Genomic DNA, 230686 nt, shown 5'->3' with positions numbered 1-230686 from the left:
GCCGCCCGCAGACTCCCGCTCTTCGTCGAGCCGTTCATCAGCCGGCGCGGCCCCGACGGCAGGCTGCGCAACGACCTGTCCGCCGAGGCCGTCACCCGGTCGATCGCCATCGCCTCCGGCCTCGGCGGCACCTCCGCCTACACCTGGCTGAAGGTCCCGGTCACCGACAACCCCGACGACATGGCCGAGGTCATGCAGACCTCGACCCTGCCCGCCGTGCTGCTGGGCGGCGAGGTCGGCGGCTCCGCCGAGGAACAGGACGTCGCGTACGAGAAGTGGCGCGGGGCGCTGCAACTGCCCACCGTCCAGGGCCTGGTGGTCGGCCGTTCGCTGCTCTACCCGCCGGACGGGGACGTCGCCGCCGCCGTGGACATCGCCGTAGGACTCCTGTGAGGGCCGCATGACGCACCGAGAGCCGCACCCCGAGCCGCACGTCCCCGACCTCCACCTCCCGCACGGCACGACCGCCGGCGACCGCTACACGCTCGACATCGACCCCGAACGGGCCGGCTGGGACTACTGCAGCCTGCGCGTCGTCGAGCTGGAGCCGGGCGCGGCCCACACCTTCACCACCGGTGACAGCGAGTGGATCGTCCTTCCGCTGGCAGGCGGATGTACCGTGCGCACTGACGAAAACGAGTTCCAACTCCTGGGCAGGGAAACGGTGTTCGCGTCGGTCTCCGACTTCGCGTACGTTCCCCGCGACGCCCGGGTCCAGATCGCCTCCGGCGCGGGAGGCCGCTTCGCCCTGGCAGGAGCGAAGTGCGAGCGACGACTCCCCGCCCGCTACGGCCCCGCGCCGGAGGTCCCCGTCGAAGAGCGCGGCAGCGGCAACTGCGCCCGTCTGGTGCGCAACTTCGCCTCCGCCGACGCCTTCGACTGCGACAGGCTCATCGCCGTCGAGGTGATCACCCCCGGCGGCAACTGGTCCTCGTACCCGCCGCACAAGCACGACGAGCACCGGCCGGGCGAGGAGGCCGAGCTCGAGGAGATCTACTACTTCGAGATCGACGGCCCGCACGGGTCCGGCTACCAGCGCGTGTCGCCCTCCCGCGAGGGCGGCTCCGACGTCCTCGCCGAGGTCCGCTCCGGCGACGCCGTCCTCGTCCCCGACGGCTGGCACGGCCCGTCGATCGCCCAGCCCGGCCACGCCATGTACTACCTCAACGTCATGGCCGGTCCGGGCGAGACCCGCGAGTGGCGGATCTGCTTCCACCCGGCCCACGCAGAAGGGGGTTACCGATGACCACGAGGCTCACCGTGGCCCAGGCGCTGGTGCGCTTCCTGGCCGCGCAGTACACCGAGCGCGACGGCGTACGGCAGCGGCTGATCGGCGCGACGTGGGGCATCTTCGGCCACGGCAACGTGGCCGGCCTCGGCCAGGCGCTGGTCGAGTACGGCGACGAGATGCCCTTCCACCAGGGACGCAACGAGCAGTCCATGGTGCACGCGGCCGTCGGCTACGCCCGCCAGTCGAACCGCCTGTCCACCCACGCGGTGACGACGTCCATCGGCCCCGGCGCGACCAACCTGGTCACCGGCGCCGCCCTCGCCACCGTCAACCACATCCCGGTGCTCCTGCTGCCCGGCGACGTCTTCGCGACCCGCGTGGCCGACCCGGTGCTCCAGCAGCTCGAAGTCCCCTACGCGGGCGACGTGTCCGTCAACGACTGCCTGCGGCCGGTGTCGCGGTACTTCGACCGCGTCACCCGCCCCGAGGCCCTGATCCCGGCGGCGCTCCAGGCGATGCGCGTGCTCACCGACCCGGTGGAGACGGGCGCGGTCACCCTCGCGCTGCCCCAGGACGTCCAGGCCGAGGCTGACGACTGGCCCGACGAGTTCTTCGCCGAGCGCACCTGGACCGTCCGCCGGCCCGGCGCCGACCCGGCCGAACTCGCCGAGGCCGTCCGGGCGGTCCGCGCGGCCCGCCGGCCCCTCGTCGTCGCGGGCGGCGGAGTCCACCACAGCCGCGCCGAGGAGGCCCTCGCCGAGTTCGCCGAGGCCACCGGCATCCCCGTCGCCTCCACCCAGGCCGGCAAGGGCTCGCTGCGCCACGACCACCCCCAGGACGTGGGCGGCGTCGGCCACACCGGCACCGCGACCGCCGACGAACTGGCCCGCACCGCCGACCTGGTCATCGGCGTCGGCACCCGCTACACCGACTTCACCACCGCCTCCAACACCCTGTTCCAGGGCGACGGCGTCCGCTTCCTCAACCTCAACATCGCCTCCTTCGACGGCCACAAGCTCGCCGGCCTCCCGCTGGTCGCGGACGCCCGCAGCGCACTGGAGGCGCTGACCGGGGCGCTGCGCACGCACGGACACCGGGTCGCCGACGCCTACGTCACCGAGTACGGCGAGGACAAGGAGCGCTGGGAGCAGCGCGTCGACGCCTGCTACGAGGCGGACGAGCCCGACGTGCGCCCCACCCAGGCGCAGGTGCTCGGCGCGCTCGACGCCCTCGCCGACGAGTCGGACGTGATCATCAACGCGGCCGGCTCGCTCCCCGGCGACCTGCACAAGCTGTGGCGGGCGCGCTCGCGGGACCAGTACCACCTGGAATACGGCTACTCCTGCATGGGGTACGAGATCCCGGCCGCCATCGGTGTGAAGCTGGCCGCGCCCGAGCGCAACGTCTGGGCGCTGGTCGGCGACGGCACGTACCTGATGATGCCCACGGAGATCGTGACGGCCGTGCAGGAGGGGATCGCGATCAAGATCCTGCTCGTGCAGAACCACGGCTACGCGTCGATCGGCGGCCTGTCGGAGTCGGTGGGCGGCGAGCGGTTCGGCACGGCCTACCGCTACACCGCGGACGACGGCACGTTCACCGGGGCCCCGCTGCCCGTCGACCTGGCCGCCAACGTGGCCAGCCTCGGCATGCGCGTGCTGCGCGCGAAGACCGTCCGCGAACTGCGCGAGGCCCTCGCCGAGGCGCGGCGCGCCGACACTCCCACATGTGTCTACGTCGAGACCGAAACGGCCGACACTGTGTCGGGCCCGCCGCCGGCGCAGGCCTGGTGGGATGTACCTGTGGCCGAGACCGCGACCCGAGCGTCCGCGGTGAAGGCACGTGAGCTGTACGAACGGCACGTCTCCACCCGACGCCGCCATCTGTGAAGGAGCACTCGGTCATGACGAAGATCGTCAACCACTGGATCGGCGGCAAGACCGTCGAAGGCGCGTCGGGTTCGTACGGGCCGGTCACCGACCCGGCGACGGGCGCCGTCACCACGAAGGTCGCGTTCGCCTCGGTGGACGAGGTCGACGCCGCGGTCGCGGCCGCGAAGGACGCCTACGCCACCTGGGGCACGTCCTCGCTGGCCAAGCGGAGCACCGTCCTGTTCGCGTTCCGGGCGCTGCTCGACGCGAACCGGGACGCGATCGCCGAGCTGATCACCGCCGAGCACGGCAAGGTGCACGGCGACGCGCTCGGCGAGGTCGCGCGCGGCCTGGAGATCGTGGACCTGGCCTGCGGGATCACCGTGCAGCTCAAGGGCGAGCTGTCCACCGAGGTGGCCAGCCGGGTGGACGTCGCGTCGATCCGCCAGCCGCTCGGCGTCGTCGCGGGCATCACGCCGTTCAACTTCCCGGCGATGGTCCCGATGTGGATGTTCCCCATCGCGATCGCCTGCGGCAACACGTTCGTGCTGAAGCCGTCCGAGAAGGACCCGTCGGCCTCGCTGAAGATCGCCGAGCTGCTGTCCGAGGCCGGCCTCCCGGACGGCGTGTTCAACGTCGTGCAGGGCGACAAGGTGGCCGTGGACCGGCTCCTGGAGCACCCGGACGTCAAGGCCGTGTCCTTCGTCGGCTCGACGCCGATCGCCCGCTACATCCACACCACCGCCTCCGCGAACGGCAAGCGCGTCCAGGCGCTGGGCGGCGCGAAGAACCACATGCTGGTCCTGCCCGACGCGGACCTGGACGCGGCCGCCGACGCCGCCGTCTCCGCCGCGTACGGCTCGGCGGGCGAGCGCTGCATGGCGATCTCCGCGGTCGTCGCCGTCGGCGCGATCGGCGACGAGCTGGTGCAGAAGATCCGCGAGCGCGCCGAGAAGATCAAGATCGGTCCCGGCAACGACCCGACGAGCGAGATGGGCCCGCTCATCACGGCCGTCCACCGCGACAAGGTGGCGTCGTACGTGACGGGCGCGGCGGCCGAGGGCGCCGAGGTCGTCCTCGACGGCACCGGCTACACCGTCGACGGCTTCGAGGACGGCCACTGGATCGGCATCTCCCTCCTCGACAAGGTGCCGACCACCGCGAAGGCCTACCAGGACGAGATCTTCGGCCCGGTGCTGACCGTGCTGCGCGTCGACAGCTACGACGAGGGCATCGCCCTCATCAACGCCTCGCCGTTCGGCAACGGCACCGCGATCTTCACCCGGGACGGCGGCGCGGCCCGCCGCTTCCAGCTGGAGGTCGAGGCCGGCATGGTCGGCGTGAACGTGCCGATCCCGGTCCCCGTGGGCTACCACAGCTTCGGCGGCTGGAAGGACTCGCTCTTCGGCGACCACCACATCTACGGCAACGACGGCACGCACTTCTACACCCGCGGCAAGGTCGTCACCACCCGCTGGCCCGACCCCGCGGACGGCCCCGCCGGCGTCGACCTGGGCTTCCCCCGCAACCACTGAGCCCACGCGCGCCCCGCTCCTCCCTCCCGAGGCGCGGGGCGCCGCCGTCTCACTCCCGCCCGGCCTCGAACAGGTCGTCGGCGGTGGCGGCATGCACGGCGCGTTCCGCCCAGACGGTGAGCTGCCCGGAGTCGGTGCAGCTCTCGACGCGCTCACGAACCGCGTCGGGCACCTGGATGCCACGCCATTCGAGGATGTCGAGCGTCATCTTCGCCTGAGCCTGAATCCGGCCCTCTTCCCGGCCCTCCTCGCGCACCTCCTGAGCGAGCGGGTGCCGCCAGAAGTACTGCATCGCCGTCATGAGGTCCCTCCACATCTGCCGGACCTGGTCGTCTGCCAGGCATGAGTCGACGAACTGCACGAGCACCGCGGCGCTGTCGCGGTCGATGGTCCGCAGGGCGGCTGCCAGCGCTTCCAGTATGGCGGGGGCGTGCCGTCCCCGACCGTGGGTCATGGCCGAGAGCGCGGCGAGAGGCGGGTCCTGCCGGGCTTCCCGCTCGGTGGCGATCACGGGCACGTTGTCCGGGCCCAGCACGAAAGGACGCACGGTCATCGAGGGTCTGCCCCGCACGCCGAGGTGGATGGGCTGCGATGCCCAGCGGGCCGTCGCGCTGCTCTGCGTGACGACGATGAGGACGGGCTCGCAGCGGTACTTCTCGTAGAGGTAGCTGAGGTAGTACGGCCAGCTGCCGCGTTTCCTCTCGTCAGGCTTGCCCTGCGACTCCACCACCAGGAGGTAGCTGCCCTCGTCGGTCTCGGCCCGCAGCAGCGTGTCGACGCGCCGCTCGGCGGGCTCGATCTCGGTGAGGTCGACGTTCATGCCGGCGAAGTCGTACGGCTCCGGGAACGGAACGTCCAGGACCTGTTGCAGGGCGCGGGTGAGTAGTGCGGGGTCCTTCTGGAAGATGCGGTGCAGCGCCTCGTGCGACGAGCCGACCATCGGCTCTCCCTTCTGTCCGGTGATCAACGAGCAGCGTCGCCGGAGGTGGCACCGGTGTCTTTTTTCCGTGTACGGGCTGCGGTTCCCGTAGGGGCGAGGAGGGCGGTGGGAATCGGTGGTGACTGATGTATTCGCGGCCATAGGCGGGTTCTGGCTGCGGATTCCGTAGGCAAGCACCTATTGACGCGGTGGTTTCCGTCGGGATTCCATGCAGCCGCCGGGAGCGGACGAACGACGTACGACCAAACCGCCGGAGGCGATAGCGCTCCCGCCCCTCACCCGCCGCACGAGTCGATCGGAACCGCCGCATGACCGACACGCTCCGCCCTGTCGAGACCGCCCTCCCTCAGGCGCCCGACAGCCCCCAGACGCTCAAGCGCTCCATCGGAGTCGTCGGCGGCACTCTTCTGACCCTCTCCTGCGTCACCCCCGCCTCCACCCTGTTCGTCGTCGTCCCGGACCTGTTCGGCTCCCTCGGCACCGCGACCGCCCTCACCATCGCGATCGGCTCGCTGCTCTGCGTCGCCGTGGCGTTCTGCTACTCGGAGCTGGGCACCCTCATCCCCAGCGCGGGCGGCGAGTACGCCATGGTGTCCACGCTGGCCGGACGGCTCGCCGGCTGGCTGGTCTTCGTCCTGTCCCTGCTCGTCGTGATGATCGTCCCGCCGGTCATCGCCATGGGCACGGCCGACTACCTCGCCCCCCTCGTCCATCTGGACCCCGCCCTCGCGGGCGCCGGCGTCATGCTGCTCGCCACCCTCGCCGGTCTGCTCGACCTGCGCGCCAACGCCTGGATCACCGGCGTCTTCCTGGTCCTGGAGGTCATCGCGGCCGCCGTCGTCGCCGTGCTGGGCTTCGCCCACGGCCACCGCGGCGCGGGCAGCCTCGTCTCGATGCAGGTGGCCGGCGCGCACGGCCGCACCGACACGGTGACCGGCATGCTGGTCGTCTCCGGCCTGGCCATCGCCCTCTTCGTCACCCAGGGCTTCTCGACCGCCGTCTACCTCTCCGAGGAGCTGGAGCACCCGCGCCGCAACGTCGCCCGCACCGTCCTGGCCACCCTCGCCATCTCCACGGTGATCATCCTGGTCCCGGTCGTCGCCATCACCTTCGGCGCCTCCGACCTCTCCCAGCTCACCGGCGGCGACATCGGCTCCATGGTCACCGCCTGGTCCAACTCGGCCGTCGGCGCCTTCGTCAGCCTCTGCGTGGCGCTCGCGATCATCAACGCCGGCATCGTCATGGTCATCCAGAACTCCCGGGTCCTGTTCGCCTCCGCCCGCGACAAGGCCTGGCCGCAGCCCGTCAACGACGTCTTCGCCAAGCTCGGCCGCTTCGGCTCCCCCTGGGTGGCCACCCTGGCCGTCGGCGTCCCCGGCGCGCTGCTCTGCTTCGTGAACCTGGACACCCTCTACGGCGTCACCGGCGTCTCGGTGACCGGGATGTACCTGCTGGTCGCCGTCGCCGCGCTGCTCTCCCGCCGCGGCCACCACCGGCACACCGCCGCCTGGCGCATGCCCCTGTGGCCGGTCCTGCCGGTCCTGCTGATCGCCGTCCTCGGCTACGTCCTGACCCGGCAGGAGACGAGCTACCTGCTGTGGACCGGCGGCATCACCGCCGTCGCCACCCTCTACTGGGCCCTCTACCTCCGCCCGCGCCGCGCGACCCGCTGGCTGGTGTCCCTCCCCGAGGACGCCCGCTCCTGAACCCCGCCGGCATACCGCGTCCGCGGTACACGGGGAGCGCCGTGTACGCCGCCGGGAGGGCGGCGGATTCGGCCCACGGTCGCCCTCTCGCCACCGAGCCGACCCCGTACGGTTGAAGCATGGATCTTCGACTGCCCGGTCTGCGAGGACCACGGCGGCCCCGACGGCCACGACGGATCGTCTCCGCCGTGGCCGCCGTCGTCGTACTCGCCGGCGCCGGTACCTGGACGGCCGTCGCCGCCGGCGGCGACCCGCCCGCCGTGCACGGCGCCGACCGGGTCATGACGGTGGACGGCGTACGCCTGGACACCTCCTACTTCACCTCCGGCGGCCCCGGCCGGCGCCCCGCCGTGCTCCTCGCGCACGGTTTCGGAGGCAGCAAGGACGACGTCAGGCCGCAGGCCGAGAAACTCGCCCGCGACGGATACGCCGTGCTGACCTGGTCGGCGCGCGGCTTCGGCAGGTCCACCGGCAAGATCGGGCTGAACGACCCGAAGGGCGAGGTCGCCGACGTCTCCCGGCTGATCGACTGGCTCGCGAAGCGCCCCGAGGTGCAGCTCGACAAGCCCGGCGACCCGCGCGTGGGCGTCGCCGGCGCCTCCTACGGCGGCGCGGTCTCCCTGCTGGCCGCCGGGTACGACCACCGCGTCGACGCCATCGCCCCCGCGATCACCTACTGGAACCTCACGGACGCCCTGTTCCCCGACGGCGTGTTCAAGAAGCTGTGGGCCGGGGTCTTCTTCAACACCGGCGGCGGGACCGCCCGCTTCACCCCCGCGCTGGCGGCGATGTACGCGCGCGTCGCCGAGTCCGGCGCCCCGGACGCCGCCGCCCGCCGGCTCCTCGAAGCGCGCTCGCCGTCCGCCGTCGCCGACCGCATCAAGGTGCCCACCCTCTTTCTGCAAGGGCAGACCGACTCCCTCTTCACCCTCGCCCAGTCCGACGCGGCCGAGAAGGCGATCCGCGCGAACGGCGCGCCCGTCGCCGTCGACTGGATCGCCGGCGGCCACGACGGCGGCGACATGGAGGCCCGCCGCGTCCAGGCCCGGGTGAACGCCTGGTTCGACCGCTACCTCAAGGGCGACCGGTCCGCCGGCACCGGCCCCGCCTTCCGCGTCACCCGCACCGGAGGCGTCGACTCCACCGACGGCGCCGCACAGCTCCGGGGCGCGAGCGCCGACCGCTACCCCGGCCTGAGCGACCACGAGCGCTCCTTCCCGCTCACCGGCCGCCGCGAGGAGCAGTCCTTCGCCAACCCGCCCGGCGCCACCCCGCCCGCCGTCTCCGCCCTGCCCGGCCTCGGCGGCGGCGGCCTCGCCCGGCTCTCCTCCCTCGGCGTCGGCCTCTCCCTCGACTTCCCCGGCCAGTACGCCGCCTTCGACTCCGCCCCGGTCACCGGCGACCTGCGGATCACCGGCTCCCCGACGGTCACCGTCCACGTGAGGTCGACGTCCGCCACCGCCGTCCTCTTCGCCAAGGTCTACGACGTCGGCGGCGGCCGGGGCGCCCAGGTGCTGCCCTCCCAGCTCGTCAGCCCGGTCCGCGTCGAGGACGCCGGGAAAGGCAAGGACGTCACGATCACCCTCCCGGCGATCGACCACAAGGTCGAGGAGGGCCACCGGCTGCGCCTGGTCCTCGCCTCCACCGACCTCGGCTACGCCTCCCCGACCGCCCCGGCGACGTACACCGTCTCCGTGAAGAGCGACCTGTCGGTCCCCACCGCGCCGGCCGTGACCACGGCCGCCGCCCCGCTGCCGTCCTGGGTGTGGTGGCTCCCCCTCACCGGCGCGGCACTCGCGCTCGCCCTGCTCCTGTCCGCCCGCCGCCGCACCGCGGGCCCGGCCCCCGACCCCGCGCTCGCCGACGTCCCCCTCCAGATCACCGGTCTGAGCAAGAAGTACGCGAGCGGCGACCGCTACAGCGTGCGCGACGTGTCCTTCCGCGTCGAGAGGGGGCAGGTCCTCGGACTCCTCGGCCCGAACGGCGCCGGCAAGACGACGACCCTGCGCATGCTGATGGGACTGATCACGCCCGACGGCGGCGAGGTCCGCGTCTTCGGCCACGCGATCCGTCCCGGCGCGCCCGTCCTGTCCCGCGTCGGCTCCTTCGTCGAGGGCGCCGGCTTCCTGCCGCACCTGACCGGCCGGGAGAACCTGGAGCTGTACTGGCGGGCCACCGGCCGCCCCGCGGGGGACGCCCACCTCGACGAGGCCCTGGAGATCGCCGGCCTCGGCGACGCCCTGGCCCGCGCGGTGCGCACCTACTCCCAGGGCATGCGCCAGCGCCTGGCCATCGCCCAGGCCATGCTCGGCCTGCCTGACCTGCTCATCCTCGACGAGCCCACCAACGGCCTCGACCCGCCGCAGATCCGCGAGATGCGCGAGGTGATGATCCGCTACGCGGCGGCCGGCCGCACGGTCATCGTCTCCAGCCACCTGCTGTCCGAGGTCGAGCAGTCCTGCACGCACCTCGTGGTGATGGACCGCGGGAAGCTCGTCCAGACGGGCCCGGTCGCCGAGATCGTCGGCTCCGGGGACACCCTCCTCGTCGGCACCGCCGCCCCCGTGGACGAGCCGGTCGTCGAGAAGATCGCCGCCCTGCCCGGGGTGGCCTCCGCGCTGCGCGCCGACGACGGCCTGCTGGTCCGCCTGGACGCCGACGGCACCGCCCGCCGCCTGATCGCCGACCTCGTGCGGCTCGACGTGCCGGTGACCTCGGTCGGCCCGCACCGCCGCCTGGAGGACGCCTTCCTCACCCTGATCGGAGGTCCCGCATGAGCACCCTCACCGAGGTCGCCTCCGGCTACCGGGCGTCGCGCACCCTGCCGCTGCGCGTCGAGCTGGTCCGCCAGCTCAAGCGCCGCCGCACGCTGGTCATGGGCGGCATCCTCGCCGTCCTGCCGTTCGTGCTGCTCGTCGCCTTCGCCATCGGCGGCGAGCCCGGCGGCCGCAACGGCCAGGTGACCCTGATGGACACGGCGACGGCGTCCGGCGCCAACTTCGCCGCCGTCAACCTGTTCGTCTCCGCCGGCTTCCTGCTCGTCATCCCGGTCGCCCTGTTCTGCGGGGACACGGTCGCCTCGGAGGCCGGCTGGTCCTCCCTGCGCTACCTCCTCGCCGCGCCCGTGCCCCGGGCCCGCCTCTTGTGGTCCAAGCTCGTCGTGGGCCTCGGCCTCAGCCTGGCCGCGATGGTCCTGCTGCCGGTCGTCGCCCTCGCCGTCGGCTCCGCGGCCTACGGCTGGGGCCCGCTGGAACTGCCCACCGGCGGCGCGCTCGCCCCGGGCGCCGCGGCCCAGCGGCTGGTGGTCGTCGTCGGCTACGTCTTCGTCTCGCAACTGGTCACCGCGGGACTGGCGTTCTGGCTGTCGACCAGGACGGACGCCCCGCTCGGCGCGGTCGGCGGCGCGGTCGGCCTGACCATCGTCGGCAACGTGCTGGACGCCGTCACCGCCCTCGGCGACTGGCGCGACTTCCTGCCCGCGCACTGGCAGTTCGCCTGGGCCGACGCGGTCCAGCCCACCCCCGAGTGGTCCGGCATGATCCAGGGCGCCGCCGTCTCCGTGACCTACGCCCTGGTCCTGTTCGCCCTCGCCTTCCGCGGCTTCGCCCGCAAGGACGTGGTGTCCTGACGCGGCCCCGCCCGGCCCGGCGGCGCCCCGACCTGGCCTCCCGCACCGACATCGACCTGCGCGGCGCCGGCCCGTCCCGACGGCGAGTCCAGCGCCCGCACGGCACGCGAAACGGCGGGCCACCGGAGAACCGGTGACCCGCCGTCGCGGAACGTCGGGGTGTGGCTCAGCCGTTGCCGGCGCCGTTGCCCGCGAGGACCGAGATGTCGTCCAGGATGTGCGAGAGCGGCTCGTCGCCCTTGGCCTGGGTGCTGTTCTCGACGCACTGCTGGTTCTGCGGCGCGGACAGGATCGGGATGTCCTGGACGCCGACGTTGAGGAGCGCGACGAGCGACTGCACGTTCGCCTTCACCGGCAGACCGACGCACGGCTTGTTCAGCGAACCCTGGACCAGCGAGAGCTGCGGGCTCATGTCGCCGAAGGTGGCCGAGTTGCCGAACTCCGACGAGGCGCCGTTGCCGCTGGCCGACGTGGTGCCGCTGTCGTCGCCGATGGCCAGCGCCTGCGGGGCGGTGACGGCCGCGAGGCCGGCGACCGAGGCGGCGAGTGCCGCGGATGCCCACAGCTTCTTCATGTTCGTTCCCTTCGAAAGGCGGACTCCGGGGGAGGAGCTGCGTGATCGACAACGCCCGCAACCCGCCCGGGGTTGCGTGCTGTGCCCCGATCGGCCCAGCGCGCCGGGCACGGCGGACGCACGCCCCTCAGGTGCACGCGTACGCGCTCCCGCGCACCGGCACCGTGCTGCCGAGCACGGTCGGGGGATCGGCGGGCCGCGGGTCGTCGCCCTCGGAGACCAGCGGCTGGTCCCTGCGCACCTTCGCGAAGAGCTCGTCCGCCTTGTGCTCGTCCCAGGTCAGCGCCGCGCCGATGCCCAGGGACGCCGGGGCGAACCCGCTGATCGGCACCGTGGTGAACTCCGTGGCCGAGGCGGGCAGACCGCGCAGCGCGACCGCCTCCTGGACGAGTTCGTTGACGGAGAAGCCCTGCGGACCGGACCCGAGCAGCGTGCGCACCAGGTGCAGCGCACGCCCCGGGTCGCGCAGCAGGTCGCGCATCTGCAGCCCGCGCCAGGCCTGCACCAGGAACCGCTGCTGGCGCTGGATGCGGCCGAGGTCGGCGCTGGAGTCGACGTGCCGTGACCGGACGTACTGCAGGGACCGGCCGCCGTCGAGCCGGTGCTTTCCGGGCGCGAGGTCCAGCGCGGTCGCGGAGTCGTGAAGCCGTCGGGGCGTGCACACCTCGACGCCGCCGGCCTCGTTCACCGTGTCCATGAAGCGCCGGAAGTCGACCTGCACGAACCGGTCGACGTTCACCCCGGTCATCGACTCCACGGTCGCCACGGCGAGCTCCGGGCCGCCCTCCTGGAAGGCCGTGTTGAGCTTCGCCGGATGCGGCGGGCGCTCCCTGGCGTCCGGCCCCTCGCGGTAGGGCGGGATCTGCGCGGCGGAGTCGCGGGGCATGCCGATCACGCTGACGCGGTCCCGGTGGGCCGACAGATGGATCAGCATCAGGACGTCCGTGCAGCCGCAGGGCCGGCCGCCGGCATGGAACCGCTGCTTCTCGGCTTCGCTGATGGTGTCCCGTTCGTCGGTTCCCATCAGCAGGATGTTCATCGCACGCGGGGCGTGTTCCTCGCCGGGCGGCCCGGAGACGCCGAGCAGCGCCCCCGTGCAGGCGAGGACGACTCCGGGAATCGCCAGGCGGCGGGGCCAAGGGTTTCTCTTCACCGTCACGCGCCGCACGTTAGAACAGCGGGCCGCCGATGATCCGGCGGCCCGCTGTCCGGGCGGAGAATCCACCCCGGGGCTCAGGAAAAGAACCCGTTCACCACGTCGGACTCAGTGGTTGGCGGCACCGTTGCCCGAGAGGGCGGAGATGTCGTCCAGGATGTGCGACAGCGGCTCGTCGCCCTTGGCCTGGGTGCTGTTCTCGACGCACTGCTGGTTCTGCGGCGCCGACAGGATCGGGATGTCCTGCACGCCGACGTTGACGAGCGCGAGGATCGACTGCACGTTGGCCTTCGCCGGCAGGCCGATGCAGGGCTTGTTGAGGGAGCCCTGGACGAGCGCCATCTGCGGGCTCATGTTGCCGAAGGTGGCCGAGTTGCCGAACGACTGGCTCGCGCCGTTGCCGCTGGCGGAGGTCGTCCCGCTGTCGTTGCCGATGGCGAGGGCCGGAGCCGCTGCGACGGCGGAAGCGCCGACGACGGAGGCGGCGACCGCGGCGGTGGCCAGTACCTTCTTGATCACTTGTAAGTCCCTTTCGTGAAAACCCCGTCCACCGGAGCGTTCTGGTTAACCCACGATCCGTGTTTTGGTTCTCCGGCTTCACTCCGATGGCCCATCGGAGTGAACGTGGCCGGGCGTGTCGGCGAAATCGATCGGGTGACGTGCCGCAACCAAACCCGGGACTTCCGGTTGGTTCGGTGGCAGGCACATGGTCCTGGCCCGGAGCTCAGGACAGGGAAAGGAATAGCGAAATGCTGAAGAAGGCAATGGCCGCGGCTGCGGTCGCCGCTTCCGTCATCGGAGTGTCGGCGGCTGCCGCCCCCCAGGCGCTTGCCATCGGGGACGACGCGGGCACCACCTCCGCCAGCGGCAACGGGGCGCACGAGGCGTTCGGCAACTCGGTGACCAAGGGCGACATGAGCCCCCAGGCGACCCTGGTCCAGGGCACCGCCAACAAGCTCTGCGTGGGCCTGCCGGTCAAGGCCGACGTGCAGTCGCTCGTCGCCGTCCTCGCGAACATCGGCGTCCAGGACATCCCCGTCCTGTCCGCCCCGCAGAACCAGCAGTGCGCCGAGAACAGCACCCAGGCCAAGGGCGACGAGCCGCTGTCGCACATCCTGGACGACATCTCCGCCCTCTCGGGCAACGGCGCGGCCAACGGCTGACGTCCCCCGGCGCCGCCCGCCGCACGGTCCGTCCCTCATCCGGCGGCCGTGCGGCGGACGTGTTTTTCGCACCCCGATTCCGGCCGGTGCTCCGGGAGTTGTCCGTGAGCTGTCCCGCCGTCCGGGTGAACCGTTTCCTCGCTGATGCGCCCGACCCGCCGATCATATGAATGCGTTCGAGTGAATTCCCGCGCGCCGCGTGTTCCCGGGTTTCTTCGCCCGTCTATCTGTCGTTTGCAGCCTGCGAGTCATGGTGCGAGCCCTTCCGGTTGCGCTCGCTCGGTTTCGACCGTCATCTGGGCATGACCGCAGAGAAGGGAAACTCATGAAGAAGTGCGCTGCTGTTGTCGCGGGTCTGGTCCTGGCCCTGGGTGGGGCCGCCCCCGCCTTCGCCGACGCCGGTGCCAACGGCGTGGCCGTCGGCTCGCCCGGGTTCCTGTCGGGCAACGTCGTCCAGGTTCCGATCCACATCCCGGTCAACGTGTGCGGCAACTCGATCAACGTGATCGGGCTGCTGAACCCGGCCGCGGGCAACATCTGCGTCAACGACTGACGCCGCGTCACGCCGGCCGCTGACGGCCGGTCCGAGGCCGGCCCTGGACGACTCCGCGTGGTCCAGGGCCGGCCTTTCCCACTTCTCCGAGCAGGAAGACAACGGAATTGCGACAGACCCTGAGCAGGGGAATGGTCGCGGCAGCCGCCGCGACGAGCATTCTGTCCCTGTGCGGGGGCGGGTACGCCCTCGCCGACTCGCAGGCCGAGGGGGCCGCCGCGCAAGCGCCCGGAGTCCTCTCGGGCAACCACGGTCAGGCGCCGGCGCACGCCCCGGCCAACGCCTGCGGCAACACGGTCGACGCCGTCGCGGCGCTCGCCCCCGCGTTCGGCGCCGACTGCGCCGACGCCTCGGCCGCCCACCGGCGCAGCGCCCGCACCGCACCCGCCGACGACGACTCCGGCTACGGAGGCCCGGGTCAGGAGGACTCCGGCTACGGGGACTCCGACGACGGGGACTCCGGTTACGGCGACTCGGGTTACGGCGACTCCGGGTACGGGGACTCCGGGTACGGGGACTCCGGCGACGGCGACTCCGGTTACGGCGACTCCGGGTACGGGAACAACGGGCCGGAGGAGGACTGCGGAGGCTACGGCGACACGTGCGGCGGCGGGGGCCACGGCACGCCGGGCGGCGGCCACTCGATGCCTCCTGGTGGTGGGCACAGCAGTCCGCCCGGTGGTGGCCACTCGATGCCTCCCGGTGGTGGGCACAGCAGTCCGCCCGGTGGTGGCCACTCGATGCCTCCCGGCGGCGGCCACAGCAGCCCGCCCGGTGGCGGTCACTCGTCTCCTCCGGGTAGTGGGCACAGCAGTCCGCCGGGAGGTGGACATTCGTCTCCGCCCAGTGGGGGCCACTCGACTCCTCCCGGCGGCGGTCACTCGTCCCCGCCCGGTGGCGGTCACAGCAGCCCTCCCGGCGGCGGTCACTCGTCCCCGCCCGGTGGTGGTCACAGCAGTCCGCCCGGTGGGGGTCACTCGTCTCCTCCCGGTGGTGGTCACAGCAGTCCGCCCGGTGGCGGGCACTCGTCTCCTCCGGGGGGTGGGCACAGCAGTCCGCCCGGTGGTGGGCACAGCAGTCCGCCGGGAGGTGGGCATTCGTCTCCTCCCGGTGGTGGTCACAGCAGTCCGCCCGGTGGCGGGCACTCGTCTCCTCCGGGGGGTGGGCACAGCAGTCCGCCCGGTGGTGGGCACAGCAGTCCGCCGGGAGGTGGGCATTCGTCTCCTCCCGGCGGTGGCCACAGCAGTCCTCCCGGCGGCGGTCACTCGTCCCCGCCCGGCAGTGGCCACAGCAGTCCTCCCGGCGGCGGTCACTCGTCCCCGCCCGGTGGTGGGCACAGCAGTCCTCCCGGCGGCGGTCATTCGTCCCCGCCCGGTGGCGGGCACTCGACACCGCCCCCGCACGGGGGTCACAGCTCGCCTCCGTCCGGGGGCGGGCACAGCACACCGCCCGGGGGCGGGCACACCACGCCTCCGTACGGCGGCGGCGGTGGCGGCGGGCACGACCGGCCGCAGCTGCCGCACACCGGAAGCGACAGCGCGGCGCTGCTGGCCGCTTCTGGGGTGAGCGCCGCGCTCATCGCGGGCGGCGCCGTCCTGTACCGGCGGGGCAAGGGCGCCTCGCGGCGCTGAACGCCGAGGGTGCCGCACGCTCCCGCGTCCGGCACCCTCGCGCCGTCCCGCCTCAGCCCCGTACGGCCTGTGCCGCCCCGCGCCGGCCCGGCGCCGGGATCGCCGCGTCCGGCAGCCCGGTGCGCAGCCTGCGCCGCACTCCGCGCACGAGGGTCCCCGCCGTGAACGTCGCGCCGTGGACGAAGCGCATCGCCGGACCGAATCCCGCCGCCGTCACCAGGCCGGCCAGGAACAGGCCGGGGTGGGACGACTCGAAGTCCCGGCCGACCTCGGGGGAGCCGTCGGCCACCACGGCCAGCGAGTCGCGCAGTGCGGGGGCGAGCAGACCGAGCCGGTCGCGGGTCGCCCGGAAGCCGGTGGCCGCGATCACGTGCTCGGTCTCGACGCGGCCCGAGCCGGTCACCTCCAGCCGCACCCCGCCCGGCACCGCCCGCGCCGCCGTCACCTCGTGGCCGAGGAGCACCTCCACGGAGCCCTCCACGCGGTCGCGCACCCACCACGCGCCGGCCGGTCCGAGCGCCGTCGCCGCGATCCGCGCCCGGGTCGGCTCCGGCAGCCTGCGGTACAGGCCGGGGCGTTCGGCGTAGAACCAGTTGCGCCAGCCGCAGCCGAGGCCGCTGTGCGGCGAGCGGGCCGACCGCCACCACGGCCGTTCCCAGGGCGGCGGTACGTCGTTCCAGCCCAGCCGGCCGGCGCGGGCCAGGACCCGGACGCGGGTGCCCTGTTCGGCGAGGAGCGCGGCCGTCTCCAGGGCGGCCTGGCCGCCGCCGATCACCGTGACGTCCCGGCCGCGGAACCGTTCGAGATCGCCGTGGTGGCTGCTGTGCGTGACGAGGTCGCGGGGCAGGGCGCGCAGGGCGGCGGGGATCTCGGTGAACGGCAGGACGCCGACGGCGAGGGCGACCGTCCTGGCCCGCACCGTCTCGCCGTCCTCGGTGACCGCCTCGAAGAAGCCGGGCCGGGCGGCGATCCGGGTCACCGTGCGCTCGTCCACCTCGGGGACGGCGTTGCGGGCGAACCACAGCCCGTACCCGGCGAACATCTCCACCGGGATCGGCTGTCCGTGGCGTGCCGCCGTGCCGCGGGTCGCGCAGTACGCGTCGAGTCGCCAACGGCCCGCCGGGTCGGAGAGGTTGGAGGCCCACGGCTCGGACTTCAGGAACATCCCGGCCGGCATGTTGTCGCGCCAGGAGGCCATCGGCCGGCCGAAGACGCGCAGGCTCAGCCCCGCGTCCGCGGCGTGGGAGGCGATGGACAGGCCGTACGGGCCCGCGCCCACCACCAGCAGGTCGTACATCAGCATCTGCTCGCTCTCTCGTCGTCGGTCGGTTCGGCCGGGGCCGCGTCCGGGGCGCCGTCCGCGTCCGGCAGGCCCGGCAGGCCGGTCAGGGACGGCGCGGGCGGCGGCGACTGGCGGACCACGCGGGGCAGGTCGCCGCTCACGCGCGCCGCGCCCGGCCGGGGGAGCCGGTCCAGCAGCCGGCGGGCGACGTGGGAGCCCCACAGGCCCCACAGGGCGCGGCCGGGTGCGGTGTCGTCGTGCGCGTGCCAGGCCAGCTCGCGGTTGTGGCGCGGGGTGCGCAGCGCGGCGAGCGGCGCGTAGTTCTCCACGACGAACGCCCGGCCGGGCTGCGGCGTCCGCGGCGGCAGCGGACGGTGGGTCAGGTCGAGGTGCTGGGCGCGGACGACGTCGAGGCCGGCGGCGTCGGCGAAGAGCCGGAACTGGGCGCCGGGGCGGGGGTTGAAGTCGAGCAGGTGGTAGGCGCCGGTGCTGCCGCAGCGGCGGAAGTCGAGGTCGAGGACGCCCCGGTAGCCGAGGCTGTCGGTGAGCCGCTCGGCCTGCGCCTCCACCTGCGGGTTGTCGGTCCACTCGCCCACCGCCGTCAGACCCGCCCCGCGCGGCCAGGCGCACAGCTTGCGGCCGGGGCCGCCGGCGGCGAGCGTGCCGGAGCGGTCGGCGTAGCCGTGGAAGAACCAGTCGCGGTCCGGGCCCGGCGGCAGGAACGTCTGCAACAGCAGCCTGCTGCCCGCTTCGTCGGTGCGCAGGTAGAGGTCGCGGGCCTCCTGGGTGGAGCGCACCACGACCGTGCTGCGCAGTCCCGAGCCCGCGGGCAGCAGCCAGGGGCGGCTCCACTTGGCGACCACCGGCAGGCCGAGGCGCCAGGCGGCGGAGGCGGCCTGGGAGGCGCTCTCGGGGATCAGGGTGACCGGGTGCGGCACGTCCGCCGCCGCGCACAGTCCGGCCAGTTCGGCCTTGTCGGCGACGAGTGCGGGCACATGGCGCGGTTGCGGGGGGAGCAGGTAGGCGGGCGTCAGTTCGGCGCGCAGCGCGCTCACGGCGACGGCGCCCGCGTCGTCCATCGGGATCAGCACGGCGGGCCGTTCGACGCGGGCGGCGACCCGCAGCAGGGCGGCGGCGATGTCGGCGGGGGCGGCGCTGGGCGGCGGCGGGGGGTGCAGCCCGGTCACGAACCGGGAGGCGCGTACGGGGCTTCCCGTCGAGTCGGCGACGACGTGCACGTCGACTCCGGCCCGGCCGAGCGAGCGCACGGCGCCCAGCGTGCCGTGGTGAAAGGGATTCCGGTCGATCCGCAGGAGGACGGCGGGGACGCGGGGGTCGAGGGGCGACTGGGGCATGTGGTCGTTTTCCTTCGGCTCGTTTCACCGGAACGGGCGATCGAGAAACTCGAAAGCCCTAACGGCGGTGGCGTGATTCCTTTTCGTATGACTTTCATATGACTGAGTGTCAGTAATGCGCGGGCAGTGCGCGTTACGCGAAAGTGGAGAAAGGAGCAGGCATGGCTCCACAACAGCGACGCGCACGGTCCCGCAGGCTGGCCGTCGTCGCGGCGGCGGTCGCGGCATCCGCCGTCCTGGCGTCCGGACCCGGATTCGCCGCGGGCGCGGGGGTGGTGCGGGTCGCCGATCCTCCCGCTCCCACCCCGACCGCTCCGGCGCCCGCCGCACCCGACCCGGCCGTCCCCACGCCGGGCGTCACGCCGGCCCCGCCGGCCGCACCGGTGACGCCGAGTCAGAGTCCGGACGCGTCCGGAGAGTCCGCCGCACCTGTCCCGTCCGGCGCGTCCGCCGCACCCGCCCCGTCCGACGGGTCCGCGTCCCCGTCCCCGTCCCCGTCCGGCGCGGCCGCCGGGCCGGCCCCCGCCTTCGGCGCCTACCTCGACTACGGCGCCCGGGGCGTGGCCCGGATCGCCGAGCTCAGCGAATGGCTGGGCGGCTCGAAGCTGCGCGTCGGCCACACCTACCTGCCGGGCGACCGCTGGCACAACATCGAGGGCCCGCCCGGCTTCCTCGACGTGTGGGCCGACTGGCGGCTGGAGCAGGACGACCGGATGCTCGTCCTCAACGTGCCCATGATGGAGCGCAACGAGGAGGGCGTCTCCGACGCCGAGGTGCGCCGGCTGCTGCGGCAGGGCGCGGCCGGGGACTTCGATCACCACTTCAGGGCGCTCGCCCGCAGGCTGGTCGCGCTGAAGGTGCCGGACACGGTGATCGTGCTGGGCTGGGAGATGAACGGCATCACGTACACCCATCGCTGCGGGCCGGACCCGGAGGCCTGGAAGAAGTACTGGAACAGGATCGTCTCGACGATGCGTTCGGTGCCGGGCCAGAGATTCCGGTTCGACTTCACGCCGACCCGCGGCAAGGATGCCGTTCCCTGGACCGAGTGCTATCCCGGGGACGACACCGTCGACATCCTGGGAATGGACTCCTACGATCAGCCGACCGGCCTGTCCTTCGACGAGCAGGTGAAAGAACCGTACGGACTCCAGGCGCACGTGGATTTCGCCAAAGCCCACGGCAAGCCCATTTCCTATCCCGAATGGGGACTCTTCCGCAACGGTGACAACGCCGAGTACATGCGGCGCATGATCGCCTGGATGGACGAGCACAGGCCGCTGTACAACACGCTGACCGACTACTGCCCGCACGGCGTGTGGCAGTGCCGGCAGAACCCCCGCGCGTCCGAGGTCTACCGCTCGCTGCTGTCCGGCCGCCTCGACGGGCCGAGCACGCCGCCGACGACCCCGGCGCCCTCCCAGGAACCCTCCGTGGAACCGACGGTCCCGCAGCCTCCCACCACCGACCCGACCGGCGAACCCCCGGCCGACTGCACGCCGATGGACCTCGGCGACTGGGTCGAGTACTGGCTCGGCGGCAAGCTCTGCTTCCGCCTGGACTGGTTGCCGGGCAAGGGATGAACCGCGGTGCGGTGGCGGCAGGCCCGCGTCAGGACCTGCCGCCACCGGCCCGCTCCCTCCGCTGCTCCAGACGGAGCAGCAACTCCTTGCCGCGGCGGCGGGCGGCCACGTCGCACACGGCGGCCGACAGCAGCGGGGCGGTGCGCCGACGGGCCAGCAGCAGCCGCTGGTTGACGACCGGTTCGGGCCGCCAGTGGTGCTTGTACGGCTCGTCCCCGCGCAGCAGGCTCAGCGCGGCGCGCCCCCCGTCCCGGGTGTGCTCCGCGCACGCGTCCAGCAGCATCACCGCGACGTCCGCCTTGCTCTCCCGCAGCCGCGGATGGGCGCCGTACAGGTACCCCCCGGCCAGCCGTCGCGACAGCAGGGTCAGGTCGACGGCCACGACGTCGTCGTCCAGCCGGAACTCGGTCACCACCGCGTCCCCGGCGCGCACCATCGGCCCCACCGAGCGCACCAGGTGCTCGCAGAAGCGGGAGCGCAGGTGTTCCCCCGTCACCTTGCGGCCCTGCCACTGCAACTCGTGCAGTTCCAGCAGCCGCCGCAGCGCCGAGTCCACCTCCTCGGGACACACCGCTTTGCGCTGCACGCCGAGCGCGGTCAGCTTGCGCAGCTTGGCGCGCACCCGCTGGGCCTTCGCCGACGGCAGCCGCGCCACCAGGTCCTCCATGGCGACGGCGGGCAGCTCCAGGCACACCGAGTCGCTCACCCGCCGGCGCGGCCCGTGCCAGCGCTCGTAGACCTGCTCCACCGCGCCGCCGGGCCGCACTTCACGGAAGTCGATCAGCGCGGTCCGGGCGACCCCGGCGAGGCCCTCGGTGAGCGCGGCGACGGCCCGCTCGCCGTGCTCGTCGTCGACGAGGACGTCCCCGTAGTCGGAGATCGCCCCGCCGAGCGGCACGAGCGCGGGCAGCGGCCGGCGGACGGCCGTCAGCGGGGCCGCCGCGACCAGCTCACCGCCGTCGCGGACCAGCAGCAGCCGCAGCCGCCCGCGCCGGCCGTAGGAGAGCCACCACGAGTGCAGCCAGGCGTGGCTCTGGAACGGCGTGGCCGTCGCGCACCGCCGGTACAGCCGCCCCCAGGCGGGCGCGAGGTCGGCGAAGACCCGCTCGTCGGTGACGAGTTCGGTGGTGAGCGCCGGTTTCACAGCGCTCCGTGGGCGTCGGCGGCCAGCGCCGGGCCGGGGACGGCGGCCGGACGTCCGGCCTCCTCCTGCGAGCGCCGCCTCGGCCGCACCAGCAGGAGCAGCCCGCCGAGCAGCCCGCCCGCGCTCGCCCCGACCAGCCCGGTCACCGTCGGGGACGCCGAGGAGGGCGCGGTCGGCCGCACCGCGCGGGCGAACTGCTGCAAGTCGACGTTGGTGGCGGCCTCGGCGCCCTTGGCGTGCTGGGTCAGCGCGCGGGTGACCGCGTTGGCCATGTCGGCGGCGAGGTCGGCGCGCGGGGAGGTCGCCGTGATCGCGACCATCGGGGCGTCCGGCGAGGTCGCCGTCTGCACGTTCTGCTGGAGCGTCTTCACGGGCACGCCCGCCCACACCTGGGCGTCGCCGAGCACGGCGAGCTGGGTGGCGACCCGGCCGTAGGCCTGCGCGAAGCCGAGCGCGGACGCCGGGTCCGACTTGGCCGTCGGGACCGCGACGACATAGGCGGTGGCCGTGTAGACGGGCGGCTTGACGACTCCGTAGGCGCCGCCGAGCAGACCGCCTGCGACGACGCCGGCCGCGAGCAGGGACCACGGCGGCAGCGTCTTGGCGCGGCGCAGGGCGGCAGGGCGACGGGGGTTCTCGGTCATGGGGAACTGACTCCCTGGGGTGTCGGGGAAGCGGAGGACGACCGGGGTGGTCCGGACAGGGCGGCCGCGTACACGTCCATGAGCTGGGCGGCGCTGCGGGTGATGTCGTAGTGGCGGGCGGCGTCCGGGGCGGTGCGCGGGCCGGGGGCCGCCGGGTGCGTCTCGGTCAGCGCGCGGACGACGGCCTCGGCGCCGCCGCTCACCCGGCGGGCGCCGGCCGGACACGCGGGCAGGTGGTCGATCGCGGGGCAGGAGGCGTAGAGCACGGGGAGCCCCGAGGCGAGCGCCTCCACGGCCGCGAGACCGAAGGTCTCCTCCGGCGAGGGGGAGACGAACACGTCCATGGCGCTGAGGAGGGACGGCAGGTCGGGCCCCGGCGTGCCGTCGGGGACGCACGGGCGCTCCCCGGCGAACAGGACGCGGTCGGCGACCCCCGCCTCGTGGGCGAGGCGCCGCAGCACGCTCTCCTCGGGCCCGCCCCCCACCAGCAGCAGCCAGTGGTCGCCGGGGAGGCGGGCGAGGGCCCGGACGAGGACGTCGAAGCGCTTGCCGGCCGCGAGACGGCCCACCCCGCCGACGACGCGGGCGTCGTCCGGCAGCCCGAGCCGTCGCCGGGTGGTCCGCCGGGCCCGCGGGTCGAAGCGGAAGCGGGCCAGGTCGACGCCGTTGGGGACGACCTCGATCCGCGGGGCCGGCACGCCCCAGTCGAGCAGCCGGTCGGCGACCGTGGGGGAGACGGCGACCGTCGTGCGGCCCAGCCGCTCGCTCGCCAGATACAGGGCGCGCACCCCGGACGTCAGCGCGCGGCCCTCCAGCTGCGACTCGCCCAGCGAGTGCTCGGTGGCGACGACGGCGCGGACCCCGGCGAGACGTGCGGCCAGCCGGCCGTAGACACACGCCCGGTAGAGGTGGGTGTGCACCAGGTCGTAGCCGCCGGAGCGGATGATCCGCACCAGCCGGGGCAGCGCGCCCAGGTCGCGGTTGCCGGCCATGCCGAGGCAGACGACCCGGACCCCGTCCTCGGCCAGCCCGTCGGCCACCGAGCCCGGGTTCGTCAGCGTCACCACGTCGCACCGCGCGGGCAGATGCCGCAGCAGCAGCCGCAGTTGCTGCTCCGCGCCGCCGACGCCGAGCCCGGTGATGATGTGCAGCGCCTTCACCGCAGCCCCTCCACGGGCCGGCGGCGCAGCCGGTGCAGCCGGTACTTCAGATACAGCCGCAGCGCGTCGTCGTTCTGCCCGACGTGCAGCCGGGGGAGGGCGTGCGGGCCGTTCAGCGGGCCCGGGTCGATCGCGCAGGCGTAGGCGTAGCCGGCCTCGCGCACGGCGTCCACGGCCCGCCGGTCGATCGTCCCGTACGGGTAGCAGAATCCGTCGGGCGCGGCGCCGAGCAGCTCGGCGAGGACGGCCCGGCTCTCGACCGTCTCCGTCTTGAGCGCGAGGTCGTCGGCCGCGGTCAGGTCGACGTGGGTGAGTCCGTGCGAGCCGATCTCGACGCCCTCGTCGGCCGCGCGGCGGACGCCGTCCGCGGTCAGCAGGGGCTTGCGCGGGCCCAGCGGATCCCAGGCGTTGTCGCCGCCGAACCGGCCGGGCAGCACGAAGAGGGTGGCCGTGCAGCCGTTGCGGCGCAGCACGGGCAGCGCGTCGGTGAGGAAGTCGGCGTACCCGTCGTCGAAGGTGAGGCCCACCAGGCCGCGGCCCTCGCCGCGGCCGCGGGCGGCGAGCAGTTCGCCCACGGAGACGCCCCGCAGCCCGCGCCGGCGCAGCCACCTCAGCTGCTTCTCCAGCCGCTCGGGGGTCACCGTGATGCGGTAGGGGTCCTCGGAGCAGTCCCCCACGGAGTGGTACATCGCCACCCACGGGACGGCGGTGGGCGGGCGGTGGTCAGGAGCGGCCATGGGAGAGCCTCCGGGTCGCGGAACGTACGGAGTGGAGTGCGCGGACGATGCCCTGGGCGCGCAGAGCCCGGCCCAGGGACAGGAAGACGACGGCCACGGTGAGCCCGCCGACGACGAGCCCGAGGAGCGCGTCGTCGCACCGGCCGGCGGCGAACATCCCGGCCAGGGTGGCCACCAGGGCGGCCCGTACCGGCCGGCTCAGTTCGCGCAGCACGCCCCGGACGTCGACGGGCACGCTGCGCGGTCCCATCCCGGCCAGCAGGACCAGGGCGGTGACGGTGATGCCGGTCGCGTTGGCGGCGGCGATCCCGTACACCCCCCAGGTGTGGACGCTCCAGGCGCCGAGCCAGGAGGTGACGACGATCCCGCCGGCCATCGCGCCGACCGGGTACCAGGTGCCGCGGCCGGCCGAGAAGTAGGAGCGCACCAGCACGCCGGTCAGGGTCTGGCCGAGCAGTCCGAGCGCGTACACCCGCATCAGTCCGGCCGTGGCCGCGGTGTCCCGCGCGGTGAACGCGCCCCGCTGGAACAGCACCTCGATCATCTGGGGCGCGCAGGCGACCACCGCCGCCGTGCCGAGCAGCACGATGCACGCGGCCAGCGCCAGGTCCCGTTCCACCCGGCCGCGGGCGCGGGCGACGTCGCCTTCGGCCAGCGCCCGCGCGACGACGGGGAAGGTGACCGTGCACACCATCACCGACAGGATCATCGGCATCTGCGCGACCTTCTGCGCGTAGTTGAGGTGCGAGATCGCGCCGGCCGGCAGCTGCGAGGCGAGGAAGCGCTCGACGAGGACCTGCGACTGCCGGCACAGCGCGAACAGCAGCACCGTCGTGAGGAGCGCGGTGTCGAGGGGCCGGGGGGCCTCGTGCGCGACGGCCCGCTCCCCGTCCCCGGCCTGCCGCCTCAACCGCCGTACGAGGGAGGGGAGTTGCACGAGGACCATGAGGAGCCCGCCGACCGCGACCCCGGCCGCCGCCGACCGCACCCCCCAGCGGCCGCCGAGCGCGTACATCCCGGCGATGATGCCGACGTTGTAGGCCACGTAGATCGCCGCCGGGGCGACGTACCGCCGGTGCGCCCGCAGGGCGGCGCTGCAATAGCCGGCGAGCCCGAAGCTCACCGCGCAGGTGGCGGTGAGCCGGGTGCAGTCGACGGCGAGCGCGGGGTCGGGCAGGCCGGGCGCGAGGGCCCCGACGAGCTGCGGCGCGATGCCGATCAGCAGGGCGCCCACCGCGACGAAGGCCAGCGACAGCCGGGGGAGCGTGCCGGCGACCAGGGCGCGCACGGGGTCGCCCGGCTCGCCCCGGGAACGGCGGGCCAGCGCCATGCTGAACGCCGGGATCAGCGCGAACGCCAGTCCGTCCTCGATGAGCAGGGTGGCCGCGAACTCGGGCACGGTCCACGCGACGAGGAACGCGTCCGTGTCACTGCCCGCCCCGAACAGCCGGGCCAGCGCCTGGTCCCGGAGCAGCCCCAGCAGGGCCCCGGCCACCGACAGCCCGGCGGTGACGAGCGCGGCCCGGGCGAGAAACCCCCGGGACACCACGGGAAGATCCCCGCCGCCCGGCCCCCCGACCCCGGCAGCAGGCGTGACGGCCCCACCGGGCCCGACGGCCTCCGCGGCATCGGCCGTCCCGACCGCCCCGTGCGCCCCGCCCGCCTCCACCACCCCACCGAGAGCACCGGCCACCTCGAGAGTCACGGCCTCACCGGCCGGCTCGGCCGCCCCGGCCGCATCGGCCTTGCCGGCCGACTCCATCGTCTCGGCGGTGCCGGTCGCCCAGGTGGTCTCGGTCGCCTCCCGCTCCGTCTCGGCGGTGGCCTGCCCGGACTGTGTGGCGTCCCGGGCCGGCGGTACGGACGGGGGGCCGTCCGTGCGAGGCGTCCGGGGAGGCGTGACGGTCATCGCGCGAGCGCCTCCTCGCGGCCGTCGGCGCCGACCAGCGCCCACCAGGCCACGGCGCCGAAGACGACGGCCGTCAGAACGGTCGACGGCCCGCCGATGTCGGCGTACACGAAGTCGATCAGCTGCCAGACCAGGAGGCCGCAGGCGACGAGCGCGCAGTCCAGGCCGGGCCCCGCGCGCCGCACGCGGGCCCAGCCGCGCAGCCCGCGGGCCAGCATCGCCAGCCAGCAGCCCGCCAGGGCGAGCAGCCCGATCAGCCCCTGCTCGGCCAGGACGAGCAGGTACATGTTGTGCGGGGACAGCAGCGGCTGCCGGACGAAGCCCGAGCCCGCGCCGTCGGTGTCGCTGCCGGAGGACAGGGCGAGCGACGCGTGCGCGTCCCGGTGCTCGGGGAAGCCCTTCAACCCGACGCCGGTGAGCGGTCGTTCGCGCCACATGCCGACCGCGGCCGCCCACAGCGTGTACCGGTCGGTGACCGACTGGTCGGGGGCGTCGGCGACCTGGGTGATGCTGTCGACGCGCTCCTGGAGCATCGCCGAGCCGACCCCGAGGCCGCCGACCAGGATCACCCCGGCCGCCAGGCCCACCGCGCCGATCGTCAGCGCCCGCCGCAGGCCCGCGAGGGCCAGCTGGATTGTGCAGGTCAGCGCGGTCGCGATCCACGCGCCCCGGCTGAAGGACAGGGCCAGCGGCACGAGCAGCGCCAGGGCGCAGCCGACGGCGACCGCCCGCTGCCGTGCCCGTGCCCCGCCGAGCGCCAGACCGAGCGCGCAGACCAGCCCGAACGACACCACGGTCGCCATGCCCATCACGTCCTGCGGCCCGAACGTGCCGACCGCCCGGATCGTCTCGCCCTGGTACGAGGCTCCGGTGGCGGTGACGAACTGGTGGACGCCGACCGCCCCCTGCCAGCCCGCCAGCGCGACGAACGACCAGGCCAGCACCCGGAAGTCGGCCCGGTCGCGGACCAGGAGCACCACGGCCGCCGGGACCAGCACGAAGATCTGCAGGTAGCGGCCCAGGCCGGTGAGGCCCGCGCCCGGCGAGGAGGCGCCCATCGCGGCGAGCGCGAGGCCCGCGACCGGCAGGGCGAGGAGCAGCGCGGCCGTCCGGGACAGCGGACGCCGTCGCTGCCGCAGCAGCCGCACCGCGCAGAACAGCACGACCAGCGCGGACAGCGCGTCCGCCGGTCCGGCGCCCTCGCCGCCGGGCGCGGGCGGCAGGCCCAGCAGGGCGACCACGGCGACCACGGGCAGCACCGGGGACAGCGTCCGCGCGGCCGTCAGGGGCTGGGCGAGGGCCGGTCCGGAGGGCGCTCCGGGCTGCCCGCAGGACGGGCGGTCCGGATCCCCGTGCGCCGCGCCGCACGGTGCGGGGCCGCCCGCGTGGGCGTACGCGGGCGACCCCGACAGCACGGCGAAGCGCCGTGCCAGACGCCGCAGCGCGGGCGGGAAGGTCCGGACGGGTCCTTGGCTCATCGGCGGTTTCAGCTCCCGGTCGGTCGCACGAGGGCGGCCGCGGTGCGCAGCAGGATGCACACGTCCTGCCACAGCGACCAGTTGTCGATGTACGCGTTGTCGAAGCGGGCCCGGTCCTCGATCGAGGTGTCGCCGCGCAGCCCGTGCACCTGGGCGAGGCCGGTGATGCCGGTCTGCATGCGGTGGCGGGCCGCGTAGCCGGGGTAGCTCTGGCTGAACTCGCCGACGAAGAAGGGGCGTTCGGGTCGCGGGCCGACCAGGCTCATGTCGCCGCACAGGACGTTCCACAGCTGGAGCAGCTCGTCCAGCGAGGTCTGGCGAAGGAAGCGGCAGAAGGGGCTCATCCGGCGCTCGCCGGCCACGCTCCAGCGGGTCGCGGCCTCGTGCTCGTCGACCGGGCGGTGGGTGCGGAACTTCAGCAGGGTGAAGGGCCTGCCGTCCTTGCCGATGCGCTCCTGCCGGAAGACGACGCCGGGCCCGTCGGTCAGCCGCAGCACGGTCGCGCACAGCAGCAGCAGCGGGCTCACCAGCAGCAGCAGCGTTCCGGAGACGGTGACGTCCAGCAGGCGTTTGCCGAGGCTGCCCCGGCGCCGGGCGCCCATGTCGAGGCGCCGGCAGGCGAACCCGGCGAGCTGCTCGCGGCTCGCGTACGAGGGCGTGTCGGCGTCGATCTCCCACACCGTGCAACCCGACTCGGCGAGCGCCCGCAGCAGCGGGCCCTGCACGCCGCGCACGGCCGGGTGGACGCACAGGACGTCGCGGACGCCGTTCTGGATGAGGGCCCGCTGCACCTCCTGACCGGTGGTCAGCACCGGCAGTCCGTCGGCGCCGTCGGGGTTCTCGGTCACGATCCCCACCGGGCGGATCCCGCACCGGGGGTGGCGCAGCACGGCGGCCGCCACCCGCTGCGCGGTCGTGGCGGGCCCGATGACGAGCGCGGCGCGCGGGCGGCGCAGCAGCGTCCGCCGCCGCCGCAGATGGACCACCGCACGGCCGGCGCAGCAGGCGGCGGCCTGCGCCGCGCAGCCGAGGAGCAGGGTGCGGGCGGAGAGCGCGTGCGCCGGGTTCCACGCCCCGACGGCCGCGGCCAGCGCCAGCCAGCCGACGGCGATCCGGCCGCAGAGCACGGGCAGTTCGTCGAGCACCCCCGTCACCGGGCGGCTCCGCTGCGGACGCAGCAGCATCGTCGCCGCCACCAGCAGGGCCGTCAGGAGCGGCCGGTGCTGCGCGCCGGTCAGCGCCGCCGCGCCGGCCAGCGCGGCGAGGCCGTCGGTGAGCAGCAGCGGCAGCGGGGACGCGGGCCGTGCGGCGGGCCGTCGGGCGGGGAACCTGAATCCCGTCGCGCTTCCCCGGCGCGGGATGACCGAGACGGACGAGTATCCGGGCTGCGCGCCAGGAGAGGGGACGGTGCTTTCCGCAGTCACGAGTGGATGGACTCCCTGCACTCGGTGGGCGCGACGGGCGCCCCTTGTGTGGTCGTGAGCAGCTCGCGGTAGACGCCCGCCACCCTCTCGGCCGTGTGCCGCACGTCGTGCGTGGCCAGGACGTGCCGGCGCCCCTGGTGGCCGAGCGACTCGCGCAGCAGCGGGTCGAGGAGCAGTGCGGTGACGGCGTCGGCCAGCGCCGCGGGGTCGTCGGCGGGCACCAGGCAGCGGGACGCGAGGGCGTCCGGCAGGCTCTCCCGGGCCCCGTCCACGTCGCTGACGACCACGGCCCGCCCGCAGGCGAGCGCCTCCAGCGGGGCCAGTGCCATGCCCTCCCAGCGGGAGGGCAGCACGACCAGGTCGGCGGCCTGGTACCAGGGCACGGCGTCGGCGACGGACCCGGTGAACAGCACCGACTCCGGGGCCCCGCGCCGCAGTCGCTCCGCCTCCGGGCCGTCGCCCACCAGCGCCAGGCGGGCGCCGGGCGTGCGGCGCGCTACGGCGTCCCAGGCCCGCAGCAGCACGTCCTGCCCCTTCTGCCGGCACAGCCGCCCCACGCACACCACCAGCGGGGCGGCCGCGTCGAGCCCGGGAAGCAGGGCCGCGCGCACGGTGTCGACGGGGGCGGGGTGGAAGCGCCCGGTGTCGATGCCGTTGGGGACGACGCTCCACCGTCCGGGAATCCGGGCGCGTTCACCGGTCGCGCGCTCGGCGTCGCTCACGCAGAGCACCCGGTCCGCCCAGCGCGCCCCGAACCGCTCCCAGCGCAGCGCGAGCGCCGCGGTCGTGCCGCCGACGGCCTCGAAGGACCAGGCGTGGGGCTGGAACACGGTCGGGATCCGTCCGCGCAGCGCGAGCCGGCCGGCCAGCCCGGCCTTGGCGCTGTGCGCGTGCACCAGGTCGGGGCGTACCTCGTCGAGCAGGCGTGCGAGGCGCCGCACCTCGCCGGGGAGCGAGGGGCCGGGCGGCCGGGACGCCGCCCAGTGCCGGGCCTCCGCGCCCAGGGCCCGCAGCTCCCCGGCCAGCGGGCCGGCCGGGCAGGCCACCGTGACGTGCAGACCGGCCGCGAGCTGGGCCCGCGCCAGGTCCGTCACGACCCGGGCGACCCCGCCGTCCACGGGCTGGGTGAGGTGCAGGACCCGGGTTCTCCCGGCGGGTTCTGGCTGGTGCATTGCGCGGTTTCCTCGCTCACGGTGGCGCTCGGGACGTGCGGGTACGCGCCTGACTACTTCTTCCGTGTGTCGACGGCGACGAAGAGCGCCCCGGCCCACGCCGCGTCCCGGTGGGCAACGAGCCGAACCGTCAGCTGGTCACCGCCGGATCGCAAACCCCTGCGCAGATCGAACACGTCGGAGTCGTAGCCCAGGGTGTTGGCGTACGCCGGTACACGCGCTCCCGGAGCCTCCCCCGGCTCGCTGATCGTGGAATTCAACACATCGTCAGATGGATTGACCGGGTCCGTGAGCGCGACGGCCGCCCGGCCACCGGTCGACAGCATGAGCGAATCACCCGAACGGCCGCGGTCGCCGTCGTAGGCGACCAGCCCGGCCCGGCCGCCCGCGCCCGCCGGGATGCGCAGTCCGCGCAGCCGGATCTCCTTGCCGGCGGGGGCGTCGAGAGCGTCGAAGCCGTCCCACACGGACAGGTCCCGCAGCGGCTCGGCCGGGTTCTCGTAGGCCACGACCAGCGTCCAGCCGCCCCAGGCCCCGGTCGCCGACCTGCCCATGGCGACGTTGACCTGTGCGACCGTGTAGAGGCCCCGGCCGCTGGCGCGGACCAGCTTCGTGACGTCCGCGGAGGCCTGGAAGGCGTCGGCGCCGTGGGCCGTCCGGTGGCCGACGACGGTGTCGGCGAGCACCGCCTTGTACGCGCCGCCCGGCTCGGCGATCAGCACCCGCCCGTTGTCCCTGGGCGGCTTCTGCTCGCCGACGCGCAGGTTGCCGCCCCAGTACAGCCGCGCGTACGACACCCGCGCGCCCTGGGGCAACCGGACCTCGGCGCGGGAGGAGTTGTAGGTGTTGGGGTCGTCGTCGACGTCGACGTAGAACATGTCGAAGTCGTTGTTGCGCGCCGCCCGGCCCGCGCGCACGGCCGGGCAGTCGGGGGCCGGGCGGGCCGCCGGAGCGGCGCGGCAGCTGATGGCGGCGTTGGCCGCGCGCACGATCCCGCCGTGCTGGGTGGAGTGGTAGCGCTGGGTGAAGGGGAGACGGGGGGCCTCCGCGGCCGGCGGCGCGCCGGCGGCCCGGGCGCCGCCCGGCGCCCAGAGGGCGGCGAGGGCGAGGACGCCGACCGCGGCGCGACGCAGCGTCGGACCCAGGGAATTGCGCATGACCGGCATGCCCTTTCGTGCGATTTGCTTGCTATAGGCGTGCGTCGGATGGGGCGCAACTCTAACCGCTGTCCGGATTAATCCCCTGAAACCGGACAACAGTGTCGGTATGGTGAACCTCGATACCCGGCGACATCACTCATTCGGCCGCACAACCCCCGTGAGCCCCACGCGTTGACTTCAGCGCCGGGCATCCCCGCCCGGGTGTCTGTGTCAAAACCCCCAAGGAGCACCTCTCCATGTCGCGTATCGCGAAGGGCCTGGTCCTGACCTCCGTTGCCGCCGCGGCCGTCGCCGGCGCCTCCGGCATCGCCGCCGCCGACAGTGGCGCGAACGGCGTCGCCGAGCACTCCCCGGGCGTGCTGTCGGGCAACGTCGTCCAGGTTCCCGTCCACATCCCGGTCAACGTCTGCGGCAACACGATCAACGTGATCGGCCTGCTGAACCCGGCGTTCGGCAACACCTGCGTCAACGACTGACGTCACCTCCCCGAGAGGTCACGACACGTCATTCGCCGAACGGCCGCCCTCCTGACAGGAGGGCGGCCGTTCGCGTGGCCGTGGCCTTGCCCCGGACGGGGGAACCGGCCCCCACCCGCCCGACGGGCCCCGGCACGCCCCCCATCAGGCGCGATGCCGGTCCGGCGGCCCCTGGAATGTCACCCGGTGCGACGGTTGTGTTGCGGGGTGCGACGGCGCTTTGCACGGTGAGCACGAGACCCGACGCAATCGAAAGGATTTCCCATGCGTGGTCTGCCCGTACGGCGTATCGCTTCCACCGCACTGTGCGCCTCCCTGGTCCTCGGCCTCGCCGCACCCGCCGCCATGGCGGCCGACGGCGCCACCGCCCGCGAGCGCGTCGCAGCAGCCTCCGATGCGCCCGTTCCCGGCAGCGCCGCGCTGCTCGCCCAGGGCAAGGGCCTCGGTGATCTGAGCACCGTCCTCGCCCCCGTCACCCAGACGCTCACCACCGTCCTCAAGGCCGACGAGGGCCGCCTCACCCCCGGCGAGGCCACCCGGCTCGGAGACGCCGTCAAGACGGCCGTCGCCAAGATCACCGCCGAGACCCCCGTCGCCCCCGCCGCACCCGCCGCACCCGCCGCCGTGCCGCCCGCCCTCGCCAAGGGGCCCGACAGCGGCGCCAAGGCCGCGGCCGACCCGGTGTCCGACGCCCTCGCCGCCGTGCAGAAGGCCGTCGACGCGCTGCTCGCGGCCGCCACCTCCCTGGACGTCGGCCAGATCGTGTCGGCGGTCGGCGGCGTCCTGGACGGCCTGCTCGACCTGCTCTCCTCCACCCTGGACGGACTCGGCCTGAGCCTGCCGGCCCTGCCCAGCCTGCCGGCCGAGGCGGCCCAGGCCCCGGCGACGCCCGCGCTGCCGCCCCCGCCCCCGCCCACCGGCTGACCGCCCGCCCCGGCGTGACCGCCGGCCGGGCGTCTCCCCGCCCGGCGTTCCGCACCGCCGTCTCCGCACCCCGGCATCTCCACCGCCGGGGTGCGGAAATTTTCCGCGTACCCGGTTTCCGCACCCGACAGGCCTCGTTAGACACGACGTCAGAACGTGCCCCGGCGACTTGAGCCGCCGAGTCGCCGAAGAAAGGAACCCGATGAAGTCCCTGAAGGCCGCCGCTGTCGTCGCCGGATCCGTGGCCCTCGCCGGCCTGGCCGCGCCCGCGTTCGCCACCCCCGCCGACCTCACGCCCACCAGCCTCAACGGCGCCGTGGACACCCTGGCCAGGGGGCCGGTCAACCTGGAGGACGCCATGCCGCTCCAGCACCAGTCGGACGCCCTCGACACCGAGAACAAGGACTCCGTGCTCAGCACCGTCAAGGGTGCGGCGGGCGCGCTCAACACCCACAACCCGCTGCTCGGCGGACTGCCGCTTCAGGGCTGAACCGCCCCTGCCGCCAGGGCCGGACCGTCACCGACGGACCGGCCCTCGCCCATGTCCGCAAGGCCCCGGATGCCACGGCGCGGCCAGTCGCGGCCGCCCGGGTGACACGGCGCGGCGCGGGCGCTGTTCGAGGGGAGTCGAGCGGGCCGTCCCTCGTTCGTGTGGAGCGACCCGCCGGCGTCCCCCGGTCGGGTGAGAACACGTCAGGCGGCCCGCCGACCCGCCGATAGGGTCGCGCGGTGACCTCAACCCCAAGCGCAACCCGCCCCTTCCGCGTGGCCGACCTGGGCACCCTCGTCGTGATGCCGTGGAGCGGCGAGGCCTCCGACGGCCGTGACATGCCCTACCTCCTCGCCTACTCCCTCGGCGACACCGCGGACGGGCCCGAGGGGACGGCCGCCGCCGTCGCACGGTTCCTCTCCGACAACGGCATGCCCGTCGGCGGCGACGTCGTCGACGGCACCGAGCGGCCCAGCCTGCCGTTCAGCCTGCTCGTCGAGTCCGGCGCGGCCGTCCTCAACATGCCGGGCCTCAACGCCCAGTGCCTGCCGCCGGCGGAGTGGCTCACCGCCGTCGCCGAGCGCGGCTACGCCTACCTCGTCCTCACCGCCCGTGCCTGGCCGGAGGCGACGCCCGGACGCGCCGTCGCGCCCGAGGCGCTGGCCGCGTTCGCGGGCGCCGAGGAGACCCTGACGGCGGCGGCGCACATCGTCCTGCCCGCCCGCCGACTGCGCGGCTGATGCGGCGGCCGCAGCCGGTCGCCGTGGGCGGCGGCCGCGCGTTCGCCCTGCTGCTGGTCCTCGCCGGAGCGGCCGGGCTGCTGGCCTCCTGGGTCATCACCCTCGACGAGTTCAAGCTGCTGGAGGACCCCGGCTTCACACCGGGGTGCAGTCTCAACCCCGTCGTCTCCTGCGGCAGCGTCATGCGCAGCGACCAGGCCTCGGTGTTCGGGTTCCCCAACCCGATGCTGGGCCTGGTGGCCTACGGGACGGTGCTGTGCGTCGGGGCGAGCCTGCTGGCCCGGGCCGTCTTCCCCCGCTGGTACTGGCTGACGTTCACCGCCGGCTGCCTCTTCGGCGTCGGCTTCGTGTCCTGGCTCCAGTTCGAGTCGCTGTACCGGATCAACGCGCTGTGCCTGTGGTGCTGCCTGGCGTGGGTCGCCACGATCCTCGCGTTCTGGTACGTCGTCGCCTTCGACGTGCGCAACGGCCACCTTCCGGCGCCGGCCGGCCTGCGGCACTTCCTCGACGACTTCACCTGGGCGCCCCCGCTGCTGCACATCGGGATCGTCGGCATGCTGGTGCTGACCCGCTGGTGGGACTTCTGGACGAGCTGACGACCGCGGCGTCCGCCGCCGCGGTGGTACCGCCCGGCGCCGGCCCGCCCTTCGCGCCGAGCCGCGCCGGTTCGGCGGTATGGCGGTAGCACTATTACGGCACCCGGGGGAATTGTGAACTGATGCCGATTTCCGGCTCGTTACCCGGTACGGACGCACCGCCCCCCCGAATCTCCACCGAAAGGGCCCGTACCCGAGATGAAGTCGACCACCCGAGGAACCCTCGCCGCCGTGCTCACGTGTGTGGCGGCCGCGGCCGGCGCCGCCGTCTGCGCGAGCCCGGCATCCGCCGTCGGCACCGTCCCCGTCCCCGTGCCGCTGGACGGCGTCGAGAAGTCCCTCAACGTGGAACTGCCCACCATCGGCGGCGAGATCCCCCTGCCGACGCCGGGCGCGCCCGAGGGGCCGCGCTTCGTCGAGGGCCGCCTCATCCCGGAGCGCGTCGTCCCGCAGCTGCCCGTCGCCGCCGGACTGCCGGGCCTCGGCGTACGGGCGCCCCTTCCGGAGGTGCTGGGCGACCGGTTCAACCACGTCGGCCTGGACGCCCCCGCCTCCGACCTGCGCACGCTGGGCCCCGGCCTCGTCCTGGACGCGCCCCTCACCGCGCCCAACCCCGACCACTTCGGCCTGCCCGACCTGAAGCTGCCCGAGGCGGGCGTGATCACCCCCGTACTGCAGGCCGTGCCCGGCGCGGACCTCGGCGTGGACCGAGGGCTGTAGCAGAGGGCCGTAGAAGAGGGCTGTAGAAGAGGGCTGTAGCACTGCGGCCGACCGCCGCGGAACACGGGCCCGGACGCCGTCGTCCGGGCCCGTCGCCGTACCCGGATCCCGCCGCCGGGGCGGCCCGCCAGAAAAAGGCCGCCTGAACGGGCCCCCGGAACAGGCCTCCGGAACCGGCCGCCGGAACAGGCCGTTCGGGCGCAGACGGTGACCAGGCGGCCCTCCCGGCGGTTAGCCCCACAGACAACCGCACCGGACCACCGTCCCGGACGAGGAGCACACCATGGTCGCCAGCGTCGACGGAGCACCCGTGAGCGCAGTCCCGGCAGTTGCGGCAGTTCCGGCAGCCGTGGCGGGTCCGGCCAGATCCGGGCCGGCCCGCCGAGCACGGCGCCGGGACCTGCTGCGCGGACTGCTCGGAGGCTCCGCGGCGCTCGCCATCGCCCCGGTCGTCGCCGCCTCCCGGCCGCTGCGCCCGGCGGACGGCGGTCCCCCGGCCTCCTCGTTCGACGAGACCTACCGGGGCCGGCGCATCCACGGCGTCCTCACCTCGTCGGGAGGGGTCGCCGCGGCCGGCGCGCGCTGGGAGGTCACGGTCGACGGCCGCCCGCTGCACCTGATGCGCCGCGCCGACGGCACCTGGCTGAGCATGGTCGACCACTACCGCTCGTACGCCACCCCGCTGGAGGCGGTCCGCGCCGCCGTCGACGGGCTCAGCCCGGGGGAGCGGCTGCGCGAGGACGGTCCGGCACACCACCACACGCACATGGGGGGACACCATGGCCTACATCCGTAAGGACGTCAGCACGCTCACCGGCGCCGAGCGACGGCGCTTCGTGAACGCACTGCTGGCGGTCAAGAAGAGAGGCGAGTACGACGCGTTCGTGCGGATGCACATCGACCACTACGTCTCCGACGGCGACGGCGGTCTGCGCAGCGCCCACATGACGCCCTCCTTCCTGCCCTGGCACCGCAGGTTCCTGCTCGACCTGGAGGCGGCCCTGCGCCGGGTCGACCCGTCGGTGACGGTGCCCTACTGGGACTGGACGCGCGACCGCGCCCCCACCGCGGCGCCCTGGACGAAGGACCTGCTCGGGGGCAACGGACGCCGCTCCGACCACCAGGTGACGACCGGACCGTTCGCGTACGCCACCGGCGACTGGACCATCAAGGAGAACGTCACCGACGGCAAGTTCCTCACCCGCGACCTCGGCCGGGCCGCCGCCCCCATCGACCTGCCCGGCGCGAGCGACGTGGAGACGGCGCTGGCCGACCCCGTCTACGACGTGTCGCCCTGGGACTCGACCGTGGCCCGCGGCTTCCGCAACAGGCTGGAGGGCTGGGGCTCCGGCTCGGGCAGCGCGGCCTGGCGCAACCACAACCGGGTGCACCGGTGGGTCGGCGGGGTCATGCTCGGCGGCGCCTCCGTCAACGACCCGGTGTTCTGGCTGCACCACGCCTTCGTCGACCTGCTGTGGACCCGCTGGCAGAGCCGCCACCGCGAGCACCGCTACCTCCCCGCCGAGCCGCCCGGCCCGAGCAGCCGCCAGTACCGCCGGATCGTGGCCCGCCACGAGAAGCTGCCCCCCTGGAACGTGACCCCGGACGCACTCGAGGACGTCTCCCACATCTACCGCTACGCCTGACGCCCACCGGTACGCCCCACGGACGGAGGCAGGGGAAAGGGAAAAGGGGGAGAGCCCCGGCGCTCGAGGTGCCGGGGCTCTTTTCTGGGAAAGGCTGCTCAGTCGCCGTAGCCGTTGTGGCCGCCGTGCTTGTCGCCGCCGCCCTTGCCGTGGTCGCTGACGTTGGCGCAGGTGTTGCCGAACGCGGGGTTCAGCAGACCGATGACGCTGACGGTGTTGCCGCAGACGTTGACCGGGATGTGGATCGGAACCTGGACGACGTTGCCCGACAGGACACCCGGCGAGCCGATGGCAGCAGCGTTGGCACCCGCGTCCGCCATGGCCAGGCCGGCCCCGCTGACCACCACGGCGCTGGTGCCGAGGGCAACAGCGGCCACCTTCGCGATGCGAGACATCACGTTCTCCTTAGCTGATTCGGTTCGTGCGGCGGCAGGGGGCGCCGTCGCACTTCCCGTTCAACGCCGCCGTTCCCACCGGGTCACGGCACGACCGCAGGGATCACCCTTTTTGAACAGGGTGGACGTACAGACGGGTGGCTAGGAGGGCTGGAGGTGGGCCGCGACGAAGTCGCTCAGGGTGGCGATCGACTGAAGGCTGTCCAGACTCAGGTCCAGCGCGGCCACATCCACCCCGAAACGCCGGTCGACGGCGCCCAGCAGGGTCACCCCGGCCAGCGAGGTGAGGCCGATCCGCGGCCCGAACAGGTCGGTGTCCGCGGGCAGTCCGGCGACGAACGCCTCGTCCAGGCGGGCCGCCTCGGCGATCATCGAGCGCAGCTCGCGTTCCACCGCGCCCCGGTCCAGGGTGTCCGTCACGCCTCGGCGTCCTCTCGTTCGGCGACCCGCAGCCAGGCGGGCGGCTCGGGCAGTTCGTCGTCCAGGCTCCGGCCCAGGACCGCGGAATCGGCGGCCGCGCCCTCGCCGGGGACGTCCACGCGGCGCAGACCCGCCTGGCGGAGCAGGATCCGCATCTCCAGGTTGGCGTCCGTCGGGCGCAGCATGACCCGGAACTCCGACGCCCCCCGCTCGCGGGCCCGCCGCATCAGCCGGAACAGGAACGCCGCGGCCGCTCCCCGGCCGGCGACCCGGCAGGACAGGGCGAGCAGCGGCACCGACCAGCAGGCGGCGGCGGTCCGGTCGACGAGGGCGGCGCCGATGACGCCGTACTCGCCGAAACGGTCCGTCATATGGGCCGTGAACAGCTCGTGTCCGGGCGCGGCGGCCAGTTCGCGCAACCGGTCGGGGGTGAGGCCGGAGGAGTTCAGACGGTGGGTGCGGGCGGCGAGTTCCAGCGCGCGGGGGACCTCGCCGGGCGTCGCCGCGCCGACGGTCAGACGCATGTCGCACCAGCGCAGGAACTCCTCGCGCGAGCCCTGGAAGCGCTCGCCCTCGGCCCGGCGGGTCTCCTCGGTGCGGTAGCGGCGCACCCGCTCCCGTGACTCCGGGGTGACCTCGCGGCCCTCGAACGCGGCGAGCAGCGCGGGGACGTCCTCGGGGGCCAGGGTGCGCACCTGCGGCAGGAGCGCCTCGACCTCGGCCCGCTCGTAGGGGGAGTCGTCGACCAGGAGCAGCGCGTCCACCGCGATGCCCAGCTCCCCGGCGATCCTGCGCAGCGACTCGCTCTTGTCCTGCCAGGACACCTGCGGCGCCAGGAACCGCTCGCGCAGCGCCGGCACGGTCTCCAGCCGGTCGAGCACCGACGGGGCGCTGCGGCTCGCGATGCTGCTCAGCACGCCGAGGGCGGCCAGCGCGTCGATCGCGGCGAGCGTGCCGGGGCGGGGCGTGGGCAGCGCGTCGGTGGCCGACTCGACGGCGACCTCGTCCCACAGGGTGCCGTCGAGGTCCCAGACGACGCACTTGACCCGGTCCGGGTCGATGCCCTCCGCGCCGCTCATCGCGCGCCGCCCTCCGCGTTCGTCCCCCGCGCCGCTTCCCCGCCCTGCCTCTTCTGCCTCTCCTTCTCTTTCTCCTTCTCCTGCTCCCCCTTCGGCGGCAGGAACAGCTTCATCGACAGGCTGGTCGGATCGAAGCCGAACTTGCGGTAGACCGTGCGCATCGGGACGTTGCCCACATGGACCCTGCCGACGACCTCCGTGATGCCGTTGGCCGCGCAGAACTCCAGGCCCGCGGTGAGCAGGAGTTCGGCGACGTCGCCGCGGTTGTCCAGCGGGGAGACCGCGAGGGAGCGGAAGTTGGCGTACCGGTCGCCGGTCATCGCGTTCTGGTTGATGCTCACCCAGCACCAGCCGACCGGCTCCTCGCCGGGGCGGTGGGCGACGATCATGCCCTCCTTGGACTTCTCCATGGCGCGGCCGAGGCGCGACTCCCAGCGGGCGGGGTCGTCGATGGCGTCCTCGCCGAAGGAGACACGGGCGATCTCGGCCTCGAACCGTCCGATGGCCGGCAGATCGCGCTCGTCGGCCTGCCGGGTGACGTACGGCCGGGCCCGCTCGGCGAGCGCGGCACGCTCGGCCTCCTCCGGCGGACGCCAGCCGTACGCGCGCGGCGCGGGCGCGACCGGAGCAGCGGGGGCGGGGGCGGGGGCGGCGAGGGGGGTGGGGGGAGCGACGGGGGCCGAGACGGCGGCGGCCGGAGTGTCGGCAGCCGGCGTTGCCGAGGCCGGGGTGGTGGTGGCGGGCGGCTGGGCCGGGGGCTGCGGTTCGGCGGCCGGCGCCGGCGGTTCCTCCGCCGGGACCAGGCGGCCGGGGCGGAAGGGTCCCTTGCCGCACTGCGGGCAACCGTCCTCGCGCAGCGCGGCGACCGACGTCCAGCGGGCGCCGGGGCCGACCCGGATCCGCGCGTCGCACGCCGCGCACGTGTACTCGCGCTGCCGGGTCCGCTTGTCGCCGGTGTAGAGCGGGCCACTGAACTCGCCCTGCCGGGAGGCGGTCGAGGTGGTGGTCAGCAGGTGCTGGAAGAAGCCGACGCCGCCGAGGATGCCGCTGCCCTCGTACTCGTTGAAGTTGCGGACGTAGCCGTTGGTGACCAGGCCGAGTTCCATGATCTCCCGCTGCACCTCCAGCATCTCGTCCGGGCTCTTGCCGCCGAAGGAGAAGAAGACGCTGTGCGCCGGACCGGGCCGCAGCCCCTCCACGGCGCGGGAGAGGAAGAGCCGGGCGCCCTCGGGCGTGTAGGGCGGGTCGGTCATGGCGACGTCGTGCTGCCCGTGGAGCTCGGCGGGCAGCGGACGGCGCAGATCGTGCTGGACGGTCTCGACGCGGGTGCCGAGCCCGGCCGCCGTCTTCTGGATGTGATCGAGGATCTCCGGCGAGATGTCCACGACGGTCACCCGCTCCACGATGGGCCCGCCGAGCACGTCTCCCACCACGGCGACGGCCAGGGACACCAGGTCGTCGTCACCGATCAGCAGCAGCGAACCGCCCGGCAGCGCCCCCGCCGTGAGCAGCGCGAGCACCCGGCGCACCTTCGTCTCGGCCGTGCAGTGCGACTGGTCGATCGCCATGTCGGCGGCGGGACCGGACTCCGTGAGCGCGCGCAGCCGCGTCACCGCCTCGTCCAGCACGTCGGGGATGACCAGCTCACGGCCGTCGCAGGCGCGGCAGGTGGCGTCGAGGACGAGGTCCATGCCCAGCCGGGCGACCAGATCGGCGCCGGCATCGGTCAGCCGCGACGGACGCGACTCCGTGACGAGACCCCGGCGGCGCAGCTCGTTGCCGAGGGCGGCCACGATCGGCACGGGCAGGCCCGTCGCACGGCTCAGCTCCTTCGTGGACGCCGGGGCGAGGCGGCGCAGGGCGCGCAGGACGGACCGCACTCCGGGCGGACCCTCCTGGAGCCGGACGGCGTCCGCGACGTCCGTGAGCACGGAATCGGCGGGGGTGCTCCGAGGGTGCCGACGCGCGTTGGTCACAATGCTGCTCCAGGCAAACTGATCTGTGGATTCCGGGACCATCGAGTATACGGGCTGGTGGAGAGCCGTCCGGTCCCGCACCCGGCACGGGGAAACGAGAGCGGAACGAGGCGGAATTCACCCGCCCAGGACGTAATCGCGTGACGTCCGCGCGGCAGAATCCTCGAATGTCTTCCATGGCGATTCCGGAAGGCGTTCCGGGAACTCACCGAAGACGTTCCGGGAACTCATCGAAGACGTTCTGAGGACCTACCGCAACCTTCCAGAGAACTTTCCCAGAACTTTCCGAGAGTTTTCCGGAAACTTCCTGCACGCTCCCGGACGTGAAAGGGAAATGCCTCCCGAAAGGCGCCGGACCGGTTCTCCGCCGAATGCGCCGGACGCCCCCCGGCCCCCTTGACGCACCGCGCGCGCGAGCCCTCCTGCGCCCCGGATGCTACTCTGGGCACGATCGAGCGCCTATATGAAAGGAGACGGGGGCAGCGGTTCGTCACCCCCGGTTCCCCATGACCAACTCCTCCAGCCTCGCCACCGAAGGCATAAACGTCGACGACCTCTGCTCTTATGCGGTCGACGTTTGGGTGAGCGACCACAGCATCCTGACCGACGAGGAGCGCCTCCTCCAGGTGCTGCGCACGGCCGCCGAAAAGGGAAACGCCACGGTGCTCGGCGAGGCGTCGCACGTTTTCCCGAACGGCGCCGTCACCGCGATTCTCCTGCTTTCCGCCTCGCACCTGAGCATTCACACCTGGCCCGAATTCAGCCTGGCGAACGTGGACCTCCTCGCCTACGGCCGGCTGAACGGCGAGCGCATGATGCAGAGCGTGGAACTCGGCCTCTCGCCGACGCGCATCAACGTGACGCGCATGCTGCGCGCCGTGCACTGACCGCTCCCTTCCCCGCGCCGCCGGGACGAGACGCCGTGCCAGGACATCCCGTGCCCGTGCCCGTGCACGTGTGGTGGGCCGCTCTGGCCGACGCCCGTCCAGGACTCCTGGCGCTGCTCGACCCGGTGGAGCGCCGCCGCCACGACGCGACCGTCGACCCGGCGGACCGCGGACGGTTCCTGGTGGGCTGTGCGCTGAGCCGGATCGCCCTGGCCGGACCGCTGGGCATGCCGGCGGCGGACGTCCCCCTGCGCCGCGTGTGCCCGCGCTGCGGCGGCCCGCACGGCAAGGTCCGTCTGGAACCGCCGCCGCGGGGCGGACCGTGGCCCGACTTCTCCGTCGCGCACAGCGGTACGGTCATCGGCGTCGCCGTCTGCGAGAACGGGCGCGTGGGCCTCGACGTCGAGGACGCGGACCTCGGCCTCGACGTGGACACGGCCGCCCGCGTCGCCCTCGCCGCCCCCGAACTGGCCGCACTGCACCGCCGCCCGCCCGCCGCCCGCAAGGCCGCCTTCCTGCGCACGTGGACCCGCAAGGAGGCCGTGCTGAAGGCACTCGGAGTGGGACTCGGCGTACCCCTGCGCGCCCTGCAACTGTCCGACCCCGAACACCCCCCGACGGTGCTCACCTGGCCCGGCCAACTCGCCCCCGCCTCCGCCGCCCCGCCCCACATGACCCTGACAGACCTGCTCGCGCACGGGACGCATCCCGCGGCGGTGGCGGTCACGAACTCCGGCGCCCCCGCGACCGAGGGCGACGAGGCGCCGCCGGACGGCGTGCACATCACCCTGCGCGACGGCTCGGCCGCACTCGCCGAGTACCTCCGGACCCGGGACTGGAAAACGATGGCACCGGACACGGCACGGGAGGCGTGAGGGCCGGGAGGAGGAGGTGGGTGGGGAGGAGGAGGTGGGCGGGGAGGAGGAGGTGGGCGGGGGACGGGGACGGGGACGTGGACCGGGACGGGGACCGGGACGGGGACTTGGACGGGGACGGGGACGAAGGAAGACGTGGACCGGGACGGGGACGGAGCATCGAAACCAGGTCGACGTCCGCCACTGCGCTACTCGATCATGCGTTCATGCCCGTGAGAGAGACCCTTGCCCGAGTGGACGCGGACCTGGCCGCCGGCCGGATCCCCGTCGCGCGCCAGCGCCTGCGCGGCCTCGTCTCGTCGTACCCGCACGACCTGACGCTTCGTAGACGTCTGGCCGAGGTCTACCGGCTCTACGGCGACGCCGCCGAGGCCGGACGCTGGATGTACCTCGAAAGCGACCGCAACGCCGACGAGAACGCCGCCTTCGAGGCGCGGTACCGCTCTCCCTGGCAGCGAATGAAGGCCCTCGCCTGGCAGGATTCCGAGACGAAGGCCCCGACGGCTTTCGCGGCGGAGCAACTGGTCGCGGTACGGACCGCTTGCGCCGAGGAGTCGGGCCACCCCGTCCACTGGGAAGACCCGGCCTCCTACCGGGACGACCCGGAGGGCGGCCACGAGGCGCCGGCCAAGCCATGGACGATCGGCGGCGTGCTGGCAGGCCTCGGCTGCCTGACGGCGGCCCTCGTGTTCCTGGCGATCTGGGTGAACGGCCTGGTGGCTCTCTTCACCTGATCCGGAATCCGCCCCGGCCCGCCCTGCCCGGCCCGGCCTCACCCCAAGCCGCGCTGCGGCGCCCACGGCAAGAACCTGTGCCTCACGGCGAGCGGGACACGCCCCGCCCGAAGGGGCGCGGTCCAACCCTCACGGCCCCGCGCACGGCAGCCAAGTGCCGGACGAGCGGCGGCAGTCGGCCGTCCGTGGGCGTGCGGTGCCTTCGACACGAATGCGGCGGTGCGTGCGGACGGCGGTCACGAGGCCTACCTCGCCGTCCCGATCACCGGTTCCGTACCGCCGAACCTGACCGTGCTCGAGTATCAGCCGGAAGCCCAGTCAGCAAACGTGGCGGGCGCGCTGACTGCTGCGGCCTGTCCGGCGGATCATGTGACTGCCGACAGGCCCAAGCGGGATCCCAGGGAGTGCGGCCTGTGTGGACGGCGCCCCGCATGCCGGCCTCCGCCTTGCGGCGGGCGATACTACCGCCACCCCGCTCTGTGCCTCGCGACGGTTTTCTGATGGGATTGGCCCAGCCATGACACCTCTTGTCCCCGCCGGCCTGCTGCTTTGGTACTGGCTCTGGTACGGCCTGTTACCCATGCGATGGCAGAACTCCCGCCTCGCCGGCCCCGATGTCGCACTACAGCGCGCGTGCAGGGGTGCTGCCAGAGGGCGCTGGGAGCCCGCCGCCCAGCTCTTCGAGGACGCTGGTCAGGACTGGGAGCGCCGCTCCCTGTACGCCCAGCGGTTGGGGTACCTCGCCGCCAGAAAGAGCGACCGTTGGCTGAAGGCATGGCAGAAGGCCCGCCCCGGAGACCCGGACTCCGCGCTCGTGGTGGCGCGCACCAAAGTCCTGTACGCGTGGAAGCTGAGGGGCAAGGCGCTGGCGCAGTACACGTCGCGGAGCCGGTTCGAGAGATTCCACCGGGAGTTGTCTGCCGCGCAGGACCATATCGAGCAGGCCTGCGCACTGAGCCCTGACGACCCCTCTCCGCTTGTCGCGGAAATCTGGAGGGCGCTCGGACTGGGCTACCGCAACAGGGAGATGCTTGCCCTGTGGTCCGAGATCACGACCCGTGCGCCGCATCACTTTGAAGCGCACATGAGTGCCCTCCAGTATTGGACCGCGAAATGGCGAGGCTCCAAGAAGCTCGCGCGGGAGTTCGCCGAGAAAGCGGCGGCCAGTGCGCCGCCAGGAAGCCTGCTGGCTGCGCTGCCCCTGATCGCCTGGTACGAGAACCATGCGGAGGAGGTGGGCGATACCGGATTCCGCAGCCCGCAAGTACGCGAGATGGTTGACACGGCGCTCGCTGACGCGGCACTCGCTGAACCGAACCACCCGAGGCTTCCGGAGGTACGACACCTCCTGGGGTACTTCCTGTACCGACAGGGCCGGTACAGGGCGGCCAGGGAGCAGTTCCGTCAGGTCGACGGCTTCACCGACGCACTACCGTGGCGGTACTCCTACGTGGGGCCGCTCTATTACCGAGCAGTCCGTACGGAGACGGCCCGCAAGGCACTCAGGGAACGCCGGCCTCGCTGATCACAAGCAAGCGCGCATACGCAAGCCCTGTGCTCGGCGAAAGTATTGACGGCGGGGCCTGGCACCTCATGCAAGGTGCCCCGTCAGCGTGCGTCTCGGGGGTCTCTGTGCCTCCAACGTGACCACGAGTAGGCCGGCCGCGACCGTCGAGGCTTTATGCGGCGCGTTCGTCTGCGCTCCGGGCTGAGGGCACGGGGGACCGAGGCGTGGCGGAGGTCAGGGCGTTGCGCAGCGCGACCTTGAGGTACTTAGGTGCTACGGCCTGGGAGGTGTTGACGATGACGACGGCGGCGAAGCCGGTACGCCAGTCCCCGCTGAAGGTGGACCCGGCGACGGACAAGTTGATCAGCCAGGGGGCTCATTTTCTGGGGCTGACGAAGAAAGACCTGGTGGCCGATGCGGTCCGGGTGTATCTGGAGCAGCGCCGTGAGGATCTGCGGTCCGGCATGGTGGAGGCGCTCAGTGTGCTGGATGGCTCGCTGAAGTCGGATGTGATGCTGCTGACCGGGCTGACCGCAGAGGAGATCGACGCGGTCGGGGGAATCGAGGAATGAGCGGACCCGGCCCGCTGCGCCCGGCCCGCCCGACGACGCGCTGCTTACGCGAGGATTTGTGCCTGGCGGTGCCGCCGGTCACGGTGCCGCTGGACGAGATCGACCACCCGGTGCCGGCCAAGGCGTCCGAGCAGTTCGCGGACGAGGACGGCAAGCACGAACGCATCCGGTCCGTGGACGACCAGGTGCTGTTCAAGGTCGGTGCAGTGACGGCGCGGTGCGGTATGGCTGGACGCCGATCTGCCGTGGCTGGTCGCGGCGGGTCGGCGCGAGGACGGCTCGGGCGATGACTTCTATGCAGCCCTGGAGACCGACGGCCGCGCCGTCCGGGCTCGCTACAACGCGGGACATTCTGACGGGCTGAAGACCGCGACACACACCGCTCACCTCCTGCCCGCACGCGAGAACCATGTCCGGCACCGCGCCGAGGCCGGTGTCCGCTTCGTGCGCCGCCTGCGGGCGACTCTGCTGGACCTGGCGCACGCCACGCTGCGCGACGGCCGTGAGCACATAGGCGAGTTCGACACCCTCACCCTTGGTCTCCAGGTGCGTGCGGACGACGGCCACGAGACCTACCTCGCCGTCCGGATCACCGGCTCGGTTCCGCCGAACCTGACCGTGCTGATCCTGCGCAACGTACCCGGCTGCGAGGCTGAGGGCTGGTATCCGGAGTACGCCCTGCCCGAGCGGGGCCTGCTCCCGGCAGAACAGGCGTGGTCCAACCTCATGGACCCACGCGCGGCTGCCCAGGTACTGGACGAGGAGCGGTAGCCAGGCATCCGCCGGCTCGAACTGCAACTGCCTGTCGGGGTATGCGTCCACGATCGTGGACAGTCAAGGCGCTTGCTCTCACAGCGATGTGCGTCCGGACATCGGAGAACCCCGCAGCGTTTCCGCAGGGAGAGGGTGTGGCCGACGGTGATGCCGATCGCGGCCATGCGGTTCACGACGCCCGCCCCGGCATGTGGCCCTCCCTCGGGCAGGGCGACGAGAGTGCCGGCCGTGAGGTCGTACGGCTCCCAACTCGTCGACAGCTGAACGGGCCTGCCGTCCGCCAGGAACTCGTACGTCGTGCGGACGCACAGCTCGCCCTCCGCGATGCCCAGCCGTGCCGCGATCTCCGCCGGATCATGTACGTCGGCGGCTGGGGGACGCTGGACCCGTGGACCGCCGCCGAAGTGGCCCTACGCGTCACCGTTCGCACCGCCACGATTCAGGCTGACGGATACCTGACGACCTTGCTGCTGAGGGTGCCGACGGGCAGTTCACTCGCGGAGTTTCTTCCGCATCAGTCACCAGGGCACTCATCGCACGGACTGGCACGTATCCACTCCCCCGCGACCTGGTGCCAGCCGGAGTGCTCGACGACGAATCCCCGTGTCCGGAGGCAGTCAAGAAATTCGCCGTACTCGGCCCTGCGCCGGCTGCTGTCCGGGAAACGATCTGCGCCCGCCCGTCCGCCCGCCGACGCCGGACGAGTCATCGACCCTGCGCACCAACTCCGCCGCGCCAGTTCTGGCCATCACGCGCGTCGCGACCGCGGCTCCCCTCCCCGGTGCTCTCGCCGACCACCGCTGAGACTGAGGGCACTACCGATGAGGTCAACGCGGGCGGTAAACCCTCAGTTGGCAAGCTGTGGCTACTTGGGGTTGGCTCGGGTGCCGACCGGGGCGAACGGCTGACGTGCGGCTACGTCGGGCTCGACTGCTCTTACCGTGAATCCCCGCCAGGCCTACGGTCGCCGGCCCCAGTCGAACCTCGCTGGACCATCCGACTCCGCCACATCCCTGTCGCTGCTGACCACACAGGAGACGACAGGGGAACACGGCTGGCGATTCATCGATATCGCGAGGATATAGGGGCTTCCTAAGGTCCCTGCTGCCCGCATTGATCGTCCGCAGCGACCGAAAGGACACCCATCATGCGCAAGACTCTGGTTGCCGCCGCGGCAGGTGCCACACTGCTGCTCACCGCCGGAACCGCCACGGCAGCGCAGTCCACGCCGGAGAACCTGGCAATCCCGGGTGCCGGCTTCAAGGGCACCCTGACCACCTCCGACACCTTCGAGGTCTCGCTCTCGGGGAAGCTGACCGTCACCGACCCGACGGCCTGTTACTACGTGCAGGCCAGCGTCAGCGTATGGATCGGAAAGCCTCAGGAACCGCGGACCTACGTCTCATCCCGCACGCACTGCGGTCCGGGCACCTATGACGTCACGACGCCCAGCGTGAAGTGGTCAGCCGGCGTGCGGGGCCCGTCGGCCCACCTCTGCAAGGTCACCAACGAGCCCCCGGCCGCCAACGAGCCCTGCCATCCCTTCCCGCCATCTGCCTGACAACGCCGACAGCCACGCGAGCGGTGTCACCGCTGCGGCATCCTCGCACCTGTCTGGCCGCGGGCGTCCTCACCGCAGGACATGACGAGGGGCCTGTGACCTGCTCAGGTCACAGGCCCCTCGTTCCCGTGTGGCGGCGCCAGGGGCGCGATCTCAAGGGCCGCGCCGAGGGCGAGACGCGCACCGTGCCGGGGCATCCCGCCCTGACGCGCGTCCTGCGGCAGCGCATCGAGGACGAGCAGCTCAAGCCCGGTGATCTGCTGTTCCAGGGGGAGACGGGCGGCATCCTTGCGGGGGCTGTCACCGTCGGGCGTGGCGCAGTGCGCACAAGGCCGTACCGCCCCCGCACGTCTTCAACTCACCCACCGGGAGGCGTGTGTACGACAACCAGCACACGCGCCTCACCACATGGCACCTCGACGGAATCCCGCCCGCCCAGGTAACCGAGTGGGCCGGGGACAGCGTGCCGGTCCTGCTGGCCACTTACGCGCGGTGCGTCGAGGGGCAGCTGCCTGACCTGAAAAAGTGCCTGGAGGCCGCAGGAGATCTCCCCGAGCCGGCCGACGCGAGCTGAAGGCTTCTCGCCGAAAACCTCGACACGTATTCGACACAGCCACCCGCGGAAACCCGGTTACAGCCGGACAGCCCCGGACCCTGCCCATGATCATCGGGGGAGTGGCCGGGGCTTTGTCGTGTTGCGTGAAACGTGCTCTGACCAGCAAAAATGCCCTCCCAAAGGGAGGGCGGAGACTTGCGCCCCCGGCAGGACTCGAACCTGCGGCCAAGCGCTTAGAAGGCGCCTGCTCTATCCACTGAGCTACGGGGGCCGGTGTGGTGGCCTCGTACGTGCTGCCCGGGTGTGGGCTGATCCGTCACGCTGCCGGGGACAAGGATAGGGCTCCCGGTTCCTTGTCCCGGTTGCTTCGCCTCCGTGGCTCAATGTGGAGGTTCGGTGAAGCGGTCCTGATAATCGCAGGCAGGTGCGAATCATGCATCGCTTTTGGCGTCCCGCGACACGGGTGTTGTGCACTCGTTATGCCTAGCCTGCGCCTCTGTCCCAGTCGTGCCTTCCGTCCGTTGTGTCCTATCGGCGCGCAGACATGCCTATATGCTTCATAAATCCCCTAAAATTGGGCATTCTTCGCGTGTGGTGACCTTGGACGTACGGCCTCAGCTGCTCGACGCACTCTCCGCCCTGCGCGACCGTGTCGCCGCCGCACGCTTTCCGCTGCCCCTGGCGGGCGCCCCACGCGCGCGTGCCAACCGCGACGAACTCCTCGCCCAGCTAGACGACTACTTGGTGCCCCGGCTCAGGCAGCCGGAGGCCCCGCTGCTCGCGGTGGTGGGCGGGTCCACCGGCGCAGGCAAGTCCACCCTCGTCAACTCCCTGGTGGGGCGGCGTGTCAGCGAGGCGGGCGTGCTGCGGCCGACGACACGCACACCGGTGCTCGTGTGCCATCCGGAGGACCAGCACTGGTTCAGCGGCATGCGCGTGCTGCCCGGCCTCACCCGCGTGTGGGCGCACCGTCAGGAGTCCATGGAGGACCTGTTGCTGCCCGGAGAGGACGGCAGACGCGTGCTGCGCATCGAGACCGCCGACACGCTCCCGCCCGGCCTCGCCCTGCTCGACGCACCCGACGTCGACTCCCTCGTCGCCGACAACCGCGTCCTCGCCGCCGAACTGATCTGCGCCGCCGACATCTGGGTGATGGTGACGACGGCCGCACGCTACGCCGACGCCGTGCCCTGGCATCTGCTGCGCACCGCCAAGGAGTACGACGTCATGCTCGTGACCGTCCTCGACCGCGTGCCCCACCAGGTCGTCTCCGAGGTGTCCCGGCAGTACGGCGCCCTGCTCACCAAGGCCGGGCTCGGGGACGTCCCGCGTTTCACGGTTCCCGAACTGCCCGAGTCCGCCTGGGGCGGCGGGCTGCTTCCGGCCACCGCGGTGGCGTCGCTGCGAACCTGGCTGGTCCATCACACCCAGGACTCCGGCGCCCGCCGCTACGCGCTGACCCGCACGGCCCACGGCGTGCTCGACTCCCTCAAGGCCCGCATGCCCGAACTGGCGGGCGCGGCCGCCGCCCAGTACGCGGCGGCCCTGCGGCTGACCTCGGCGGTCGAGACGGCGTACGACAGCGAGTACACGCGCGTACGGGGCCGGCTGCAGAGCGGCGCCGTGCTCGCCGGCGACGCCCTCAAGCGCTGGCGGGCCTTCCCCTTGGACTGCACCGCGGGCGAGCTCCTCGACGCCCTCTCGGAGAGCCTCGCGGCGCTCCTGCTGTGCGCGGTCGCCGCCGCCGACGAGCGCGTCGACGAGGCATGGCGGCGCGAACCGGCGGCGCGAGCCCCGGAGCTGACGGCCCATGACGATGCCGATCCGGAGAGCGTCGAGCACCGGATCGGCCTCGCGGTACGACGCTGGCGGCGCGAACTCGACGAGTACGCCGAGGACGAGGTGCGCACCCTGGAACGCGGTGTCGCGCCCGATCCCGAGGCCGTCGCCGCCCTCGTCGCCACCGCGCTGCTGGGCGGCCGCAGGGCGCGTTCGGCGGGCGAGGGGCTCGCGGAACGGATCGGCGCGCACGGGGCCCTGCGGCTGCGCGACCGGGCCGGACGTCTGCTCGCCGAGCACCTCGACCGCGTCATGCACACCGAGCGCGAGCGCCGGCTCGCCCCCCTCGACGGACTCGAAGTCCACCCTGAACCCCAGGCCGAACTCATCGCCGCGCTGTCCGTACTGCAGAAGGAGAGGTGACCGGTGACCGCCGTCACTGACCAGGACCACACGGACCACACGGACCACAGGGACCACTCGGATCGCTCCGGCCACAGGGACCACTCGGGCCACTCGGATTACTCCGATCACTCCGATCACTCGGATCAGGGGGCCCGCAGGGGTCCCATGGGCGACGGGGACGAGCGCGTCGACGGGAGCGCAGACAGCAAGGGGGATGCCCGGGACGCGACGGACACCGGGGACGCGGGGCACGGCGGGGAGCAGGAGCGGGGAACGTCCGAGCGGAGTGCGCGTCCGGTGACGGACGCCGGTGACGAGGACGAGGAGGAGGACGCGGCCGAGGCTCGGTCCCGCGCGCGGGAGGGACGCGCCGAGCGGCGCGACCGTGCGGAACGCGAGGCAGCCCACCACGCGCGCGTGCCCGGCGCGGTCCCCCCGTCGGACGCCGACCCCGGCGAGGGGGCGCGGACCGACTCGCCGGCGGAGGACGGCGCGGCCTGGGACGACGGTCTCATCGCCCGCAGGGTGACCGAGGCGTCCGCCGCCGAGCAGGCCGCCGCCAAGGAGGCCCGGAGCGCCGGGACGGCCGGAGGGGGCGCGGGCGGAGGAGCGGGAAGCGGAGGAAGCCGAGGTGGCGGCGGAGGCGGCGGAGGCGGCGGGGCGCTGCCCTCGACTCCGCTCGTCTACGACGGGCACCTGCGGTCCCGGCTCGACGCCCTGCGCGAGCTCGTGGGGCTCTCCCGTGCCCGTCTCGACAACAGGACGCTCGCCCGCGCCGGCCGGGTCCTCGACGAGGCGGCGGCCCGGCGCAGGCTCTCGGGGCAGCACACGGTCGTCGCCCTCGCGGGCGCCACCGGGAGCGGGAAGTCCCAGCTGTTCAACGCCCTCGCGGGGGTGAACATCTCGGAGACGGGCGTGCGCAGGCCGACCACCTCCGCGCCCATCGCGTGCACCTGGAGCGACGGCGCGTCGACCCTCATCGACCGGCTCGGCATCCCTGGACGGCTGCGCAGGCGGCCGGTGCAGAACGCGGACGCGGAGGAGCAGCTGCGCGGGCTCGTCCTGATCGACCTGCCCGACCACGACTCCGCCGCCGTCCAGCACCGGGAGCAGGTCGACCGCGTCCTGGGGCTGGTCGACGCGGTCATCTGGGTCGTCGATCCGGAGAAGTACGCCGACGCCGTCCTGCACGAGCGCTATCTGCGGCCGATGGCGGGCCACGCGGAGGTCATGTTCATCGTCCTCAACCAGGTCGACCGGCTGCCCGGCGAGGCCGCCGAGCTGGTCCTCGACGACCTGCGGCGCCTCCTGGACGAGGACGGCGTCGCCCTCGGCGAGTACGGCGAGCCCGGCGCCACCGTGCTCGCCCTGTCCGCGCTGACCGGGGACGGTCTGCCGGAACTGCGGGAACTGCTCGGCCAGTTCGTCGCGGAGCGCGGTGCCGCCGCACGCCGCATCTCGGCCGACCTGGACACCGCGGCATGGCGGCTGCGTCCCGTGTACGCCACCGGACGGCGCACCGGGCTCAGCGAGGAGGCGCGGGACGAGTTCGCCGACCGACTCGCCGACGCCGTGGGCGCCACCGCGGCCGGTGAGGCGGCCGAGCGCGCCTGGCTGCGCAACGCGGGCCGCGCGTGTGGGACGCCATGGCTGCGGCTGTGGCGCTGGCACCAGGACCGGCGTGACCCTCCCACCGGGCGGCTGCCGGTCAGCGCCCCGCCCGACGAGGAGACCACGGCGCGGCAACGCGTCGAGCAGGCGGTTCGCACGCTGTCCGAGCGGGCCTCGGCGGGGCTGCCCACGGCCTGGGCGCAGGCCGTGCGGGAGGCGGCCGTGCGCGGCGCGCAGGGGCTGCCCGAGGCGCTGGACGAACTGGCGGCGCGGGCCGGTCTGCCGCCCGGCCGGCCGCCGCGGCCGGGGTGGTGGCCCGTGGCCGTCATGGCGCAGGCGGCCATGACGCTCCTCCAGGTCGTCGGGGGTCTGTGGCTGGTCGGGCAGATCGTGGGCGTTCTCGCGCCGAATCTCGGGGTTCCGGTGCTGCTGATGGTGTCCGGCATCGTGGGCGGGCCGCTGGTCGAGTGGAGCTGCCGGATGGCGGCCCGCGGTCCGGCCCGGCGCTACGGCCAGGAGGCGGAACGCCGGCTGCGGGAGGCGGCGGCCGGCTGCGGCCGGGCGCGGGTCCTGGACCCGGTCGCCTCGGAACTGCTGCGCTACCGGGAGGTGCGGGAGCAGTACGCACGGGTCACGGGGGTGGCGGCCGGCGCACGATGACGGCGGGCGATCGACGGGAGTGAGACGTCCGTTGCTCCTCTCGCGTGAGATGTCCGGCGATTTGCGGGCGTGCGCCGTCGGGCGATGCACGGGGGTGATCCGTCCAGGGGATGTGTGTCACTCGTCCGGGTGGTGGCGTTGTCCACAGGCCGGGGGTGATCCACAGGGCCCGGCGGGTCCGGCGCGGCGGAGGCAGTCTGGCTTCGCGGCGGTCGCGACGGACGCGGTCGCCGTGAGTCAGCCGGCGGGGCGTGGTGCATCGGTGCACGACCGTCGCTGCGGACTCGGCCGTACGGGAGACGCCCGTAGGCCTGTCCGGGTGCGCGATCGCCCGGTGAGGGAGGGGTTCGAATGAACGAGACGATGGTCTGCGCGGTGGGCAACGTGGCGACGCAGCCGGTGTTCAGGGAGCTGGCGTCGGGCGCGTCGTTGAGGTTCCGGCTGGCGGTGACCTCGCGCTACTGGGACCGGGAGAAGAGCGCCTGGACCGACGGGCACACCAACTTCTTCACGGTGTGGTCCAACCGGCAGCTGGCCTCGAACGCGATGGCCTCGCTCAACGTCGGCGACCCGGTCGTCGTGCAGGGCAGGCTGAAGGTGCGCACGGAGTCGCGCGAGGGACAGCAGGGCTGGACGTCGGCGGACATCGACGCGGTGGCGATCGGTCATGACCTCGCCCGCGGCACGTCGGCGTTCCGGAGGTCGGGCCGCCCCGAGCAGGCCGCCGGAACGCCGACACGGCCCGAGCCGGACTGGGAGACGCCGGCCACGAGTCCCGCAAGTCCCACGAGTCCCGCAAGTCCCACGAATCTCGTGGGTCCCGCAGAGCCCGCGAACCCCGCGGATCGCGATCCCTCGGCACACGCCGCGCAGCCCGCACGCGCAGCAGATCCCGCCCATGCCGCAAGCGCCGCGGGCTCCGCGGGTTCCCCGGAGCGAAAGCCGCAGACCCGGCGGCGGCATGAGCCGGTGGCCGCGGGGGTGGCTGCGGCAACGTGAGCGGGGACCCGGCGCGACGCGGGACGAACCGCTGCGCGAGGGAACGGAACGGTGACGCAGCGTCAGGGCGCCCCCGGCTCTGTCGCTGACCGGGATGCGGCTTATCGGTGAATGAACTCCGGGTCGTGGAGTGTATTTGTCGATAAGCCCGGCCGCTCGGCGATCTTGGGGATAACGATTCCGAGTCGGATCGCCGATCCGATGAGATCACCGGCAAGCGTGGTGCGCCACGTCTCTAGGATGCCGGACGTGGCTCACGGAGCTTCAGATTCTGCAGGTGGGACCGTGCCCCCCACGTCAACGGGTCCTGCTCGAAGGGGAATTGTGTGATTTCTTCGTTCTCTGCGCGGTTCTCGCGCGGACGAGGCATGGTGCGCCTCGCCGTGGCGACGTTGGTGTCCGGCTTCGTCGCGGTGGGCGTCGTCACCGGTGCGGACACGGCGACGGCCGCCGAGATGACGCAGAGTCAGGGAGGGGCCACCGCGACGATAGGCGGCCTCAAGACCTACGGCGCGGCCGTGATCCACGCCGACGGCGGAGACCAGGAGGTGTCGGCCGGTCTGTTCGAGATGTCCGTCGAGGGTGGCGGAACCCTGCAGACCTACTGCGTCGACCTCTACAACCCCACGCAGCGGGACGCCAGATACCACGAGACGCCGTGGAGCGGCACGTCCCTCGCCGCCAACCGGAACGCGGGGCGCATCCGCTGGATCCTGCAGAACTCCTACCCCCAGGTGAACGATCTCGCCTCGCTCGCCCGCAAGGCCGGCATCGACGGCGGTCTCACCGAGCAGGACGCCGCCGCCGGCACCCAGGTGGCCATCTGGCGCTACTCGGACGGCGCCGACGTCGACGCCGTCGGACCGCGGGCCGAGCGGCTCGCGGACTACCTCCAGAAGGCGGCCCGCCCGGTGGCGGAACCCCGTGGCTCCCTCACCCTCGACGCGCCCGCCGTCTCCGGCCGGCCCGGCGAGCTGCTCGGCCCGGTGACCGTGCACACCGGAGCGATCGCCGTGACGGTCTCGCCTCCGCCGGACGCCGCCACCAGCGGGGTGCGGATCGTCGGCAAGGACGGCAAGGTGGTCACGTCCGCGACGGACGGCAGCCAGTTGTTCTTCGACGTGCCCGCCGACGCGGTCCCCGGCTCGGCCGCGCTGACCGTGCAGGCCTCGACGACCGTCCCCGTGGGCCGCGCGTTCACCTCCGAGAGCCGCAGCCAGACCCAGATCCTGGCCGGCTCCAGCGAGTCGACGGTGTCGGCGACGGCCGGCGCGGCCTGGGCGCGAAAGGGCGCCCTCCCGGCGCTGTCCGCGGCGAAGAACTGCGTGAAGGGCGGTGTCGACCTCACCGCCGTCAACCGAGGTGACGAAGCCTTCGTCTACGAGCTGATGGGCGTCGACCACGCCATCCCGGCCGGCGCGTCCCGCACCGAGACGATCCCGCTCCAGGAGGACCAGGCCTACGACTTCACGATCGACGACCCGCAAGGCGTCGGCTACCGCTTCACCGGCGTCCTGGACTGCAGAACCCGGGCCGACGAGACCGCGGGCCTGACCACCCAGACCCTCAGCGAGCCCAGCCCCGCCACGGTCGGCGGCGCCTCCACCGACCAGGGCGTCGACCTCGCCGCGACGGGCGGCGGCGCCGCCACCCCCCTCATCGCGGGCACCGCCATCGGCCTGGTGATCATCGGCGGCGCGGCCCTGATCCTGATCGGCCGCAAGGAAACCCAGCCCCACGACTGAACCGACCCCGACCCCGCGACTGAACCGACTCCGACCGCACGACCCCGACCGGACGACTGAAGCGACTCCGGCCGCACGACTCGACCGCACGACCCCGACCGGACGACTGCACCGACTCCGGCCACACGACTCGACCGCACGACCCCGACCGGACGACTGCACCGACTCCGGCCACAGGACTCGACCGACTCGGCCGTCCGCGACCTCACGTCTGAGCCGACCTCGGCCGTCGAGGCCGGCGACCGCTGTCCGAAGTCGGCCGACCTCGACCGACGACCGCGTCGCGCCGGTGAAACCCCCAGGTCAGCCGCGCCCCGTCAATCGAGTTACCACCCGAGGCTGGACCTCAGGCAAGATGGGGTGTATCTGCCCACTGCCTGATTTCAAGCTGCCGGACGGTTTCTCTTGGCTGAGTACATCTACACCATGCGCAAGACGCGCAAGGCGCACGGCGACAAGGTCATCCTTGACGACGTAACGCTGAGCTTCCTGCCCGGCGCGAAGATCGGTGTGGTCGGGCCGAACGGTGCCGGTAAGTCCACCGTTCTGAAGATCATGGCGGGGCTCGAGCAGCCCTCCAACGGTGACGCGTTCCTGTCGCCCGGCTACAGCGTCGGCATGCTGTTGCAGGAGCCGCCGCTCGACGAGTCCAAGACCGTTCTGGAGAACGTGCAGGACGGCGCCGCCGAGATCATGGGCAAGCTCAAGCGCTTCAACGAGGTCGCCGAGCTGATGGCGACCGACTACTCGGACGCGCTGCTCGACGAGATGGGCAAGCTGCAGGAGGACCTGGACCACGCCAACGCGTGGGACCTGGACACCCAGCTGGAGCAGGCCATGGACGCCCTGGGCTGCCCGCCCGGCGACTGGCCAGTCACCAACCTCTCCGGCGGTGAGCGCCGTCGCGTCGCGCTCTGCAAGCTGCTGCTGGAGGCCCCCGACCTGCTGCTGCTCGACGAGCCCACCAACCACCTGGACGCCGAGTCCGTGCAGTGGCTGGAGCAGCACCTCGCCAAGTACCCCGGCACCGTCGTCGCCGTCACCCACGACCGGTACTTCCTCGACAACGTCGCCGAGTGGATCCTCGAGCTCGACCGCGGTCGCGCCCACCCGTACGAGGGCAACTACTCCACCTACCTCGAGACCAAGGCCACGCGTCTCAAGGTCGAGGGGCAGAAGGACGCCAAGCGCGCCAAGCGGCTCAAGGAAGAGCTGGAGTGGGTGCGGTCCAACGCCAAGGGGCGTCAGGCCAAGTCCAAGGCGCGTCTCGCCCGGTACGAGGAGATGGCGGCCGAGGCCGACAAGATGCGGAAGCTGGACTTCGAGGAGATCCAGATCCCGCCGGGCCCGCGGCTGGGCTCCATCGTCGTCGAGGTCAACAACCTCTCCAAGGCGTTCGGGGACAAGGTCCTCATCGACGACCTGAGCTTCACGCTGCCGCGCAACGGCATCGTCGGCGTCATCGGCCCGAACGGCGCCGGAAAGACGACGCTCTTCAAGATGATCCAGGGGTTCGAGGAGCCGGACTCCGGTTCCATCAAGGTCGGCGAGACCGTCAAGATCTCGTACGTCGACCAGAGCCGCGCCAACATCGACCCCAAGAAGACGCTGTGGGCCGTCGTCTCCGACGAGCTGGACTACATCAACGTCGGACAGGTCGAGATGCCCTCGCGCGCGTACGTCTCGGCGTTCGGGTTCAAGGGCCCGGACCAGCAGAAGCCGGCCGGCGTCCTCTCCGGCGGTGAGCGCAACCGCCTCAACCTGGCGCTCACCCTCAAGCAGGGCGGCAACCTGCTCCTCCTCGACGAGCCGACGAACGACCTCGACGTCGAGACCCTGTCGTCCCTGGAGAACGCGCTGCTGGAGTTCCCGGGTGCGGCCGTGGTCGTCTCCCACGACCGGTGGTTCCTGGACCGGGTCGCCACGCACATCCTCGCCTACGAGGGTGACTCCAAGTGGTTCTGGTTCGAGGGCAACTTCGAGTCGTACGAGAAGAACAAGATCGAGCGGCTGGGCGCGGACGCCGCGCGTCCGCACCGCGCCACCTACAAGAAGCTGACCCGGGGCTGATCGATCTTGCGGCACATCTACCGCTGCCCGCTGCGCTGGGCGGACATGGACGCGTACGGCCACGTCAACAACGTGGTCTTCCTCCGCTACCTGGAGGAAGCCCGTATCGACTTCCTGTTCCGTCCGGAGAAGGACTTCAAGCAGGGGTCCGTGGTGGCGCGCCACGAGATCGACTACAAGCGGCAGCTCGTCCACCGGCACACGCCGGTGGACATCGAGCTGTGGATCACGCAGATCAGGGCCGCCTCCTTCACCATCGCCTACGAGGTGAAGGACGGCGACCACGTCTACGTCCGGGCCTCGACGGTGGTCGTGCCGTTCGACTTCGAGGCCGAGCGTCCGCGCCGGCTCACCGACGAGGAGCGCGAGTTCCTCTCGGAGTACCGGGACGACGACCAGAAGGCCGGCAAGGAGGCCGTCGCCGCATGACGGTGCTCCACCTCGCCGACGAGGGGGAGGCGGCGGACCTCGCGGCCTTCCTCTCCCGGCTGCTCCACTACGACCGTGGGGCGGCCGTGCGGCTCCAGGCGGCCGGCACCGCGCTCGCCGTCTTCGGCCGGCCCCCCTCGTTCGAGGTGCTCGCCGTCCGCGCGGTCCGGCTGGCCAAGCCGTACGAGAACGGCCTGGACGTCACGCTGGACGTGACCGTGTCGGCCGGCGAGCTGCTGGAGGCCGTCGACGAGAGCGCCGCCACGGCCGCCGTCCCCGCCGCCGTCACCGGGCCGCCGTGGGCCGGTGTGCTGCCGCCGCGCGGCGGCTGGCGGCCCGGGCCCGACCTGCCCTCGCCGGACGCGCTGCGCGCGACGGTCGGCGCTGCCGTCGCCGAATTCCGGTCCCGCACCGAGGAGTTGACCGCCGACCTGCGGACGCGGGCCGAACTCGACCGCATCGGCCGGGAGATCTGGTCCCGGACGGTCGGCGGCACCGGCCTTCCCGTGCGGGCCGTGCACGCGGCCCAGTCGCTGGGCTTCCTGCGGCCCTCGACGCGCTCCGAGGACGTCGCGCTGCTCTCGCTCGGCACCTGGCTGCGGCTGCGCACACCGTACGGGTCGATCGCCGTCCGGCAGCGGTCGGGCGGGCTGGGAACGCTCGACATCAGCGTCCACTGACGTCGTCGACCACCTGGCGGGTTCCCTGCGTCGTCGACCAGCTCGCGGGTGCCCGCCTTCGTCGTTCCGGTCACCTTCGTCGTTCCGGTCACCGCGATCCGGCGTGGTCGTTCCGGTCGGGCCGGGAAGTCGGGCGGGGAACCTGCGTCGTCGGTCCCGGCACCTGGATCCGATGCGGCGGCGCCGGTCATGCCGGGGCCCTCGGCGTCGCGGCTACGCTCGATCGCGCTCGGGACTACTCCGGGGTGTTCACCATCGACGCGGCCGCGTACGTCAGGTAGTTCCACAGCGTGTGCTCGTGCTCCTCGGACAGGCCGAGCTCGTCGACCGCCTCGCGCATGTGCTTCAGCCAGGCGTCGTGCGCGGCACGGTCCACGACGAAGGGCGCGTGCCGCATGCGCAGCCGCGGGTGGCCGCGGCGCTCGCTGTACGTCGTCGGACCGCCCCAGTACTGCATGAGGAACAGCGCGAAGCGCTCCTCGGCCGGGCCCAGGTCCTCCTCCGGGTACAGGGGCCGCAGGATCGGGTCGTCGGCGACTCCCTGGTAGAAGCGGTGGACCAGCCGGCGGAAGGTCTCCTCCCCGCCGACCTGCTCGTAAAAGGTCTGCTCTTGAAGCGTGCCGCGCCGAATCTCTTTCACGCCTCCCATGGTCTCAGACGCCGAGACCGAGGACGCAAGGCTTAGGACCGGGGACAAGAGGCTCCCGGACCGGGGGAAGGGACGCCGGCCGCCGCCGTCACCTCCTGCCCGCGGGTTCGCCTCGGAGCGTGCCGCCCCGCACAGTGGAGGCATGGGTGAGCACGGACTCGGCGGGAGGCTCGCGGATCTCGCCGCAGCGGAGCGGACCGCGCTGGTGCGCGAGATCGACGCCAGTGGCACCTTCGCCGCCGACCCGCGGTGGCGGGAGGCATTCGCGGCCGTGCCGCGCCACCTCTTCGTGCCCTACTACTACGTCAGCGGCGCCGGCGGCTACGAGCGGCGCTGGTGCGAGAGCGCCGACCCGCGCGGCAGGGAGCGCTGGCTGCGCGGCGCCTACGAGGACGTCCCGCTGGCCACCCGGCTGCGTGACGGCGTGCTGGTCTCCTCCAGCAGCCAGCCCTCCCTGATGGCGCTGATGCTGGCCGAACTGCGGGTCGGGGACGGGGCGCGGGTGCTGGAGATCGGCGCGGGCACCGGCTACAACGCCGCGCTGCTGTCGTACCGGCTCGGCGACGCGAACGTCACCACGATCGACCTGGATCCGGAGATCACGGAGTCCGCGCGCAGGCATCTCGCCGACGCCGGATACCGGCCCACCGTCGTCACCGGCGACGGGGCGCGCGGGGTTCCCGAGCGCGCCCCCTTCGACCGGGTCGTCGCGACCTGCACGCTGACGTCGATCCCGTCCCCCTGGCTCGCCCAGTGCTCGCCCGGCGCGCTCGTCCTGGCGCCGCTGGCCACCGGGCTCATCGCGCTGACCGTGCGGGACGCCGGACACGCCGAGGGACGCTTCCTGCACACCCCCGCCTTCTTCGTGCCGTTGCGCGGCGCGGACCGGCCCGAGCCGGAACCCGTGCCGTTCGCGGGCGTCCCGCACCGGGCCAGGGAGAGCGACCTGTTCCGCTTCCTGCTGGCCCTCACCCGTGGCGTCCTCGACCCGCAGGAGGCGTACGCCCTGTGGGAGCGCGAGGGGATGCCGGGGCGGGAGCGCTACGGCGTCACGGTCGACGGCGGACACGCGTGGGCCTGGCTGGACGCGCCGGAGGGGCCGTACGCGTGGCCCCTGCCCGGTCCGTCGGACCCCGCCCCGGCGCGGACGTAGGGGAAGGCGAGGACGCGGGGCACGAGGGCGCGGGGGCACGGGGGGTGCGGGGGCACGGGGGTGCGGTGGCACGGGGGTGGGCGATGGCCGTGTCCCCGATGCCCCCCGCACTCCGCCGCCCCGTCAAAGTCCGGACGGCGTCCCGGTCAGCCGCGTCGGACGGTGATCGTCGTCCAGGCGCCCACGTGCACCTGGTCGCCGTCCTGGAGGGGCACCGGGACGAACGGCTGGATCGGTTCTTCCGAGCCGTTCACCGTGGTGCCGTTCGTCGAGTTCTGGTCGACGACGGCCCAGCTGCCGTCCGGCTGCTGCACCAGCACCGCGTGCTGGTGCGAGACGCCCGGGTCCTCCGGGGGCACCGACAGGTCTATGTCGGGGGTCTCGCCGGTGGAGTGGCGGCGGCGGCCGATGGTGATCTGGTTGCCGGTGAGCGTGCGCTGCTGCTCGGGCGAGTACGCGGGCAGGTTCAGTCCGGCGGCCTCGGGGCCGGAGCGGTGCATCATCGCCATGAAGTACGCGCGGTCCGGGCCGATCGTGGCCGTCCAGGTCGCCGGCTGCTGCTGGTACGACGGTCCGGGCGGAGCCTGCGTGGCGCCGGGCTGCGGGTAGCCGTAGCCACCGCCGCCCTGGGGCGGGCCGGGGTTGCGGGGGTCGCCCTGGCCCTGGCCGGGACCGGTGTTCGACGGCGGGGACAGCACCCAGTCGTCGTCACCGCCGCCGAAGGGCGCGCCGCCGGGCTGCCGGCGGCCGGTCTCCTGGGGGAACCCGGACGGGGCCGACGGACCGGACGGACCGGGCTGGCCGGGCTGTCCGGGAGGCTGGAACGCCTGCGGAACGCCCTGGCCGCCGGGACCGCCGCCCTGTCCGAAACCGCCCTGGCCGCCGGGACCACCGGGTCCGCCGGGAGCGTTCTGCCCGCCCGGACCACCGGGGCCGCCCTGGCCGGGGAAGCCGCCACCGGCGGTGGGGCCGGGCGGCGGCGGAACCGGCCGTGAGGGATCGCCGCCGAAGCCGGACGGACCCCCCTGACCAGGACCGGGACCGCCGGGGCCGCCCTGGCCCGGAGGACGGCCGCCGGGGCCGGAGGGCTCGCGGGAGAAGGGGTCGCCGCCGGGCTCGCGCCGGAAGGGGTCGGAGGGCTGACCGGGCTGCTCACGCCGGTAGGGGTCCGAGGGCGGGCCGGAGGGCTCGCGGGAGAAGGGGTCGCCGGACGGGCCGGGAGGACGGCCGCCGGGGCCGGAGGGCTCGCGACCGTACGCCCCCGGCGGGGGACCGCCGGCGGTGCCGCCGGGTCCGCCGGGGCCGGAGGGCTCGCGTCCGAACGGCGGCGGACCGCCGGCCGGGCCGCCCTGGCCGCCGTGTCCACCGGGGCCGCCCGGACCCGAGGGGTCGCCGCCGAACGGCGGGATCGGCTCGGCGGGGCGGTTCACCTGGGACGGACGGGAGCCCTGGTAGTCGAAGGAGTCGCTGCCCCCGAAGGACGGAGGGGGCGGCTGGAACCGTCCGCCCTGACCACCGGGGCCCTGACCGCCGGGACCCTGACCACCGTGGCCCGGGCCTGCCGGACCGGCGCCGGGGCCGGAGGCCGGCGGACGCGGGGCGGCCGGGGTGTACGAGGTCGCCGTGTTGGTCAGGAAGTTCCAGCGGCACTCCTCGCAGAACGGCGCACCGCCCTCGCGGGGCGTGCGGCACTGCGGGCAGAGCTCGGGCTCGTGCCGGGGTCCGGAGGACGCGGGGGGTCCGCCGGGCCGGCCCTGACCGCCCTGGCCGGGCGGGGGCGGCGGGAAGCCGTAGCCGCCGCCGGGCGGGGGCGGCGGGGGAGGGGGCGGGGGCACGGCACCGGCCATGCGGTGACCGCAGACCTCGCACCAGTCGTCGGAACCCGACTGGTGTCCGTTCGGGCAGGTCGGCATGTCGGCGCGTCCCCCTCTCTCCTTCGGTGTCCCGGAGGCCGGCGGTTTCCCGCGGCCCGTTCAGGTCACTTCTTTACACGAACAGTCTTCGTGGACCTGGTCTCGAGCGTCATCTCGTCGGCGTCCGCGACCTTGGCCTTCAGTCGCACAGTACCTGTCGTCGCGTCGACCACGTCCACCACCTTCGCAAGCAGTTTCGCAGTATCCGCGTTCCCCGAGACGCTCGCGAGCTGCACAGCCCGGCCCAGTTTGGCCGTCGCTCCATCCATATCCCCCGCTTTGCGCAGATCGAGGCCCTGCTGGATGACCCGGGCCAGTTCGGCCTGGCCCGTGTAGTGGGCGACCTGGGGGTTGATCGACGTGGAGGCGGCCATGTCGTCGGTCCACACGGCCCGCACCAGTCCCTGCGCCCCCAGGTTGTGGACGGCGCCGTCCGGCTGCGGGATCACCAGCGAGACGCGCGCGGCCAGCATCTCCTGGCCCACGTTCGCCGCCGGGACCTCGACGCACACGTGGTAGTCACGGGACTCGTCGCCCCAGGAACCGGTGGGGTAGTCGCCCGCGCGCGGGCCCGCCTCGGTGCGGCGGCCGGTCAGCTCCTCGACGGTCGGCGCGACCTGCTTGACGAACTTGACGGTGGTGCCGACCGGGGTCCACAGCCGCAGGGCGACGTCCGCGACCTCCTTGCCCATCGCCGTCTCCATCATCTGCGTGAAGTCGGCGGCGAGGCCGGCCGGGTCCGCGACGATGTCGGCGGTGCCGAGCAGCGCGGAGGCTATCCCTGTGACTTCTTTCACTTCCCAGTCGGTGCCCACGCCCCGGGCGTCACAGGTGAACCGTCCGGCGCAGGAGTCGAGGGCGGCCTTGAGGTCCTGCGGCGACTCGTGCTCGTTGCGGCCGTCGGTGAGCAGGATGCCGTGCCGGATGGCGACGTCGGCCGTGGACAGCAGCCGGTCGGCGAGCCGCAGCCAGGTGCCGATCGCGGTGCCGCCGCCCGCGCTCAGCCGGCGCAGGGCGTGCTTGGCCTGCTCGCGGGTGGTCGCGTCGGCGACCGCGAGCCGGCCGCCGCCCGGATAGACCTCCTTGGCGACGTGCGTGCCGCCGATCACCGCGAAGTGCACGCCGTCGCGCAGGGTGTCGACGGCGGCGGCGGTGGCGTCGCGGGCGTTGCGCATCTTGGTCGGCGGGTAGTCCATCGAGCCGGAGCAGTCGACCATGAGCGCCACGGCGGCGGACGGGCCCTGGCCCGGCGCGTACAGGTGCGGCGCGGCGACCGCGCTGCCCACCGTGCCGCCGCCGGTGGCGGTGACCGTGACGATCGCGCTGACCTCGCGACCGCCCTCCGGCAGGTACTCGTTCTGGTAGACGTCCACCGAGAACTGCGGCACGTTCGACTTCGAGAAATTGGCCATGCCTGCTCAGATCCCCCTAGGAAAACCCCGCGTGCGCGGGGCGGTGTCCGGACACGGACCGGTCCCCACCGGCCCGTGCGTGCTTCCCCATGCGTCCCCGTGCCGGCGGCGCCTCCGGCCTCCGGCGTCCCGGCGTCCTCGTTCTGCTCTTTCGCTTGCCCGTTCGCCTGTTCGCCCGTTGGTTCGCCCGGTTGCCCGTTCGGCGGTCCGTCCGGTTTCCCGCGGCGCGGCCTCAGGCCGATCCTGCCCCCTGGACGGGGGCGGGGAACGGCACGAGGGCCACTGTTACGTTGTCGTGGCCCCCGCCGTCGAGGGCGTGGCCGACCAGTACCCGTGCGCTGTGCAGCGGCCGGTCGGCGGCGTCCGGCGGGAGGACCTCGGCCATCTCCTCGGCGGCCTCCGCGTAGTTCCACAGGCCGTCCGTGCACACCACGACCACACCGGGCCGGTCCGGCTTGAAGGACGCGGTGTGCGGCTCCAGTTCGTAGGCGTCGGCGCCGAGCCAGCCGGTGATCGCGTGGGCGCGCTCGTCGGCGTAGGCCTCCGCCTCGCTCATCAGGCCCGCGGCGACCATCTGCGCCGCCCACGAGTCGTCCTCGGTGAGTCGCGCCGGGGGCGAACTGCGGTCGGCGGGCACCCAGTAGGCACGGCTGTCGCCGACCCAGCCGACGACCAGCAGGCCGGCGGTGACCACCGAGCCGACGAGGGTGCAGGCGGGGGCGTTCTGGTGCGGGGCCTGCTCGCGGGCCGTGGCCGGCTCGTCGGCCAGCGCGTTGACCGCGTGCGAGGCGGCGACGATCGCCTCGTGCATCGCCTGCTGGGGGTGCGCTCCCTGCGGCAGGGCCGCCAGCAGGGACTCGCTCGCCGTCCTCGCGGCGGCCAGGGAGGCGTCGTCGGGCCGGGTCGCGGAGGAGACGCCGTCGCAGACGATCGCCACGAGCGCGGGCGAGCCGTCGGGCAGGGCGGCGCAGCCGAGGCCGAAGGAGTCCTCGTTGCGGTGGTGGCGCAGCCCGCGGTCGCTGACGGCGGCGATCGGGCCCGACTCGGCCTCCATGTGGTCGCGTTCACGCGGCTGGGCGTGTCCGCAGTTCTCGCAGTACCCGTCGTCGTCCACCCGGCCCGCGCGGCAGGCCACGCACACCTTGGCGGTCTCGGCCACCGCGGCGGCCTCGGCGGCCACCCGGGGGTCGGGCGCCTGGAGGGCGTACTCGTCGGGTTCCGACGGCCGGTCGAACCGGACGCCGGCGACGGGCGCGGGCGGGGCCGCCAGAGCGGGCGCGGCCGGAGCGGCGGGCGGCGGGAGCGGCGCCCCGGGCACGCCGGCGGAGGCCCCCGTGCCGGGAACGCCCGTGCCGGGAACGCCCGTGCCGGGGACGGGAATACCCGTGCCGGGGACGGCCGTGCCGTTCGCGCCCGTCGCTTCGGCTCCCGAAGACCCCACAGGTCCCGGAGACCCCACAGCTCCCGAAGGTCCCATGGCTCCTGAGGCTCCCACGGCTCCCGCGTTCCCCACGGTTCCCGCCGTCCCCGTGCCGTGCGTGGTGGGCTGCGCGGGGGCCGGACGGGCGGAGGCGGGGTGAGCGGACGCCGGGTGGGCGGAGCCGTTCATCGTGAGGGTCGGGTGGTCGTCCGGGCGCGACGGCGCGGCGGACAGGTCGTATCCGCACGCGCCGCAGAAACGGTCACCCGCGTCGACCGGCTCGGCGCAGCTCGGACACGTCGGCAGCGCGGCCTGCCGGGGCATCTGCGACATTGACTACACCCACGTCCGGGGGCGGTAACGATTGGCGCGTTCCACCAGGTCGATCCTTTCCTCGCCGCCGGTCGCCAGCCGGGCCAGCGTGCGGTACGAGCGCTCCAGGCCGAAGCGCAGCCCCCGCTCGTCCAGTTCGCTGCCGAGCAGGGCCCGGGCGGCCGGCGCGGCGTCCCGGCCACCGGAGAGTATCCAGTCGAGGGCGCACCCGAGGACTTCGGCGGACAACTGCTCGCGCCGCGTCGGGTCGAGGCCGTACGCGTCCAGCGCCTCCACCTGCGCCGCGGCGGCGACGAGGTCCTCCAGAAAGGGTACGTCGGAGGCGAGGGCCGTCCGCTGCCGGAGCCGGGCCCGCACCGCCGCGACCCGCGCCGCCGTGTAGTGGATGGACGACTCCGGCACCGACTCCAGCGTCCGGACGGCGCTGCCGCGGTTGCCGGCGGCCAGTTGCACGCGCGCCAGGCCGAACGCCGCGCTCACATAGCTCGGGTCGGTCGACCAGACCAGGCGGTAGTACTCGGCGGCGTTGTCGAGCTGTCCCAGCACCTCGGCGCACAGGCCGAGCGCCAGCTTGGGCGCGGGCTCGCCCGGGAAGGCGTCGTAGATCGCGTCGAAGGACAGCGCGGCGCCCTCGTGGTCGCCGGTGACCAGCGAGGCCACGCCGCGGTACCACACCACCCGCCAGTCGTCGGAGCGTTCGTCCTCCAGCTCGCCGAGCAGGGCGAGGGCGGCCCGGTGGTCGCCGTTCTCCAGCCAGGCGCGGATCTGCCGCAGCCGGGTCTCGACCGACGGCGCCGGCGCCGCGGTGAGCGCCGTGATCAGCTCGGCCGGCGCGGAGGCCGAAAGGCCCGCGAGGAAGCCCGCGTTGGGGTCGGTGGGGTCGACGTGGGGGACGGGCAGGGCGAGGGCCGCGGCGGGTGCGGGCACGGTCCGCACCAGCCCGCCGGGGACGACCGCGGGGGCGCCGCCGGCCGGGACCGGGCCGCCGCCCGCACCCACCGGCGTACTGCCCGCGCCCGGCAGCGGACCGCCCGCGGGGACGACGCCCGCGCCGCCCGCGAAGGCGAGAGCCGGTGCGGCGCCGGGTGTGCCGGGCAGGCCGGGCGCGGCGCCCGGAGCGCCGGACGGCATGACCGCCCCGCCCGTGCCGCCGGCGAGCGCGGGCGCGGTCCGGGCCGGCCGGGTGGACCCGGAACGGCCGAACAGACGGAGGGAGTCGACCTCCGTCCGGGCGCCCAGCCGTGACACCTCCCCGTCCAGCTTGGGGAACAGCTCCGTGTCCGTGACCTTGAGTTCCGGCCCGAACAGCGTCGACAGCGCGGGCCGCGCGCGGCCGCTCTGCAGCGAGACGACCTCGCGCAGCACGCCGGTCAGCTGCTCCGCCATCTCCTGCGCGGAGGCGAACCGGCGTGCCGGGTCGGGGTCGGTGGCGCGCACGAGCAGCCGGTAGAACGACTCGTACTGGCGGAAGACCTCGATGGTGTCGGGGTCGGGCAGGGAGTCGGCGAAGACGGTCGTGTAGCCCTGGAAGTCGAAGGTGAGGACGGCGAGGGTACGGCCCACCGTGTAGAGGTCGGAGGCGACCGACGGCCCGACCTCGGCGACCTCGGGGCCCTGGTAGCCGATCGTGCCGTAGATGGCCGACGTGTCGTCGTCCATCCGCCGGACCGCGCCCATGTCGATCAGCTTGAGCTCGTCCTCGGTCTGGATCGCGTTGTCGACCTTGAAGTCGCAGTACAGCAGGTTGCGGCTGTGCAGATGGCCGAGCGCCTCGAGGGCCTCGATGCCGTACGCGCAGGCCTGCTCGACGGGGAGCGGGTCCCGCTTGCCGTCCGGTGTGCGGCGGTCGTTGGCGATCTCCTTGAGGGACTTGCCGCCGACGTACTCCATGACGATGTAGCCGTCGAGGGAGCCGGTGCGCTGGTCGAGGTGCTCGACGAAGTTGTAGATCCGCACGATGTTGGCGTGCTCGATCTCGGACAGGAAGCGCCGCTCCGAGATGGCCGCGGCCATCGCGTCCTGGTCACCCGTGTCCAGCAGGCCCTTCAGCACCACCCAGCGGTCGTGCACCGGGCGGTCGATGGCCAGGTAGACCCAGCCGAGCCCGCCGTGCGCGAGGGCGCCCACCACCTCGTACTGGCCGTGCACGATGTCGCCGGCCTTCAGCTTCGGCACGAAGGAGTACGGGTGGCCGCACTTGGTGCAGAAGCCCTCGGTGCGGCCCTCCCGCTCACCGCGCGAACGGCCCACCGGGGCACCGCAGTCGGAGCGCGAGCAGAACCGCTTGCGCTCCGGGACCTCGGGGTTCTCCTGCACCATCGCGCGCGGGTCGGGCTTCGGCACCTGCGGCACCGAGACCAGGCCGACGCCCAGCCGGGCCCGGCCCGAGGAGCCGGCCGTCGAGCCGGAGCTGCGCACCGACACCGAACGCCCCGTCGACGCGCCCGACAGCGAGCGCGACAGCCGCCCCGACACCGAGCGCCGCGACTTCGACGACTGCGACGACGTGCGGGTGCTGCGGGCGCTGCGCCCGCTGGAGCGTGAACTCGCGCTGCCCGTCCCGTCCTTGCCGCCCCGGGTCACGCCGGTCGGCAGCGAGCCGACCCGGCCCGCCCCGGAGGCGGGATCGGGGGACGAGACGACCGGGGCCAGACCGCAGTTGTCGCAGTACAGCTCGCCGTCGCCGACATCCTCGTACGACCCCTCGCAGCCCGGCCGCTGACATGACTGCCCTGCCTGACTCATGGCTACTGCTCCCCCCTACGGTCCTCAGGGCCGCCCTGCTCCGGCACGCGCGGCACCGTGAGCAGTTCGGCGGCCGCCCGCTGGTAGCGCAGGACGGCCTGTTCGGCGACGCGCAGATCACAGGGCGCGCTCCACAGCATGCGGCGCGCCGCGTCGTAGCGCTCGATGAGGAACGGGTCCTCGGCGAGCCCGTGCCGGGCGACCTTCGCCTTGTACGCGTCCAGACGGCCGCGCAGCTCGGCGCGGACCGCCAGCGGCTGGGTGACCGCGCTCAACGACTCGCGGGCACGCAGCAGTTCGTCGTCCGCCTTCTGCTCCAGGGACTCCAGGAGCGGGGACAGGCGGTGCCACTGGGCGTGCCGCCGGTACTCGGCGGCCGTCGCGAGCTGCTCCTGCAGCGCGGTCGGCGGGCCGCTGACGACGGGCACCTCGGTGGCGGCGATCTTCGCCAGCACCTCGCCGCGCGCGGTGCGCGCCTCGGCGAGGGTGCGGTCGGCGCGGCCGAGGACGTCCCGCAGGCGCACCAGCCGCTGTTCCGCGTCCTGGCGGACCGTCAGCACGGCGTCGATCTCCCGCCGCACGTCCTCCAGGGCGCGCGCCTCACGGTCGTACACGGTGGTGTCCGGGCGGCCGCCGCCGGGGGCGGAGCTGCCCTGTGCGCGCACCCAGAAGGCCAGCGGGTCGGACACGACCTGCTCGCGCAGGGACGTCAGCGTGCGGGTGATGCGCTCCAGGTCGTCGCCCGCCGGGTGCTCGCCCGGGCGGACGCCGACGGAGTGCGCCAGCCGGCGGGTGCGCTGGAGCTCGGCGGCCAGTAAATCTATCCGCGCGGGCAGCGCCGACCAGACGGCGTCGGCGGTGACCACCATGTCGAGCGAGGTCGCGTACAGCTCGTTCATGCGGTCGACGAGGGTGGCGAGCGTGAAGCTCTGGCTGAGCCTGCCCGTGATCCGCGGCGCCGGTGCGTCGTCGTCGCCCGCGGCCGGTCCGGTGACCTCTCCTGTGACCGTTTCCGCGAGCGGTCCGGCTAGTGATCCGGCGAGCGATCCGGCGACCGTGACGGACTCGCCGCGCAGCAGCTCCGTCAGTTCCGCCAGGTCCTCGCGGCTGGACCAGCGGCGGCGCGAGCGGATCTCGCGTGCGCTGCGCAGCGCGTCGCTGTAGGCGTCGAAGTACGCCCACAGCAACGTGATCGACGCCTCCGCGGACGCCCAGCGCTCCTTGGTGACGCCGGTGAGGTCGGCGCCTTCGAGGAGCCTGCGGCCCGCGTGGTCCTGGAGCGCGAGGAGCGAGGTCTCGATCGCCTCGTGCTCCGCGCCGAGCCGCGCCAGCGCACGGTCGACCTCGTCCCGGTCCATCACCGGCCCGGGGGGTCCCGTGACGCCCATCGATCACCTCTCGCTGCTGTGTCGGTTGCCCGCTCGGTGTGTGCCCGCTCGGTGTCTGCCCGCTCTGTGGTTGTCCGTTCGGTGGTCCGCCCGCCCGGCGTCCCGCGCCGGCGGCCGTCCGCCGCGCTCCCTCGCCCCGCTCCCTCGCCCCGTCCCGCGGCCCCGTCAGCCCGTTCGCAGGTACTGCGGCGCGGGCGGCCTGGAGGTCGCCGCGTCGGCGCCCAGTGTCGCCGACAGCCATCTGTCGTACGACGTCTGCCAGCCGCTCGCGCGGTACTGCACCAGGATCTGGTTGACCCGGCGTACCAGGTCGTCGGCGTCCTTCTTCATCGCCACGCCGTAGTACTCGGTCGTGAAGGGGGCGCCCTTGAGTTCGACGGTCGGGTCCTGGGCGGCCTGGCTGGCCGCGAGCGCGCCGTCGGTGACCACGGCGTCGACCTCGCCGAGCTGGAGCCGTACCAGGCAGTCGAGCTGGTTGGGGACGGTGGTGGCGATGTCGACGCCCGCGCCGAGCCGGCCCGCCTTCCTGTCGTCGGCCAGCTTGGTGTTGGCCGTGGAACCGGCCGCCGTGCAGACCCTGGACTTCGCCAGACTGCCGTCGTAGCCGGTGATCTTCGAGGACTTGGGGGCGAGGACCTGCTGACCGGTCTTGAAGTAGGGCGCGGAGAACGCCACGTCCTTCAGCCGGCTGCAGGAGATCGTCATCGTGCGGACCACCATGTCCACCCGGCCCTCCTGGACGGCCGGGACGCGCTGGTTGGTGGGGATGGCCTTGAACTGGACCGCGTTCGGGTCGCCGAGTATGTCCTGCGCGATGCGGTGGACCAGGTCGATGTCGAAACCCTCCAGCGCCGCACCGGTGTTGTTGGGGTCGCGGTAGCCCCACCGGTAGCTGTTCTGGTCGACGCCGACGACGAGCTTGCGCTTCTCGCCCTGGCGGGCCTTGATCGCGGCGATGGCCGGGCCGTCCGCGGCCGACGGCGCCGGCGTCTGCTTCTCGGGGGCCGTGCAGTCGGCGTCCGCCGCCTGGCTCGCCTCGGCGACCTTGCCGCCGGTGCGGCCGGGGGCCGCGGCGCCGCCGGAGCGGGCCCACGGCAGCATCAGCACGAGCGCCAGCGCGAGGGCGCAGCCGGCCGCCATCGCTCCCACTCCGCCCCAGCCCCGCAGCCGGGCCCGCACACGTCGCGCACGCATCGTCGTCACGTCCCCCATCACCGGTACTCCGACAGTCTGCGCCCGATGCCGAGGACCGCGCCCGCGGCTGCCAGCACGGCGAGCACGGCGGCCCCGACGGACAGGCCGGTCATCGCGTCCAGACCGTTGCCCGCGGCCTGCCGGAACTCGGTCTGCTCGTGCGCCAGCGCGATCGCCAGGTTCTTGTCGACGCCGTCGAAGCACGCGCCGGTCGCGTCCTTGCCGCCGATCACCAGGGCGAGCGCCTGCTCGTAGTTGCCGTTGTCGTCCTGGGCGCGGGCCGCGGTGTGGCGCTTCTTCCACTCCGCCATGTTGCTCTCGGCCGTCGCCACCGGCTTCTCGCCCGAGCGGTCGTCGGCGAGCTTCGCCGCGAGGCTGAGGCCCTTGTCGAGGGTGCCCATGTCGGTGGTGAACTCGTGGTCGTACTTGTCGAGGGTGATCTCGTCGCCGTCGGCCGTCACCTTCACCGTCTCGGCGCCGCGCGAGACCAGCGTCAGGTTCTCGTTGCCGCGCGCCTTGAGGGAGGCGATACGGGCGTCGTGCAGGACGTTCAGCGAACGGACGCCGTCGTCGTAGGAGGAGTTCAGGCCCGCGCGGGCCACCGTGTGCCCGACGGCCAGCCACAGCAGGACGACCGCGGTGGCCGCCGACGCGGCGACCAGGCCGTGGTTCAGGACCCGGTTCGTGCGGCGGTAGTTGCGGTGCTGCGCCCAGGCCAGGGCGGCCAGCGCGACGACGCCCAGCGCGATCGCCGCCCACGGGTAGGGGGTCGCGTCGCCGTAGTCGTCGCGCAGCCGCCGGTTCTCCAACTGGTAGAGGTCCTCCGCCGCCGGGAGCATCTCGTCCTGCATCTTCTCGTTGGCGTAGCGCAGATAGGCGCCGCCGACCGGGAAGCCCTGCCGGTTGTACGTCCGCGCACGCTCCACCAGGCCCTTGTACTCGGGCAGCAGCGTGTTCAGCCGGGTGATGAACTCGGTGGAGGGGGAGCCGGGATCGGCGTTGCTCGCCGCGGTGACGAGTTCCGCGGCCGCCTTGTCGATGTCCTCCTCGTAGCGCTGCCGGGACGCCGCCGTCTCCTGGCCGCCCGCCAGGAAGCCGCTGGAGGCGGCCGTGTTGGCGTCGGCCAGCGAACGGTAGATGTCGGCGGCGGCCGAGCTGAGCGGCTGGCTCTTGTGCAGCACGTCGTCGGCGGCGGCCCGGCGGTCGGTCGTCTGCCAGGCCGTCACCGCGCCGAAGGCGAGGACGAGGAGCGCGAGAAGAGCGCCGATGATGCGCAGCCGCCCCGGTTCGGTCGTCGCCGCGGCGCGGACCGTGTCGACACCCTCGGCGAACGCCGTACGGCGTGCCGGCGGTGGCGTCGTTCTGGTCGGCGGGCTTGCCAGGTCTGCCACTGTTCGACCTCCCCCATGGTCATCTCCCGCCGGTAAGTATCGCTGTCGGGAGGCGTCGTGCGCACCGGCCTTCACTCGATCTTGATCAGATCGCAGTCCCCCCTGCTCATGAATACGTCTGCGGCGGGTGTTCGGTTCCTTCCGGGGGGCTCGCGTCGCGAGCGGCGCGCGGGCGTGAACCGGGCGCACGCCCGCCGCACAGCGTTCCGGGCCCCGGGATTCCGGGCCCCGGGATTCCGGGCCCCGGGATTCCGGGCCACCGGGATTTCCGGCCTCCCGTGCCCCGTGGGGCTCCGCCGTTCCCGGCGGCGCCGGGCGTCGCGCGCTCAGGCCTCGAAGAAGGCCCGGGTGGTGCGCTGCGCCCGGGCCGGCGCGCCCACGTGGTCCAGGCCCAGCAGCGCCGCCCCGAGCACCGGCCGTGCGCGCACCACGCGGGGCACCGCCTTGGGGGCCCTGGCCGCCAGCAGTTCGCGCACCCGGTCGTCCAGTTGTGCGTGGCCCGCCGTGAGGACTCCGCCGCCGAGCAGCACCGGCGTCTCCTCCTCCAGCAGTTCCAGGCGGGTCAGCGCCACCGTCGCCATCGTCGCCACCTCCTCCGCCAGGCGGTCGACGACCGCGCGCGCGACCGCGTCGCCCCGCGCCGCCGTCGCGAAGAGGACCGGGGTCAGTTCGTGGCGGCGCGACGGCGGGACGCGCTCCAGGTGCAGGGCCTCGATCAGCGCGTACACGGTCGGCAGGCCGAAGTGGGCGGGAAGGGTGCGGGTGAGGTCCGTCGGTCCTCCTCTGCCGTCCGCCGCCCGCGCCGCGTGCCACAGGGCCTCCTCGGCCAGCCCCCAGCCGCCGCCCCAGTCCCCGGAGAGCCGGCCGAGCGCCGGGAAGCGGGCCGTGCGGCCGTCGGGGCGCATGCCCACGCAGTTGATGCCGGCGCCGCACACCACGGCCACCCCCCGCGGTTCGGCCACGCCCGCCCGCAGGATCGCGAAGGTGTCGTTGCGGACGTCCACCGACCCGCCCCACGCGCGCGCGTGCAGGGCGGCCGCCAACTGGGCCTCCTCGACCGGCAGATCCGCGTTGGCGAGGCAGGCCGACACATGGGTCGCGGACGGGACCCCGGCGGCCTCGTACGCGCGCGTGACGGTGTCCGCGAGGTCGTCCACGGCCGCCGCCACGCCCACCGCGGGCGGTCGGAAGCCGCCGCCGCGGGCCGTGGCGAGCACCTCCCCGCCGGCCGCCACCACCGCGACGTCGGTCTTGCTGTTGCCCGCGTCGATGGCGAGAACGCTTGCCGTCAGGCCCACGCGAGATGCTCCCGGTTGTGTGCGACCAGTCGGTCGGTCAGCTCTTCGGCGTACTCGTACTGGCCGATCAGGGGGTGGCACAGCAGCGCCTTGAACACGCGGTCGCGGCCGCCGCGCAGGGCCGCGTCCAGGGCCAGGTCCTCGTAGGCGGTCACCTGCGCCATCAGGCCCGTGCGGAGCGGGTCGGCGGCCGGCACGGGCAGCGGGGAGGCCCCGCCGGGCCCCACGGCCGCCTGGACCTCGATCACCGCGTCGTCCGGGAGGAAGGGCAGCGTGCCGTCGTTGCGGGTGTTCACCACCTGGTAGGGGCTGCCCGAGCCGGTCAGCAGCGCCGCCGCCAGGTCCACCGCCGCCTCCGAGTAGAAGGCCCCGCCGCGCCGGGCCAGCAGCGCCGGCTTCTCGTCGAGGGCCGGGTCGGCGTACAGCGACAGCAGCTCCTTCTCCATCGCCGCCACCTCCGCCGCCCGCGACGGCTTGGTGCGCAGTTCCCGTACGACCTCGTCGTGCGCGTAGTAGTAGCGCAGGTAGTACGAGGGGATGACGCCCAGCCGGTCCAGCAGGGCGGGGGGCAGCCGCAGGTCGGTGGCGATCGCGTCGGCGTGGCGGGCCAGCAGGCGCGGCAGGACGTCCTCGCCCTCGGGCCCGTGCAGCCGTACCCCGGTCTCCCAGGTGAGGTGGTTCAGGCCCACGTGGTCGAGGTGCAGCTCGGCCGGCGCCACGTCGAGGAGGGCCGCGAACTTGCGTTGCAGGCCGATCGCCACGTTGCACAGACCGACCGCCCGGTGACCGGCCTGGAGCAGGGCGCGGGTGACGATGCCGACCGGGTTGGTGAAGTCGATGATCCACGCGCGCGGGTTGGCCCGCCGGACGCGTTCGGCGATGTCCAGGACCACCGGGACGGTGCGCAGCGCCTTCGCCAGGCCGCCCGCGCCGGTCGTCTCCTGGCCGACGCAGCCGCAGTCCAGGGGCCAGGTCTCGTCCTGGAGCCGTGCCGCCTGGCCGCCGACCCGCAGTTGCAGCAGCACGGCGTCGGCGCCGTCGACGGCCGCGTCCAGGTCGGAGGTGGTGACGATCCGGCCGGGGTGGTCCTGCCGGGCGAAGATGCGCCGGGCCAGACCGCCGACGAGCTCCAGACGGCCGGCCGCCGGGTCGACGAGGACCAGTTCCTCCACGGGCAGAGTGTCCCGCAGGCGCGCGAAGCCGTCGACGAGTTCGGGTGTGTAGGTCGAGCCGCCGCCGACCACGGTGAGTTTCATGCCTTGTTAACCCTTTACTCCGGTGAGGGTGACACCTTCGACGAACGCCTTCTGCGCGAAGAAGAACACGAGGATCACGGGGGCCATGACGAGCACGGTGGCCGCCATGGTGAGGTTCCAGTCGGTGTGGTGCGCGCCCTTGAACGACTCCAGGGCGTAGGAGAGCGTCCAGGCGTCCGGGTTCTCCGAGGCGTAGATCTGCGGGCCGAAGTAGTCGTTCCAGGCGGCGAAGAACTGGAAGAGGGCGACGGCGGCGATGCCGGGCTTCGCCATCGGCAGGACGACCTTCAGCAGGGTGCGCAGGTCGCCGCAGCCGTCCACCTTCGCCGCGTCGAGGTACTCGTCGGGGATCGTCGTCAGGAACTGGCGCAGCAGGAAGATCGAGAACGCGTCGCCGAACGCCAGCGGGACGACCAGCGGCCACAAGGTGCCCGACAGGTCCAGCTGCTTGGCCCAGAACAGGTACATCGGGATGACGACCACCTGCGGCGGCAGCATCATCATCGAGATCACCAGCATCAGCGTCAGATTGCGGCCCCGGAAGCGGAACTTGGCCAGCGCGTACGCGACGGGCACCGAGGAGACGACCGTGAGGACGGTGCCCAGGCCCGCGTACAGCAGCGTGTTGCGCCACCAGACGAGGAAGCCGGGTGTGTCGAAGACCTTGCGGTAGTTGCCCCACTCCCAGGTGTGCGGGACCAGGTCCCGGCTGAGCGCCTGCGAGTCGCTCATCAGGGAGGTGAGGAACACGAACACGAAGGGGAGCGTGAAGAACAGGGCCGCGGCCACGCCCAGGGAGTGGACGGCGATCCATTCCAGCAGCGCTCTGCGGCGGGCGGTGCGCCCGGCGGGCGAGGAGGGCGGAGCCGTCTGCTCGGCCGGGCGTTCCCGTACGTGGGTCATGAGCGTCAGTCACCTGCCTGGACGAGACCGCCCCGGCGCCGCATCAACAGCGCGGTGAACGCCATCGACAGGGCGAACAGGACGAGGGCGACGACACAGGCGGAGCCGTAGTCGAAGCGCTGGAAGCCGAGGTTGTAGACGAGCTGGGGGAGGGTGAGCGTGGAGTGCTCGGGGTAGCCGGGCTCGAACATGGTGCCCGCGCCCTGGATGACGCCCGAGGCGACCTTGCCGGCGACGAGCGGCTGCGTGTAGCACTGCATCGCCGCGATCACGCCGGTGACGACCGCGAACATGATGATCGGCGAGATGGTGGGCAGAGTGACGTACCGGAAGCGCTGCCACGCCGACGCGCCGTCGAGTTCGGCCGCCTCGTACTGCTCCCTGGGCACGTCGAGCAGGGCGGCCATGAAGATGACCATCAGGTCGCCGACGCCCCACAGGAACATCAGCGTGAGGGCCGGCTTGGACCAGTCGGGGTCGTTGAACCAGCCCGGGGCGGGGATGCCGGCCTGCTCCAGGAAGGAGTCGACCGGTCCGGTGCCGGGGTTGAGCAGGAACGCGAACGCCATGGTGGCCGCCACCGGCGGGGCGAGGTAGGGCAGGTAGAACAGGGTCCGGAAGACTCCCGTGCCTGTCTTGATCTTCGTGATCAGCATGCCGATCCCGAGCCCGAACAGGACCCGCAGGGTCACCATGATCACGACGAGCCAGAGCGTGTTGCGCAGGGCGGGCCAGAAGAACGGGTAGTGCTCGAAGACGTACGTCCAGTTCTTCGTGCCGCTCCACGTCGGCGCTCTGAAGCCGTCGTAGTGCATGAACGAGAAGTAGACCGTCGAGATCATCGGGTACGCGAAGAAGACCGCGAAGCCGATCAGCCAGGGCGACAGGAAGGCGAGGGTGCGCAGCGCCGAGCGCCGGTGCTTCGCCCGCAGGGTGTGGGTGGCCGCCATCGCTACTTCGCCTGCGCGATGTCCGTGTCGATCTGCGCCGCGGCCTTCTTCAGGCCGGCCTTCAGGTCGGTGACCTTGCCGCTCTCGTAGTCGTAGCCGAGCTGCTGGATGGTCGTCAGGTAGACGCCGCCGTTGACCGAGGCCGGTGAGGTGGTCGAGTTCGGGTCGGCGGCGATGTCGAGGAACGTCTTGAAGCGCGGGTCGTACGTCAGGTCCGGGGACTTCAGCGCGGCCAGCGTGGAGGGCACGTTGTGGATGGCGTTGGAGAAGGCGACGACCGCGGCGGTGTCGGTGGTCATGTACTTCAGCAGTTCCCAGGCGGCGTTCTGCTTCTTGCTGGTGGCGGCGATGCCGGCGATGGTGCCGGTGATGTAGCCCTTGCCGTACTCGTCCACCCGGTCGTCGGGGACGGGCAGCGGGGCGACGCCGATCTCGAAGCCGGGCTCGGCCTCCGTCGCCATGCCCAGACGCCACTCGCCGTCCAGTTGCATGGCCACCTGGCCGGTCTGGAAGGGGTGCTTGGGACCCCATTCGTCGCCGAGTCCGGCCCGGAACCTCTCCAGTTTCCGGAAGCCGCCGAGGTCGTCGACAAGCTTCTTCTGCAGGGTGAAGGCGTCGGCGACGGCCGGGTCGGCGGCGATCGTCGACTTGCCGGCGGAGCTGAACCAGGTGGGCGAGAACTGGCCCATGTAGTGCTCGGTGGTGGTCTCCCAGCCGTGGTAGTTCGGCATGAAGCCGAGCTGCTCGTACGTGTCGCCCCGGGCGATCGTCAGCTTCCTGGCGTCGGCCGCGAACTCGGACCAGGTCTTCGGCGGGGACTTGACGCCCGCCTTCGCGAAGGCCGTCTTGTTGTAGTAGAGCCCGTAGGCGTCGCCGAGCAGGGGCGCGGCGCAGCGGTCGCCGTCGTACTGGGTGTACTCGTTCATCGCCTTCGGGAAGGTGGCGGCGGGGTCGATGTGCGCCTTCTCGAAGAAGGGGTCGAGGTCGACCAGGGCGCCGGAGGAGCAGAACCTGCCGACGTTGTTGGTGGTGAACGACGAGATCACGTCGGGCGCCTTGCTGCCGCCCGCGCGCAGCGCCTGGTTGATCTTGTCGTCGGTCATGTTGCCGACGACGTTCACATGGATGGCGGGGTGCGCCTTCTCGAAGCCCGCGACCAGGGACTTCACGGCCTTCACCTCGTTCGGCGCGCTCCAGGCGTGCCAGAAGGTGATGGTCTGCTCCTTGGAGGCGTCGTCGCCCGCCTGCGGTTCGGACTGGCCGGTACAGGCGGTGGTGCTCAGCAGCAGGGCCGTGGAGGCGGTGAGGGCGAAAGCCGCCTTTCGGACGACTTCGGGTATGCGTGCGGGCATGGCGGAGCCTTCCAGGAACAGGGCAGGACAGGGCAGGGTGAAGGGAGGTTCGGTGCGGTGAGACGTGAGGTGAGGTGGGGTGAGGTGTGCGGAGCGGAGCGCGGTGGGGGTGAGGGGGCTGCCTCGGCGGGGTTAGCGCGAGGTGTCGAAGACCTCGTCGCGGGTGGCCGCGAGCGCGCTCTCCAGTGCGCCGCGCAGCACGGGCCGTTCGGTGACGTCGCCCATCACGAGCTTGGGCCGCGAGGCGGCCAGTTCCTCCAGCTCGTCTTGGACGAGGGCGCGCAGCACCTCGCCGCCGGCGGTCAGGGAGGCGCCGCTGAGGACGACGAGTTCGGGGTCGAGCACGGAGACGAGCGAGGCGAGACCGGTCGCGAGCCGGGTCGCGTACGTCTGGAGCAGCAGCCGGTTCAGGACGGTGTCCTCGGCGGCCGCCCGTGCCACGAGCGCCGCGGCGGCCTCGGCGTAGGGGCCGGACGGGACCGAGGTCATGCCGATCTCCCGGGCCAGCCGGGGCAGGGCCTGCGAGCCGGCCAGCTCCTGGTAGCCGCCGCTGTTGGCCTTGGTCACCTGCCGGACCAGGGGCGCGCCCGGAACCGGAAGGAAACCCACCTCTCCCGCGCCGCCGGTCCAGCCGCGGTGCAGCCGGCCGCCGAGGACGAGCGCGGCGCCGAGACCGCCCTCGTTCCACAGCAGGACGAAGTCCTCGTGGCCGCGGGCCGCGCCGAGCCGTTGTTCGGCGACGGCGGCGAGGTTGACGTCGTTCTCGTACTCGACCGGCATCGGCAGGGCCGCGGCGAGGTCGTCGAGGAGTGCGGGGGAGTGCCAGCCGGGCAGGTGGGAGGCGTAGCGCAGGCGTCCGGTGGTGGGGTCGAAGGCGCCGGGGGTGGCGACGACGAGCCGGCGCACGTCGGCCCGGGTGAGGCCGGCCGCCTTCACCGCGCCGTCGAGCGCGTCGGTGACCTGCCGTACGACCGCGCCGGCGGTCTTCCTGCCGGGCGTGGGCACCTCGTGCGTGCCCACGGTCCGGCCGGTGACGTCGGCGACGGCGGCGAGGACGCGCTCGGGGGTGACGTCGAGCCCTGCGGCGTACGCGGCGGCCGGATTGACCTCGTACAGCTGGGCGTTGGGGCCGGGGCGCCCCGCGGTGGTGCCGGTGGCCAGCACCAGCCCGGCGGCCTCCAGGCGGGCCAGGAGCTGCGAGGCGGTGGGCTTGGACAGGCCGGTGAGCTTGCCGATGCGGGTGCGGGACAGGGGGCCGTGCGCCAGGAGCAGGTCGAGGGCCGCCCGGTCGTTCATGGCGCGCAGGACGCGCGGGGTGCCCGGCGTGCCGGCGGTTCCTGCCATGGATCGACACCTGCCTTTCTCGACTGCACAGCTTCTCAGCGCCGCCGGACGCGCGTCCACATCCGGCACTGTTAGGAAAGTTTCCTATCGGTGGAAGGGAACGTAAGCCCGGGGCGAAGCGGGCGTCAAGACGCGACACGACAAAACGCCCCCGCGGCAACGGAGTCGTTACCCGGGGGCGCCTCGGTCGAGCGCGGGGAGGCCGGACGGCCTACTTGGCCGCGGGCGTCGTCCCCCGTGGCTGCACGATCGGCGTCGTCGCCGCCACCTGCGGCGAGTCCGCGTTGGAGAAGACGGACGGCGCCGCCACGGCCGCCGCCGGATCGGCCGGGTCCTCCGTCACCGGGGCGGTCGCGCCGCCCACGATGCGGATGTCCGCCTCGTCGAAGGCGCGCTTGACGCGCCAGCGCAGCTCGCGCTCGACCGTCAGGGACTTGCCCGGCATCGTCTTCGCCGAGATCCGCACGACCATCGAGTCGAGCAGGACGCTGTCCAGGCCGAGCACCTCGATCGGGCTCCACAGGAGCTCGTTCCAGGGCTCCTCCTTGCTCATCTTCTCGGCGACCTCGTCCAGCGTCGCCTTCACCCGGTCGAGGTCCTCGGACGCCCTGACGGTCACGTCGACCCCGGCCGTCGCCCAGCCCTGCGACAGGTTGCCGATCCGCTTCACCTCGCCGTTGCGGACGTACCAGATCTCGCCGTTGGCCCCGCGCAGCTTCGTCACGCGCAGCCCCACCTCGATGACCTCGCCGGTGGCCACGCCCGCGTCGATCTGGTCGCCGACGCCGTACTGGTCCTCCAGGATCATGAACACACCGGAGAGGAAGTCCGTGACCAGGTTGCGGGCGCCGAAACCGATCGCCACGCCCGCGACGCCCGCGGAGGCCAGCAGCGGGGCGAGATTGATCTCGAAGGTGCCCAGCACCATCAGCGCGGCCGTGCCCAGGATCAGGAAGCTCGCCACCGAGCGCAGCACCGACCCGATCGCCTGCGAGCGCTGCCGCCGCCGCTCGTTGTTGACCAGCAGCCCGCCCAGCGCCGTGCCGTCCACCGAGGCGACGGTGCGGGTCATCCGGTCGATCAGCTTGGTGATCGACCGCTGCACCACCACTCTCAGCACCACCGCGATCACCAGGATCAGCAGGACGCGCAGACCGATCGCCAACCACGTCGACCAGTTCTGCTCGACCCAGCTGGCCGCGTTCGTCGCGCTCTCCTGGGCGTCCTGCAGGGACGGGACGGTCACCGCGCTCGGCGACTCCGAGGGAATCGGCGTGGGCGACGCTCCGGCGGCCGACAGGACGGCGGACAAGGACAAGGCAGGTACCTCCACGTGCTGCGCTGCTCCGTCCGGCGCGGCGGTCGACGTCGACGCGCGCTGCGAGGTCACGGAAAGGTCACCGGACAGGCATGACCACCACACTAACGGGGCATCGGGTGGGGTTCGGCGAGATCCGGAAAGGAGAGACAGGCCTCACCCGCGCGTGAACAGGGCGTGATCCCGGGGAGAAACAGGGTGTGGTCGAAAACACTCCCAGCCCGTTACCGGGACATGGTGGCGCGTCCACCAGGCAAGAGGGGAGACTGACTGCAGATCGTCCCGGCGCGAGCCACGCGCCGCCGACGCCCAAGGAGGCATCCGTGCCGCATGTCCTGGTCCTCAACGCGTCGTACGAGCCGCTCGGCGTCGTACCGCTCCGCCGCGCGCTCATCCTCGTCCTGGAGAACAAGGCCGTCTCCCTGGAGGAATCCGGCGCCTTCATGCACAGCGCGACCGTCACAGTCCCCGCACCCAGCGTGGTCCGGCTCAAGCGGTTCGTCCGCGTCCCCTACCGCGGGCCTGTCCCCCTGACCCGTCGAGCGCTCTTCGCGCGGGACGGGGGCCGGTGCATGTACTGCGGTGGCGTCGCCACCAGCGTCGACCACGTCATCCCGCGCAGCCGCGGGGGCAAGCACGTGTGGGACAACGTCGTCGCGTCCTGCCGTCGCTGCAACCATGTCAAGGCCGACCGCCACCTCGTCGAGATCGGCTGGCGGCTGCGTCACAAACCCGCGCCCCCCTCGGGCCTTGCCTGGCGCATCATCGGCACGGGCCACAGGGACCCGTGCTGGCTGCCGTACCTGCAACCGTACGGCGCGGACGACGCCCTGGCCCGGATCGACGGCATCTCCGCATAGCCGGCCGCTCCGGGCTTCTTCATGCCCCGCGGCGCCCGCGGCCTGACGTACCGGCCCGCACGGACCCCGCACGACAGGCCGGGCGTCGGCCATGGCCGGGCCGCGGGGCCCGTCGGGACGCGGCCGCCCGGCCGCGTCCGGAAAACCCCGCGGTACGCAGCCCCGCGCGCCCGCGGCCGTTCAGGCGCGCGTGCCCTCCGGCCGGGAGCCGCGGATCACGTGCAGCGCCGTGCCCACCACGAACACCGCGCCCGCCGCCAGCCACGCCCCCGCCTCCTGACCCGGCCGCGTCGGCCACGCCCACACCGTGACCCCCCACCCGTGCACCCCCCTCGACGCGAGATGGACCGCGCCGAGGTAGCAGAACGCGGGCAGCCAGCTCAGCCGGGCGCCCACCACGACGGCCGCCACCGCGGTGACGCCGACGCAGCCGAGCAGGTTGCGGAGCGAGACCGCGGCGACGAGGGCGGGCCCGTCGCCGGGCACGGCGAGCGCCGGCGGCACGCAGGCCAGGGCCGACAGGGCGAGCAGGTGGACCAGCCGGCGGAGCCACCAGGGGCGCACGGCCGTGCGGTCCAGCTCGTCGGACGGGGCGTACAGGCTCGCGCCGATCAGCGCGGCGGCCGACAGCGGCGCCAACGCCACGACCTGCGCCGACCAGCCCGCGGCCGGGTGCGCCTGGCCCGCCCGGTGCGCCGCGCCCACGGCGAACGCGCAGGTCACGGCGAGCAGGGCAAGGGTGACGGGAAGGGCGCGCGAGCGGGCGTAGAGGCCGATGCCGGTCGGCGCGGGACGGTGGAGGCTCACAGGGCGGGCACCCCCGCCGGGTCGCAGTCGCCGACCGCGGCGAAGTACGCCGACAGCCAGGTCCGCCGCTCGCCGGCGTCCATCGAGGCCAGCCGCTCGCGAGCCGCCCGCCGTTCCCTCAGCTCGGCCCGCCGGGCGGCGTCTCCCTTCGCGTCCAGCGCGTCGAAGTACTCCTGGAGGGGGTTCGGCGCGAGGTGGTCGGAGACGGCGGCGTCCACCGCGCGCAGACGCGCGCCGGGCTCGCCGCACCGCGCGCCTTCCTGGAGCGCGGCCACCGCTTCCCACGCGTACTGCTCGGGATCGGTCAGCCGGCCCCGCACGACCGACCAGCCGATCGGCGTCAGAAGGGGCAGCTGCACCTCGCCGTCACCCGGCTCGCCCGGCCGGTCCTCGAACCGGACGGGCAGGTTCCGTACGCCCTCCAGGCGGCCGGTGACACCCGACAGCGCCTTCGTCACCTGCGGAAGCATGCCTGCGTAGCGGGCGTTCACACAGATCTGCGGCACGGTCGAGGTGTCGCACACCTGGCGGCCCTCCACCGGGTTCGCCCGCCACAGCGCCGGCCCCGACTGCACCAGCAGCCCGCCCGCGGCCGCGGCCGCCGCCAACGGCAGCAGGACGGCACGCCGACGCCGCCCCCGCAGCGCGTACGCCAGAACGGCCGCCGCCGTCAGCCCGCACACCCACACGGACATCGCGACGGGCTGCCACCCCACCGGCACCAGGCCCTCCGCCACGGGCATCGCCGGGTCCAGCCGGCGCAGACCGCCCGCGCCCGCCTCTCCCGACAGGGCCAGCGCGAGATATCCGGCCGCCGCCAGCAGCGGCGGCGCCGGCCGCCAGGCCACCACCCGCCCCACGACGTGCCCGGCCACCGCGGCGGCCAGGAGCGCCACCACGTCGGCCGGCAGCAGGTCCGCGTACGGCCGGTCGCCCCGGGCGTACGGCCAGGTCGCCAGCAGCGCCCCGGCCACGGCGAGCAGATAGCCCGCCACCACCCACAGCGCGAGCGGCAGCGCCGCCGCGAGCAACCGGACCAGCGGTCCGCGCACGACCGTCGTCCACAGTTCCCCCGTGCCCCGGCGCCGCTCCCGCCCGCCCTGCCAACAGCCCGCGGCCGCCGCGAGCGGTACGAGGACCAGCTGCATGGCGTGCAGTTCGGTGCGGGTCTCCGCCCAGCCGCCCTGCCAGCGGTCCGCCTCGACGGCCAGCAGCACGGCCGGGGTGAGGAAGGCGGCGGCTCCGGCCCAGGGGGCGAAACCCCGGGTGGCCTCGGCGCGCAGGGGGTGCGGCGGGCGCGGTGGGGCGGGCCGGGCGGTCCGCTTCCCGGGGGCGAGGGTCTCCGGATCTCCGGTGACGAGGGTCATCGCGTCGGCTCCAGGGGGGTGCGGTGGGCGCGCAGGGCCGCCGTGTAGCCGCGCTCGAGGGGGTTGTCGCCGACGCCGTCCGGCCCCGCGGCCTCGCCGACGCCGCTGAGCGAGGCCGGGGTGCCCCGGTAGGCGACCCTGCCCGCGTCCAGGAGGGTGACCTCCGTGCAGGCGGCGGCCACGTCCTCCACCAGGTGGGTGGAGACCACGACCGTGGCGCGGGCGCCCAGTTCGCGCAGCAGCGCGCGGAACTCGACGCGCTGCTCGGGGTCGAGACCGGCGGTCGGCTCGTCGAGGAGCAGGATCTCCGGCTCGTTGACGATGGCCTGGGCGATGCCCACCCGGCGGATCATGCCGCCGGACAGCGTCCTCACCTTGGCGTCGGCCCGGTCGCCGAGGCCGACACGCCGGACGGCGGCGTCGACGGCGTCCGGGACGTCCGCGGCGGGCATGTCCTTCAGCCACGCCACGTACGCGACGAACTCGCGCACGGTGAAGCCCGGGTAGTAGCCGAACTCCTGCGGCAGATAGCCGAGCCGCGCACGGACCGCGCCGCGCCGCGCCGGATCGCCGACGTCCTCGCCGAGGATCTCGACCCGGCCGGCCGACGGGCGCGCCACGGTCGCCAGGATCCGGATCAGCGACGTCTTGCCGGCGCCGTTCGGGCCGAGCAGTCCGTGCACCCCGGGGCCGAGGTCGAGATCGACGGCGTCGAGCGCCACGGCCCTGCGGTGCCGCACGCGCAGTCCGCTCACTCGTATCGTGCTCACGGCTTCTCCATGTGGTCGTAGGCGGAACGGCGGGCGGCGAGCAGCGCGGCGCACAGCAGGGCCGCGGCCCCCCAGGCGCCCTGGGCGCGAGGGCCGGCCAGGTAGTGGTCGAGCTGCCCGGCCAGCCCGGTGAGGGCGGGACCGCCGGACGCGGTCAGCGCCGGGGCGAGGACGGCGAACGACCAGCCCCCGCCCGTCAGCGCGGTGGCGGCACGGCAGCCGACCCAGCCCGCCAGCGTCAGCGAGGCGAGCGTCAGGGCGAGCCCCGGCAGCAGCCAGGCGGCCGCGCCCGGCGCACCGGCGGCGGGCAGCAGCAGACCGGTGAGGGTGAGCAGCGGCAGGCTGACGGCGAGTACGGCGGCCGTGCGCGTCAGCAGCAGCCGCAGCCCTCCGGACGGTGTGGCCGCCGCGATCTCGTGCAGCGGGTCGGCGTGCACCCCGTAGGAGAGGGCGACCCCGGCGACGGGCGCCAGCGGCGCGAGCGCCAGCAGCAGCGGCCGCGCGGCCTCGGCCCCGCCCCCGTAGGAGAGGCCGAGGGCGCCGAGGGCGACCAGCGACACGGCGGGCAGCCAGGCGCCCCGGACGGCGGGACCCGCGGCCCACAGCGCACGGACCAGGAAGAAGGACCATTGACGCGCACGGTGGGGGGAACGGCCCGGGGGACCGGGGCGAGGCGGCGGGGGGACCGGGCGGACCGGGTGCGCCGAGCCGGCCGAGTCGGCTGAACCGGCCGTATCCGTCGAGCCCGTCGAGCCGGTCGGGCGGGCTGAATCGGCCGGGTGGGCCGGGTGGGCCGGGTGAGCGGCCATCGGCCCGGCCTCCGGGGCCCGGTCGCCGACCGCCTCCTTGAGCGCCGCCTCCCTGAGTACCGCCGCCTTTTCGTGCACCGCGTTCTTGAGCACGGCCTGTTCGAGCGCCGCGTCCTTCAGCACGGTGTGCTTGAGCGCTGCCTTCTTGAGTCCGGCTTCCCTGAGTCCGGCTTCCCTGAGCCTCGCTTCCCTGAGCCTCGCTTCCCTGAGCCTCGCTTCCTTGAGTCCGGCGTGCCTGAGTCCGCCGTTCTCGCGTACGGCGTCGCTCTGCACGGCCGACTCGCTCGGCACGGCCGTCTCGCTGAACGCGACCGACTCGCTCGGCGTCGCCTCCCTGAGGACCGCCTCGCGTATCGCGGCCAGTACGGGCCCCGCCGCAGGTGAGCGGCGTACGGCCGCCGAGACGCGCGCCGCGCACGCGCCGCAGCGCTCCAGGTGCTTCTCCAGGGACCAGGCGTCCGACTCCGGCAGGGAGCCGTCCGCGTAACGTGCGGCGAGGTCGTCGGACGCGTGCCAGGGGGTCGTGCTCATGCCGGGCCTCCCGCCGGACGGGGATGCGGAGCCGGGTGCGGTTGCAGTTGGGCGAGGGCCGCGCGAAGCTCGGCCCGGGCGCGCATCGCGCGGGTCTTGACCGTGCCCTCGGGTATGCCGAGCAGCCGGGCCGCCTCCCGGGTGGTGAGCCCGTCGACGACGGTCACGCGCAGCACCTCCCGCAGTTCGGGCGAGATCCGGTCGAGAGCGGTGCCGACGTCGCCGAACTCCAGGGCGGTCAGCGCCCGCTCCTCGGCGGAGGCGACGGCCGGCGACGGCCAGTCCTCCACCCGCGCCGTCTCGACCCGCGCGGCCCGCTCCTGCACGCGGCGCGCGTCGACGAGGCGGCGGGCGGCGATGGTCCACAGCCAGCCGCCCGCCTCCTTGCCGGCGTGCGCGCCCGCCGAACGCCACACGGTCACGAAGGTGTCCTGCACCACCTCGCGCACGATCTCCGCGTCGGCGCAGCGCCTGCCGAGTCGTGCGAACAGCCATCCGGCATGCCGGTCGTACAGCGTGGCCAGCGCCGACGGGTCGCCGTCCGCCACGGCCCGCAGCAGCGCCGCGTCCGTGTCGCCCTCCCGGTGGCCCCTCACGGGGCGGAACAGTCTCACACCTCTTCTATCGGCCGGGCCCGGCCGACCGGTTCACGCGGCGGCGGCGTTTCCGGGGCCGTGTGCCTGAGCGGAGCGCGGAGGGTTGTGGCAGGTTGGGATGCGAGGGGGACGTCTGTCCTCGCGTGGGCTGGGTAGGGCTGCGGTATCCGATGTCGTTTCCGAGGAGGAGGCCCCCGTGATCGCGCCGGCCCGGTCCAAACGCCCGGCGGAGACTTCCGCCCCCACCGCCGCCTATCTCGCCGATCCCCGTCCGTGCGCCTTCGGCGCCGGGGGGAACCGCGCACAGTCCCCGCTGACCAGCGAACCGCCGCTGCCCGACGCCGAGCCCCTGACCAGCGAACCGCCGCTCGCCGCGGACCCCGACTCCACGAGGCCGTAGATGACCGAACCCCCCGGAGAGGAGCTCGCCCGGCTCGCCGCGCTGCACGGCGTGGCGACCTCCTACCAGCCCTCCCCGGACCGCACGGTCGCGGCCCCGGCCGTCGCCGTCGTCCGTGTCCTGGCCGCGCTCGGCGTCGACGCGGGCTCCCCGGCGGCCGTGCGCGCCGCGCTCGCCGCCCGGGAGCGCGAACTGCGCGAGCGGCTGCTGCCGCCGACCGTGGTCTGCTGGGCCGGCGACCGGGTGGAGGCGCTCGCCGCCCTCCCCGGGGGCAGCAGGCTGCGCGTGGAGACGGAGCAGGGCGACAGCCACGAGTTCGACGACGCCCACGCCTCCCTCGCCGGCCTTCCCCCCGGAGTGCACCGGCTGACGGCCGTCACGCCCGACGGACGCTCCGGCAGCGCCCACCTCGTCGTCGCGCCGCCCCGGCTGCCCGCGCCCGCGGGCCGGTCGTACGGGCTGCTCGTCCAGCTGTACTCGCTGCTGTCCCGCCGCTCCTGGGGCATGGGCGACCTGGGCGACCTCGGTGAACTGGCCGCCTGGGCGGGACGGGTGCTGGGAGCCGGGTTCGTCCAGGTCAACCCGCTGCACGCGGCCGTGCCCGGAACCCCCACCGACCCCTCCCCCTACCGGCCCTCCTCCCGCCGCTTCCCCGACCCCGTGCACCTGCGCGTCGAGGACGTACCCGAATACGCCTACGTCCGCGACGACGCGGTGCGGGCCGCGCTGGCGGAACGCGCCGGACGGCTGCGCGAGGCCGTCCTGGACAAGGGCGGGCTGATCGACCGGGACGCCGTGTGGGCGCTCAAACGGGAGGCCCTGGAGCTGGTCGCCCGCGTGCCGCTGGGACCCGGCCGGCGCGCCGCCTACTGCGACTTCCTCGCCGAGCAGGGCCAGGCCCTGGAGGATCACGCCACCTGGTGCGCGCTCGCCGAGGTGCACGGTCCCCGCTGGCAGCAGTGGCCGGCCGAGCTGCGCGACCCGCGCTCGGCCGGGACCGCCCGCGCGCGCGGGGAGCTGATGGACCGCGTGGACCTGCACTCCCGTCTGGCCTGGCTCACCGACTCCCAGCTCACCGCCGCCCAGCGCGCCGCGCGGGAGGCGGGCATGCCCGTCGGGATCGTGCACGACCTGGCGGTCGGCGTGCACCCCGAGGGCGCGGACGCCTGGGCGCAGCAGGAGTTCTTCGCCGCCGGGATGTCGGTCGGCGCGCCGCCGGACGCCTTCAACGCCCGCGGCCAGGACTGGGGTCTGCCGCCGTGGCGCCCGGACCGGCTGGCCGCCTCCGGCTACGCGCCCTACCGGCGGCTGCTGCGGGCGCTGTTCCGCTACGCGGGCGCCCTGCGCATCGACCATGTGATGGGCCTGTTCCGGCTGTGGTGGGTGCCGCAGGGCGAGCCGCCGACGCAGGGCGCGTACGTGCGCTACGACGCGGAGGCCATGCTCGCCGTGCTGGTGCTGGAGGCCTCCCGGGCCGGCGCGCTGGTGATCGGCGAGGATCTCGGCACCGTCGAGCCGGGAGTGCGCGAGGCGCTGCGCGAGCGCGGTGTGCTCGGCACGTCCGTCCTGTGGTTCGAACGCGACTGGGAGGGCGACGGACGTCCGCTGCCGCCCGACCGCTGGCGCGCCGACTGCCTGGCCACCGCCACCACCCACGACCTGCCGTCCACCGCCGCCCGCCTGACCGGCGAGCACGTCGAACTGCGCGACCGGCTCGGCCTGCTGACCCGGCCGCTGGAGGAGGAGCGCGCGGAGGCCGCCAACGACGCGGCGGAATGGCTGGGCCTGCTCAGCCGGCTCGGGCTGCTGGCGGGCGCCGGCGGGGGCGGGGACCTTTCCTCGGAGGAGGCCGAGGTGCAGGCCGTGCACCGCTTCCTGCTGCACACCCCCGCCCGCATGATCGGCGTGTGGCTCCCGGACTGCGTCGGCGACCGCCGCCCGCAGAACCTGCCCGGCACCTGGGACCAGTACCCGAACTGGCGGCTGCCGGTCGCCGACGCGGAGGGCCGCCCGGTCACCCTGGAGCAGCTGGCCGCCTCGCCGCGACTGCACGCGCTGATGGACGTCCTGCGGGAGCGGCCCGCTCCTTTGCCGGACGGCCCTCACGGGGAGGACGCCGAATGAGCGCGGGGAGGGACCCGGGCGTCCCGCGCCTCATACGGCACCCCGGACGCGCGCTCCCCGACGCGGTTCGCTAACTTTGCACCGTGGACAAGAAGAACGCCCTGCGCGCCGGCGCCCTGGCTGCCGGTACGACGCTCATGATGCTGCTCATGTCGTCCCCCGCCCTCGCGCTGACCCGCGACGACGGCGACGACCCCGGCCCGGGACTGAGCGTCATCGAGACGCTGGGTCTGTATGTCCTGGCCCCGCTCGCGCTGTTCGCGCTGATCGCGGGCCTGGTCTGGGTCCTCGACCGGTCCAAGGACCGCAACGACCCCACCAGCTCCAACATCGCGGTCAAGGGCAAGGCCTAGGCACAGGCCCGGGGCCCAGGGCCCGGGCCCGAGAGTTCTCCGGCCCACGGGCCGCGGCGCCGTCGGAGGACGCCGCGCCCGTGGGCCGTCAACGTGTGATGACGGCCGCCCCGGTGGGGGAGGGGCGTCCCGTACGGTCACCCGTACGGCCGCGGCGAGGGGCGGGCGTTCCCGCGCGCCGGCCGGTCAGCCGCCGGGCGTCTCCGTGGCCAGCAGCAGTTCTCGCAACAGGTCGGCCAGTCGGTCGGCCTGTTCGGCGTTCAGGGCCGCGTTCAGGGCCTTCGTCTGGGCGTCCAGTCCCGCGCTCACCGCGCGGTCGACCAGTTCCAGCCCCTTCTCCGTCAGCGTCACCTGGAGCCCGCGGCGGTCGTGCGGGTCCGGGGAGCGGCGCAGCAGTCCGGCCCGCTCCAGTTTGTCGAGCCGGCCGGTCATCCCGCCCGTGGTGAGCATGAGCGTCGCCGACAGCCCGCGCGGCGAGAGGGTGTAGGGCTCACCGGAGCGGCGCAGCGTCGCCAGGACGTCGAACTCCCCGCGGGCGATGCCCAGCGCCCCGTACGCCTCGTCCAACCGGTCGCCCATCGCGCGCGTGAGCCGGGAGATCCGGCCGAACACTTCCATGGCGGCGGTGTCGAGGTCGGGGCGGACCATCGCCCACTGCTCGACGATCGCGTCGACCGGGTCCTTGCGCGGCGGCTGCTGACTGCTCATGGACCGAGTATCCAAGGCGTTCCGGTCGCGCGCAAGAAAGTGGCTTGACGGTAAGTAGCTTGGCGCTAAGCTATTTCCATGAAGAAGTCGGCGATCGTCCTTCTCACCGCCCTCGCCCCGGTCTCCTGGGGCACCACCTACGCCGTGACCACCGAGTTCCTCCCCCCGGACCGGCCCCTGTTCACCGGTCTGATGCGGGCCCTGCCCGCCGGGCTGCTGCTCCTCGCCCTGGGCCGGGTCCTGCCGCGAGGCCTCTGGTGGGGGAAGGCCGCGATACTCGGCGCGCTGAACATCGGCGCCTTCTTCCCCCTGCTCTTCCTGTCCGCCTACCGGCTGCCCGGCGGAATGGCGGCCGTCGTCGGCTCGGTCGGGCCGCTGTTCGTCGTCGGCCTCTCGGCGCTGCTGCTGGGGCAGCGGCCCACCGCGCGCAACCTGGTCACCGGGGCCGTGGCCGCGTCCGGGGTCAGCCTCGTCGTGCTGAAGGCGGCCGGGGCGCTCGACCTGCTGGGCGTGCTCGCGGCGGTCGCCTCCACGGCGTCGATGTCGACGGGCACGGTCCTGACGAAGAAGTGGGGCCGTCCCGACGGCGTGGGCCCGCTCGCCCTGGCCGGCTGGCAGCTCACCGCGGGCGGTCTGCTGATCGCTCCGCTCGCCTTCCTCGTCGAGGGCGCACCGCCCGCTCTCGACGGCCGGGCCGTCGGCGGTTACCTCTACCTCGCCCTCGCCAACACGGCCGTCTCGTACTGGCTCTGGTTCCGCGGCATCGGCCGCCTCAGCGCGACCCAGGTCACCTTCCTCGCCCCGCTCTCCCCGCTGACGGCCGCCGTCGTGGGCTGGGCCGCGCTGGGCCAGGCGCTGACGCCGGTCCAGCTGGCGGGCATGGCGCTGGCGTTCGGCGCGACGGTCGCCGGCCAGCTCGGCGCGGGCCGGCCCCGCACCGCAGGGCTCGCGGCGGGCCGGTCCGGGAAGGGCCGGCCCGAGGTCGGCGGCGGGTCGCGTGCCGGACGGCTCACGGCGGACACGGCGGACACCTCGCCCCGGACGCCCCCGCCCCCGCCCCCGGCCCCGGTGCCTGGGCCCGCCCCGGCTCCCGGCCACCGGCCCGCCGTCGAGCGGAGTTCGTGACGCGAGCCGTGCCGTAGGGGCGGGGCATGCGAAGGGCGCCCGGTGTGACACCGGGCGCCCTTGTCGCCGTACGGGTGAGCCGAACGGGCGGGTCAGCTCGCGTCGGCCGCCTGGGCCTTCAGCGCGCGCTCCACGCCCGAGCGGGACTCGGAGACGAGGCGGCGCAGGGCCGCGTTCGGCTCGGCCGAGGCCAGCCAGGCGTCCGTCCTGTCCAGCGTCTCGCGCGAGACCTGGACAGCGGGGTAGAGGCCGATCGCGATCTGCTGGGCGATCTCGTGCGAACGGGAGTCCCAGATGTCCTTGACGACCTCGAAGTACTTCTCCGTGTACGGCGCGAGCAGCTCACGCTGGTCGGTCTGCACGAAACCGCCGATGACGGCCTCCTGGAGGGCGTTGGGCAGCTTGTCGGACTCCACGACCGACGCCCACGCCTCCGCCTTGGCCTCCGGCGTCGGACGCGCCGCCCGTGCGCTCGCGGCGTGCCGCTCGCCCGCCGCCGTCTTGTCCCGCTCCAGCTCGGCGGCGATGTCGGACTCGTCGAACTGCCCCACCGCCACCAGTCGCTGCACGAACGCCCAGCGCAGCTCGGTGTCCACGGCCAGGCCCTCGATGGTCTGCCCGCCGTCCAGGAGCGACTCCAGCAGGTCGATCTGGTCCGGCGTGCGCGCCGTCGCCGCGAACGCCCGCGCCCACGCGAGCTGGTGGTCGCTGCCCGCCTCGGCGGAGCGCAGATGGGCGAGCGTGGCGTCCGTCCAGCGGGTCAGCAGGTTCTCGCGGGCGGCCGGGTCGGCGTACAGGTCGATGGCGAGCTTGACCTGACGGTGCAGCGACTGCACCACGCCGATGTCGGACTCCTTGCCGATGCCGGACAGCACCAGGGACAGGTAGTCGCGGGTGGGCAGTTCGCCGTCCCGGGTCATGTCCCAGGCCGACGCCCAGCACAGGGCGCGCGGCAGCGACGACTCGAAGTCGCCGAGGTGCTCGGTGACGAACGCGAGCGACTGCTCGTCCAGGCGGACCTTGGCGTACGACAGGTCGTCGTCGTTGAGCAGGACGACGTCCGGACGGCGCTTGCCGACCAGCTGGGCCACGGAGGTCAGCTCGCCGTCGATGTCCAGCTCGACGCGCTCGTCGCGCAGCAGCTTGCCGCTCGCGCCGTCCAGCCCGTACAGGCCGACCGCGATGCGGTGCGGGCGCAGCGTCGGCTCGCCCTTCGCGCCCGCCGGGAGCGCCGGAGCCTCCTGGCGGATGGCGAACGACGTGATGACGCCGTCGGCGTCCGTCTCGATCTCCGGGCGCAGCACGTTGATGCCGGCGGTCTGCAGCCACTTCTGCGACCAGGTGCCCAGGTCGCGGCCGGAGGTCTCCTCCAGCGCGCCGAGCAGGTCCGACAGACGGGTGTTGCCGAACGCGTGGCGCTTGAAGTACGTCTGCACGCCCGAGAAGAACTCGTTCATGCCGACGTACGCCACGAGCTGCTTCAGGACGGACGCGCCCTTGGCGTACGTGATGCCGTCGAAGTTGACGAGGACGTCGTCCAGGTCGCCGATCTCGGCCATGATCGGGTGGGTGGAGGGCAGCTGGTCCTGCCGGTAGGCCCACGTCTTCATGGAGTTGGCGAACGTGGTCCACGAGTGGGGCCAGCGCGAGCCCGGCGCGTAGGCCTGGCAGGCGATCGACGTGTAGGTGGCGAACGACTCGTTCAGCCAGAGGTCGTTCCACCACTCCATGGTGACCAGGTCGCCGAACCACATGTGGGCCAGCTCGTGCAGGATCGTCTCCGCACGCACCTCGTACGCCGCGTCGGTCACCTTGGACCGGAAGACGTACTGGTCGCGGATGGTGACCGCGCCCGCGTTCTCCATCGCGCCCGCGTTGAACTCCGGCACGAAGAGCTGGTCGTACTTCTTGAACGGGTACGCGTAGTCGAACTTCTCCTGGAACCAGTCGAAGCCCTGCCGGGTGACCTCGAAGATCGCGTCCGAGTCCAGGAACTCGGCGAGGGACGGCCGGCAGTAGATGCCGAGCGGCACCGACTGGCCGTCCTTCTCGTACACGCTGTGCACGCTGTGGTACGGCCCGACGACGAGCGCGGTGATGTAGCTGGAGATCCGCGGGGTCGGCTCGAAGACCCAGACGTCGTCCGCCGGCTCCGGCGTCGGGGAGTTGGAGACGACGGTCCAGCCGGACGGCGCCTTCACGGTGAACTGGAAGGTGGCCTTCAGGTCCGGCTGCTCGAACGACGCGAAGACGCGACGGGCGTCCGGGACCTCGAACTGCGTGTACAGGTAGGCCTGCTCGTCGACCGGGTCGACGAAGCGGTGCAGGCCCTCGCCGGTGTTGGTGTAGGCGCAGTCCGCCACCACCCGCAGGACGTTGCGGCCCTCCAGGAGCCCGGGAAGCGCGATCCGGGAGTCCTTGAACACCTCGGCCGGGTCCAGCGCGTCCCCGTTGAGGGTCACTTCGTGGACGGTCGGGGCCACCAGGTCGATGAAGGACTCCGCGCCCGTGCCGGCGACGTCGAAGCGCACCGTGGTCACGGACCGGTAGGTGCCGCCCTCCTGCGCCCCGGACAGGTCGAGATCGATCTCGTACGAGTCAACGGTGAGCAGCTTCGCCCGCTGCTGCGCCTCTTCGCGAGTCAGGTTTGTGCCAGGCACGCGGTCATCTCCTCGATATGTGTCGGTTGCGCCATCCTTCCACGAGGGGGCCGCCCGGGGCGACGACGTTCCCCGCGCCCCCGGCCGGCCCCGCGGGAGCCCGCCCGGAGGCGTACGCCTACCGTGCCGCGCCGGCGGCGGGCCCGACCGCGACGTCCGGATTCCGCCGGTGCCGCCGCGCGGCGGGCGGGACGCTGGACGCATGACGACTCCGACAGCCACCCGCCCCGGCGTCCGCACCGCACGGCCGGTCCCGATCCCGCCCGACGTCCTCGACGAGCTGCGCGCCGCCGACGACGCGGGCCGCCCGGCCGTCCCCGTGACCGACGAGGAGGGCGGCGCCCCGCTGCGCTGCTGCCTGCGCCGCAGCGAGCCCGGCGACTCGGTCGTCCTGGTCTCCTACGCGCCCCTGCGGCGCTGGGCGGCCGGGACCGGCGCCGACCCGGGACCGTACGACGAACAGGGCCCCGTCTTCCTCCACGCGCGCGCGTGCCCGGGCCCGGCCGGGGACGCCCTGCCGTTCACGGACAGCCACCGCACCGTCCGCCGCTACTCCTACGACGGCCGCATCCTGGGCGGCCGGCTCGTCGAGGACCCGGACGGGTTCCCCGCGGCCTTCGCCGAGGCGTTCGCGGACCCGGAGGTCGCGCTCGTCCACGTACGGGCCGTCGAGTACGGCTGCTTCCTCTACGAGGTGCGCCCGCGCTGACGCCCCGGCCCGCCACGGCACGAGAACCCGGACGGCGCTGGGGACAGGCCGGGACGGAAGGGGAGAGGCCGGGAAGGGGGACCCGGCGGGGACGACGGAGGGGGGCGGGCGTCCGTGTGGACGCCCGCCCCCCTCCGGGGACGCCGTGCCTCAGTCCTTCAGCTCCGCCGCCACCAGCTCCGCGATCTGCACCGCGTTCAGCGCCGCGCCCTTGCGCAGGTTGTCGTTGGAGACGAACAGGGCGAGGCCGTGCTCGACGGTCTCGTCCTGCCGGATGCGGCCCACGTACGAGGGGTCCTGGCCGGCCGCCTGGAGCGGGGTGGGGATGTCGGAGAGGGCCACGCCCGGCGCGCCGGCCAGCAGCTCCGTGGCGCGCTCCACCGTCAGCGGACGCGCGAACCGGGCGTTGACCTGGAGGGAGTGGCCGGAGAAGACCGGGACGCGCACACAGGTGCCGGAGACCTTCAGCTCCGGGATCTCCAGGATCTTGCGGGACTCGTTGCGGAGCTTCTGCTCCTCGTCGGTCTCGTGCAGGCCGTCGTCGACGATCGAGCCCGCGAGCGGGACCACGTTGAAGGCGATGGGACGCCGGTAGACCTGCGGCTCGGGGAAGTCGACCGCCGCGCCGTCGTGGGTGAGCCGGTCCGCGTCCGCCACGACCTTCTGCGCCTGCCCGTGCAGCTCCGCCACGCCCGCGACGCCCGAGCCGGACACCGCCTGGTAGGTGGCGACGACCAGCGCCTCCAGGCCCGCCTCCTCGTGCAGCGGCTTCAGCACCGGCATCGCGGCCATCGTGGTGCAGTTCGGGTTGGCGATGATGCCCTTGGGGCGGTCCACGATCGCGTGCGGGTTCACCTCGGAGACCACCAGGGGCACCTGCGGGTCCTTGCGCCAGGCCGAGGAGTTGTCGATCACGACGGCGCCCTGCGAGGCCACCTTCTCCGCGAGCGCCTTCGACGTCGCGCCGCCCGCGGAGAACAGCACGATGTCGAGGCCGGTGTAGTCGGCCGTCGCCGCGTCCTCCACCGTCACGCCGTCCAGGACCGTCCCCGCCGAGCGGGCCGAGGCGAACAGGCGCAGCTCCGTGACCGGGAAGTTCCGCTCCTTGAGGATGCTGCGCATGACCGTGCCGACCTGACCGGTGGCTCCGACGATTCCGACCCTCACGGCGACTCCCTTTGTCTCGTTCTGTCTCGCTGCGTACGCATTGCCTGGCCGTGGCTTTCCCATCATGCGGCCGACACCGGCCTACCTGTCCAATTCTTTGCCCGCCATGCCCGAGGACTGGGACGCCCCCCGGTGTCCGGCGGTTGCGGAAATCGCTCCCGCACCCCCGCTGAGCTGGAGGAATTCCCTCCGGCGCGGCCACCGGCCGCAAGCTGTGCTGCCGCGGACGCCGGTGTGACGTACGCCTCCGCGGCCCGCTGCGAATTCGCCCGCGCCGGAGGCGAACGTTTCCGGGCGCGGCGGCGTCGTAGGAGAAACGCGGCGAGGGAGGGGTGCGCGTGCTGCGCAGAATCACCCGCCGGGTCCAGGGGGACGAGGCGGCCGGGCCCGGCGGCGACCCGCTGGACCCGGCGCAGGAGCGCCGGGTGCGGGCGGTGCTCGCGCTGGGCGGTGTGCCGCAGGCGGACCTGCCGGACGGGGTACAGCAGGTCCGCCTGCGGCTGCTGGAGCGTGCGGCCAAGGGACACGAGGCGCCGCGCGACGTCTCCGCCTGGGCGGCGGTCGTGGCCTCCAACCTCGCCATGGACTGGCACCGGGCCCGGCGCAGGCAGGAGCGCCTGGGGGAGCGGCTGGCCTCCCTGCGCGGGCACGAGCACCCTTCCGGCGAGGACGACAGCGTCCTGTCCCTGGCCGTCGCGCGCGGCCTGGAGGACCTGCCGGACGCCCAGCGGCAGGTCGTCGTCCTGCGCTTCTACGCCGATCTGCCGGTGCGCTCCATCGCCCGGGAGCTGGGCGTCCCGGAGGGCACGGTCAAGAGCCGCCTGCACACGGCGGTCCGGGCCCTGCGCGCCCGCCTGCACGAGGACGAGGTGGTCTGACGTGACCGCGGAACACGACGGCCGCGGCGGGCCCGACGCGCTGACGGCGGCGATCACCGGGGAGCCGCTGCCGGACGAGGCCCGTGCGGACGCCGCCTTCATGGCGGAGCACCGCTCGGCGGTCGCCGACGTGGCGCTGCTCCGGGAGCAGCTGGGCGTGCTCGCCGACGCGCTGACGGAACCGGTGCGCGAGGGCGCGGCACGGCCGTCGCCGGCGCCCGTCCGCCGGGCGCGCGCCCCGCGCCGGCTGCGTCCCCTGCTTCTGGGGGCCGTCGGGGCGGCCGCCGCGGGAGCGCTGGTCCTCGGGACCGGCTGGGCGCTCGTGCGGACCGGGCCGGGGGCCGCCGACGACGCGGGGAGCAGCAGCGCGGCGAGCGACGCCGGCCGAGGGGAGGCCGGGGGCAAGGTGTCCGAGGGCGCGGGCGGGCTCCTGGCCGATCCCGGTTACCTCGCCTGCACCCGGCTCGTCGTCGAGGGCGACGTGACGGGCGTCCGCCCGCTGCCCGGCACGAACCGCGAACGCGTCAGCGTGCGCGTCGCCCACGCCTACCGGCCCGCGAGGACCGCGCCCGAGGTCGGCGTGGACAGAGAGCTGACGTCGGGGGCGCCGCTGGACCCCGGCGACCACGTGCTGGTCGCCCTCGGGCGGGGGAGCGGCGTCCCCGACGTGTGGGTCGTCGGCGAACCCGACATCGCCCCGCAACGCCGGGCCCTGGCCCGGACCCTGCCCGAGACGGCCGCCGTCTGCGGATAGGCGACGGCGAGGGGCGGGCGCCCGTACGGACGCCCGCCCCTCTTCGTGCCCAGGTGCTTCAGGTGTTGCGGATGGTGCCGGTGTTACGGAGTGACCTTCTCGATCGTCACGTTGCCGGCGCCCGCGACGGTGCCCCGCGCGTTGACCAGCTGGACCTGGCCGAACAGGACCCGGCCCGCCGGGGCGGTGGCCGCGGCGGTGACGGTGGCGGAGACCGCCGTCGAGGCGCCCGTGGCCAGCTTCACCGGCGCGGACCCGTCGACCGCGACCGTGCCGAGAGCGGACGACAGGAACGCGTCCACGTAGTCGTACGTGGTCGTGCCGGCCGGGACCGAGTAGCCCGCGACCGCGACGGTGTACGTGCCGGCGGCGGGCGACGGGATGGAGACCGCCTCCTCCGAGTCGCCGTCGGCCTGCTGCGCGACCTGCTTGCCCGACGCGTCGTAGACCGTCAGGTCCAGGTCGGCGGAGGCGTCGGAGACGTTGCCGATGGAGACGTCGAGCGACTTCGCCCCGGCCGGGACCTCGACCGTGGTGGTCTGGGTGGAGCCGTTGGCGATGGACGGGCGGTCCTTCTTCGACGAGCCGAGCGGACCGCCGGCCAGCTTGCCGTCGAAGGCGGCGAACTTGTTCGTCACCGTCCAGGAGGCGGCGGCCGGGACGCCGACCTTCGCCTCGGGCACGGTCACGTTCTCCGGGGCGAAGGCCGCGCCGTAGACGGTGGCCTCCAGCTTGTACGGGTTGTCGAGCAGCGGCGAGGTGCGGCGCGACTCGACCTCGATCTCCCAGACCCCGGCCTGCGGGTTCTGGTACGAACGGGCGTCGGGCCGGCAGCCGTTGGTGTCCGGGTAGTTGCTGTAGCAGTAGATCGTGGAGCTGTCCTCGACCGCGACGCCGTAGGGGTGGATCGAGATGAACCGGGTCTGGCTCTTGTCCTTCAGTCCGCCGATCGCGACCTCGAACGCCTTGGCGCCCTCGGGCACGGTCAGGAAGTAGGACTGGAAGCTGTTGCGCTGCACGGTGTTCGACACGGAGAACGTGTGCTTCACCGGCGTCGAGACGACCACCGTGTTGAGGATCTGCTTGTCGACGCCCTCGGTCTTCGGGTCGTCGACCGTGAGGATGGCGCTGGCGATGCCCGCGGCCCTCGGCCGGGCCTGGATCCGGACGGTCACCGGCTTGTTCAGCGGCAGCCTGACCTCGTCGTCGCCGAGGATCCGGAACGTGCCGGCCGCGTTGTTCTCCAGCTCCAGCTCGTGGCGGACCGCCTTGTCGGGGCCGGAGGTGCGGGTGACGGTGACGTCGTACGTCTTCTTCTGCCCGGCCTTCAGACCGCTCTCACGGTCGTAGATCCCGGTGCCGAAGCCCGGCGTCTTCAGGGCCTGGTCGAGCGCGGTGTCGACCGGGGCCCTGACGGTGTAGTCGTGCGCCGTGGCGCCGTGCCGGATGGACTTCCAGGCGCCGACGATGTCGATGGCGCCCGCGCCCTCCTCGTAGGCCTGCAGACCCTTGATGTGGTCCGCGGTCGAGGTCAGCGCGGTGCGCAGGACCGTCGGCGTGAGGGCGACCCTGGCCTGCTTGGCGGCCGAGATCAGCAGCGCCGAGGCGCCCGCGGCCTGCGGGGAGGCCATCGAGGTGCCCTGCAGCATGGAGTAGCCGGCCGGCAGGGTGTAGCCCGCGTCGGCGACCGGGGAGCCCGGCAGCCAGGTCTGGGTGGTGTTGATCGCGGCGCCGGGGGCGACCAGGGTCGGCGTGAAGCCGCCGTCCTCACGCGGGCCGCGCGAGGAGAAGGGCAGCAGCGCGTACTTCTTCGTCACCTGGGAGCCGTAGTTGGCGGCCCAGGTCTCCTTGGAGATGGCCGCGCCGACCGAGATCACCTTGTCGGCCAGACCGGGGTCGCCGATGGTGTTCGCGCCGGGGCCCTCGTTGCCCGCGGAGATGACGAGCTGGACGCCGTAGGTGTCGATGAGGCGCGTGTACAGCTCGGCGCGCGCGTTGTTGCCGTCGTTGAGGCCCGGCAGACCGCCGATCGACATGTTGACGATGTCGACGCCGCGGTTGACGACCAGGTCGATCATGCCCTCGGTGAGGGCGACGTTGGTGCAGCCCGGGCCGAAGACGCAGGCACGGGAGGAGACGATCTTCGCGCCGGGGGCGGCGCCGTTCATCCGGCCGCCGAACAGGCCGTGCGCGGCGGTGATGCCGGCGACGTGCGTGCCGTGCTCGCTGGCGATGAGACCGATGTTGGCGAAGTCGGCCTTCTTGCCGACCCAGTCGCCGCCGAACGGGTCCATCGGCACGTCCTTGCGGATCTGCACGACGAACGGCTGGCGTTCGGCCACGTCGGTCTTCGGGTCGTCGGTGCCGAAGTACCCGACCTGGTAACCGTCCTTGTACGGCTTCATCGCGGTGTCGTCGCCGAAGTCGCCGTTGTTGTTCACGTCGACGGTGACGGTGCCGGCGGCCGCGTCGTACAGGACGCCCCACGCGTCGGTGGTGTCACCGTCGCGGTTGACGTCGCCCTTGGCGTCGCCGCCGGCGGTGGCGGACTCGCGGAACAGGTTGACCTGGTACGAGCCGGGCTTCGCGGTCCAGGTGCGGCCGCCGTAGCTGAAGGAGGGGCCGGACACCGAGGTCGTCATCGGGCGCCAGGAGGCGTCGCCGTCGAGGATCGGGTCGGTGGCGGTCACCCAGTCGACGATCTTGCGCTCGCCGGTGGTGGTCTTCTGCAGCGCGGGGTGCGCCAGGTCCACGCCGGAGTCGAGGATGCCGATGGTGACGCCGCGGCCGTCCGCCTTCGGGTTCTTCTTCACGAAGTCGACGGCGCCCGTCTCGAAGGACGGGTTGTACGGGTTCTCGGCGGGGGTGTTGCGGTTCGGCGCGGGGTAGGTCTTCGCCTTCCCGGCGGACCCGGCGGACCGGGTGTGCCCGGCGGCGTCCGCGTCGGGGGCCGGGTCGTCGAGGACGATGTCCTGCCGCAGGTCGATGGCGTGCACGGAGGACAGCTCGGCGGCGGCGGCGATCGCCGACTCGGCCTTGGCCGTCGGGACCGTGGCGCGGACGTAGCCGAGCTTGTCGTAGGACTGGCCCACCGAGCCGCCCTTGACCGCGTCCAGCTCCTCGGCGACCTGCTCGGTCCGGCCGGGGGCGGTGGCGACCATCAGCGTGACGTTCTTGGCGCCGGAGGCCTTGGCCTCGGCGAGGAGGGCGGCGTCGTCGGAACCGAGCTTGACGGGTGCGGACTTCGCGCCCGGGTCGGAGGTTCCCGGGGCCGGTCCGGAGTCGGCGGAGAAGGCCAGGGGTATCGGCCCGGCCGCGGACAGTGCGGCCACCAGGCCGGCGGCCACGGCTATGCGGGCCACGCGTCTGGTGCCCGATATCGGTGCACGCTGGGGGGTGAGGGTCATCGGCATCCCTTGTAGGTAAAGGAACGAGCGGCACGTGATCGAGACCGTTCCTGCCTGATCACGGCCGTCCGGAACGCGATCCCGGATGACCGCAAAGCTTTACCTAAGGGGCAGCTGTTTGGGGAGAGTTGACCGAAACGATATGGATGTATGGGGAAAACCCTCTACGAGCCCGCTGTGCGCGGACTGTCCGCCCGCTGTCCGTCTGCCGACCGCCTGCCGTCCGTCTGCCGTCCGACGTCGGCCCGCGTGCACGACGTCGCTTTCCGCGGTCGCCCGAGGCTCTCCTTCGTCCCCACCCTCGGTCTGACCCGTCATGGGTACGTGACCGGTTGCGATGTGCGGAAAATCGCCTGCCGGGCGCGGTCCGGGCGGCTAGCGTCCCCTCATGCGCCAGACCCTGAGAGTGGCGGCCTACGCCGTCTGCGTCCGTGACGACCGTGTGCTGCTCGCCCGTTCGCCGGCCCCCGGCGGCTCGCACGAGTGGGTGCTGCCGGGCGGCGGGATGGAGCACGGGGAGGACCCGCTCGACACGGTCGTCCGGGAGCTGGAGGAGGAGACCGGGTACCGCGTCGAGGTGACCGGCCTGCTCGGCATCGACTCCTTCCGCCGCGTCCTCGGCCGCGGGGGTCTGCGCGGTCCGGTGGACCACCACGGCGTCCGCGTCGTCTACGAGGCCCGGGTGGCCGGCGGCGAGCTGCGCAACGAGGTGAACGGCTCCACCGACCTCGCCGCCTGGCACGACCTGGACGCGGTCGAAGGGCTCACCCGGGTGCGCCTGGTCGACGTCGCGCTCGGCCTGTGGCGCGAACGGCCGGTGGACGGCCGCAAGCACGTGCCCGAGCGCTGAAGCCGCCGCCCGCCCCAGTCGTCCCGGCCACGGCACCCCCGCCGCAGTCGTCCCCGCCATGGCGCCCCCGCCACGGCACGTCTCGCCGCAGCTGTCCGCGTCAGCGCGTCACCGCGTCGTGGCCCGTGCCCGGAGCCGGTGCGCCCGCGCCCACGGCGCCAGCTGCGCCGCCCCGAAGGCGGCCTCGACGCCGAGGAACAGCCACAGCACGCCGGGCGCGCCGTGCGCCGCCGCGTACGCCATCCAGGCGGAGAACAGGGCGCGTGCGGCGCCGTCGTACAGACCGTGCACCGGCAGCGGCCGGGCCAGGCGCAGCACCGCCCAGACGACCACCACCGCTCCCATCAGGTTGGCGAACAGCGTCTGCACCGGATCGAGCGGGGGGAAGTCGCCCGTTCCCCAGGAACTGCTCCACGACGACAGCAGGCGGTGCACCGCCGCGTACGTCCACGGCGTCGCGAAACCGGCCGTGACGACGAGGTCGTACCAGGCGCTCGCGCGCACGACGGTGAGGTAGGAGGGTCGGCCGGGAGTGAGGTGATCGGTCATGGGACGACGCTAAACAGTGGACTACGCTCCAAGGTCAAGCCCCGGATCGCCCAGTCGACGGAGTCGCCGCATGCGCATCGGAGAACTCGCCGCCCGCACCGGCATGTCCCGTGACACCCTGCGCTTCTACGAGCGGGTGGGGCTCGTCGAGGGCCGCCGACTGGCCAACGGGTACCGCGACTTCGGCCCGGAGACGGTCGAGTGGCTGGCCTATGTCCGCACCGCGCGGGCCCTCGGGTTCTCGCTCGCCGAGATCGCCCGGCACGGCGAGGAGCTGCGCGACGCCCCCGACCAGGCGGACGCGCTCTCCGCGCTGTTCGAGGAGAAGATCCGGATCGTCGACGCCCGGATGGCCGAACTCGCCGTCCTGCGCGGCGAACTGGCCACCCGCGCGGGCACGGGCTGCCCGCTGCGCGCGGCCGGCGCCTGAGGAAGGGCCGGCGCACGACGAAGGGCCGGCGCACGAGGAGGGGCCGGCGGGTTTCCTTCCCCGGCGACCCCTCCTCTCCCCTCCTGGCGACGCCCCGGTCCGTCACTAACGGGGCAGCACCACGACATACGCGGCCGGGTCCCGGTCATCGGACGCCATCAGCGCGGTGCGCACGACCGCCGCCTGCTGCTCCATCGCGTCCCGCAGCTTCCTGGGCGTGACGTACACGACCGTGATGCCCAGCCGTTCCAGGTGCTCGCGCTTGCGGGCGTACTCGGACCACAGCGCGTCCTCGTCCTGGCGTGGGGCGCGGGTGTCCAGCTCGACGGCGACCGCGTGCTCCGGCCAGTAGGCGTCCAGCCCGCCGAGGTGCGGGCCGCCCGGCAGGCGCAGGTCCACGTTCCACACCGGGTCGGGCAGGCCGTGCTCGCACACCATCGTGTACAGGCGCTCCTCCGCGATCGCGCGGCCCTCGGCGAGCAGCGAGTCCACGGCGTCCACCACGTGCGGCCGGCCGAGCAGCCTGGCCTCGTTCAACTCCCGGACGACCGCGGCGGGTTCGCAGTGGCCGCCGCGCACCGCCTCCGACAGCAGGCGGCGCACCACCCCGGCGTCCGTCAGCTGGGCCACCGCGTCGGCCAGCGCGCGCGGCACCGGCGCCACCGCGACGCCGGTCGCCTGCCCGGGAGCCGGCAGCGTGGAGGCGCGCACGACGTGCGCGAAGCCCGTGGAGCGCAGCCGGCGCAGCCGCGGCACCAGGACGTCGATGTGCTCCAGGGACGGCAGCGGGGGAGCGCACGACAGACCGTGCAGGTTCAGCGCCGCGAGGCCCGTGATCATCGCCTCCTTGTGGACCGGCCGGTGCGGCTCCCCGCAGCCCGGCTGGGCGGGCACCCCGGTCGGCGCCGAGGTGTCACGGCCGGCGTAGGCCAGCACGGCGTGCAGTCGCTCCTCGCTGGTCGGCGGGCCGGAGTGGAGCAGGTACACGCCCGGCAGGATCTGCTGCCAGGGCCCGCCGGGGCGGCACCGCTCGTTCGCCTCGGCGGGCGCGACGCCCTGGACGCGCAGCTGGGCCGCCGTGGTGACGCGGCGCTGGACCTCGGACAGGTGGCGGACGGAGCGGGGGGACGCCGGGGGAACCTGGGGGAGCGGGAAGTTGTGGTTCATGCAGAGGGGGATTCCGCGCCGGACGGGCCCCCTAACCGCTGTTACACGCCCGTCGACAAATCCGGACAAGCTCGCCCTAAAGGACGAGTGTTCGGATGCCGAGTAAGGGCCGAAAACCCCTGGTCCCGCTCGGGGTGGCCAGGGGTTACGGGTCCGATTGCCTGAATTCCGTAACGGTGACCGTGCGCGGAATTCATGGCCAAAGGTCAGGCGTTCGGGGCGGCCGCCGCCTCCGCGCCGTACGCCTGCGCCCGCAGCGACCGCGCCAGGTCGTCCCGCGCCTCCAGCACCAGCCGCCGCAGCGCCGGGGCCGCCGACTCGTGCTCCGCCAGCCAGGCGTCCGTCGCGGCCAGCGTCCGCGGCGAGTCCTGGAGCGCCGGGAACAGGCCCCTGACCACGTTCATCGCGCTCTGGATGGACCGCTCCGCCCAGATCCGCTCGATCGCGGCGAAGTACTTCGGCGCGTACGGCGCGAGCAGCTCGCGCTGCGAGGGCTGCGCGAACCCCGCGATCGTCGCCTCCGCCAGCGCGTTGGACAGCGTGTCCGACTCCATCAGCTGGGCCCACGCCTGCGCCTTGACGGCCGCCGACGGACGGGCGGCCAGGCAGCGGACCTGGTGGCGCCTGCCGGACGCGGTGTCGTCGCGGGCCAGTTCGGCCGCCAGCGCCTTCTCGTCCACCACGCCGTGCGCCGTCAGCGGCTCCAGGAACGCCCAGCGCAGCTCCTGGTCCACCTCCAGGCCGTCGATCTTCGTCGTGCCGTCCAGCAGGCTCCGCAGCAGGTCCAGGTCCGCCGCGGAGGAGGCGACCGACGCGAAGAAGCGCGCCCAGGCCAGCTGGTGGCCGCTGCCCGGCTCGGCCGCCCGCAGATCGCGCTCGGCGACCCGGGCCAGCGCCCGCTCGCCGGCGGGCCGCCGGTCCTGGGGCGCGTAGTGCACGAGCGCCGAGTCCGCCCAGGCGTGCAGCATCTGCAGGACGCCGATGTCGGACTCGCGGTGCGCGAAACGCGTCACCAGGTCCACGAAGTCGGACGCGGGCAGCAGGGCGTCCCGGGTGAGGTTCCACAGCGCCGACCAGCACAGCGCGCGGGCCAGTGGATCGCTCAGGCCGCCCAGGTGCGCGCGCAGCGTGGCCAGCGAGGTCTCGTCGAACCGGATCTTGCAGTAGGTGAGGTCGTCGTCGTTGACCAGCACCAGGTCGGGCGCCTGCTCCCCGGCCAGCTCCGTGATCACCGTGCGCGGGCCGTCGACGTCCGCCTCCGCGCGCGCGTAGCGCTCCAGCCGGCCGTCCGTCAGGCGGTACAGGCCGATCGCCACCCGGTGCGGCCGCAGCTCGGGATGCGACTCGGCCGCCTCCTGGAGCACCGCCAGCTCGTCCACGCGGCCCCGCGGGTCCAGCAGCACCTGCGGGGTCAGCGAGTTCACGCCCGCCGTCTGGAGCCAGGACCGCGCCCAGCCGGCCATGTCCCGGCCGCTGGTCTCCCCGAGCACCGACAGCAGGTCGCCCAGGCGCGTGTTGCCGTAGGCGTGCCGCTTGAAGTAGCGGCGCGCGCCCTCCAGGAACGCGTCCTGGCCGACGTACGCCACCAGCTGCTTGAGCACGCTGGCGCCCTTGGCGTAGGTGATGCCGTCGAAGTTGAGCTTGGCGTCCTGGAGGTCGCGGATGTCGGCGGTGACCGGGTGCGTGGACGGGAGCTGGTCGGCGCGGTAGGCCCAGGCCTTGCGGCGGTTGGCGAAGGTGATCCAGGCGTCGGAGAAGCGGGTCGCGCCGACGTTCGCGAACGTGCCCATGAAGTCCGCGAAGGACTCCTTCAGCCACAGGTCGTCCCACCACACCATGGTGACCAGGTCGCCGAACCACATGTGGGCCATCTCGTGCAGGATGACGTTCGCCCGCGCCTCGTAGGACGCGCGCGTCACCTTCCCGCGGAAGACGTACTCCTCGCGGAAGGTGACCAGGCCCGGGTTCTCCATCGCGCCGAGGTTGTACTCGGGCACGAACGCCTGGTCGTACTTGCCGAAGGGGTACGGGTAGTCGAAGTGGTCGTGGAAGAAGTCCAGGCCCTGCTTGGTGATCAGGAAGACGTCGTCGGCCTCGAAGTAGGGGGCCAGGCCCTTGCGGCACATCGCGCCGAGCGGGATCTCCAGGGTCGTGCCGTCGCCCAGGTCGCGCCGGTAGACGTCCGTCACATGGTGGTAAGGGCCGGCCACCACGCAGGTGATGTAGGTGGAGATCGGCTTCGTCTCCGCGAACCGCCAGACACCGTCTGTGCGGTCGCCGGCGCCGTTGCTCCACACCGTCCACTCCTCGGGCGCGCGCACCTCGAAGCGGAACGGGGCCTTCAGGTCGGGCTGCTCGAAGCAGGCGAACACCCGGCGCGAGTCGGCCGGCTCGTACTGCGTGTAGAGGTAGACCTCGCCGTCCTCCGGGTCGACGAAGCGGTGCAGGCCCTCCCCGCTGCGGGAGTAGGCGCAGCGGGCGTCGACGATCAGCTCGTTCTCGGCGGCCAGGTCCTCCAGCAGGATGCGGGAGCCGTCGAAGACCTCGCCCGGGTCGAGGTCGCGGCCGTTGAGGGACACCGACGTCACGCCCGGCGCCACGAGGTCGGCGAAGGAGGACGCGCCGGGCTCGTTGCAGCGGAAGCGGAGGGTGGTGACCGACCGGAAGGTGCGCGGCTCCCCCTCCGCGGCCTGGTCGCCGACCGCCGAGCGGACGTCGAGGGACACGTCGTACCCGTCGACGGACAGCAGGGCGGCCCGCTCCCGGGCCTCGTCGCGGGACAGGTTCTCACCGGGCACGGGCGGTACTCCCTCACTGCGTGGCGCATATGTGCTGTGGACAGGAGCGATCCTGCCATGCGCACCTGACACGCGGCAGCAGGCGAATGCGCGGCAGCGGGCGAATGCGCGGCAGCGGGGAATGCGCGGCACGGGCGGCGGCGTTCCGTGGGGAAAGGCTTATCGCTTGAGGATCTCTGAGGAGAGACATGCCGGAGAAGACCCCCGTCGACTTCTGGTTCGACCCGTCCTGCCCCTGGGCCTGGATGACGTCGCGCTGGGTGCTGGAAGTGGAGAAGGTCCGTGACATCGAGGTCCGCTGGCATCTGATGAGCCTCGCCGTCCTCAACGAGGACCGGCTCGCGGAGCTGCCCGAGGAGTACCGCGACTTCCTGGAGAACAAGGCGTGGCAGCCGGTCCGGGTGGTGGCGGCCGCCGCGCAGAAGCACGGCGCGGACGTCCTCGGCCCGCTCTACACCGCGCTCGGCACCCGCATCCACAACAACGGCGAGGGCCCCACCCTGGGCGCCATCGCCGGCGCGCTCGCCGACGTCGGGCTGCCCGCCGACCTGATCGACTACGCCGAGCAGAAGGACTTCGAGTTCGACGCCGAGCTGCGCGCGTCGCACAAGGAGGGCATCGAGAAGGTCGGCCAGGACGTCGGCACCCCCGTCATCGCCGTGCCCGGCCCGGACGGCGAGCAGATCGCGTTCTTCGGCCCGGTGGTCACCCCGGCCCCCAAGGGCGAGGAGGCGGCCCGTCTGTGGGACGGCACGGTCGCCGTGGCGTCGGTCCCCGGCTTCTACGAGATCAAGCGCAGCCGCACCAAGGGCCCGGACTTCAGCAACCTGTGACCGCCCGGTCGGCGGGAGGGTTCCGCCGGCCATGGGAGAGCCCCCGTGAGTCACGTCCTCACGGGGGCTTCCGTCGTTCCGTCCGCCGGTGCGAAAGTTGAGAAGACGATCACGAGGCAGGACGCGGCTGCGCGGAGCTTTATGACCCGGCGGCCTTCTTGCAAGTTACTTGCAAGTGCGTCCATGCGGCAAGCAGGCGTGGCGGGTGCCGGCTCGCCCAAGGGGTGAGACGGCCAGAACGCCCACAGTGCGGGCAGCCCCTCCACGTCTGCGGAGGGGCTGCCCGCCCTGTGGCGGACCGGCATGACGGGGTCTTTCAGACGGTGGCGAGCGCCGGGCGGACGTACTGGTTGGCGGGGCGGGGCAGGCCGTACCTCTCGCGCAGGGTCGTGCGCGCCCCGTATCCGGTCCGCAGCAGACCGCGGGCGCGCAGCAGCGGCACGACGTGGTCGACGAAGGCGTCGAGGCCGGACGGCAGCACCGCGGGCATGATGTTGAAGCCGTCGGCGGCGCCCTGGGTGAACCAGGTCTCGATCGCGTCGGCGACCTGCTCGGGCGTGCCGGCGAAGGTCAGGTGCCCGCGCCCGCCGCCGAGCCGCCCCACCAGCTGCCGCACCGTGAGGCGTTCGCGCCGGGCCAGCTCCACGATCAGGGTGTAACGGCTCTTGGCGCCCTCGATGGCGTCCTCGGGCGGCAGGTCCGCGGGCAGCTGGGCGTCCAGCTCCAGTGTCCCGGGCGCCAGTTGGAGCAGCTGCTCCAGGCGCCGCACCCCGTGCGTGTGCACGATGTGCGCCTCCAGGACGTGCTCCGCGGCCCGCGCCTCCGCCTCCGTCGAGCCGATCACCGGCACGATGCCCGGCAGCACCTTGAGATGGCCGGGGTCGCGGCCCTGCGCCGCGGCCCGCGCCTTGATGTCCGCGTAGAACGCCTGCGCGTCGGCGAGCGTCTGCTGCGCGGTGAACACCGCCTCCGCGTACCGGGCGGCGAACGCCTTGCCGTCCTCGCTCGACCCCGCCTGCACCAGCAGCGGATAACCCTGCGGCGAACGCGGGACGTTGAGGGCGCCCTCGACGCTGAAGTACGTCCCCCGGTGCCGGGGCGGGTGGATCTTGTCGTCGTCGCCCCAGACGCCGGCCGCCTTGTCGGCGACGATCGCGTCGTCCTCCCAGCTGTCCCAGAGCTTGAGGGCCACGTCGAGGAACTCGGCGGCCCGGGCGTAGCGCTCGGCGTGCGCGGGCTCGGCGTCGAGACCGAAGTTGCGCGCCGCCTCCGCACCCGCCGTGGTGACGATGTTCCACCCCGCCCGGCCGCCGCTGATGATGTCCAGCGAGGCGAACTTGCGGGCCAGGTTGTAAGGGGAGTTGTAGGAGGTGGACGCGGTGGCGATCAGGCCGATGTGCTCGGTGGCCGTCGCCAGCGCGGTCAGCAGGGTGAGCGGCTCCAGGGCGCCGGCCGGCCGCTGGGCGATGTCGCTCCACAGCTGCGGCCCGTCGGCCAGGAACAGGGAGTCGAAGGCGCCGCGCTCGGCGGTCCGGGCCAGCCGGACGTAGTGGTCCAACTCCACATGGGCGTACGGATCGCTCTCGGGCAGCCGCCACGAGGCCTCGTGGTGACCGGTGTTCATGAGGAAGGCGTTCAGATGAAGCTGGCGGGGCATGGAGTGTCCTTCGCTTCGGACAGGTACGGGGAGAGAGAAAGAGAGGAGAGAGAGGAGAGAGAAGAAGGAGAGGAGAGGGAGGGGCGAGGTGGCGGGGTCAGGCGACGTCCGTCGTCACGCCCAGCGCCGCCAGCAGCCGCTCGCGGTACTCGCCGAGCAGCGGATCCCGGTACGAGCGCGGGTGCGGCCGCTCGACGGTCAGGTCGAGCCCGATGCGCCCGTGGTCGAGGACGAGGACCCGGTCGGCGAGCACGATCGCCTCGTCCACGTCGTGCGTGACCAGCAGCACGGACGGCCGGTGGGCCTCCCACAGCACCCGCAGCAGGGCGTGCATCCTGATGCGGGTCAGGGCGTCCAGCGCCCCGAACGGCTCGTCGGCCAGCAGCAGTTCGGGCTCACGCACCAGCGAGCGGGCCAGCGCGGCACGCTGCGCCTCACCGCCGGACAGCTCGTTGGGCCAGGCCCGTTCGCGGCCCTTCAGCCCGACCTCGGCGAGCGCCTCGCGCCCCCTGCGCACGGCCTCCTTGCCGTCCAGGCCGAGCAGCACGTTGTCCAGCACCCGCCGCCAGGGCAGCAGCCGGGAGTCCTGGAAGACGACGGACACCCGCTCCGGGGCCGTCAACTCGCCGTCCCCGGTGACCTCGTGGTCCAGGCCGGCGACCGCCCGCAGCAGGGTGCTCTTGCCGGACCCGCTGTGCCCGAGCAGGGCCACGAACTGGCCCGCGGGGATGTCCAGGTCGATGCCGTCCAGGACGGTGCGTCCGTCGAAGGACCGGGTCAGACCGCGCAGCCGGACGGCGGCGGGCCGGGTCAGTTGCTCAGTGTGCGGCGCCACGACAGCACCCTCCGTTCGATGAGACGGACCGCGCTGTCGGAGATCAGGCCGAAGACGCCGTAGATGAGGAGGCCGACCAGGATGACGTCCGACTGGCCGTAGTTCTGCGCCTGGAACATCATGTAGCCGAGCCCGCTGGTGGCGTTGATCTGCTCCAGCACGACCAGGCCGAGCCAGGATCCGGTGACGCCGAGCCGGAGTCCCACGAAGAATCCGGGCAGTGCGCCGGGGATCACGATCTGCCGGATGAAGCGGACCTTCGACAGGCCCTGCACCTCGGCGAGTTCGACGAACCGGTGGTCGATGCCGGACAGCGCGGCATGCGTGTTGAGGTAGATCGGGATGTAGACGACGATGGCGATGATCGCGGTCTTGAAGGTCTCGCCGATGCCCAGCCAGAGGATGAACAGCGGGATCAGACCGAGGGTCGGGATCGCCCGGTTGAGCTGCACCGTCCCGTCGATCAGCGCCTCGCCGGTGCGGGTCAGCCCCGAGAGCAGCGCGAGCGCCACCCCGGCGACGAGACCGATCGCGAAGCCGTATGCGGCGCGCTCCAGCGAGGTGAGGACGTCGGTGGTCAGCGTCCCGTCCGTCCACAGGTGGACGCCGGTCTCGACCACCGTCCAGGGGGCGGGGATCGCCCCCGTGTCCAGCCGCCCGGCGGCGGAGGCGGCGGCCCACAGGGCGATCAGGAGCAGCGGTCCGGCGAGGCGGGAGGCCGGCCAGGGCCTGCCGGGAGCCAGCCCGCGGCGGCGCCGGCGGCGGGCCCGGGATGCGTCGGCTGCCGTCACGGGGGCGGCGGGAGCCCCGGTCACGGCCGCGCCCGCTGCGCCGCCCGTCCCGGCGTCCTTGCCGGCGCCGGCCTCCTTGCTCGTTCCGGCGTCCTTGCCGATCTCCGCGCCGGTGCTGGTGTCGGTGCTGGTGGTCATGGCGGTCACCTCCGGTACTCGGCTGCCACGGACTTGGCGGCGATGCCCTCGAAGCGGTGGTCGAAGAGCGAGGCGACGTCGAACTTCTTCACGAAGCCGCCCTCCGCGAGGAGGTCCGCGGTCTCCTGCTCCCACTTGACGGCCTCGTCCCAACTCGGCTGGAACAGCGGCTTGTTGGCGAGTGCGGTGATCGACTTGGCCTGGTCGGGGGTCAGGTTCTGCGTCTTGACGAAGAACTCCTCGTTCCAGGCGTCGGGGTTCTCGTAGCTCCACACCAGGCCCTGCGCCCACTGCGGGATGAACGCGGCGACGGCGGCCGCCTTCGCCCTGTCGTTCAGGACGGACGCCGGCGCCCACAGCAGGCTGAGCAGGTCGACGACGTCGGTGGTGATGACACGGGCGCCCTTGGACCCGTACTGCTTGAGATAGGCCGGCGACTGGGTGTTGCCGAGCGGGGCGATGTCCACCTGGCCCGACTGAAGGGCGGTGAGGAACTGGTTGCTGGTCAGCGGGACGAGCTTCACGTCGTCGTACTTCAGGCCGGCCTTCTTCAGCGCCCGCAGCAGGACGACGCCCTGGGCCTGGCCCTGGGAGAACGCCAGTTTTTTTCCGCGGAAGTCGTCGACGGTACGGATGTCGCTTCCCGGCTTGGTGGCGAAGACGTAGTTCGGCCTGCGGGTGACGTTGATCGCGACGATCTTCGCGTCGAAGCCCTGGTAATGCGCCTGGATCGGCGGGATGCCGGCGTTGTTGGCGAGGTCCAGGGATTTCGCGCGGAACGCGTTGATGACGTCCGGACCCGCCCCGATGTTCAGCCAGCTCGACACCTCGAAGGGCAGATCGGGCAGATGCGCCAGTTTGAGCTGCAACTCCTGCTGGCCCTGGAAGGAGGCGATCTTCAGGCTCGTGCCGGCGGGCACCTTGGCGGCGAGCGGAGCGGTCGGGGCGGCCTCGCCGCCGGTGGCGGCGCTGCTCTGCGCGCAGCCGCTGAGCCCGGCGACCCCGGCGGCGGCGCCGAGCAGGGAGGTGAGGAAGAGACGCCGGTCGACGCCGGACGTGGTGCGGGAAACGGGCATGGGAGGACCCCCAGGGAAACGGAGAGAGCCTGGCAGCGGCAACGGAGACAAAGGCGTCGGCGGCGGCAGACACACAGGGCGGGCATGGCGGGCACAACGAGGCGGTGCGAGGCGCGACAGGACGTGACGACAGAACACGACGACAGAACACGGCGACAGTTCATGACGACAGGACATGACCAGGCGCGACGGAATGCGGAAAAGGACCGGCAGAGGAAACTCGCCGAAGGAGGGAATTCACCCGCGCGGGGGCGGGGAGAAGGGCGCGCTCCCGGCGCACCGGGGCGTCAGCAACAGAAAGTGCGACAGCTCATGGATATGATTTTCCGGTCCGGGCCCGAGCCCTGTCAACATTCGGAGTTTCTGAATTAAGTCGGAAGGGGCGCCGCGTCCGCGGAAAGGGTCAGCGGGTCGCGGTAGAGCACGTCCAGCGCCACCGCCCCGCCCGCCACGGCCGCCACCGCGTCCGGGAAACTGCTCGGCGAGACGGCGGCCGCGCGCTGCGCTCCCACCTCGTCGCGCAGCGCGGCCAGGCAGTCCTCCCGGAACAGCACCCCCACCTCCGTGACGACCACCCGCTCCGGATTGAGCACGTCCAGCAGCAGGCCGGCCGCCCGCCCCACCATCCGCGCCCGCTCCCGCAGCAGCCGTGCCGCCACCGGGTTCCCCGCGTCCGCGGCGGCCACCACGTCCATCGGGTCCACCCCGTCGGTCACCCCCGCGTCCCGGGCCCGCCGGCCCAGCGTCCGCTCGCCCAGCTCCGCCTGGAGGCAGCCGATCCGGCCGCAGTCGCAGGGCCGCGTGCCGCCGGGCAACGGCAGATGGGCGATCGACCCGGACTGGGAACGCGGCCCGTGGTGCACCTCGTCATGCGTGGCGAAGGCCGCGTCGACCAGGTTCCCGACGAACAGGTGCAGCACGCTGCGGCTGCCGCGGGCCCGCCCGAACAACCGCTCCGCGTTGACCAGCGCCCGCGCATGACCGTCGACATGGACCGCCAGCCCGGTGCGGGCGCTCATCGCCTCGCGCACCGGCACGTCCCGCCAGCCCAGCAGCGGATGCTCGACGACGGTCCCCGAGTCCCGGTCCACCCAGCCGCCCGCGGCCACTCCCAGCGCCAGCGGGCGGCGGCCCGGGGTCTCGTCCAGCAGCGCGGCCAGCCCGTCGGCCGCCCGCGCCAGCACCTTCGACGGTTCGAGACCGCGATGCCCCGACCTCCGCCGCGCCACCACCCGTCCGCGCAGGTCCAGCAGGGAGACGGTCGTGCAGGACGCCGCCACATGGACGCCGCCCACCACGAACCGGGAGTCGTCCAGGTCCACGGGAACGTGCGGGCGGCCCACGCCGTTGCTGCGCCGGGGCGCGTCCGCCTCCCGCAGCAGCCCGACACGGGCCAGCCGGGCGCAGTGGTCGGTGACCGACGCGGGGGACAGCCCCGTCAGCCGGGCGATGGTGGAGCGCGCCACCGGCCCGTGCTCCAGCACGGACCGCAGGATCACGCTGGCGCTGGTACGCCGGCGGTCGCTGTCGGCGACACGGGTGAGAAGGGAGACCAGGGCGGGGGGAGCCGCGGTACGAGGCATGGGGAACTTCCTCGGAAGTCAGGAGCCGGTCCGACACTGCGCCGTCTGTGGAGCGCGGCGCGCCGGATGACCGGTTCCGCCCGCCTCACACCGCGGGGCGACAGACGGCAGTGCTCACCCGTCGCAGGTCGACATGGCGACGCGACGAGAAGTTCAGAGCCTGGGCCTGGGCAACCATGGCTCGAAGCTAGCAGCGGGGACCGGTCCTGCCCAGACGGCGACCGACGGGCGAGACGGCCGCCGACGCGATTGGCGGAACCCTACAGACGGCTCCCGCCGGGCCCGCGTAGCCCGCACCACCCCACCTCAGTGACCGGCGTCACCCCGGACCGGGTGTAACCCCCACGCTTTGTCCGAAGCCCACCAAGGCCCGACCGGCCCGTTTGTCGATCGCTGACGGTGATCACGCGGACCCCGCTGGGATAGCGTCGCCGTGTCCCGATCCGTACGACCTCCGCGGAGTTCCCATGAGCACGGCCGCCGTCACCCCCGCCCGCCCCGGACAGGTCCTCGCCGACCTGCTCCCTTCCCCCACGCTGCGCGTGGGCGGGGCCGGCGCCGCCCGTGTCCGGGACGCCGCGCTCGTGCTCGGCGGCGCCGCGCTGACCGGCCTCGCCGCCCAGATCGCGGTCCCGGTCCCGGGCACCCCGGTCCCGGTGACCGGCCAGACCTTCGCCGCGCTGCTCGTCGGCACGACCCTGGGCGCCCGCCGCGGCGTCTCCTCGCTCGCCGTGTACGCGCTCGCCGGGCTCGCGGGCGTGCCGTGGTTCGCCGACGGCGCCTCGGGCATCGGCGTCTCCTTCGGCTACATCCTCGGCATGATCCTCGCGACCGCCGTCGTGGGCGCCCTGGCCCGCCGCGGCGCCGACCGCTCCGTGCTGCGCACGGCCGGCACGATGCTGCTGGGCGAGGCGGTCATCTACGCCGTCGGCGTCCCGTACCTGGCCTACGCGGCGGGCCTCTCCGCCTCCGCCGCCGTCGCGGCCGGCCTCACCCCCTTCCTGATCGGCGACGCCCTCAAGGCGGCCCTGGCGATGGGCCTGCTGCCCACCGCCTGGAAGCTCGTCCGGCGCTGACCGTCAGGCGGCCGCGAGGGGCCGCCCGGCGACAACCTGTGAGGAGGCGTGATCCGACGACGTCCGTCGGGTCACGCCTCCGGCGCGTCATGCCCCCTGCGCCTCGCGGGCCGCGGGCCGCCGGCGGGACCACCGCAGTCCGGCCGCGCCCGCCGCGAGCAACGAGACGCCCGCCGCGCCCAGCGGGAGCACGTCCCGCCCGACGCCGGTCTGCGGCAGTTCGTCGCCGCCGGGAGCCGCGGGCGCGTTGTCGGTGCCCAGGAGCAGCGGGGTGGCGGGCGCGTTCGGCGACGGGTTCGTCGTGCCGAACGGCACCGGCCCCTGCTGCCAGTACGTCTTCTTGCCGTCACTCGTCTGCACCGGCAGGCAGATCTTCCCGGCCTTGCGCAGATCGAAGACCGCGTCGACGGCGTACGACGTCGACGCGCCGGCCGCGAGAGGGCCGACGGGGCACGAGAAACCGCTGTTCGACCCCGCCGGAAGGTCCTTCTCCGCGATCGCGTCGCATCCCTGGACGCTTTTGACCGTCAGCCCGTCGAAGCCGACGACCAGAAGGCGTAGGGGCCCGCTGTCCTTGGTTCCCCCGTTCTTCACCGTGGCGGTGATGACCGTCTTCCCGGATTCGTTGTCGACCGAGATCCTCTCCGGCAGTGTCGTGGTCGTCCGCACGCCCGCGGGCGCCGCGTCGACCGGCTTTCCCCCCTTGCCGCTGCCCGGCCCCTGATCGTCCGCCCCGGCAGGGAAGGAAAGGATCAAAACTGCCGAGAACGATGCCGCGACCAGTGGTGCGGCAATGCTCTTCGCACGACGAGAACTCATGTTCGGCCCCCTTTTGCTGCGCCTGAATTCGCAGTACTTGAAGAGGTACCACAAGATTTCTCCGCACTATGCCGGTACGGCGCCAAGTGTGACTATGGTGTTTCGGAGTCCGGACGACGGCGGGGGTGCAGCGGATTGCCGGGGAATTCGGGAGACATGGGGAATCCGGGAACACCGGGAATTCCGGGTAGTTCCGGTGATTCAGGGAGCGGCGGTTTTCCCGGGTTACTGGTGGCGGGGCGCTACCGGCTGGCCGAGAGTATCGGCCAGGGGGGAATGGGGCGGGTGTGGCGGGCCGTCGACGAGGTGCTCGACCGGCCGGTCGCGGTGAAGGAGATGCGCATCGACGGCATGGGCCCGGAGGACACCCGCACCCGCCGTGCGCGCACCCTGCGCGAGGCCAGGGCGACCGCCCGCATCGACCATCCGCACGTGGTGCGCGTCTACGACGTCGTGGACGAGGGCGAACGCCTGTGGATCGTCATGGAGTTGGTCGTCGGCCGCTCCCTCGAGCAGATCATGGCCGACGACGGCCCGCTGGATCCGCGCGAGACCGCCCGCATCGGCCTCGGGCTGGTCACCGCGCTGCGCGAGGTGCACGCGAGGGGCGTGCTGCACCGGGACATCAAGCCCGGCAACGTCCTGGTCGAGCACGGCGGCCGGGGAGCGGGCGAGCGGCGGGGGGACGGCGGCCCCCGAGCGGGCCAGGGCGGCAGACACGGCGGCGGACACGGCGGCGGACACGCCGACGGAAGGGGGACCGGCGGCAGTCGGGAGACCGGCGGCGACCGGGAGGCCGGCGATCGGTGGGAGACCGGCGACCGGTGGGGGAGCGGGGAAGGGTGGGAGACCGGCGACCGGTGGGGGAGCGGGGAAGGGTGGGAGACCGGCGACCGGTGGGGGAGCGAGGAACGGCGGGTGGTGCTCACCGACTTCGGCATCGCCGCGATCCAGGACGCCAAGGCGCTGACCATGGTCGGCATGCTGGTCGGCTCCCCCGACTACATGGCCCCCGAGCGGGTCTCCGGCCGACCGCAGGGGCCGCCCTCGGACGTCTGGTCCCTGGGTGCGACGCTGTGCGCCGCCCTGGCCGGCCACTCCCCGTTCGCCAGGAACAGCACCTTGGCCACCCTGCACGCCGTGCTCTACGAGGAGCCCCGACTCCCGCCGGACGCGGGTCCGTTGCACGCCGTCCTCGCCGCGCTGCTGCTCAAGGACCCGGCCGCCCGCCCCACCCTCACGGCACTGGAAGCCGTTCTCGCACCCATAGCCTTCCCGCCCCCCGCACCACCCCCGACGCCGGCCCCCTCCCCGACGCCCACGCTCACGCCGACACCGCCCCCTCCACAGCCCCAGCCCCAGCCCTCGCCCCCGCCTCCGCCTCCCGGCCCGGTCCCGATGCCGACACCGACCGCGACCCCGGTTCCGGCCCCGACCCCGACCCCGGTTCCGACCCCGACCCCGGTTCCGACGCTGAGGGTGCCACCGCGACCCGCACCACAGCCCCCGCACCCGCAACCGCCCCTCCCGCCACCGGCGCCGACGGCGGGGGAACCGCCCACCCGCGCGCTGCTCGACGCCCGCACGCCGGTCCCGCAGGCCGCCGGAAGTCCCGCTCCGGCCCGCTCAGGTCGCCGGTCTTCCGGCGCCCTCGCCACCGTCGTCGCGGTCGTCGTCCTCGTCGTCGCCGGAGCGGTCACGGCCGTCCTGCTGGCGACGAATCCCGGTGCGCACGGCGGCGGGCGGACCGCGGGCGCCTCACCCGGGCCCTCCGCGGCGGGCGGAGCCCCGGCCGGCGGCTCGGCGGCCGGCGAAACCGGGGCCACCGGCGCCGTCCCCTCCGCGTCGCCGACGGTCGAGGGGACCTTCAGGCCGCCGAGTCTGCCGCCGGGCGCACACCAGGAGGCGGGCGGCTTCGCCTGGGCGACGCCCAGGGGCTGGCGGCGCGACGTGAAGACGGGGGCCGAGGTGCACTACACGTCCCCGGACGGCTTCCAGGAGCTGGTCGCCAAGTCCTCCCTCGCCCGAGGGGACCTGATGGACACCTGGAGGACCTCCGAGCAGAACGCCCGCGCGGGCCGCGACTACCGCAAGATCCGCCTGGAGGAGACGACGTTCCGGGGTCTGCGCGCGGTCGTCTGGGAGTACACCTTCACCCTGAAGGGCACCCCCTGGCACGCCCGGCTCCTCGGCTTCGACGAGAACGGCAAGTCGTACCAGGTCAACACCTGGTACCGGCCCGGCGTCGAGGCGGCGGCCCTGCGGACCTACGACAAGGTCAAGGCCGGCTTCACGGTGACCTGAGCCGGGGACGGCAAAGGGGAGGAGGCCCGCTGAAGCGAGCCTCCTCCCCTTTGCCGTTCGCCCGGTCCGGGTCAGGACCTCAGACCTTGGTCTCCACCGGCGTCTCGGGCCCGGCGCCGGCGCCGGCGGCGGCGGCGAGGGAGTCCGTCCGGCCCTTGCGGCGGGCGTCCCACTGCCGCACGAAGGCGATGGCCACCACGACCGCCGCGACGAGGAGCGACAGCAGCACCGTCGTCCGCCCGCTGCTCTCGCCCTCGGTGTCGGTCAGCATGTAGCCGAGGACGAAGACGATCAGCGCGGCGGTGGCCCACGTCAGATACGGGTACAGCCACATCTTCACGACCAGCTTCTCCGGCGCCTCCGCCTGGATGATCCTGCGCATCCGCAGCTGCGAGAAGCAGATGACCAGCCAGACGAACAGGGCCACGGCCCCGCTGGAGTTCACGAGGAAGAGGAAGACGGAGTCCGGGAACCGGTAGTTGAAGAAGACCGCCACGAACCCGAACACCACGGAGGAGACGATCGCCGCGAGCGGGACGCCCCGGCTCGTCGTCCGGGCGAAGACCTTGGGCGCGTCGCCCCGCTCGCCGAGCGAGAAGGCCATCCGGGAGGCCGTGTAGAGACCGGAGTTGAGGCAGGACAGCACCGACGTCAGGACGATGAAGTTCATGATCTGGCCGGCGTGCGCGATGCCCAGCGAGTTCAGCGCGGCGACGTACGAGCCCTGGTCCTTGATGGACGGGGCGTTCCAGGGCAGCAGCGTGACGACGATGAAGATCGAGCCGAGGTAGAAGACGCCGATCCGCCAGATGATGCTGTTGGTCGACTTCGTCACGGCGCGCTGCGGGTTCTCGGACTCGCCGGCCGCCAGGGTCGCGATCTCACTGCCCATGAAGGAGAAGACGACGAGCAGCACGCCGGTGAGGATGGCGCCCGGCCCGTGGGGCAGGAAGCCGCCGTGGTCGGTGAGGTTGCCCAGTCCGGCCTTGTCGCTGTGGGCGCCGGGCAGCACGCCGAAGACGGCGAGCGCGCCCACGACGATGAACGCGCCGATGGCGACGACCTTGATGCCCGCGAACCAGAACTCGAACTCGCCGTAGGAGCCGACCGAGACGAGGTTGGTGGCCGTCAGCACCACCATCACGATGAGGGCCCAGCCCCACTGCGGTACGGCGGGGATCCATCCTTCGAGGATCTTCGCCCCGGCGGTGGCCTCCACCGCGAGCACGACGACCCAGAAGAACCAGTACAGCCAGCCGATGGAGAACCCGGCCCAGCGGCCGAGCGCCCGGTCGGCGTGCGCGGAGAACGAGCCGGAGGTCGGATTGGCGGCGGACATCTCCCCCAGCATGCGCATCACCAGCACCACGAGCGTGCCGACGAGAGCGTAGGAGAGCAGAATGCCCGGTCCGGCGGTGGCGATGCCGGAGCTGGATCCGACGAACAGTCCCGCGCCGATGACACCGCCGATGGCGATCATCGACAGATGCCGGTTCTTGAGACCTGCCTGAAGCCCGGAACCGTTCTCTCCGGGCGCTCCAGGGCCGTTTTCGGCCTTGGAGAGGGTCGGCTGCGAAGTCATAGGGAGGGTCTTCCTTTGCGCCGCGTGGGGATTCTGGGGCGTCGTGCGTGGGGGAAGCGTACGAGCCGGTCCAGTGAATCGGAGGTGAATGAATTCGGGAACCTCTGATTCGGAATCGTTACTTGAGGTTTTCCTGAGGTTCCATGGGCTTGTGCGGGCTTTGCGGACGCGGCACCCGGCGCTGCTACCCCGCGCCGCGCGTGTCACACTCATCCCATGCGCGTGTATCTCGGCTCGGACCATGCCGGCTTCGAACTCAAGAATCACCTCGTCGAATGGCTCAGGGCGGCGGGCCACGACCCGGTCGACTGCGGGCCGCACATCTACGACGCCCAGGACGACTACCCGCCGTTCTGCCTCCGCGCCGCGGAGCGGACGGCCGCGGACCCCGAGGCCCTCGGCATCGTCATCGGCGGCTCCGGCAACGGCGAGCAGATCGCGGCGAACAAGGTGAAGGGCGTCCGTGCCGCCCTCGCCTGGAGCGAGGAGACCGCGTCCCTCGGCCGCCAGCACAACAACGCCAACGTCGTCGCGGTCGGCGCCCGCATGCACACCCAGGACGAGGTGACCAAGTTCGTCGAGACGTTCCTGGCCACCCCGTTCTCCGAGGACGAGCGGCACATCCGCCGCATCGACATGCTCTCGGCGTACGAGACCACGGGCGACCTCCCCGAGATCCCCGCCCACCACCCCCAGCAGTAACCCGGAACCCCGGCCCCGGCCGCCCCGCGCGGCGGCCGGAGCCCGGACCCGGGACCGTCCGTCCGCCCGACCGGTCCCCGCCGGGCCGGGCCGGGCCGGCGGTCAGGAAAGGAACGCGCCGGTGCCAGAAGGGCACACCATCCACCGGCTGGCACAGGACTACGCCCGTTTCGCCGGCCGCCCCCTCCAGGTGACCAGCCCCCAGGGCAGGTTCGCCGACGCCGCCGCCCTCCTCACCGGCGGCCCGCTCACCCGCACCGAGGCGCACGGCAAGCACCTCTTCCTCGGCTTCGGCGGCGAGCGGTGGATCCACATCCACCTCGGCCTCTTCGGCAAGGTCGCCTTCGGCGACGCCTCCGCGCCCCCGCCCACCGACACGGTGCGCCTGCGCCTGGCCGACCCCACCTCCTACGTGGACCTCCGGGGCCCCACCACCTGCGCCCTCCTCTCGGACGCCGAGAAGCAGGCCGTGCACGCCCGGCTCGGCCCGGACCCGCTGCGCGCCGACGCCGACCCGCGACGCGCCTACGCCCGCGTCTCCCGCAGCCGTACGACGATCGCCGCACTCCTCATGGACCAGAAGGTCGTCGCCGGCGTCGGCAACGTCTACCGCGCCGAGGTCCTCTTCCGGCACGGCATCGACCCCTACCGGGCGGGCCGGACCGTCACCCCCGCCGAGTGGGACGCGATCTGGACCGACCTCGTCGCCCTCATGCGCGAGGGCGTCCGCCACAACCGCATCGACACGGTCCGCCCCGAGCACACCCCGGAGGCGATGGGCCGCCCGCCCCGCGTCGACGACCACGGCGGCGAGGTGTACGTCTACCGCCGCACGCACCAGCCCTGCCACCTCTGCGGCGACACCGTCCGCACCGCCGGCCTCGCCGCCCGCAACCTCTTCTGGTGCCCCACCTGCCAGAAGAACTGAAGCCGGAACGGAACCACCGCCACGAGTCTCGGAGGCCTCGATGACCCCCGCCCCGGGGCACGACGGGGGCCGGTCCCCGGCGGAAGGCCGGTCTAGAAGTTGTGCGGGAGCCAGGGCGCCGACGCGGACCCGAACGCCACCGCCGCCTCCGCCAGCGCCCCCGACCGCAGTTCGCGCACCCGGCCGGCCTCCGCCAGCGAGGCGAGGCCCACCCCTCCGAGGTACGCCGCCCCCAACTCCCGTACCGAGAGCGCGAGATCGGGCGCGTCCGCGGTGGGCGCGCAGACCGCGCCCTTGGCGTCGCCGCTCAGCCGCCAACGCCCTGTGTTCCAGGGGCAGAAGGCGTCCTCCACGTCCAGGACCACATCCACCGGCGACTGGTACGTGCGCGCCTCCAGCGCCGCGCCGACGTCCACCAGCCGCACGTACAGCGAGTCCTTCAACTGCAGTGCGCACCTGCGGACGTCGGAGACGAGATGCCGCCATCCCTCGTCCACGGGCCGGCCCCGCAGCCTCACCGACGTGGTGAGGTCGATCCCGAACAGGAACCGCCACAACGCCGCCCGGGACAGGGCGTCCACCCCGGCCAGATCATGCACCCGCACCTGCCCGTCGTGCCCGCTGTCCGTCCACCGCGGCAGCACCCGGAAGCGGGCGTACCCCGTGACCTCGCCGTCGCGCTCGGCCAGCACGCACTGCAACGGCGACGCGCCGCCCCGCTCGCCCTCCGGGTCGAGCAGCCCCAGCCGCTCCCAGCCCGGCCGCCGCGCCAGCATCCCCGGCCGGCCGGGCACGGTCCGCGCGTACACCCGCTCGCACGCGGCGAGTTCGGCGCCGGGGTCGGCGTACCGCACCCGCACGTCGTCCGTGCCGGCCGGGACGGACAGCCCCACCCGGACCGTGTCGATCTCGGCGTGCAGCCCGAACGCCGCCGCGGCGTACCCGAACCGGCCGTAGATCGCCGGCTCGGACGCGGTGAGCGCCGCCAGCGGCTCGCCCCACGCCCGCACGTCGTCCAGCTGCCGGCGCATCATCGACGTCAGCATCCCGCGCCGCCGGTGCGTCGCGCTCACCGAGACCATCGTCACGCCCGCCGTCGGCACCGCCGCTCCGCCGGGCACCGTCATCCGGAAGTCGTAGGCCCCCGCCGTCCCCACGCACGCGTCGCCGTCCCACACGCCCAGGGACCGTTCGTACGGGGTGAGCCCCCGGAACAGCTCCCGCTCCTCGGCCGCCTCCGCGACCCCGCCGAAGGCCCGCAGGAGAGCGCCGTACCACTCGTCCCAGTCGTCCCGTCGCAGTTTCCGTATCCGCCCTGCCGCCTCGCTCGTCATGACCTCATGCCTAGCAGCCCCGTGCGGGACGGGCGAGGCAATTTCGCCCACCCGGCGGCGCGAGCGCTTTCCGTGACGTTCACTGTGAAGTTGAGCCTCGGAGGGGGGACAAGTGGGACCTCCCGTGCCAAGCGACGGGTTCGATGGATAGGGTCCCGAACTAATGGCAGCAGGACGACAGCGGCGCGCGGAAGCCGAGACGTTGACGGCCCGGATGAGGCACTTGTGGCACCGGGTCCGCACCGGCGTGCGCCGGAGCGCCGTGGACTACTTCCGCGGCGACGGCTCGGACTGGATCGCGCTGGCCTTCCTGCTGCTCACCGTGCCGCTGATCGCCCTCACCACGCTCGCCGACTCGGTGTGGTGCTCCCCGGCCGCCCTCGTCCTGCCGATCGTCGCCGGCGGCCTGCTGCTGCGCCCGTCGAGCCTGCTCGGCCTGTACGCGGCGGCGGCCACCGCCCTCATCGTGGAGTCGGTGCGACTGGGCCCCTACACCGAGGGCCCCTCCCGGGTCACGCCCGGCGTGGTGCTCGTCGTCGCCGCATGCGGTTTCTTCGGCCTGCTCATCGCCCAGTTCCGCAGCCGCGTCGGCGTGCCCTGGCGGCGCGGCGGCACCATGCTCTTCGACCTGCGCGAACGCATCCGCGTGCAGAGCAAGCTGCCCGGTCTGCCCACGGGCTGGCACCGCGAGATGGCGCTCCGGCCCGCGGGCGGCCAGTCCTTCTCCGGGGACTTCGTCGTCGCGGCCCGTACCAACGGCGGCCGCACCCTGGAGGTCGTCCTCACCGACGTCTCCGGCAAGGGCATGGACGCCGGCTCGCGCGCGCTGCTGCTGTCGGGCGCCTTCGGCGGGCTGCTCGGCTCGCTGCCGCCGCACGCCTTCCTCCCGGCCGCCAACGGCTATCTGCTGCGGCAGGACTGGGACGAGGGCTTCGCCACCTCCATCCACCTCGTCCTCGACCTCGACTCCGGCGACTACGAGCTCTACTCGGCCGGCCACCCGCCGGGCCTCCAGCTCAGCGCGGGCAGCGGCCGCTGGGAGGAGAAGGCCGCCGAAGGCCCCCTCCTCGGGGTGTACGACGGCGCCCAGTTCGACCCCGTGAAGGGCTCGCTGCGCCCTGGCGACGTGCTGATGCTCTTCACCGACGGTCTGGTGGAGACGTCCGACCGGGACATCGTCGAGGGCATCGACCGCCTCACCGGCGAGGCCGACCGCTACGTGGCCGGCGGCTTCCAGGGAGCCGCCTGGCATCTGATCGAGGCCGTGGCCAAGGACGTCAACGACGACCGGGCCCTCCTGCTGATCTGCCGCGAAGGCCCGACGGCCATGTCGGCGCCCCTGTCCTGAGCCCGGCCGGGCCGCCCGGCCCGAACCCGTCCCAGCCCCGCCCGGCCCCGCCCGCCCCGAGTGTTCCGAGGGGGAACCGTCATGCTCACGCTGTCCGCGATCGAGGCCCTGGCCCGCTCCGCCCACGCGGGACAGACCGACAAGGCCGGCCGGCCCTACGCCGAGCACCTCCGGGCGGTCGCCGAGGGCGTGCGCGCGCGGGGCGGCGACGCCGACCAGATCGCCGCGGCCTGGCTGCACGACGCCGTCGAGGACGACGCCCTGTCCGAGGCCTGGCTGGAGGCGGCCGACCTGAGCGACCGCACGAAGGCGGTCGTCCTCGCGGTCACCAAACGGGCGGGGGAGACGCCGCAGGCGTACGCGGCGCGCATCCTCGCCACACCGGGCGCGCTGCTGGTGAAGGAGGCGGACCTGGCGCACAACGCCGACCCGGCCCGCCTGGCCGTCCTGGACGGGCCCACCCGCACCCGGCTGACCGAGAAGTACGCGCGCATGCGCGCCCTGCTCGGCCTCCCGGATCAGCTTTCCTGAACTCCGGCGGGCTCGCGCCGCCCCGGCTCCGGCTCCGCCGCCGGATCCGGCTCCGACGGGGACGTGCGCTCCTCCCCGCGCTCCCGCTCCGGCCGCCGTTCCCCGTCCGGCCGCCGCCGGGCGCGCTCACGGGCGAGTTCGGCGGCGGCCGGCTTGAAGGCCCAGGCCATCTCCGGCTCCATCACGAACCGGAAGACCCGCCGTACGGGCGGGGTGCACAGCGCGGTGACGGCCGCCGCGATCGCGACGCTGACCGCGATCTCGCCCAGCGGCCCGTGCAGCGCCGGACGGTCGAACCAGCCGCGGTAGTCGGCGCCCTTGATCAGGAAGCCGTGCAGCAGATAGCCGTACAGCGTGCCCGCGCCGAGCACGGTGAACCACGTCCTGCGCCCCGGCACCCAGGAGAAGAAGCACGCCGTCAGCAGCAGCGAGCAGCCGAGCAGCGCGAGCTGCATGAGGGGGCCGACCCACCAGGGCTGTCCCAACTCCTGCGCGGCGGACCGGTGGTAGAGCCACCCGGTGTCCACCTTCGACACCGCCCACCAGCAGAAGGCCAGGGAGAGGGCGAACACCGGGACCGCCGCGATCCGCACCAAGCGGCGGCGGACCAGCCGGAAGTGCTCGGGGCGCAGGCACAGGCCGAGCACGAAGTACGGCAGGAACTGCAGGACGCGCTGGAGGTCCAGGTCGCCGCCGAAGCGGGGGGTGAGGGAGGCCAGCATCGCGATGGCCAGCGCGACCGGGAGGGGGTGGCGCAGCGTCTTCCAGACCGGCGTGGTCAGCCGCCAGATGAACAGCGCGCACAGGAACCAGGTCAGGTAGTACGGGTCGAGCAGCGTGATGGCGGCCTGGGGGTCGTGGTCGACGACGCGCTTGAACAGCGGATACGCGCTCTCGAACACGACGTACGGCACGGCGACCCCGGTGACCAGCCGCTTCAGCCGCGCGGGGCTGCCGTCGAAGCTGCGCGAGAAGAACCCGGAGACGACGATGAACGCCGGCATGTGGAACGTGTACACGAGCATGTACGCGGCCTGGAGCACCCGGCTGTCGCCCTTGAGCGGCTCCCAGGAGTGGCCCAGCGCCACCAGGACGATCGCCAGGTACTTGGCGTTGTCGAAGAAGGCGTCACGCTGCGCGCCGGGCCGCGGGGACGGCTGCTCGGCGGATCTGTTCCCGGGGCGGCCGGAGCCGGACCGGCCGGGGGAGCGGTCGTCGTGTTCGTCCTGTGGACCGTTGTGCTGATCGTTCGGGTTCTTGGTCGAGCGGGAGCCCTGAACGAGAGACGAGGCGGCGTGGAACATTCGATGCACCCTAGCCGCGTGCCCGCTTATTCGTAAAACACCCCTGGTCATTCCTCGTCATTCACTGTTCGGACGGGTGAGCGATCGCGAGGCGTCGACGTCTGACCGACCGTGATGTCACGATTCATCCCGACTAAAAGGCGCATAACGCCGGTTGTGGGGGCGTAGTTGACGTGACAACGGTCATTATTCGAATTCCCTGCGGACACATTGTGCGGACCGGGAAACGAGCCGCCCCAATTCCCGTGCGGACGCGGCCTCGAATTGCCGTCCGGTGAGACGGTGGCCGCCGACGGCCGCGCGATGATGCGTCACGGGCCGCATAGGGAGGCCGGGTTGGTGGCACGATGGTCTCGGGAGTGCGGACCGACCGAGGGCGTGTGATCAGTTGTGGCCATTTCACTGTCAGTGGTGCTGCTTTTGGCGATCATTCTGGTCGTGCTGATCCGAGGGGGATCGATCAAGGCCGGCCCGGCCATCGTCGCCATCCTGTTCGGCTTCTTCCTCGCCTCGACGGGCATGGCCCCGTCGATCAACAGATTCCTCAACTCCCTCGCCGACACGATCAATTCGATCAGCTTCTGAGGCGAGGGAGCGCGCCCCCGGCAGCGCGCGGCGATGCGGTGATGTGCCGTGCGGTGCCGTGCCGTGCCGTGCGGTGTGCGCATCGACGCTCTCAACCGCAGGCGCATCCCGCGCTCGCCGGGGCCCCCTGTGCGGTGGCCTCGCCGCCGCAACAGCGGTCGCCGGCGGCGTCGGGGCCGGCGCTCCGGCCGAGTGTGTCCGCGTCGGCCTTGACCACATAGACCTCCCAGGGCTCCCGCCCCGGACCATGGACCCACACCTTGTCCTGGAGGGCGTAGCAGCAGGACGTGTCGTTCTCCTCGAAGGTGGCCAGGCCGGCGTCCTTGAGCCGGGTGGCGGCGGCCTCGACCCGGTCGCCCGACTCCACCTCGACGCCGAGATGGTCCAGGCTGGTGTCCTCGCCCGGCTCGCCCTCGATGAGCACGAGCTTGAGCGGGGGTTCGGCGATGGCGAAGTTGGCGTAGCCCTCGCGCCGCTTGGCCGGTTCGGCGCCGAACAGCTTCGTGTAGAAGGCGATCGACGCGTCGAGGTCGCTGACGCGCAGGGCGAGCTGGACACGGGACATGGCACGACTCCCGACTGCTTGCATCGATGGCTGTCGATACCGAGCTTGCACCTTGGATCGAGAAACGTCAACATAGAGGAATGTCGAAGCAGGAACTCGTGGTGATCGCCGGGGGCGACGGGCCCGCAGGCTGCTGCGCCGCCCTGTCGACCGCCCCCGTGGACGAGGCCCGGGCTGCCGAGCTGGCGAAGATCTTCAAGGCGCTGGGCGACCCGGTCCGACTGCGCTTGCTGTCGATGATCGCCTCGCGGTCGGGCGGCGAGGTCTGCGTGTGCGATCTGACCCCCGCCTTCGACCTGTCGCAGCCGACGATCTCCCACCACCTCAAACTGCTCCGCCCGGCCGGCCTCATCGACTGCGAGCGCCGCGGCACATGGGTCTCCTACCGGGCGCTGCCCGGCGCGCTGGACCGGCTGTCCGCGTTCCTGGCGACGCCCGTGGCGGCCGGGGCTTCCGCGTCGTCGGCACCGGGGAACGCCCCGGCCGGCACCGCGGCGCATGGCGCGACGTCATGCTGATCGAACGCCGGAGCCCCACCGTCGGGCGGTCCTGACCCCCGCACCCCCGCATCCCCGTACCCCCGCGCGAGGACTCCCGTGCCCCGCCGGATCAGGCCCCGAGGGCGATGAGGCGGGGAAAGCACGTGAGGGCTACATGACAAGGTTCTAGGCTGGCTGCGGCAGAACACGGGGGAAAGGGGCAACTGGTGGACTGGTTCTGGTGGGTACTCATCATCTTCTGGACGGGCGGTTTCGCCTGGGTGGCCGACAATGTCCGCACCGCGCTGCGTCATCGCCACGAGCGCAAGCTGCAGTTGCTGGAGGCGGCGAAGCAGGAGCGACTGGCCGTCGAGGCGGCGCACAGGTCGCCCGAGCCGGTGTGCGGATGCACGCACCACCTCGCCAAGCACGACAAGCAGGGCCGGTGCCACGAACGCGTCGAGGTGCCCACGGCCTGGGACGAGAACAAGAAGCCGCTGCGCTACGAGGCCGGCGAGTGCAACTGCCAGCAGTACGTGGGACCGCAGCCCCTGTCGCAGGTCTTCGCCGAGGAGCTGACGGACCGCGCCTGAACGGGACCGCCCGCGCCGGCCCGCCCGGTGGCCGACGGCCCGGGAACGACGGAGGGCCAGGTCCGAGGAAAACACCCTCCGACCTGGCCCTACGCTCTCCCGAGCGGGCGACGGGAATCGAACCCGCGTAGCTAGTTTGGAAGACTAGTGCTCTACCATTGAGCTACGCCCGCACACGACGCGCCGCAGGTCAGCGACCGCGGCACTGCAGGCATCGTAGCGGGTCCGGGGCCGGTGTCGCACACCGCCTTTTCCGCCCCCGCCGCCGTCCGCCCGGGGGCTCGGTGAATGCGGCGGCCGGAGAGCCTGGGGGCATGTACCCTACGTCTCGCACCAGACGGGGTGTGGCGCAGCTTGGTAGCGCGTCCGCTTTGGGAGCGGAAGGCCGTGGGTTCAAATCCCGCCACCCCGACCACCGACCTCGGTCGCCGCCGACCGATCCCGACCGACTCCGCGGCCACCTCGCTTGATCGCCTTTGGGGCGTGTCGTCGCTGCCGTTACTATGCAAGCTGCACGCCCGTGCGTCCTCATTCTCTGAAGTCCTCCGGGCGGCGAATCCGTCGGAGCCGGTCTGGCTCCGGCAGAAACCAAGAAGTCAGCCCCCAAGGAGACCGAACCGTGAAGAGCGCCGTGGAGACCCTGAACCCGACCCGGGTTCGGCTCAGCATCGAGGTGCCCTTCGAGGAGCTCAAGGACAGCCTCGACGCGGCGTACAAGAAGATCAACCAGCAGGTCACGGTGAAGGGCTTCCGCAAGGGCAAGATCCCCGCCCGGGTCATCGACCAGCGCTTCGGCCGTGGCGCCGTGCTGGAGGAGGCCGTCAACGACGCGCTGCCGAAGTTCTACACGGAGGCGGTCAACGAGGCGGAGATCGACGTCCTCGGCCAGCCCGAGGTCGACATCACGGAGCTGAAGGACGGCGAGACGCTGAACTTCACCGCCGAGGTCGACATCCGTCCGTCCCTCGAGCTCCCCGAGGACTTCTCCTCCATCGAGGTCGAGGTCGACGCCGTCGAGGTCACCGAAGAGGACGTCGACAAGTCGGTCGAGCAGCTCCGCGAGCGCTTCGCCTCGACCTCCCCGGTCGAGCGCGCCGCCGAGGACGGCGACGTCGTGACGGTGGACCTGGAGGCCAAGGTCGACGGCGAGGTCCTGGAGGACGGCGTCGCGAGCGGCGTCTCCTACACCATCGGCTCCGGTGAGCTGCTGGAAGGCATCGACGAGGCCGTCAAGGGCCTGGAGGCCGGTGGCGAGACCACCTTCACCTCCGAGCTGAAGGGCGGCTCCGCGGCCGGCAAGGAGGCCGAGGTCACCGTCAAGGTCACCCAGGTCGCCGCCCGCGAGCTCCCCGCGCTGGACGACGAGTTCGCGCAGCTCGCCTCCGAGTTCGACACCCTCGACGAGCTGAAGGCCGACAGCCGCAAGCGCCTCGAGAACATGAAGCAGTACGACCAGGCCACGCAGGCCCAGGAGCGCGTCCTGGAGAAGCTGCTGGAGCTCGTCGAGGTGCCCGTCCCCGAGAAGCTCCTCGAGGACGAGGTCAACACCCGCAAGCACAACCTGGAGCACCACCAGCTCGGTCAGATGGGCCTCGACCTCGACAAGTACCTGGAGATCCAGGGCAAGTCCGCCGAGGAGTTCGAGACCGAGACCCGCGAGGCCGCGGTCAAGGGCATCAAGACCCAGTTCGTGCTCGACGAGCTCGTCAAGCGCGAGAAGCTGAACGTCAACCAGGAGGAGCTCACCGAGCACCTCATGCGCCGTGCCGCCTCCTCCGGCATGTCCCCCGACCAGTTCGCCCAGGCGGTCGTCGAGGGCGGTCAGGTCCCGCTGCTGGTCGGCGAGGTCGCCCGCGGCAAGGCGCTGGCCACGGTTGTCGAGTCCGCCACGGTGAAGGACACCAACGGCGAGGTCATCGACCTCGACGACGAGGACGACGAGACCGACGCCGCCGCCGAGGGCACGGAGTCCGCGGAGGCCGCCGCCGAGGCGGAGACCTCCGAGGAGAAGACCGAGGGCTGAAAGGCCTCGCGTCGCCTCTGACGCAGACCTGAGCACATCTGAGGGGCCCCGGACGGAATCGGAATCCGAATCCGTCCGGGGCCCCTCATGCCGTGTGCGCATGCCGTGTGCGACGCCGTGCGCGCGTGCGTCCGCGTCCGGGGGCCGCAGGACCCTGTGCGCCCCCGGCCGACTACGCCCCCGGCGAACACTCTCCTCTCCGGGATTCCCCGAAGGGACCCGCGCGTTAGGGTCCATGAGTACGAGGGCAGGGGAGTCCCCGAGCCCCAGGCAGTACACGTGAGACGGCCCGGCGCCGTCGCAAGACGAGCAGGTGGATACGACGTGACGAATCTGATGCCTTCCGCCGCCGGCGAGCCTTCCATTGGCGGTGGCCTCGGCGACCAGGTCTACAACCGGCTGCTCGGCGAGCGGATCATCTTCCTCGGCCAGCCGGTCGACGACGACATCGCCAACAAGATCACCGCACAGTTGCTGCTCCTTGCCGCCGATCCGGACAAGGACATCTACCTCTACATCAACAGCCCCGGCGGCTCCATCACGGCCGGCATGGCGATCTACGACACCATGCAGTTCATCAAGAACGACGTGGTGACGATCGCCATGGGCCTGGCCGCCTCCATGGGCCAGTTCCTGCTCAGCGCGGGCACCCCCGGCAAGCGCTTCGCGCTGCCGAACGCCGAGATCCTGATCCACCAGCCCTCCGCGGGCCTGGCCGGATCGGCCTCGGACATCAAGATCCACGCCGAGCGTCTGCTGCACACCAAGAAGCGCATGGCGGAGCTGACCTCGCAGCACACCGGCCAGTCGGTCGAGCAGATCACCCGCGACTCGGACCGCGACCGGTGGTTCGACGCGTTCGAGGCCAAGGAGTACGGCCTCATCGACGACGTCATCCCGACGGCCGCCGGCATGCCGGGCGGCGGCGGTACCGGGGCGGCCTGAGGGTCGCCGCTGACGGCGGCAGGGCCGCCCAGGGAACTCCCCGGAGCCTCCTGAGCCCCTGACCCCTCCGAGGCCCCAGGCAGTCCGCTGAGGCCTCCGGGGGCCCGGCAAGCCCCTCGGGGCCGCCGGGCCGCCCGGAGCCTCCCCAGCGGGCGCCCGGGAGCCCCGCAAGCCGTCAGAGCCCCTCTCCAGCCCCTCCAGTCCACCGCCCCAGCCCCCTTTCCAGGAGACATCGTGAACGACTTCCCCGGCAGCGGCATCTACGCCCGCACCGAGGCCGAATACACCGGTCCCCGCGCCGAGTCCCGCTACGTCATCCCGCGCTTCGTCGAGCGCACCTCCCAGGGCATCCGCGAGTACGACCCGTACGCGAAGCTGTTCGAGGAGCGCGTGATCTTCCTCGGCGTGCAGATCGACGACGCCTCAGCCAACGACGTCATGGCGCAGCTGCTGTGCCTGGAGTCGATGGACCCCGACCGGGACATCTCGGTCTACATCAACAGCCCCGGCGGCTCCTTCACGGCGCTGACCGCGATCTACGACACCATGCAGTTCGTGAAGCCCGACGTCCAGACGGTCTGCATGGGCCAGGCGGCCTCCGCCGCCGCGATCCTGCTGGCCGCCGGCACGCCGGGCAAGCGGATGGCGCTGCCGAACGCGCGCGTGCTGATCCACCAGCCGTACAGTGAGACCGGCCGCGGTCAGGTCTCCGACCTGGAGATCGCCGCCAACGAGATCCTCCGGATGCGCGCGCAGCTGGAGGACATGCTGGCCAAGCACTCGACCACGCCGATTGAGAAGATCCGCGAGGACATCGAGCGCGACAAGATCCTCACGGCCGAGGACGCGCTGTCGTACGGCCTGATCGACCAGATCATCTCCACCCGGAAGATGAACAACGAGTCTCTGCGTTGACGCCCGGGGCCGCCTCGTTCGGGCCCCCTCGGCACGGTGTGACACGGTCCACGTCGCAGTGAACCGTGCCAAGGGGGGCCCGAACGGGGGGCCGGGCAAGGTACCGTCGGAATAAGGCAGCACCAGGAGCCGCTGGATTCGTAAGCGTCCAGTCGTCTCCCAGGCGAAGGGGAAGCACACCGTGGCACGCATCGGTGACGGCGGCGATCTGCTCAAGTGCTCGTTCTGCGGCAAGAGCCAGAAGCAGGTCAAGAAGCTCATCGCAGGGCCCGGTGTCTACATCTGCGACGAGTGCATCGACCTCTGCAACGAGATCATCGAGGAAGAACTCGCGGAGACGAGCGAGGTCCGCTGGGAGGAACTCCCCAAGCCCCGCGAGATCTACGAGTTCCTCGAGGGCTACGTGGTGGGCCAGGAGCCCGCCAAGAAGGCCCTGTCGGTCGCGGTGTACAACCACTACAAGCGCGTCCAGGCCGGCGAGAACGCAAGCGCCCAAGGGCGTGAGGACGCCATCGAGTTGGCGAAGTCCAACATCCTCCTGCTCGGCCCCACGGGCTCGGGCAAGACGCTGCTCGCGCAGACCCTGGCGCGCATGCTGAACGTCCCCTTCGCGATCGCCGACGCGACGGCGCTCACCGAGGCGGGTTACGTCGGCGAGGACGTCGAGAACATCCTGCTGAAGCTGATCCAGGCGGCCGACTACGACGTCAAGAAGGCCGAGACCGGGATCATCTACATCGACGAGATCGACAAGGTCGCGCGCAAGAGCGAGAACCCCTCCATCACCCGCGACGTGTCGGGCGAGGGCGTCCAGCAGGCGCTGCTGAAGATCCTCGAGGGCACCACCGCCTCGGTCCCGCCGCAGGGCGGACGCAAGCACCCGCACCAGGAGTTCATCCAGATCGACACCACGAACGTGCTGTTCATCGTGGGCGGCGCGTTCTCCGGTCTGGAGAAGATCATCGAGACCCGGGCCGGCGCCAAGGGCATCGGCTTCGGCGCGACGATCCGCTCCAAGCGCGAGCTGGAGTCCAAGGACCAGTTCGAGGCCGTCATGCCCGAGGACCTGGTCAAGTTCGGCATGATCCCGGAGTTCATCGGCCGTCTGCCCGTCATCACCTCGGTCCACAACCTGGACCGCGAGGCGCTGCTGCAGATCCTGATCGAGCCGCGCAACGCGCTGGTCAAGCAGTACCAGCGGCTCTTCGAACTCGACGGCGTGGAGCTGGACTTCGAGCGTGAGGCCCTGGAGGCCATCGCCGACCAGGCCATCCTGCGCCAGACCGGCGCGCGCGGCCTGCGCGCGATCATGGAGGAGGTCCTCCAGGCGGTGATGTACGAGGTCCCGTCCCGCAAGGACGTGGCCCGCGTGGTCATCACGGCGGACGTGGTGCTCTCCAACGTCAACCCGACCCTGATCCCGCGCGACGCCCGCGGCGGCCGCGGCCCGGGCGAGGCGAAGACCGCCTAGCCGGCATGCGTACAGGAGGGGCCCCGGTCACCGACCGGGGCCCCTCCTGTACGCGCGGAGCGGGTCGTCACACCCCGACGCGGATCTGCTCGCGCAGCCGCTTGGTGATGTCGATCGCCACGTCCTTGCTGACGTCCTTCGTGGCGTCGCCCGGCGACACCATGGCGATGGTGCTGTAGTCCGCCCAGGCGCAGAACCAGTCGGTCTTCTCCTTCTGGGTGACCTTGTTCTTCCCCTTGGCCGCCTGGCACTTCATGACCGCGCCGTCGAGGTCGGCCTTCTCGGCCTCGCCGATCAGCTCGCCCTTGTCGGCCTCCGCGGAGCCGGACGAGCTCTTCTCGGACGACTTCTTGAAGTTGGCGAAGAACAGGTCCAGCGTCGCCTCCGGGTCGGCGATCTTGCCGTAGGCGCCGGCGAAGGTGATGGTCTTCGAGGTGGCCAGCTCGGACGCGTCGGGCGCGGTGCTCGGGTCGGCCGGGTCGTACCCGCTCAGGTCCGCCGTCGTGTAGACGCCGATGACGGACTTGCCGTCCTGGACGCCGGTCTTCGCCAGGTCGGCGGCCGAGTCCTTGCCGGCGCTCGCGCCGTCGTCCGTGACCCGGTTGTAGTCGGTCAGGGCGGTCCCGGGGGTCGTCAGTGTGTGCGGGCCGTCGTCCTTGAGGCCGCCCGCGCCGCCGCCTCCGCCGATCACGAGGTAGGCGCCGACGCCCAGCGCGGCCACGACCGCGACCGCGCCGACGACGATGGCGGCCGTCTTCTTGCCGCGGCCGCCCGCCGGCGGCTGCGGGACGCCGTAGGGGGGCTGGGGCTGGCCGTAGGGCGGCTGCTGCCCGTAAGGGGGCTGGCCGTACGGCGGCTGCTGGCCGTAGGGCGGGGCCTGCGGGGGCACGCCCTGCGGGGGCTGCGCCGGATAGCCGTAGCCGGGCTGCGGGGCGGTGGGCGGCTGGGGGTAGCCGTAGCCGGGCTGCGGCGCCTGGGGCGGCTGACCGTACGGACCGGGCTGGCCGTACGGTCCGGGCTGCTGGGGCTGCCCACCGTACGGGCCCGGCTGGTTGTGACTCATTCCTGGGTTCCCCTCCAGATGCTTATGCGTTTTTCACATCCTGGCGCAGAGCCCCCGCGGGCACGGCAGTGGGGGCCCCACCGTTACAGAGGAAACACGTTTCGGGACCGCGCGGTGACACCCCTAAACTGGGCCCGTGACCGAGAACGCTCAGCAGCAGCCATCAGCGCCCCACACCGAACTGCCGACCCAGTACGCGCCGGCCGACGTAGAGGGGCCGCTGTACGAGCGCTGGGTGGAGCGGGGCTACTTCGAGGCGGACGCCAAGAGCGAGAAGCCTCCGTACACCGTCGTCATCCCCCCGCCCAACGTCACGGGCAGCCTGCACCTCGGGCACGCCTTCGAGCACACCCTCATCGACGCGCTCACCCGCCGCAAGCGCATGCAGGGCTTCGAGACCCTCTGGCAGCCGGGCATGGACCATGCCGGCATCGCCACGCAGAACGTCGTCGAGCGTGAACTCGGCAAGGAGGGCAAGTCCCGTCACGACCTCGGCCGGGAGGCGTTCGTCGAGCGCGTCTGGCAGTGGAAGGGCGAGTCCGGCGGCCAGATCAGCGGCCAGATGCGCCGTCTGGGCGACGGCGTCGCCTGGTCGCGCGAGCGCTTCACGATGGACGAAGGGCTGTCGCAGGCCGTCCAGACCATCTTCAAGAGGCTCTACGACGACGAGCTGATCTACCGCGCCGAGCGCATCATCAACTGGTGTCCGCGCTGCCTGACGGCGATCTCGGACATCGAGGTCGAGTACCAGGACGACGACGGCGAACTCGTCTCCATGAAGTACGGCGAGGGGGACGCCACCATCGTCGTCGCCACCACGCGCGCGGAGACGATGCTCGGCGACACCGCCGTCGCCGTCCACCCCGACGACGAGCGCTACAAGCACCTGGTCGGCACGGAGATCCGTCTGCCGCTGACCGACCGCTCCATCCCGGTCGTCGCCGACACCCACGTCGACCCCGAGTTCGGCACCGGCGCGGTCAAGGTGACGCCGGCGCACGACCCGAACGACTTCGAGATCGGCCAGCGCCACAACCTGCCGTCGCTCACCGTCATGGACGAGCACGCGGTCATCACCGCCCACGGCCCCTTCCAGGGCCTGGACCGGCTGGAGGCCCGCTCCGCCATCGTCGCCGCCCTGCGCGCCGAGGGCCGGATCGTCGCCGAGAAGCGCCCCTACGTCCACTCCGTCGGCCACTGCTCGCGCTGCAAGACGACGATCGAGCCGCGCCTGTCCATGCAGTGGTGGGTCAAGGTCGGTCCGCTGGCGAAGGCCGCCGGCGACGCCGTCCGCGACGGCCGCGTCAAGATCCACCCGCAGGAGATGGAGAAGCGCTACTTCGACTGGGTCGACAACCTGCACGACTGGTGCATCTCGCGGCAGCTGTGGTGGGGCCACCGCATCCCGGTCTGGTACGGCCCGAACGGCGAGGTCGTCTGCGTCGGCCCCGACGACGAGGCGCCCACCGGTGAGGGCTGGCGTCAGGACACCGACGTCCTCGACACCTGGTTCTCCTCCGGCCTGTGGCCGTTCTCCACGCTCGGCTGGCCCGAACAGACCGAGTCGCTCGCGAAGTTCTACCCGAACTCCGTCCTGGTCACCGGCTACGACATCCTCTTCTTCTGGGTCGCCCGGATGATGATGTTCGGCCTGTACGCGATGGACGGCACCCCGCCGTTCCGCACCATCGCCCTGCACGGCATGGTCCGCGACCAGTTCGGCAAGAAGATGTCGAAGTCCTTCGGCAACGCGGTCAACCCGCTCGACTGGATGGACAAGTACGGCTCCGACGCGCTCCGCTTCACCCTCGCGCGCGGCGCCAACCCCGGTGTCGACGTCCCGATCGGCGAGGACTGGGTCCAGGGCTCGCGCAACTTCGCCAACAAGATCTGGAACGCCACCCGCTTCGCGCTGATGAACGGCGCCACTGTCGACGGACCGCTGCCGGACGCCGAGAAGCTGTCGGCGACCGACCGCTGGATCCTCTCCCGTCTCAACTCCGTCGTCGCCGAAGTCGACGCGCTCTACGAGGACTTCCAGTTCGCGAAGCTCTCCGACACGCTCTTCCACTTCGCCTGGGACGAGGTCTTCGACTGGTACGTCGAGCTGTCCAAGACGACGTTCATGGCCGGCGGCGAGCCCGCGAAGGTTTCCGGCCGCGTCCTGGGCGAGGTCCTCGACGTCACGCTGAAGCTGCTGCACCCCGTCGTCCCGTTCGTCACGGAGACGCTGTGGACGACGCTGACCGGCGGCGAGTCCGTCGTCGTCGCCGAGTGGCCGACCGACTCGGGTTTCCGGGACGCCGCGGCGGAGCGTGAGATCGAGAGCCTCCAGTCGGTGATCACCGAGGTCCGCCGCTTCCGTGCCGACCAGGGCCTCCAGCCGGGCCAGCGGGTCCCCGCCCGCCTGACGCTCGACGGCACGGCGCTGGCGTCCCACGAGGCCGCCATCCGGCAGCTGCTGCGCCTTCAGCCCGAGGGCGAGAGCTTCTCCGCCACGGCGACCCTGCCCGTCGCGGGCGCCACGGTCGCCCTCGACCTGTCGGGCACCATCGACGTGGCCGCGGAGCGCAAGCGCCTGGCCAAGGACCTCGCGGCGGCCGAGAAGGAGAAGGCCCAGGCCCACGCCAAGCTCGGCAACGAGGCGTTCCTCGCCAAGGCCCCGGACAACGTGGTCGACAAGATCCGCGGACGCCTCGCCAAGGCGGACGAGGACATCGCCCGCATCCAGAGCCAGCTGGAGCGCCTGCCGCAGGCGTAGGACACCGCGACGGACGAAGGCCCCCGGGACCGGCACACCGCCGGCACGATTCCGGGGGCCTTCGCCCTTCTCCGTCCGTCTCCGCCACCTCCGCCCGCCTCTGTCACCGCCCGTCCGTAGACTGACCCCGTGAGCGAGCTCCCCCCGAACGGCAACCACGACGACCTGCCCGCCCCCTTCGACCCCCTCGATCCCTTCGACGAGATCATCGCCGAGGAGACCGACCGCGATCCCGATCTCGCGGTCATCGAGGCAGGCAGCCGCACCCTGCGCACCCGGGGCGGCGCGCCGCAGGCCGATGTGCCCGCGCGCCCCGAGGATCCCGAGGTCGACAAGGCCCTGCGCGAGGTCGAGGCGGAGCTGGCCACCCGCTGGGGCGAGACCAAGCTGGAGCCCTCCGTCGACCGGATCGCCGCGCTGATGGACGTGCTGGGGGACCCGCAGCGTTCCTACCCGTCGATCCACATCACGGGCACCAACGGCAAGACGTCCACCGCCCGCATGATCGAGGCGCTGCTCGGCGCGTTCGAGCTGCGCACCGGCCGGTACACGAGCCCGCACGTGCAGTCGATCACCGAGCGGATCAGCCTGGACGGCGCCCCGATCTCCGCCGAGCGGTTCATCGAGACGTACCGGGACGTCAAGCCGTACGTCGACATGGTCGACGCCGCGCAGGAGTACCGGCTGTCGTTCTTCGAGGTGCTCACCGGCATGGCGTACGCCGCGTTCGCCGACGCGCCCGTGGACGTGGCCGTGGTGGAGGTCGGCATGGGCGGCTCGTGGGACGCCACGAACGTGATCGACGGTGACGTCGCCGTCGTCACGCCCATCGACCTGGACCACACCGACCGGCTGGGGGAGACGACCGCCGAGATCGCCGCCGAGAAGGGCGGGATCGTCAAGCAGGACGCCACCGTCATCCTCGCCCAGCAGCCCGTCGACGCGGCGCAGGTGCTGCTGAAGAAGGCCGTCGAGGTCGATGCGACCGTGGCCCGCGAAGGGCTGGAGTTCGGCGTGGTCGCCCGCCAGGTCGCCGTCGGCGGCCAGCTGGTCACCCTGCGCGGGCTGGGCGGCGAGTACCCCGAGGTGTACCTGCCGCTGCACGGCCCCTACCAGGCGCACAACGCGGCCGTCGCGCTCGCCGCCGTCGAGGCGTTCTTCGGCGTCGGCTCGCAGCGGCCCGAGCCGCTCGACATCGACACCGTCCGCAAGGCCTTCGCCGCCGTCACCTCGCCGGGCCGCCTCGAAGTCGTCCGCCGTTCCCCGACCGTCGTCCTGGACGCCGCCCACAACCCGGCCGGCGCCCGGGCCACCGCCGAGGCCGTCCGGGAGGCGTTCGACTTCTCCCGGCTGATCGGGGTGGTCGGGGCCAGCGGCGACAAGAACGTGCGCGGGCTCCTGGAGGCCTTCGAGCCGATCTTCGCCGAGGTCGTGATCACGCAGAACGCCAGCCATCGCGCGATGGACGCCGACGAGCTGGCCGCGATCGCCGTCGAGGTGTTCGGCGACGACCGCGTCCAGGTCGAGCCGCGGCTGCCCGACGCCCTGGAGGCGGCGATCACGCTCTCCGAGGAGGAGGGCGAGTTCTCCGGCGGAGGCGTCCTGGTCACCGGTTCCGTCATCACCGTCGGCGAGGCGCGCCTGCTCCTCGGGAAGGGCTGAGGCCCGCCATGCGTACGCTCTGCTCCTCGACCCTGATCGGCGAGTTCTTCGTCATCGGCTTCGCCGGCCTGGTCGCCATGAAGGACTCCGACCTGTCCCCGTCCACGGTGTGGACGGTGTGCGGCATCGCCATGCTGCTCAGCGTGCTGCTGTGCGGCATGGTCACCCGGCCGGGCGGGGTCGCCCTCGGCTGGGCGCTGCAGATCGCCCTCGTCGCGTCCGGCTTCTTCGTCCCGGTCATGTTCTTCATGGGCGTGCTCTTCGGGGCGCTGTGGTGGGCGTCGGTGCACTACGGCAGAAAGGTCGACGAGGCCAGAGCCCGCTTCGCCGCACAGGCCTCCGCGACCTCTGCGGATACCGCTGACGCTGCGTGACGAGCGCCCGGACCGGACCTGTAACCTCATCCCACCGCACCTGGCGGCGCCAGAGCACCGGCGCCGGAACACCGGCAGTAGAAGGAGCCCCCTCGTGACCCAGCGCACCCTCGTCCTGCTCAAGCCCGACGCCGTCCGTCGTGGCCTGACCGGCGAGATCATCAGCCGTATCGAGCGCAAGGCCGGCTGGCAGATCACCGCGCTGGAGCTGCGCACGCTGGACCAGGACACGCTGGAGCAGCACTACGGCGAGCACAAGGGCAAGCCGTTCTACGAGCCGCTGGTGCAGTTCATGGCCTCCGGTCCGGTCGTGGCGCTGATCGTCGAGGGCGAGCGGGTCATCGAGGGCGTGCGCGCCCTGGCCGGCCCGACGGACCCGATCGCCGCCGCCCCCGGCTCCATCCGCGGCGACTTCGGCGTCATCGTCCGGGAGAACCTGATCCACGCCTCGGACTCCGAGGAGTCCGCCGAGCGCGAGGTGAAGATCTTCTTCCCCGGCCGGGCCTGATCCCGCTGCGGTCGCGGAAGGGGCTGAAGCGGGCGATCGAGGGAACGTGAGCCCCCGAACGCCCGTCTCCGGAAGCGAACCCGCACAGCATCTGCAAACAATGGCGGAGACCGCTCCGCCGTGTCCGTGCAGGCGCGTTTACGATGGAAGCCTTCACGTCACAGCACCCACCTCGCCGACCTGATAAGCCCTCAAAGCTCATGGAAGGCCAGTCGAATCCTGATGGGGAACTCAATGTCGTTCATCGGCCGTGACATGGCTGTCGACCTCGGGACCGCCAACACGCTGGTGTACGTCAGGGGTCGCGGGATCGTACTCAACGAGCCGTCCGTCGTCGCGATCAACACCAACACCGGTGGCATTCTCGCGGTCGGCGCCGAAGCGAAGAAGATGATCGGGCGCACGCCCGGCAACATCGTTGCCGTGCGTCCGCTGAAGGACGGCGTGATCGCCGACTTCGAGATCACCGAGCGGATGCTCCGCTACTTCATCCTGAAGATCCACAAGCGGCGGTATCTTGCTCGGCCGCGGGTCGTCGTCTGTGTGCCCTCGGGCATCACGGGCGTCGAGCGCCGTGCCGTCATCGAGGCGTCGACCCAGGCCGGCGCCCGCCAGGTGCACATCATCGAGGAGCCCATGGCCGCGGCCATCGGCTCCGGCCTGCCGGTCCACGAGGCCACGGGCAACATGGTGGTGGACATCGGCGGCGGCACCACGGAGGTCGCGGTCATCTCGCTCGGCGGCATCGTCACCGCCCAGTCCATCCGCGTCGCCGGCGATGAACTGGACAACGCGATCATCCAGCACATCAAGAAGGAGTACAGCCTCCTCCTCGGTGAGCGGACCGCCGAACAGATCAAGATCACGATCGGTTCGGCGTACGACCTCGACGACGACCAGCACACCGAAATCCGTGGCCGCGACCTCGTCTCCGGACTGCCCAAGACCGTCGTCATCTCGGCCGCCGAGGTGCGCAAGGCGATCGAGGAACCGGTCAACGCGATCGTGGACGCGGTGAAGACCACCCTCGACAAGTGCCCGCCGGAGCTGTCCGGCGACATCATGGACCGGGGAATCGTTCTGACCGGCGGCGGAGCCCTGCTGCGCGGCCTGGACGAGCGGCTGCGCCGGGAGACCGGCATGCCCATCCACATCGCCGAGGACCCGCTGGACAGCGTCGCCCTCGGCTCCGGGAAGTGCGTCGAGGAATTCGAGGCGCTCCAGCAGGTCCTGGACGCCGCGCCGCGCAGATGACGTAACGCTTCGATTCCGCCGTACGAGATGATCTCCTCTCGTGCGGCGGATCGTTGATATCGCGGCATAGGCTCCCATAAAGCGCCCTCGGCCATCCCGGCCCGGGGCTGCCGCAATTCCCGATCCGCACCCGAACATCGCATTCCGACAACTGCTCCACCCCACCTGCTTCCTGATTTCTGTTCTGGTATTTCTCTCGAGGAAGGGCACGGCCGCCGCACGTGAGGGACACACGAGAGAGCCGGCTGCTCCTGGTGCTGCTGATCGCCGTAGCGTTCGCGCTGATCACGGTGGACATCCGGGGCGGGGAGGACTCCCCGGTCGACGGCGCCCGGCAGGCCGCGGCCGCCGCCTTCGGCCCGATCGAGAACGGAGTGTCGTCGGCGGTGGACCCCGTCGGCAACGCCGGCTCGGCCGTCCGCGACTCCGGGGAGCGCCACGACCGGCTCACCGCGCTGGAGAAGGAGAACGCGGCGCTCAAGGCGAAGCTCGGCAGCGACGACCGCAACCGCAGCCGGCTGGCGCAGCTCGACAAGATGCTGAAGATCGCCGGCACCGGCCAGTACGGCATCAAGGGCGCGGAGGTCATCGCGATAGGAGCGGCCCAGGGCTTCTCCTGGACGCTCACCATCGACGTCGGCGCCAACGACGGCGTCAAGCGCGACATGACGGTCCTCAACGGGGACGGACTGGTCGGACGGGTCACCACGGTCGGCCCCGACACCGCGACCGTGCTGCTGGCCAGCGACCCCGACTTCACCGTCGGCACCCGCATGGAGGCGTCCGACGAGCTCGGCTTCGCCTCCGGGCAGGGCGACCGCCCGCTGCGCGTCGAGCTGCTCAACGGCAAGGCCGACGTGAAGAAGGGCGACCGGCTGGTCACCTTCGGCTCGCAGGCCGACAAGCCCTTCGTGCCAGGCGTCCCCGTCGGCGTCGTCTCCCGCGTCGACCCCTCCGGCGGCGACCTCACCCGCACCCTCTACGTCACGCCGTACGTCAGCTTCACCAAGCTCGACATCGTGGGCGTCGTCGTCGAGGCCCCGAAGAAGGACCCGCGCGACACCGTGCTCCCCTCCAAGCCCAAACCGGTCCCCACGCCGACGGTGACCGTCACGGTCACTCCGAACGCGAACGCACCCGTAGACGGCCAGCAGCAGTAGGAGCTGACAACCCCCATGCGCGTCAACCGGATCCTGCTCTCCGTCCCGCTGGTCGTCGTCGCCCTGGTGATCCAGGTGAGCGTCCTCGCCCGCCTCCACCTCCCGGGCGCCGTCCCCGACCTCCTCCTGCTCACCGTCCTGGGCCTGGCCATGGTGTACGGCCATGTCGGCGGCGCCCTCATCGGCTTCGGCGCCGGCCTGCTGGCCGACCTCGCGCCGCCCGCCGACCACGCCGCCGGACGCTACGCCCTCGTCCTCTGCGTGATCGGCTACCTCGCCGGGCTGATCAAGCCCGAGACCGGGCAGATCAAGTCGGCCACCGGGCCGATGGTCGTGGTCGTCGCCGCCGCCGTCGGCTCCACCCTGCTGTACGCCGGGGTGGGCGCCCTAGTCGGCGACACCGCCGCCCGCCACGTGGGCCTCACCGGGCTGCTGTTCACCGCCGCCCTGTACGACCTGCTGCTCGCCCCGTTCGTGGTCCCCGCGATCATGTTCCTGGCGCGCCGGGCCGACAACGACCCGCTCGCCGAGACCAACTCCGCCGCCAAGAGCCCCGACATCTCCTCCGGCTGGCTCTCCTCCGGCACCGGCCTGAGGATCGGCGGGCAGCGCGGCGGGCTCAAGCTGAAGGCCGCCCGGTCGCGGGCCACGCGGGCCGGACGCATCAAGGGGGTCAAGCGGCTGTGAACGCGGGCGTCCGCGCGCCGAGCGCGCCGGTGGAGGAATCACCCGAACGAGGAAGAACAGGCGGAACGAGGCCGCACGGACCGGTCGTTCATCATTCGTCCGCGCACACACGTCCGCGCACCGCGTCCGCGCACTGAGAGGGGGAGACAGCCGCAGTGACCAACATTCCCGAGACCGGTCGGACCCCACGGGTGCAGATCCGGCTCGTCGTGATCCAGATCCTCGTCCTCTCCCTGCTCGGCACCCTCGGCGGACGCCTGTGGTACCTGCAGATCCGCGAGGGCGCGGCCTACGCCAAGGAGGCCTCCGGCAACCATGTGCAGCAGGTCGTCGAACCCGCGGTGCGCGGTTCGATCCTGGACGCGCGCGGAGTGGCCCTGGCCGACAACGAGACGCGGCTGGTCGTCTCCGCGTCCCGCACCGAGCTGCTGAAGCAGAAGGACGACGGCAAGGCGGTCCTGGCCAAGCTCGCGGGCGTCCTCGGCATGAAGCCCGACGAGGTCGCCCAGAAGGTCCGCCTGTGCGACGCGAAGACGCCGCAGCCCTGCTGGAACGGCTCGCCCTACCAGCCGATCCCGATCACCGACGAGGCGACCGCCAAGCAGGCCCTGCAGATCCGCGAGCGCGCCGAGGACTTCCCCGGCATCACCGCCGAGCCCGAGGCCGTGCGCCGCTACGCGGCCCCCGGCAACGCCAACACCGCCCAGGTCCTCGGCTACCTCTCCCCGGTCACCGACGAGGAGATCACCAAGGCCCAGGACACCGACTCGCCGTACCTGCGCTCCGACCAGGTCGGCCGCAGCGGGCTGGAGCGCCAGTACGACAAGCAGCTGCGCGGCAAGGCCGGCGTCACCCGTTACGAGGTCGACAACCTCGGCCGTGTCATCGGCCAGGCCGAGGCGGACGCGGCCCAGCCCGGCTCCAACCTCGTCACCAGCATCGACGCCCGCGTCCAGCGGGTCGCCGAGTACGAGCTGAACAACGCGATGAAGATCGCCCGCACCCAGTTCGACAAGATCACCGGCGAGAACTACAAGGCCGACTCGGGCGCCGTCGTCGTGATGGAGGCCAAGACCGGGCGGGTCGTCGCCATGGCGTCCGCCCCGGCCTACGACCCCAACGTCTGGGTCGGCGGCATCTCCGCCAAGGACTACAAGAAGCTCACCGGCAAGAACTCCGACTACCCGCTGCTCAACCGGGCCATACAGGGTCAGTCCGCGCCCGGTTCGACGTTCAAGGTGGTCTCCACGGCCGCCGCGGTCGAGGCGGGCTACGAGTGGGACGGCGGCTACCCCTGCACCAGCTCGTACTCGGTGGGCGGCCAGGTCTTCAAGAACTTCGAGGGGGAGAGCTTCGGCCCCATCTCGCTGGGCCGGGCCCTCGAGGTGTCCTGCGACACCGTCTTCTACGGCCTCGCCGACCGCGAGTGGAAGAAGGACGGCGGCATCAACCCGAAGAAGGGTGAGCCCAAGGACTACTTCTACAAGGCCGCGCACCAGTTCGGCCTCGGCAAGGAGACCGGCCTCGACCTGCCCAACGAGGTCACCGGACGGGTCCCGGACCGCCAGTGGAAGGAGTCCTACTGGAAGGCCAACAAGGACTCCTGGTGCAAGTCCGGCAAGAAGGACGGCAGTTACGTCGAGAAGATCGCCTACGAGAACTGCCTCGAAGGCAACAAGATGCGCGAGGGCGACTCGATCAACTACTCCATCGGTCAGGGCGACACCCTCGTCACCCCGATCCAGGAGGCCGTGATCTACGGGGCGATCGCCAACGGCGGCACCATGTACACCCCGACCATCGGCAAGGCGATCGTCAGCGCCGACGGCCGGACCGTCCAGGAGATCAAGCCCAAGCCCAAGGGCAGGCTGCCCGTCACCAAGGCCACCATCAAGGGCATGGACGCGGCCCTGGAAGGCGTGGTCACCCGCGGTACCGCCGCCTGGAAGTTCGGCGGCTGGCCGCAGGACAAGATCCCGCTGCACGCCAAGACCGGTACCGCGGAGGTCTACGGCAAGCAGACGACGTCCTGGCTCGCCACGTACAGCAAGGACTACACGGTCGTCATGACGATCGCCCAGGCCGGTACCGGTTCGGGCGCCTCCGGTGAGGCCGTGCGGCACATCTACAACGCGATGTACGGCGTCTCCGACGACGGCAAGATCGACAAGAAGAACGCCCTGCTGCCCACCCCGCAGGTGGGTCTGCCGAAGGTCCAGGCGGACGGCACGATCAAGTCGCCCAAGGTCTCCAAGGACCCGGCCAAGGAGCAGCGCGCCAGCCAGCAGACCGCGCCGGAGCCGGACGGGACGCAGACGGCGGGCACCGTGCAGCAGAACACCGCCGCCAACCGCGACACCCGCCGCCGACGACGGAAGAAGGGAAGCCGGAGGATGCGCACATGACCGGCGTGAACAGTTTCTCCGTCTCCGGATACGGGCCCGCCCGGGCCGGCTGGACACGGGTCTTCGCCCGTGACTCGATGGCCCGCCGGCTGGACTGGCCGATACTGCTGTCGGCGATCGCGCTGTCCCTGATCGGCTCGCTGCTGGTCTTCTCGGCGACCCGCAACCGCACCGAGATCAACCAGGGCGACCCGTACTACTTCCTCGTCCGGCACCTGATGAACACCGGCATCGGGCTCGCCCTGATGATCTGCACGATCTGGCTCGGCCACCGCACGCTGCGCAACGCGGTGCCGGTCCTGTACGGCCTGTCCCTCCTGGGGATCCTCGCGGTGCTCACCCCGCTGGGCTCCACGGTCAACGGCGCTCACTCCTGGATCGTGCTCGGCGGCGGCTTCTCGCTCCAGCCCTCGGAGTTCGTGAAGATCACGATCATCCTGGGCATGGCGATGCTCCTCGCGGCCCGGGTCGACGCGGGCGACAGGCCCTACCCCGACCAGCGCACGGTGATGCAGGCGCTCGGGCTCGCGGCCGTGCCCATGCTGGTCGTCATGCTGATGCCCGACCTCGGGTCGGTCATGGTCATGGTGATGATCGTGCTGGGCCTGCTGCTGGCCTCCGGCGCCTCCAACCGCTGGGTCTTCGGACTGCTCGGGGCGGGCGCGGCGGGCGCGATCGCCGTCTGGCAGCTCCACATCCTCGACGAGTACCAGATCGCCCGCTTCGCCGCCTTCGCCAACCCCAGCCTCGACCCGGCCGGCGTGGGCTACAACACCAACCAGGCGCGCATCGCGATCGGCTCCGGCGGCCTCACCGGCGCCGGACTGTTCCACGGCTCGCAGACCACGGGTCAGTTCGTGCCCGAGCAGCAGACCGACTTCGTCTTCACCGTCGCGGGCGAGGAACTCGGCTTCATGGGCGCGGGCCTGATCATCGTCCTGCTCGGCGTGGTCCTGTGGCGCGCCTGCCGCATAGCGCGGGAGACGACGGAGCTGTACGGCACGATCGTCGCCGCGGGCATCGTGGCCTGGTTCGCCTTCCAGTCGTTCGAGAACATCGGCATGACCCTGGGGATCATGCCGGTGACGGGCCTGCCGCTGCCGTTCGTGTCCTACGGAGGCACGTCGATGTTCGCGGTGTGGGTGGCGGTGGGGCTGCTGCAGTCCATCCGGGTGCAACGGCCGATGTCGGCCTGAGCGCCTCGGCACCCCGCGGCACCTCGTCGTTTGCCTCTGCGGGCCCCACCGCGGGCCGCCGTCCGGGTCCGGCGCACACTGACGCCCGGACCCGGGTGCGGCTAGATTCGGTTCATGGCGGAGACGAAACGCGAGATCGAGCGCAAGTACGAATCCGACGAGGGCGGGCTGCCCGACCTGACCGGGGTCGCCGGAATCGCCACCGTCCTCGACAAGGGCGTCACCGAGCTGGACGCGACCTACTACGACACCTCCGACCTGCGGCTGGCCGCGGCCTCGATCACCCTGCGCCGCCGCACCGGCGGCTCCGACGCGGGCTGGCACCTGAAACTCCCCGTCGAGACCGGCGTCCGCGACGAGATCAGATCACCGCTCTCGGACACCGTGCCCGAGGAACTCGTCCGGCTCGTCCGCTCGCGGGTCCGCGAGGGCCGGCTGGTGCCGGTGATGAGGCTGCGCTCCAGCCGGGACGTGCGGGAACTCGTCGACGGCAAGGGCCGACCGCTCGCCGAGGCCAGCGTGGACGCCGTGCGCGCCGACCGGCTGTTCGGCGGCGAGGGCAGCACCCGGTGGACCGAGATCGAGGTGGAACTCGCCGACGGCGCCGATCCGGCCTTCCTCGACAAGGTCGACAAGCGGCTGCGCAAGGCCGGCGTCCGGCCGTCGGCGTCGTCCTCCAAACTGGCGAGGGCGCTGAGCGAGACGGCGTCGAAGAAGAAGCGGGCGCAGAACAAGCGGGCGCGGCACGAGGGGGCGCAGAAGAAGACGTCGGCCGCCGGGCGCATGCCGGTGGGGGAGAAGGCCGGCGCGGGCGCTCCCATGACGGCGGGTGACCATGTCCTCGCGTATGTGCGCGCCCAGCGGGACGCGATCGTCGCCCTCGACCCGGCCGTCCGCCAGGAAGCCCCCGACTCCGTGCACGACATGCGCGTCGCGACCCGGCGGCTGCGCAGCACCTTCCGCACCTTCCGCAAGGTCCTCGACCCGGCCGTCACCGCCCCGATCGCCGACGAGCTGAAGTGGCTCGCGGGCGAACTGGGCGCCGGCCGCGACCAGGAGGTGCTCGACGAGCGACTGGCGGCCGCCCTCGACGACCTGCCCCGCCCGCTCGTCTCCGGCCCGGTGGACGCGCGGCTGCGGGCCTGGGCGCAGGCCCGTCACCGTGACGCGCGCCGCCGGCTGCTCGGGGTCCTGGACTCGCCGCGCCATCTGACCCTCCTCGACGCGCTGGACGCCCTCGTCGCCGACCCGCCGCTGCTGGAGGCCGCCGGACGCAAGCCGGCCAAGGTACTGGCCAAGGCCGTGCGCAAGGACTTCAGGAAGGTGTCCGCGCTGATCGGGCAGGCCCTGGAACAGCCGGCCGGCCAGGCACGCGACGTCGGCCTGCACGAGGCGCGCAAGAAAACCAAGCGGACCCGCTACGCGGCGGAGACCGCCGTCCCCGCGCTCGGCGGCTCCGCCAAGGCGCTCGCCAAGTCCATGAAGTCGCTGCAGAGCCTGCTCGGCGACCACCAGGACAGCGTCATGGCCCGCCGGACCCTGCGCGAGCTGTCCGCCGTGGCGCACGCGGCGGGCGAGAGCGCGTTCACCTACGGGGTGCTCTACGGGAGGGAGGAAGGGCGGGCCGGGTCGGCGGAGGAGGCGCTGCCCGACGTCTGGAAGCGGGTCTGCGAGCAGATGGAGGTGTGAGGACCGGCCGCGCGGGACGTCTCGCGGGCGGGGGATGCCTCCGGCCGGGTTACGCTAGATGGTCACCCTCCCCCGAGCCCCGCGCCGGGGGGATCCCCGGTCAGCTCACGAAGGTGCCCCCGCGATGTCTGTCGAGTCGGTCTTCCCGCAGCTCGAAGCACTGCTCCCGCATGTGCAGAAGCCGATCCAGTACGTGGGCGGCGAACTCAACTCCACCGTCAAGCCCTGGGAAGCGTGCGACGTCCGCTGGGCGCTGATGTACCCGGACGCGTACGAGGTCGGTCTGCCCAACCAGGGCGTCATGATCCTCTACGAGGTGCTCAACGAGCAGGAGGGCGTCCTCGCCGAGCGCACCTACAGCGTGTGGCCGGACCTGGAGGCGCTGATGCGGGAGCACGCCGTCCCGCAGTTCACCGTGGACGGCCACCGCCCGGTGAAGGCCTTCGACGTCTTCGGCCTGTCCTTCTCCACGGAGCTGGGCTACACCAACATGCTGGCCGCCCTCGACCTGGCCGGGATCCCGCTGGAGGCCCGGGACCGCGGTCTCGACGACCCGATCGTGCTGGCCGGCGGGCACGCCGCCTTCAACCCCGAGCCGATCGCCGACTTCATCGACGCGGCGGTCATCGGCGACGGCGAGCAGGCCGTGCTCGACATGACGAAGATCATCCGCGAGTGGAAGGCGGAGGGTCGGCCCGGCGGCCGCGAGGAGGTCCTCTTCCGCCTCGCGAAGACGGGCGCGGTGTACGTCCCGCGATTCTACGACGTCGAGTACCTGCCGGACGGCCGGATCGCGCGCGTCGTGCCGAACCGGTCGGGCGTGCCGTGGCGGGTGTCCAAGCACACGGTCATGGACCTCGACGAGTGGCCCTACCCCAAGCAGCCGCTGGTCCCGCTCGCCGAGACGGTCCACGAGCGCATGTCGGTGGAGATCTTCCGCGGCTGCACCCGCGGCTGCCGCTTCTGCCAGGCCGGCATGATCACCCGCCCGGTGCGCGAGCGGTCGATCACCGGCATCGGCGACATGGTCGAGAAGGGCCTCAAGGCGACCGGCTTCGAGGAGGTCGGACTGCTCTCCCTGTCGAGCGCCGACCACAGCGAGATCGGCGAGGTCGCCAAGGGCCTCGCGGACCGCTACGAGGAGGACAAGATCGGGCTGTCCCTCCCCTCGACCCGCGTCGACGCCTTCAACGTGGACCTGGCGAACGAGCTGACCCGCAACGGCCGCCGCTCGGGCCTGACCTTCGCGCCCGAGGGCGGCTCGGAGCGCATGCGCAAGGTCATCAACAAGATGGTCTCGGAAGAGGACCTGATCAGGACCGTCTCCACCGCCTACGGCAACGGCTGGCGCCAGGTGAAGCTGTACTTCATGTGCGGCCTGCCCACGGAGACCGACGAGGACGTCCTCCAGATCGCCGACATGGCGATGAACGTGATCGCCGAGGGCCGCAAGGTCTCCGGCCAGAACGACATCCGCTGCACCGTCTCCATCGGCGGGTTCGTGCCCAAGCCGCACACCCCGTTCCAGTGGGCCCCCCAGCTCTCCGCCGAGGAGACGGACGCCCGCCTGCAGAAGCTCCGGGACAAGATCCGCGGCGACAAGAAGTACGGCCGCTCGATCGGCTTCCGCTACCACGACGGCAAGCCCGGCATCGTCGAGGGCCTCCTCTCGCGCGGCGACCGCCGCATCGGCGCGGTCATCCGGGCCGTCTACGAGGACGGCGGCCGCTTCGACGGCTGGCGCGAGCACTTCTCCTACGACCGCTGGATGGCCTGCGCCGACAAGACGCTGCCCGCGTTCGGCGTGGACGTCGACTGGTACACGACGCGCGAGAAGACGTACGAGGAGGTCCTGCCCTGGGACCACCTGGACTCGGGCCTCGACAAGGACTGGCTCTGGGAGGACTGGCAGGACGCCCTCGACGAGACCGAGGTCGAGGACTGCCGCTGGACCCCCTGCTTCGACTGCGGGGTGTGCCCGGCGATGGACACCCGTATCCAGATCGGCCCCACGGGCAAGAAGCTCCTGCCGTTGACGGTGAAGCAGCCCGCGGGCAGCGGCCACGCCCACGGTCACTGAGCGGCGCGCGACCCCGGACCTCAACCCGGCCGGGCGCGCGGCGTACCCCTGAGGGGGCGTCCGACGCCCGGGCGGCCGGGGCGGCAGCCGGGCTCGGTTCGATCGATGCCCGGCGGCGAGCCCACGCGTCGGGACCGTCGCCGGGGCGGCTTCTTCGAGGGCCCGGCCGGAACGCGGAGGGCGGGACGCCGCCCCTGACATGCCCTCAGGAGCACGTCACCTGACGGGCGTCGGCACCCGTCCCGGCGTGTGTGCATCCGCTCGGCCGGCTGTAGCGTCTACGTCCATATGGACCTGCAGAAACCGCCCGCAGCCCCGTCGCCCGCGTCACCGGCGGGCCGGCCGTCCGGGCAGGCGCCCGAGGGGTGTCTCGTCGTGGCGATCCGGCTGCCCGTGCGCATCGTGGTGCTCGTGCTGGTCGTGCCGGTGCGCATGGCCTGGGACGCCCTCGTCGTCGGCGGACGCCTCCTGCGGGACACGGTCCTCAGGCCCTTCGGGCGGGCCCTGCTCTGGCTGGGCAAGGCGCTGTTCGTCTGGCCGCTGATCGGTATGTGGCGGTACGTCGTCGCGCCCCTGGGCCGCGCGCTCGCCTGGCTCGGACACGTGCTGCTGGTCGTGCCCGCGGTCTGGCTTCACCGCCGGATCCTCACCCCGGTCGGGCACGGCCTCGTGTGGCTGGCGCGGGGAGTGGGAGCCGGGGCGGGGTGGGTGTACGCGCGCGTGCTGACGCCGGTCGGGCACGCCGTCCTGTGGCTGCTGAGGGGGATCGGGGCGGTGGCCGCGGCCGTCGGCTCCGGCCTGTACGGCGCGGGGGCGTGGCTGGTCAGGTACCTCGTCGTCGTGCCCGCCCGCTGGCTGTACACGTGGTCGATCGCACCGGTCGGGCGGGCGCTCGCCTGGTGCGCGCGGGGGGTGTGGCGGCTCCTGGGACTGTTGGCCGGCGGGATCGGCCTCGCCCTCTACTGGACCGCCCGGATCCTGCTGGTGCTGCCCGCGCTCGCCCTGTGGCGCTGGGTGCTGGCCCCCGTCGGCCGCGTCCTCGCCGTCGTCGCACGGGAGGTGGGGGACGCCCTCGGGCACGCCTGGCGGATCGCCGGCCGTATCTCGCTCGCCGTCGGCCGGTTCCTCGCCACCGTCCTGAGGTGGACCTTCGTGGAGCCCGTGCGCTGGGCGTACCGGACCGTGCTCACCCCGGTCGGTCACGTCGTGCGGGACGCCGTGCTGCGCCCGGCGGCGCAGGCGGCCCGCAGCGTGGGCAGGGTGTCCCGGCAGGCCCTCGCCGCCGCCCGGGAGACGGCCCGCCAGACCCGCGCCGACGTGCGCCGCATGCTCTTCGGGGAGCCCGCTCCGCGGGAGGCGGTCGCCCGCCGGGAACCATCGGCGGGCGAGGCACGTACTCTTGGTAGCAGTACGACCGCTCTCACGAAGGACTGAACGACACTGGGCAAGCGACAGCCCGAAGGCCCGCCGCCCGCACCCGCGGTGCAGCGCATCCGTCTGCGCTACACCAAGCGCGGCCGCCTCCGGTTCACCAGCCACCGTGACTTCCAGCGTGCCTTCGAGCGCGCGTTGCGCCGTGCCGAGGTGCCGATGGCGTACTCGGCGGGGTTCACGCCGCACCCGAAGGTGTCGTACGCCAATGCCGCACCCACCGGCACGGGCAGTGAGGCGGAGTACCTGGAGATCGCGCTGACGGCGGCGCGTGATCCGGAGAAGCTGAGAGCTCTGCTCGACGAGTCGCTGCCCACCGGGCTCGACGTCGTCGACGCGGTCGAGGCCCGGACCTCAGGTCTGGCCGACCGGCTGACGGCCTCCGTGTGGGAGCTGCGGCTGGTGGGCGTGGACCGGGCCGACGCCGACCGCGCGGTGGAGGCCTTCAACCGGGCCGACGCCGTGGAGGTCCAGCGCACGACCAAGAACGGCGTTCGCACCTTCGACACCCGGGCCGCGGTCGTCAGTCTGGAAACGCACGGTGAACCTGCTGATAGGCCGACCGACCAGCCCTGTGCGATACTGCGGCTGGTTGTTCGGCACGTGACGCCTGCCGTACGACCCGACGACGTCCTGTCCGGTCTCCGCGCCGTGGCCGACCTGGCGCCGCCGGTCCCCGCTGCGGTGACCAGGCTGGCGCAGGGGCTGTTCGATGAAGAGACCGGCTCGGTGACCGACCCGCTCGCGCCCGACCGCGAGGCAGCTCAGGCCCTCACAACGGCCGATCCCGCTGCCGCCGCGAAGGCGCCCGCGTAGGGAAGGTCCCGCGAAGGAACGTACGTCGTAGCGCCGCCCTCGTACTCGGGAGCCACCTGGGTCGGGCAGCGCACCGACCAGAAGACTTTCGCCAGGCCGTACGCATTCGGCGTACGGAACCGGCGAGACAGGACACAGAGAGCTCCCGTGCGGCGCCCGCGCCCCGGACGGCGGCACCGCGCATCGCGCGAGCCGCGGACGTCAACGGCGGTCGATCCCTTGTGATCGCCGCCGGACCAGGCGCGGCGCCCGGGAGCCTGACGGGAGAAACGCCCGCATGCTCGAGCCAACCGAATCCGCAGAGTCCGTGACGGACTCCGAAGCGAACACCCCCAGCGACACCCTGCCGCCGCGTCGTCGGCGCCGTGCCGCTTCCCGGCCGGCGGGTCCGCCGTCCGGGGCCGCCGCCGACGCCCCGGCAGAGATCACCACGCCGGCCATACCGGCCGTGGAGTCCGTCGCGGAACTGGCGGAGGACGACGTCACGGACGAGACCGTCCAGGACGAGAACACCGGTGCCGCCGCCGCGGCGGACCAGCCCGCGGAGGCCGCCGAGGCCGCTCCGCGCGCCCGCCGCCGGGCCACCCGCCGGGCCTCCGCGCCCGCCGGCGCCCCGGCTGCCGTCGAGGCGGCCGAGACCGTCGTGCCGGCCGCCGCCGAGGCGAGCGCCCCGGCCGACCAGGCCGCCGCCGACGAGGCCGCGGCCGAGGAAGCGGCTCCCCGCCGCTCCCGCCGCCGCGCCACGCGCCGCGTGACGACGCCCACGGAGGCGCCGGCCGAGGTCGTGGAGGCCGCCGTGGAGCCCGCCGCCGCGCCCGAGCCGGTCACTCCGGCAGCCCAGGCGGCTCCGGCAGCCGAGGAGGAGCCCGCCGAGGCCGCCCCGCGCACCCGGCGCCGCGCCACCCGCCGGGTGACCGCCCCCGCCGCCGCGCCGGAGGCCGCCGACACCACCGCGGACGCCGAGGCCGAGGCGTCCGTGGCGACGGAGGAGGCGGCCGAGCCGGCTGCTCCGCGCTCCCGCCGTCGTGCCACCCGTCGCGTCTCCACGCCCGCCGCCGAGGCCACCGAGACCCCCGAGGTCGCGGAGCCCCAGGCGGCCCAGGAGCCCGAGCCGGCCGTGGAGCCGGCCGCCCCCGCCGCCGTCGAGGAACCGAAGGCCGCCGAGGCCCCCGCCGCCGACGAGGACGAGGCCGAGGCCGGTCCGCGCCGCGGTCGCCGTCGGGTGGTCCGCCGGGCCGCGGGCGGCTTCTCCGCGCCCGAGCCCGTGAAGGGCGAGGACGACGCTCCGCGCCGTCCGGCGCGGCCCGCGGTCGCCGTCTTCCAGGCGCCCGTGTTCGCCGAGCCCCAGTTCCAGACCCCGCAGCGGGCCGCGGCCGAGGCCGCCGCCGAGGCGGAGACCGTCGTGGCCGAGGAGCCCGAAGAGGTCGAGAGCGCCCCGGAGCCCGCCGAGGAGCCCGCCGGCACGCGCCGTCGCCGTCGCCGCAGGGCCGCCGTCGCCGGTGAGGACGCCGACTCCGGTCGCCCCGCCGCACCCGCCGCCGAGAGCGCGGCGCCCGTCGCCGAGGACGAGCCGGACAGCGAGCCGGAGGAGGCCGACGAGGCCGCCGAGGACTTCGCCGACGGTGACGACGACGGCGAGGAGACCGGTTCGCGCCGCCGTCGCCGCCGCGGCGGCCGCCGCCGCCGCCGGGGCGACGCCGCCGACGGCGAGGGCGAGTCCGGCGACGCCGACTCCGACGACGCCGCCGGGCACAGCGCCCGGGACACCGAGGACGCCGCCGAGCAGGACGACGCCGAGGACGAGCACGCGGACGACGAGGACGCGGGCGGTTCCACCGCCGGCAGCCGTCGTCGCCGCCGCCGTCGCCGCCGCGCCGGGGACGCCTCCACCGAGGCGGTCGAGCCCGTCGACGGGGACCCCGAGCGCACGGTCGTCAAGGTCCGCGAGCCGCGCAAGTCCTTCGAGCCGTCCGACGAGGTGCAGTCCATCAAGGGCTCGACCCGCCTGGAGGCCAAGAAGCAGCGCCGCCGGGAAGGCCGTGAGCAGGGCCGCCGACGCGTCCCGATCATCACCGAGGCCGAGTTCCTGGCCCGCCGCGAGGCCGTCGAGCGGGTGATGGTCGTCCGCCAGAGCGGCGAGCGCACCCAGATCGGCGTCCTGGAAGACAACGTGCTCGTCGAGCACTACGTCAACAAGGAGCAGGCCACCTCGTACGTCGGCAACGTGTACCTGGGCAAGGTGCAGAACGTCCTGCCGTCGATGGAGGCCGCCTTCATCGACATCGGCAAGGGGCGCAACGCCGTCCTCTACGCCGGCGAGGTGAACTTCGAGGCGCTCGGCATGGCCAACGGGCCGCGCCGCATCGAGGCCGCCCTGAAGTCGGGCCAGTCCGTCCTCGTCCAGGTGACGAAGGACCCGATCGGCCACAAGGGCGCCCGTCTGACCAGCCAGGTCTCCCTCCCGGGCCGCTACCTCGTGTACGTGCCCGAGGGCTCGATGACCGGCATCAGCCGCAAGCTGCCCGACACCGAGCGGGCCCGCCTCAAGACGATCCTCAAGAAGATCGTCCCCGAGGACGCGGGCGTCATCGTGCGCACCGCCGCCGAGGGCGCGAGCGAGGACGAGCTGCGCCGTGACGTCGAGCGGCTTCAGGGCCAGTGGGAGGACATCCAGAAGAAGGCGAAGAACGGCGGCGGCTCCAACGCGCCGACGCTGCTGTACGGCGAGCCGGACATGACCGTCCGGGTCGTGCGCGACATCTTCAACGAGGACTTCACGAAGGTCATCGTCAGCGGTGACGAGGCCTGGTCGACGATCCACGGCTACGTCTCGCACGTCGCCCCCGATCTCGCGGGACGGCTGTCGAAGTGGACCTCCGAGGTCGACGTCTTCGCCACCTACCGGATCGACGAGCAGCTCGCCAAGGCGCTGGACCGCAAGGTCTGGCTGCCCAGCGGCGGCTCGCTGGTGATCGACCGGACCGAGGCCATGGTCGTGGTCGACGTCAACACCGGCAAGTTCACCGGGCAGGGCGGCAACCTCGAGGAGACGGTCACCAGGAACAACCTGGAGGCGGCCGAGGAGATCGTGCGCCAGCTGCGGCTGCGCGACCTCGGCGGCATCATCGTGATCGACTTCATCGACATGGTGCTGGAGTCCAACCGGGACCTGGTGCTGCGGCGTCTGCTGGAGTGCCTGGGCCGCGACCGCACCAAGCACCAGGTCGCCGAGGTCACCTCGCTGGGCCTGGTGCAGATGACCCGCAAACGGGTCGGCCAGGGCCTGCTGGAGTCGTTCTCCGAGACCTGTGTGCACTGCAACGGCCGCGGCGTCATCGTCCACATGGAGCAGCCGACGTCCGCCGGCGGCGGCGGCAAGCGCAAGAAGCGCGGCCGCGGCGGCGACGGACAGGGCCACGACCACGAGCACGAGCACGAGACGGCGGCGGCCGAGACCGCCGAGCCGTACGCGGACGCCGAGCCGGAGACGGAGAGCGAGGCCGAGGTCGCCGCCGAGGTGGCCGAGCCGGTCGCGCTCGCCGCCCCCGACTTCGCCGTGGACGAGGAGCTGTACAGCAGCGTCGCCGAGGCTGAGGCCGCCGCCACGCGCGGCCGGGGCCGGCGTCGGTCGAGCCGCCGGGCGTCCGCTCCCGCGGGTGCGCCGCGGGGCGGGTCGCGCCGCGCGGGCGGCTCCGAGGCGTTCGTCTCGGAGCTGTCGGCCGGGACCGCGGAGGAGACCGTCGAGGCGCCCACCGCGCAGGACGTCACCGTCGAGGCGGAGACCGAGCGTCCGGTGCAGCCGGCCGCTACGGCCACCGCGCACACGGAGCCGGCCGCCGTCGAGGACCCGGTCGTCGAGGCGTCCGCCGCCGGCGCGCCGGCCGTCGAGGAGGCCGCGCCCAAGGGCCGTACGCGCCGCCGCGCCACCCGCAAGGTGTCCGCGCCGGCCGGATCGCCCGCCGGCGCCGAGGCCGCCGTGGTCACGGTCGCCGAGACCCCGGCCGCCCCGGCCCCGGCCCCGGCCGCCGAGGCCGCCCCGGTCGAGCAGCCGGAGGCCGGCCAGGCCGCCGAGCCCGTCGCCGAGAGCGCGGCCCCGGCCCGCCCGCGGCGCCGCGCCGTGCGCAAGGCCACCGCGCCGACCGCCTCCGAGGAGACGGCCGTCGTGGTCGTCCCGTCGGTCGCGGCGGAGGCCACGGCCGGGTCCGTGACCGAGGGCGCGGCCGAGGCCACGTCCGAGGGGGCCGCCGCGCCCGCCGACGACGAGGCGGCTCCGGCGAAGAAGACGGCCGCCCGCAAGACGGCGAAGAAGGCCACGGCGAAGAAGGCCGCCACCAAGAAGACGGCGGCGGCCAAGACGACGGCCGCGAAGAAGACCGCCGCCAAGAAGACGACGGCCAAGAAGGCGGCCAAGTCGGTGTCGAAGAAGACCGTGGCGGCCGAGCAGAGTGTGCCGTCCGTCACGGCCTCGACGGAGGACTGACCCGCCCGGCGCGGACAGACACGGTGCGGGCGTCCGGAGCATCCGGGCGCCCGCACCGGCGTTTCGCCCGCCCCCCGTGCCTGCGTCGCCGTGCGTTCACCATGGAGTTACTCTGTGTCTCTCTTGTGAGAGAGCGCACCCGCGCCATGGGTTTCGGGGTGATGACCCTGGGCAAGTTCGTCGTCTCCAGGCTGGTAACGTGCACTCTGGTCTCGGTGGCCAAAGACATGCACACCGTGACCACAGCCGATGAGCACATCCGGTCCTCCGGTCCGGACACGGCTGACTTCCCGCGAGGAACCCTCACGGGGCGGGGTCCTGTGTACAAGCCGTCCGCCCGCCCACAGGCGCCGGCGGACAACCAGGGATGCGGCCGTGCTGTGCATCGACACGGTCCCTTCCCGACCATGCATGACGTGGTGCGCCTTCGAGGTCGCCGTAGAGGAGGGGATGTCGATGACCGACGCCCATGAGTTCATACCGGCCGCCAAACCAGTGATCGGCGAGGAGGAGATCGAAGCCGCCGTGCGCGTGCTGCGCAGCGGCATGGTCGTCCAGGGGCCCGAGGTGGCCGCCTTCGAGGAGGAGTTCTCGGAGCTCGTCGAGGGACGTCACTGCGTCGCGGTCAACTCCGGCACCTCAGCGCTGCACCTGTCGCTCCTCGCCCTCGGCCTCGGCCCGGGCGACGAGGTCATCGTGCCGTCGTTCTCCTTCGCCGCCTCCGCCAACGCGGTGCGGCTCGTCGGCGCGGACGTCGTCTTCGCCGACGTCGACCCGGAGACGTACTGCCTGGACCCGGCCGCGGTCGAGGCCGCCCTGTCGCCGCGCACCGCCGCGATCATGCCGGTGCACCTGTACGGTCACCCGGCCGCCATGGACAAGATCATGGCGATCGCCGGGCAGCACGGACTCGCCGTCGTCGAGGACGCCTGCCAGGCCCACGCGGCCGCGCTGAACGGCACCCCCGTCGGCGCCTTCGGCGCGGTCGGCACGTTCAGCTTCTACCCGACGAAGAACATGCACAGCCTCGAGGGCGGCATGATCTCCACGGGTGACGCGGAGACCGCGCGGACCCTGCGCCTGCTGCGCAACCAGGGCATGGAGAAGCGCTACGCCAACGAGATCGTCGGCGCCAACGTGCGCATGACGGACGTCTCGGCCGCCATCGGCCGCGTGCAGCGCCGCAAGCTGGACGGCTGGACCGAGCAGCGCATCGCCAACGCCGCCTACCTCAGCGAGCACATCACGGCGCCGAACGTGATCACGCCGAAGACCGCCGACGGCGCCCGGCACATCTTCCACCAGTACACGGTCCGCATCCAGGGCGACCGCGACGCCGCCATGGCCCGGCTCACCGAGGCCGGCATCGGCAACGCCGTGTACTACCCGACCCCCATCCACCGGCTGAAGCCGTACTGGGAGCCGGACCAGAAGGCGGGCCGCACCTGGGACCTGCCCGAGACGGACCGGGCGGCCGCCGAGGTCGTCTCCCTGCCCGTCCACCCGGCCCTGTCCACGCAGGACCTGGAGCGGATCGTCACCGCCGTCAATGCTCTGGGGGAGCAGCTGTGAGCACCGGGAAGTCGCTGCGAGCGGGACTCGTCGGCCTCGGTTCCATGGGGCGTCACCACGCCCGTGTCCTGTCGGGTCTGGACGCCGTCGACCTCGTCGGCGTCGTCGACCCGATGGGGGACAAGTTCGGCGCCGCCCAGGGCGTGCCGATCCTGGACACCGTCGAGGAGCTGATCGCCCTCGGCGTGGACTACGCCGTGGTGGCCTGCCCGACGCACCTGCACGAAGAGGTCGGTCTGGCGCTCGCCGACGCCGGCGTCTGCGCGCTCATCGAGAAGCCGGTCGCGGAGTCCGTGGAGGGCGCCCGCCGGCTCGTCGAGGCGTTCGAGTCCAAGGGGCTCGTGGCCGGCGTCGGTCACATCGAGCGCTGCAACCCGGCGCTGATGTCGCTGCGCGCCCGGCTGGAGGCCGGCGAGCTGGGCGACGTCTACCAGGTCGTCACCCGCCGCCAGGGTCCCTTCCCGCACCGCATCGCGGACGTCGGCGTCGTCAAGGACCTCGCCACGCACGACATCGACCTGACCGGCTGGGTGACCGGGCGTCAGTACGTGTCCATCGCCGCGCACACCGTCTCCAAGAGCGGCCGTGAGCACGAGGACATGGTCTCCGCGGTGGGCCGCCTCGACGACGGCACCATGGTCAACCACCTGGTGAACTGGCTGAGCCCGCTCAAGGAGCGGTTCACCTCGGTCACCGGCGAGCGCGGCTGCTTCATCGCCGACACCCTCACCGCCGACCTCACGTTCCACTCCAACGCGGCGGTCACCACCGAGTGGGAGGCCCTCCAGGCCTTCCGCGGCGTGTCCGAGGGCGACATGATCCGCTACGCGATCCCGAAGCGCGAGCCGCTCCAGGTCGAGCACGAGCTCTTCCGCGACGCGGTCCTCGGCAAGCCCGTCGACATCTGCACCCTGCGCCAGGGCATGCGCACCGTCGAGGTGGCCGCGGCGCTCCTGGAATCGGCCACGAACAACACCAGCGTTACGCTTCCGGTGGAGGACCTGGCCGTCCATGGCAGCTGAGCATCACACATCGGGGGAACGGTGCGTGCTCGGCGGGACTCCTACGTTCTGTGAGACTTTCCCCGCAGGACCAAGCCGGCCCGGCCGGCGGAGACCAGGAGCCCGAGCATGAGTGCTGCGCCTGACGTCAGCGTCGTCGTGGCGGTGTACAACACGATGCCGTACCTGACGGAGTGCCTGAACTCCCTGGTCGGGCAGACCATCGGACGCGAGCGGCTGGAGATCGTCGCCGTCGACGACGGCTCCACCGACGACAGCGGCCGCGAACTCGACCGGTTCGCGGCCCTGTACCCGGACACCGTCAAGGTGATCCACCAGCCCAACTCCGGCGGCCCCGCCGCGCCCAGCAACCGGGCGCTGGAGGTGGCGACCGGCCGGTACGTGTACTTCATCGGCTCCGACGACTACCTCGGCGAGGAGGCGTTGGAGCGCATGGTGAGGTACGCCGACAAGCACGACTCGGACGTGGTCGTCGGCAAGATGGTCGGCACCAACGGGCGCTACGTCCACCAGGCGCTGTACCAGCACGGCAACCGGGACGTTCCGCTGGACGAGCCGGGGGTGCCGTTCACCCTGGCCAACACCAAGCTGTTCCGCCGCGAGCTGGTGGAGAAGCACAAGCTGCGCTTCCCCGAGCACATGGCGGTGGGCAGCGACCAGCCGTTCACCATCGAGGCGCTCGTGCGGGCCCGCAAGATCTCGGTGGTGGCCGACTACACCTGCTACTACGCGGTCAAGCGCGGCGACGCCAGCAACATCACCTACCGCGCCGACCACCTCTCCCGGCTCGAGTGCACCGCCGAGATGATGAACTTCGCGGCCGGTCTCATCGAGGCGGGCCCGCAGCGCGACGCCCTGCTGCGCCGGCACTTCACCTGGGAGCTGGCCAAGCTCGTCCAGGACGACTTCCCGGCCCTGGACCGCGCGTTGCGCGAGAGGATCTGCGCGGGCATAGCGCGGCTCGCGGACGCCTACTTCACCGACGGCATCCGCGAGGCCATGGACGTCAGGCGGCGGGTGCGCATCGCCCTGGCCCAGGCCGGCGCGGTCGACGAGCTGTGCGAGGCGATCGTCTCGGAGCCCCGCGACGGCGTCACGTTCGTGGTCGAGGACGACCGCACGTACGCGCGCTACGCCGGCTTCCGGGACCCGCGCATCGGCCTCGCCGACCGTGTCTACGAGGTGCTCGACGGCGACTCGGTCGCCGCCCACCTCGCCCCGGGCGTCCGGCTGCTGGCCTCAGAGTGGGAGCAGCAGGGCGACGGCCTCGCCTACACGGCGTCCGTGCGGGTGCCCCTGGCCGGCGTGGCCGACGGCGTGAGCCTGCGGCTCGCCCAGGGGGCCATGCCCAAGTCCGCCGACAAGAACGGCGCCCGCAAGCTGAAGCCGAACCACAAGACCCCGGCGCCCGTGGGCGAGCAGGCGGTGAAGCCCGCCGAGGACGGCGCGGCCACCGTGCTGCACGCCCGCGTCCCGCTGGAGTACGTCACCGCCAAGCGCGGTGTGCGGGTGTACCTGGACGTGGCCGGCGCCACGTACGAGGTCCCCGTGCGGGGCACCGACCTGCCCATGCCGCTGGCCCGCCGGTGGGGCCGGGAGGGGGACCCCTACCGGGCGTCGGCCATCGTCAACGACAAGGGGCGTGTCGTCGTCGACACGGCTCGGATGTTCCCGCCCAAGAGCGCTCTGGTCATCAGCGCGCTGACAGCTTTCGTCCGGAAGCTGAAGTCCCTGGCCGTCCGCGTCAGGGCGGCCGGCGTCAGAAAGTTGAAGTCCGCCGGTCTCAAGAAGCCGACCGGTTCCAAAAGGAAGTAGCGACCCTCCATGAACATCTGTGTAGTAGCACTCGGCAAGATCGGCCTGCCGCTCGCCGTGCAGTTCGCCTCCAAGGGCCACCGGGTCATCGGCGCGGACGTCAACGAGAAGGTCGTCGAGCTGGTCAACGCCGGCGTCGAGCCGTTCCCCGGCGAGCACGACCTCGACGTCAAGCTGAAGCAGGCCGTCGACGCCGGGCTGCTGAGCGCGACGACCGACACCGCGTCCGCGGTCGCCGAGTCCGAGGCCGTCGTCGTGGTCGTCCCGCTGTTCGTGGACGCCGAGGGCACCCCGGACTTCGGCTGGATGGACTCCGCGACGAAGGCGATCGCGCAGGGCCTCAAGCCCGGCACGCTGGTCTCGTACGAGACGACCCTCCCGGTCGGCACCACCCGCACCCGCTGGGCGCCGATGCTGGCGGAGGGCTCCGGCCTGACCGCGGGCGACGACTTCCACCTCGTCTTCTCCCCGGAGCGCGTCCTGACCGGCCGGGTCTTCTCCGACCTGCGCCGCTACCCCAAGCTGGTCGGCGGCATCGACGAGGCGTCCGCTGCCCGCGGCGTCGAGTTCTACGAGGCCGTCCTCGACTTCGACGCCCGAGACGACCTGCCGCAGCCGAACGGCGTCTGGGACCTGGGCACCGCCGAGGCCTCCGAGCTGGCCAAGCTCGCCGAGACCACCTACCGCGACGTCAACATCGGCCTGGCGAACCAGTTCGCGCGCTTCGCCGACAGCAACGGCATCGACGTCAAGAAGGTCATCGAGGCCTGCAACTCGCAGCCCTACAGCCACATCCACCAGCCGGGCATCGCCGTCGGCGGCCACTGCATCCCGATCTACCCGCGGATGTACCTGTGGAACGACCCGGCCGCCACCGTCGTGCGCTCCGCGCGTGAGGCCAACGCCGCGATGCCCGAGTACGCCGTCGACCTGCTGGCCGCCGCGTACGGCGACCTGACCGGCGTCAACGTGCTCGTGCTGGGCGCCGCCTACCGCGGCGGCGTGAAGGAGACGGCGTTCTCGGGCGTCTTCCCGACCGTCGAGGCCCTCAAGGCGCGCGGCGCGGTCCCCTTCGTCTCGGACCCGATGTACACCGACGCCGAGCTCCTCGCGCACGGCCTCACCCCGCACGCGGGCGAGAAGGTCACCGCGGCGATCCTGCAGGCCGACCACGCCGAGTACCGCACGCTGACCCCGGCCGACCTGCCGGACGTCACCGTCCTGGTCGACGGCCGCCGCACCACCGACCCGGAGGCCTGGAAGGGCGTCCGCCGCGTGGTCATCGGCGGCTGAGTACCGCACGCACACGGCCGCGGCCTCCGTCCCCCGCATGGGGGGACGGAGGCCGCGGCCGTGGCGGCTAATCGCGTCTCGGCGACCGGCCGGGGCTCGGGCGCGCCGGCGCGTGGGACGGACGGGCCGGCGCGGCGCAGGCGGCGCTCGGCCGGGTGCTCCACCCCGTGGTAGGCGGCGGCCGCGGCGGTCAGGCTGACGGCCAGGACGCCCGCCCAGAACAGCAGCGTCGCCCCGCCGGGGGCGGGCCTGCCCCACGTGAAGACGGCGGCGCGGATCACGATCTCGTGGAGCAGGTACCAGGCGAACGACCAGTGTCCGAGCCTGATCATCCAGGCCCCGCCGAGCCCGGTGCGCCGGCCGTCGAGGTCGGCCCGTGCCGCCGCGCAGATCAGCGCCGCGAAGATCGGGGCCGACAGCCACTGCGAGGCCGTGTAGGGGCTGTACCAGAGCGGGTCGGGGACCGCGTGCGACCACGGGATCAGGGCCAGGTGCCAGCCCACGACGAGCGCCGCGGCGGCCCACAGCGGCAGCGGTGGCCGCCAGCCGCGCTTGAGCGCCAGCCCGGCCACCACGCCCAGCACGAACTGCAGCGCACGCGTCAGCGGCAGATAGTCGAGCGCCCAGCTGCGGGTGGTCGGCGACAGGCCCGACAGGGCCGGCCACAGCACCAGGGCGGCGCAGGTCACGGCGACGGCCGTCCACACCCACACGCGGGCGCGGTGGCCCGCCAGCAGGGCCAGCAGCGCCGGGAAGAGCAGATAGAAGAACGCCTCGTCGCTGAGCGACCAGGCCGCCGGGTTGCCCCCGGTGTACATCACCGGGTCCGGGAACCAGGCGTGCACGGCCAGCAGGTTCGCCCCGAGCGCGGCGAGCGACACGGGCAGGCCCATGACGCACCACACCGCGACCGACAGGGCGGCGCTGACCGCGAGCAGCGGCCAGATCCGGGCGAAGCGCCGCCACAGGAAGACCTTCGCCGGGACGCGGGCGCCGTCGTACGTCCAGGCCAGGACGACGCCCGACAGGACGAAGAAGAAGGTCACACCGCTACGGCCGTACCAGACCACGTCGCTGACGTACGGTACGGCGCCCGTCTTGCGGGACAGGTGGTAGAGGACTACGAGAAGGGCCGCCCAGAAGCGCAGCCCGGTCAGCGAAGGCAGCCGGTCGCGACCGGGCTCACGAGTCTGCAGTTCATCGCGCCGTCCTTCCTTCTAGCGCAGCAGGAGCCGGTCGAACTCCTCTCGCACGACCGGCCAGTCCCATGATGCCAGGGCGTGCGCGGAAGCCGCCTCGCCGGTGCGGCGCCAGCTGTCCGGGTCCGCGGTGACCTTCAGGATGCGTTCCGCCGCTTCCTGCGGGGTGGCGACGACCCAGTCGGCGGGGAACAGGGTGCGCGCCCCGTTGGTCTTGCCCGCGAAGAACGGCCAGTCGCGGCCCACGGGGACGGCCCCGCTCGCGGCGCCCTCCACGAACCCGCAGTGGAAGCTCTCCCGCACGGAGGAGCTGAGGATGACGCCGACGTCCGTCAGCGCGGCCGGGACGTCGTCCAGCTGGCCGAGCCTGCGGACGGCCCCCGAGGGCTCCAGTTCGGCCAGGTCGCCCCGGTAGAGGCGGGCGTAGGCGCGGGCGGCGGCGCTGAGCTTGGCGTCGACGTCCTCGCCGATCAGCAGGAGCCGGTAGCGGGAGTCCTGCGCGCGCAGGATCCGCAGCACCTCGATCGCCCAGCGCGGGTCCTTGGCGACCGACGAGATCCCCGTGAGGCCGAGGGTGAAGCGGGCGTCGTCCGGCTTGGGACGCACCTGTGCGGCCAGGTCCATGGCGTTGGCGATGACGTGCAGCCGGGGCGTGCGCCGCCCGGGACCCGCCGTCAGGCCGGGCGCCACGGCCACCGTCAGGTCCCGCAGATGGGCGCCGACGAACACCAGGTCGTCGACGCGGCTGAAGTCGACCAGGAACGGCCAGGGGCTGAACGTCTCGGCGCTGTGCAGGCGCACGACGATCCGGGTGTCGCCCGGGTCGACTGAGGTCAGCAGCGCGGCCGGTCCGACGCACCAGTCGACGAAGACGGTGTCCGCCCAGTCCAGGTGGGGGCGCAGGAGCTTCTCGGCCTGCCGGCCGAACTCCTCGTCCTCGCCCAGCCGGTGGGCCGCCAGCGCGGTGAGGGAGCCGGCCAGCTTGTCGAGCTCCGGCTCGTCCTTCAGGTCCAGGGAGCGGACCTCGACGCCGGGGTGCTCCGTGTAGTGGTCGCGGATCTCCCCCAGGAAGTTCGCGTTGCCCCGGGTGACGAACAGCAGCCGCAGCGGCCGGCCGGCGGGCGGCGCGGCGGGCTCGACGGTGCGGCCCGCGCCCTCGGTCAGCGCCCTGACGGACGCCGCGGCGTGCACCTGCGCCAGATACCCGGCGGGATTCTGCGCGAGCGGCGACGCCGTCCGGTCGAAGTGCAGCACCCGGTGGAAGGCCAGTTGCAGCGCCCGCACCGCGGACGCGGCCGCCGCGCCGGCGTCGCCCTCGGCCAACCGGTCGTCGGCGTAGGCGAGTTCGGCGGTGACGGCGTCGGTCAGGGCCCGCGGGGCCTTGCCGCGCGCCAGTTCCAGGCGAGCGGCGTCGCCGAGCAGGTCCGCCCGGTGCCGCGCGCTGGTCGTGCGGCGGGCCGCGGAACTCAGCGCGAGGACCGCGCCCTCGGGCCGGTTGGCCTTGTCCAGGCCGTCCCGCACGCGCTGGGCGATGCGGAAGCGCAGCGAGTCCGGCAGCCCCGGCGCCGCCACCACGAGCCGCCAGGCGCGCGCGCCCGCTCCGGTCCGCAGCACGCTCGGGTGCAGCGCGCGCCGGGCCACCGCGCCGGGCAGCCGTGTGATCCCCCGTTTGGCCGTCATGCCGATCGGCTCCCGGTGAGCGCGGAACGGACGGTGTCGTTCAGGTGCTGGGCCGCGGGGGCCATCAGCAGGCCGCGGGTGAAGCGGGCGGCGTGGGCGCGCGCCTCGGCCCGCTGCTCGGGCGTCGTCTCGACGGCCATCCGGGCCGCCTTGACGAAGGAGTCGGCGATGCCCTCGGCGTCCAGGCCGCAGGCGCCGGTCCACAGCGGGTGTCCGGCCAGCACGGCGGAGGCGTCGTGGTCCACCTCGTGGGCGGAGACCACCGGCAGCCCGGACGCCATGAACTCGTACACCTTGCCCGAGGTCACGAAGCGGCCGCCGACGAGCATCAGCACCAGGGCGTCCCAGCGGCCGTAGGTCGCGCCGACCTCGGCCTTGGGCACCGGGCCGCCGAACAGGACGCCGTCGGGCTCGGCCTGCCGGATGAGCGTCATGTGGGCGTTGGCCTCGCGGCTGGCGCCCGCGCCGATGTGCCCGCGGATCTCGAACCGGGACCGGGCGACCAGCGGATCGCGCTCGCGGGCCGCCCGCCAGCCGTCCAGGACGGTGGCGAGGAAGGCGGGCTTGAAGTTCACCGAGCCCAGGTAACCGAAGGTCAGGCCCTTGTCCGGGTCGGGCCGGCCGTGCACCTCGGGCACGCTGTCCGGGTCGAAGCCGTTGCGCACGACGTGCACCCGCTCGGCGAGCTGCGGGTAGCGGTCGCGGTAGAAGTCCGCGATGGGGTCGTTGACGCACCAGATCGCCACGGCCTGCGAGAGGACCTTGGACTCCCACTCGCCCGACTCGGAGTCACGGGTGAACGCCTCGCCGCCGCCGATCACGTCGACCGACCAGCCGTCGCGGAAGTCGATCGCGTACGGGACCTTGTGCGTCTCCCACAGCTTCCACGCGGCGGCCAGGTTGACGTACGGGGCGCAGCTCGCCAGCAGCAGGTCGGCCGGGAACTCGCGGTGGATGTCCACGACGCCCTGCTCCAGGGCCGAGCGCCAGCCGCCGAACACCGGCTCGGGGAAGTGCTCCAGGTGCCGGTCGCGCTCCCGCTGCATCCAGCGGATCGGGTTCAGCGCCCGGTCCTCGGTGAACAGCCGGATGTCGGTCTCCAGGTCCTCACGGGCCAGCGGGAGCTCGACGATCCGCACCCGCGGGTCCACCGGGTCGGAGAGCGTGTGGTCGAGACCGTACTCCCGCTCCCAGGACTCCTCCGCGATGGTGAGCACGGTCACGTCCCAGCCGAGTTCGACGAACTTGTTCGCCGTCTCGCGCATCCGGTACGCACAGCTCTTGGCCGCCGGCGGGAAGCCGATGGCCAGGTAGATCATGTGCGGGCGGACTCCGTCGGGCCGCGGGCCCGTCGTCCTGGGACGCTTGATCACGTTTCGCAAGGGGTGCTCCGGGAGACTGATGGAACGGTGGCGAGAGCGGCGGCCGGCTCAGGCCTCGACGATGGCCTGCACGGCGCGCACGGCGGCGTTCCCGTCACCGTACGGCGTGCCGCGCGGGGTCTCGGGCGCCGGACGGGTGGCGAGCGCGGTGAAGTCGGGGGTCTCGTGCGGGTCCGGCACCAGGTGGTTCCAGCCGCCCTCGAGCGTCTCGACCCACTCGGTCTCCGGACGCACGGTGGTGCAGGCGCGGCCCAGCAGGAAGGCCTCCTTCTGCAGGCCGCCGGAGTCGGTGACCACACCGGCGGAGCCCAGGACGGCGCCCACGAGACCGGCGTAGGGCAGCGGACGGCCGACGCGCACCGCGCCCTGGTTCAGCTTGATGCCGTGCTGCTCGGCACGGGCCACCAGACGCGGGTGGGCCAGCAGCGCCACCGGGACGGGCAGCGCGGCCAGCGAGCCGATGATGGCGGCGAGCCGCTCCGGGTCGTCGGTGTTGTCCGGCCGGTGCAGCGTCGAGACCAGGTAGGGCGCGTCGGCGTCGATGCCCTCGGGCAGCTCCGGACGCGGGTGCTCGCCGGCCAGGACGGCGTCGCGGATGCGCAGGCAGACGTCGACCATGACGTCGCCGACGAGGGTGGAGCGGTGCGCCAGGCCCTCGTTCGACAGGTGGCGCATGGCCTCCTCGGTCGGCGCCAGCAGCAGGTCGGCGGCGTGGTCGGTGAGGACGCGGTTGTGCTCCTCGGGCATGCGCCGGTTGAAGGAGCGCAGGCCCGCCTCCAGGTGCGCGACCCGGTAGTGCAGCTTCACCGCGGAGAGCGCGCCGGCCACCGTCGAGTTCGTGTCGCCGTAGACCAGGACCCAGTCGGGCTTCTCCGTCTCCAGCACCTTGTCCATCGCGGCGAGCACCGCGCCGGTCTGCTCGCCGTGGCCGCCGGAGCCGACGCCGAGGTGCACGTCGGGGTCCGGGATGCCCAGGCCGGAGAAGAAGACATCGGAGAGGTCCGCGTCGTAGTGCTGGCCCGTGTGCACGATGACGTGCTCGTGAGGGGTGTCGGCGAATGCGGCCGCGATGGGCGCGAGCTTGACCAACTGGGGGCGTGCGCCCACGACACTGATGACCTTCACGTGCGCTGCTCCTACTGAATAAACGTATGGACGGCCGAACCCAGATCATACGGGCGTGGCGGCGGCCGTCGCCGCGCCCGGGCGACGCCCCGGCGACAGCCCGGCGACAGCCCTGCAACGGCCCGGCAACGGCGCGGGCCGGGCCGCGGGGCGGTCCGTCGCTGACGGTATGCTTTGATGCGCCGGGTTATCGGGTTATGTAGCCGTGCCGTCAGCACCCAAGTGCACTGCACGAGACACCCGCTTTGGACGGAACTGGTGTGCGAGCTCGATCATCCTTGCGGGCTCCTGCAACGTGCCAGAAGTTTCAGATCAGGAAAGGCACACATTCATGGAGCTCGACAGCACCGAGGGTCAGAGAAGGCCCAAGGCCTCCCGCGGCCGCGTTGTGATGCTGGTCGACAACGGTGTCCGAAATGACTCGCGTGTCCAGAAGTCGGCTCGATCCGCTGCCGAGGCCGGCTGGGAGGTCGTCCTTTTCGGCATCTCGCCCGCTCCCGAGATCCAGACCTGGAACATCGGCGACGCCGAGGTCCGCCTGGTGCCCAAGCCGAGCCCGCTGGGCCCCAGCCGTCAGGACAGGCACGGACTGCGCTGGCGCAGCCCGCTCGCGTACCGCACGCCCCAGATCGCCAAGTACCGCAAGCAGCAGGTGAAGGCCTGGCGCGCGGACCTGCGCTTCCGCGCCGCCGCCGCCAAGGCCGGCGGCCCCGGCCGCCCCAGCGCCAGCGGCGCCGCCGCCCGCCTGGTCGTGCCCAAGGCCGCCGCGAAGCTGACGAGCAAGTGGGTGTCGGTGCGCGCGCGCCTGACCGGCCGCGCCAAGCGCAAGCGCTCGAAGTTCGACACGCCGCTGGACAAGCTCCAGATCAAGTTCTGGCAGATCACCATGGGCCAGCGCGCCTGGCGCCGGCTCCTGCCGTACCTGTGGGACTTCGAGCTGGCCTTCGGCCCGCACATCGACGAGCTCAAGCCCGACATCATCCACGCGCACGACTTCCGCATGCTGGGCGTGGCCGCCCGCTCGGCGGTCCGGCTGCGGGCCGCGGGCCACCCGGTCAAGCTCGTCTGGGACGCGCACGAGTTCGTGCCCGGCCTGCACTCCCACCACGACCGCTGGATCCCCGGTCACGTGGCGTGGGAGAAGGAGCACGCGGTCTTCTCCGACGCGGTGATCACCGTCTCCCCGTCGCTCGCCGAGCTGCTGGTCAAGGGCCACAAGCTCAAGGAGACCCCGTACGTCGTCCTCAACGCCCCGGTCATGAAGCCGGCCGCGGACGAGGTGGCCGACGTCGACCCGGTCCCCGACCTGCGCGAGCTGTGCGGCGTCGACGCGGACACCCCGCTGCTCGCGTACTGCGGCGGCATCAACCCCGTGCGCGGCGTCGAGACGATCATCGAGGGCCTCACCCTGATGCCCGACGTGCACGTCGCGCTGGTGTCCCTGCCGCCGTCGGGCAAGCACTTCCCGGCCACCAAGAAGATCATCGAGCTGATCGAGGAGCTGGGCGTGGGCGACCGCGCCCACATCCTGCCCTTCGTGCCGCACTGGCAGGTGCCCGAGTTCCTGTCCACGGCGGACGCGGCGGTCAGCCCGCTGCACCACCTGCCCAACCACGAACTGGCCCTGAGCAACAAGTTCTTCGAGTACTCCCAGGCCCGGCTCCCGCTGGTGGTCAGCGACATCCGCACCATGGCCGAGATGGTCGAGAAGACCGGCCAGGGCGAGATCTTCAAGGCCCAGGACACCGAGGACTACGTACGCGCCGTCAAGGCCGTCCTCGCCAACCCCGAGCGCTACCGGGCCGCCTACGACGACCCGGGACTGCTGGAGAAGTGGACCTGGGAGGCCCAGGCCGTGGTCCTGGACCAGATCTACAGCCGGCTGCTGCCCGGCGACGGGAAGACCGCGTGACGGCACTGCTGTGACCCACCGCGACGGTCCGGCGCAGGGGAGTGACACCGCCCCTCGCCGGACCGACGCACACAGCACGTCCCTCGCACGGAACGCAGAACAGGTGGAGGACCTCCTCGCATGACCCACGTACTCCTGATCGCCGGCACGGCGCCGACGCTCTCGATGCTGAAAGCCGCCGTCGAACAGTTCCGGGCCGCGGGAGCGACGGTGCGGCTGGCCGGCTACTTCGACCGTGAGGCGGTGGACGGCGTCCTCGACGCCGCCGACGTCTGCTCGCTCACCGAGTCGGCCGCCGAGCGGGGCGACGCCTTCGCCAAGCGCGTCGCCAAACTGCCCCCCGCCCGCCGGACCTGGGCGAGCGCGGAACGCAACCGCTGGGTCCTGCGCAACGCCCGCCGGTCGCAGGTGCTGGTCGCGCTCGACGCGCACGGCGTCTACACCGTCTGGCGGCTCGCCGAGCGCAACCGGCGCGCCGACGCCGTCTTCGGCGTCGCGCCCGGCCTGCGCGCCCTCCAGGCCCGCGGCGAGCGCCCGATGCACTACGTGCTGCGCGACGCCGTCCGCACCGTCCCGTCCCCGGCCGTCACCCTGCGCTCCACCAAGCGCGGCGTGCGGCACAGCGCGGGCGCCGTGCTGCGCCGGGCCTCGTCGCCCGCCGTGATGCGCACCTCGATCGGCGCCAAGGCGTGGCGGACCGCGGTCGTCGCACCGCGCGTGCCGGACGCGATGCGCGCCAAGCTGGCCCGCCGGGTCAGCCTGAGCATGGCCAAGGGCGGCCGCAAGACCGGTGCCACGATGGTGCTGAACCAGGCCGCCGAGCGGATCAACAACCGCAAGCTCAGCGCGGCCCTGCTGGCGGACGCCGCCCGCGCCGACCTGGCCCGCGGCCACGACGACCCCAAGCTGCGCGACAAGGCGATCCGGGCCGCGCTGGCCATCGCCGAGCAGCGGTTCAAGAAGAAGGACCTCGCGGCGGCCGCCGACCAGCTCTCCACGGCGTTCGCCCTCGCGTTCAACCGCGGTCTGCACTTCGACGGGGTGTCCTCGCCGATGGCCGACGACCCCGACGCCTACCTGGCGCCGTTCCGCGAGAACGCCGCGTTCAAGGCGCTGTCCGCGCCGCGCGGACGCGCGCTCCCGGCCGCCGGGGCGCCGGCCGGCCGGCCGCTGCGGCTGCTGGTCACCACGTACGCCAACGCGGCCTTCCTGAAGGCGATCAGGGACCGCTACGAGAACCACCCCGACGTCGAGATCCGCTACCTCGACGTCAACGAGGACGAGAAGCTGCGGCCGCTGGTCCGCGGCATCAAGCGGATCATGGAGCACGCGCTGGGCGGCCAGCCCGCCTTCCACGACAAGGTCGAGGAGGCGCTGCGGCCCCACCTGGACTGGGCGGACACCGTCTTCGTCGACTGGTGCACCAACGCCGCGGGCATCTTCACCGCCGTGGACCCCGGCACCACCCGCATGGTCGTCCGCCTGCACAGCTACGAGGCGTTCGCCTTCTGGCCGCACGTGGTGGACTTCACCCGCGTCGACGACCTGATCCTGGTCAGCGAGCACCTGCGCGAGGTGGTGGAGAAGGTCCTGCCGCAGCTGGCCGGACCGGACACCGCCACCACGCACGTCGTCCCCAACGCCATGGACCTCCTGCCGTTCAAGCGGCCGAAGGCCGGCCCCGAAGCCCGCTTCACCCTGGGCCTGGTCGGCGTCAGCGCCGTGGCCAAGGACCCGCGCTGGGCGGTGCGGGTGCTGCGGCTGCTGCGCGAGAAGGACGAGCGCTACCGCCTCGTCGTCATCGGCGAGGGCCTGCCCCGCAAGGCGGGCGCGGCCGTCCGCGCCTACGACGACCTGCTCCAGGCGGACCTGGAGGAGCTGCGGGCGGCCGGCGCCGTGCACCTGGTGGGCCAGACGGACGACGTGCCGGCGGCGCTCACCGAGGTCGGCGTCATCCTGAGCAGCTCGGTCCGTGAGAGCTTCCACTGCGGCCTGGTCGAGGGCACGGCCAGCGGCGCGCTCCCGGTCGTCCGCGACTGGCCGTTCTTCGCCTCGCTGGAGAACGGGCCCCGCACGCTGTTCCCGGGCGAGTGGGTCGTCTCGACGCCGGAGGAGGCCGCCGAGCGGATCCTCAAGCTCACGGCCACCGAGGACACCTGGCGCGCGGCGACGGAGCCGGCCGCCGAGCACGCGCTGGAGATGTGGGACTGGTCGGTGGTGAGCCGGGAGTTCGACCGGCTGCTGCTGGGCGAGCAGGCGTAACGCCCGCACCCGTAGGACAACCCGCAGGAAAAAAGGTTTCGGCCGCGTCCGACAGGACGCGGCCGAAACCTTTTTCCGTACGGCCGGGAGGCGGCGGCGAAAGCCAGGGGCCCGGAGCCCGGAGCCCGGAACCCGGAACCCGGAGGGAGAGCCGGGAAGAGCCGGAGGGAGAGCCGGGTGCCGCCGCCGGGCGGGGGAGCAGGCCTAGCGAGCGTCGCGGGCGTCGGGTGCGTCGCGCTCCACCAGCACGCCGTCCTTCTCGTCGTACAGCTCGCCGCTGCGCGGGCACTCCCACACACCGGACTCGCCCGCGCGCTCGACCAGCTTGACGCCGGCCTTGCCGACCCAGCCGACCTGCCGCGCGGGGACGCCGACGACCAGGCCGAAGTCCGGCACGTCCTTGGTGACGACGGCGCCGGCGGCGACCATCGCCCAGCGGCCGATGGTGATCGGCGCGACGCACACGGCACGGGCCCCCACGGACGCGCCGTCCGCGATCCGCACGCCGACGGCCTCCCAGTCGCCGCCGCGCTTCTGCTTGCCGTCCGGGTCCACGGAACGCGGGTTGTGGTCGTTGGTGAGCACCACGGCCGGACCGATGAAGACACCGTCGCCCAGCTCGGCCGGCTCGTAGACCAGCGCGTAGTTCTGCAGCTTGCAGTTGTCGCCCATGTGCACGCCCGAGCCGACATAGGCGCCACGGCCGATCACACAGCCCTCGCCGAGGCGCGCGCCCTCGCGGATCTGAGCGAGGTCCCAGACGCTGCTCCCGGCGCCGATCTCGGCACTGTCGTCGACCTGCGCGCTGGGCTGGACCCTGTAGTTCACTTCTTCGCCTTCCGGTGTGGGGCTTCGCCCGGCGAGCATACGGGGCCCGGGGGACGAGGCCTGCGCGCGGGCCGGGCGCCCGGTAGGACGGGGCCGCGGCCCACGCGCGGGCGCACCGGACGGCACGGCTGCCGTCCGGTGCGCCCGCCCGGTCAGCTGTCGGCCAGCACCGGCCCGTTCGGCACCCAGTACCCGGTCAGTCCGCCGGCCGTGATGCGCAACATGGGCCGCCCGTTGACGATGGCCCGCTGGTCGAAGGGGGCCTTGGAGCTCTTGGCGAACTTCACCGTCTTCGTGGTGCCCGTCTTGCCGTCACTGCCGAACTTGATCGCGGTGATGGAGACGTTGGCCGGGAAGGTGGCCGTGCGGTTCGGCCGGTAGGTGGTCGGCAGGTGCACTCCGCGCAGGAACACGTTCGGGTAGTACTCCCCGACCCACCAGCCCGCGTAGGCGCCGGCGCTGATGCGGTAGTAGATCCCCCGCCCGTAGATGCGGCGGCGGACGTCCACGGGAGCCTGGGTGGCCTTGGTGAAGGTCACCTTCTTGGTCGCCTTCTGGGCGTCGTTCATCGTCGGCGACCAGCCGTACAGGGGGGCGCCCTGCGTCTTCAGCTGGTACAGCGAGTGCGTGCCCGCGGCGAACGCGACGACCGAGCCGGCCGGGAGGTTCTGGGCCGAGGGGTAGTCGTTGATCAGCGTGTCCTGCCGGTCGGCGAAGGCGGGACTGCCGGTCTGCCAGTGGAGCTGGCGGAACAGGTTGATGTGGTGCTGGTGGTAGCCCTTGGTCGGCACGCGGTGGGTGTTGCAGTAGTACGAGAGCCACTTCGCCTGACGCAGCCGCGGGAAGTGGTCGCGGATGGTGGTGACGGCGCCGTCGTAGAGCTTGAGGGCCAGCTCGTTGCCGGTGGCCATGTAGTAGTCCCAGACGCCGAAGGTGGCGAAGATCATCCCGTTGAACGTGTAGTCACCGGTGCCGGGGGTGGCGCCCGGGTACTCCTGGATCCACAGGTAACCGTCCTTGTCCCGGTTCACCACCCACGGCTTGGCGTTGTCGCCGCGCAGCAGCGAGGCGAACGCGCCGTCCGCCGCGGCCCGGTAGAGCTTGCGCTCCTCCTCGGTCACCCCGTCCAGCTGCGACAGCTGGATGAACAGGCTGATCGACTCGCCCTGCGCCATCCCGGAGTACCAGGGCGCCTTGTAGGTGACGCCGCTGTGCTCGGGATGGAACCAGTCGAAGGGATACGGGAAGTACCAGGCGCCGCGCGTCTCCACGCGCTTGTCGATGAGCCGCTTCGCCTGCGCCTTGGCGCGCTCCAGGAACAGCGCCTTGCGGGTGGGGTCGGTCGCGGTGCGGTAGCTGGAGACGCAGCCGAGCCCGAACTGGATCTGGGTGACGGGCTGGTCGTAGCCCGGGGTGTTGCGGTCGGGCCGGTACTGGACCGCGCCTTCGGCGTCGAGGTAGACGTTCTCGGTGTTGGGCGTGACGTTCGACCAGGTGGTGGGCCGGTCGCGCCAGGGCCGCATGTACTCGGGCAGCTCGTGGTCGAGCTGGTAGCCGGACGTCTTGAAGTCGAACGGCAGCTTGGTCGGCACGGAGCCCTCGTCGGGGTCCGGAGTGCCGCCGGTGTAGGGGATCCGGGTGCCCGGGCTCGGCGGCTTGATCACACCGTTCGCGAGCTGGTCCGGCAGTTCCGGCGCCGGCGGCTGGACGCTGCCGGGGGCGTCGGGAAGGCTCAGCACGAGCGAGCGCGGCACTCCGTCGATCAGGTTCTCGGGGGGCGAGTCGAGGATTCCCGTGGCCAGCGCGGTGAAGGTCCCCCCACCCACCACGGCCGCCCCGGCGACCGAACCGCCGGCCACCCGAATGAACCGCCTGCGCCCCAGCTCGACACGTCTTTTACCAGCCATGAACTTGCCTACCCCCCACGGGTGTTGATGGGCCACGCCGGGCCGCACAACGGTGAATGTTCTGTGCGGCCTTTGAACTCCCTGGACCAGTAAAGAAGCTGAACCGAACTGTGCGGAGGCGTTAATTGGGGCATGTGGGGGCGAGATGGGGTATTCGGCGAGGTGCCCAACACATCTGTGATGAAACTGTGATCCAGTGAATGGGATGAACTCGGACATGCATTCCCGGCGACGAGCGGGAGATCCGCGAAAGATCGGTGACCGTCGACCGACGGTACGGGGATGGTGACTTTTGGTGTCCGGGCCGGGGGGCGGCCAGGATGCCGAGGGCCGCGTGTTCGACCGGGTCCTGCCACCGGCCGAAGTCGCCGATCTGATGACCGTCGAACCGGAACGCCGGGGCTACTGGCTACTGCCAACTGGACGACGCGACCGGCGGAGTCTCACCGGAGGTCGGCGGCGGCCAAGCGCTGACCCTGGCGGGTGATGCCAAGGTCTACAAGCCTGCCGACCCTTTCGACAATGCCGCTCTGGTGGGCGACGGCAACCTGCCCCTCGACGGTGACGGCGACTACACGCCCACCGCCACTGCCCCGGTCACCGGGAACACCGGCTTCACGGTGACCGCTCGCGCCCAACTCACGTCGCTGGACGCGGAGAAGACACAGACGGTGCTGTCCCTGCCGGGCGCCAATGCCAACCGCGTCCAGGTCCGCTACCACGTCGCCGCCAACAGTGGGAACTGGCCGTAGCCAAGTCGGACGCGGCTGCCGCCGAACTGAGTCGCCGCACTGGACCGGCACCGGCAAGGTCAACGAGGTCATCAAGGCGAACGGCTCGAAGACGAGCTACGTGTACGACGCCGACGGCAACCGTCTGGTGCGCAAGGACCCCTCCGGGGCGACGGTCTACCTGCCGGGCACCGAGCTGAAGCTGTCGGCCGACGGCACCAAGAAGGAGACCACGCGCTACTACGGGTACGCCGGGCAGACCGTCGCGGTCCGCACCGCGGCGAAGGTCTCGTTCGTCGCCTCCGACCACCACGGCACCGGTGAACTGGCGATCGACTCCGTGACCGGTGCGATCTCGCAGCGCCGCTTCGACCCGTTCGGTGTCGACCGCGGCGAGAAGACCGGTGTCTGGCCGGGGGAGAAGGGGTACGTCGGCGGCACCATCGACGCCTCTACCGGCCTGACCCACCTCGGAGCGCGGGAGTACGACTCGGCGATCGGCAAGTTCATCTCGGTGGACCCGGTCATCGACTACACCCAGCCGCAGCAGATCAACGGCTACGCCTACGCCAACAACTCCCCGGTCACGCACGCCGACCCCAGCGGCATGATCGTCCCGGAGTGCCGTGAGGGCCTGATCGAGTGCCGCGGCGGAATAACGGTCACCAATGCGGACCCGGAAGTCTCCAAGGCGCAGTCCGACGTCAGCAAGGCGTCCAGTGACGTCGCGGTGGCGCAGCAGCAGCAGCAGCAGGCGTCCGCCCGGCAGCGCATCAAGTCCGCGGGCAAGGCCCTGATCAAGATCGCCCGGGACATCCTGGGCGTGGACGCGGCCCTGGACTGCATCTCCAGCGGCGACGTCGGGGCCTGCGGCGAGACGCTGCTCAACATCGCCGGAAGCTTCGCGGGCGGCCTGGCGGGCAAGATCCTCGCCAAGTACGGGGCGCCCTGGAAGTGGGCCAAGGGCATCAAGCTCGCCAAGCGGGTCACCGGCCTGGTCAAGGACATGATCGGCGGGGTCAAGGGCCTGTGGAACGCCAACAAGGCGGTGGGCCGGGCCAAGCTGGGCCTGTCCAAGGCGGCGGAGAAACTCGCCGAGGTCAGAAAGAAGGCCGCGGCGGCCCTCAAGAAACGAAAGAAGCTCGACGAACCCGAGTGCCACAGCTTCCTTCCTGGAACGAAGGTCCTGCTGGCGAACGGCTCGTCCAAGGCGATCGAGAAGGTGAAACTCGGCGACAAGGTCGTCGTCACCGATGCCAAGACCGGCAAGACGACCGTGCGCGAGGTCGCGGGCACGATCGTCACGCAGGACGACAAGTCCTTCGCCGACCCCACGATCAAGGGTAGGTCCGGTAAGCCGGAAGCTCTGATCGCCACGATTACCCATCCGTTCTGGGTCGCGTCGAAGAGCGCGTGGATCAAGGCGGGCGACCTCCGGCCCGGCATGAGGCTGCGTACTCCCTCCGGCGACACGGTCGAGCTCACGGCCGTACGTCACTTCGAACAGCGCCAGCGCACCCACGACCTCACAATCACCGGGATCCACTCCTACTACGTGGCCGCAGGTTCGACGCCGGTCCTGGTGCACAACTGCGACACGCTCGAGCTCAAGTACAAGGAAGGCTGGGACGAAACGCAGCGAGCCGAGGCCGACGCGAAGGTCGCGCATCTGAACCAGCTCGCCGAGGACGGCAAGTTGGTGAAGACGAAGTCGGTGCGTATCGAGAAGGGCTCGGCGGCGAGCCGACTCCGTAAGGCGGGCACCACCGTCCCAGACGGCTACCACGGCGACCACCTGCAGGATCTGCAGTTGGGCGGTACGGATACGCTCGATAACTTGGGACCGCTCGACGGAAGTGTGAACAGCAGTCTCGGATCGCAGATCGCCGGCAAGATCAAGAACCTGCCGATGGGTACCCGAATATGCAGCGTCACCATATGTGACCCGACATAGACCCGGCCCGCCGTCGGCCCCGGTCGACCGGGGCCGACGGCGGACGCGCATACGACCAGGAGTCGCCTTGTACGAGAATTTCCTCCGGCAGTACCCGCCGGACAACGCTCCCTCGGTGGTCGCCGCCCGCAACGAGCGGCTCGCCTCGCTCAGCGGGTACACCGAGCTTCTGGAAGTGGGCGCGGGCTCGTCCTTCGGCGACGGCATCCTCTACGTGCACACGCCGGAGGAGGCCGAGGAGGTCGCACAGCTGATCCTGGAGGCCTTTCCCGAGTTCCGCGGGCGTATCGCGCCGCTGGCCCAGGATTGGCTCGGGCGCCAGTACGCGATCGACCTCCTGCGGAGCACGGGGGACCAGGCGTCCTTCCTGCTGTTCGAGGTGGGGTCGGGGGAAGCGTTCGAGATCGACTGCGGGCTGCCGGCCCTCCTCGACGACGAGTTCCTCGGGGACCCGGACACATTCCTCGGTGCAGACCTCTACGCGGAATGGACCGCAGAACACGCCGTTCCCACTCCGCCGCGACGCTGCGTGGGCTTCAAGGCCCCTCTTTTCCTCGGGGGGCACGGCGAGGTCGCGAATCTGGAGGACTCGGACAGGTCGGTCTACTGGTCCCTCATGGGGCAGCTCCGCGCTGCGGCCCAGGGCTGAGCTCGTAGGCCGTCGAGCCATGCTCCGGGGCCCGGTTTGACCCCTCAAGCCGGGCCCCGTAGCCTGGTCCCTCGGCGTGTCGGTTGACGTGCCACATCTCCGTAAACCCTCTTCCTCCCGGGTACCGGTACCTAGGTGGCCGGGAGAGGCCGTCCGTGTTCGTTCCCGGGTGGCTGGACTGCGGGGATGCCGTCCCAGAGCGAGAGAGTGAGATCCGCGTGTACGCCATCGTGCGCAGCGGTGGTCGCCAGCACAAGGTTGCTGTCGGCGACATCGTTGAGGTTGACAAGATTTCCACTGCCAAGGTTGGCGACACGGTCGAGCTCTCGACCCTGCTCGTTGTCGACGGCGACGCTGTGACCAGCGACCCGTGGGTGCTGGCCGGCATCAAGGTCCAGGCCGAGGTCGTGGACCACCACAAGGGCGTCAAGATCGACATCCTTCGCTACAAGAACAAGACCGGTTACCGCCGTCGTCAGGGCCACCGCCAGCAGTACACGGCGATCAAGGTCACTGAGATCCCCGCGGCTGCGAAGTAAGGGACTGAGGAGACATGGCACACAAGAAGGGCGCATCGTCCACCCGGAACGGTCGCGACTCCAATGCCCAGCGGCTCGGCGTGAAGCGCTTCGGCGGTCAGGTCGTCAACGCGGGTGAGATCCTGGTCCGCCAGCGCGGTACGCACTTCCACCCCGGCGCGGGCGTCGGCCGTGGCGGCGACGACACGCTGTTCGCGCTGAACGCCGGTGCGGTGGAGTTCGGCACGCACCGTGGCCGCAAGGTCGTGAACATCGTTCCGGTCGCCTGATCGGAAGCTTTCGCGAGGCGGACCTCACTTCCCGTGCGGGAAGGCGGGTCCGCCTTTCGCGTGTTACGCAGTAGACAGATACGTACGTTTCGTTTTGTAGCCAGTGCTGGAGGCACCCAGATGACCACCTTCGTGGACCGCGTCGAACTGCATGTCGCCGCGGGTAACGGAGGCCACGGCTGTGCCTCCGTCCACCGTGAGAAGTTCAAGCCGCTCGGCGGCCCCGACGGGGGCAACGGCGGCCGTGGCGGCGATGTGATCCTGGTCGTCGACCAGTCGGTCACCACGCTCCTCGACTACCACCACAAGCCCCACCGCAGCGCCACCAACGGCAAGCCCGGCGAGGGCGGCAACCGGTCCGGCAAGGACGGCCAGGACCTGATCCTGCCCGTCCCGGACGGCACCGTCGTCCAGGACAAGGCCGGCAACGTGCTGGCCGACCTGGTCGGTCACGGCACCTCGTACATCGCCGCCCAGGGCGGCCGCGGCGGCCTCGGCAACGCGGCGCTGGCCTCGGCCCGCCGCAAGGCGCCCGGCTTCGCGCTGCTCGGCGAGCCCGGCGGCCTCCAGGACATCGTGCTGGAGCTGAAGACGGTCGCGGACGTGGCACTCGTCGGTTACCCGAGCGCCGGCAAGTCCTCGCTGATCTCCGTCCTGTCCGCCGCCAAGCCGAAGATCGCGGACTACCCCTTCACCACCCTCGTCCCGAACCTGGGCGTGGTCACGGCCGGCTCCACGGTCTACACCATCGCCGACGTGCCGGGCCTGATCCCGGGCGCCAGCCAGGGCAAGGGGCTGGGCCTGGAGTTCCTGCGCCACGTCGAGCGGTGCAGCGTCCTCGTGCACGTGCTGGACACCGCGACCCTGGAGTCCGAGCGCGACCCGCTCTCCGACCTCGACATCATCGAGGAGGAGCTCAAGCAGTACGGCGGCCTCGGCAACCGGCCGCGCCTCGTCGTGCTCAACAAGATCGACGTGCCGGACGGCAAGGACCTCGCCGAGATGGTCCGCCCGGACCTGGAGGCGCGCGGCTACCGCGTCTTCGAGGTGTCCGCGGTCGCCCACACGGGTCTGAAGGAACTGTCCTTCGCGATCGCCGAGATGGTGGCCGCGGCGCGCGCGGCCAAGCCGAAGGAGGAGGCGACCCGGGTCGTCATCCGCCCGAAGGCGGTCGACGACACCGGCTTCACCGTCTCGCTGGAGGAGGACGGCCTGTTCCGCGTCCGGGGCGAGAAGCCCGAACGCTGGGTGCGCCAGACCGACTTCAACAACGACGAGGCCGTCGGCTACCTCGCCGACCGGCTCAACCGCCTCGGCGTGGAGGACGCGCTGATGAAGGCGGGCGCCCGCGGCGGCGACGGCGTCGCCATCGGTCCCGAGGACAACGCGGTCGTCTTCGACTGGGAGCCGTCCGTCACGGCCGGCGCCGAGATGCTCGGCCGCCGGGGCGAGGACCACCGCTTCGAGGCCCCGCGTCCGGCGACCCAGCGCCGCCGGGACAAGCAGGCCGAACGCGACGAGGCGACCCAGGAGTTCGAGGGCTTCGAGCCCTTCTGATCCCCGCCCCCGCCTTCACCACCGAGGCAGGCACCCGATCCCGGGCGCCTGCCTCGGCGCGTTCCCGCACGGCCGCGGCGGCCCGTTTCCCGGGAGCACGGCCGCGGCGGCCCGCTTCCACGGGAGCCCGGCCGCAGCGGCCCGTTTCCACGGGCGGGGATGGGGCCAGCCTCCATGGGCCGGGACGAGACCAGCGGGCAGGGGACCGGAACCGGTGGTGGGCGCCGGACGGATATCGGTGGGTGCTCCTCCCGGCGCGCCCTCGGAAACCCCTCCTCCCGTTCCCGCGCGGCGACGCCGCCCCGCCCGTCGGTTTACGGTGACCCGCGTGTCACGCACGGTGGAGTGTTCTCGCGGGGGCGCCGGCACAGGAATTCCCGGGAATTCCGACAGGGAATTCACTGATATCGGCCCCGGCGGGGACCCGCACAATTCCGGGGCGGCCCGCCGTGGAGTGTCGTGCTTATGAAGGACAGGTGCAGCACCGTCGGCCGGGACGTGAAGATCCGGAACCGTCTCCGGAACCGTCTCCGGAACCGTCTCCGGAACCGTCTCCGGAACCGTCTGCGGAGCCGTCTCTGGAACCGCCTCCCGAACGCCTTCCGAAGCCCGCCGCGCCGGGGGCCGACGACGAGGCCCGCTGCGACCGCCCGCGCCGTCGGCGCCGTCGCGGCGGTGGCGGTGACCAGGGCGCCCCTCGGGGACCGTTAGAGTCACACCCGTCACCCCCGGCATCGGCAATGCGTTACTTCTGTGGAGTAACTCACAGGATTTCCCCGGGGCATCCGAGGGAAGCCGCGCCGATGCCTCGACAATCGTCCGCGTCGCAAGGTGAATGCCGGGTTGCGGGCACATTTGCAGCGAACGGCGCTCACCTTGCATCGCGGTAACCGCAAGTGGGACCATTTCCCCGTCCCTGTCGCCCCAAGGTAGGTCCCCTGTGTCCCAGCGCATAGCCAAGCCCCGTACCACCGCAGTGATCCTGGCCGGTGGCACCGGCCAGCGGGTGGGTCTGTCGATCCCCAAGCAGTTGCTGAAGATCGCCGGCAAGGCAGTCATCGAGCACACGCTGACCACCTTCGAGAAGGCGGCCTCGGTCGATGACATCATCGTGCTGATGGCGCCCGGCTATGTCCCCGACGTCGAGAAGATCGTCGCCAAGGCCGGGTTCACGAAGGTCCGGGCGGTCATCGAGGGCGGTGCCACGCGCAACGAGACCACCGAGCGCGCCATCGCGGCCCTGGGCGAGGGACTGGCCGAGGGCGAGGACCTCAACGTCCTCTTCCACGACGCCGTGCGCCCCCTGCTCTCGCAGCGCGTCATCGACGACTGCGTCACCGCCCTGGAGCGCTACCAGGCCGTCGACGTGGCCATTCCGTCCGCGGACACCATCATCGTCACGCGCACGCACGGCGAGGACGGCGAGTTCATCACCGAGATCCCGGACCGCTCCCGGCTGCGCCGCGGCCAGACGCCGCAGGCGTTCAAGCTGTCCACCATCCGGCGGGCCTACGAGGTGGCGGCGGGCGACCCCAACTTCCAGGCCACCGACGACTGCACGGTCGTCCTGCGCTACCTGCCGGACGTGCCGATCCACGTGGTCGCGGGCGACGAGTACAACATGAAGGTGACTCAGCCCGTCGACGTCTTCATCGCCGACAAGCTCTTCCAGCTGGCCTCCTCCGCGACCCCCGAGCAGAAGGGCGAGGAGGTCTACCGCGAGCTGCTCACCGGCCGGACCGTGGTCGTCTTCGGCGGCTCGTACGGCATCGGCAAGGACATCGCCGAGCTCGCCGAGTCCTACGGCGCCCGGGTCTACGCCCTCGGCCGCTCCACCACCGGCACGCACGTGGAGAACCCGGAGGAGGTCGACGACGCCCTGTCCAAGGCCTACAGCGAGACCGGCCGCGTCGACTACGTCGTCAACACCGCCGGAGTGCTGCGCATCGGCAAACTGGCCGAGACCGACAACGCGACCATCGAGGAAGCGCTGAAGGTCAACTACCTGGCGCCGGTTCAGATCGCACGTTCGGCTTACAAGTACCTGGCGGAGACCAAGGGCCAATTGCTGCTCTACACCTCCAGCAGCTACACCCGCGGGCGCGCCGAGTACAGCCTGTACTCCTCGACCAAGGCGGCCATGGTGAATCTCACCCAGGCGCTGTCCGACGAGTGGGCCGGTGACGGCATCCGGGTGAACTGCGTCAACCCCGAACGCACCGCGACCCCCATGCGTACGAAGGCCTTCGGGCAGGAGCCGGCGGGCAGCCTGCTGTCCTCCGAAGCCGTCGCCCGCACCTCCCTCGACGTGCTGCTTTCCGAACTCACCGGGCATGTCGTCGACGTCCGCCAGCAGGACCCGACGGCCGCCGCCGGCAAGGCCTCCGACTTCGAACAGGCCCTTGCCGGGGTCCTCGACCGACAGGACGGCGTGGCATAATCGAGGCCAAATAGCCATCGAATTTTCAGGCCTCTGTGGCTCCCGATTTACGGAGAATTCACAGAGGCCTGAATCCGTAAGACTCCCGAAACCTTCAAAAAGGATTTTCCGGACTTTCAGGCACCTATGACCGGCCCCCTCCCAGAGCAGGTTTCCCCGTGATATCCACCGCTATTCGCGTAGCCCGGGTGGGCAGCGCGGCCGAACTGGCCGCGGCGGTCCTCATGATGCTGGGCTACCCCGGCCTCATGGCGACCGCGCTCGTCCCGAGCGCTCCCGCCTTCGCCGTCGCGGCCGCCGTGACCTACCTGGCGGACCTCTACCTCCACCGCAGGCGCAGCCGTCTCATCGGGCTGTTGTCCAAGGTGCGAGCCGGTGTGTCCACCCGGTTCCTGGTGCGCGAGCTGCTGCTGATCCTGCTGCTGGCGAGACTCGACCTCTCGCAGGAACCGGTCTTCTACGCGGCGATCGCGTGCTTCACGGTGTTCTTCGGCCTTCAGGCCCCGCACGGCGCGCTGGTCACCCTGATCGGGAAGCGCCGCCAGATGCCGGTCGCGACGAGGAACGTCGACCTGGCCTCCCGGCTGCGCATCCCGGACGCCCCGCCGCGCCTGCTGCTCAACCGCGCCACGGTGAAGATGCTCCACCTCGACCTGGCGGCCGTCGTGGGCCTGCTCGTCGTCGCGATGGGCGACTCGGTGCGCCCCGGCTTCGCCGGCGTCGCCGTCACGCTCGGCCTGGGCGGGCTGTACGTCCTCGCGCTGGTGCCGTACCTGCGGGCCAGGCGGCTCCCGCCCAAGGCCCCCAAGGTGCTGGCCACCGTCAGCGCCTGGCTGCGCGAGTACCGGCCCGAGACGGTCCTGTACTTCTCCGGCTCCGACGACTCCGCCTATCAGGTCAACATGTGGCTGGAGACCATGGAGCAGATGGAGGCGCGGCCGCTGGTGATCCTGCGCGAGCGCGCCATCCTGGAGAACATGGCGCCCACGTCGGTCCCGGTCGTCTGCGTGCCCGGGGGGGTGCACCTGATGAACCTGGACCTGTCCATGGTGCGGGTCGCGCTGTACTGCGCGAACGTCGGCAAGAACATCCACCTGCTGCGCGTGCCGACCATGAAGCACGTCTTCATCGGCCACGGCGACAGCGACAAGGCCGCCAGCGTCAACCCGTTCAGCAAGGTCTACGACGAGGTGTGGGTCGCCGGCCGCGCGGGCCGCGACCGCTACGCCATCGCCGACGTCGGCATCCGCGACGAGGACGTCGTCGAGGTCGGCCGCCCGCAGCTGGCGTCCATCAGGCCGGGCGCCGGCGTGCCCGCCGACCGGATCCCGACCGTGCTGTACGCGCCCACCTGGGAGGGCTGGGACGACAACCCGGGCAACACCTCGCTGCTGCTGGCCGGCGAGAACATCGTGCGCAAGCTGGTCGCCGCCGACCCTCCGGTCCGCGTCCTGTACAAGCCGCACCCGTTCACCGGCACCCGCAACGCCAAGGCCGGCGCCGCGCACCGCCGGATCGTCGCCCTGATCAAGAAGGCCGCCGCCCAGCGCGCGAGCGACCCCCGCTTCACCGCGGACCCGGCGGCCCAGTCCCGGGCCAAGGCCGAGCTGAACCGGCTCAAGGCCCGCCTGGACGCCCTCTCGCTCGCCTTCGACGAGCGGGCCGACGAGGCGGTGACCAGCCGCGACGGCATCGTCGACGTCCGCAGGCACCAGGAGGCGGCCCGGCTGCGCGCCGAGTGGAACGAGACCTACTGGCGCTCCTTCCCCTCCTACGAGCACCGGGTGATCACCGGCGACTCGCCGCGTCTGTACGACTGCTTCAACGCGTCCGAGGCGATGGTCTCCGACATCTCCAGCGTCGTCTCCGACTTCATCGCGAGCGGCAAGCCGTACGCGGTCACGGACTCCGCCGAGCTGGGCGCGGAGGAGTTCAGGCGGCAGAACACCGCCGTGCGCGCCGCCGTGATCCTCGGCAACGACGCCGCCGAGCTGGACCGGCTCCTGGACGCCGTCCGCGACCCGGCCGGCGACCCGCTGGCGAAGGACCGCAAGGAGCTGAAGGAGTACCTGCTCGGATCCGACGAGCCCACCTCCCGCGAACGGTTCGACACCGCCGTCGCCGATCTCGCGCTGAAGGCCGAGGCCCGCAACGTCGGCCAGGCGTCCCTCCTGGTCGCGCCGGACGACATGCCGGACGGCGAGACGGACGCCGACAAGGACGCCGAGGCCGCACGGACCAAGGACGTCACCGCCGCCTGACGGCGCACGCCCCCGCAGCGCACGGCCCGCAGCGCACGGCCCTCAGCGCACCGCCCTGGGCCGGGGCCCCGGAGAGAACTCTCCGGGGCCCCGGCCTTTGGTGCATCCTGTGATGTGGAACACGTGTGGCGAGCCAGGCAACCCGTCCCGTCCATCCGTCGTCTTCCGGGTGTCCAAAGCGTTTCCGTGCCGGGGAACCGTCGCGTGGTGAGAGGGAACAGTGACCGTTGCGCAGCCTGACGTCACGGTGGTCATCGGGGCGTACGAAGCGATGCCGTATCTGGTGGACTGCCTGGCGTCGGTCGAGGCCCAGACCATGGACCCGGCACGCATCGAGGTCATCGCCGTCGACGACGGATCGCAGGACGGCACCGGGGACTGCCTCGAGGAGTTCGCCGCCCGCGTCCCCATGACCGTCACGGTGATCCGCCAGGACAACTCCGGCGGTCCCAGCGGCCCGCGCAACGTCGGCCTGTCCAAGGCCACCGGGCGCTACGTCTTCTTCCTCGACGCCGACGACCGGCTGGGCGCCGAGGCCCTGGAGCGCATGGTCGCCATGGCCGACCGCAACGGCACGGACGTGGTGCTCGGCCGGGTCGAGGGCATCAACCGCAAGCCGCCCCGGTCGATGTGGGGCGAGACCCTCGACCGCACCGACGTCTACTCGTCCAACATCAAGTTCACGCTCAGCGCGCAGAAGCTGTTCCGCCGGGAGTTCCTGGAGCGGCACGGCATGCGCTTCGACGAGTCGCTGTGGACCGGCGAGGACGCCCTGTTCACCATGGAGGCCTATCTGCGGGCCGACGGGGTCTCCGTGGTCGCCGACTACACCTGCTACTACCTGGTGGGCCGCACCGACGGCAAGCACGTGACGAAGAGCGGCAGTTACACCCTGCGCTTCGACTCCGCGCGCGCCCTGATGGGCCTGCTGGAGCGGCTCGTCCCGCCCGGCCCCAAGCGTGACGTGCTCATGGTGCGCCCGTTCCTCGTCACCGTGCTGCCGCAGTTCGGGCCCGTCTTCCTCAGGAACGACGAGGAGACCCGGCGTACCAAGCTGGAGCTGGCCAGGCCGCTGATGGACGCCTACTGGAACGAGGGGGTCGCCCAGCGCCTCCTGGTCCACGAACGGCTGCGCCTGGAGCTGGTGGCCCGCGGGCGCGCCGACCTCCTCGTGGACGTCCTGGAGTTCATCCGCGCCAAGAGCAGCCCGGAGCCCGTCCTGAAGAAGCGCGGCACCCAGCTCTACCTGGCCTATCCGCACTACGGCTCCGCGGAGGCCGGCGTCCCCGACCGGATCTATCTGGCGGAGCCCCGCGAGGCCAAGGCGTACCCCGGATGGCGCAAGAACGGCACCGAGACCCTCGTGCGCGGCTTCGTCCGCAAGGTCCGCCGCAGGTTGCGCCGTATGCGCCGCCCGGCCCGTCCGGGCGGCACGGCGGCCGCCTGAGGCGCCGGCCGGCACGCCGGCCCGTTCCTCGGACGGTCCACCGGGCGTCCGGCCCGGCGTCCTACTTGGCGGGCTTCAGCGCGCGGCGCAGCGGACCGCCCACGACGCGTCGGGCGCGCCGGTAGATCGAGGGGGCGGGAATGCCCGCGACCCCCTTCGCCCCGGACCGGCTCCTGGCCAGGTCGCGCTTCAACTGGGCGTTGTGGGAGTCCAGTTCGGCGATGCGCTGCTGAAGCCAGCCGAACCGGCTGGTCAGCGAGGCCAGGTCGGCGTCGTTCCAGGGGCGCACGCCCGGCGGGAAGGACAGCGAACGCAGCCGCTTGTCGAAGGCGGCCCCGCCGTCGCCGTGGGTGAAGGTGTTCCGCAGCCCGTTGCGGTCGAGGAACGCCGTGAACCGGTCGAAGCGGCCCTTGTGGTTGCCGGTGAGGGCGCTGAAGTCGGACTCCTCGTACAGCGCCGCCGGGTCGAGGTCCTCGGGCGCCTCGCTGAGCAGGCGGTGCGGTATCTCGAAGTAGCGGCACAGCTCCAGCGTGCGGGAGTCGAAGGCGAGGACGGTGGCGGGCGTCCCGGCCAGGAGCGCCGCGATGTTGCCGTGGATGCGCGAGCCGAACGAGAAGTCGAACTCCCGCAGGTCGTCGATCCAGGTCGACGGGTCCACGTACACCCGGACCTTGTCCTCGCGGTACATCGGGTGGTCCGGATGCGTCGGCATCTGCGTCATCCGGCCGGCCGGCGAGTCCACGTCCCGCCAGTGCAACTGCCGCGCGTCGGTGAGGTTCTGGCCTATGTAGCGCAGGTGCGGATACCGGGCGTGGGCATGGCCGATGATCCGGTGCAGGCCGCCGCCGCGCACCGCGGTGTGCGAGCCGTTGACGGCGATCCTCGACTGCTCCGTCAGCGCCGGCGCCTTCTTCTCCACGGGGAGGCGGTCGCCGTACAGGAACATCGAGGGGCAGCCGATGACCTCGACGTCGCGGAAGCCCATGTCGTTGAGGTACTTCTCGGTGAACTCGCCCCGCACGCCGATGGAGGCGCTGTGGTCCAGCACGGCCGCGCAGAACGCCCGCACACTGGGTTCCATCGCCTTCAGCCGCTCCGGGATCGGCCCCAGGGGCGCCTGCGCGCCGACCCCGAGCACCACGACCGGGATCCGCAGCTTCCCGATCAGCCGGGTCAGCCGCTGCAGCGACGGCTCGAAGGTCGGCCGGAAGGCGTTGGCGAGGGGCACGACGAACGCGTCGTACTCCTCGTTGATCCGGGCCGCCGCGCTCACGTCCGTCCGCATGCCGTTCGAGACGACCTCGGTGTCCGGCGCCTGAAGGATCTTGTGGGCGGCGTCGCTGAAGATCAGGTTGCCCGCGTTGGTGGCGATCACGTCGCGGTGGAGGGCTTCCTCCACCGGAACGACGTCGAAGGGGCTCTTCCCCGATCGGAGGAGTATGCGCTTCACATGGCGAACTGTAGGTCACGCAAACTTCAAAATAAATTTGTCTTCTCTTCGCATCACATGAGGAACCGCCACCTTCTCTTTGCCGTACGCAAAGCGTGAGCGAACCGTTACCCGGGCGGCCCCGTCCGGGCAGTGAAACCGCCGCGCGACCCGCGCCCCCGTTCGCGTAGATTGCCGGAAAGACAGCCGTGCCGTGGACAGCCGTGGAGCCGCGGACAGCCATGGGCCGTCATGGACAGCCGTGGGCAGCCGTGGACAGTCATGGGCAGCCGCGGACAGCCGTGGCCTATCGCGAGGAGCGCAGAACAAGGTGGCAGGGGCAAGGCAGGCTGTGAGCGAGGCCCGCAGGATCGTCGTCAAGGTCGGCTCCTCGTCGCTGACCACCGCCGCCGGCGGCCTGGACGCCGACCGGGTCGACGCACTCGTCGACGTCCTCGCCAAGAGCCGCAGCGGAGGGGAGAAGGAGGTCGTCCTCGTCTCGTCCGGCGCCATCGCCGCCGGACTCGCGCCGCTGGGCCTGCGCCGCCGCCCCAAGGACCTCGCCCGCCAGCAGGCCGCCGCCAGCGTCGGCCAGGGACTGCTCGTGGCCCGCTACACCGCCTCCTTCGCCCGCTACGGCGTCCGCGTCGGGCAGGTGCTGCTGACCAGCGACGACATGAGCCGGCGCGCCCACCACCGCAACGCCTCCCGCACCCTCGACGAACTGCTCGCGATGGGCGCGTTCCCGGTCGTCAACGAGAACGACACCGTCGCCACCGACGAGATCCGCTTCGGCGACAACGACCGGCTCGCCGCCCTCGTCGCCCACCTCGTCCACGCCGACCTGCTGGTCCTGCTGTCCGACGTCGAAGGCGTCTACGACGGCGACCCCAGCAGGCCGGGCACCTCGCGGATCGCCGAGGTACGGACACCGCAGGACCTGGCCCACGTGGAGATCGGCAGCGCCGGCAAGGCGGGCGTCGGGACCGGCGGCATGGTCACCAAGGTCGAGGCCGCCCGGATCGCGGCCGCCGCCGGCATCCCCGTGGTCCTCACCAGCGCCGTCCACGCGGCCGAGGCCTTCGCCGGCGGGGACACCGGCACCTTCTTCCACGCCACCGGCAAGCGCTCGGCCGACCGGCTGCTGTGGCTGCAGCACGCCTCCACCCCACAGGGGTCGCTGACGCTGGACGACGGCGCGGTGCGCGCGGTCGTCGAACGGCGCACCTCGCTGCTGCCGGCTGGGATCGCCTCCGTCGAGGGCGAGTTCAGCGCGGGCGACCCCGTCGAGCTGCGCGACGTCCGGGGGCGCGCGGTCGCCCGCGGGCTCGTCAACTTCGACGCCAAGGAGATCCCTCAGCTGATCGGGCGGTCGACCAGGGAACTGGCGCGGGAACTGGGCGCCGAGTACGAGCGCGAGGTCGTGCACCGGGACGACCTGGTGATCCTCCACCCGTAAACCCGCTCGAACGGAACGTACCGGTGGGGGACGTTCCGTGAAACCGCCCCACGGAGCCGTGCGGCCTGCTCAACTTTGTTCTCAGGGACGGACCACGGGTCCGTCACGGGGACAGGCCGCGGGCGTCCGGTGGGCGAACGCGGCACACGATCCGCACGAGCGCTGCGTGAAGGAGGCCGTCGTGAGACGAGTGCGCCCTGGGGTGGCAGCGGCCCGTGGGAGTACCGGCGGGGCCGGCGGGACGGCGTCGCGCACGGCGGGTGCGCCGGCGCGTGCGCCCGGCGAGGAGCGGGCCCTGACCAGCGTGGCCGCCGGCGAGACATACCGGGCCCGGGAGAGGACCGAGCCGAAGGGCGGGCACCCGGTGGACGTCCCCCGGCTGTGGCACGTGACCCTCAGCGTCTCCGGTGAGCGGGCTCCGCTGAAGGAGGTCCGGCGCGCTCTCGAACAGCTCGCCCACGACCATCCCTTCCTCCTGACCAGCAGATACGCGGGCGACCACGCCGAGATCCGGTACTGGGAGGAGGCCCGCGACCTGCACGACGCGGCCGCGGTCGCCCTGCGCCTGTGGGGCGAGCACCGCCAGACCGCCGGACTGCCCCCGTGGGAGATCGTCGGCCTGGAGGTCATCGACCGCCAGACCTACCACCAGCGCATCGCCGCGGGCTACGGCCCGGCCCCGGCGACCCCGGTAGGGGTCCACCCGTACTGAACCCCTACCGCCCCCTGCCGAAGCCCTACTGAAGCCCTACTGACTGCGTGTCCGGTCGCGCGGACCTCCGTCGCCCGGCGCTCGTGGCCTGAGCAGCGCGTAGCGCGTGGAATCGGCCCGGAGCCCGAGGTAGGGAGCCCCTGGCTCATGGCCTGCGGCCTGCGGCCTGCGATCCATCGCCGGTCGCCGGTCGCCGGTCGCCGTCTCCGGGCCTCCGCGGGGTGGCGCTCCGACGTCCGCGGGCGGGCCCGTCCCCGGCGGGGGCGCCCCGGAGGTGCATCGGGGGCGCAATGGGCTCAAGCGCCAAGGGACCAAGGCCGGCCGGGGGCCAGGTGGCGGGCGGACTGGGAGGGCCTTGGGGGCCTCGGGTGTCGCGGGACGTCTCGGGCGCCTCCCGGATGTCTGGACGTCTCGGGTGGCTCCCGGATATCTCTGGGGCCCCCGGATGTCTCGGGATGTCTCGGGGTGTGGAACGAGCCGGGAGGCGGCCGGTGCGGCGCACTACCCTTCCCTTATGACCACGCTCTCGCCGTACGACTCCATGTCCCCGGTCACCCGCGCCGCCTACCGCGCCAAGGCGGCTGCCGCCGACCTCGCGCCGCTGCCGCGCGCCGTGAAGGACGACGCGCTGCTCGCCATCGCGGACGCGCTGGAGGTCCGCACGAGCGAAATCGTCGAGGCCAACGCCAAGGACATCGCCAGGGCTCGGGAGGCCGGCACCAGCGAGGCCATCGTCGACCGGCTGACCCTCACCCCGGAGCGGGTGCGGGCCATCGCCTCGGACGTCCGGGACGTCGTCGCCCTGCCCGACCCCGTCGGCGAGGTCGTCCGGGGCTCCACCCTCCCCAACGGCATCGACCTGCGCCAGGTCCGGGTCCCGCTCGGGGTCGTCGGCATCATCTACGAGGCCCGCCCGAACGTCACGGTGGACGCCGCCGCCCTCTGCCTGAAGTCGGGCAACGCGGTGCTGCTGCGCGGCTCGTCCTCCGCCTACGAGTCGAACACCGCCCTGGTCAGGGTGGTCCGTGACGCCGTCGGCGGGGCCGGGCTGCCCGCCGACGCCGTCCAGCTGGTGCCCGGCGAGGGTCGCGAGAGCGTCGGCGAGCTGATGCGCGCCCGCGGACTGGTCGACGTCCTCATCCCGCGCGGCGGCGCGTCGCTCATCCGGACCGTGGTCACGGAGTCCACCGTCCCGGTCATCGAGACCGGCACCGGCAACTGCCACGTCTACGTCGACGCCCACGCCGACCTCGACATGGCGATCGACATCCTGATCAACTCCAAGGCGCACCGGGTCAGCGTCTGCAACGCCGCCGAGACCCTCCTGGTGCACCAGGACATCGCCCCCGCGTTCCTGCCGCGGGCCCTCGACGCCCTCGCCGAGGCGGGCGTGACCGTCCACGCCGACGAGCGTGTCCTGGCGTACGCCGAGGACTCCAAGGCGACGGTCGTGGAGGCCACCCCCGAGGACTGGGAGACCGAGTACCTCTCCCACGACATCGCCGCCGCCGTCGTCGACTCGCTGGACCGGGCCGTCGAGCACATCCGGCTGTGGACCTCCGGTCACACCGAGGCCATCGTCACCACCTCGCAGCAGGCGGCCCGCCGATTCACCCAGTTGGTGGACTCCACCACCGTGGCCGTGAACGCCTCCACCCGCTTCACCGACGGCGGTCAGTTCGGCTTCGGCGCGGAGATCGGCATCTCCACCCAGAAGCTGCACGCCCGCGGCCCGATGGGCCTGCCGGAGCTGACCAGCACCAAGTACATCGTCACCGGCGACGGGCACGTACGGCGCTGACCGGCGCCGCCGCGTCCGCCTGCGGAGGCCGGCGGACCCGGTCGCCGGCGGCCGTGACAGGCGTCTCATCCGGCGGACGAATTTCCCTACCGCCTGCCCAAATTGACCCCCCAGGTCTACTCTGGAACCGTGCCGGAGGACGTGGGGGGTATGCCGTTCCCTGACGGCTGGGAGCCCGACGACGATCACGACCGCGGGGTGTCGGACGAAGAGTTCGCCTCCGTGGTCTTCGACGAGGCCTTCGTACAGGCGGCCGTGGTGCACGAGCCGACCGCCGTCGAACGTCTCCTGGCCGCCGCCGAGGCCAGAGCCAGGGCCTCCGAGGCCGAGGCCCGCAGAGCCCGCGCCCGAGGCGACCGCTATGACGACCCCTACGGGACCGGCGGTTTCGGCCATGATCCCGACCTCGACGACCCGGACGACGCCGACCTCGCCGAAGCCTGGGAGCGCGGCTACGGCATGCCCGGCGCGTACGGCAAGCAGATCCGCTGGCATCGTGCGGTGGCCTGGATGCTCGCCGTCGTGATGGGTATCGGCATGGTCGCGCTGGCCTTCGCCGCGGTCTACCGGGGCGGCTCCTCGGACAGCCGCGACCAGGTGCCGGCGCCCGCCACGACCGGCCTCGAACAGGGGAGTGTGCCGCCCCCCTCCGCCTCCGCCGACTCTTTCCGGCCACCCGTCTCCGCGGCTCCCCGCACCCACTGAACACGTGTGCGACGCAGGGCTGTGCGAAGGTGCTGCGCAGAGCGGTGAGGGCGGGCCGGTAAAGCTGGTGAGTACCTGTCAGAAGTTGCGGTATGGCGGGGCGTTTACCCGAGCTCCACGCGACCTACTCTGAAAGTATGGCCGGGCCTGGAGACCCGCCGGAGGGGACACCCGACGGCACTTCCGGAAACGCAGAGGACGAGTACCGATCCGTCGTCTTCGACGAATCGTTCGTCCGCGCTGCCCGTATCCAGGAGTACTCGGCAGAGGAACGCCTGAGCGACCACGCCCCCGCCGTCCGCCGCCGCCCGCCCCTGCGCCGGGGACTCTCGCGGCAGGCGCTGATCCTCGTCCTGCTGATCGCCGTCGCCTTCGGCACGGCCGTCTACCTGGGCCTGCGCAGTCCCTACCAGAACCAGGCGCTGCGCCGGGCCGTCGAGCCCTTGCGGATGACGGTCATCCCCCTCTCGCCGCAGGGCGTCGTGCCCGGGGCGTCCACCCCGGAGGCGCTGTTCGCCCACAGCCCCGCCGCGCAGTTCCGCATCGGCGCCGAAGGCATCCCGCTGCCCGCCTCCCGGCGGACCGCGCACTTCTCCGACAGCCAGGTGGTCACCGCTCTGACCACGGCCAAGGACTACCTCGTGCACTCCTCTCTCTACCCGGAGGTGCTCACCGGACAGCAGGTCCGGCCCGTGCGCGCCCTGGTGGACGCCGACCAGCTCGACCAGTTCGACGAGAGCTTCAGCCGCCCGACCGCCGACGGACGGCACGCGCCGACCGGCTGGCTGATCCGCTTCGACCCCGCCCGGGTGCAGCTGGCCGACACCAGGATCCGCGTCCAGGGGACCCTGCGCGCCGCCGAGACCGACTCCGCCACCCTCGAGGTGACCGCCGACCACACCTTCGTGTACGCCCTGCGCCCCACCGGCGCGCAGACGGGCGCCGAGGCCTCCCTCTTCACCGTCCGACGCGAGCTGCACTTCCGCTTCGACCGCGTCGACCTGCGCACCCACCAGGTCCAGCTGAGCGTGTCCTACGTCCAGGCCGGCCCGCTCTCCTGCGCTGAGGACTCCACGAACCACCTGCGGCCCCTGCTCGCAGGCCAGACCGCGAAGGCGGGCGGCCCGGCCGGCACGGACCCCTACGCGACCGACGACGCGACAGCCCTGTGCGGGGCGCTGGCGACGAGCGCCCAGCCCAAGGTGTGACCTGTCCGGGGGCTGTGACCTGCCCGGGGACGGTCCGGTGCCGGGCCGGGGGGTAGCGGTGGGCCTGCGCGGCAGGGCCGCGCGGCAGGGCGGTCGCCCGGCGACCGCCCGGCGACCACCCGGCACCGTCAGGCCCGCGCGGCCGCCCTCAGGTCGCGTCGCGCGGAGGCGTCTGCGAGGGTCCGTCGGTGTTGTCCGATCCGCCCGTGCCGTCCTCGCCGTCGGTGCCGCCGCCCTTCGAGCCGTTGCGCGGCGAAGCGTCGTCCGACGGAGCCGGGCCGGTGAAGCCGCCGAAACCGCGCCGCACCCTGCCGCCCAGGTCCCCCGCGCCGCCGGCTATGTCGCTGACCAGCTTCATCAGCGGATCCTTGGAACTCTTCACGCTGGTCGCGTAGTGAGCGGCCGATTCCCGGAACGAGTCCGTGACCGAGGTGTCCTTGTCCTCGCCGCGCCGCGGATAGTGACCGTCCATGATCCGCTGGTGGTCGCGGGACTCCGCCCACTTCTTCAGCTCGGCCGCGCGCACCGTGGAGAAGGGGTGGGTGCGGGGCAGCACGTTGAGGATCTTCAGCACCGAGTCGCGCAGGTCACCGGCGGCCTCGTACTCCTCCGCCTGCTGAAGGAACGCGTCCACGTTCATCTCGTGCAGGTGGTTGCCGCCGGCGATCTTCATGAGGCCGCGCATCGACGCCTGCAGGTCCTGGCCGACGAGGAGACCCGCGCGGTCGGCGGACAGCTCCGACTTGCGGAACCATTCGCGCAGCGCCGTCACGATCGCCATGATCGCGAGGTTGCCCAGCGGGATCCAGGCGACCCGGATGGCCAGGTTCGTCAGGAACAGCAGGATCGTGCGGTACACGGCGTGCCCGGACAGGGCGTGGCCCACCTCGTGCCCGACGACCGCGCGCATCTCCTCCTCGTCCAGCAGTTCGACGAGACCGGTCGTGACGACGATGATCGGCTCGTCCAGGCCGATGCACATCGCGTTGGGCTGCGGATCCTGGTTGACGTACATGGGCGGGACCTTCTCCAGGTCCAGGATGTAGCAGGCGTCCCGCAGCATGTCGTTGAGATGCGTGAACTGCTGGTCGGACACCCGCACCGAGTCCGACAGGAACAGCAGTCTCAGACTGCGCTCCGGCAGCAGTCCGCTGAGCGCCTTGAACACCGTGTCGAAGCCGCTGAGCTTGCGCAGCGCCACCAGCGCGGAGCGGTCCGCGGGGTGCTCGTACGCGCGCGAGGAGATTCCGGGGAAGCGCCTGCGCCGCCTGCTCGGCACCTTCTCGTGACCGGCGCCGTGCTGCTCGTGGCCTTCGTCCGACATGTCTTCCCCCAGTGCGTCTGTATCGCCTTACCTGACCCTTTGCGGACCCTTGTGCGGCCCTTTGCGCCCCCGGAGCGGAACCCGGCCCCGGCGGCGTTACCGTGGACGGGCACCACACCTAAGGAGTCCCGCGCCATGGAGCACCACCCCGCAGCCGCCTGGCTCGGCCAGGCCGCCGTCGCCGCCCAGCAGCAGGGGGCGGGGAATCTGCTCCGCGTCGTACTGATCGTGATGGTTCTGGGCTGTGTGTTCACCGCGTGGTTTCTGCTGCGGGGCTACAAGCGGAAAGACGACTGAGCCGTCGCGAAGGTTCCCAATGGCGGAGTCGGCGTGATCGCCGCCGAGCCTCACGCTTACCATGGGCCGACGTCTTTCCCGCCTTCCCCCACTCTCGGTCCCGGCCGAGCGGGGGGACCTCCATCGGATAGGTCCTGCCGAAGATGAGCCTTCACAGCGCCGCTGCCCAGTTGGTCACCCTCGCCGCCGAGGGCGAGGAGCACGGTGGCAACCACGAGAGCCTGAGCCCCCTGGTCACCGGTGGCGGCGCGTTCCTCATCCTGCTGCTCCTGCTGTGGATCACCACCCGCTTCAACCGCGACCGCTGAGACGACGCGTGTTCAGCGACGGGCAGTCCGGCATAGCGGGACGCTCCGGGCAGCCGCCGGCCGGGGCCCCGGAACCGGGCCGGTAGGGTCTGCACGCATGGGAGAGCAGGACATGCCTACCGGCCCGAGGAACCCGGGCAAGCGCCGCCTCGGCGTCATGGGCGGAACGTTCGATCCGATCCACCACGGACACCTCGTGGCGGCCAGCGAGGTCGCCGCGCAGTTCCACCTGGACGAGGTCGTGTTCGTGCCGACCGGACAGCCGTGGCAGAAGAGCCACCGCAGTGTCTCCCCGGCCGAGGACCGCTACCTGATGACGGTCATCGCGACCGCCGAGAACCCGCAGTTCTCGGTCAGCCGCATCGACATCGACCGCGGCGGCCCCACCTACACCGTGGACACCCTCCGCGACCTGCGGGCCCTCAACCCCGACACGGACCTGTTCTTCATCACCGGCGCCGACGCCCTGGGCCAGATCCTGACCTGGCGGGACAGCGAGGAACTGTTCGCCCTCGCGCACTTCGTCGGCGTCACCCGGCCCGGGCACAACCTCATGGACCCCGGCCTGCCCGAGGGCGGCGTCTCGCTCGTCGAGGTCCCCGCGCTCGCCATCTCCTCGACGGACTGCCGTGCGAGAGTCGCCAAGGGCGACCCCGTCTGGTATCTGGTGCCCGACGGAGTCGTGCGCTACATCGACAAGCGCGAGCTGTACCGCGGCGAGTGAGCCGAGAGGGGTACCGGTGAACGACCGATACGACGCGGGATACGGGGACGACCAGTACGAACTCGTCGGCTACGACGAGTACGGACAGCCCGTCTACCGCCCGATCCCGCAGGTCCCGCCCCGGCAGATGCCGCAACAGCCCTACGACGACGGCCGGCAGGGCCACCAGGGCTACCCCGGCTCGCAGGGCCGGCAGGGGGAGCAGCAGGGGTACGCGGGACAGGGGCAGCAGGGCCAACAGCCGTACGGCTACGACCCGTACGCCGCGGGCGGACCGCAGCAGACGCCCGCCCACGACCCCTACGGCTCCTACGAGACCGGTCGTCAGCCGGCCGCGTCCGGTTACGAGACGGGCCCGCAGGCCCCTGTCGGCTACGACCCGTACGGCGCCGCCACCCAAACCCCGTACAACCCCTACGGCCAGACCGCCGCCGGCGGTCAGCAGCCCCGGAGCGAGCAGCCCCGTACCGCCGGACAGACCGCGTACATCCCCCAGCAGGCCGGTCCCGCCGAGACCGGGTCCTTCGACACCGGCGCCTTCGCGACGGAGATCCCGGAGGCAGGGGAAACCGAAGCCGGGGCTTTCGACGCCGGTCGCGAAGCCGATGACCCGGCCCGGGCGCACGGAAGGGCCGACGCCCCCTCGGGGGACCAACCGGACTACCGCACCGAGCAGTTCGCGTTCGTCGAGGAGCAGGGCGGCGACTCCGAGGACGTCATCGACTGGCTCAACTTCACCGAGAACCGCACCGAGCGCCGCGAGGAGGCCAAGCGCCGTGCCCGCAGCCGCGTCGTGGCCCTCGCCGTGGTGCTGGCGCTGGTCGCCGTCGGCGGAGTGGGCTACCTCTGGTTCGCCGGCAAGCTGCCCGGCCTGTCGTCGTCCTCGGACCCGGACGCCAAGACCGCCACCGCCGGCGCGCAGAAGCGTGACGTGGTCGTCGTCCACCTGCACAACACCGGGGGCAGAGGCACCTCCACGGTGCTGCTCGTCGACAACGCCACGACCAAGCAGGCCACCACGGTCCTGCTGCCCAACTCCCTCGTCCTCACGAACGACGACGGCGCCACGACCACACTCGCCAAGTCCGTCGACGACGACGGCTCCGCCGGGACGCGCGAGGCGCTGGACACGGTGCTGGGCACCAGCATCCAGGGCACGTGGCGGCTCGACACCCCCTATCTGCAGAACCTCGTCGACCTCGTCGGCAACATCGAGATCGACACCGACGCGGCCGTGCCCGACCCGGCCGCCAAGAAGGGCCAGGCTCCGCTCGTCCCCAAGGGCGCAGACCGGCCCCTCAGCGGCAAGATGGCCGTCGCCTACGCCACCTACCGCGCCCCGGGGGAGCCCCAGAACGCCCAGTTGCAGCGGTTCGGCCAGGTCATGCAGGGCGTGCTGCGCAAGGTGTCCTCCGACGCGCAGGGCGCGACCGTCACCGTCCAGACGCTGGCCCAGATCCTCGATCCCTCCCTGACGGACAAGGACCTCGGCGCCTTCCTCGCCCGGCTGGCCGAACTCGCCAAGGGCGGCGACTACAAGACCGCCCTGCTCCCCGTCCAGAACGACGGCACCCTGAGCGCGGCGGCCAGCGCGAGCGTCGTCAAGGACGTCCTCGGCGGCACCGCGAAGAGCCCGGGCAAGGGCGCCGCCGTCAGCGTGTCCGTCCAGAACGCCGGCGGCGACAAGGCCGACACCGAGGACGCACGCGTGGTGCTCCTCAACGGCGGCTTCACCTTCCTGGACGCGGGCACCCCGTCCGGCACCCAGGCCGCCTCTCAGGTGCTGTACTCCGACCCCGCCGACAAGGAGAACGCCACCGAGGTCGCCAAGACCCTGGGCCTGGACGCCGGGGCCGTGAAGAAGGGCGCCGTCTCCGGGAACGCGGACGTGGCGGTCGTCCTGGGCGAGGACTACAAGCCCTCCGCGACCGGGTGAGCCGACCGACCGTCCCCCGGGTCCGCGTCCTGCGGGCCGGGGGAGAGGGCCGGGCGGGGGCCGGAGGCGGGCCCCTGTCCGCGCGGTCCGCTCATCGCGTGGGGTGGCGTCGGCGGTCCGTGAGACCCTTGGGGACAAGTGTCCGCCGACGGAAAGCCACGTAGTGACCGCCACCGACCGCTCCATCGAGCTCATCCAGACCGCCGCGCAGGCGGCCGCCGACAAGCTCGCGCACGACATCATCGCCTACGACGTCAGCGACGTGCTGTCGATCACGGACGCCTTCCTGCTGGCCTCCGCCCCCAACGACCGCCAGGTCAAGTCGATCGTCGACGAGATCGAGGAGCGACTCCAGAAGGAACTCGGCGTCAAGCCGGTGCGCCGTGAGGGCGACCGCGACGCCCGCTGGATCCTGCTCGACTACGTCGACATCGTCGTCCACGTCCAGCACAGCGAGGAGCGCGTCTTCTACGCCCTCGAGCGCCTGTGGAAGGACTGCCCCGAGCTGGAGCTGCCCGCCGACGCCCAGGCGACCCGCGGCAAGGCCCAGGAGCACGCCGAGCTGCAGGCCGAGGAGGACGCCGACGCCGGATTCGGGGACCTGCGGTGACTGCCCCCACCCGGAGCGCCGCGTCCCGCGAGTCGGGGCGCGGCCGTCGCGTCATCCTCTGGCGGCACGGGCAGACCGCCTGGAACGTGGAGCGCCGCTTTCAGGGCACGACCGACGTCGCCCTGACCGAGACCGGCGTGGCGCAGGCCCGCCGCTCCGCCCGGCTGCTGGCCTCCCTCCAGCCCGACGCGATCGTCGCCTCGGACCTGTCCCGCGCCGCGAACACGGCCGCCGAGCTGGCCGCGCTCACCGGGCTCGCCGTCACCCACGACGAGGCCCTGCGCGAGACGTACGCGGGTTCCTGGCAGGGGCTGACGCACGAGGAGATCATCGCCCGCCACGGTGCGCAGTACACCGCGTGGAAGCGCGGTGAGCCGGTCCGCCGCGGCGGCGGCGAACTGGAGACCGAGGTGGCCGACCGCGCCGCCCCGGTCGTGCTGCGGCACGCCGAGAAGCTGCCCGAGGACGGCACGCTCGTCGTCGTCAGCCACGGCGGCACGATCCGCACCACGATCGGCCGCCTCCTCGGCCTGGAGGCGCACAACTGGGAGAGCCTCGGCGGCCTCTCCAACTGCTGCTGGTCGGTCCTCGGCGAGGGCGCGCGCGGCTGGCGTCTGCTGGAGCACAACGCCGGCACCCTCCCCGAGCCGGTGCTCGGCGACGACGACTGAGCGGCCGCTCGGCCTGCGGGGGCCGGATTTCACTTTCCGGCAGGTCGCAGGCTAAAGTTCTTCTTGTTCGCACCGCGGAGCGGGAAGAACGCAAGGGGCTATAGCTCAGTTGGTAGAGCGCCTGCATGGCATGCAGGAGGTCAGGAGTTCAATTCTCCTTAGCTCCACAGATCGATTAGGTTCCATCAGTCGATGGACACTCTGTTGAGTTGTCAAAGATCGCTGGAGTCGGTGAGAGCCGGTCGAGACCGGTTCACGAAGATCCCGTCCCTCAGGGGGCGGGATTTTTTGTCGTCTCCCTCCGCAGCAGGGCCGTGCGGCGGGCCGTCTCCTCGTCGTCCGGCGTGTAGACGACGATCCGGCACTCCGGCATCCCGTCGATCGACAGTGACGTGGACGTCATCCGCAGCTCGCCCACCGTCCCGTGCCGGAAGGCCTTCACGCGTCGGCCCGGCTCCGCCACGTCACCGGAGGCCCAGAGCTGCGCGAAAGGGGGACTGGCCTGGGCCAGCTCGGCTATGAAGTCCTCCCACGCGGGCTCGCCCGCATGCAGCCCGTACGACGCCCGCAGGGTAGCCACCATCATCCGCAGCTCACGGTCCCGGAAGAGCAGCGGGCAGTCCTCCTCCGGCACGGTGAACAGCCGCCACATGGCGTTCGCCGGCACCCGGGCGGCCGCCCCGGCCGTCGGAGCGATGAACAGGTCGCGGTAGACGGCGTTGGCGGCCAGGATGTCGTAACGCGAGTTGTAGACGACCGCAGGGCGGGGCGCCAGGGCGTCGATGATGCCCTGGATCTCCGCACCCACGCTCTGCACCAGCGCCTCGGGAGGAGACGCGAAGGGAACCTCCGCAAGGTGGTACAGATGCTCCCGCTCCGGCGGGTCGAGGCGCAGGGTGCGTGCCACGGCGTCCAGCACCTGCGCGGAGGCGTTGATCGGCCGCCCCTGCTCCAGCCACGTGTACCAGGTGACGCCCACCCCCGAGAGCTGGGCGACCTCCTCGCGCCGCAGTCCCGGTGTGCGCCGCCGCAGACCGGGCGGCATCCCGACGTCGCCCGGTGTCACGCGGGCGCGCCTGCCGCGCAGGAAGGCGGCCAGCTCGGGCCTGCGGCGATGTGCCCGGCCCGCACCGGGCGGGTGCCCGGTCTCTTCCCCCGCTCCGGCCGCCGCCCTCGGCCTCCCGGCGGTCCTCGCCTCCGGGCCTGCCCACGCCCCCGGCGCCACGATGCGCGGCGTCACGCTTCCCGCCGTGCCGTTCCCCGTCGTCACGTTCCCCACGTCCCCCATGGTCGATCCCCCGTCCGGCGTCTGCCAGGTGCTGTCAGTACCAGCATCGGCGGGCTCTCGGCACCCGTACCGGATCGTCGTCACGCTCGACGGCATGACGACGACTTCCGGGACGAGCCCGGTCCCCGCACCCGTTCCACCCGTTTCACGTCCTGTCGCCAGTAAAGCCCCCGGCACTGACAATCGGCCCCGGCGGTTGCTGGCGGTCGTGCTGGCAGCTCAGTTCATGGCACTGCTGGACGTCTTCATCGTGAACGTCGCGGCCCCCACGATCGGTTCCGACCTGAACGCCTCCGGCGCGGACCTGCAACTGGTCGTCGCCGGCTATGCCATCACCTACTCCGTGCTGCTGATCACCGGCGCGCGCCTCGGCGACCGGTTCGGGCACGGCCGGGTTCACCTCGTCGGGCTCGCGCTGTTCACCGCGGCGTCGCTGGCCTGCGGACTGGCCCGGGGGAGCGCCGAGCTGATCGTGTTCCGGCTGGTGCAGGGCGCCGGGTCGGCGGTGATGATCCCGCAGGTGCTCAGCCTGATCCAGCGCACGTTCACGGGCGAGGCCCGGGTGCGGGCGCTGGGCGTCTACTCGGCGGTGATCGCCGTCGGCGCGGCGGCCGGGCAGGTGGTGGGCGGCGTGCTGGTCAGCGCCGACCTGCTGGGCGCGGGCTGGCGGCCGGTGTTCCTCGTCAACGTGCCCGTGGGCCTCGTCCTGCTGGCCGTCGGCAGGCGCGTTCTGCCGCGGGGCGGGGGCGTGGGGCGGGACGCGGCGGGGCGAGCGGCGCGCGAGGGGGCGCGCGGGTCGGACTGGCCCGGTCTCGTGCTCCTGGGCGCGGCCGTGTCGCTGGTCACGGTGCCGCTGGTGCTCGGGCAGGACGAGGGCTGGCCGTGGTGGTCCTGGCTGTCGCTGGCCGTCGGCGCGCTCGTGTTCGTCGCCTTCTGCGGTTACGAGGTGCGGCTGGCCCGGCGCGGCGGTTCCCCGTTGATCGCGCCGCGGGTGCTGCGGCACCCGGGGATGGGCCTGGCCGTGCTGCGCGTCATGGCCGTGATGGCGGTCAACGGCGGCTTCCTCTTCGTTCTGACGCTGCATGTCCAGGGCGGCCTCGGCTACAGCGCGCTGCGCGCCGGTCTCACGTTCGCGCCGACCGCGGTCGTCTTCGGGGTGGTCGGGCTGACCTGGCGCAGGTGGCCCGAACCCTGGCGGCGGTCGCCGGCCACGGTCGGGTTCGTGCTCACCGCACTGTCGGTGACCGGTGTGGGTCTGGCCTTCAAGGGCGGTGACCACGGGGGCGCGTGGCTGTTCGTCGCGTACGCCGGCGTGGGCGCCGGACTCGCGCTCGCCTTCAGCCCGACGCTGACCGGGGCGCTGGCCGCGGTGCGGCCCGAGGACGCGGCGGACGCCAGCGGACTGCTCGCCACGGTGACCCAGCTGGGGCAGCTGATCGGCGTGGCGGTCTTCGGAACACTGTTCTTCAACCGGCTTGAGTCACTTGGGGCCCCGGCGGCGTATACCTCTGCGGAAGCGCTTCTCACATGCATGTTCGCGCTCGCTACGACAGCAGTCCTCGGTGCCGTGTCCGGACTGGTACTGAGGCGTCGCTGACCGTATTGCTCCGGCCGTGGCAGAATCAAACGGCCGGAAGGGGGCGCGGCCCGACGGGAGGGAGTAGCGATGCCTGCGAGCATCCTCGGAGAGGTCGGCCATCTCTCCGAAGCGGCGTTGACACCGGACAAGGCCACCCGGCTCAGCTGCCCCTCCTGCGGTTCCGGTCATGTGGCCCTGGTGCTCGGTGACAACGGCGGGACTTCCTACGTGTGCACGGCCTGCGGCCACAGCTGGAGCTGATCGATGGGTGCACACAGGCGAAAGTGCGACTGGTGCGGCAGCGGCACCCCGATCGTCCGTGACATGGAGCCGGTCAACCCCGACTACCAGTACTGGTGCGAGGAATGCGCGCGGGCGCTGATCATAAAGGGCGACCCGATCGAGACGTACCGGGAACTGGAGGGCGAGCCGATCTACGGGCGTCTCCTGGAGGAGCACTGCACGCTCAAGCGGTTCTATTCGTTCGTCACCGCCTGACGGCCTTCGACGGGAACCCGCGCCGCAAAGCGGTTGTATGGGGCGAAATCGGGCAGGGCGGAAACGATTTGGTGCTCCACCGGTCGTACCGGTAATGTTGGCGTCGCCGCCGGGGAAACCGGGCGGCACGGTCGATGAGCGGCTTCGCCGTTCGACCATGAGGGGCTATAGCTCAGTTGGTAGAGCGCCTGCATGGCATGCAGGAGGTCAGGAGTTCAATTCTCCTTAGCTCCACAGCAGATCCCGCCGGATCGGATGCGATCCGGCGGGATCTTTCTTGTGTTCACGGGTCGTTGGCACGCGCGTGTGGGGGCCGCCTGTCGTCAGGCGGCCCCCACACGCGCGTGTCCCTCGTTCCTTGCCCCAGCTCTTCGCCGTGGCGGGGGTGTACGGCTCAGCGGCCCAGGGCGCGGCGGCCGCGGCCCTGGGAGAGGACCGGGAGGTTGCGGGCCGGCGCCTGCGCGCGCGTGTCCTCCTCGATGCGCAGGGCCAGCGCCGGGCAGCGACGCACCGCGCGTAGAGCTTTGGCCTCGGCGTACTGCGGCACCTTGGCCTGGGCCACCGTCGGGAAGCCGTCCGCGCCGAGCTGGAAGACCTCCGGGAGGATGTCGGCGCACAGGCCGTGCCCGCGGCACAGCGTCCAGTCCACGAAGATCTTCTGGCGGCTGGAGCCGCTCTCCTCCTGCGCGTTGCCGCTCGTGATGCCCGCCGGGGCCATGCCGGCCTCGAAGAGCGGCAGAACGCCCTCCACGGGCCGTCCGCAGCCGTTGCCGAGGACATGCGCGGCCAAGTCGTCGGTGAACGCCTTGATGGTCGACTCGAGGAACATCGCGGAACCGTCCGGATGCGAGCAGGCTCCGCGTCGCTTGACGTTCTTGGCGACCTGCTTGAGCGCCTCCAGGGCGGCCGGACCGCCTCCGTTGAGGATGTCCTCCATCCCGCGCGCGGCGGCGGGCAGACCCAGGTAGCAGGGACCGCACTGGCCCGCGCTCTCGTCGGCCAGCCACTGGGCCACGCGCAGCGACTCGCCCAGGGGGCAGGTCTCCTGGCTGATCGGCAGGATCGCGCCGGCGCCGAGCGCCCCGCCCACCGCATCCAGGGAGTTGCGGGAGACGATCGCCTCGTTGACCGTAGCCGCGTCGATCCACTTGCCGTGGTACCCGCCGGTCAGCACGCCCTGGGGCACCGGCGGGGCGCCGGCGAGCTGCAGCACGTAACGCAGCGGGACGCCGGTGGGGACCTCGATCACCATCGGGCGGGCGACGGCGCCGGAGACCGTCAGCATGACGGTGCCCGGCTCGTCGTACAGGCCGGTGTTGCCGTAGCGCTCGGGGCCGATGCGGGCGGCGATGGCCAGCTGCGCGAACGTCTCGGCGTTGGACAGCAGCGTCGGCGCGCCCCCGACGCCGTTCTGCGAGGCGCTGACCTTGCGGCCGGGCGGGATCGGCGGGCCGCCGTCGATGGAGCGGATCAGCGACGCCGCGGCGCCGGTGACCATGCGGATGGGGTTGCGCTGGACGAATGCCTTGAGCGCCGATCTGCGGCCGTTGCTGAGGCCGCGTTCGGCGAGGGCGGCCTCCATGGACCGCTGGGTGGATTCGCGGGTGACCCCCACCACGAGCGTGCGGGCTCCCAGTGCCTCCGCGACCAGCAGCGCGCCGTCCAGGATGAGATGCGGGGCACGGTTGATCAGCACCGTGTCCTTGCGGCAGGCCGGTTCGTCCTCGCTGCCGTTGACGACGACGACCGGGCGGACGCCGCGCTTGATCGCGGCCTCGGCGACCGAGCGCAGCTTCTTGTGGAAGGGGAAGCCCGCGCCGCCGCGGCCCTTCAGGTTGATGTTCTCGGAGAGCTTCGCGAGGGCCTCTCCGCCCAGGGGTTCGAGCGGCCCGTGCACCTTGAGGTGCATGGGCAGATCCAGTCGTTCGACAAGGTCGAAGCCCGACGTGAGCTGCGGAAGGCCGACCACGCGGACTTCTGGGACGTCGGGCAGGGCCTCGTTCACCTATAGCCTCCGGAAGGCGTGTTCCAAGGTTCGCCCGAACCCGGAGCGTCGAAGGACGCGCCGGGCGATGGTTCACTGGCGGGACCGCTGTTGTACGTGTCGTTCTGGTTGTACGCGCCGTAGGCCTGATTCGTCTCACCGGTGTCGTACACGTCACGTGAGCCGTATCCGCCGGCGCCCGAATTGCCATAGACCGGGATGTTGAATCCCGTGTCCTGGAGGGGGTCGTAGGCGGACGGCGGGGCCTCGCCGACCGGCGGCGGGGACGGAATCGGCCAACTGCCCGAGGTGCTGCCGCCGTTGTCGGCCCGCGGGATCGCCTCCGTGGCCTGCTGCAGGTCGAACGGCATGCCCATGCGTGCCGTCTGGTCGGCCACGTAGGGCTGCTGCTGACCGCGCGGCGGCGTGTTGACGGCGCGGTAGGCGGCCGCGAAGCCGTTGGCGGGCTCCGGGGTGGCGGGGGTGTCGTACATGGGCGACGCCGGCGGGGACATGCGCGTGGAGCTCATGGTGTCGGTCAGCGGCGAGCGGCCGGAGCGGCCCTCGTAGCCGGGCAGCGAGGACGACCCGGTCTCCGCCACGCGCGCGCGTGAGGCCTCGAGGCCGTCCATCTCGTAGCGGTCCTGCGTCCCCAGGAGGCCGGTGATGCGGTCGGCGACCTTGCGCTTGAACGGGCGCGGCGCGGCGCGCAGCGCGAGGGCGGCCATGACGCCCACCAGGCAGAGCTCGTAGGAGATCATGAAGAACGGCTTGGCCGCGCGGCCCGCGTACAGGCCGTGGATCAGGGCCGCGCACAGTGCCGGGTAGGCCAGCATGTGCATCGCCCGCCAGCGGGCGGCGACCTCGGCCGGTGCGGCGAACTGGTTGCGCAGTGCGCCGGTGATGCCCACGAAGATCATGAGGAGTGCGGCCAGGGAGCCGAGGCCGATGAGCCCGGCGCTGCCCTTGACGCCCAGGCTGAAGGGGATCAGCGCGGCGATCAGGACGGTGTGCTCCAGGGCCAGCTTGACGGTGATGTGCACCACGAGGAACGCGATGGAGCCCACGGCGGTCACGCGGTGGATGCCCTGGGCGAGGATCCGCTGACGCGTGTTGAGGATGAGCCGGTCCTGGGCGACGAGGCCCCAGATGACCGAGCAGGTCAGGCATACCAGCGACAGGACGCCCGCACCGAAGTTGAGGAAGGCCTGCACCTGGTCGCCGCCGACCAGCACGACCACGGGTATGAGGACCAGGACGACAGCCGTCGCCAACCCGTAGGCCGACCGGCCGGGCTTGGGGAGCGAGCTGTGACTAGGACGAGGGTTCATGGGGGCAACTCCGAGCAGTTTCGGGAAAGCGGTCCCGCTGCCGAACTCTAAGTGGCTCCATACCGATGGGTACGAGGTTTGAGTTATTGCGTTGTTATGAAACGACAATGTGGCTGGTGTGATGTCCTATAGCGGCTGTTACGCGAAGTAACCATTGGCCTTGGTTCAGCTCCGACCCCCCGTTCTCGCCTCCTCAACGTTGTCGCGACCATGCATACGTAAGTTCGTCGCAGCCTGCTCAAGGCCTGCGGTACCCTAACGCCATGCGTGCTGTACGCCTTCTGCTTAGCGAGCCGCGCTGATCAGTCCCGACCGCCGGTGAACGGACGGTTCGGAATCGGCGCGGCGTCCCCTCCTGTGCGAGGGGATTTTTCGTTTCCTGGACGACAACCCGCTGGCAGAGACGATCGATGGAGCTTTGAGGACCATGAGCGAGACGAACCCCGCTGCCGCCGCTGTCCCGGCAGAGGCCGCGCCGCACCGCTACACGGCTGCCATGGCCGCCGAGATCGAGGCACGCTGGCAGGACTTCTGGGACGCGGAAGGCACCTACGCGGCGCCGAACCCCGAGGGCGACCTGGCCGGCGACCCCGAGCTGGTCGCCCGGCCCAAGAAGTTCATCATGGACATGTTCCCGTATCCCTCCGGTGCGGGCCTGCACGTCGGCCACCCCCTGGGTTACATCGCGACCGACGTCTTCGCGCGCTTCCAGCGCATGACCGGCCACAACGTGCTGCACACCCTGGGCTTCGACGCCTTCGGCCTGCCCGCCGAGCAGTACGCCGTGCAGACCGGCACGCACCCGCGTGTGTCCACCGAAGCCAACATCGAGAACATGAAGGCCCAGCTGCGCCGGCTGGGCCTGGGCCACGACAAGCGCCGGTCGTTCGCCACGATCGACCCGGACTACTACAAGTGGACCCAGTGGATCTTCCTGCAGATCTTCAACTCCTGGTACGACACCGACGCGGACAAGGCACGCCCGATCGCCGACCTGGTCGCCCAGTTCGAGTCCGGTGAGCGCGCCGTACCGGGGCACACACGCGCGTGGGCCGAGCTGACCGCCGCCGAGCGCGCCGACGTCCTGAGCGACTTCCGCCTGGCCTACGCCTCCGACGCGCCGGTCAACTGGTGCCCCGGCCTGGGAACCGTCCTGGCCAACGAGGAGGTCACCGCCGACGGCCGTTCCGAGCGCGGCAACTTCCCCGTCTTCAAGGCCAAGCTGCGCCAGTGGAACATGCGCATCACCGCCTACGCGGACCGCCTGCTGGACGACCTGGACGCCCTGGACTGGCCCGAGGCGATCAAGCTGCAGCAGCGCAACTGGATCGGCCGCTCCGAAGGCGCCCGCGTCGACTTCCCCGTGGACGGCGAGCGGATCACCGTCTTCACCACCCGCCCGGACACCCTGTTCGGCGCGACCTACATGGTGCTGGCCCCCGAGCACCCGCTGGCCGACAAGTTCACCCCGGACGCCTGGCCCGAGGGCACCCACGACGTGTGGACCGGCGGTCACGCGACCCCGGCCGAGGCCGTCGCCGCGTACCGCGCGCAGGCCGCCTCCAAGTCCGACGTCGAGCGCCAGGCCGAGGCCAAGGACAAGACCGGCGTCTTCACCGGCGTGTACGCGACCAACCCGGTCAACGGCCAGAAGGTCCCCGTCTTCATCGCCGACTACGTCCTGATGGGCTACGGCACCGGCGCGATCATGGCCGTCCCGGCGCACGACACGCGTGACTTCGCGTTCGCGCGCGCCTTCGAGCTGCCGATCACCTGCGTGGTCGAGCCGACCGACGGCCGCAGCACCGACACCTCCACCTGGGACGACGCCTTCGCCTCCTACGACGCGAAGATCGTCAACTCCGCCCACGACGACATCGCCCTGGACGGCCTGGGCGTCGTCGAGGCCAAGGCGCGCATCACGCAGTGGCTGGAGCGCAAGGGCATCGGCGAGGGCACCGTCAACTTCCGGCTGCGCGACTGGCTGTTCAGCCGCCAGCGCTACTGGGGCGAGCCCTTCCCGATCGTCTACGACGAGGACGGCGTCGCCCACCCGCTGCCCGAGTCGATGCTGCCCCTGGAGCTGCCGGAGGTCGAGGACTACTCGCCGCGCACCTTCGACCCGGACGACGCGAACACCTCCCCGGAGACACCGCTGTCGCGCAACGAGGACTGGGTGAACGTCACCCTGGACCTGGGCTACGGCCCCAGGAAGTACCGCCGCGAGACCAACACCATGCCCAACTGGGCCGGCTCCTGCTGGTACGAACTGCGCTACCTGGACCCGCACAACAGCGAGAAGCTGGTCGACCCGGAGATCGAGCAGTACTGGATGGGCCCGCGCGAAGGACAGCCCCACGGCGGCGTCGACCTGTACGTCGGCGGGGCCGAGCACGCCGTGCTGCACCTGCTGTACGCGCGCTTCTGGTCGAAGGTCCTGTTCGACCTGGGGCACGTCTCCTCGGTGGAGCCGTTCCACAAGCTGTTCAACCAGGGCATGATCCAGGCCTACGTCTACCGCGACGCCCGCGGCATCGCGGTACCCGCCGCCGAGGTGGAGGAGCGCGACGGCGCCTACTACTACCAGGGCGAGAAGGTCTCCCGGCTGCTGGGCAAGATGGGCAAGTCCCTGAAGAACGCGGTCACCCCCGACGAGATCTGCGCCGAGTACGGCGCCGACACCCTGCGCCTGTACGAGATGGCCATGGGCCCGCTGGACGTCTCACGCCCGTGGGACACCCGCGCGGTCGTCGGCCAGTACCGGCTGCTGCAGCGGCTGTGGCGCAACGTCGTCGACGAGACCACCGGCGAGGTGAGCGTGGTCGACGTCGCGGACGCCGACATCGACGTGGACACCCTGCGGGCGCTGCACAAGGCGATCGACGGCGTGCGCCAGGACCTGGAGGGCCTGCGCTTCAACACCGCCATCGCCAAGATCACCGAGCTGAACAACCACCTGACCAAGGCGGGCGGGCCGGTGCCGCGCACGGTCGCCGAGGACCTGGTGCTGCTGGTCGCGCCGCTGGCCCCGCACATCGCCGAGGAGCTGTGGCGCCGCCTGGGCCACACCGACTCGGTGGTCCACCAGGACCTGCCGGTCGCCGACCCCGCGTACGTCGTGGACGAGAGCGTGACCTGCGTCGTGCAGATCAAGGGCAAGGTCAAGGCGCGCCTGGAGGTCTCCCCGGCCATCTCCGACGAGGAACTGGAGAAGGCCGCGCTGGCCGACGAGGCCGTCGTGAAGGCGCTGGGCGGGGCCGGCATCCGCAAGGTGATCGTGCGCGCGCCGAAGCTGGTGAACATCGTCCCCGCCTGAGACGGACGGCCGCGGCTCGGAGGCCCGCCCGCCGGGACTCGCGAGTGCCGGCCCGATCCGGGGTCTCAGGTGCTCGAGGCCTGAGATGTCCCAGGCCCCCTAGGAGATACGTGCGGGCGGGTTCGGGTTCCTCTGGAACTCCGGGCCTGCCCGTCTCGTTTACCGTTTGAAGTGCGGCGCGTCCTCGGAGCGCCGGACGAGACCTGGCGGGCCGAAGGAGGAGCTGGTGGAAGCAGTGATCACGATCGTCGCCCTGCTCTTCGTGCTCTTCGTGGCGCTCGGCGTCTACGCCACGGTGAAGGTCGTCGGCGCCGCCAAGCGAGGCGTCGACCGCACCATCACCCAGGCCCGTCGCACGGTCGAGGACCACACCCTGCGAGCCAAGTCCTTCGCACAACTCGGGCCGGCCGGCGAGATCGCCCAGCTGCGGCTCACACTGCGCACTTCCATGCGGGCCACGCAGGACGCCCTGCACGCGGGGGTCGCCGAGGACGAGTCGCTCAGAGAGTCCCTCGGCCTGTTCCAGCGGCTCAGTGCGCACGGGCACGAACTGGACGCCGAACTCAAACGCCTGGAGTCCGAGCCGGACCGGGCCGCACTCGCCCAGCGCCTTCCCTCCTTGCGGGAGCGCACCGAGCGCATCACGACGTCCGCGGACTCACTGCGCTGGGCGGCCCGCGACCGAGCCCGCCGCTTCGCCGAGGACGATCTCGACTTCCTCAGCACCCAGATAGACGTCGAGGCGGGCGCCCTGCGGCACTGGACCACATCGGATCCCTCCCCGGGCCGGCCCGCCTCCCGGACGGCGCCCACCACACCGCCGACCCCACCGCCGTCCTCGTCGCCGTGGCCTGAGGCGCCCGCCGCCGACGGGACGGCGCAGGGACAGACCTGGCCCGAGACTCCCGGTGCGCGCACCGCGCAGGAACCCACCCGGCCAGCCATCACCCCCGCGGCGCCGCGCCCCTCCTACCCCTGGCAGAAGAAGCCGCGCCCCGAGAGCACCACATGACTCGCCCCGAGAGCACCATCTGACGAAGGCTGCGCGGACGCGGGGTTTCGGGGTTGCCAGGTGTGGCATTTGATTCGGTCAAGGGCGGTCCGGCTGCCAGGGGCCGGGCTGCCGCACGGAGGCTACGCCAGGTAACCTCCAGGTCATGTCCCGCCATGTCGCCATCGTCACGGATTCAACGGCCTATCTGCCGCAGCGGACGATGGAGCGCCACGGCATCACCTCGGTGCCGCTGACCGTCGTCCTCGGCGACCAGGCCCTTGAAGAGGGCAGCGAGATCTCCACCCGATCCCTCGCCCAGGCCCTGCAGAAGCGACGCCCCGTCACCACCTCACGCCCCAGCCCTCAGGTCTTCGCCGAGACCTACCGCAAGGTCGCCGAGTCCGGGGCCACCGGCATCGTCTCCCTCCACCTCTCCGCCGAGTTGTCCGGCACCTACGACGCGGCCGTCGTCGCGGCGCGTGAGGCGCCCGTACCGGTGCGAGTGGTGGACACGGGCATGGTCGCGATGGCGCTCGGCTTCTGCGCGCTCGCGGCCGCGGAGACCGCCGAGTCGGGCGGCACCGTCGACGAAGCAGTCACGGCTGCCGAGAAACGGGCAGCCGGCACCTCCGCCTACTTCTACGTCGACACCCTCGATTACCTGCGCCGCGGTGGCCGAATCGGCACCGCCCAAGCCTTGTTGGGCTCCGCGCTCGCCGTGAAGCCGCTGCTCCAGCTGGCGGGAGGCCGCATCGACCTTCTGGAGAAGGTGCGCACGGCGTCGAAGGCGATCGCCCGCCTGGAGGAGATCGCCGCTGACCGGGCCGGCAGCGCGCCGGTCGACATCGCCGTCCACCATCTCGCCGCTCCCGACCGGGCATCCGCGCTCGCGGACCATCTGCGATCTCGCGTGCCCGGACTCGTCGACCTGCACGTGAGCGAGGTCGGAGCGGTGATCGGGGCGCACACCGGACCAGGGCTGCTGGGCGTCGTGGTCTCCCCGAAGTAGGGCCCTCCCCACCCGCGCGGGTGGTCGAGTTATCCACAACCCATCGGTTTTCCCCGGAAAACGAGCAAGATCACCGCGGTTCGGTGAAGTGTCCGATCCTCGACGCATGGCACTTCGATCACGCTCACGCGACACGAACGCGACCAGCGGCCCCGGCCGGCCTCCCGGCTCCGACGGCCGCTCCCCACGACGCCGTTCACCAGGCGGCGGCCGAGGCGGACACCGGCACGGCCAGGCGTCGGCGGAGGAAAACCTGCGCCGCGCGGAGGCGCTGTTCGCCGAACGGGCCCGCAGGCAACGGGACATCAGGCAACAGGAGATGGCGAGGGGCACGCCGACGGGTGGGATTGGCGGTGGCGTGAGTGGCAGTGGCAGTGGTGATGGCTGGGACGGGGGCGGTGGAAGCAGCGGGGGAGGTGGCGGAAACGGCGGAGGTGGAAGCGGCGGCGGCGGTGGAAGCGGAGCCGACGAGGGAAGCGTCGGTGTGGGTGTGGGTGTGGGTGCGGCTGTGGGGCCGGGCGAGGGCACGGACTCGGGTCTGGGTTCGGCGTTGCCGGGGGTGGGGCGAGGGCCGGGGCGCGGGCTGAGTACCGGGGCAGGACCGGTGCCGGGCGAGGGTTCGGGGCTGGGGCTGGGGCTGGGGCTGGGGGCAGGGCCGGGCGTGGTCGTGGGCTCGGGTGGATGGTGGCACCGGGGGGCGCGCGCGGGCGCTCAGGCGGCCGAGGCGGATGCGGATGCCGAGGTGCACGAGGACGAGGTGCGCCAGGACGAGGGGGAAGACAGGGGAGAGGGCGAAGGCGGAGCCGTCGCGGGCGGTTCCGGTTCCGGTTCCAGTTCCGGGGCCGGTGCTCTGGCCGGTGCTCGCGTTCGTGCCGGTGCCAGTGCTGTAGTCGGTACCGGTACGGCGCTCTACGCCGGTGCCGCTGTTCACGCCAGTGACGCGCTGCACGCCGACACGGCTCTTGGCGCTGAGGGTCATGTTCGCGGCGGTCGTCCGGCTGCCCGTGGGGTGGCCGTGTGGCGGGAGCGGGCGGGGCTTGCTCTACGGGAGCGGATGCCAGTGTGGTTGCAGACGCGCTGTGGGCTGGAACGCAGGAGCCTGCTCGCGCTCACGGTCGTGTTGGTGACCGCCGCCGCGTTCGCCTTTCAGCACTTCTGGGTCGGCCGGGCCCAGCAGGTCCGGGCGCCGGAGGTGGTGCGGGCGGCGGCTCCTTATGAGGCGGGTCGGCGGAACCCGTCGGCCGAGTCACCGGGTAGCACGGGATCACCGGTCCCCGGCGGCACGGCCGGGGCCGGGGCTGGGGCTGGGGCTGGGGCCGAGATCGTGGTGGACGTCAGCGGCAAGGTTCGGAAGCCCGGCATCCATCGTCTTCCCGCAGGTTCACGGGTGGTCGATGCGCTGAGCGCGGCCGGTGGTGTTCGGCCGGGAGCCGACACCGACGGGCTCAACAGGGCGCGCTTCCTCGTCGACGGAGAACAAGTCGTCGTAGGAGTACCGGTCCCGCCCGGAGGCACCGGGGCGGGGGTCGGAGTCGGGGCGGGTCCGGCGGCTGGGGCGGGACCCGCGGCTCCCGTCTCCCTCAACACGGCAACCGTGGAGCAGCTCGACACCCTGCCCGGTGTGGGGCCCGTGCTCGCGCAGCACATCGTCGACTACCGCGCCCAGCACGGAGGCTTCCGGTCGGTGGACGAGCTGCGCGAGGTCAACGGTATCGGCGAGCGACGCTTCGCCGACCTGCGAAATCTCGTGCGGCCATGAGGCGCGAGCACCGCGAGAGCGGCGAGAGGGGCGGCAACCGCGGCAACCGCGGCAACCGTGGGAGTGGCGAGGACGGCGAGCGCACGGTAGGAGGGCTGGGCAGGGCAGGAGGGCTGGGCAGTGCAGGGGGTATGGGCCTGCGCAGAGGAGGGCGGGCTGCCTCGGACGGTCATGTGCGGGCGGCGCGCGGCCCAGGCGTCCGTCGGTCGGTGCACGCTGCCTCCGGCAAGCGGCTGGGTGACGCCCACCCGCGGCTGGAGGGTCCGCTGGATCTACGGCTCGTGCCGCCCGCGCTGGCGGCCTGGGCGACGGCGGCGTCGACGCTGGGTGCGTCTGCGGAGCTGGTCGGTGGCCTCGTGGTCGTCTGCCTGCTGAGCGCCGGCGTCCTGCTGCTGGTCGGTCGGCGGCGGGCAGCAGAGGATGACGGGCACCGCGACGGGTCCGGCCGGGCGAATCGATCGGGGGAGCCCACTGCCAGTGGCAGGAGGGCCTGGCCCCTGGTCACGGTCGCCGCCTCGCTGCTGTGTGTGGCAGCGGCTGCCGCGTCGGCCGGGCTGCACGGCGCCGACCTGCGGCGGGGGCCGGTGCCTGCACTGGCACGGGAGTACGCCACCGTCACCGCAGAGGTGGAGATCACTTCCGATCCCCGGCGAGCCCGGCCGAGAGTCAAAGGCGATCACCTGACTCCCGATTCCGTTCTGGTCGAGGCGGAGGTGCGCAGAGTCGAGGGGCCGACGCGTACGACGGTGGCGACTCGGGCACCGGTGCTGGTGATCGTGGACGTCCGATCGGACCGGGGTCGGTGGGGGCGGAGGGCGGGGCTCGACGTAAGGGCGAGCTTCGACGGAAGGGCCAGGTTCGATAGAAAAGCAGGGTTCGACGGAAAGGCAGGGTTCGACGGAAGGGAGGGAGCCGGAGGCGGGGACATGCGGGGTGACCGGGGCCGGGGCCGGGGCGATGGCGTCGAGAACATCGGGGAGAGCGCCGGGGCAGCGTGGCTGAAGCTGCTGCCGTCGACCCGAGTGCGGGTGACCGGGCGGCTGGCCCTTCCGTTGGCCGGAGGCGACCGGATCGCGGCGGTCCTGCGGGTGCGCGAGCACGCCGAGCCGATGACGGTGGGGGAGCCCACAGCCGTGCAGCGGCTGGCGGGCCGGCTCCGGGCGGGACTGCGGGCGGCCACCGACGGACTGCCGACGGATACGCGGGCGTTGCTTCCTGGGCTGGTGGTCGGGGACACCTCGCGCATCACACCCGAGCTGGACGAGGCCTTCAAGGCCACGGATCTGACCCACACCCTGGCCGTCTCCGGAAGCAATCTCACGATCATTCTCGCGTTGCTGCTCGGCCCGCCGACCCTGGCGCAGCAGGTCGAGCGACGCGGCCTGGCGCCGCGGCTGGGTGTGTCCCTGCGGACGACCGCGCTGCTGGGCGGGGCGCTCACGCTCGGGTTCGTGGTCGTGTGCCGTCCCGACCCCAGCGTGCTGCGCGCCGCGGCCTGCGGAGCGATCGTGCTGGTCGCGCTCGCGACCGGCCGCCGCAGATCCCTCGTCCCGGCGCTGGCGACGGCGGTTCTGCTGCTGGTGCTCTACGACCCCTGGCTGGCCCGCAGCTACGGGTTCCTGCTGTCGGTCCTGGCCACCGGGGCGCTGTTGACCCTGGCGCCGAGGTGGAGCGCCTCCCTGCGGCGGCGCCGGGTGCCGCCGCGGCTCGCGGAGGCGCTGGCGGCGGCAGGAGCGGCCCAGGCCGTGTGCGCGCCGGTCGTCGCGGTGCTGTCGGCGCGGGTGAGTCTGGTGGCGGTGCCCTGCAATCTGCTGGTGGAGTTCGCGGTCGCGCCGGCCACGGTCCTGGGCTTCGCCGTGCTGGCGACCGCGCCCGTGGCGATGCCGGTGGCCAAGACGCTGGCCTGGTTCGCGAGTTGGCCGGCCGGTTGGATCGCCGGTGTGGCACGGACCGGGGCGGCGCTGCCCGGCGCGGGCGTGGACTGGCCGGGGAGCTGGGCCGGGGCCCTGTTGCTCGCACTCGTCACGGCGGTGGCGGTGATGCTCGGGCGGCGGCTGCTGGGACACCCGTGGCTGTGCGGGCTCTGCGGGGCGCTGCTGCTGCTCGTGGTGGTGCAGCCGCCGCCGCTGACGAGGGTGCTCACGGGATGGCCGCCGCCGGGCTGGCGACTCGCGATGTGCGACGTCGGGCAAGGGGACGCGACCGTCCTCGCGGCCGGGGGAGGAACCGGCGTGGTGGTGGACGCCGGATCCGACCCCAGGCTGGTCGACCAGTGTCTGCGCACGTTGGGCGTCACCCGGGTGCCTCTCGTCGTGCTCACCCACTTCCACGCCGACCATGTGGCCGGGCTGCCGGGGGTGCTGCGTGGACGGGCGGTGGGGGCGATCGAGACGACGGGCTTCGAGGAGCCCCGGGAACAGGTGGAGTTCGTGCAGAAGGAGGCGCGGGCCCGGAACGTGCCCGTGGTGCGGGCCACGGCGGGGGAGCGACGCAGGGTCGGTGCTCTCAGCTGGGATGTGCTCTGGCCGCCATCGGGACCGGTGCCGGAACCGGAGGGGCCGAACGACGCGAGCGTGACGCTGCTCGTGCGTTCGGCGGGCCTGCGGATGCTGCTGCTCGGGGATCTGGAACCCCCGGCCCAGCGGGCACTGTCGCGATCACCGGCGGCCGCGCTGGTGCGTGGAGTCGATGTGCTCAAGGTGGCCCATCATGGCTCGGCCTACCAGGACCCCGACCTCATACGGACGGTCGCGCCACGGCTGGCGCTGATCTCATGCGGCGAAGAGAACCCGTACGGTCACCCGGCGCCCGCCACGGTGGCGGCGCTGCGTGCGGGAGGCGCGGTCGTCATGCGGACGGACCGCGACGGGGCGCTGGCCGTCGTCACGGATGAGGACGGGGGCATTCGGGTGGCGCGAGACTGAGGGCATGGATCCCGCAAAGGCCCACCGAGACGCCCGCGACGTTCGCGAGCCTTCCGCCCGCCGTTCCCCGGCTGCCCAGCCGCCCGCCGCCGAGTCCAAGGTCGAGACCCACGCCGACACCGAGTCCGAGGGCCAGGTCGACGCGGACGCCGGTTCCGGTGCCGCACCCGCATCCGCATCCGGTTCCGGTCCCGGTCCCGGTGCCGCATCCGCCACCGGTGTCGGTGTCGGTGTCGGTTCCGGCTCGGGTTTCGGTCCGGGGCAGCCGGAGGAGTGTCGTCTCGAAGGGCGTTCGGGGCTCGACGCTCGTCTGGTCGATGCCTACCTGCGACGCCTCGGGTTCGATGCGCCCCGCTCTGCCTCCGGCTCCGTTGCAGGCGGTTCCGGTTCCGGGTTCGGTTCCGGAGGCAACCCCGTTCTTCCTGCACCCACGCTCGAACTGCTGCGTGAGCTGCACCTGCGGCATCTGCGGGCCGTGCCGTTCGAGAACCTGTCGGTGCATCTCGGCGACGAGATCGTGCTGGAGGAGAGGAGGTTGGTGGAGAAGGTCGTCCAGGGGCGCAGGGGAGGGTTCTGCTACGAGTTGAACGGGGCGTTCGGGGCGCTGCTCGGGGCGCTGGGGTTCGAGGTCACGCTCCTGGCGGCACGGGTGTACGGGGAGGAGGGACGGCTCGGCATTCCCTACGACCACCTCGCGCTGCTGGTGAGGACGGCGGACGCGGGGGAGTGGCTGGCGGACGTCGGGTTCGGGGCGCACAGTCACCACCCGCTGGACTGGGGACGGAGGGATGAACAGCCGGATCCTGGCGGGGTCTTCAGGATCGTCGAGGCCGGGCCGTATCCGACGGGGGCCGGGAGCGGAGCCGGTTCGGCGGCGGTGCGGGATCTCGACGTGGTGGTGAACGGCGCGCCGGTGTACCGACTGGAGACGCGGCCGCGGGCGTTGCGGGACTTCGTGGCGGGAGCCTGGTGGCACAGCTCGTCGCCGGAGTCGCATTTCACGAGGTCGCTGATCTGCTCCCGTCTCACCGAGGACGGGGGGAGGATCACGCTCAGCGGGCGTCGGCTGAAGGAGACGGCCGCCGACGGCACGAGTCGGGAGAGCGAACTGTCCAAGGACGAGGAGGTGCTGGAGGCGTATCGCGAGCGGTTCGGGATCACGCTGGAGCAGGTGCCCAGGGTGCGGGAGGCGCCCGTGCGGCAGCGGTGATCGCTTGCGGCAGCGGTGAACGGCACACGGCCTACGCTGGACGGCGGACGGCGGACGGCACACAGGAGGCGGGAGGCGTCGCGGGCCAAGGGCTGGGTGCCGACGGGGGTCGGAATCCGAGGTTCGGGTGGCGCCCGGACTTGTCCGCCGCGGGGTTTTCCGGACCCGAGGCTCGGTACTCCGCGCACATGTCGGAAGATGGCCGTGTGAGTGACGTGCGACATGTGCTGGTGCTGCCCGATCGCGAGGCGGCGGAAGCGGTGGCCCAGGCGCTCGGGGAGCGGTTCGGGGTGAGCGAGGAGCCGCGGATCGTCCGGGACGCCCTGGCCGGCGAGGACGACGCGGAGGACGCGCAGTGGCTCGTCCTGCTGCACGACGAGGAAGAGCGGCTCGACGTGTCGGCGCTGGACGGATTCGCGGCGGAGTGGGAAGGGTGGCGCGAGGATCCGTAGGCCCGCTCGACGGCTCACTCGCGGTGCTGCCTCCCAGCATCCGCGCCATGCCCATGCCCATGCCCGCCCCTCCCGCGCCGCACCCGTACTGCCCCGCCCGCACCGTGCCCGTGCCGCCCGCACCATGCCCATGCCCGCCCCTCCCGCACCGTGCCCGTGGTCGCCCCGCCCCGCACACTGCCCCTGCCCGCGCCGCGCCCGCCCTTCCGGGAGCAGGGCTGGGGCCCGGCTGAAGTTGGGCTGTGGCCGGGCGCGCGGGGCTTCACGCGTCGGTGTCGGTGTCGGTGTTCGGCGTCGTGGGGTGCGGAGGCGGTGGGCGGTGCGTTGTCAGTGCGGCGTGGGATGCTTTCGGGGATGGCCAGGAAGACTGCGAACGACGACCCTCTCGCCTCGGTGACGCTTGCCGTGGGCCAGGAGGACCTGCTGCTCGACCGTGCCGTGCGGGAGGTGGTGGCCGCCGCCAGGGCCGCCGACGCCGACACGGACGTACGGGATCTGAGTTCGGACCAGTTGCAGCCCGGGACCCTGGCCGAGCTGACGAGCCCGTCGCTCTTCGCGGAGCGCAAGGTCGTGGTCGTGCGCAACGCGCAGGATCTTTCCGCGGACACGATCAAGGACGTCAAGGCGTATCTGGGGGCGCCCGCCGAGGAGATCACGCTCGTGCTGCTGCACGCGGGAGGAGCCAAGGGAAAGGGCCTGCTGGACGCGGCGCGCAAGGCGGGCGCACGTGAGGTGGCCTGCCCGAAGATGACCAAGCCGGCGGACCGGCTGGCCTTCGTCCGGCAGGAGTTCCGGGCGACCGGGCGGTCGGCCACGCCCGAGGCGTGCCAGGCGCTGGTCGACGCGATCGGCAGCGACCTGCGGGAGCTGGCGTCGGCCGTGTCCCAGCTGGTCGCCGACGTCGAGGGGACCATCGACGAGGCCGTGGTCGGCCGGTACTACACCGGGCGGGCGGAGGCGTCGAGCTTCACCGTCGCCGACCGGGCGGTGGAGGGGCGGGCCGCCGAGGCGTTGGAGGCGCTGCGCTGGTCGCTGGCCACGGGCGTGGCGCCCGTGCTGATCACCAGCGCGCTCGCTCAGGGCGTGCGGGCCATCGGCAAGCTGTCGTCCGCGCGCGGCGGTCGCCCGGCCGACCTCGCGCGTGAACTCGGCATGCCGCCCTGGAAGATCGACCGGGTCCGGCAGCAGATGCGCGGCTGGACGCCGGACGGGGTGGCCGTCGCACTGCGCGCGGTCGCCGAGGCCGACGCCGGGGTGAAGGGCGGCGGCGACGATCCCGCGTACGCCCTGGAGAAGGCGGTCGTGACCATCGCCCGAGCCGCCCGCTCCGGCGGCCGCGGCTAGGGCGCGTGCCAGCCGTCGCCCGGCAGACGGCCCTCCCTCACCGCCCGCTGGAACGGGGCTAGTACGGTCTAGCCCTTTTTCGCGGTCATCGGTGCCCCGGTGAGGCCACCCCACCTCCCCTCGGCCCCGTGCTGATCCACTGGCCCTTCCTCCCCGGGGGAGGAGAATCGGAGCTACCAGCCGCATGTCGCCGGTGTATGCGAAAGGTGGCGATCGACATGGCTGAACACCCGCACGCGGACCTGATCCGCAGGGGTTACGACGCCTTCTCCCGCGGGGACATGGACGCCCTGCGCGGGATGATGACGGGGGACTGCACGCATCACGTGCCCGGGTCCCACCCGCTCTCGGGAGACTTCAAGGGCCTCGACGCGATCACCGACATGTACGGCAGGCTCTTCTCGGAGACGGCCGGGACGATGCGCGTCGAGTTGCGCAGGGTGTTCGTCGACGGCCGGGGGCACGCCGTGGCGATGCACCGCTCCACCGCCGACCGCAAGGGCAGGCACCTGGAGGAGGACGGCTGCATCGTCTTCCGGATCGTCGGCGACAAGATCACGGATCTCGACGAGTGCGTGCGGGACATGGACGTGAGCAACGACTTCTGGTCGTGACGTCCGTCCCTGTCGAACTCCGTGTCGAACTCCCTGTCGTGTCATCGTCCGGGGCCTGCCGAACTCCCTGCCGCGTCATCGTCCGGCCCTGTCGGGCTTCCCGCCGTGTCGTCCGTCGTCCGTGTCGTGAGGTATGCCGAAGGCCCCGGCTCGCGCCCTGGGGAAGGGCGAGGGCCGGGGCCTTCGATGTAATCCGTGCATTGCGTGCAATCCATGCATCCGTACAAGCCGGAATGTGCCTGGTCTTGCCTGTCGTGCTGGTGAGCCCGTACCCGCGTGGCGAACGCAGGCCGCGTACAGGCTCGGGGTGCCGGACGGGAGCGGATGAGAGAGGGCCCGCTCTGGATCCCTCCGGCGATCAGATCAGTTGAGGGGTTCAGCCCTTGAGGGTCTCGACCTTGGAAGCAAGCGCCGACTTCTTGTTGGCGGCCTGGTTCTTGTGGATGACGCCCTTGGAGACGGCCTTGTCGAGCTGACGCGCGGCAGCGCGCTGGTACTCGGTGGCCTTCTCGACGTCACCCGCGGCAGCGGCCTCGCGGGCCTTGCGGATCGCGGTCTTCAGGGAGGACTTGACGGCCTTGTTGCGCAGCCGGGCCTTCTCGTTGGTCTTGATCCGCTTGATCTGGGACTTGATGTTCGCCACGAATGAGCCTTTGCAGGTTCAGGCGCGGGGCCGTGAAGGTCCCGAGCCAGGTGATTTTTCCTAGGTGTGCCTCGCGCTGAGAGGGCATGAGACACAGCTGCCCAGACTACCAGTGGTGCCGCGAGTGGCCCAAACCGGTCCCCGGTCGCCGCCCGTGGGACCATGGAGCCTACGTATCGATCCGACCCGAGGCATAAGGCGCCTCAAGAGACAGGACCCTGCGTGCCCGCGACCCCTAAGAATGTGCCCGAGCCGAGCCGTACCGCCCCGGCTCTGATCCGTAATTTCTGCATCATCGCGCACATCGACCACGGCAAGTCCACGCTCGCCGACCGGATGCTCCAGCTGACCGGTGTGGTCGAGCAGCGGCAGATGCGCGCTCAGTACCTCGACCGGATGGACATCGAGCGCGAGCGCGGAATCACGATCAAGTCCCAGGCCGTGCGTCTGCCCTGGGCCCCGACTCAGGATCCGGGCAACACGCACATCCTCAACATGATCGACACCCCGGGGCACGTCGACTTCACGTACGAGGTCTCGCGGTCGCTCGCGGCGTGCGAGGGGACCGTCCTCCTCGTCGACGCCGCTCAGGGCATCGAGGCCCAGACCCTCGCCAACCTGTACCTGGCGATGGAGAACGACCTCACGATCATCCCCGTGCTGAACAAGATCGACCTGCCGGCCGCGCAGCCCGAGAAGTTCGCCGAGGAGCTCGCCAACCTGGTCGGCTGCGACCCGGACGACGTGCTGCGGGTGTCCGCCAAGACCGGTCTCGGCGTCGACGCGCTGCTGGACAAGGTCGTCAAGGAGATCCCGGCGCCGGTCGGAGTCGCGGACGCCCCCGCGCGCGCGATGATCTTCGACTCGGTCTACGACTCCTACCGCGGCGTCGTGACGTACGTCCGTGTCATCGACGGGCAGCTCAACAAGCGCGAGCGCATCCGCATGATGTCGACGAACGCCACGCACGAGCTGCTGGAGATCGGCACCAACTCGCCCGAGATGCTCGCCGCGGACGGCCTCGGCGTGGGCGAGGTGGGGTATCTGATCACCGGTGTGAAGGACGTCCGCCAGTCCAAGGTCGGCGACACCATCACCACCCTGCACAAGGGCGCGACCGAGGCGCTCGGCGGCTACAAGGACCCCAAGCCGATGGTCTTCTCGGGTCTGTATCCGCTGGACGGCTCCGACTACCCCGAGCTGCGCGAGGCCCTCGACAAGCTCCAGCTCAACGATGCCGCGCTGGTCTATGAGCCGGAGACGTCGGCCGCGCTGGGCTTCGGGTTCCGCGTCGGCTTCCTCGGCCTGCTGCACCTCGACGTGATCCGTGAGCGGCTGGAGCGCGAGTTCGGCCTCGACCTCATCGCCACCGCGCCGAACGTGGTCTACCGGGTGCTCATGGAGGACGGCTCCGAGCACGTCGTCACCAACCCGAGCGAGTTCCCCGAGGGGAAGCTCTCGGAGGTGTACGAGCCGGTCGTGCGCGCCACGATCCTGGCGCCGAGCGAGTTCATCGGCTCGATCATGGAGCTGTGCCAGACCCGGCGCGGCGTGCTGCTCGGCATGGACTACCTCTCCGAGGACCGGGTCGAGATCCGCTACACGCTGCCCCTCGCGGAGATCGTCTTCGACTTCTTCGACCAGCTGAAGTCCAAGACCCGCGGCTACGCCTCGCTCGACTACGAGCCCACCGGCGAGCAGACGTCCAGCCTGGTCAAGGTCGACATCCTGCTGCACGGCGACAAGGTCGACGCGTTTTCGGCCATCACCCACAAGGACGCCGCGTACGCCTACGGTGTGCGGCTGGTCGCCAAGTTGCGCGAGCTGATCCCGCGCCAGGCGTTCGAGGTGCCCATCCAGGCGGCCATCGGCTCCCGGGTCATCGCCCGCGAGACCATCCGCGCCATCCGCAAGGACGTCCTCGCCAAGTGCTACGGCGGCGACATCTCCCGCAAGCGCAAGCTGCTGGAGAAGCAGAAGGAAGGCAAGAAGCGGATGAAGATGGTCGGTTCCGTGGAGGTTCCGCAGGAGGCCTTCATCGCCGTCCTGAGCAGCGACGACAACGCCGGAAGCGGCAAGGCCAAGAAATAGCCCGTTCGGCGCAGGAGTCCGGGGCCCGTCGTGCGTGAGCGCGGCGGGCCCCGTCGCTGTATCCAGGAGAAAGTGGCGGTCCGGAGCCCCTTACGCGCTGGCCAGTCGCCCTCTACTCTGTCCCTGCTCGGTAGTTACTCATGAGTTAAACAACAGCCGCGGTCAACACAGTCACCGTCAACAGCAGCCGCGTCGAACGACGCCGCGAACGAGCCAGCCGCACCGTCGCGGGCCCCGGAGGATGTCGTGAGCGACACACAGACACTGATCGAGAACCGTCCGCCGTCCGTCGCGGGCCTCTTCCTGGACCGCGTGGCGGCCACGCCCGACGCGGAGGCCTACCGCTATCCGGTGCCGGCGGCGTCCGGCGACGGCCCCGACGACTGGAAGTCGCTGACCTGGGCGCAGTCCGCCGAGCGGGTCTACGCGATCGCCGCGGGCCTCATCGAACTGGGGGTGCAGGCCGAGCAGCGGGTGGCCCTGGCCGCCTCGACGCGGATCGAGTGGATCCTCGCCGACCTCGGCATCATGTGCGCGGGCGCGGCCACCACCACGGTCTACCCGCAGACCAACGCCGAGGAGTCGGCGTTCATCCTGTCGGACTCCGAGAGCCGGGTGCTGATCGCCGAGAACGCGGCCCAGCTCGCCAAGGCGGTGGAGAAGCGCGCCGAGCTGCCCGCGCTCACCCATGTGGTCGTGATCGACCCCGCCGGCGTGGAGAGCGCCGACTGGATCCTCACCCTCGACGAGCTGGAGAAGCGCGGCGCGGCCCGGCTGGAGAAGGAGCCCGGCCTCATCAAGGACCGCGTGGCCGCGATCACCTCCGACCAGCTCGCCACCCTCATCTACACCTCCGGCACCACCGGCCGCCCCAAGGGCGTGCGCCTGCCGCACGACAACTGGTCGTACATGGCGAAGGCGATCGCCGCGACCGGCCTGATCAGCGGCGACGACGTGCAGTACCTGTGGCTGCCGCTCGCGCACGTCTTCGGCAAGGTCCTCACCTCCGGGCAGATCGAGGTCGGGCACGTCACCGCCGTCGACGGCCGCGTCGACAAGATCATCGAGAATCTGCCGGTCGTCCGGCCCACGTACATGGCGGCCGTGCCGCGCATCTTCGAGAAGGTCTACAACGGGGTCGCCGCCAAGGCCCGTGCGGGCGGCGGCGCCAAGTACAAGATCTTCCAGTGGGCCGCCGAGGTCTCCCGCGAGTACGCCAAGGCCGCCCAGGACAACTTCCGGCGCACCGGCAGCATGTCCGTCCCCTTCGGGCTGGGCGCCCGGCACAAGGTGGCCGACGCGCTGGTCTTCGCCAAGATCCGCGAGGCCTTCGGCGGCAACCTGCGCGCCTGCGTCTCCGGATCCGCCGCCCTCGCCCCGGAGATCGGCTACTTCTTCGCCGGCGCCGGCATCCACGTTCTGGAGGGCTACGGCCTGACGGAGTCCTCGGCGGCCTCCTTCGTCAATCCCGGCGAGGCCTACCGCACCGGCACGGTCGGCAAGCCGCTGCCCGGCACGGAGGTGCGCATCGCCGAGGACGGCGAGATCCTGCTGCGCGGCCCCGGCATCATGGAGGGCTACCACAAGCTCCCCGAGAAGACCGCCGAGGTCCTGGAGGCCGACGGCTGGTTCCACACCGGTGACATCGGCGAGCTGTCGCCCGACGGGTACCTGCGCATCACGGACCGCAAGAAGGACCTGATCAAAACGTCCGGCGGCAAGTACATCGCGCCCGCCGAGGTCGAGGGACAGTTCAAGGCGGTGTGCCCGTACGTCTCCAACATCCTGGTGCACGGCGCCGACCGGAACTACTGCACGGCGCTCATCGCGCTGGACGAGCCGTCGATCCTCGACTGGGCGCAGGAGAACGGACTGGCCGGAAAGTCGTACGAAGAGGTCGTCGCCGCCCCCGCGACGGTCGAGATGGTCGACGGCTACGTCAAGCAGCTCAACGAGGGCCTCCAGCGCTGGCAGACCATCAAGAAGTTCCGGCTGCTGCCCCGCGACCTCGACGTCGAGCACGGCGAGATCACGCCGAGCCTGAAGCTGAAGCGGCCGGTCGTGGAGCGGGAGTACAAGCACCTCATCGACGAGATGTACGCCGGAGCGCGCGAGGCGTAGCGCGCGAGGCGTAGCGCGCGAGGCGTAGCGCGCGGGCGCGGGCCGGGGCGGAGTCCGCATGCTCGGATTCCGCCCCTCAACCGCGCGTCATCGGACACACGCGTACACGTGCGTGCACCCGCGCGGCTCGCTTCGTACCCAGGACGGCCCACTTCGGTAACCCGGTGCTCACGACCGGCCCCGGTCTGTCACCCTGTGGGCATCCGAACCGTCCGGGGAGCTGCGCATGGGGGCCATTCCGACGCAACGGGAAACTGTTTCCCGGACCGGCGGCGCGCCCGCGCACGCGCCCGGGCTCCCGTCCGTCCGCGCCGCGCTGGCCGGGAGCCCCCTGGCGCCCGGCGCCGCCCGCGACCTGGTGCGCGCCGCGGTGTCGGAGTGGGCGGCGCCGGGCCGGCCGCTGGCCGAGGAGTGCGGCGAGGCTCTCGCCCAGGACGCGGTGCTCGTCGTCAGCGAACTGGTCACCAACGCCGTCGTGCACGCCGGCACCGATCTGGAGCTGGTGTGCCGGCTGGAGGAGGAGCCCGGCGGCCCCGGCGGCTGCCCGGCGGTCGTCGTCGAGGTCGGCGACCGCCACCCCACTCGTGCCCCGCGCGAGGGCTCCGGCGAGACCCCGTGCGAGATCCCCGAGTACGGGCGCGGCCTGCGGCTGGTCGCCGCCCTGGCCGACGCCTGGGGGGTGACGTACCGCAAGGGCACGAAGACCGTCTGGGCGAGACTCCTGCCGACGACCACGACCACGCCCCCGGCCCCGGCCTGCGACCCGGAGACCTCTGGTGTGCGCCAGGCGGCTTCCGCGCAGGGCTCGGTGCTCGACCGAGCTGTGGGGCTCGACCGGGCCGTGGGGCTTGACGCGTCGGCGGCGGGCCTGGATCCGGCTTCCCGTTCCGCCGGCGGCGGCGGACGCGGCCGGGCGGGGCGCGGCCACGACGCCCTCCCGGATCCCGCCGCCCCCGGCCACGACGGCCCTCACCCGCACCCCTCTCCCCAGCCGCACCCTCACACCAACCCGCACCTCCACGCCCACCCGCGCCTCCCGTCCCAGGCGCAGCGGGAGCCGATCGCCCGGGGGGACCGGGAGTGGCTCAACCGGGGCGCGCTGTCCTTCCTCGCCGAGGCGTCCGACCTGCTCGCCGGGCAGCTCGACGAGGACCTGGTGGCGGCGCTGACCGGCCAGCTGCTCGTGCCGCGTCTCGCCGACTGGTGCGCGGTGTGGCTGGAGGACGAGGTCAGCGGGCGCGGTGAGTGGGCCGGCGGGCCGGGACCGCGACTGGCCCGGGTATGGCACGCCAGCGAGAACCGCATCGAGGAACTGCGCCGGACCCTGGAGAAGGAGCCGCCGTGTCCGCCCGACGGCGGTCCGCGCTCCGGGCCCGAGCCGTTTCCCTGGCCCGGCGCGGTGCTCGGCCGGCACGGCGCGTCGCTCGCCTACCGGCTGATCGCGGGCGGCCGCCCGCTGGGCACGCTGGTGATCGGGCGCGCCGGGCCGGAGGCCTTCCCCGACGAGGTGACCGGACTCGTCGAGGATCTGGGCCGCCGGGTGGCGCTGGCCATCGGGGCGGCCCGTCAGTACGCCCGCCAGGCCACCATCAGCGCCGTCCTCCAGCGCGGGCTGCTGCCCGGTGCGGTCGCCGAGATCCCCGGCCTGCGCAGCGCTCTCGTCTACGAGCCGCGCGAGCAGGGCGGGCCGAGCGGCGATTTCTACGACCTGTTCCCGGCGGGGGACGGCCGCTGGTGCTTCGCGGTGGGCGACGTACAGGGCAAGGGGCCCGAGGCGGCCGTGGTCATCGGCCTGGCCCGGCCCTGGCTCCGGCTCCTGGCCCGCGAGGGCTACGGCGTGGCCGACGTCCTGGACCGGCTCAACCAGTTGCTCCTCGACGACGCGACCGAGGCCGCCGACGCGGCCGCCCGGGCCTTCGTCGGACCCGTCGTTCCGGGCGACGGCCCGCAGACCCGCTTCCTCTCCCTCCTCTACGGCGAGCTGGCCCCGTTCGAGGGCGGTGTGCGCTGCACCCTCGCCTCCGCCGGGCACCCGCTGCCGCTGCTGCTCGGCCCGGACGGCTCGGTCGCCACGGCGGGGCATCCGCAGACCCTGCTGGGGGTCATCGAGGACGTCGCCTACACGTGCGACAGCCTGCGGCTGCGGCCGGGCGACACGCTGCTGTGCGTGACCGACGGCGTCACCGAGCGGCGGTCCGGCCCGCGGCAGTTCGACGACGACGCGGGCCTCGCCGCCGCGCTGGCGGGCTGCGTCGGCCTCGACGCGGACCTGATCGCGGAGCGGATCCGGGGCCTGGTCCACGCCTTCGGCGAGCACCCCCCGGAGGACGACCTGGCGCTGCTGGTGCTCCAGGCGGAGTAGCGCTCGCCGGGGTGGCGGCGGGGGAGGGCGGGGGAATGCGGCTGTCCGCCGCCGCGGATGTATCGTCCGGTTCGTGCCGAAGGCAACGAATGTCCCCATCGACGCGCCTCCGCGTCGACGCGTCCTGATCGCCGGCGTCGGCGCCGGCGCCGGCCTCGGGCTGAGCGCGACCGCCTGTACCCGCACGGCCGGTCCGCCGCACCGCGGCGCCCCCGGGCCCGCCGCCGGCTCGGGCTCCCGCCCGGGTCCCGGCGGTCACGACGTCCGCGGCGTGCGCCAGGCCGGTGTGACGACGCCCCAGCAGGCCACCGCGCTGCTCCTGGCCTACGACCTCGATCCCGCCGTGCGCGGAGCGGCGGGCGCGCGGGCGCTGAAGGAGGTGCTGGGCGCGTGGACCGACGCGCTCGCCGAGGCCGGGGACGCCGACGGTGCCCCGCAGGACCGGCTCACCGCCACCGTCGGCGTCGGACCGCGCCTGCCCGCCCGTCTCGGCGTGACCGCCCCCGCGGCCCTGCGGGAGCTGCCCGCGTTCCCCGGCGACCGCCTCGATCCGGCCCGCTGCGGCGGCGACGTGCTCGTGCAGCTGTGCGCCGACGACTCGGACACGGCCGAGGAGACCGCCGAGGCCCTCACCCGGCTGGCCGGGGAGACCCTGCGCCCGCGCTGGCGGCAGTCCGGTTTCCTGCCGCCGCCCCCGGACGACGGCGGCACCCCGCGTGACCTGCTCGGCTTCAAGAACGGCAGCGCCAACCCGGACGCGCAGGAGTGCGAGCGCTGGGTGTGGACGGACGACGCCACCTACCTCGTCGTCCGGCGGGTCCAGCTGCGGGTGGAGGACTTCGCCCGGCTCGCCGTGCACCGCCAGGAGGAGATCGTCGGCAGGCGCCGCTCGACGGGCGGCCCGCTGTCCGGCGGCCCCGAGCACGCCGACGTCGACGTCTTCGCCAAGTCCCCGGAGGGCCGCCTCCTCACCCCGGCGCGCTCCCACGTCGGCGTGGTCGGACCCCAGCACGACGCCGGAGCCAGGATGCTGCGCCGCTGCTACTCCTACGCCGACGGCCCCACCGACCAGGGCCTGCTGTTCCTCGCCTTCATGCGGGACCCCGCCCTGTTCACCCGGGTGCAGCGGCGGATGGCGACCCAGGACGAGCTGAGCGGGTTCACCGAGACGCGGGGCTCGGCGCTGGCCTACGTCCTGCCGGGCGCCGGCCCGGGCCGTCCGCTGGGAGCGGACCTCCTGTCCTGAGACCGGTTCCCCCGGCCGGGTCCCTCGGCCGCTCCTCCGTGGCCGCGCCCGCGCTCGGCCCCGGGGTCCGGCGCCCTACGCGGGTTCGCGCCGGCGTGCGGGACAATGGGCGACATGCCTTCCGCACTTCCCGACGGCGAGCCGGTCCCCGACGACGGCGCGCTCCCGGCGCACGCGCTCGCCGGCGCCGCCGACCGTCCCCTCGGGTTCTACCTGCACGTCCCGTACTGCGCGACCCGCTGCGGGTACTGCGACTTCAACACCTACACGGCCACCGAGCTGCGCGGCACCGGCGGTGTCCTCGCCTCCAGGGACAACTACGCGGACACCCTGATCGACGAGATCCGGCTGGCCCGCAAGGTCCTCGGCGACGACCCGCGCGAGGTCGCCACGGTCTTCGTCGGCGGCGGCACTCCGACGCTGCTGGGCGCGTCCGACCTGGTCCGGATGCTGGGCGCGATCCGCGACGAGTTCGGGCTGGCGGCGGACGCGGAGGTGACGACGGAGGCGAACCCGGAGTCCGTGGACCCGGCGTATCTGGCGGCCCTGCGCGCGGGCGGCTTCAACCGTGTCTCCTTCGGCATGCAGAGCGCCCGGCAGCACGTTTTGAAGGTCCTCGACCGCACCCACACGCCGGGACGCCCCGAGGAGTGCGTGGCGGAGGCGCGGGCCGAGGGCTTCGAACACGTCAACCTCGACCTGATCTACGGGACCCCCGGCGAGTCGGACGACGACTGGCGGGCGTCCCTGGAGGCGGCGCTGGGCGCCGGCCCCGACCATGTCTCGGCGTACGCCCTGATCGTCGAGGAGGGGACCGGCCTCGCCCGCCGCATCCGCCGCGGCGAGGTGCCGATGACCGACGACGACGTCCACGCGGACCGCTATCTGATCGCGGACGAGGTGATGTCGGCGGCGGGTCTCGACTGGTACGAGGTCTCCAACTGGGCTGCCTCGCCGGCGGCCCGCTGCCTGCACAACGAGCTGTACTGGCGGGGCGCCGACTGGTGGGGCGCGGGGCCGGGGGCGCACTCGCACGTGGGCGGGGTGCGCTGGTGGAACGTCAAGCATCCGGGCGCGTACGCGGCGGCCCTCGCGGGCGGGCGCTCGCCGGGCGCCGGGCGCGAGGTGCTCTCGGACGAGGACCGCCGGGTCGAGCGGATCCTGCTGGAGCTGCGGCTGCGGGAGGGCGCGCCGCTCGCGCTGCTGCGGCCCGACGGCCTCGCGGCGTCCCGCCGGGCGCTCGGCGAGGGCCTGCTCCTGCGCGACGCCTACGACGAGGGGCGGGCGGTGCTGACCCTGCGCGGGCGACTGCTGGCCGACGCGGTGGTGCGCGACCTGGTGGACTAGACGTGGACCGGACGTTCTGTCCACGGAGGCCGGTGACAGCCCGCCCGCCACGGCGCACCGCCCGTCGACCTGCGCCTCGGGCGGTGGCCGTGCCGGGCGTCAGGCGGCCGGGGCGGTGACGAAGTCGATCAGTTCCTCCACGCGGCCCAGCAGTTCCGGCTCCAGGTCCTTGTAGCTGCCGACCCGCTTGAGGATCGCCTGCCACACCGCGCCCGTGTTCTCCGACGGCCAGCCCAGGGCCCGGCACACCCCCGTCTTCCAGTCCTGCCCGTGCGGCACGCGCGGCCAGGACTCGATGCCCAGGGAGGCGGGCTTCACGGCTTCCCAGACGTCGATGTAGGGGTGGCCGACGACCAGGGCGTGTTCGCTGGTCACGGACCGGGCGATGCGCCATTCCTTGGTGCCGGGCACGAGGTGGTCGACCAGGATCCCGAGCCGCGCGTCCGGGCCCGGCGCGAACTGCGCGACGATCGACGGCAGGTCGTCGACGCCCTCCAGGTACTCCACGACGACGCCCTCGACGCGCAGGTCGTCGCCCCACACCTTCTCGACCAGTTCGGCGTCGTGCCGGCCCTCGACGTAGATGCGCCCGGCGCGGGCGATCCGGGCGCGGGCGCCGGGGACGGCGACGGAGCCGGAGGCGGTGCGGGAGGGGCGCGCCGGTCCCGAGGCGGGTCGGACGAGGGTGACCGTCCTGCCCTCCAGCAGGAAGCCCCCCGGCTCCAGCGGGAACACGCGGTGCTTGCCGAAGCGGTCCTCCAGGGTCACCGTGCCCGCCTCGCAGCGGATCACCGCGCCGCAGAACCCGGTGCCGGGCTCCTCCACGACCAGACCGGGGTCCGCCGGGACCTCGGGGACGGGCTTCGGCTTCTTCCAGGAGGGGGTCAGGTCGGTGGAGTACTCGCGCATTCGGATGACGATAGGAGAAGCCGCGGGACGCGGGGCACAGGGTCAGCGCGACACGCCGAAACGGGCCGCGAGGGCGTCGCGTTGGGCCCGTACGAACGCGGCGTCCACCGTCGCCCCGTGGCCGGGCACGTACACGGCGTCCTCGCCGCCGAGGTCCAGGAGGCGGTCGAGGGCGGCGGGCCAGCGGCCGGGGACGGCGTCCGGCCCGGCCTGCGGTTCGCCGGACTCCTCGACCAGGTCGCCGCAGAACACCACCTCCGGCGAGCCGGCGGTTCCGGGGACGAGGACCACCAGGTCGTGGGCGGTGTGGGCGGGACCGACGTTGGCGAGCAGGACCTGGCGGCCGTCGCCCAGGCCGAGGGTCCACTCGCCGCAGACCGGATGGCGGGGCCGCACGAGGGTGTCGACGGCCTCGGACGCCGCCGTCTCGTCGAGGCCGTTGCGCACCGCGTCCGCCCGCAGCTCCTCGCCCCG

The 230686-nt window shown here is 72.4% G+C and carries 187 protein-coding genes, 5 tRNA genes and 3 pseudogenes (2 of these 195 running past the window's edge); 120 read left to right on the top strand and 75 right to left on the bottom strand.

Annotated elements, in window-relative coordinates; genetic code table 11:
- The 4 genes in view from OG802_RS12610 to mmsA are tightly spaced (at most 14 nt apart) and all read left to right on the top strand, a layout consistent with a single transcriptional unit that may run on beyond the window.
- A protein-coding gene (locus OG802_RS12610; protein ID WP_329410091.1) for a Cgl0159 family (beta/alpha)8-fold protein crosses the window boundary here: on the top strand, window positions 1-393 show its 3' end. The gene continues 501 nt to the left of window position 1, outside the view; only the last 393 of its 894 coding nucleotides appear in the window; its start codon lies beyond the left edge, outside the window; it ends in the stop codon at window positions 391-393.
- Window positions 394-400: 7 nt separating this feature from the next.
- The gene (iolB, locus tag OG802_RS12605) at window positions 401-1246 is read left to right on the top strand and encodes a 5-deoxy-glucuronate isomerase (protein ID WP_329410089.1); all 846 of its coding nucleotides are present in this window, start codon (window positions 401-403) and stop codon (window positions 1244-1246) included.
- Window positions 1243-3120 carry a 3D-(3,5/4)-trihydroxycyclohexane-1,2-dione acylhydrolase (decyclizing) gene (gene iolD / locus OG802_RS12600; RefSeq protein ID WP_329410087.1) on the top strand — a complete coding sequence of 626 codons (1878 nt, stop codon included), beginning with the start codon at window positions 1243-1245 and terminating at the stop codon, window positions 3118-3120. Before iolB ends, iolD begins: the two co-directional genes overlap by 4 nt.
- Window positions 3121-3134: 14 nt before the next feature.
- Window positions 3135-4637 (top strand): CoA-acylating methylmalonate-semialdehyde dehydrogenase, encoded by a 1503-nt coding sequence (gene mmsA, locus OG802_RS12595; RefSeq protein WP_329410085.1) that lies wholly within the window; start codon window positions 3135-3137, stop codon window positions 4635-4637.
- A 49-nt stretch (window positions 4638-4686) separates the two neighbouring features.
- Here mmsA and OG802_RS12590 read toward each other — a convergent pair whose 3' ends face one another.
- Entirely contained in the window at window positions 4687-5577 is an 891-nt protein-coding gene (locus tag OG802_RS12590) for a hypothetical protein (RefSeq protein WP_329410083.1), read from the bottom strand.
- Window positions 5578-5885: 308 nt separating this feature from the next.
- Between OG802_RS12590 and OG802_RS12585 the strand changes: the two genes are divergently transcribed.
- From OG802_RS12585 to OG802_RS12575, 3 genes are all read left to right on the top strand, one after another.
- Window positions 5886-7283 carry an APC family permease gene (locus tag OG802_RS12585; RefSeq protein ID WP_329410081.1) on the top strand — a complete coding sequence of 466 codons (1398 nt, stop codon included), beginning with the start codon at window positions 5886-5888 and terminating at the stop codon, window positions 7281-7283.
- 119 nt (window positions 7284-7402) lie between these two features.
- Window positions 7403-10060 (top strand): alpha/beta fold hydrolase, encoded by a 2658-nt coding sequence (locus tag OG802_RS12580; protein ID WP_329410079.1) that lies wholly within the window; start codon window positions 7403-7405, stop codon window positions 10058-10060.
- Window positions 10057-10911 (top strand): ABC transporter permease, encoded by an 855-nt coding sequence (locus OG802_RS12575; RefSeq protein WP_329410077.1) that lies wholly within the window; start codon window positions 10057-10059, stop codon window positions 10909-10911. The genes OG802_RS12580 and OG802_RS12575 overlap by 4 nt, the downstream gene beginning before the upstream one ends.
- 166 nt (window positions 10912-11077) lie before the next feature.
- Here OG802_RS12575 and OG802_RS12570 read toward each other — a convergent pair whose 3' ends face one another.
- The 3 genes from OG802_RS12570 to OG802_RS12560 all read right to left on the bottom strand — a co-directional run bounded on the left by OG802_RS12570 (window position 11078) and on the right by OG802_RS12560 (window position 13160).
- The gene (locus OG802_RS12570) at window positions 11078-11485 is read right to left on the bottom strand and encodes a rodlin (protein WP_329410075.1); all 408 of its coding nucleotides are present in this window, start codon (window positions 11483-11485) and stop codon (window positions 11078-11080) included.
- A 127-nt stretch (window positions 11486-11612) separates the two neighbouring features.
- Entirely contained in the window at window positions 11613-12644 is a 1032-nt protein-coding gene (locus OG802_RS12565) for an LCP family protein (protein ID WP_329410073.1), read from the bottom strand.
- A gap of 105 nt (window positions 12645-12749) precedes the next feature.
- Window positions 12750-13160, bottom strand: a complete 411-nt coding sequence (locus tag OG802_RS12560) for a rodlin (protein ID WP_329410071.1) — start codon at window positions 13158-13160, stop codon at window positions 12750-12752.
- Window positions 13161-13390: 230 nt separating this feature from the next.
- Between OG802_RS12560 and OG802_RS12555 the strand changes: the two genes are divergently transcribed.
- From OG802_RS12555 to OG802_RS12545, 3 genes are all read left to right on the top strand, one after another.
- Window positions 13391-13804, top strand: coding sequence for a rodlin (locus tag OG802_RS12555; protein WP_329410069.1), 414 nt, complete (start codon window positions 13391-13393; stop codon window positions 13802-13804).
- 325 nt (window positions 13805-14129) lie between these two features.
- Window positions 14130-14357, top strand: coding sequence for a chaplin (locus tag OG802_RS12550; RefSeq protein ID WP_329410067.1), 228 nt, complete (start codon window positions 14130-14132; stop codon window positions 14355-14357).
- Window positions 14358-14488: 131 nt separating this feature from the next.
- On the top strand, window positions 14489-15988 hold the full coding sequence (locus tag OG802_RS12545) for a chaplin family protein (RefSeq protein ID WP_329417031.1): 1500 nt from the start codon (window positions 14489-14491) through the stop codon (window positions 15986-15988).
- Window positions 15989-16040: 52 nt separating this feature from the next.
- Here OG802_RS12545 and OG802_RS12540 read toward each other — a convergent pair whose 3' ends face one another.
- Together OG802_RS12540 and OG802_RS12535 are read right to left on the bottom strand one after the other, a co-directional pair.
- Complete coding sequence (locus OG802_RS12540; protein WP_329417030.1) at window positions 16041-17285, bottom strand: FAD-dependent oxidoreductase; 1245 nt, start codon at window positions 17283-17285, stop codon at window positions 16041-16043.
- A complete protein-coding gene (locus OG802_RS12535; RefSeq protein WP_329410065.1) occupies window positions 17285-18625 on the bottom strand; it encodes a carboxylate--amine ligase in 1341 nt (446 codons plus the stop codon). Before OG802_RS12535 ends, OG802_RS12540 begins: the two co-directional genes overlap by 1 nt.
- A 161-nt stretch (window positions 18626-18786) precedes the next feature.
- Between OG802_RS12535 and OG802_RS12530 the strand changes: the two genes are divergently transcribed.
- Window positions 18787-20208, top strand: a complete 1422-nt coding sequence (locus OG802_RS12530) for a glycoside hydrolase family 26 protein (protein ID WP_329410063.1) — start codon at window positions 18787-18789, stop codon at window positions 20206-20208.
- A 28-nt stretch (window positions 20209-20236) separates the two neighbouring features.
- Here the strand turns inward: OG802_RS12530 and OG802_RS12525 are convergent, their stop codons facing one another.
- Genes OG802_RS12525 through OG802_RS12485 form a run of 9 tightly spaced genes read right to left on the bottom strand, consistent with a single transcriptional unit; the run spans window position 20237 to window position 31033 of the window.
- Window positions 20237-21352, bottom strand: coding sequence for a GNAT family N-acetyltransferase (locus tag OG802_RS12525; protein WP_329410061.1), 1116 nt, complete (start codon window positions 21350-21352; stop codon window positions 20237-20239).
- Window positions 21349-21996, bottom strand: coding sequence for a lipopolysaccharide biosynthesis protein (locus tag OG802_RS12520; protein ID WP_329410059.1), 648 nt, complete (start codon window positions 21994-21996; stop codon window positions 21349-21351). Before OG802_RS12520 ends, OG802_RS12525 begins: the two co-directional genes overlap by 4 nt.
- Window positions 21993-23156, bottom strand: coding sequence for a glycosyltransferase (locus OG802_RS12515; protein WP_329410057.1), 1164 nt, complete (start codon window positions 23154-23156; stop codon window positions 21993-21995). Before OG802_RS12515 ends, OG802_RS12520 begins: the two co-directional genes overlap by 4 nt.
- Window positions 23153-23893, bottom strand: coding sequence for a polysaccharide deacetylase family protein (locus OG802_RS12510; RefSeq protein ID WP_329410055.1), 741 nt, complete (start codon window positions 23891-23893; stop codon window positions 23153-23155). Before OG802_RS12510 ends, OG802_RS12515 begins: the two co-directional genes overlap by 4 nt.
- On the bottom strand, window positions 23880-25802 hold the full coding sequence (gene murJ / locus OG802_RS12505; protein ID WP_329410053.1) for a murein biosynthesis integral membrane protein MurJ: 1923 nt from the start codon (window positions 25800-25802) through the stop codon (window positions 23880-23882). The genes OG802_RS12510 and murJ overlap by 14 nt, the downstream gene beginning before the upstream one ends.
- Window positions 25799-27280, bottom strand: coding sequence for an O-antigen ligase family protein (locus tag OG802_RS12500; RefSeq protein ID WP_329410052.1), 1482 nt, complete (start codon window positions 27278-27280; stop codon window positions 25799-25801). Before OG802_RS12500 ends, murJ begins: the two co-directional genes overlap by 4 nt.
- Before the next feature lie 8 nt (window positions 27281-27288).
- Complete coding sequence (locus OG802_RS12495) at window positions 27289-28704, bottom strand: exopolysaccharide biosynthesis polyprenyl glycosylphosphotransferase (RefSeq protein ID WP_329410050.1); 1416 nt, start codon at window positions 28702-28704, stop codon at window positions 27289-27291.
- Window positions 28701-29876 (bottom strand): glycosyltransferase, encoded by a 1176-nt coding sequence (locus OG802_RS12490; RefSeq protein WP_329410049.1) that lies wholly within the window; start codon window positions 29874-29876, stop codon window positions 28701-28703. Before OG802_RS12490 ends, OG802_RS12495 begins: the two co-directional genes overlap by 4 nt.
- Window positions 29877-29929: 53 nt before the next feature.
- Window positions 29930-31033 (bottom strand): DUF3344 domain-containing protein, encoded by a 1104-nt coding sequence (locus tag OG802_RS12485; RefSeq protein WP_329410047.1) that lies wholly within the window; start codon window positions 31031-31033, stop codon window positions 29930-29932.
- A 239-nt stretch (window positions 31034-31272) separates the two neighbouring features.
- On the opposite strand from OG802_RS12485, the gene chpG reads away from it, so the two are divergent.
- The 8 genes from chpG (at window position 31273) to OG802_RS12445 (ending at window position 36628) form a co-directional block, all read left to right on the top strand.
- Window positions 31273-31512: a chaplin ChpG gene (chpG, locus tag OG802_RS12480; protein WP_256919578.1), complete on the top strand. Its 240-nt coding sequence runs from the start codon at window positions 31273-31275 to the stop codon at window positions 31510-31512.
- A gap of 264 nt (window positions 31513-31776) precedes the next feature.
- Window positions 31777-32436: a hypothetical protein gene (locus tag OG802_RS12475; RefSeq protein WP_329410043.1), complete on the top strand. Its 660-nt coding sequence runs from the start codon at window positions 31777-31779 to the stop codon at window positions 32434-32436.
- Window positions 32437-32638: 202 nt separating this feature from the next.
- Window positions 32639-32926, top strand: a complete 288-nt coding sequence (locus OG802_RS12470; RefSeq protein ID WP_256920957.1) for a hypothetical protein — start codon at window positions 32639-32641, stop codon at window positions 32924-32926.
- A gap of 239 nt (window positions 32927-33165) precedes the next feature.
- Window positions 33166-33666 carry a DUF5949 family protein gene (locus OG802_RS12465; RefSeq protein WP_329410040.1) on the top strand — a complete coding sequence of 167 codons (501 nt, stop codon included), beginning with the start codon at window positions 33166-33168 and terminating at the stop codon, window positions 33664-33666.
- Window positions 33666-34262 carry a vitamin K epoxide reductase family protein gene (locus OG802_RS12460; RefSeq protein WP_329410038.1) on the top strand — a complete coding sequence of 199 codons (597 nt, stop codon included), beginning with the start codon at window positions 33666-33668 and terminating at the stop codon, window positions 34260-34262. The genes OG802_RS12465 and OG802_RS12460 overlap by 1 nt, the downstream gene beginning before the upstream one ends.
- 198 nt (window positions 34263-34460) lie before the next feature.
- On the top strand, window positions 34461-34982 hold the full coding sequence (locus tag OG802_RS12455; RefSeq protein ID WP_329410036.1) for a hypothetical protein: 522 nt from the start codon (window positions 34461-34463) through the stop codon (window positions 34980-34982).
- A 283-nt stretch (window positions 34983-35265) separates the two neighbouring features.
- Window positions 35266-35778: a tyrosinase family oxidase copper chaperone gene (locus OG802_RS12450; protein WP_443055226.1), complete on the top strand. Its 513-nt coding sequence runs from the start codon at window positions 35266-35268 to the stop codon at window positions 35776-35778.
- Entirely contained in the window at window positions 35762-36628 is an 867-nt protein-coding gene (locus OG802_RS12445; protein ID WP_329410032.1) for a tyrosinase family protein, read from the top strand. Before OG802_RS12450 ends, OG802_RS12445 begins: the two co-directional genes overlap by 17 nt.
- A 98-nt stretch (window positions 36629-36726) precedes the next feature.
- On the opposite strand, the gene OG802_RS12440 is transcribed toward OG802_RS12445, so the two are convergent.
- The 4 genes from OG802_RS12440 to OG802_RS12425 form a co-directional block, all read right to left on the bottom strand.
- Entirely contained in the window at window positions 36727-37023 is a 297-nt protein-coding gene (locus OG802_RS12440; RefSeq protein WP_329410030.1) for a chaplin, read from the bottom strand.
- 141 nt (window positions 37024-37164) lie between these two features.
- Window positions 37165-37443 carry an acyl carrier protein gene (locus OG802_RS12435; RefSeq protein WP_329410028.1) on the bottom strand — a complete coding sequence of 93 codons (279 nt, stop codon included), beginning with the start codon at window positions 37441-37443 and terminating at the stop codon, window positions 37165-37167.
- Complete coding sequence (locus OG802_RS12430) at window positions 37440-38522, bottom strand: FkbH-like protein (protein ID WP_329410026.1); 1083 nt, start codon at window positions 38520-38522, stop codon at window positions 37440-37442. Before OG802_RS12430 ends, OG802_RS12435 begins: the two co-directional genes overlap by 4 nt.
- Entirely contained in the window at window positions 38519-40453 is a 1935-nt protein-coding gene (locus OG802_RS12425; protein ID WP_329410024.1) for a GNAT family N-acetyltransferase, read from the bottom strand. Before OG802_RS12425 ends, OG802_RS12430 begins: the two co-directional genes overlap by 4 nt.
- Before the next feature lie 551 nt (window positions 40454-41004).
- On the opposite strand from OG802_RS12425, the gene OG802_RS12420 reads away from it, so the two are divergent.
- The 7 genes from OG802_RS12420 (at window position 41005) to OG802_RS12390 (ending at window position 45844) form a co-directional block, all read left to right on the top strand.
- Complete coding sequence (locus tag OG802_RS12420; protein ID WP_329410022.1) at window positions 41005-41385, top strand: S-adenosylmethionine decarboxylase family protein; 381 nt, start codon at window positions 41005-41007, stop codon at window positions 41383-41385.
- A gap of 50 nt (window positions 41386-41435) precedes the next feature.
- Window positions 41436-42260, top strand: coding sequence for a 4'-phosphopantetheinyl transferase superfamily protein (locus tag OG802_RS12415; RefSeq protein WP_329410020.1), 825 nt, complete (start codon window positions 41436-41438; stop codon window positions 42258-42260).
- Window positions 42261-42466: 206 nt separating this feature from the next.
- A complete protein-coding gene (locus OG802_RS12410) occupies window positions 42467-42994 on the top strand; it encodes a DUF6584 family protein (protein ID WP_329410018.1) in 528 nt (175 codons plus the stop codon).
- Between the two features lie 517 nt (window positions 42995-43511).
- Entirely contained in the window at window positions 43512-44519 is a 1008-nt protein-coding gene (locus OG802_RS12405) for a hypothetical protein (protein ID WP_329410016.1), read from the top strand.
- Between the two features lie 278 nt (window positions 44520-44797).
- Complete coding sequence (locus OG802_RS12400; protein ID WP_329410014.1) at window positions 44798-45073, top strand: hypothetical protein; 276 nt, start codon at window positions 44798-44800, stop codon at window positions 45071-45073.
- Window positions 45070-45363, top strand: a complete 294-nt coding sequence (locus OG802_RS12395; protein ID WP_329410012.1) for a hypothetical protein — start codon at window positions 45070-45072, stop codon at window positions 45361-45363. Before OG802_RS12400 ends, OG802_RS12395 begins: the two co-directional genes overlap by 4 nt.
- A 154-nt stretch (window positions 45364-45517) precedes the next feature.
- Window positions 45518-45844: a hypothetical protein gene (locus tag OG802_RS12390; RefSeq protein WP_329410010.1), complete on the top strand. Its 327-nt coding sequence runs from the start codon at window positions 45518-45520 to the stop codon at window positions 45842-45844.
- A 131-nt stretch (window positions 45845-45975) separates the two neighbouring features.
- Here OG802_RS12390 and OG802_RS12385 read toward each other — a convergent pair.
- Window positions 45976-46215, bottom strand: a pseudogene (locus OG802_RS12385) (UTRA domain-containing protein); the annotation flags it as partial.
- 779 nt (window positions 46216-46994) lie between these two features.
- Between OG802_RS12385 and OG802_RS12380 the strand changes: the two are divergent.
- The gene (locus tag OG802_RS12380) at window positions 46995-47408 is read left to right on the top strand and encodes a hypothetical protein (RefSeq protein ID WP_329410008.1); all 414 of its coding nucleotides are present in this window, start codon (window positions 46995-46997) and stop codon (window positions 47406-47408) included.
- Between the two features lie 376 nt (window positions 47409-47784).
- The gene (locus tag OG802_RS12375) at window positions 47785-47982 is read left to right on the top strand and encodes a hypothetical protein (protein WP_329410006.1); all 198 of its coding nucleotides are present in this window, start codon (window positions 47785-47787) and stop codon (window positions 47980-47982) included.
- A 180-nt stretch (window positions 47983-48162) separates the two neighbouring features.
- Here OG802_RS12375 and OG802_RS12370 read toward each other — a convergent pair.
- A tRNA-Arg gene (locus OG802_RS12370) sits at window positions 48163-48235 on the bottom strand.
- Between the two features lie 320 nt (window positions 48236-48555).
- Between OG802_RS12370 and OG802_RS12365 the strand changes: the two genes are divergently transcribed.
- The 7 genes and pseudogenes from OG802_RS12365 to OG802_RS12335 all read left to right on the top strand — a co-directional run bounded on the left by OG802_RS12365 (window position 48556) and on the right by OG802_RS12335 (window position 58342).
- Entirely contained in the window at window positions 48556-50166 is a 1611-nt protein-coding gene (locus tag OG802_RS12365) for a dynamin family protein (RefSeq protein ID WP_329410004.1), read from the top strand.
- 147 nt (window positions 50167-50313) lie between these two features.
- Window positions 50314-52419 carry a YfjP family GTPase gene (locus tag OG802_RS12360; protein WP_443055224.1) on the top strand — a complete coding sequence of 702 codons (2106 nt, stop codon included), beginning with the start codon at window positions 50314-50316 and terminating at the stop codon, window positions 52417-52419.
- 351 nt (window positions 52420-52770) lie between these two features.
- Window positions 52771-53223: pseudogene (locus tag OG802_RS12355) on the top strand (single-stranded DNA-binding protein); the annotation flags it as partial.
- A gap of 563 nt (window positions 53224-53786) precedes the next feature.
- Window positions 53787-55163, top strand: a complete 1377-nt coding sequence (locus OG802_RS12350; RefSeq protein ID WP_329409998.1) for a thioester domain-containing protein — start codon at window positions 53787-53789, stop codon at window positions 55161-55163.
- A gap of 405 nt (window positions 55164-55568) precedes the next feature.
- Window positions 55569-57233 carry an energy-dependent translational throttle protein EttA gene (ettA, locus tag OG802_RS12345; RefSeq protein WP_329409996.1) on the top strand — a complete coding sequence of 555 codons (1665 nt, stop codon included), beginning with the start codon at window positions 55569-55571 and terminating at the stop codon, window positions 57231-57233.
- A 6-nt stretch (window positions 57234-57239) separates the two neighbouring features.
- Entirely contained in the window at window positions 57240-57662 is a 423-nt protein-coding gene (locus tag OG802_RS12340) for an acyl-CoA thioesterase (RefSeq protein WP_329409994.1), read from the top strand.
- The gene (locus tag OG802_RS12335; protein WP_329409992.1) at window positions 57659-58342 is read left to right on the top strand and encodes a hypothetical protein; all 684 of its coding nucleotides are present in this window, start codon (window positions 57659-57661) and stop codon (window positions 58340-58342) included. The genes OG802_RS12340 and OG802_RS12335 overlap by 4 nt, the downstream gene beginning before the upstream one ends.
- A gap of 235 nt (window positions 58343-58577) precedes the next feature.
- Here the strand turns inward: OG802_RS12335 and OG802_RS12330 are convergent, their stop codons facing one another.
- Window positions 58578-58991, bottom strand: a complete 414-nt coding sequence (locus OG802_RS12330; RefSeq protein WP_329409990.1) for a globin — start codon at window positions 58989-58991, stop codon at window positions 58578-58580.
- A 142-nt stretch (window positions 58992-59133) separates the two neighbouring features.
- Here OG802_RS12330 and OG802_RS12325 point away from each other — a divergent pair, with 142 nt between their 5' ends.
- Complete coding sequence (locus OG802_RS12325) at window positions 59134-60144, top strand: methyltransferase domain-containing protein (RefSeq protein ID WP_329409989.1); 1011 nt, start codon at window positions 59134-59136, stop codon at window positions 60142-60144.
- 146 nt (window positions 60145-60290) lie between these two features.
- Here the strand turns inward: OG802_RS12325 and OG802_RS12320 are convergent, their stop codons facing one another.
- The 14 genes from OG802_RS12320 to OG802_RS12255 form a co-directional block, all read right to left on the bottom strand.
- On the bottom strand, window positions 60291-62057 hold the full coding sequence (locus OG802_RS12320; protein WP_329409987.1) for an FHA domain-containing protein: 1767 nt from the start codon (window positions 62055-62057) through the stop codon (window positions 60291-60293).
- 65 nt (window positions 62058-62122) lie between these two features.
- A complete protein-coding gene (locus OG802_RS12315) occupies window positions 62123-63469 on the bottom strand; it encodes a vWA domain-containing protein (protein WP_329409985.1) in 1347 nt (448 codons plus the stop codon).
- 232 nt (window positions 63470-63701) lie between these two features.
- Window positions 63702-65222, bottom strand: coding sequence for a PP2C family serine/threonine-protein phosphatase (locus tag OG802_RS12310; RefSeq protein WP_329409983.1), 1521 nt, complete (start codon window positions 65220-65222; stop codon window positions 63702-63704).
- Window positions 65223-65225: 3 nt separating this feature from the next.
- A complete protein-coding gene (locus OG802_RS12305; RefSeq protein ID WP_329409981.1) occupies window positions 65226-67967 on the bottom strand; it encodes a serine/threonine-protein kinase in 2742 nt (913 codons plus the stop codon).
- Window positions 67968-67969: 2 nt separating this feature from the next.
- Window positions 67970-69355, bottom strand: a complete 1386-nt coding sequence (locus OG802_RS12300; protein ID WP_329409980.1) for a hypothetical protein — start codon at window positions 69353-69355, stop codon at window positions 67970-67972.
- 165 nt (window positions 69356-69520) lie between these two features.
- Complete coding sequence (locus OG802_RS12295) at window positions 69521-70549, bottom strand: glutamate ABC transporter substrate-binding protein (RefSeq protein WP_329409978.1); 1029 nt, start codon at window positions 70547-70549, stop codon at window positions 69521-69523.
- A gap of 17 nt (window positions 70550-70566) precedes the next feature.
- Window positions 70567-71940, bottom strand: coding sequence for a hypothetical protein (locus OG802_RS12290; RefSeq protein WP_329409976.1), 1374 nt, complete (start codon window positions 71938-71940; stop codon window positions 70567-70569).
- A 326-nt stretch (window positions 71941-72266) separates the two neighbouring features.
- The gene (locus OG802_RS12285; RefSeq protein WP_329409975.1) at window positions 72267-73238 is read right to left on the bottom strand and encodes an N-acetylglucosamine kinase; all 972 of its coding nucleotides are present in this window, start codon (window positions 73236-73238) and stop codon (window positions 72267-72269) included.
- Complete coding sequence (locus OG802_RS12280) at window positions 73229-74494, bottom strand: 6-phospho-beta-glucosidase (RefSeq protein ID WP_329409972.1); 1266 nt, start codon at window positions 74492-74494, stop codon at window positions 73229-73231. The genes OG802_RS12285 and OG802_RS12280 overlap by 10 nt, the downstream gene beginning before the upstream one ends.
- A 6-nt stretch (window positions 74495-74500) precedes the next feature.
- Window positions 74501-75397 carry a carbohydrate ABC transporter permease gene (locus OG802_RS12275; RefSeq protein WP_329409970.1) on the bottom strand — a complete coding sequence of 299 codons (897 nt, stop codon included), beginning with the start codon at window positions 75395-75397 and terminating at the stop codon, window positions 74501-74503.
- Window positions 75398-75402: 5 nt separating this feature from the next.
- The gene (locus OG802_RS12270; RefSeq protein WP_329409969.1) at window positions 75403-76347 is read right to left on the bottom strand and encodes a carbohydrate ABC transporter permease; all 945 of its coding nucleotides are present in this window, start codon (window positions 76345-76347) and stop codon (window positions 75403-75405) included.
- A 2-nt stretch (window positions 76348-76349) separates the two neighbouring features.
- A complete protein-coding gene (locus OG802_RS12265; RefSeq protein ID WP_329409967.1) occupies window positions 76350-77699 on the bottom strand; it encodes an ABC transporter substrate-binding protein in 1350 nt (449 codons plus the stop codon).
- Window positions 77700-77831: 132 nt separating this feature from the next.
- Window positions 77832-79043, bottom strand: coding sequence for an ROK family transcriptional regulator (locus OG802_RS12260; protein ID WP_329409965.1), 1212 nt, complete (start codon window positions 79041-79043; stop codon window positions 77832-77834).
- Between the two features lie 211 nt (window positions 79044-79254).
- Window positions 79255-80361, bottom strand: a complete 1107-nt coding sequence (locus OG802_RS12255) for a mechanosensitive ion channel family protein (RefSeq protein ID WP_329409964.1) — start codon at window positions 80359-80361, stop codon at window positions 79255-79257.
- Between the two features lie 323 nt (window positions 80362-80684).
- On the opposite strand from OG802_RS12255, the gene OG802_RS12250 reads away from it, so the two are divergent.
- The gene (locus tag OG802_RS12250) at window positions 80685-81221 is read left to right on the top strand and encodes an HNH endonuclease (RefSeq protein ID WP_108999468.1); all 537 of its coding nucleotides are present in this window, start codon (window positions 80685-80687) and stop codon (window positions 81219-81221) included.
- Between the two features lie 180 nt (window positions 81222-81401).
- On the opposite strand, the gene OG802_RS12245 is transcribed toward OG802_RS12250, so the two are convergent.
- Genes OG802_RS12245 through OG802_RS12225 form a run of 5 tightly spaced genes read right to left on the bottom strand, consistent with a single transcriptional unit; the run spans window position 81402 to window position 86119 of the window.
- Window positions 81402-82028, bottom strand: coding sequence for a hypothetical protein (locus tag OG802_RS12245; protein WP_329409961.1), 627 nt, complete (start codon window positions 82026-82028; stop codon window positions 81402-81404).
- Complete coding sequence (locus OG802_RS12240) at window positions 82025-83395, bottom strand: hypothetical protein (RefSeq protein ID WP_329409959.1); 1371 nt, start codon at window positions 83393-83395, stop codon at window positions 82025-82027. Before OG802_RS12240 ends, OG802_RS12245 begins: the two co-directional genes overlap by 4 nt.
- Window positions 83392-84165, bottom strand: a complete 774-nt coding sequence (locus tag OG802_RS12235) for an ABC transporter ATP-binding protein (RefSeq protein WP_329409958.1) — start codon at window positions 84163-84165, stop codon at window positions 83392-83394. Before OG802_RS12235 ends, OG802_RS12240 begins: the two co-directional genes overlap by 4 nt.
- Complete coding sequence (locus OG802_RS12230) at window positions 84162-85505, bottom strand: zf-HC2 domain-containing protein (RefSeq protein WP_329409957.1); 1344 nt, start codon at window positions 85503-85505, stop codon at window positions 84162-84164. Before OG802_RS12230 ends, OG802_RS12235 begins: the two co-directional genes overlap by 4 nt.
- The gene (locus tag OG802_RS12225) at window positions 85502-86119 is read right to left on the bottom strand and encodes an RNA polymerase sigma factor (protein WP_329409956.1); all 618 of its coding nucleotides are present in this window, start codon (window positions 86117-86119) and stop codon (window positions 85502-85504) included. Before OG802_RS12225 ends, OG802_RS12230 begins: the two co-directional genes overlap by 4 nt.
- 178 nt (window positions 86120-86297) lie before the next feature.
- Here OG802_RS12225 and OG802_RS12220 point away from each other — a divergent pair, with 178 nt between their 5' ends.
- The 3 genes from OG802_RS12220 to OG802_RS12210 all read left to right on the top strand — a co-directional run bounded on the left by OG802_RS12220 (window position 86298) and on the right by OG802_RS12210 (window position 88978).
- Window positions 86298-86501, top strand: coding sequence for a hypothetical protein (locus tag OG802_RS12220; RefSeq protein WP_329409954.1), 204 nt, complete (start codon window positions 86298-86300; stop codon window positions 86499-86501).
- A complete protein-coding gene (gene malQ, locus OG802_RS12215; RefSeq protein WP_329409952.1) occupies window positions 86502-88625 on the top strand; it encodes a 4-alpha-glucanotransferase in 2124 nt (707 codons plus the stop codon).
- A gap of 83 nt (window positions 88626-88708) precedes the next feature.
- On the top strand, window positions 88709-88978 hold the full coding sequence (locus tag OG802_RS12210) for a hypothetical protein (RefSeq protein ID WP_329409950.1): 270 nt from the start codon (window positions 88709-88711) through the stop codon (window positions 88976-88978).
- Between the two features lie 186 nt (window positions 88979-89164).
- Here OG802_RS12210 and OG802_RS12205 read toward each other — a convergent pair whose 3' ends face one another.
- Window positions 89165-89686: a MarR family winged helix-turn-helix transcriptional regulator gene (locus OG802_RS12205; RefSeq protein ID WP_329409948.1), complete on the bottom strand. Its 522-nt coding sequence runs from the start codon at window positions 89684-89686 to the stop codon at window positions 89165-89167.
- A gap of 78 nt (window positions 89687-89764) precedes the next feature.
- Between OG802_RS12205 and OG802_RS12200 the strand changes: the two genes are divergently transcribed.
- On the top strand, window positions 89765-90811 hold the full coding sequence (locus tag OG802_RS12200; RefSeq protein WP_329409946.1) for an EamA family transporter: 1047 nt from the start codon (window positions 89765-89767) through the stop codon (window positions 90809-90811).
- 92 nt (window positions 90812-90903) lie between these two features.
- Here OG802_RS12200 and pepN (OG802_RS12195) read toward each other — a convergent pair whose 3' ends face one another.
- Complete coding sequence (gene pepN / locus OG802_RS12195) at window positions 90904-93471, bottom strand: aminopeptidase N (protein ID WP_329409944.1); 2568 nt, start codon at window positions 93469-93471, stop codon at window positions 90904-90906.
- Between the two features lie 202 nt (window positions 93472-93673).
- Here pepN (OG802_RS12195) and OG802_RS12190 point away from each other — a divergent pair, with 202 nt between their 5' ends.
- Complete coding sequence (locus tag OG802_RS12190) at window positions 93674-94180, top strand: DUF1203 domain-containing protein (protein WP_329409942.1); 507 nt, start codon at window positions 93674-93676, stop codon at window positions 94178-94180.
- A 150-nt stretch (window positions 94181-94330) separates the two neighbouring features.
- Here OG802_RS12190 and OG802_RS12185 read toward each other — a convergent pair whose 3' ends face one another.
- Window positions 94331-95347 carry an aspartate-semialdehyde dehydrogenase gene (locus OG802_RS12185; RefSeq protein ID WP_329409940.1) on the bottom strand — a complete coding sequence of 339 codons (1017 nt, stop codon included), beginning with the start codon at window positions 95345-95347 and terminating at the stop codon, window positions 94331-94333.
- Between the two features lie 338 nt (window positions 95348-95685).
- On the opposite strand from OG802_RS12185, the gene OG802_RS12180 reads away from it, so the two are divergent.
- Window positions 95686-96225 carry an RNA polymerase sigma factor gene (locus OG802_RS12180; protein ID WP_329409939.1) on the top strand — a complete coding sequence of 180 codons (540 nt, stop codon included), beginning with the start codon at window positions 95686-95688 and terminating at the stop codon, window positions 96223-96225.
- A gap of 1 nt (window position 96226) precedes the next feature.
- On the top strand, window positions 96227-96979 hold the full coding sequence (locus OG802_RS12175; RefSeq protein ID WP_329409937.1) for a hypothetical protein: 753 nt from the start codon (window positions 96227-96229) through the stop codon (window positions 96977-96979).
- Window positions 96980-97062: 83 nt separating this feature from the next.
- Here the strand turns inward: OG802_RS12175 and OG802_RS12170 are convergent, their stop codons facing one another.
- On the bottom strand, window positions 97063-100386 hold the full coding sequence (locus OG802_RS12170; RefSeq protein ID WP_329409935.1) for a S8 family serine peptidase: 3324 nt from the start codon (window positions 100384-100386) through the stop codon (window positions 97063-97065).
- Window positions 100387-100774: 388 nt separating this feature from the next.
- On the opposite strand from OG802_RS12170, the gene OG802_RS12165 reads away from it, so the two are divergent.
- A complete protein-coding gene (locus tag OG802_RS12165; protein WP_329409933.1) occupies window positions 100775-101236 on the top strand; it encodes an NUDIX hydrolase in 462 nt (153 codons plus the stop codon).
- A gap of 108 nt (window positions 101237-101344) precedes the next feature.
- Here the strand turns inward: OG802_RS12165 and OG802_RS12160 are convergent, their stop codons facing one another.
- Entirely contained in the window at window positions 101345-101785 is a 441-nt protein-coding gene (locus OG802_RS12160; RefSeq protein ID WP_329409931.1) for a hypothetical protein, read from the bottom strand.
- 70 nt (window positions 101786-101855) lie between these two features.
- Here OG802_RS12160 and OG802_RS12155 point away from each other — a divergent pair, with 70 nt between their 5' ends.
- Complete coding sequence (locus OG802_RS12155; RefSeq protein ID WP_329409929.1) at window positions 101856-102215, top strand: MerR family transcriptional regulator; 360 nt, start codon at window positions 101856-101858, stop codon at window positions 102213-102215.
- A 105-nt stretch (window positions 102216-102320) separates the two neighbouring features.
- Here OG802_RS12155 and OG802_RS12150 read toward each other — a convergent pair whose 3' ends face one another.
- The gene (locus tag OG802_RS12150; RefSeq protein WP_329409926.1) at window positions 102321-103382 is read right to left on the bottom strand and encodes a hypothetical protein; all 1062 of its coding nucleotides are present in this window, start codon (window positions 103380-103382) and stop codon (window positions 102321-102323) included.
- Between the two features lie 206 nt (window positions 103383-103588).
- The gene (gene pepN, locus OG802_RS12145; protein WP_329409923.1) at window positions 103589-106180 is read right to left on the bottom strand and encodes an aminopeptidase N; all 2592 of its coding nucleotides are present in this window, start codon (window positions 106178-106180) and stop codon (window positions 103589-103591) included.
- Window positions 106181-106368: 188 nt separating this feature from the next.
- On the opposite strand from pepN (OG802_RS12145), the gene OG802_RS12140 reads away from it, so the two are divergent.
- On the top strand, window positions 106369-107013 hold the full coding sequence (locus tag OG802_RS12140; RefSeq protein WP_329409920.1) for a mycothiol-dependent nitroreductase Rv2466c family protein: 645 nt from the start codon (window positions 106369-106371) through the stop codon (window positions 107011-107013).
- A gap of 316 nt (window positions 107014-107329) precedes the next feature.
- Here OG802_RS12140 and OG802_RS12135 read toward each other — a convergent pair whose 3' ends face one another.
- The 6 genes from OG802_RS12135 to OG802_RS35940 form a co-directional block, all read right to left on the bottom strand.
- Entirely contained in the window at window positions 107330-108670 is a 1341-nt protein-coding gene (locus tag OG802_RS12135; RefSeq protein WP_329409916.1) for an LLM class flavin-dependent oxidoreductase, read from the bottom strand.
- A 97-nt stretch (window positions 108671-108767) separates the two neighbouring features.
- Window positions 108768-109505, bottom strand: a complete 738-nt coding sequence (locus OG802_RS12130; protein ID WP_329409913.1) for an ABC transporter ATP-binding protein — start codon at window positions 109503-109505, stop codon at window positions 108768-108770.
- On the bottom strand, window positions 109481-110434 hold the full coding sequence (locus tag OG802_RS12125; RefSeq protein ID WP_443055223.1) for an ABC transporter permease: 954 nt from the start codon (window positions 110432-110434) through the stop codon (window positions 109481-109483). Before OG802_RS12125 ends, OG802_RS12130 begins: the two co-directional genes overlap by 25 nt.
- Window positions 110435-110439: 5 nt before the next feature.
- Entirely contained in the window at window positions 110440-111510 is a 1071-nt protein-coding gene (locus OG802_RS12120; protein WP_329409908.1) for an ABC transporter substrate-binding protein, read from the bottom strand.
- A gap of 368 nt (window positions 111511-111878) precedes the next feature.
- Complete coding sequence (locus tag OG802_RS12115) at window positions 111879-113093, bottom strand: ROK family protein (RefSeq protein ID WP_329409905.1); 1215 nt, start codon at window positions 113091-113093, stop codon at window positions 111879-111881.
- An 85-nt stretch (window positions 113094-113178) separates the two neighbouring features.
- Window positions 113179-113271 (bottom strand): putative leader peptide, encoded by a 93-nt coding sequence (locus tag OG802_RS35940; protein ID WP_443055222.1) that lies wholly within the window; start codon window positions 113269-113271, stop codon window positions 113179-113181.
- Between the two features lie 289 nt (window positions 113272-113560).
- On the opposite strand from OG802_RS35940, the gene OG802_RS12110 reads away from it, so the two are divergent.
- Entirely contained in the window at window positions 113561-114169 is a 609-nt protein-coding gene (locus OG802_RS12110; RefSeq protein WP_329409903.1) for a biotin transporter BioY, read from the top strand.
- Window positions 114170-114256: 87 nt separating this feature from the next.
- On the opposite strand, the gene OG802_RS12105 is transcribed toward OG802_RS12110, so the two are convergent.
- Window positions 114257-114988, bottom strand: coding sequence for an LPXTG cell wall anchor domain-containing protein (locus OG802_RS12105; protein ID WP_329409901.1), 732 nt, complete (start codon window positions 114986-114988; stop codon window positions 114257-114259).
- A gap of 231 nt (window positions 114989-115219) precedes the next feature.
- Here OG802_RS12105 and OG802_RS12100 point away from each other — a divergent pair, with 231 nt between their 5' ends.
- A complete protein-coding gene (locus OG802_RS12100; protein ID WP_329409899.1) occupies window positions 115220-117292 on the top strand; it encodes a serine/threonine-protein kinase in 2073 nt (690 codons plus the stop codon).
- Between the two features lie 79 nt (window positions 117293-117371).
- Here OG802_RS12100 and OG802_RS12095 read toward each other — a convergent pair whose 3' ends face one another.
- A complete protein-coding gene (locus tag OG802_RS12095; protein WP_329409897.1) occupies window positions 117372-118874 on the bottom strand; it encodes an amino acid permease in 1503 nt (500 codons plus the stop codon).
- Window positions 118875-119090: 216 nt separating this feature from the next.
- Here OG802_RS12095 and OG802_RS12090 point away from each other — a divergent pair, with 216 nt between their 5' ends.
- Window positions 119091-119576, top strand: a complete 486-nt coding sequence (locus tag OG802_RS12090; protein ID WP_329409895.1) for a ribose-5-phosphate isomerase — start codon at window positions 119091-119093, stop codon at window positions 119574-119576.
- A gap of 121 nt (window positions 119577-119697) precedes the next feature.
- The gene (locus OG802_RS12085) at window positions 119698-120504 is read left to right on the top strand and encodes an Fpg/Nei family DNA glycosylase (protein ID WP_329409891.1); all 807 of its coding nucleotides are present in this window, start codon (window positions 119698-119700) and stop codon (window positions 120502-120504) included.
- Window positions 120505-120596: 92 nt separating this feature from the next.
- On the opposite strand, the gene OG802_RS12080 is transcribed toward OG802_RS12085, so the two are convergent.
- Complete coding sequence (locus OG802_RS12080; RefSeq protein WP_329409890.1) at window positions 120597-121838, bottom strand: GNAT family N-acetyltransferase; 1242 nt, start codon at window positions 121836-121838, stop codon at window positions 120597-120599.
- Window positions 121839-122001: 163 nt separating this feature from the next.
- On the opposite strand from OG802_RS12080, the gene OG802_RS12075 reads away from it, so the two are divergent.
- Both OG802_RS12075 and OG802_RS12070 read left to right on the top strand, forming a co-directional pair.
- A complete protein-coding gene (locus tag OG802_RS12075) occupies window positions 122002-123186 on the top strand; it encodes a PP2C family protein-serine/threonine phosphatase (protein ID WP_329409887.1) in 1185 nt (394 codons plus the stop codon).
- 81 nt (window positions 123187-123267) lie between these two features.
- Window positions 123268-123717 (top strand): HD domain-containing protein, encoded by a 450-nt coding sequence (locus OG802_RS12070; protein ID WP_329409885.1) that lies wholly within the window; start codon window positions 123268-123270, stop codon window positions 123715-123717.
- Here OG802_RS12070 and OG802_RS12065 read toward each other — a convergent pair.
- Window positions 123705-125021, bottom strand: coding sequence for an acyltransferase family protein (locus OG802_RS12065; protein WP_329409882.1), 1317 nt, complete (start codon window positions 125019-125021; stop codon window positions 123705-123707). The genes OG802_RS12070 and OG802_RS12065 overlap by 13 nt on opposite strands.
- 390 nt (window positions 125022-125411) lie before the next feature.
- On the opposite strand from OG802_RS12065, the gene OG802_RS12060 reads away from it, so the two are divergent.
- On the top strand, window positions 125412-125606 hold the full coding sequence (locus OG802_RS12060; protein WP_108999428.1) for a hypothetical protein: 195 nt from the start codon (window positions 125412-125414) through the stop codon (window positions 125604-125606).
- Between the two features lie 91 nt (window positions 125607-125697).
- Here the strand turns inward: OG802_RS12060 and OG802_RS12055 are convergent, their stop codons facing one another.
- The gene (locus OG802_RS12055) at window positions 125698-126171 is read right to left on the bottom strand and encodes an ArsI/CadI family heavy metal resistance metalloenzyme (RefSeq protein ID WP_329409880.1); all 474 of its coding nucleotides are present in this window, start codon (window positions 126169-126171) and stop codon (window positions 125698-125700) included.
- Between the two features lie 80 nt (window positions 126172-126251).
- On the opposite strand from OG802_RS12055, the gene OG802_RS12050 reads away from it, so the two are divergent.
- Window positions 126252-126689 carry an ArsR/SmtB family transcription factor gene (locus tag OG802_RS12050; RefSeq protein ID WP_329409878.1) on the top strand — a complete coding sequence of 146 codons (438 nt, stop codon included), beginning with the start codon at window positions 126252-126254 and terminating at the stop codon, window positions 126687-126689.
- A gap of 188 nt (window positions 126690-126877) precedes the next feature.
- Window positions 126878-127243, top strand: a complete 366-nt coding sequence (locus OG802_RS12045; protein WP_329409875.1) for a hypothetical protein — start codon at window positions 126878-126880, stop codon at window positions 127241-127243.
- Between the two features lie 102 nt (window positions 127244-127345).
- On the opposite strand, the gene OG802_RS12040 is transcribed toward OG802_RS12045, so the two are convergent.
- Window positions 127346-127416 (bottom strand) — tRNA-Gly (locus OG802_RS12040).
- Between the two features lie 165 nt (window positions 127417-127581).
- Between OG802_RS12040 and OG802_RS12035 the strand changes: the two genes are divergently transcribed.
- The 5 genes from OG802_RS12035 to clpX all read left to right on the top strand — a co-directional run bounded on the left by OG802_RS12035 (window position 127582) and on the right by clpX (window position 132597).
- Window positions 127582-127658 (top strand) — tRNA-Pro (locus OG802_RS12035).
- Window positions 127659-127862: 204 nt separating this feature from the next.
- A complete protein-coding gene (tig, locus tag OG802_RS12030; RefSeq protein WP_329409873.1) occupies window positions 127863-129266 on the top strand; it encodes a trigger factor in 1404 nt (467 codons plus the stop codon).
- Between the two features lie 336 nt (window positions 129267-129602).
- Window positions 129603-130211 carry an ATP-dependent Clp protease proteolytic subunit gene (locus OG802_RS12025; RefSeq protein WP_030779489.1) on the top strand — a complete coding sequence of 203 codons (609 nt, stop codon included), beginning with the start codon at window positions 129603-129605 and terminating at the stop codon, window positions 130209-130211.
- Window positions 130212-130445: 234 nt separating this feature from the next.
- A complete protein-coding gene (locus tag OG802_RS12020) occupies window positions 130446-131126 on the top strand; it encodes an ATP-dependent Clp protease proteolytic subunit (protein WP_329409871.1) in 681 nt (226 codons plus the stop codon).
- A 181-nt stretch (window positions 131127-131307) separates the two neighbouring features.
- Window positions 131308-132597 (top strand): ATP-dependent Clp protease ATP-binding subunit ClpX, encoded by a 1290-nt coding sequence (gene clpX / locus OG802_RS12015; RefSeq protein ID WP_329409869.1) that lies wholly within the window; start codon window positions 131308-131310, stop codon window positions 132595-132597.
- A gap of 67 nt (window positions 132598-132664) precedes the next feature.
- Here clpX and OG802_RS12010 read toward each other — a convergent pair whose 3' ends face one another.
- Window positions 132665-133660, bottom strand: a complete 996-nt coding sequence (locus OG802_RS12010; RefSeq protein WP_329409868.1) for a hypothetical protein — start codon at window positions 133658-133660, stop codon at window positions 132665-132667.
- Between the two features lie 136 nt (window positions 133661-133796).
- On the opposite strand from OG802_RS12010, the gene OG802_RS12005 reads away from it, so the two are divergent.
- The 18 genes from OG802_RS12005 (at window position 133797) to OG802_RS11920 (ending at window position 161865) form a co-directional block, all read left to right on the top strand.
- Entirely contained in the window at window positions 133797-136421 is a 2625-nt protein-coding gene (locus OG802_RS12005) for a valine--tRNA ligase (RefSeq protein WP_329409865.1), read from the top strand.
- A gap of 129 nt (window positions 136422-136550) precedes the next feature.
- Window positions 136551-138083, top strand: a complete 1533-nt coding sequence (gene folC, locus OG802_RS12000; protein WP_329409862.1) for a bifunctional tetrahydrofolate synthase/dihydrofolate synthase — start codon at window positions 136551-136553, stop codon at window positions 138081-138083.
- Window positions 138084-138091: 8 nt separating this feature from the next.
- Complete coding sequence (locus OG802_RS11995; protein WP_329409860.1) at window positions 138092-138457, top strand: DUF4233 domain-containing protein; 366 nt, start codon at window positions 138092-138094, stop codon at window positions 138455-138457.
- 94 nt (window positions 138458-138551) lie between these two features.
- Window positions 138552-138965, top strand: a complete 414-nt coding sequence (ndk, locus tag OG802_RS11990) for a nucleoside-diphosphate kinase (protein WP_240868984.1) — start codon at window positions 138552-138554, stop codon at window positions 138963-138965.
- A 234-nt stretch (window positions 138966-139199) separates the two neighbouring features.
- Window positions 139200-140219: a rod shape-determining protein gene (locus OG802_RS11985; protein WP_020127820.1), complete on the top strand. Its 1020-nt coding sequence runs from the start codon at window positions 139200-139202 to the stop codon at window positions 140217-140219.
- 221 nt (window positions 140220-140440) lie between these two features.
- Window positions 140441-141379, top strand: coding sequence for a rod shape-determining protein MreC (gene mreC, locus OG802_RS11980; protein ID WP_329409853.1), 939 nt, complete (start codon window positions 140441-140443; stop codon window positions 141377-141379).
- Window positions 141380-141394: 15 nt separating this feature from the next.
- Window positions 141395-142066 (top strand): rod shape-determining protein MreD, encoded by a 672-nt coding sequence (gene mreD / locus OG802_RS11975; protein WP_108999418.1) that lies wholly within the window; start codon window positions 141395-141397, stop codon window positions 142064-142066.
- Window positions 142067-142221: 155 nt separating this feature from the next.
- The gene (gene mrdA, locus OG802_RS11970) at window positions 142222-144471 is read left to right on the top strand and encodes a penicillin-binding protein 2 (protein ID WP_329409851.1); all 2250 of its coding nucleotides are present in this window, start codon (window positions 142222-142224) and stop codon (window positions 144469-144471) included.
- Window positions 144468-145667, top strand: coding sequence for a rod shape-determining protein RodA (rodA, locus tag OG802_RS11965; protein WP_329409849.1), 1200 nt, complete (start codon window positions 144468-144470; stop codon window positions 145665-145667). Before mrdA ends, rodA begins: the two co-directional genes overlap by 4 nt.
- A gap of 114 nt (window positions 145668-145781) precedes the next feature.
- Window positions 145782-147356, top strand: a complete 1575-nt coding sequence (locus OG802_RS11960; protein ID WP_329409848.1) for a CYTH and CHAD domain-containing protein — start codon at window positions 145782-145784, stop codon at window positions 147354-147356.
- Window positions 147357-147480: 124 nt separating this feature from the next.
- Window positions 147481-149436: a TIGR03960 family B12-binding radical SAM protein gene (locus OG802_RS11955; protein WP_329409846.1), complete on the top strand. Its 1956-nt coding sequence runs from the start codon at window positions 147481-147483 to the stop codon at window positions 149434-149436.
- Between the two features lie 288 nt (window positions 149437-149724).
- On the top strand, window positions 149725-150870 hold the full coding sequence (locus OG802_RS11950; RefSeq protein WP_329409844.1) for a hypothetical protein: 1146 nt from the start codon (window positions 149725-149727) through the stop codon (window positions 150868-150870).
- 48 nt (window positions 150871-150918) lie between these two features.
- Window positions 150919-151683, top strand: coding sequence for a TIGR03936 family radical SAM-associated protein (locus tag OG802_RS11945; protein ID WP_329409842.1), 765 nt, complete (start codon window positions 150919-150921; stop codon window positions 151681-151683).
- 277 nt (window positions 151684-151960) lie between these two features.
- The gene (locus OG802_RS11940; protein WP_329409840.1) at window positions 151961-156163 is read left to right on the top strand and encodes an Rne/Rng family ribonuclease; all 4203 of its coding nucleotides are present in this window, start codon (window positions 151961-151963) and stop codon (window positions 156161-156163) included.
- A 456-nt stretch (window positions 156164-156619) separates the two neighbouring features.
- The gene (locus OG802_RS11935; RefSeq protein WP_329409838.1) at window positions 156620-157735 is read left to right on the top strand and encodes a DegT/DnrJ/EryC1/StrS family aminotransferase; all 1116 of its coding nucleotides are present in this window, start codon (window positions 156620-156622) and stop codon (window positions 157733-157735) included.
- Complete coding sequence (locus tag OG802_RS11930) at window positions 157732-158757, top strand: Gfo/Idh/MocA family protein (RefSeq protein ID WP_329409836.1); 1026 nt, start codon at window positions 157732-157734, stop codon at window positions 158755-158757. The genes OG802_RS11935 and OG802_RS11930 overlap by 4 nt, the downstream gene beginning before the upstream one ends.
- Window positions 158758-158865: 108 nt before the next feature.
- Window positions 158866-160572: a glycosyltransferase family 2 protein gene (locus tag OG802_RS11925; RefSeq protein WP_329409834.1), complete on the top strand. Its 1707-nt coding sequence runs from the start codon at window positions 158866-158868 to the stop codon at window positions 160570-160572.
- Window positions 160573-160581: 9 nt separating this feature from the next.
- Window positions 160582-161865, top strand: a complete 1284-nt coding sequence (locus tag OG802_RS11920) for a nucleotide sugar dehydrogenase (protein ID WP_329409832.1) — start codon at window positions 160582-160584, stop codon at window positions 161863-161865.
- Window positions 161866-162095: 230 nt separating this feature from the next.
- On the opposite strand, the pseudogene OG802_RS11915 reads toward OG802_RS11920, so the two are convergent.
- The 4 genes and pseudogenes from OG802_RS11915 to wecB all read right to left on the bottom strand — a co-directional run.
- A pseudogene (locus tag OG802_RS11915) lies at window positions 162096-162974 on the bottom strand (acyltransferase family protein); the annotation flags it as partial.
- Window positions 162975-163082: 108 nt separating this feature from the next.
- A complete protein-coding gene (locus OG802_RS11910; protein WP_329409830.1) occupies window positions 163083-164744 on the bottom strand; it encodes a glycosyltransferase in 1662 nt (553 codons plus the stop codon).
- A complete protein-coding gene (locus OG802_RS11905) occupies window positions 164741-166063 on the bottom strand; it encodes a glycosyltransferase (RefSeq protein ID WP_329409828.1) in 1323 nt (440 codons plus the stop codon). The genes OG802_RS11910 and OG802_RS11905 overlap by 4 nt, the downstream gene beginning before the upstream one ends.
- A 111-nt stretch (window positions 166064-166174) precedes the next feature.
- Window positions 166175-167251, bottom strand: coding sequence for a non-hydrolyzing UDP-N-acetylglucosamine 2-epimerase (wecB, locus tag OG802_RS11900; protein ID WP_256914714.1), 1077 nt, complete (start codon window positions 167249-167251; stop codon window positions 166175-166177).
- Window positions 167252-167582: 331 nt separating this feature from the next.
- Here wecB and OG802_RS11895 point away from each other — a divergent pair, with 331 nt between their 5' ends.
- Together OG802_RS11895 and OG802_RS11890 are read left to right on the top strand one after the other, a co-directional pair.
- Entirely contained in the window at window positions 167583-169163 is a 1581-nt protein-coding gene (locus tag OG802_RS11895; RefSeq protein ID WP_329409822.1) for a glycosyltransferase family 4 protein, read from the top strand.
- Between the two features lie 120 nt (window positions 169164-169283).
- Entirely contained in the window at window positions 169284-171425 is a 2142-nt protein-coding gene (locus OG802_RS11890) for a glycosyltransferase (protein WP_329409819.1), read from the top strand.
- A gap of 204 nt (window positions 171426-171629) precedes the next feature.
- Here the strand turns inward: OG802_RS11890 and OG802_RS11885 are convergent, their stop codons facing one another.
- Both OG802_RS11885 and OG802_RS11880 read right to left on the bottom strand, forming a co-directional pair.
- Complete coding sequence (locus OG802_RS11885) at window positions 171630-172253, bottom strand: acyltransferase (RefSeq protein WP_329409817.1); 624 nt, start codon at window positions 172251-172253, stop codon at window positions 171630-171632.
- A gap of 152 nt (window positions 172254-172405) precedes the next feature.
- On the bottom strand, window positions 172406-174160 hold the full coding sequence (locus tag OG802_RS11880; RefSeq protein ID WP_329409816.1) for a D-glucuronyl C5-epimerase family protein: 1755 nt from the start codon (window positions 174158-174160) through the stop codon (window positions 172406-172408).
- Window positions 174161-174693: 533 nt separating this feature from the next.
- Between OG802_RS11880 and OG802_RS11875 the strand changes: the two genes are divergently transcribed.
- From OG802_RS11875 to OG802_RS11835, 9 genes are all read left to right on the top strand, one after another.
- Window positions 174694-174912 carry a hypothetical protein gene (locus tag OG802_RS11875; RefSeq protein WP_329409814.1) on the top strand — a complete coding sequence of 73 codons (219 nt, stop codon included), beginning with the start codon at window positions 174694-174696 and terminating at the stop codon, window positions 174910-174912.
- On the top strand, window positions 174896-176845 hold the full coding sequence (locus tag OG802_RS11870; RefSeq protein WP_329409813.1) for a polymorphic toxin-type HINT domain-containing protein: 1950 nt from the start codon (window positions 174896-174898) through the stop codon (window positions 176843-176845). Before OG802_RS11875 ends, OG802_RS11870 begins: the two co-directional genes overlap by 17 nt.
- Before the next feature lie 67 nt (window positions 176846-176912).
- The gene (locus tag OG802_RS11865) at window positions 176913-177494 is read left to right on the top strand and encodes a hypothetical protein (RefSeq protein WP_329409811.1); all 582 of its coding nucleotides are present in this window, start codon (window positions 176913-176915) and stop codon (window positions 177492-177494) included.
- Window positions 177495-177712: 218 nt separating this feature from the next.
- Window positions 177713-178033 (top strand): 50S ribosomal protein L21, encoded by a 321-nt coding sequence (gene rplU, locus OG802_RS11860; RefSeq protein WP_007381993.1) that lies wholly within the window; start codon window positions 177713-177715, stop codon window positions 178031-178033.
- Window positions 178034-178047: 14 nt separating this feature from the next.
- Window positions 178048-178302 carry a 50S ribosomal protein L27 gene (rpmA, locus tag OG802_RS11855; RefSeq protein ID WP_007381992.1) on the top strand — a complete coding sequence of 85 codons (255 nt, stop codon included), beginning with the start codon at window positions 178048-178050 and terminating at the stop codon, window positions 178300-178302.
- A gap of 120 nt (window positions 178303-178422) precedes the next feature.
- On the top strand, window positions 178423-179859 hold the full coding sequence (obgE, locus tag OG802_RS11850) for a GTPase ObgE (RefSeq protein WP_329409809.1): 1437 nt from the start codon (window positions 178423-178425) through the stop codon (window positions 179857-179859).
- A 940-nt stretch (window positions 179860-180799) separates the two neighbouring features.
- Window positions 180800-182299 carry a bifunctional cytidylyltransferase/SDR family oxidoreductase gene (locus OG802_RS11845; protein ID WP_329409807.1) on the top strand — a complete coding sequence of 500 codons (1500 nt, stop codon included), beginning with the start codon at window positions 180800-180802 and terminating at the stop codon, window positions 182297-182299.
- Between the two features lie 158 nt (window positions 182300-182457).
- The gene (locus OG802_RS11840; RefSeq protein WP_329409804.1) at window positions 182458-184560 is read left to right on the top strand and encodes a hypothetical protein; all 2103 of its coding nucleotides are present in this window, start codon (window positions 182458-182460) and stop codon (window positions 184558-184560) included.
- 220 nt (window positions 184561-184780) lie between these two features.
- A complete protein-coding gene (locus OG802_RS11835) occupies window positions 184781-186007 on the top strand; it encodes a glycosyltransferase family 2 protein (RefSeq protein ID WP_329409802.1) in 1227 nt (408 codons plus the stop codon).
- A gap of 61 nt (window positions 186008-186068) precedes the next feature.
- Here OG802_RS11835 and OG802_RS11830 read toward each other — a convergent pair whose 3' ends face one another.
- Window positions 186069-187457 carry a polysaccharide pyruvyl transferase family protein gene (locus tag OG802_RS11830; protein ID WP_329409801.1) on the bottom strand — a complete coding sequence of 463 codons (1389 nt, stop codon included), beginning with the start codon at window positions 187455-187457 and terminating at the stop codon, window positions 186069-186071.
- Between the two features lie 331 nt (window positions 187458-187788).
- Here OG802_RS11830 and proB point away from each other — a divergent pair, with 331 nt between their 5' ends.
- From proB to OG802_RS11805, 5 genes are all read left to right on the top strand, one after another.
- Entirely contained in the window at window positions 187789-188895 is a 1107-nt protein-coding gene (proB, locus tag OG802_RS11825; protein WP_329417029.1) for a glutamate 5-kinase, read from the top strand.
- Window positions 188896-189076: 181 nt separating this feature from the next.
- Window positions 189077-189607 (top strand): hypothetical protein, encoded by a 531-nt coding sequence (locus OG802_RS11820; RefSeq protein WP_329409799.1) that lies wholly within the window; start codon window positions 189077-189079, stop codon window positions 189605-189607.
- 514 nt (window positions 189608-190121) lie between these two features.
- On the top strand, window positions 190122-191408 hold the full coding sequence (locus OG802_RS11815) for a glutamate-5-semialdehyde dehydrogenase (protein WP_329409798.1): 1287 nt from the start codon (window positions 190122-190124) through the stop codon (window positions 191406-191408).
- Between the two features lie 129 nt (window positions 191409-191537).
- Entirely contained in the window at window positions 191538-192113 is a 576-nt protein-coding gene (locus tag OG802_RS11810) for an SCO2584 family spore wall biosynthesis protein (RefSeq protein ID WP_329409796.1), read from the top strand.
- Between the two features lie 137 nt (window positions 192114-192250).
- Window positions 192251-193321 carry an SCO2583 family membrane protein gene (locus tag OG802_RS11805; RefSeq protein ID WP_329409795.1) on the top strand — a complete coding sequence of 357 codons (1071 nt, stop codon included), beginning with the start codon at window positions 192251-192253 and terminating at the stop codon, window positions 193319-193321.
- 148 nt (window positions 193322-193469) lie between these two features.
- On the opposite strand, the gene OG802_RS11800 is transcribed toward OG802_RS11805, so the two are convergent.
- Window positions 193470-194645, bottom strand: a complete 1176-nt coding sequence (locus OG802_RS11800; protein ID WP_329409793.1) for a M48 family metallopeptidase — start codon at window positions 194643-194645, stop codon at window positions 193470-193472.
- Window positions 194646-194780: 135 nt separating this feature from the next.
- Between OG802_RS11800 and OG802_RS11795 the strand changes: the two genes are divergently transcribed.
- The 7 genes from OG802_RS11795 to OG802_RS11765 all read left to right on the top strand — a co-directional run bounded on the left by OG802_RS11795 (window position 194781) and on the right by OG802_RS11765 (window position 199358).
- Complete coding sequence (locus tag OG802_RS11795; protein WP_329409791.1) at window positions 194781-194942, top strand: hypothetical protein; 162 nt, start codon at window positions 194781-194783, stop codon at window positions 194940-194942.
- Window positions 194943-195085: 143 nt separating this feature from the next.
- A complete protein-coding gene (locus tag OG802_RS11790) occupies window positions 195086-195250 on the top strand; it encodes a hypothetical protein (RefSeq protein WP_329409789.1) in 165 nt (54 codons plus the stop codon).
- A 97-nt stretch (window positions 195251-195347) separates the two neighbouring features.
- Window positions 195348-195974, top strand: coding sequence for a nicotinate-nucleotide adenylyltransferase (gene nadD / locus OG802_RS11785; protein ID WP_329409786.1), 627 nt, complete (start codon window positions 195348-195350; stop codon window positions 195972-195974).
- A gap of 16 nt (window positions 195975-195990) precedes the next feature.
- On the top strand, window positions 195991-197910 hold the full coding sequence (locus tag OG802_RS11780) for an LCP family protein (protein WP_329409785.1): 1920 nt from the start codon (window positions 195991-195993) through the stop codon (window positions 197908-197910).
- A gap of 163 nt (window positions 197911-198073) precedes the next feature.
- Window positions 198074-198520 carry a ribosome silencing factor gene (gene rsfS, locus OG802_RS11775; RefSeq protein WP_329409783.1) on the top strand — a complete coding sequence of 149 codons (447 nt, stop codon included), beginning with the start codon at window positions 198074-198076 and terminating at the stop codon, window positions 198518-198520.
- Complete coding sequence (locus tag OG802_RS11770; protein WP_329409781.1) at window positions 198517-199191, top strand: histidine phosphatase family protein; 675 nt, start codon at window positions 198517-198519, stop codon at window positions 199189-199191. The genes rsfS and OG802_RS11770 overlap by 4 nt, the downstream gene beginning before the upstream one ends.
- A gap of 94 nt (window positions 199192-199285) precedes the next feature.
- Window positions 199286-199358 (top strand) — tRNA-Ala (locus OG802_RS11765).
- Between the two features lie 104 nt (window positions 199359-199462).
- Here OG802_RS11765 and OG802_RS11760 read toward each other — a convergent pair.
- On the bottom strand, window positions 199463-200290 hold the full coding sequence (locus OG802_RS11760) for a helix-turn-helix transcriptional regulator (protein ID WP_329417028.1): 828 nt from the start codon (window positions 200288-200290) through the stop codon (window positions 199463-199465).
- 397 nt (window positions 200291-200687) lie between these two features.
- Here OG802_RS11760 and OG802_RS11755 point away from each other — a divergent pair, with 397 nt between their 5' ends.
- The 4 genes from OG802_RS11755 to OG802_RS11740 all read left to right on the top strand — a co-directional run bounded on the left by OG802_RS11755 (window position 200688) and on the right by OG802_RS11740 (window position 202790).
- Complete coding sequence (locus tag OG802_RS11755) at window positions 200688-202076, top strand: MFS transporter (protein ID WP_329409779.1); 1389 nt, start codon at window positions 200688-200690, stop codon at window positions 202074-202076.
- Between the two features lie 69 nt (window positions 202077-202145).
- The gene (locus tag OG802_RS11750; RefSeq protein WP_329409777.1) at window positions 202146-202319 is read left to right on the top strand and encodes a hypothetical protein; all 174 of its coding nucleotides are present in this window, start codon (window positions 202146-202148) and stop codon (window positions 202317-202319) included.
- A 3-nt stretch (window positions 202320-202322) separates the two neighbouring features.
- Window positions 202323-202556, top strand: a complete 234-nt coding sequence (locus OG802_RS11745; RefSeq protein WP_003976229.1) for a hypothetical protein — start codon at window positions 202323-202325, stop codon at window positions 202554-202556.
- A gap of 161 nt (window positions 202557-202717) precedes the next feature.
- Window positions 202718-202790: transfer RNA gene (locus OG802_RS11740), tRNA-Ala, on the top strand.
- 160 nt (window positions 202791-202950) lie between these two features.
- Here OG802_RS11740 and OG802_RS11735 read toward each other — a convergent pair.
- Entirely contained in the window at window positions 202951-204561 is a 1611-nt protein-coding gene (locus OG802_RS11735) for an NADH-ubiquinone oxidoreductase-F iron-sulfur binding region domain-containing protein (protein ID WP_329409775.1), read from the bottom strand.
- The gene (locus tag OG802_RS11730; protein ID WP_329409773.1) at window positions 204558-205871 is read right to left on the bottom strand and encodes a cytochrome b/b6 domain-containing protein; all 1314 of its coding nucleotides are present in this window, start codon (window positions 205869-205871) and stop codon (window positions 204558-204560) included. Before OG802_RS11730 ends, OG802_RS11735 begins: the two co-directional genes overlap by 4 nt.
- Before the next feature lie 427 nt (window positions 205872-206298).
- On the opposite strand from OG802_RS11730, the gene leuS reads away from it, so the two are divergent.
- The 9 genes from leuS to OG802_RS11685 all read left to right on the top strand — a co-directional run bounded on the left by leuS (window position 206299) and on the right by OG802_RS11685 (window position 219493).
- Window positions 206299-209187: a leucine--tRNA ligase gene (leuS, locus tag OG802_RS11725; RefSeq protein WP_329409771.1), complete on the top strand. Its 2889-nt coding sequence runs from the start codon at window positions 206299-206301 to the stop codon at window positions 209185-209187.
- Window positions 209188-209413: 226 nt separating this feature from the next.
- The gene (locus OG802_RS11720) at window positions 209414-210199 is read left to right on the top strand and encodes a hypothetical protein (protein ID WP_329409769.1); all 786 of its coding nucleotides are present in this window, start codon (window positions 209414-209416) and stop codon (window positions 210197-210199) included.
- 145 nt (window positions 210200-210344) lie between these two features.
- A complete protein-coding gene (locus OG802_RS11715; RefSeq protein ID WP_329409767.1) occupies window positions 210345-211190 on the top strand; it encodes a DegV family protein in 846 nt (281 codons plus the stop codon).
- A 604-nt stretch (window positions 211191-211794) separates the two neighbouring features.
- Window positions 211795-212949 (top strand): helix-hairpin-helix domain-containing protein, encoded by a 1155-nt coding sequence (locus OG802_RS11710; protein ID WP_443055221.1) that lies wholly within the window; start codon window positions 211795-211797, stop codon window positions 212947-212949.
- Window positions 212950-213158: 209 nt separating this feature from the next.
- Complete coding sequence (locus OG802_RS11705; RefSeq protein ID WP_329409764.1) at window positions 213159-215873, top strand: ComEC/Rec2 family competence protein; 2715 nt, start codon at window positions 213159-213161, stop codon at window positions 215871-215873.
- Window positions 215874-216183: 310 nt separating this feature from the next.
- Window positions 216184-217083: an arylamine N-acetyltransferase gene (locus OG802_RS11700; RefSeq protein ID WP_329417026.1), complete on the top strand. Its 900-nt coding sequence runs from the start codon at window positions 216184-216186 to the stop codon at window positions 217081-217083.
- A gap of 206 nt (window positions 217084-217289) precedes the next feature.
- On the top strand, window positions 217290-217535 hold the full coding sequence (locus tag OG802_RS11695; RefSeq protein WP_329409762.1) for a hypothetical protein: 246 nt from the start codon (window positions 217290-217292) through the stop codon (window positions 217533-217535).
- A gap of 354 nt (window positions 217536-217889) precedes the next feature.
- The gene (gene holA, locus OG802_RS11690; RefSeq protein WP_329409761.1) at window positions 217890-218879 is read left to right on the top strand and encodes a DNA polymerase III subunit delta; all 990 of its coding nucleotides are present in this window, start codon (window positions 217890-217892) and stop codon (window positions 218877-218879) included.
- A 218-nt stretch (window positions 218880-219097) separates the two neighbouring features.
- Window positions 219098-219493, top strand: a complete 396-nt coding sequence (locus tag OG802_RS11685) for a nuclear transport factor 2 family protein (protein ID WP_329409760.1) — start codon at window positions 219098-219100, stop codon at window positions 219491-219493.
- Between the two features lie 376 nt (window positions 219494-219869).
- Here OG802_RS11685 and rpsT read toward each other — a convergent pair whose 3' ends face one another.
- The gene (rpsT, locus tag OG802_RS11680; RefSeq protein WP_020127768.1) at window positions 219870-220136 is read right to left on the bottom strand and encodes a 30S ribosomal protein S20; all 267 of its coding nucleotides are present in this window, start codon (window positions 220134-220136) and stop codon (window positions 219870-219872) included.
- A 222-nt stretch (window positions 220137-220358) separates the two neighbouring features.
- On the opposite strand from rpsT, the gene lepA reads away from it, so the two are divergent.
- The 5 genes from lepA to hemW all read left to right on the top strand — a co-directional run bounded on the left by lepA (window position 220359) and on the right by hemW (window position 229303).
- Complete coding sequence (gene lepA, locus OG802_RS11675; protein WP_329409758.1) at window positions 220359-222227, top strand: translation elongation factor 4; 1869 nt, start codon at window positions 220359-220361, stop codon at window positions 222225-222227.
- Window positions 222228-222473: 246 nt separating this feature from the next.
- Window positions 222474-224348: an AMP-dependent synthetase/ligase gene (locus OG802_RS11670; protein ID WP_329409756.1), complete on the top strand. Its 1875-nt coding sequence runs from the start codon at window positions 222474-222476 to the stop codon at window positions 224346-224348.
- 226 nt (window positions 224349-224574) lie between these two features.
- Entirely contained in the window at window positions 224575-226710 is a 2136-nt protein-coding gene (locus OG802_RS11665; protein ID WP_329409754.1) for a SpoIIE family protein phosphatase, read from the top strand.
- A 73-nt stretch (window positions 226711-226783) separates the two neighbouring features.
- The gene (locus tag OG802_RS11660; RefSeq protein ID WP_329409753.1) at window positions 226784-227956 is read left to right on the top strand and encodes a Dyp-type peroxidase; all 1173 of its coding nucleotides are present in this window, start codon (window positions 226784-226786) and stop codon (window positions 227954-227956) included.
- A 114-nt stretch (window positions 227957-228070) separates the two neighbouring features.
- A complete protein-coding gene (hemW, locus tag OG802_RS11655) occupies window positions 228071-229303 on the top strand; it encodes a radical SAM family heme chaperone HemW (protein WP_329409752.1) in 1233 nt (410 codons plus the stop codon).
- Between the two features lie 99 nt (window positions 229304-229402).
- Here hemW and OG802_RS11650 read toward each other — a convergent pair whose 3' ends face one another.
- Together OG802_RS11650 and OG802_RS11645 are read right to left on the bottom strand one after the other, a co-directional pair.
- A complete protein-coding gene (locus OG802_RS11650; protein WP_329409750.1) occupies window positions 229403-230212 on the bottom strand; it encodes a DUF3097 domain-containing protein in 810 nt (269 codons plus the stop codon).
- A 42-nt stretch (window positions 230213-230254) separates the two neighbouring features.
- Window positions 230255-230686 carry the 3' portion of an MBL fold metallo-hydrolase gene (locus OG802_RS11645; protein ID WP_329409748.1) on the bottom strand. It continues 294 nt past the right edge of the window, so only the last 432 of its 726 coding nucleotides appear in the window; its start codon lies off the right edge, out of view; it ends in the stop codon at window positions 230255-230257.

Source organism: Streptomyces sp. NBC_00704, assembly GCF_036226605.1.
GTDB lineage: Bacteria > Actinomycetota > Actinomycetes > Streptomycetales > Streptomycetaceae > Streptomyces.
This window is presented reverse-complemented; position numbering and strand designations above follow the sequence as displayed.

Excerpts from the sequence above, each read along its gene's own strand:
- OG802_RS12530 (WP_329410063.1), top strand. The coding sequence starts at position 18,787 with ATGGCTCCACAACAGCGACGCGCACGGTCCCGCAGGCTGGCCGTCGTC.
- OG802_RS12450 (WP_443055226.1), top strand. The coding sequence starts at position 35,266 with ATGGTCGCCAGCGTCGACGGAGCACCCGTGAGCGCAGTCCCGGCAGTT.
- holA (WP_329409761.1), top strand. The coding sequence starts at position 217,890 with ATGGCCAGGAAGACTGCGAACGACGACCCTCTCGCCTCGGTGACGCTT.
- OG802_RS11935 (WP_329409838.1), top strand. The coding sequence starts at position 156,620 with ATGACCGACGCCCATGAGTTCATACCGGCCGCCAAACCAGTGATCGGC.
- OG802_RS11895 (WP_329409822.1), top strand. The coding sequence starts at position 167,583 with ATGGAGCTCGACAGCACCGAGGGTCAGAGAAGGCCCAAGGCCTCCCGC.
- OG802_RS12330 (WP_329409990.1), bottom strand. The coding sequence starts at position 58,991 with ATGGGAGGCGTGAAAGAGATTCGGCGCGGCACGCTTCAAGAGCAGACC.
- rpmA (WP_007381992.1), top strand. The coding sequence starts at position 178,048 with ATGGCACACAAGAAGGGCGCATCGTCCACCCGGAACGGTCGCGACTCC.
- OG802_RS12055 (WP_329409880.1), bottom strand. The coding sequence starts at position 126,171 with ATGTCCCGTGTCCAGCTCGCCCTGCGCGTCAGCGACCTCGACGCGTCG.
- chpG (WP_256919578.1), top strand. The coding sequence starts at position 31,273 with ATGTCGCGTATCGCGAAGGGCCTGGTCCTGACCTCCGTTGCCGCCGCG.
- OG802_RS11955 (WP_329409846.1), top strand. The coding sequence starts at position 147,481 with ATGTCTGTCGAGTCGGTCTTCCCGCAGCTCGAAGCACTGCTCCCGCAT.
- mmsA (WP_329410085.1), top strand. The coding sequence starts at position 3,135 with ATGACGAAGATCGTCAACCACTGGATCGGCGGCAAGACCGTCGAAGGC.
- OG802_RS12275 (WP_329409970.1), bottom strand. The coding sequence starts at position 75,397 with ATGACCCACGTACGGGAACGCCCGGCCGAGCAGACGGCTCCGCCCTCC.
- OG802_RS12455 (WP_329410036.1), top strand. The coding sequence starts at position 34,461 with ATGAAGTCGACCACCCGAGGAACCCTCGCCGCCGTGCTCACGTGTGTG.
- OG802_RS12400 (WP_329410014.1), top strand. The coding sequence starts at position 44,798 with ATGACGACGGCGGCGAAGCCGGTACGCCAGTCCCCGCTGAAGGTGGAC.
- OG802_RS12555 (WP_329410069.1), top strand. The coding sequence starts at position 13,391 with ATGCTGAAGAAGGCAATGGCCGCGGCTGCGGTCGCCGCTTCCGTCATC.
- OG802_RS11960 (WP_329409848.1), top strand. The coding sequence starts at position 145,782 with ATGGCGGAGACGAAACGCGAGATCGAGCGCAAGTACGAATCCGACGAG.
- OG802_RS12445 (WP_329410032.1), top strand. The coding sequence starts at position 35,762 with ATGGCCTACATCCGTAAGGACGTCAGCACGCTCACCGGCGCCGAGCGA.
- OG802_RS11880 (WP_329409816.1), bottom strand. The coding sequence starts at position 174,160 with ATGGCTGGTAAAAGACGTGTCGAGCTGGGGCGCAGGCGGTTCATTCGG.
- OG802_RS12360 (WP_443055224.1), top strand. The coding sequence starts at position 50,314 with ATGGGCGACGGGGACGAGCGCGTCGACGGGAGCGCAGACAGCAAGGGG.
- OG802_RS12470 (WP_256920957.1), top strand. The coding sequence starts at position 32,639 with ATGAAGTCCCTGAAGGCCGCCGCTGTCGTCGCCGGATCCGTGGCCCTC.
- OG802_RS11815 (WP_329409798.1), top strand. The coding sequence starts at position 190,122 with ATGACCACGCTCTCGCCGTACGACTCCATGTCCCCGGTCACCCGCGCC.
- OG802_RS12140 (WP_329409920.1), top strand. The coding sequence starts at position 106,369 with ATGCCGGAGAAGACCCCCGTCGACTTCTGGTTCGACCCGTCCTGCCCC.
- OG802_RS12580 (WP_329410079.1), top strand. The coding sequence starts at position 7,403 with ATGGATCTTCGACTGCCCGGTCTGCGAGGACCACGGCGGCCCCGACGG.
- hemW (WP_329409752.1), top strand. The coding sequence starts at position 228,071 with ATGCCTTCCGCACTTCCCGACGGCGAGCCGGTCCCCGACGACGGCGCG.
- OG802_RS11925 (WP_329409834.1), top strand. The coding sequence starts at position 158,866 with ATGAGTGCTGCGCCTGACGTCAGCGTCGTCGTGGCGGTGTACAACACG.
- OG802_RS12395 (WP_329410012.1), top strand. The coding sequence starts at position 45,070 with ATGAGCGGACCCGGCCCGCTGCGCCCGGCCCGCCCGACGACGCGCTGC.
- OG802_RS12380 (WP_329410008.1), top strand. The coding sequence starts at position 46,995 with ATGCGCAAGACTCTGGTTGCCGCCGCGGCAGGTGCCACACTGCTGCTC.
- OG802_RS12500 (WP_329410052.1), bottom strand. The coding sequence starts at position 27,280 with ATGAGCCAAGGACCCGTCCGGACCTTCCCGCCCGCGCTGCGGCGTCTG.
- OG802_RS12265 (WP_329409967.1), bottom strand. The coding sequence starts at position 77,699 with ATGCCCGCACGCATACCCGAAGTCGTCCGAAAGGCGGCTTTCGCCCTC.
- OG802_RS11745 (WP_003976229.1), top strand. The coding sequence starts at position 202,323 with ATGGGTGCACACAGGCGAAAGTGCGACTGGTGCGGCAGCGGCACCCCG.
- OG802_RS12590 (WP_329410083.1), bottom strand. The coding sequence starts at position 5,577 with ATGGTCGGCTCGTCGCACGAGGCGCTGCACCGCATCTTCCAGAAGGAC.
- OG802_RS12135 (WP_329409916.1), bottom strand. The coding sequence starts at position 108,670 with ATGCCCCGCCAGCTTCATCTGAACGCCTTCCTCATGAACACCGGTCAC.
- nadD (WP_329409786.1), top strand. The coding sequence starts at position 195,348 with ATGGGAGAGCAGGACATGCCTACCGGCCCGAGGAACCCGGGCAAGCGC.
- OG802_RS12430 (WP_329410026.1), bottom strand. The coding sequence starts at position 38,522 with ATGAGCGGCGCGGAGGGCATCGACCCGGACCGGGTCAAGTGCGTCGTC.
- OG802_RS11910 (WP_329409830.1), bottom strand. The coding sequence starts at position 164,744 with ATGACGGCCAAACGGGGGATCACACGGCTGCCCGGCGCGGTGGCCCGG.
- OG802_RS11805 (WP_329409795.1), top strand. The coding sequence starts at position 192,251 with ATGGCCGGGCCTGGAGACCCGCCGGAGGGGACACCCGACGGCACTTCC.
- murJ (WP_329410053.1), bottom strand. The coding sequence starts at position 25,802 with ATGACCGTCACGCCTCCCCGGACGCCTCGCACGGACGGCCCCCCGTCC.
- OG802_RS12155 (WP_329409929.1), top strand. The coding sequence starts at position 101,856 with ATGCGCATCGGAGAACTCGCCGCCCGCACCGGCATGTCCCGTGACACC.
- OG802_RS12190 (WP_329409942.1), top strand. The coding sequence starts at position 93,674 with ATGACGACTCCGACAGCCACCCGCCCCGGCGTCCGCACCGCACGGCCG.
- OG802_RS12080 (WP_329409890.1), bottom strand. The coding sequence starts at position 121,838 with ATGACGAGCGAGGCGGCAGGGCGGATACGGAAACTGCGACGGGACGAC.
- OG802_RS12150 (WP_329409926.1), bottom strand. The coding sequence starts at position 103,382 with ATGAACCACAACTTCCCGCTCCCCCAGGTTCCCCCGGCGTCCCCCCGC.
- OG802_RS11985 (WP_020127820.1), top strand. The coding sequence starts at position 139,200 with ATGTCGTTCATCGGCCGTGACATGGCTGTCGACCTCGGGACCGCCAAC.
- OG802_RS12075 (WP_329409887.1), top strand. The coding sequence starts at position 122,002 with ATGGCAGCAGGACGACAGCGGCGCGCGGAAGCCGAGACGTTGACGGCC.
- OG802_RS12110 (WP_329409903.1), top strand. The coding sequence starts at position 113,561 with ATGAGCACGGCCGCCGTCACCCCCGCCCGCCCCGGACAGGTCCTCGCC.
- OG802_RS12090 (WP_329409895.1), top strand. The coding sequence starts at position 119,091 with ATGCGCGTGTATCTCGGCTCGGACCATGCCGGCTTCGAACTCAAGAAT.
- OG802_RS11995 (WP_329409860.1), top strand. The coding sequence starts at position 138,092 with ATGCGTACGCTCTGCTCCTCGACCCTGATCGGCGAGTTCTTCGTCATC.
- OG802_RS12320 (WP_329409987.1), bottom strand. The coding sequence starts at position 62,057 with ATGCCGACCTGCCCGAACGGACACCAGTCGGGTTCCGACGACTGGTGC.
- OG802_RS12540 (WP_329417030.1), bottom strand. The coding sequence starts at position 17,285 with ATGTACGACCTGCTGGTGGTGGGCGCGGGCCCGTACGGCCTGTCCATC.
- OG802_RS12065 (WP_329409882.1), bottom strand. The coding sequence starts at position 125,021 with ATGTTCCACGCCGCCTCGTCTCTCGTTCAGGGCTCCCGCTCGACCAAG.
- OG802_RS12070 (WP_329409885.1), top strand. The coding sequence starts at position 123,268 with ATGCTCACGCTGTCCGCGATCGAGGCCCTGGCCCGCTCCGCCCACGCG.
- leuS (WP_329409771.1), top strand. The coding sequence starts at position 206,299 with ATGAGCGAGACGAACCCCGCTGCCGCCGCTGTCCCGGCAGAGGCCGCG.
- rodA (WP_329409849.1), top strand. The coding sequence starts at position 144,468 with ATGACCGGCGTGAACAGTTTCTCCGTCTCCGGATACGGGCCCGCCCGG.
- OG802_RS12280 (WP_329409972.1), bottom strand. The coding sequence starts at position 74,494 with ATGAAACTCACCGTGGTCGGCGGCGGCTCGACCTACACACCCGAACTC.
- OG802_RS11685 (WP_329409760.1), top strand. The coding sequence starts at position 219,098 with ATGGCTGAACACCCGCACGCGGACCTGATCCGCAGGGGTTACGACGCC.
- OG802_RS12050 (WP_329409878.1), top strand. The coding sequence starts at position 126,252 with ATGTCGAAGCAGGAACTCGTGGTGATCGCCGGGGGCGACGGGCCCGCA.
- OG802_RS12575 (WP_329410077.1), top strand. The coding sequence starts at position 10,057 with ATGAGCACCCTCACCGAGGTCGCCTCCGGCTACCGGGCGTCGCGCACC.
- OG802_RS12025 (WP_030779489.1), top strand. The coding sequence starts at position 129,603 with ATGCCTTCCGCCGCCGGCGAGCCTTCCATTGGCGGTGGCCTCGGCGAC.
- OG802_RS12125 (WP_443055223.1), bottom strand. The coding sequence starts at position 110,434 with ATGACCACCAGCACCGACACCAGCACCGGCGCGGAGATCGGCAAGGAC.
- OG802_RS12310 (WP_329409983.1), bottom strand. The coding sequence starts at position 65,222 with ATGTCGCAGATGCCCCGGCAGGCCGCGCTGCCGACGTGTCCGAGCTGC.
- OG802_RS12095 (WP_329409897.1), bottom strand. The coding sequence starts at position 118,874 with ATGACTTCGCAGCCGACCCTCTCCAAGGCCGAAAACGGCCCTGGAGCG.
- OG802_RS11790 (WP_329409789.1), top strand. The coding sequence starts at position 195,086 with ATGAGCCTTCACAGCGCCGCTGCCCAGTTGGTCACCCTCGCCGCCGAG.
- OG802_RS11750 (WP_329409777.1), top strand. The coding sequence starts at position 202,146 with ATGCCTGCGAGCATCCTCGGAGAGGTCGGCCATCTCTCCGAAGCGGCG.
- OG802_RS12545 (WP_329417031.1), top strand. The coding sequence starts at position 14,489 with ATGGTCGCGGCAGCCGCCGCGACGAGCATTCTGTCCCTGTGCGGGGGC.
- OG802_RS12300 (WP_329409980.1), bottom strand. The coding sequence starts at position 69,355 with ATGGGCGTCACGGGACCCCCCGGGCCGGTGATGGACCGGGACGAGGTC.
- OG802_RS35940 (WP_443055222.1), bottom strand. The coding sequence starts at position 113,271 with ATGGTTGCCCAGGCCCAGGCTCTGAACTTCTCGTCGCGTCGCCATGTC.
- malQ (WP_329409952.1), top strand. The coding sequence starts at position 86,502 with ATGACCGAACCCCCCGGAGAGGAGCTCGCCCGGCTCGCCGCGCTGCAC.
- OG802_RS11940 (WP_329409840.1), top strand. The coding sequence starts at position 151,961 with ATGCTCGAGCCAACCGAATCCGCAGAGTCCGTGACGGACTCCGAAGCG.
- OG802_RS11920 (WP_329409832.1), top strand. The coding sequence starts at position 160,582 with ATGAACATCTGTGTAGTAGCACTCGGCAAGATCGGCCTGCCGCTCGCC.
- OG802_RS12510 (WP_329410055.1), bottom strand. The coding sequence starts at position 23,893 with ATGGCCGCTCCTGACCACCGCCCGCCCACCGCCGTCCCGTGGGTGGCG.
- OG802_RS12315 (WP_329409985.1), bottom strand. The coding sequence starts at position 63,469 with ATGGCCAATTTCTCGAAGTCGAACGTGCCGCAGTTCTCGGTGGACGTC.
- OG802_RS12420 (WP_329410022.1), top strand. The coding sequence starts at position 41,005 with ATGACCAACTCCTCCAGCCTCGCCACCGAAGGCATAAACGTCGACGAC.
- OG802_RS12120 (WP_329409908.1), bottom strand. The coding sequence starts at position 111,510 with ATGCCCGTTTCCCGCACCACGTCCGGCGTCGACCGGCGTCTCTTCCTC.
- OG802_RS12260 (WP_329409965.1), bottom strand. The coding sequence starts at position 79,043 with ATGGCAGGAACCGCCGGCACGCCGGGCACCCCGCGCGTCCTGCGCGCC.
- OG802_RS12405 (WP_329410016.1), top strand. The coding sequence starts at position 43,512 with ATGACACCTCTTGTCCCCGCCGGCCTGCTGCTTTGGTACTGGCTCTGG.
- obgE (WP_329409809.1), top strand. The coding sequence starts at position 178,423 with ATGACCACCTTCGTGGACCGCGTCGAACTGCATGTCGCCGCGGGTAAC.
- OG802_RS12160 (WP_329409931.1), bottom strand. The coding sequence starts at position 101,785 with ATGACCGATCACCTCACTCCCGGCCGACCCTCCTACCTCACCGTCGTG.
- OG802_RS12485 (WP_329410047.1), bottom strand. The coding sequence starts at position 31,033 with ATGCGCAATTCCCTGGGTCCGACGCTGCGTCGCGCCGCGGTCGGCGTC.
- OG802_RS12325 (WP_329409989.1), top strand. The coding sequence starts at position 59,134 with ATGGGTGAGCACGGACTCGGCGGGAGGCTCGCGGATCTCGCCGCAGCG.
- OG802_RS12200 (WP_329409946.1), top strand. The coding sequence starts at position 89,765 with ATGAAGAAGTCGGCGATCGTCCTTCTCACCGCCCTCGCCCCGGTCTCC.
- OG802_RS12105 (WP_329409901.1), bottom strand. The coding sequence starts at position 114,988 with ATGAGTTCTCGTCGTGCGAAGAGCATTGCCGCACCACTGGTCGCGGCA.
- OG802_RS12305 (WP_329409981.1), bottom strand. The coding sequence starts at position 67,967 with ATGAGTCAGGCAGGGCAGTCATGTCAGCGGCCGGGCTGCGAGGGGTCG.
- OG802_RS12230 (WP_329409957.1), bottom strand. The coding sequence starts at position 85,505 with ATGAGCACGACCCCCTGGCACGCGTCCGACGACCTCGCCGCACGTTAC.
- OG802_RS12170 (WP_329409935.1), bottom strand. The coding sequence starts at position 100,386 with ATGACCCTCACCCCCCAGCGTGCACCGATATCGGGCACCAGACGCGTG.
- OG802_RS12570 (WP_329410075.1), bottom strand. The coding sequence starts at position 11,485 with ATGAAGAAGCTGTGGGCATCCGCGGCACTCGCCGCCTCGGTCGCCGGC.
- OG802_RS12205 (WP_329409948.1), bottom strand. The coding sequence starts at position 89,686 with ATGAGCAGTCAGCAGCCGCCGCGCAAGGACCCGGTCGACGCGATCGTC.
- OG802_RS11650 (WP_329409750.1), bottom strand. The coding sequence starts at position 230,212 with ATGCGCGAGTACTCCACCGACCTGACCCCCTCCTGGAAGAAGCCGAAG.
- OG802_RS11905 (WP_329409828.1), bottom strand. The coding sequence starts at position 166,063 with ATGATCTACCTGGCCATCGGCTTCCCGCCGGCGGCCAAGAGCTGTGCG.
- OG802_RS12165 (WP_329409933.1), top strand. The coding sequence starts at position 100,775 with ATGCGCCAGACCCTGAGAGTGGCGGCCTACGCCGTCTGCGTCCGTGAC.
- OG802_RS12410 (WP_329410018.1), top strand. The coding sequence starts at position 42,467 with ATGCCCGTGAGAGAGACCCTTGCCCGAGTGGACGCGGACCTGGCCGCC.
- OG802_RS11890 (WP_329409819.1), top strand. The coding sequence starts at position 169,284 with ATGACCCACGTACTCCTGATCGCCGGCACGGCGCCGACGCTCTCGATG.
- OG802_RS12295 (WP_329409978.1), bottom strand. The coding sequence starts at position 70,549 with ATGCGTGCGCGACGTGTGCGGGCCCGGCTGCGGGGCTGGGGCGGAGTG.
- OG802_RS12550 (WP_329410067.1), top strand. The coding sequence starts at position 14,130 with ATGAAGAAGTGCGCTGCTGTTGTCGCGGGTCTGGTCCTGGCCCTGGGT.
- OG802_RS12115 (WP_329409905.1), bottom strand. The coding sequence starts at position 113,093 with ATGCCTCGTACCGCGGCTCCCCCCGCCCTGGTCTCCCTTCTCACCCGT.
- OG802_RS11800 (WP_329409793.1), bottom strand. The coding sequence starts at position 194,645 with ATGTCGGACGAAGGCCACGAGCAGCACGGCGCCGGTCACGAGAAGGTG.
- OG802_RS11730 (WP_329409773.1), bottom strand. The coding sequence starts at position 205,871 with ATGAACCCTCGTCCTAGTCACAGCTCGCTCCCCAAGCCCGGCCGGTCG.
- OG802_RS11795 (WP_329409791.1), top strand. The coding sequence starts at position 194,781 with ATGGAGCACCACCCCGCAGCCGCCTGGCTCGGCCAGGCCGCCGTCGCC.
- iolD (WP_329410087.1), top strand. The coding sequence starts at position 1,243 with ATGACCACGAGGCTCACCGTGGCCCAGGCGCTGGTGCGCTTCCTGGCC.
- OG802_RS12270 (WP_329409969.1), bottom strand. The coding sequence starts at position 76,347 with ATGGCGGCCACCCACACCCTGCGGGCGAAGCACCGGCGCTCGGCGCTG.
- OG802_RS12520 (WP_329410059.1), bottom strand. The coding sequence starts at position 21,996 with ATGACCGAGAACCCCCGTCGCCCTGCCGCCCTGCGCCGCGCCAAGACG.
- OG802_RS12240 (WP_329409959.1), bottom strand. The coding sequence starts at position 83,395 with ATGACCCTCGTCACCGGAGATCCGGAGACCCTCGCCCCCGGGAAGCGG.
- mreD (WP_108999418.1), top strand. The coding sequence starts at position 141,395 with ATGCGCGTCAACCGGATCCTGCTCTCCGTCCCGCTGGTCGTCGTCGCC.
- OG802_RS12475 (WP_329410043.1), top strand. The coding sequence starts at position 31,777 with ATGCGTGGTCTGCCCGTACGGCGTATCGCTTCCACCGCACTGTGCGCC.
- iolB (WP_329410089.1), top strand. The coding sequence starts at position 401 with ATGACGCACCGAGAGCCGCACCCCGAGCCGCACGTCCCCGACCTCCAC.
- OG802_RS12535 (WP_329410065.1), bottom strand. The coding sequence starts at position 18,625 with ATGCCCCAGTCGCCCCTCGACCCCCGCGTCCCCGCCGTCCTCCTGCGG.
- OG802_RS11715 (WP_329409767.1), top strand. The coding sequence starts at position 210,345 with ATGTCCCGCCATGTCGCCATCGTCACGGATTCAACGGCCTATCTGCCG.
- OG802_RS12490 (WP_329410049.1), bottom strand. The coding sequence starts at position 29,876 with ATGCACCAGCCAGAACCCGCCGGGAGAACCCGGGTCCTGCACCTCACC.
- OG802_RS12440 (WP_329410030.1), bottom strand. The coding sequence starts at position 37,023 with ATGTCTCGCATCGCGAAGGTGGCCGCTGTTGCCCTCGGCACCAGCGCC.
- OG802_RS11665 (WP_329409754.1), top strand. The coding sequence starts at position 224,575 with ATGGGGGCCATTCCGACGCAACGGGAAACTGTTTCCCGGACCGGCGGC.
- OG802_RS12350 (WP_329409998.1), top strand. The coding sequence starts at position 53,787 with ATGGTGCGCCTCGCCGTGGCGACGTTGGTGTCCGGCTTCGTCGCGGTG.
- OG802_RS12585 (WP_329410081.1), top strand. The coding sequence starts at position 5,886 with ATGACCGACACGCTCCGCCCTGTCGAGACCGCCCTCCCTCAGGCGCCC.
- OG802_RS12010 (WP_329409868.1), bottom strand. The coding sequence starts at position 133,660 with ATGAGTCACAACCAGCCGGGCCCGTACGGTGGGCAGCCCCAGCAGCCC.
- OG802_RS11950 (WP_329409844.1), top strand. The coding sequence starts at position 149,725 with ATGGACCTGCAGAAACCGCCCGCAGCCCCGTCGCCCGCGTCACCGGCG.
- OG802_RS12335 (WP_329409992.1), top strand. The coding sequence starts at position 57,659 with ATGACGGTGCTCCACCTCGCCGACGAGGGGGAGGCGGCGGACCTCGCG.
- OG802_RS12460 (WP_329410038.1), top strand. The coding sequence starts at position 33,666 with ATGCGGCGGCCGCAGCCGGTCGCCGTGGGCGGCGGCCGCGCGTTCGCC.